This window comes from Dyella sp. OK004, assembly GCF_900114495.1.
GTDB lineage: Bacteria > Pseudomonadota > Gammaproteobacteria > Xanthomonadales > Rhodanobacteraceae > Dyella_D.
Window position 1 is genome coordinate 225,407 of the sequence record NZ_FOZI01000003.1, and the last position, 230,686, is coordinate 456,092.

General features: G+C 63.5%; 162 protein-coding genes, 1 other RNA gene and 1 riboswitch (2 of these 164 cut by a window edge). Of the genes, 114 read left to right on the forward strand and 49 right to left on the reverse strand.

Features of this window, described 5'->3' with window-relative positions; genetic code table 11:
* A protein-coding gene (locus BM338_RS13715; RefSeq protein WP_090451554.1) for a bifunctional sulfate adenylyltransferase/adenylylsulfate kinase crosses the window boundary here: on the forward strand, positions 1–1,211 show its 3' portion. Its footprint begins 547 nt before the window's first position; the window shows 1,211 of its 1,758 coding nt (coding positions 548–1,758); the start codon falls outside the window, past its left edge; the stop codon is at positions 1,209–1,211.
* 540 nt (positions 1,212–1,751) lie between these two features.
* On the opposite strand, the gene BM338_RS13720 is transcribed toward BM338_RS13715, so the two are convergent.
* A complete protein-coding gene (locus BM338_RS13720; RefSeq protein WP_090451556.1) occupies positions 1,752–2,753 on the reverse strand; it encodes a LysR substrate-binding domain-containing protein in 1,002 nt (333 codons plus the stop codon).
* A 359-nt stretch (positions 2,754–3,112) separates the two neighbouring features.
* On the opposite strand from BM338_RS13720, the gene cysG reads away from it, so the two are divergent.
* Both cysG and cysK read left to right on the forward strand, forming a co-directional pair.
* Entirely contained in the window at positions 3,113–4,582 is a 1,470-nt protein-coding gene (cysG, locus tag BM338_RS13725) for a siroheme synthase CysG (protein ID WP_090451559.1), read from the forward strand.
* 86 nt (positions 4,583–4,668) lie between these two features.
* Positions 4,669–5,610, forward strand: a complete 942-nt coding sequence (gene cysK, locus BM338_RS13730; RefSeq protein WP_090451561.1) for a cysteine synthase A — start codon at positions 4,669–4,671, stop codon at positions 5,608–5,610.
* A gap of 129 nt (positions 5,611–5,739) precedes the next feature.
* On the opposite strand, the gene BM338_RS13735 is transcribed toward cysK, so the two are convergent.
* Positions 5,740–6,105, reverse strand: a complete 366-nt coding sequence (locus BM338_RS13735; protein ID WP_090451565.1) for a winged helix-turn-helix transcriptional regulator — start codon at positions 6,103–6,105, stop codon at positions 5,740–5,742.
* Positions 6,106–6,245: 140 nt separating this feature from the next.
* On the opposite strand from BM338_RS13735, the gene gstA reads away from it, so the two are divergent.
* Complete coding sequence (gene gstA / locus BM338_RS13740) at positions 6,246–6,866, forward strand: glutathione transferase GstA (protein WP_090451567.1); 621 nt, start codon at positions 6,246–6,248, stop codon at positions 6,864–6,866.
* Between the two features lie 59 nt (positions 6,867–6,925).
* Here gstA and purB read toward each other — a convergent pair whose 3' ends face one another.
* The gene (gene purB, locus BM338_RS13745) at positions 6,926–8,293 is read right to left on the reverse strand and encodes an adenylosuccinate lyase (protein WP_090451569.1); all 1,368 of its coding nucleotides are present in this window, start codon (positions 8,291–8,293) and stop codon (positions 6,926–6,928) included.
* A gap of 138 nt (positions 8,294–8,431) precedes the next feature.
* On the opposite strand from purB, the gene BM338_RS13750 reads away from it, so the two are divergent.
* A complete protein-coding gene (locus BM338_RS13750) occupies positions 8,432–9,817 on the forward strand; it encodes a class II fumarate hydratase (RefSeq protein WP_090451571.1) in 1,386 nt (461 codons plus the stop codon).
* A gap of 75 nt (positions 9,818–9,892) precedes the next feature.
* Here BM338_RS13750 and BM338_RS13755 read toward each other — a convergent pair whose 3' ends face one another.
* The 7 genes from BM338_RS13755 to BM338_RS13785 form a co-directional block, all read right to left on the reverse strand.
* On the reverse strand, positions 9,893–10,459 hold the full coding sequence (locus BM338_RS13755; RefSeq protein ID WP_090451573.1) for a YggN family protein: 567 nt from the start codon (positions 10,457–10,459) through the stop codon (positions 9,893–9,895).
* Positions 10,460–10,477: 18 nt separating this feature from the next.
* Positions 10,478–11,743, reverse strand: a complete 1,266-nt coding sequence (locus tag BM338_RS13760; protein WP_090451575.1) for a serine hydrolase domain-containing protein — start codon at positions 11,741–11,743, stop codon at positions 10,478–10,480.
* 167 nt (positions 11,744–11,910) lie between these two features.
* Positions 11,911–12,588, reverse strand: coding sequence for a YggN family protein (locus BM338_RS13765; protein WP_090451577.1), 678 nt, complete (start codon positions 12,586–12,588; stop codon positions 11,911–11,913).
* 60 nt (positions 12,589–12,648) lie between these two features.
* On the reverse strand, positions 12,649–13,617 hold the full coding sequence (locus tag BM338_RS13770; protein ID WP_090451579.1) for a hypothetical protein: 969 nt from the start codon (positions 13,615–13,617) through the stop codon (positions 12,649–12,651).
* A complete protein-coding gene (locus BM338_RS13775) occupies positions 13,614–14,471 on the reverse strand; it encodes an ABC transporter ATP-binding protein (RefSeq protein ID WP_090451581.1) in 858 nt (285 codons plus the stop codon). The genes BM338_RS13770 and BM338_RS13775 overlap by 4 nt, the downstream gene beginning before the upstream one ends.
* Positions 14,468–14,830 (reverse strand): GntR family transcriptional regulator, encoded by a 363-nt coding sequence (locus BM338_RS13780; protein ID WP_090451583.1) that lies wholly within the window; start codon positions 14,828–14,830, stop codon positions 14,468–14,470. Before BM338_RS13780 ends, BM338_RS13775 begins: the two co-directional genes overlap by 4 nt.
* 3 nt (positions 14,831–14,833) lie before the next feature.
* Positions 14,834–15,145 carry a hypothetical protein gene (locus tag BM338_RS13785; protein ID WP_090451585.1) on the reverse strand — a complete coding sequence of 104 codons (312 nt, stop codon included), beginning with the start codon at positions 15,143–15,145 and terminating at the stop codon, positions 14,834–14,836.
* Positions 15,146–15,453: 308 nt separating this feature from the next.
* On the opposite strand from BM338_RS13785, the gene BM338_RS13790 reads away from it, so the two are divergent.
* Positions 15,454–16,239, forward strand: coding sequence for an SDR family NAD(P)-dependent oxidoreductase (locus BM338_RS13790; protein ID WP_090451587.1), 786 nt, complete (start codon positions 15,454–15,456; stop codon positions 16,237–16,239).
* 1 nt (position 16,240) lies between these two features.
* Here BM338_RS13790 and BM338_RS13795 read toward each other — a convergent pair whose 3' ends face one another.
* On the reverse strand, positions 16,241–17,059 hold the full coding sequence (locus BM338_RS13795; RefSeq protein ID WP_177229347.1) for a TIGR04325 family methyltransferase: 819 nt from the start codon (positions 17,057–17,059) through the stop codon (positions 16,241–16,243).
* Between the two features lie 250 nt (positions 17,060–17,309).
* On the opposite strand from BM338_RS13795, the gene BM338_RS13800 reads away from it, so the two are divergent.
* From BM338_RS13800 to BM338_RS13820, 5 genes are all read left to right on the forward strand, one after another.
* A complete protein-coding gene (locus BM338_RS13800) occupies positions 17,310–18,083 on the forward strand; it encodes an SDR family oxidoreductase (protein WP_090451591.1) in 774 nt (257 codons plus the stop codon).
* 65 nt (positions 18,084–18,148) lie between these two features.
* Positions 18,149–19,525, forward strand: a complete 1,377-nt coding sequence (locus BM338_RS13805; protein ID WP_090451594.1) for an aldehyde dehydrogenase family protein — start codon at positions 18,149–18,151, stop codon at positions 19,523–19,525.
* A 15-nt stretch (positions 19,526–19,540) separates the two neighbouring features.
* Positions 19,541–19,810, forward strand: coding sequence for a hypothetical protein (locus BM338_RS13810; protein WP_090451596.1), 270 nt, complete (start codon positions 19,541–19,543; stop codon positions 19,808–19,810).
* 11 nt (positions 19,811–19,821) lie between these two features.
* Positions 19,822–20,385, forward strand: a complete 564-nt coding sequence (locus tag BM338_RS13815) for a DUF924 family protein (RefSeq protein WP_090452538.1) — start codon at positions 19,822–19,824, stop codon at positions 20,383–20,385.
* Positions 20,386–20,438: 53 nt separating this feature from the next.
* Positions 20,439–21,344, forward strand: coding sequence for a LysR family transcriptional regulator (locus BM338_RS13820; protein WP_090451600.1), 906 nt, complete (start codon positions 20,439–20,441; stop codon positions 21,342–21,344).
* A gap of 67 nt (positions 21,345–21,411) precedes the next feature.
* On the opposite strand, the gene BM338_RS13825 is transcribed toward BM338_RS13820, so the two are convergent.
* From BM338_RS13825 to BM338_RS13835, 3 genes are all read right to left on the reverse strand, one after another.
* Complete coding sequence (locus tag BM338_RS13825; protein WP_090451602.1) at positions 21,412–21,639, reverse strand: hypothetical protein; 228 nt, start codon at positions 21,637–21,639, stop codon at positions 21,412–21,414.
* 132 nt (positions 21,640–21,771) lie between these two features.
* Positions 21,772–22,530: a hypothetical protein gene (locus BM338_RS13830; protein WP_090451604.1), complete on the reverse strand. Its 759-nt coding sequence runs from the start codon at positions 22,528–22,530 to the stop codon at positions 21,772–21,774.
* A 156-nt stretch (positions 22,531–22,686) separates the two neighbouring features.
* Complete coding sequence (locus BM338_RS13835; RefSeq protein ID WP_090451606.1) at positions 22,687–23,025, reverse strand: hypothetical protein; 339 nt, start codon at positions 23,023–23,025, stop codon at positions 22,687–22,689.
* 413 nt (positions 23,026–23,438) lie between these two features.
* Here BM338_RS13835 and BM338_RS21630 point away from each other — a divergent pair, with 413 nt between their 5' ends.
* On the forward strand, positions 23,439–23,603 hold the full coding sequence (locus BM338_RS21630) for a hypothetical protein (RefSeq protein WP_177229348.1): 165 nt from the start codon (positions 23,439–23,441) through the stop codon (positions 23,601–23,603).
* 360 nt (positions 23,604–23,963) lie between these two features.
* On the opposite strand, the gene BM338_RS13840 is transcribed toward BM338_RS21630, so the two are convergent.
* Complete coding sequence (locus BM338_RS13840; RefSeq protein WP_177229349.1) at positions 23,964–26,498, reverse strand: tetratricopeptide repeat protein; 2,535 nt, start codon at positions 26,496–26,498, stop codon at positions 23,964–23,966.
* A 386-nt stretch (positions 26,499–26,884) separates the two neighbouring features.
* Positions 26,885–27,236, reverse strand: a transfer-messenger RNA (tmRNA) gene (ssrA, locus tag BM338_RS13845).
* A 119-nt stretch (positions 27,237–27,355) separates the two neighbouring features.
* Between ssrA and BM338_RS13850 the strand changes: the two genes are divergently transcribed.
* Positions 27,356–27,811: a GNAT family N-acetyltransferase gene (locus tag BM338_RS13850; protein WP_090451610.1), complete on the forward strand. Its 456-nt coding sequence runs from the start codon at positions 27,356–27,358 to the stop codon at positions 27,809–27,811.
* A gap of 21 nt (positions 27,812–27,832) precedes the next feature.
* Here the strand turns inward: BM338_RS13850 and smpB are convergent, their stop codons facing one another.
* A complete protein-coding gene (smpB, locus tag BM338_RS13855; RefSeq protein ID WP_090451612.1) occupies positions 27,833–28,324 on the reverse strand; it encodes an SsrA-binding protein SmpB in 492 nt (163 codons plus the stop codon).
* A gap of 81 nt (positions 28,325–28,405) precedes the next feature.
* Between smpB and BM338_RS13860 the strand changes: the two genes are divergently transcribed.
* Complete coding sequence (locus BM338_RS13860; protein WP_090451614.1) at positions 28,406–28,837, forward strand: type II toxin-antitoxin system RatA family toxin; 432 nt, start codon at positions 28,406–28,408, stop codon at positions 28,835–28,837.
* The gene (locus tag BM338_RS13865; RefSeq protein WP_090451616.1) at positions 28,830–29,111 is read left to right on the forward strand and encodes an RnfH family protein; all 282 of its coding nucleotides are present in this window, start codon (positions 28,830–28,832) and stop codon (positions 29,109–29,111) included. The genes BM338_RS13860 and BM338_RS13865 overlap by 8 nt, the downstream gene beginning before the upstream one ends.
* 9 nt (positions 29,112–29,120) lie before the next feature.
* On the opposite strand, the gene bamE is transcribed toward BM338_RS13865, so the two are convergent.
* Positions 29,121–29,558, reverse strand: a complete 438-nt coding sequence (gene bamE / locus BM338_RS13870; RefSeq protein ID WP_090451618.1) for an outer membrane protein assembly factor BamE — start codon at positions 29,556–29,558, stop codon at positions 29,121–29,123.
* A gap of 78 nt (positions 29,559–29,636) precedes the next feature.
* Here bamE and fur point away from each other — a divergent pair, with 78 nt between their 5' ends.
* The gene (gene fur, locus BM338_RS13875) at positions 29,637–30,053 is read left to right on the forward strand and encodes a ferric iron uptake transcriptional regulator (RefSeq protein WP_090451620.1); all 417 of its coding nucleotides are present in this window, start codon (positions 29,637–29,639) and stop codon (positions 30,051–30,053) included.
* Positions 30,054–30,419: 366 nt separating this feature from the next.
* On the opposite strand, the gene BM338_RS13880 is transcribed toward fur, so the two are convergent.
* Positions 30,420–32,030, reverse strand: a complete 1,611-nt coding sequence (locus tag BM338_RS13880; RefSeq protein ID WP_255367308.1) for an MASE1 domain-containing sensor histidine kinase — start codon at positions 32,028–32,030, stop codon at positions 30,420–30,422.
* 90 nt (positions 32,031–32,120) lie between these two features.
* Between BM338_RS13880 and BM338_RS13885 the strand changes: the two genes are divergently transcribed.
* A complete protein-coding gene (locus BM338_RS13885; protein WP_090451622.1) occupies positions 32,121–32,765 on the forward strand; it encodes a response regulator transcription factor in 645 nt (214 codons plus the stop codon).
* Here the strand turns inward: BM338_RS13885 and recN are convergent, their stop codons facing one another.
* Entirely contained in the window at positions 32,766–34,442 is a 1,677-nt protein-coding gene (recN, locus tag BM338_RS13890) for a DNA repair protein RecN (RefSeq protein ID WP_090451624.1), read from the reverse strand.
* Between the two features lie 186 nt (positions 34,443–34,628).
* Here recN and hrcA point away from each other — a divergent pair, with 186 nt between their 5' ends.
* From hrcA to BM338_RS13920, 6 genes are all read left to right on the forward strand, one after another.
* Positions 34,629–35,690, forward strand: coding sequence for a heat-inducible transcriptional repressor HrcA (gene hrcA, locus BM338_RS13895; protein ID WP_090451626.1), 1,062 nt, complete (start codon positions 34,629–34,631; stop codon positions 35,688–35,690).
* Between the two features lie 86 nt (positions 35,691–35,776).
* Complete coding sequence (gene grpE / locus BM338_RS13900) at positions 35,777–36,298, forward strand: nucleotide exchange factor GrpE (protein WP_090451628.1); 522 nt, start codon at positions 35,777–35,779, stop codon at positions 36,296–36,298.
* 155 nt (positions 36,299–36,453) lie between these two features.
* Positions 36,454–38,373 (forward strand): molecular chaperone DnaK, encoded by a 1,920-nt coding sequence (gene dnaK / locus BM338_RS13905; protein WP_090451630.1) that lies wholly within the window; start codon positions 36,454–36,456, stop codon positions 38,371–38,373.
* 126 nt (positions 38,374–38,499) lie between these two features.
* Positions 38,500–39,627, forward strand: a complete 1,128-nt coding sequence (dnaJ, locus tag BM338_RS13910; protein ID WP_090451632.1) for a molecular chaperone DnaJ — start codon at positions 38,500–38,502, stop codon at positions 39,625–39,627.
* A gap of 93 nt (positions 39,628–39,720) precedes the next feature.
* Positions 39,721–40,524: a 4-hydroxy-tetrahydrodipicolinate reductase gene (gene dapB, locus BM338_RS13915; protein ID WP_090451634.1), complete on the forward strand. Its 804-nt coding sequence runs from the start codon at positions 39,721–39,723 to the stop codon at positions 40,522–40,524.
* Between the two features lie 54 nt (positions 40,525–40,578).
* Positions 40,579–40,751: riboswitch (yybP-ykoY riboswitch) on the forward strand.
* A 66-nt stretch (positions 40,752–40,817) separates the two neighbouring features.
* Positions 40,818–41,822 (forward strand): sodium:calcium antiporter, encoded by a 1,005-nt coding sequence (locus tag BM338_RS13920; protein WP_090451636.1) that lies wholly within the window; start codon positions 40,818–40,820, stop codon positions 41,820–41,822.
* A 34-nt stretch (positions 41,823–41,856) separates the two neighbouring features.
* Here BM338_RS13920 and BM338_RS13925 read toward each other — a convergent pair whose 3' ends face one another.
* From BM338_RS13925 to BM338_RS13945, 5 genes are all read right to left on the reverse strand, one after another.
* A complete protein-coding gene (locus BM338_RS13925) occupies positions 41,857–42,177 on the reverse strand; it encodes a hypothetical protein (RefSeq protein ID WP_090451638.1) in 321 nt (106 codons plus the stop codon).
* Positions 42,174–43,610, reverse strand: a complete 1,437-nt coding sequence (locus tag BM338_RS13930) for a radical SAM protein (protein ID WP_090451640.1) — start codon at positions 43,608–43,610, stop codon at positions 42,174–42,176. Before BM338_RS13930 ends, BM338_RS13925 begins: the two co-directional genes overlap by 4 nt.
* Positions 43,595–44,347: a prolipoprotein diacylglyceryl transferase gene (locus tag BM338_RS13935; RefSeq protein ID WP_090451642.1), complete on the reverse strand. Its 753-nt coding sequence runs from the start codon at positions 44,345–44,347 to the stop codon at positions 43,595–43,597. The genes BM338_RS13930 and BM338_RS13935 overlap by 16 nt, the downstream gene beginning before the upstream one ends.
* Before the next feature lie 30 nt (positions 44,348–44,377).
* Positions 44,378–45,130, reverse strand: coding sequence for a tetratricopeptide repeat protein (locus tag BM338_RS13940; RefSeq protein WP_090451644.1), 753 nt, complete (start codon positions 45,128–45,130; stop codon positions 44,378–44,380).
* Positions 45,131–45,205: 75 nt separating this feature from the next.
* A complete protein-coding gene (locus BM338_RS13945; RefSeq protein WP_090451646.1) occupies positions 45,206–45,901 on the reverse strand; it encodes a 2OG-Fe(II) oxygenase in 696 nt (231 codons plus the stop codon).
* A gap of 211 nt (positions 45,902–46,112) precedes the next feature.
* On the opposite strand from BM338_RS13945, the gene carA reads away from it, so the two are divergent.
* The 3 genes from carA to greA are packed head-to-tail and all read left to right on the forward strand — an operon-like array spanning position 46,113 to position 50,942.
* On the forward strand, positions 46,113–47,240 hold the full coding sequence (gene carA / locus BM338_RS13950) for a glutamine-hydrolyzing carbamoyl-phosphate synthase small subunit (RefSeq protein WP_090451648.1): 1,128 nt from the start codon (positions 46,113–46,115) through the stop codon (positions 47,238–47,240).
* Between the two features lies 1 nt (position 47,241).
* Positions 47,242–50,469, forward strand: a complete 3,228-nt coding sequence (gene carB, locus BM338_RS13955) for a carbamoyl-phosphate synthase large subunit (protein ID WP_090451650.1) — start codon at positions 47,242–47,244, stop codon at positions 50,467–50,469.
* Complete coding sequence (gene greA / locus BM338_RS13960; protein ID WP_090451652.1) at positions 50,466–50,942, forward strand: transcription elongation factor GreA; 477 nt, start codon at positions 50,466–50,468, stop codon at positions 50,940–50,942. The genes carB and greA overlap by 4 nt, the downstream gene beginning before the upstream one ends.
* A 127-nt stretch (positions 50,943–51,069) precedes the next feature.
* Here the strand turns inward: greA and ykgO are convergent, their stop codons facing one another.
* From ykgO to BM338_RS13980, 4 genes are all read right to left on the reverse strand, one after another.
* A complete protein-coding gene (ykgO, locus tag BM338_RS13965; protein ID WP_008215056.1) occupies positions 51,070–51,195 on the reverse strand; it encodes a type B 50S ribosomal protein L36 in 126 nt (41 codons plus the stop codon).
* 77 nt (positions 51,196–51,272) lie between these two features.
* Positions 51,273–52,187 carry a LysR substrate-binding domain-containing protein gene (locus tag BM338_RS13970; RefSeq protein ID WP_090451653.1) on the reverse strand — a complete coding sequence of 305 codons (915 nt, stop codon included), beginning with the start codon at positions 52,185–52,187 and terminating at the stop codon, positions 51,273–51,275.
* A gap of 234 nt (positions 52,188–52,421) precedes the next feature.
* Positions 52,422–54,434: an NADPH-dependent 2,4-dienoyl-CoA reductase gene (locus tag BM338_RS13975; RefSeq protein ID WP_090451655.1), complete on the reverse strand. Its 2,013-nt coding sequence runs from the start codon at positions 54,432–54,434 to the stop codon at positions 52,422–52,424.
* Between the two features lie 76 nt (positions 54,435–54,510).
* Positions 54,511–54,768 (reverse strand): acyl-CoA-binding protein, encoded by a 258-nt coding sequence (locus BM338_RS13980; protein ID WP_090451657.1) that lies wholly within the window; start codon positions 54,766–54,768, stop codon positions 54,511–54,513.
* Between the two features lie 109 nt (positions 54,769–54,877).
* Here BM338_RS13980 and cmk point away from each other — a divergent pair, with 109 nt between their 5' ends.
* The 16 genes from cmk (at position 54,878) to bla (ending at position 76,892) form a co-directional block, all read left to right on the forward strand.
* A complete protein-coding gene (gene cmk, locus BM338_RS13985) occupies positions 54,878–55,558 on the forward strand; it encodes a (d)CMP kinase (protein ID WP_090451659.1) in 681 nt (226 codons plus the stop codon).
* A gap of 166 nt (positions 55,559–55,724) precedes the next feature.
* Positions 55,725–57,398: a 30S ribosomal protein S1 gene (rpsA, locus tag BM338_RS13990; RefSeq protein ID WP_090451661.1), complete on the forward strand. Its 1,674-nt coding sequence runs from the start codon at positions 55,725–55,727 to the stop codon at positions 57,396–57,398.
* Positions 57,399–57,439: 41 nt separating this feature from the next.
* Positions 57,440–57,772 carry an integration host factor subunit beta gene (locus BM338_RS13995; RefSeq protein WP_255367309.1) on the forward strand — a complete coding sequence of 111 codons (333 nt, stop codon included), beginning with the start codon at positions 57,440–57,442 and terminating at the stop codon, positions 57,770–57,772.
* A gap of 192 nt (positions 57,773–57,964) precedes the next feature.
* The gene (locus BM338_RS14000; protein ID WP_090451665.1) at positions 57,965–58,225 is read left to right on the forward strand and encodes a lipopolysaccharide assembly protein LapA domain-containing protein; all 261 of its coding nucleotides are present in this window, start codon (positions 57,965–57,967) and stop codon (positions 58,223–58,225) included.
* Entirely contained in the window at positions 58,222–59,394 is a 1,173-nt protein-coding gene (gene lapB / locus BM338_RS14005) for a lipopolysaccharide assembly protein LapB (protein WP_090451667.1), read from the forward strand. The genes BM338_RS14000 and lapB overlap by 4 nt, the downstream gene beginning before the upstream one ends.
* A gap of 7 nt (positions 59,395–59,401) precedes the next feature.
* Positions 59,402–60,433, forward strand: coding sequence for an MraY family glycosyltransferase (locus tag BM338_RS14010; protein WP_090451669.1), 1,032 nt, complete (start codon positions 59,402–59,404; stop codon positions 60,431–60,433).
* Complete coding sequence (locus tag BM338_RS14015; protein ID WP_090451671.1) at positions 60,420–62,315, forward strand: polysaccharide biosynthesis protein; 1,896 nt, start codon at positions 60,420–60,422, stop codon at positions 62,313–62,315. Before BM338_RS14010 ends, BM338_RS14015 begins: the two co-directional genes overlap by 14 nt.
* The gene (gene galU / locus BM338_RS14020; protein ID WP_090451675.1) at positions 62,316–63,188 is read left to right on the forward strand and encodes a UTP--glucose-1-phosphate uridylyltransferase GalU; all 873 of its coding nucleotides are present in this window, start codon (positions 62,316–62,318) and stop codon (positions 63,186–63,188) included.
* Positions 63,189–63,416: 228 nt separating this feature from the next.
* The gene (locus tag BM338_RS14025; RefSeq protein ID WP_090451677.1) at positions 63,417–69,449 is read left to right on the forward strand and encodes an alpha-2-macroglobulin family protein; all 6,033 of its coding nucleotides are present in this window, start codon (positions 63,417–63,419) and stop codon (positions 69,447–69,449) included.
* Positions 69,450–69,512: 63 nt separating this feature from the next.
* Positions 69,513–71,912, forward strand: coding sequence for a penicillin-binding protein 1C (gene pbpC / locus BM338_RS14030; RefSeq protein WP_090452542.1), 2,400 nt, complete (start codon positions 69,513–69,515; stop codon positions 71,910–71,912).
* A 24-nt stretch (positions 71,913–71,936) separates the two neighbouring features.
* A complete protein-coding gene (locus BM338_RS14035) occupies positions 71,937–72,887 on the forward strand; it encodes a hypothetical protein (protein WP_143109301.1) in 951 nt (316 codons plus the stop codon).
* A gap of 17 nt (positions 72,888–72,904) precedes the next feature.
* On the forward strand, positions 72,905–73,801 hold the full coding sequence (locus BM338_RS14040) for a hypothetical protein (RefSeq protein ID WP_143109302.1): 897 nt from the start codon (positions 72,905–72,907) through the stop codon (positions 73,799–73,801).
* Between the two features lie 24 nt (positions 73,802–73,825).
* Positions 73,826–75,115 carry an NAD(P)/FAD-dependent oxidoreductase gene (locus BM338_RS14045; protein WP_090451684.1) on the forward strand — a complete coding sequence of 430 codons (1,290 nt, stop codon included), beginning with the start codon at positions 73,826–73,828 and terminating at the stop codon, positions 75,113–75,115.
* Entirely contained in the window at positions 75,112–75,468 is a 357-nt protein-coding gene (locus BM338_RS14050; protein WP_090451686.1) for a tRNA-binding protein, read from the forward strand. Before BM338_RS14045 ends, BM338_RS14050 begins: the two co-directional genes overlap by 4 nt.
* Before the next feature lies 1 nt (position 75,469).
* A complete protein-coding gene (locus tag BM338_RS14055) occupies positions 75,470–75,910 on the forward strand; it encodes a GNAT family N-acetyltransferase (protein WP_090451688.1) in 441 nt (146 codons plus the stop codon).
* Between the two features lie 100 nt (positions 75,911–76,010).
* Positions 76,011–76,892, forward strand: coding sequence for a subclass B3 metallo-beta-lactamase (gene bla / locus BM338_RS14060; protein WP_090451690.1), 882 nt, complete (start codon positions 76,011–76,013; stop codon positions 76,890–76,892).
* Positions 76,893–77,607: 715 nt separating this feature from the next.
* Here bla and BM338_RS14065 read toward each other — a convergent pair.
* Positions 77,608–78,540, reverse strand: a complete 933-nt coding sequence (locus BM338_RS14065; RefSeq protein WP_090452544.1) for an MBL fold metallo-hydrolase — start codon at positions 78,538–78,540, stop codon at positions 77,608–77,610.
* 137 nt (positions 78,541–78,677) lie between these two features.
* On the opposite strand from BM338_RS14065, the gene BM338_RS14070 reads away from it, so the two are divergent.
* Positions 78,678–79,313: a trimeric intracellular cation channel family protein gene (locus BM338_RS14070; RefSeq protein ID WP_218156351.1), complete on the forward strand. Its 636-nt coding sequence runs from the start codon at positions 78,678–78,680 to the stop codon at positions 79,311–79,313.
* Positions 79,314–79,348: 35 nt separating this feature from the next.
* Here BM338_RS14070 and BM338_RS14075 read toward each other — a convergent pair whose 3' ends face one another.
* From BM338_RS14075 to BM338_RS14090, 4 genes are all read right to left on the reverse strand, one after another.
* Complete coding sequence (locus tag BM338_RS14075; protein WP_177229350.1) at positions 79,349–80,119, reverse strand: nuclear transport factor 2 family protein; 771 nt, start codon at positions 80,117–80,119, stop codon at positions 79,349–79,351.
* Positions 80,120–80,229: 110 nt separating this feature from the next.
* A complete protein-coding gene (locus BM338_RS14080; protein ID WP_090451694.1) occupies positions 80,230–81,435 on the reverse strand; it encodes an acetyl-CoA C-acyltransferase in 1,206 nt (401 codons plus the stop codon).
* Positions 81,436–81,574: 139 nt separating this feature from the next.
* Positions 81,575–83,962 carry a 3-hydroxyacyl-CoA dehydrogenase/enoyl-CoA hydratase family protein gene (locus tag BM338_RS14085; RefSeq protein ID WP_090451696.1) on the reverse strand — a complete coding sequence of 796 codons (2,388 nt, stop codon included), beginning with the start codon at positions 83,960–83,962 and terminating at the stop codon, positions 81,575–81,577.
* A gap of 68 nt (positions 83,963–84,030) precedes the next feature.
* Positions 84,031–84,699: a TetR/AcrR family transcriptional regulator gene (locus BM338_RS14090; protein ID WP_090451698.1), complete on the reverse strand. Its 669-nt coding sequence runs from the start codon at positions 84,697–84,699 to the stop codon at positions 84,031–84,033.
* 186 nt (positions 84,700–84,885) lie between these two features.
* Here BM338_RS14090 and ndk point away from each other — a divergent pair, with 186 nt between their 5' ends.
* The 8 genes from ndk (at position 84,886) to moeB (ending at position 92,947) form a co-directional block, all read left to right on the forward strand.
* Entirely contained in the window at positions 84,886–85,311 is a 426-nt protein-coding gene (gene ndk / locus BM338_RS14095) for a nucleoside-diphosphate kinase (protein ID WP_090451700.1), read from the forward strand.
* Between the two features lie 68 nt (positions 85,312–85,379).
* Positions 85,380–86,513 (forward strand): dual-specificity RNA methyltransferase RlmN, encoded by a 1,134-nt coding sequence (rlmN, locus tag BM338_RS14100; protein WP_090451702.1) that lies wholly within the window; start codon positions 85,380–85,382, stop codon positions 86,511–86,513.
* A complete protein-coding gene (gene pilW, locus BM338_RS14105; RefSeq protein WP_090451704.1) occupies positions 86,503–87,282 on the forward strand; it encodes a type IV pilus biogenesis/stability protein PilW in 780 nt (259 codons plus the stop codon). The genes rlmN and pilW overlap by 11 nt, the downstream gene beginning before the upstream one ends.
* Positions 87,279–88,280: a helix-turn-helix domain-containing protein gene (locus BM338_RS14110; RefSeq protein ID WP_090451706.1), complete on the forward strand. Its 1,002-nt coding sequence runs from the start codon at positions 87,279–87,281 to the stop codon at positions 88,278–88,280. The genes pilW and BM338_RS14110 overlap by 4 nt, the downstream gene beginning before the upstream one ends.
* Positions 88,281–88,430: 150 nt before the next feature.
* The gene (locus BM338_RS14115) at positions 88,431–89,081 is read left to right on the forward strand and encodes a YfgM family protein (RefSeq protein ID WP_090451708.1); all 651 of its coding nucleotides are present in this window, start codon (positions 88,431–88,433) and stop codon (positions 89,079–89,081) included.
* A 23-nt stretch (positions 89,082–89,104) separates the two neighbouring features.
* The gene (gene bamB, locus BM338_RS14120; protein WP_090451710.1) at positions 89,105–90,304 is read left to right on the forward strand and encodes an outer membrane protein assembly factor BamB; all 1,200 of its coding nucleotides are present in this window, start codon (positions 89,105–89,107) and stop codon (positions 90,302–90,304) included.
* A gap of 22 nt (positions 90,305–90,326) precedes the next feature.
* Entirely contained in the window at positions 90,327–91,727 is a 1,401-nt protein-coding gene (gene der / locus BM338_RS14125) for a ribosome biogenesis GTPase Der (RefSeq protein WP_090451712.1), read from the forward strand.
* Positions 91,728–91,783: 56 nt separating this feature from the next.
* Positions 91,784–92,947 (forward strand): molybdopterin-synthase adenylyltransferase MoeB, encoded by a 1,164-nt coding sequence (moeB, locus tag BM338_RS14130; RefSeq protein ID WP_090451713.1) that lies wholly within the window; start codon positions 91,784–91,786, stop codon positions 92,945–92,947.
* Here the strand turns inward: moeB and BM338_RS14135 are convergent.
* On the reverse strand, positions 92,929–93,513 hold the full coding sequence (locus BM338_RS14135) for a GNAT family N-acetyltransferase (RefSeq protein WP_090451714.1): 585 nt from the start codon (positions 93,511–93,513) through the stop codon (positions 92,929–92,931). The genes moeB and BM338_RS14135 overlap by 19 nt on opposite strands.
* A 65-nt stretch (positions 93,514–93,578) precedes the next feature.
* Between BM338_RS14135 and folD the strand changes: the two genes are divergently transcribed.
* The 4 genes from folD to tadA all read left to right on the forward strand — a co-directional run bounded on the left by folD (position 93,579) and on the right by tadA (position 98,288).
* Positions 93,579–94,448, forward strand: a complete 870-nt coding sequence (gene folD, locus BM338_RS14140; RefSeq protein WP_090451716.1) for a bifunctional methylenetetrahydrofolate dehydrogenase/methenyltetrahydrofolate cyclohydrolase FolD — start codon at positions 93,579–93,581, stop codon at positions 94,446–94,448.
* Positions 94,449–94,553: 105 nt separating this feature from the next.
* Entirely contained in the window at positions 94,554–96,011 is a 1,458-nt protein-coding gene (gene guaB, locus BM338_RS14145) for an IMP dehydrogenase (RefSeq protein ID WP_090451718.1), read from the forward strand.
* Positions 96,012–96,135: 124 nt separating this feature from the next.
* Positions 96,136–97,716 carry a glutamine-hydrolyzing GMP synthase gene (guaA, locus tag BM338_RS14150; protein WP_090451720.1) on the forward strand — a complete coding sequence of 527 codons (1,581 nt, stop codon included), beginning with the start codon at positions 96,136–96,138 and terminating at the stop codon, positions 97,714–97,716.
* 80 nt (positions 97,717–97,796) lie between these two features.
* A complete protein-coding gene (gene tadA / locus BM338_RS14155) occupies positions 97,797–98,288 on the forward strand; it encodes a tRNA adenosine(34) deaminase TadA (protein ID WP_090451723.1) in 492 nt (163 codons plus the stop codon).
* Positions 98,289–98,298: 10 nt separating this feature from the next.
* On the opposite strand, the gene BM338_RS14160 is transcribed toward tadA, so the two are convergent.
* The 3 genes from BM338_RS14160 to BM338_RS14170 all read right to left on the reverse strand — a co-directional run bounded on the left by BM338_RS14160 (position 98,299) and on the right by BM338_RS14170 (position 100,956).
* A complete protein-coding gene (locus BM338_RS14160) occupies positions 98,299–99,195 on the reverse strand; it encodes a CHAD domain-containing protein (protein ID WP_090451725.1) in 897 nt (298 codons plus the stop codon).
* 171 nt (positions 99,196–99,366) lie between these two features.
* Positions 99,367–100,215 (reverse strand): NAD-dependent protein deacetylase, encoded by an 849-nt coding sequence (locus tag BM338_RS14165; protein ID WP_090452548.1) that lies wholly within the window; start codon positions 100,213–100,215, stop codon positions 99,367–99,369.
* A 24-nt stretch (positions 100,216–100,239) separates the two neighbouring features.
* On the reverse strand, positions 100,240–100,956 hold the full coding sequence (locus BM338_RS14170; protein WP_090451727.1) for an HAD family hydrolase: 717 nt from the start codon (positions 100,954–100,956) through the stop codon (positions 100,240–100,242).
* 143 nt (positions 100,957–101,099) lie between these two features.
* On the opposite strand from BM338_RS14170, the gene BM338_RS14175 reads away from it, so the two are divergent.
* On the forward strand, positions 101,100–102,305 hold the full coding sequence (locus tag BM338_RS14175; RefSeq protein WP_090451729.1) for an MFS transporter: 1,206 nt from the start codon (positions 101,100–101,102) through the stop codon (positions 102,303–102,305).
* Here the strand turns inward: BM338_RS14175 and BM338_RS14180 are convergent.
* The 4 genes from BM338_RS14180 to BM338_RS14195 all read right to left on the reverse strand — a co-directional run bounded on the left by BM338_RS14180 (position 102,221) and on the right by BM338_RS14195 (position 106,682).
* Entirely contained in the window at positions 102,221–103,150 is a 930-nt protein-coding gene (locus BM338_RS14180) for a helix-turn-helix domain-containing protein (protein WP_090451731.1), read from the reverse strand. The genes BM338_RS14175 and BM338_RS14180 overlap by 85 nt on opposite strands.
* A 16-nt stretch (positions 103,151–103,166) precedes the next feature.
* Complete coding sequence (locus BM338_RS14185; RefSeq protein WP_255367310.1) at positions 103,167–104,738, reverse strand: alpha-amylase family glycosyl hydrolase; 1,572 nt, start codon at positions 104,736–104,738, stop codon at positions 103,167–103,169.
* Positions 104,735–105,550: a phytanoyl-CoA dioxygenase family protein gene (locus BM338_RS14190; protein ID WP_090451735.1), complete on the reverse strand. Its 816-nt coding sequence runs from the start codon at positions 105,548–105,550 to the stop codon at positions 104,735–104,737. Before BM338_RS14190 ends, BM338_RS14185 begins: the two co-directional genes overlap by 4 nt.
* Before the next feature lie 133 nt (positions 105,551–105,683).
* Positions 105,684–106,682 carry an Lnb N-terminal periplasmic domain-containing protein gene (locus tag BM338_RS14195; protein WP_090451737.1) on the reverse strand — a complete coding sequence of 333 codons (999 nt, stop codon included), beginning with the start codon at positions 106,680–106,682 and terminating at the stop codon, positions 105,684–105,686.
* A gap of 285 nt (positions 106,683–106,967) precedes the next feature.
* On the opposite strand from BM338_RS14195, the gene BM338_RS14200 reads away from it, so the two are divergent.
* Positions 106,968–108,929 carry an esterase/lipase family protein gene (locus BM338_RS14200; RefSeq protein ID WP_143109303.1) on the forward strand — a complete coding sequence of 654 codons (1,962 nt, stop codon included), beginning with the start codon at positions 106,968–106,970 and terminating at the stop codon, positions 108,927–108,929.
* Here the strand turns inward: BM338_RS14200 and BM338_RS14205 are convergent.
* Positions 108,865–110,883, reverse strand: coding sequence for an MGH1-like glycoside hydrolase domain-containing protein (locus tag BM338_RS14205; protein WP_090451740.1), 2,019 nt, complete (start codon positions 110,881–110,883; stop codon positions 108,865–108,867). The two genes, BM338_RS14200 and BM338_RS14205, sit on opposite strands and share 65 nt — an antisense overlap.
* Before the next feature lie 453 nt (positions 110,884–111,336).
* On the opposite strand from BM338_RS14205, the gene BM338_RS14210 reads away from it, so the two are divergent.
* From BM338_RS14210 to BM338_RS14290, 17 genes are all read left to right on the forward strand, one after another.
* A complete protein-coding gene (locus BM338_RS14210) occupies positions 111,337–114,393 on the forward strand; it encodes a TonB-dependent receptor (RefSeq protein WP_255367311.1) in 3,057 nt (1,018 codons plus the stop codon).
* Between the two features lie 193 nt (positions 114,394–114,586).
* Positions 114,587–115,267, forward strand: a complete 681-nt coding sequence (locus BM338_RS14215; RefSeq protein ID WP_090451742.1) for a secretin and TonB N-terminal domain-containing protein — start codon at positions 114,587–114,589, stop codon at positions 115,265–115,267.
* The gene (locus BM338_RS14220) at positions 115,267–115,812 is read left to right on the forward strand and encodes an RNA polymerase sigma factor (protein WP_090451745.1); all 546 of its coding nucleotides are present in this window, start codon (positions 115,267–115,269) and stop codon (positions 115,810–115,812) included. The genes BM338_RS14215 and BM338_RS14220 overlap by 1 nt, the downstream gene beginning before the upstream one ends.
* On the forward strand, positions 115,812–116,801 hold the full coding sequence (locus BM338_RS14225; RefSeq protein ID WP_090451747.1) for a FecR family protein: 990 nt from the start codon (positions 115,812–115,814) through the stop codon (positions 116,799–116,801). The genes BM338_RS14220 and BM338_RS14225 overlap by 1 nt, the downstream gene beginning before the upstream one ends.
* Before the next feature lie 1,048 nt (positions 116,802–117,849).
* Positions 117,850–119,454 carry a ShlB/FhaC/HecB family hemolysin secretion/activation protein gene (locus BM338_RS14230; RefSeq protein ID WP_177229351.1) on the forward strand — a complete coding sequence of 535 codons (1,605 nt, stop codon included), beginning with the start codon at positions 117,850–117,852 and terminating at the stop codon, positions 119,452–119,454.
* 52 nt (positions 119,455–119,506) lie between these two features.
* Positions 119,507–121,312 carry a DUF2341 domain-containing protein gene (locus BM338_RS14235; protein ID WP_090451751.1) on the forward strand — a complete coding sequence of 602 codons (1,806 nt, stop codon included), beginning with the start codon at positions 119,507–119,509 and terminating at the stop codon, positions 121,310–121,312.
* A 12-nt stretch (positions 121,313–121,324) separates the two neighbouring features.
* A complete protein-coding gene (locus BM338_RS14240) occupies positions 121,325–121,732 on the forward strand; it encodes an ExbD/TolR family protein (RefSeq protein WP_090451753.1) in 408 nt (135 codons plus the stop codon).
* 17 nt (positions 121,733–121,749) lie between these two features.
* Complete coding sequence (locus BM338_RS14245) at positions 121,750–122,424, forward strand: TonB C-terminal domain-containing protein (protein ID WP_143109304.1); 675 nt, start codon at positions 121,750–121,752, stop codon at positions 122,422–122,424.
* Between the two features lie 92 nt (positions 122,425–122,516).
* Complete coding sequence (locus tag BM338_RS14250) at positions 122,517–124,274, forward strand: putative porin (RefSeq protein WP_090451757.1); 1,758 nt, start codon at positions 122,517–122,519, stop codon at positions 124,272–124,274.
* 10 nt (positions 124,275–124,284) lie between these two features.
* Positions 124,285–124,911 (forward strand): hypothetical protein, encoded by a 627-nt coding sequence (locus BM338_RS14255; RefSeq protein WP_090451759.1) that lies wholly within the window; start codon positions 124,285–124,287, stop codon positions 124,909–124,911.
* Positions 124,908–125,315 (forward strand): hypothetical protein, encoded by a 408-nt coding sequence (locus tag BM338_RS14260; RefSeq protein WP_090451761.1) that lies wholly within the window; start codon positions 124,908–124,910, stop codon positions 125,313–125,315. The genes BM338_RS14255 and BM338_RS14260 overlap by 4 nt, the downstream gene beginning before the upstream one ends.
* A 572-nt stretch (positions 125,316–125,887) precedes the next feature.
* Positions 125,888–138,994 (forward strand): filamentous haemagglutinin family protein, encoded by a 13,107-nt coding sequence (locus BM338_RS14265; protein ID WP_090451763.1) that lies wholly within the window; start codon positions 125,888–125,890, stop codon positions 138,992–138,994.
* Between the two features lie 105 nt (positions 138,995–139,099).
* Entirely contained in the window at positions 139,100–139,501 is a 402-nt protein-coding gene (locus BM338_RS14270) for a hypothetical protein (RefSeq protein WP_143109305.1), read from the forward strand.
* Between the two features lie 224 nt (positions 139,502–139,725).
* Positions 139,726–140,979: a substrate-binding domain-containing protein gene (locus BM338_RS14275; protein ID WP_177229352.1), complete on the forward strand. Its 1,254-nt coding sequence runs from the start codon at positions 139,726–139,728 to the stop codon at positions 140,977–140,979.
* Between the two features lie 99 nt (positions 140,980–141,078).
* Complete coding sequence (locus BM338_RS14280; RefSeq protein WP_090451768.1) at positions 141,079–141,555, forward strand: prepilin-type N-terminal cleavage/methylation domain-containing protein; 477 nt, start codon at positions 141,079–141,081, stop codon at positions 141,553–141,555.
* Positions 141,552–142,232, forward strand: coding sequence for a prepilin-type N-terminal cleavage/methylation domain-containing protein (locus BM338_RS14285; RefSeq protein ID WP_177229353.1), 681 nt, complete (start codon positions 141,552–141,554; stop codon positions 142,230–142,232). The genes BM338_RS14280 and BM338_RS14285 overlap by 4 nt, the downstream gene beginning before the upstream one ends.
* Before the next feature lie 5 nt (positions 142,233–142,237).
* Positions 142,238–143,137 carry a type II secretion system minor pseudopilin gene (locus BM338_RS14290; protein WP_177229354.1) on the forward strand — a complete coding sequence of 300 codons (900 nt, stop codon included), beginning with the start codon at positions 142,238–142,240 and terminating at the stop codon, positions 143,135–143,137.
* Between the two features lie 41 nt (positions 143,138–143,178).
* Here the strand turns inward: BM338_RS14290 and BM338_RS14295 are convergent, their stop codons facing one another.
* Together BM338_RS14295 and BM338_RS14300 are read right to left on the reverse strand one after the other, a co-directional pair.
* The gene (locus BM338_RS14295) at positions 143,179–144,093 is read right to left on the reverse strand and encodes a class I SAM-dependent methyltransferase (RefSeq protein ID WP_090451774.1); all 915 of its coding nucleotides are present in this window, start codon (positions 144,091–144,093) and stop codon (positions 143,179–143,181) included.
* The gene (locus BM338_RS14300; RefSeq protein ID WP_090451776.1) at positions 144,090–144,980 is read right to left on the reverse strand and encodes a LysR family transcriptional regulator; all 891 of its coding nucleotides are present in this window, start codon (positions 144,978–144,980) and stop codon (positions 144,090–144,092) included. Before BM338_RS14300 ends, BM338_RS14295 begins: the two co-directional genes overlap by 4 nt.
* Before the next feature lie 154 nt (positions 144,981–145,134).
* On the opposite strand from BM338_RS14300, the gene BM338_RS14305 reads away from it, so the two are divergent.
* Complete coding sequence (locus tag BM338_RS14305; protein ID WP_090451778.1) at positions 145,135–146,208, forward strand: alkene reductase; 1,074 nt, start codon at positions 145,135–145,137, stop codon at positions 146,206–146,208.
* Positions 146,209–146,368: 160 nt separating this feature from the next.
* Positions 146,369–147,946, forward strand: a complete 1,578-nt coding sequence (locus BM338_RS14310; protein WP_090451780.1) for an alpha-N-arabinofuranosidase — start codon at positions 146,369–146,371, stop codon at positions 147,944–147,946.
* A gap of 154 nt (positions 147,947–148,100) precedes the next feature.
* Here BM338_RS14310 and BM338_RS14315 read toward each other — a convergent pair whose 3' ends face one another.
* Entirely contained in the window at positions 148,101–148,931 is an 831-nt protein-coding gene (locus BM338_RS14315; RefSeq protein ID WP_090451782.1) for an endonuclease/exonuclease/phosphatase family protein, read from the reverse strand.
* 384 nt (positions 148,932–149,315) lie between these two features.
* On the opposite strand from BM338_RS14315, the gene BM338_RS21395 reads away from it, so the two are divergent.
* The 5 genes from BM338_RS21395 to BM338_RS14340 all read left to right on the forward strand — a co-directional run bounded on the left by BM338_RS21395 (position 149,316) and on the right by BM338_RS14340 (position 156,818).
* Complete coding sequence (locus BM338_RS21395; protein WP_143109306.1) at positions 149,316–149,564, forward strand: hypothetical protein; 249 nt, start codon at positions 149,316–149,318, stop codon at positions 149,562–149,564.
* A 171-nt stretch (positions 149,565–149,735) separates the two neighbouring features.
* Positions 149,736–150,866 (forward strand): efflux RND transporter periplasmic adaptor subunit, encoded by a 1,131-nt coding sequence (locus tag BM338_RS14325; protein ID WP_090451786.1) that lies wholly within the window; start codon positions 149,736–149,738, stop codon positions 150,864–150,866.
* 22 nt (positions 150,867–150,888) lie between these two features.
* Positions 150,889–153,966 carry an efflux RND transporter permease subunit gene (locus BM338_RS14330; protein WP_090451788.1) on the forward strand — a complete coding sequence of 1,026 codons (3,078 nt, stop codon included), beginning with the start codon at positions 150,889–150,891 and terminating at the stop codon, positions 153,964–153,966.
* A gap of 538 nt (positions 153,967–154,504) precedes the next feature.
* Positions 154,505–156,349, forward strand: coding sequence for a M4 family metallopeptidase (locus BM338_RS14335; RefSeq protein WP_090451790.1), 1,845 nt, complete (start codon positions 154,505–154,507; stop codon positions 156,347–156,349).
* 187 nt (positions 156,350–156,536) lie between these two features.
* Positions 156,537–156,818, forward strand: coding sequence for a 7(1) septoil knot domain-containing protein (locus BM338_RS14340; RefSeq protein ID WP_090451792.1), 282 nt, complete (start codon positions 156,537–156,539; stop codon positions 156,816–156,818).
* Here BM338_RS14340 and BM338_RS14345 read toward each other — a convergent pair.
* Complete coding sequence (locus BM338_RS14345) at positions 156,813–157,337, reverse strand: SPOR domain-containing protein (RefSeq protein ID WP_177229355.1); 525 nt, start codon at positions 157,335–157,337, stop codon at positions 156,813–156,815. The genes BM338_RS14340 and BM338_RS14345 overlap by 6 nt on opposite strands.
* Positions 157,338–157,545: 208 nt before the next feature.
* Between BM338_RS14345 and BM338_RS14350 the strand changes: the two genes are divergently transcribed.
* The 33 genes from BM338_RS14350 (at position 157,546) to BM338_RS21825 (ending at position 229,511) form a co-directional block, all read left to right on the forward strand.
* A complete protein-coding gene (locus tag BM338_RS14350; protein WP_090451796.1) occupies positions 157,546–158,538 on the forward strand; it encodes a sigma-54 interaction domain-containing protein in 993 nt (330 codons plus the stop codon).
* A gap of 22 nt (positions 158,539–158,560) precedes the next feature.
* On the forward strand, positions 158,561–158,797 hold the full coding sequence (locus BM338_RS14355) for a hypothetical protein (protein WP_090451798.1): 237 nt from the start codon (positions 158,561–158,563) through the stop codon (positions 158,795–158,797).
* Positions 158,798–159,540: 743 nt separating this feature from the next.
* Positions 159,541–161,904 (forward strand): type VI secretion system contractile sheath large subunit, encoded by a 2,364-nt coding sequence (tssC, locus tag BM338_RS14360; protein ID WP_090451801.1) that lies wholly within the window; start codon positions 159,541–159,543, stop codon positions 161,902–161,904.
* Between the two features lie 39 nt (positions 161,905–161,943).
* Positions 161,944–162,510: an Hcp family type VI secretion system effector gene (locus tag BM338_RS14365; RefSeq protein WP_090451803.1), complete on the forward strand. Its 567-nt coding sequence runs from the start codon at positions 161,944–161,946 to the stop codon at positions 162,508–162,510.
* A 41-nt stretch (positions 162,511–162,551) separates the two neighbouring features.
* The gene (locus BM338_RS14370; protein ID WP_090451805.1) at positions 162,552–162,944 is read left to right on the forward strand and encodes a GPW/gp25 family protein; all 393 of its coding nucleotides are present in this window, start codon (positions 162,552–162,554) and stop codon (positions 162,942–162,944) included.
* Positions 162,941–164,764 carry a type VI secretion system baseplate subunit TssF gene (tssF, locus tag BM338_RS14375; RefSeq protein WP_090451807.1) on the forward strand — a complete coding sequence of 608 codons (1,824 nt, stop codon included), beginning with the start codon at positions 162,941–162,943 and terminating at the stop codon, positions 164,762–164,764. The genes BM338_RS14370 and tssF overlap by 4 nt, the downstream gene beginning before the upstream one ends.
* Positions 164,728–165,852: a type VI secretion system baseplate subunit TssG gene (gene tssG, locus BM338_RS14380; protein ID WP_090451809.1), complete on the forward strand. Its 1,125-nt coding sequence runs from the start codon at positions 164,728–164,730 to the stop codon at positions 165,850–165,852. Before tssF ends, tssG begins: the two co-directional genes overlap by 37 nt.
* Positions 165,849–168,431 carry a contractile injection system protein, VgrG/Pvc8 family gene (locus BM338_RS14385; RefSeq protein ID WP_090451811.1) on the forward strand — a complete coding sequence of 861 codons (2,583 nt, stop codon included), beginning with the start codon at positions 165,849–165,851 and terminating at the stop codon, positions 168,429–168,431. The genes tssG and BM338_RS14385 overlap by 4 nt, the downstream gene beginning before the upstream one ends.
* Before the next feature lie 7 nt (positions 168,432–168,438).
* A complete protein-coding gene (locus BM338_RS14390; protein ID WP_090451813.1) occupies positions 168,439–171,021 on the forward strand; it encodes a DUF2169 family type VI secretion system accessory protein in 2,583 nt (860 codons plus the stop codon).
* The gene (locus tag BM338_RS14395) at positions 171,018–172,097 is read left to right on the forward strand and encodes a pentapeptide repeat-containing protein (RefSeq protein ID WP_177229356.1); all 1,080 of its coding nucleotides are present in this window, start codon (positions 171,018–171,020) and stop codon (positions 172,095–172,097) included. Before BM338_RS14390 ends, BM338_RS14395 begins: the two co-directional genes overlap by 4 nt.
* A complete protein-coding gene (locus tag BM338_RS14400; protein WP_090451818.1) occupies positions 172,094–172,660 on the forward strand; it encodes a DUF3540 domain-containing protein in 567 nt (188 codons plus the stop codon). Before BM338_RS14395 ends, BM338_RS14400 begins: the two co-directional genes overlap by 4 nt.
* 4 nt (positions 172,661–172,664) lie before the next feature.
* Positions 172,665–173,063, forward strand: coding sequence for a DUF4150 domain-containing protein (locus tag BM338_RS14405; RefSeq protein WP_090451820.1), 399 nt, complete (start codon positions 172,665–172,667; stop codon positions 173,061–173,063).
* Positions 173,063–173,536, forward strand: coding sequence for a hypothetical protein (locus BM338_RS14410; protein WP_090451822.1), 474 nt, complete (start codon positions 173,063–173,065; stop codon positions 173,534–173,536). The genes BM338_RS14405 and BM338_RS14410 overlap by 1 nt, the downstream gene beginning before the upstream one ends.
* A gap of 8 nt (positions 173,537–173,544) precedes the next feature.
* Positions 173,545–174,951 carry a type VI secretion system baseplate subunit TssK gene (gene tssK / locus BM338_RS14415; RefSeq protein WP_090451824.1) on the forward strand — a complete coding sequence of 469 codons (1,407 nt, stop codon included), beginning with the start codon at positions 173,545–173,547 and terminating at the stop codon, positions 174,949–174,951.
* The gene (locus BM338_RS14420) at positions 174,948–175,712 is read left to right on the forward strand and encodes a DotU family type IV/VI secretion system protein (protein WP_090451826.1); all 765 of its coding nucleotides are present in this window, start codon (positions 174,948–174,950) and stop codon (positions 175,710–175,712) included. The genes tssK and BM338_RS14420 overlap by 4 nt, the downstream gene beginning before the upstream one ends.
* Entirely contained in the window at positions 175,709–179,719 is a 4,011-nt protein-coding gene (locus BM338_RS14425) for a type VI secretion protein IcmF/TssM N-terminal domain-containing protein (protein WP_090451828.1), read from the forward strand. Before BM338_RS14420 ends, BM338_RS14425 begins: the two co-directional genes overlap by 4 nt.
* Positions 179,720–179,738: 19 nt before the next feature.
* Positions 179,739–180,893 (forward strand): type VI secretion system protein TssA, encoded by a 1,155-nt coding sequence (tssA, locus tag BM338_RS14430; protein ID WP_090451830.1) that lies wholly within the window; start codon positions 179,739–179,741, stop codon positions 180,891–180,893.
* A 38-nt stretch (positions 180,894–180,931) separates the two neighbouring features.
* Positions 180,932–181,522 carry a hypothetical protein gene (locus BM338_RS14435; RefSeq protein ID WP_090451832.1) on the forward strand — a complete coding sequence of 197 codons (591 nt, stop codon included), beginning with the start codon at positions 180,932–180,934 and terminating at the stop codon, positions 181,520–181,522.
* 199 nt (positions 181,523–181,721) lie between these two features.
* Positions 181,722–182,720, forward strand: a complete 999-nt coding sequence (locus tag BM338_RS14440) for a hypothetical protein (protein ID WP_143109307.1) — start codon at positions 181,722–181,724, stop codon at positions 182,718–182,720.
* A 54-nt stretch (positions 182,721–182,774) separates the two neighbouring features.
* Positions 182,775–183,380, forward strand: a complete 606-nt coding sequence (locus tag BM338_RS14445; RefSeq protein ID WP_090451836.1) for a DNA/RNA non-specific endonuclease — start codon at positions 182,775–182,777, stop codon at positions 183,378–183,380.
* A 97-nt stretch (positions 183,381–183,477) separates the two neighbouring features.
* On the forward strand, positions 183,478–184,818 hold the full coding sequence (locus tag BM338_RS14450; RefSeq protein WP_177229357.1) for a gamma-glutamyl-gamma-aminobutyrate hydrolase family protein: 1,341 nt from the start codon (positions 183,478–183,480) through the stop codon (positions 184,816–184,818).
* A gap of 91 nt (positions 184,819–184,909) precedes the next feature.
* Positions 184,910–185,986, forward strand: a complete 1,077-nt coding sequence (locus BM338_RS14455) for a M91 family zinc metallopeptidase (RefSeq protein ID WP_090451840.1) — start codon at positions 184,910–184,912, stop codon at positions 185,984–185,986.
* A gap of 48 nt (positions 185,987–186,034) precedes the next feature.
* The gene (locus BM338_RS14460) at positions 186,035–186,958 is read left to right on the forward strand and encodes a hypothetical protein (protein WP_090451842.1); all 924 of its coding nucleotides are present in this window, start codon (positions 186,035–186,037) and stop codon (positions 186,956–186,958) included.
* 95 nt (positions 186,959–187,053) lie between these two features.
* Positions 187,054–187,506 carry a nuclear transport factor 2 family protein gene (locus BM338_RS14465; protein WP_177229358.1) on the forward strand — a complete coding sequence of 151 codons (453 nt, stop codon included), beginning with the start codon at positions 187,054–187,056 and terminating at the stop codon, positions 187,504–187,506.
* Between the two features lie 328 nt (positions 187,507–187,834).
* Complete coding sequence (locus BM338_RS14470) at positions 187,835–188,800, forward strand: TolB family protein (protein WP_090451846.1); 966 nt, start codon at positions 187,835–187,837, stop codon at positions 188,798–188,800.
* A gap of 572 nt (positions 188,801–189,372) precedes the next feature.
* Positions 189,373–189,582, forward strand: a complete 210-nt coding sequence (locus tag BM338_RS14475) for an MbtH family protein (protein WP_090451848.1) — start codon at positions 189,373–189,375, stop codon at positions 189,580–189,582.
* A gap of 151 nt (positions 189,583–189,733) precedes the next feature.
* Positions 189,734–193,096, forward strand: coding sequence for an ACP S-malonyltransferase (gene fabD / locus BM338_RS14480; protein ID WP_090451850.1), 3,363 nt, complete (start codon positions 189,734–189,736; stop codon positions 193,094–193,096).
* A gap of 37 nt (positions 193,097–193,133) precedes the next feature.
* Complete coding sequence (locus BM338_RS14485; RefSeq protein ID WP_090451852.1) at positions 193,134–225,194, forward strand: non-ribosomal peptide synthetase; 32,061 nt, start codon at positions 193,134–193,136, stop codon at positions 225,192–225,194.
* A gap of 34 nt (positions 225,195–225,228) precedes the next feature.
* Positions 225,229–226,716, forward strand: coding sequence for a cytochrome P450 (locus BM338_RS14490; protein ID WP_177229360.1), 1,488 nt, complete (start codon positions 225,229–225,231; stop codon positions 226,714–226,716).
* A gap of 65 nt (positions 226,717–226,781) precedes the next feature.
* Entirely contained in the window at positions 226,782–228,104 is a 1,323-nt protein-coding gene (locus tag BM338_RS14495; protein WP_090452554.1) for an MATE family efflux transporter, read from the forward strand.
* Positions 228,105–228,159: 55 nt separating this feature from the next.
* Complete coding sequence (locus tag BM338_RS14500) at positions 228,160–228,804, forward strand: 4'-phosphopantetheinyl transferase family protein (protein WP_255367313.1); 645 nt, start codon at positions 228,160–228,162, stop codon at positions 228,802–228,804.
* 43 nt (positions 228,805–228,847) lie between these two features.
* The gene (locus BM338_RS14505; RefSeq protein ID WP_090451858.1) at positions 228,848–229,399 is read left to right on the forward strand and encodes an alpha/beta fold hydrolase; all 552 of its coding nucleotides are present in this window, start codon (positions 228,848–228,850) and stop codon (positions 229,397–229,399) included.
* A complete protein-coding gene (locus BM338_RS21825) occupies positions 229,389–229,511 on the forward strand; it encodes a hypothetical protein (RefSeq protein ID WP_255367314.1) in 123 nt (40 codons plus the stop codon). Before BM338_RS14505 ends, BM338_RS21825 begins: the two co-directional genes overlap by 11 nt.
* Here the strand turns inward: BM338_RS21825 and BM338_RS14510 are convergent.
* Together BM338_RS14510 and BM338_RS14515 are read right to left on the reverse strand one after the other, a co-directional pair.
* Positions 229,495–230,031, reverse strand: a complete 537-nt coding sequence (locus BM338_RS14510) for a helix-turn-helix domain-containing protein (protein ID WP_177229361.1) — start codon at positions 230,029–230,031, stop codon at positions 229,495–229,497. The genes BM338_RS21825 and BM338_RS14510 overlap by 17 nt on opposite strands.
* Before the next feature lie 158 nt (positions 230,032–230,189).
* Positions 230,190–230,686: the 3' portion of a response regulator gene (locus BM338_RS14515; RefSeq protein WP_218156353.1), read on the reverse strand. It continues 148 nt past the right edge of the window; 497 of the gene's 645 nt are visible here — the last part of the coding sequence; the start codon falls outside the window, past its right edge; the stop codon is at positions 230,190–230,192.

Sequence of the window (230,686 nt, forward strand, 5' to 3'; positions counted from 1 at the left end):
ACTTCGCTGAATTACGCGACACCCCGCGCAATCTGCGCGCGTGGTTCGAGGCGAATGGCTGGAGCCGCATCGTCGCCTTCCAGACGCGCAACCCGATGCATCGCGCGCACCGCGAATTGACCTTGCGTGCCGCGCAGAAGGTCGGTGCGAAGCTGCTGATCCAGCCCTCAGTAGGCCGTACCAAGCCGGGCGATGTGGATCACTACACGCGCGTGCGCTGCTACCGCGCGCTCCTGCCGCAGTACCCCGCAGACAGCGCCAAGCTGTCGCTGCTGCCGCTGGCCATGCGCATGGGCGGCCCGCGCGAGGCGATATGGCACGCGATCATCCGCAAGAACTACGGCGCCAGCCATTTCATCGTGGGACGCGATCATGCGGGTCCCGGTAACGATTCCAGTGGCAAGCCGTTCTACGGTCCGTTGGAGGCGCAGCAGTTGCTGGAGCGTTATCAGGCCGAGCTGGGCATCCAGGTTGTACCGTTTCCGGCCATGGTTTACGCCGCCAATCGCGACACCTATGTGCCGGCGACCGAAGTGGCGGCCGACGACGACGTACGCGATATCTCGGGCACCCAGCTGCGCCGGCATCTGCATGAGGGTAGCGAGATTCCTTCATGGTTCTCTTTTCCCGAGGTGGTGAGAATCCTGCGCGAGCGTCATCCGGCGCAGGCGCCGCGAGGTTTCGCGCTGTTCTTTACCGGTTTGTCTGGGGCGGGTAAGTCCACTATTGCTCAGGCCCTGGTAGCGCAGTTGCTGGAGCACACCAGTCGTGCGGTGACGGTGCTGGATGGTGATGAAGTACGTAAGCATCTATCGCGTGGCCTGGGTTTTTCACGCGAGGATCGCGCAGCCAACGTGACGCGTATCGGCTACGTCGCCAGCGAGATCGTGCGTCATGGTGGCATTGCGGTGTGTGCGCCGATTGCGCCTTATGCCGATGCGCGCGCGGATGCGCGTGGGCTGGTTGAAGCGCATGGCGACTTCATCGAGATCCATGTGGCGACGGCGCTGGAGGTGTGCGAGGCGCGGGATCGCAAGGGGCTTTATGCGCAGGCGCGTGCTGGGAAGATTGCGCATTTCACTGGGATCAGTGATCCGTATGAGGTGCCGGAGCAGCCGGAGTTGCGGGTGGATGGGGATGGGGCAGTGCCCGCGGTGTTGGCGGGGCATATTCTTGATCTGTTGAGGAAGCGGGGATTGTTGGCGGTTTGAGCTCTTTGCTCCTTCTCGTCATGGCAGGCTCTCACTCCCTCTCCCCTCTGGGGAGAGGGTTGGGGTGAGGGGCGGGTGCTCGGTTCACCGCTCCTACTTCGTCATTCCGGCGAAGGCCGGAGGCGTTTTTTAACAGCGAAGCTGGTCATCCAGTGGCGTTATCGCTCGGTTGTCGCGTCTGCGTGCCCTGGCTCGCCTGCGGCGGGCTTTCGAACCGCTGCCGCGGTCCGAGTCACTTTCTCTTTGCTGGCCCAAAGAGAAAGTAACCAAAGAGAAATGGCCTGAAGAGCAGGCAGTGTGCTTTGTAGCTCCGCCTTTTCCAGTGTCAGGCGTTGGGACGGCGTTCTTCCGTGCCGGATTGTCACCTCCTCACCAAAAAAGCTCTTGCTCCCTCCCCTGCTTGCAGGGGAGGGTTGGGGAGGGGTAATGGGTGCTCGGGATAACGCTGCTATCGGCAACAGGTAAGAGCGCACCTTGTGCGCGAATCATGCACGCGGGCGATTCCGACGAGCGATCACCCACAGAGTGGGCTCCTACCGTTCAATCCACATCCGCACTCACTGCCACCCGTTCGCGCCAATGCGGTATGGCCGGCCAATGCGTGGCTGAGGTGCCGGTGCTTGCCAGCAATCGACTGACTGCGCGCCGTTCCAGGTGGGGTGCAAATAGTCCGATGAATTCGAGGGTGTATTCGCGCAGGACGCTTTCGCGCCTGAGTACGATCCAGGTAGTGCAGGGTGGGAATAGGTGGTCGGCGGAGAGTGCTCGCAGGTCGGCGCTGTCGGCTGGAAGCAATGCCATTTCCGCGAGGATGCCGACGCCGAGGCCGGCGCGGACGTAGGTTTTGATCAGGTCGGCGTCGCTGGCCGTCATGGCGATCTGCGGGTGCAGGTTGGCGGCGTGGAAGGCGCGGCTGAGCGATGAAGTCGCCTTGAGTGAGGAGTCGTAGCTGATCAGGGGTTGGGCGGCGAGTTCGTCCAGCCTGGGTGGGCGGCCGAGGTTGGCGAGTGGGTGTTGCTGGGGAGCAAGCACCACGCGGTTCCAGCGATAGGCTGGCAGGGCGATGCCGGTGGCGGGTGGTGTGGCGCCGGCGGTGCTGACGATGGCCAGGTCGACGTGGCCGCCTTCCAGCAAGCCCATCACTTCCGCATCGGCGGACGGTTGCAGGTGCACGCTGACTTGCGGGTACTGGCGGCTGAGCGCGGCGACGGCCGCAGGTAGTGCGAAGCGTGCCTGGGTATGGGTGGTGGCGATGCGCAGGCTGCCGCGCGATTCGTTGCGCAGGTTGGCGGCGATGGAGCGGATGTTGGTGGCTTCGGCCAGGATGGCGCGGGCGCGTTCCAGTACATGGCTGCCGGCGTGGGTGATCGAATCCAGGCTGCGGCCTTTGCGGTGGAACAGCTGGAAGCCGAGTTCATCCTCGAGCTGCTTGAGCAGCTTGCTGAGTCCAGGCTGGGTGGCGTGTACGCGTTCGGCGGCGAGGGTGATGTTAAGGCCGGCGTCGGCGATGGCGACGAGATAGCGCAATTGAGTCAGGGTCATGCGAAAGCATCCGTGGGCGGGCGTGAGTAGTGGTCAGGCTCGGGTCCGCGGCAGGGGTACATCGCATGTTGGCATGTGCCTGGAAGAACGGGTTCATCGCCAGCAGGCCGGCCTTGGTCTGGAGCAGGGCCGGAGTTGCACGCAGGGCGATGATCGTTTCAGTAGGCATGATTTAGACGTCTATACATCCATTTAATGATCGCGTCAACGATGGCGCGGGAATTCGTTGCATTTTGCGATGGGGTACATAACCCGGCGGCATATGGGGCAGGGCATAAATCATTTGCGCGACCCATGGGGGCTGCCTAGCGTGGAGATGGCCGCCTTAAAGGCATATACCCGTTGGAGTCCGCCCGTCCATGAAGCTGTATCCCTTGTTCGCCGATCTCGCCGCACGGTCTGTGCTGGTGGTTGGCGGTGGCGCGGTCGGTGAGCGCAAGGCGGCTGCGCTGCTGGAGGCCGGTGCGTCGGTTGTCGTCGGTGCGATATCGGCTTCGCCCGCGCTGCGCGCCTTGGCCGCTGCCGGCCGCATCGTTCTAAGGGAGGGCCATTTTGAGGAGCACTGGCTGGACGAGGCATGGCTGGTGATCGCCGCCACCGGGGATACCGATCTCAATCGGCGTATCGCAACGCTGGGCGAACAGCGCCGTTTGTTCGTCAATGTGGTGGACGATGCAGCGCTGTCCAGTTTCCATGTACCGGCCATAGTGGATCGCTCGCCGGTGACGGTGGCGATTTCCAGCGGCGGTGATGCACCGGTGCTTGCGCGTCTGCTGCGCGAGCGGCTGGAAACACTGCTCGATCCCGCATTGGGATCGCTGGCCACGCTGGCGTCCCGCCTGCGCAAGCGCATCCGCGAACAGTTACCGGATCTTCGCGCCAGACGCGCTTACTACGAACGGCTGTTTACTGGGCCGGTGCTGCAGTTTCTGCGGCGCGGACAGCCCGCACTGGCCGAGGCCGAAGCGGAGCATGTGCTGGCGACGAACGCGACCGATGTCAACGGTTCAGTAGTGCTGGTGGGGGCTGGGCCGGGCGATCCGGGTCTGCTTACCTTGCGCGGCCTGCGCGCCTTGAACGAGGCGGACGTGATCCTGCATGACCGGCTGGTCAGTCCGGAGGTGCTTGCGTTGGCGCGCCGCGATGCCGAGCGCATCGAAGTCGGCAAGCAGGCCGGCAATCATCACGCGACACAAGAGCATATCCATGCGTTGATGCTCGAACACGCAAAGGCAGGCCGGCGCGTGATACGCCTCAAGGGCGGCGACCCGTTCGTGTTCGGGCGCGGCGGCGAGGAACTGGAATTCTTGCGTGCGCATGGCATTGCTTATGAAGTCGTGCCCGGCATCACTGCCGCGCTCGCTTGCGCGGCCTATGCCGGCATTCCCTTGACCCATCGCGAGCATGCGCAGTCGGTGCGTTTCGTGACCGCACATTGCCGGGGTTCACACGACACGCTGGATTGGGCGGCGTTGGCGCAGGAGCGGCAGACGCTGGCGGTCTATATGGGCGTCAGCGAGTTGGGCGTACTGCAGCAGCAGTTGCTGGAGCACGGACGCGCGGCGGCGACGCCGTTTGCCCTGGTCGAGAACGGATCGCGAAGGGAGCAGCGCGTGGTGACGGGGACGCTCGCGCATCTGGCGGAGCGCGCAGAGGCCCATCAGGTACGTTCGCCAGCTTTGCTGATTCTGGGTGAAGTGGCGGCGCTGGCTTCGTCGCTGGCCTGGTTTGGCGAGCCGCCGCTGGAAGACGCCGCGGATAGTCGCCGTCTTCACCGTGAGCCGGTGAGGCTACGTCCCTTGGCGGGGGTGACGGCGCGCCGCGCCTGACAAACAATCCGTTTACCGGCGCAGGCGCACTATCGCCCGCGCCCATTTTCTTCTGGTATCCCCCTTCCGGTTCCCTGGAGCGACCCATGATCTACAACAGCATTCTCGACACCATCGGCAACACCCCCATCGTCAAGCTGCATCGCCTGGCGCCGAAGCATGTCGAGCTTTACGTGAAAGTAGAGGCTTTCAATCCCGCCGGCTCGGTGAAGGATCGTCTTGCGCTGGCGATCATCCTGGATGCCGAACGCCGCGGCACGCTCAAGCCCGGCCAGACCGTGGTCGAGGCGACCTCCGGTAATACCGGTGTGGCGCTGGCGGCGGTGTGCGCGGCGCGCGGCTATCCCTTCGTGGCGGTGATGACCGAGACCTTTTCTATCGAGCGCCGCAAACTGATCCGCGCGTACGGCGGCAAAGTGTTGTTGACGCCTGCAGCGGAGCGCGGCAGCGGCATGGTGCGCAAGGCGGCCGAACTGGCCGAAAAGAATGGCTGGTTCCTCGCGCGGCAGTTCGAGAACCCGGCGAATCCCGAATACCACCGCAACACCACGGCCCCGGAAATCCTGCGCGACTTCGCCGGCCGCCGGCTCGATTACTTCGTCACGGGTTGGGGCACCGGCGGCACCCTGACCGGTGTGGGTGAAGTGCTGAAAGTGGCGCGTCCAGAGGTGAAGATCATCGCCAGCGAGCCGGCCGGCGCCGCGCTGCTCTCCGGCAAGGAATGGCAGCCGCACAAGATCCAGGGCTGGACGCCGGACTTCGTGCCCGCCGTGCTCAATCGCAAGGTGGCTGACGAGATCCTGCCGGTCGATGATGTGGTGGCGCGCGATACCTCGCGTGCACTGGCGCAGAAGGAAGGCATCTTCGTCGGCATTTCGGCTGGCGCGACGCTGGCGGCCGCTTTGCAGGTGGCGAAGGATGCTGAGCAAGGCTCGGTATTGTTGGCGATGCTGCCCGATACCGGTGAGCGTTATCTGTCCACCTTCTTGTTCGAAGGGGTTAACGAAGGGTCGGACGAGGTGGAGTGACGGGCGGCACTTTCATAAGGAATCGATGGGCACTGGATCCTGGTGCGTACGAATACCAGATGCATCATCCCGGTCTGCACCGGGATGATGCCGTAGCAAAGCTGCTGCGCAACGAAGATTGCCCTGGACCTATCTGCCCCTATGCGGCAGGGCTTCCCATTCGGTGATCAGCTTCCGGCCTACGGTGGCCAGCGCGTCGATAGCCGGCAGCAACTCGCGCCCCAGAGGCGTCAATGTGTATTCGGCCGAAGGCGGTGAGGTGCGCAGCAGCTTTCGCGTCACCAGGCCCCGGGATTCCAGTTCGCGCAGGCGTGCGCTCAATACGCGGGCGGAAATCTTCGGCATGTCATGACGCAGTTCGCCGAAGCGGCGGGCTTCGCCGCTCAACTGCCAAACCACGTTGGGTGCCCACGCGCCGCGCAGCAGGCTCAGTACCTCGCTGAGCGGGCAGGCGGGTGGTGGCGCGACTTTGCTCTTGCGTACAGGCAGGCCCATAAACGTTGATCCGATGTGAAACCGGTAACTCACCGGTTACTGCATTTTACGGGTTACCCATGGTTAGGTGGTATCCAAGAGTAACCATGCATGGCTAGCATGTCGGAGCTTTCCGTCCATCCCTCACCTGGAGCATTGCCATGAAGCTTTATTACGCCGCGGGCGCGTGTTCGTTGTCGCCACATATCGTTGCACTGGAGGCCGGTATCCCGGTCGAACTGGAGAAGGTGGATAACAAGACCAAGCGCACCGCCAGCGATCAGGATTACTGGCAGATCAACCCGAAGGGTTACGTGCCGGCCTTGGCGCTCGATAACGGCGAGCTGCTGACGGAGGGGCCGGCCATCGTGCAATACCTCGCCGACTTGAAGCCGGAAAGCGCGCTTGCCCCGGCGAATGGCACGTCGGCGCGTTACCGCCTGCAGGAGATGCTTGGCTATATCAACTCCGAATTGCACAAGAGCTATTCGCCGTTGTTCAAGCCAGAAACGCCCGACGTGGTGCGCGAAGAGCGCAAGGAATACCTGCGTAAGCGCTACCGCCTGCTGGAGCAGCGCCTGGCCAAGCATCCGTGGCTGATAGGCGATCACTTCACAGTGGCCGATGCCTACCTGTTCACCGTGACCAACTGGGCCAAGCATGTTGCACTCGATCTTTCCGAGTTCCCGGCACTGCTGGATTTTCAGCAGCGCGTCGCCGCGCGCCCCACGGTGCAGGCAGCACTCGAAGCGGAAGGCCTGACCAAGAAGGCAGCGGCCTAAAACAGGAAGGGGCGCCAGTTGTGCGCCCCTTCTTTATTGCAGTGGTGAAACGGCGGCGATCAGATATCGCGCGCCAACGGCTCGGCCAGGCCGATGTAGCCACCCGGTGTGAGCTCCAGCAAACGCTGCTTCGCATCCGCGGGCAGATCGAGCCCGGTGATGAACTGGTGCATGGAATCCTTGGTGATGCCCTGGCCGCGGGTGAGCGCCTTGAGCTGCTCGTACGGCTCCGGCAAACCATAACGACGCATCACGGTCTGCACGGCTTCGGCCAGCACTTCCCAGCTGGCGTCGAGATCGGCGGCAAGACGGTCGGCATTGACGGTCAGCTTGCCCAGGCCTTTTTGCAGCGATTCCAATGCCACCAGCGTGTGACCGAAGGCGGTGCCGAGCGCACGCAGCACGGTGGAGTCGGTGAGATCGCGCTGCCAGCGGCTGATTGGCAACTTCTCGGCGAAGTGGCCGAGCAGGGCATTGGCCAGGCCAAAGTTGCCTTCGGCATTCTCGAAGTCGATCGGGTTGACCTTGTGCGGCATGGTCGAGGAGCCGACTTCACCGGCCTTCAAGGTCTGCTTGAAATAGCCCAGTGAGATATAGCCCCAGATATCGCGCGCCAGATCGATCAGGATGATGTTGGCGCGGCGCACAGCGTCGCAGTATTCGGCCACGCCGTCGTGCGGTTCGATCTGGGTGGTGTAGGGGTTGTAGTCCAGGCCCAGGCTTTCCACGAAGCGCTGCGAGAAAGCGCGCCAGTCCAGCTCCGGATAAGTGATGGCGTGCGCGTTGTAGTTGCCGACCGCGCCATTGATCTTGCCGGGCACTTCCAATGCGGCGAGCTGTTTGCGCTGGCGCTCCAGGCGTGCCACCACGTTGGCGATTTCCTTGCCCAGCGTGCTCGGCGAGGCGGTCTGGCCATGCGTGCGCGAGAGCATCGGCAGCGCGGCGTTGGTGTGGGCGATTTCGCGCAGCTTGGCGATGATGCGGTCGAACGCAGGCAACAGCACCTGTTCGCGCGCGTCGCGCAGCATCAGCGCGTACGAGAGATTGTTGATGTCCTCGCTAGTGCAGGCGAAGTGTACGAACTCTTTGGCCTGGGCCAGTGCGGCGTCGTTGCCGATGCGCTCCTTGATGAAGTACTCCACCGCCTTCACATCGTGATTCGTGGTGGCTTCGATGGCTTTGATGCGTGCACCGTCGTCCACGCTGAAGTTGGCGGCGATGGCCTTGAGCTGGGCTACCTGGGCCGGCGAGAACGCCGGCAGCTCGGCGATGCCGTTGTCGGCGGCGAGCGCCAGCAACCACTCGATTTCCACATGCACGCGGCGATGCATCAGGCCGAACTCGCTGAAGATCGGGCGCAGCGCTTCGGCCTTGCTGGCGTAGCGGCCGTCCAGCGGCGACAGGGCGGTCAGGGCATGGGAGGACATCGAGAGGTGTTCCGGAGCAGGGAAAGCAGGCATTTTACAACAGGCGCCGGGACCCCGCGGCCAGCGTGGCCTTTGGCACGACTCTAACGAAAGCCGGCCTATAGTCGCCGGCAGGTCTCACCATCCAAGGAATCCTGCATGAGCCAGTACCGCATCGAGCACGACAGCATGGGCGAACTGAAAGTCCCGGTCGATGCGCTGTACGGCGCGCAGACCCAGCGCGCCGTCGACAATTTCCCCATTTCCGGCCTGCATTTGCCGCGGCCCTTTATCCGCGCGCTGGGGCTGATCAAGGCGGCGGCGGCGGAGGCCAATCTGGCCCTCGGCTATCTGCGCAAGGGGCAGGCGGCGGCCATCCGCAAGGCCGCGCTGGCGGTGGCCGACGGCCAGTTCGACGACCAGTTTCCCATCGACGTGTTCCAGACCGGCTCCGGCACCAGCACCAATATGAATGCGAACGAGGTGATCGCGCACCTCGCCGCCAAGGCTGGCACCAAGGTGCATCCCAACGATCACGTCAACTACGGGCAAAGCTCGAACGACGTGATTCCCACCGCCATTCACGTCAGCGCCACGCTCACCACCAGCGAGCACTTGCTACCGGCGCTGAAGCATCTGAAGAAAACCATCGAACGTCGCGCGCGCGAACTGAAGAACGCGCCCAAGACCGGCCGCACGCATCTGATGGACGCGATGCCAGTGACGTTCGGTCAGGAGCTGTCCGGCTGGGCGGCGCAGATCGATTCGGCCATCGAGCGCATCGAAGACAGCCTCAAACGGATGCGTCGCCTGCCGCAAGGCGGCACCGCTGTGGGCACGGGTATCAACGCCGATCCGAAGTTCGGCCCGGCCGTGGCGCGCGAACTGAAGAAACTCACCGGTGTGCGCTTCGATTCGGCACCCAACTATTTCGAAGGTATGGCGGGGCAGGATGCGGCGGTGGAGCTATCGGGTCAGCTCAAGGCGCTGGCGGTGGCCTTGATGAAGATCGCCAATGATCTGCGCTGGATGAACTCAGGTCCGCTCGCTGGTCTGGGCGAGATCGAATTGCCCGCGCTGCAGCCCGGCTCGTCGATCATGCCGGGCAAGGTGAATCCGGTGATTCCGGAGGCCACCGCGATGGTGGCGGCGCAGGTAATCGGCAATGACGCGGCGATCACCATCGGCGGCCAGTCGGGCAATTTCCAGCTCAATGTGATGCTGCCGCTGATCGCGCACAACCTGCTGCAGTCCATCGACATCCTTGCCAACGTCAGCCACCTGCTGGCCGACAAGGCGATCGCCGGTTTCAAGGTCAACACGGCGCGGGTGAAGGAAGCGCTGGACAAGAATCCCATCCTGGTCACCGCGCTCAATCCGGTGATCGGTTACGAGAAGGGTGCGGCTACGGCGAAGCAGGCTTATAAGCAACAGCGGCCGATCATGGATGTAGCGCTTGAGACCACGGGTTTGTCGAAGGACGAACTGAAGAAGCTGCTGGACCCGATGGCGCTGACTAAAGGCGGTATCCACGACGCGGGCTGACTGGCATCCCGATGGCAACGGCTGCTTCGTCAGCCGTTGTCGCCGCGCTCAGTGGAATCTGAGAAGGGATCAGGCTTAGCTGTCCTTGCTTTCTTTCTTGCAATCTTCGTCGTCGTCTTCACGAAGGATTCCCGCATAGGGTTTGAAAGCCGGGAGGCTAGCGGCGAGCTGGTCTTGGGCGAGCTGGACACCCTTGAGGTCCTCGCAGATCTTGGCCGCTTCCAGATCGACCTGTTTCGCCTGGGCATCCACCTGCTTGTCGATCTCTTTCGAGTCGCCGCTGGTGACGCTATCGACCGCACCCTTGATCGCCGCACCAGCGACAGCGGCGCCCGCCTTGCCGGTGGCGACACCGTGCTCGCGCACGGCGACCGCGTTCTGCTGGTAGCGCTTCAACAACTCGCGTTGAGTCGCGTCGATGGCGACGGCCTTGTCGTCGATCAGCAGGTCGCCGTTCGCATGAATGACCGCATTCGGTGCGTTGTCGCGATGCAAAGTCACCACGCCATCGCGCACGATAATGTGGCCATCGGCGATGCTGCTGAAGCCCGAGGTGCTGACGTTGAACTGGCTCGAATCATTCCCGCAGCCGGCTACCAGGCCAACCAGGGTAAGTGCGCAAATCAGGCGAGTTGGTGACATCCTGGATACTCCGTGTGTTCAAGGGGCGGGTGATTGTCGCTGTGGCGCTTCGCAGGCTGGATGAGGCTGCTTGCGTGCCTCTGGACTGCGCCATTCCGGATGATCATAAGGAATATCGTTTTCCCAGAACCACGGGTAGCAGGTCGGCCCAAGCACGGCATCGATCAGGTAGGTGTAGATGCCCTCGCCGTTGGAGCTGTTGCTCATGATCAGCACGCAATCGCGCGACTTCTGCAGGCACAGTGCGAGGTTGTTGGTGCCGTCATCGTGACCGGTCTTGACCCACGCCGGCCCCTGCGGTGATTGGTAGACCGCCACCCCAAGGGCATAGGCGAGCTTGATGCCATCGTTGTCGGTGGTCGTGGCCGTATCCAGGGTAGGGAACTGCTGCACCGAACGGATGCGCTGCTCTGGCTTCAGCCACTCGGTATGCGTTTTCGCACTGAGGCCGTCGCCGCGCACCATGCCGGCCAGCAGCTTGGCGTAGTCGTTGATGGTGGTGTCCAACGAACCGGCCGCGCGTACGGATTCTCGCTGCTTGTGGCCCAGCGCTTTGCCGTTCTCGTCGTAACCGATCGCCAGGTTGTCGGCGAAGTCCGTGCGCCAAGTCATGCTGCTGCGGCGCATGCCGAAGCGGTCGAACAGTTGCTTCTGCATCAGCGTGGCAACGTTGATGCCCGCACCGTTCTCCAGCACGAACTGCATCAGGTTGATGCCTTCGCCGGAATAGGCAAAGCGGCTGCCTGGCTCTACGTAGATCTTCAGCTTGCCGTTCGGGTCATAGCCGCTGCCATCCGGCGGCCAGTAGCGGAAGTTGGCGAAGCCGGCGCTATGACTGAGCAGCATGCGCGGTGTGATCTTGCGCCAGCGCGGATCGTCGGCCAGATCGGCGTACTTGGCGTACTCAGGCAGCGGCTTGGGCAATAGGCTCGCGATCGAGGCATCGAGGTCCAGCCGGTGCTGATCGACCAGGGTCATCACGCTGTAGCTGAAGGCGGCCTTGGTAATCGAGGCGGCGTACATCACCGTGTCCGTGGTCAGCGGCAGCTGCTTCTCGACGTCGCGCAAGCCGTAGGCACGCAGGTGCACGATCTTGCCGTCCTCGATCACCGCCAGGGCCAGGCCAGGCACGTGCGCGGCTTGCATCAGGCGGGTGACTTCCTTGTCCAGCGCTTCTCCGCGCAATCGGGCAGGAGTCGCGTCTTCGGCATGAGCGGCGGCGATGAGTAGGCAGCTGCCCAGCAGCAGTTTGCAAGCGGACGAAAACCTACTGGACGAAACCATGGAACCCCCAGGTGCATGGTGGACGGCTAGCGGAACGACACTCGGTTATAGAGCAAGGCCGCGCCGGCGTCCCGCTTCCGTGCGGAGACGCCGGCTGGCACAACGGGGTGTTGCTGGCTGGCAAGTCACCGCGGCTTGCCGGCGGTTGAGCGCCGTCAGGTCCCTGGTCAATCCTTGTCGACGTTTTTGCCGCAGTCGTCGACGTCCTGCTGCGTCATGGTGGCGTAGGGGTGGAACTCCGGCATCGCCGCGGCGAGCTTCTGCTGTGAGGCAAGCAGGTCGGGCATGCGCTTGCAGAGCTTCAGGGCGGCGGCCTTGATCTGCGCGGTCTGCGGCTTGATACGCGCCTCGACTTCCTTGTCGCTCTGGCCGAGGAGGGCTCCCCAGATCGCTTCCTTGGCGGCGGCCATGCCGAGGTTGGCGCCGCTGGCGCCGATATCCATGCCGGCCTCGGCGATGCCGATGATGTGCTGGCGGTAGTCCGCCAACATCGTGTGCTGCTCGGATGTGGCTGGCACCGTCTTGCCGGCGATCACCAGGTCGTTCTGCGGCGTGATGACCGCCTTGGGCAGATTGCTGGTGTCGCGATGATGGCCGTTGTCGAGATGCACGCTGTTGACGTCGATGTCCTTGCTGACCAATTCGCGTTTGGCCTGGTCGATACCCTTTTGCACCTCGGCGCCGATAACCGATGGCGAGGTCTGCTGCTGTACTTCCTTCATCGCGTCGGCCACGCCGCTGGTGGCTCCGGTGTTGGTGTCGGCGTGATTGGGCTGGCCGCAAGCAGTCAGCGATAGGCTGAGAGCCGCAGCCAGCAGGCCGAAGGTGATCGAGCGGTGCTTCATGGAATGCCTCCCTGTCAGTGCTGGATGAGATAGTCGTGGCCGCTACGAAGAGAACCCTGATCAGTTGTCGTCGCGTACCCGGCGGAACCAGATGGCGCCAGCGATCAGGGCGACGCCTGCCGCAACACCGATCCACAAGTTGGGCGAAGCCAGCGCGGTATAGGTATGAGCCGGCGAGATGAGGACCAGCGGGTTATGCGCTTCGCTCAGGTCGGCAGCATTTAGCGAGTAATTGCCGGCGGCGAGATGCGTGCCCGGGAACACACTGAACAGGGAGCGCGCCACGATGTTGATCCAGAACCATGCGGCGGGAAGGTTGAACACCCCCATGATGCCGAACCAGGTCACCATCAGGCCTGCGACCACCGGCACTGCCACGGCCCACAGGAAGGGCTTGCTGCGTGCCCAGGCGGAGCAGAGCATCAGCCAGCCGACAGCCGGCGCGGCCCACAGTGCATAGAGCGGAATCGAGCTGAGCAGCGAACCGATGGCGCGGAAAGGATGGGCCAGCGTGAGCAGCTGCCATACGTTGACGCCGTGCATGGAGAGCACCAGGGAAAAGATCACCAGCTGCACGATGCCGATGACGATACCCACGACGACGGCAATGATCGGGGCCAGGAACACGGCGCTCGCCACTTTCGAAAGGACCGTGCTGGTATTGGAGATCGGCAGTGACTTCCAGAACAGCGCGCTGCGGTCGCGGCGGTCGTCGTACAGCGAGCCGAGGCAGTAGAACAGCACCACGATGCCGGTGACGAAGCTGATCAGGCCCATCGCAGACACCATGACGATGTCCAGGCCTGCGCCGATCTGCTGCATGTCCTTGGCATCGGCGTTGGCGATCAGGTCTTGCAGATTGTTGCCGCCGATATGGAAACCGCCATGCCGGGCGCCAACCACTTCGGCCGCGATGATGGCCATGATGTTGAGGACCAGAAAGACTACGCCGGTAACGATCGGCGCCCACAGGAATCCACCGCGGTTTTCCCAGAACTCGCGCTTGACGAGCCAATAGAAGGTTTTCATGCGTAGGTCCCTTTCATCGTTGCGACGAACAGATCGCTGACTGATGGGCGGCGCACTTCGCCCATGGCCTCCAGCGTCGCGCGGTCCGCGCCGTCGAACAGGAAGATGCTCTTGCCGAACACCTGGCGCTCATCCAGAGGTTTCATCTGGCGGGCGGTATCAGCCTTGTCCGCGCTTACCATCACCTCGGCAAAGCGGTCACCCACGGCCTCCATGTCCGCATCCAGCACGATCTTGCCGTCGCGAATGAACATCAGGTCGGTGAGGATGTGTTCGATCTCTTCCACCTGGTGGGTGGTGACGATGATGGTCTTGTTCTCGTCGAAGTAATCCTCAAGCAGGCTCTGGTAGAACTGCTTGCGATAGAGAATGTCCAGGCCGAGCGTGGGTTCGTCCAGCACCAACAGGCGGGCATCGATGGCCATTACCAGGGCCAGGTGCAGTTGCACGATCATGCCCTTGGACATCTGCTTCACGCGCTGGTTGGGCGTGAGCTTGGTGCGCGCCAGGAAGGCTTCGCATTTGGCGCGGTTGAAGCGCGGGTGCACGTTGGCGACGAAATCGACCGCCTCGCGTACACGGATCCAGCGCGGCAGCACGGCGACGTCGGCGATAAAGCAGACCTGCTCCATCAACTTGTCGCGCTGCGTGCGCGGGTCGAAGCCAAGCACGCTCAGGTGGCCCTGGAAATCGGTCAGGCCCAAGATGGCCTTCAATGCGGTGGTCTTGCCGGCCCCGTTGGGACCGATCAGGCCCACTATGCGGCCGGGCTGGATCTGGAAACTGACGTGATCCAGCGCGGTGGTGTTCTTGTAGCGCTTGTTCAGGCCGCTGGCTGTGACCACCGCGTTCATGACTGGCTCTCCGTTTCACGCATGAGGGTCTTCAGATCCAGGCCGAGGCGTTGTAGCCGGGCGTACAGGGTCGGCCACTCTTCGCGCAGAAACCGTTCGCGCTCGGACTTCAGCAACGCCTCGCGGGCTCCATCGATAACAAACATGCCCAACCCCCTCCTTTTTTCCACTAGTTGGTCGTCGACCAGTTCCTGGTACGCCTTGGACACGGTGAGCGGATTGATTTGGAAATCCGCAGCAACCTGGCGTACTGACGGCAGCGGGTCGCCCTCGTTCAAGGCGCCGTCCAGGATCATCGCCACGACGCGCTCGCGCAGTTGGCGGTAGATCGGGACGCTGTCGTTCCAGGTAATGGTCATACGTTATTCCTTGCTGATACGGCCGAGCGTGGTGCCAAACGAATAGTAGGGCATGGCCAGCTGGGCACCGAGCAGGCTGGCACGGCTGTCGGCGGCGGCGGAGACCGCGAAGCTGGCGATGCTGGCATCGGCCAACAGGGCGGCGGCGCGCAGGTCTTCGGCAGTGGGACGCACTTCAATCGGGGCCAGGTTGATGACCTTCGCACCGTTGATTTCACTGACGGGGACGGCCTTGACGTTGGAGTTGATGGCGAGCAGGCCGGCCGTAGTGAACAGCGCGGCGGCAGTCAGAGCGAGTAGGTTCGGTGCTTTCATGGCGATACTCCTGTAGTGACCTCGTGGACCGGTGTTGTAGTGAACTATAACACCATAGTTGAGCCCGTCAATAGGCGATCCGGAAATTCGCAACATGACTGATGGCCTATACGGCGGCGGGCCTGGCTAGAGACGGCCCTGGCGGCATTGCCATGGGCGGTCCTGCCTTCGATGCGCATCCTGCGCCTGGGGTTTAGTGGCCGGCAGGGCCGCACATCAGCTGTCGCGCATGACAGGCATCACCTCGTCACGGCCGCAACGCGCCGCTTCTGCTTCAATAAGCGGGTTCACTCACAAGGAGCGACTGCATGGATTTCGGCCTGACCGGTCGTGTCGTGGTGATCACCGGCGCCAGCAAAGGCATCGGCCTGGCCTGCGCGGCCGCCTTCGCCCGTGAGGGGGCGATCGTGATCGGTATCTCTCGCTCGTCCGAACATCTGCATACGGCCAAACACGAGCTGCAGGCGCTGGGCCTGCACATCCACGTGGAGCCGGCCGACCTGAGCGACAGTGTGGCGGCGCAGATGGTGATGGAGCGCATTGAAGACGATCACGGCCCGATCGAAGTGCTGGTGAATTGCGCCGGCGCCGCGCGACGGACACCGCCGTCCGAGCTGGATGCGCAGGCAGTGCACGCCGCGATGCAGGCCAAGTACTTCACATACATGCACGCGATCGATCCGGTGATCCGTCGCATGGCGACGCGCGGCAAAGGCGCCATCGTCAACGTGGTGGGGCAGGGTGGACGCCAGGCCAATCCTGTGCACATCGGCGGCGGCGCAGCCAATGCCGCATTGATGCTGGCGTCGGTCGGCTATGCCTCGGCGTATGCCGACAAGGGTGTGCGGGTTAACGTGATCAATCCTGGCATCACTCGCACCGGACGCATGCAGGAAGGGTTGCAGGCCTCCGCACGCGCCAGCGGACGTGCCGTGGAGGAGCTGCTATCCGCACAGGTTGCCAGCATCCCCATGGGACGTGTCGCCGAGCCGGAGGAGGTTGCCAACGTGGCGCTGTTCCTCGCCTCGTCGCTGGCCAGTTACGTGACGGGCGCGGTGATTCCGATGGATGGCGGCAAGACGTCGGTGATCTAAGTTATTCGTCGCGGCTGAAGCAGAAGCCGAAATAGCGGTCGAGCGAGTGATCCGGATGGAACGGGATCAGGCAGCTGCGTTGCTGATTTTCCCAGCGATCCTTTAGCCCATAACCAAGAGTCTTCAGGCTGTGGATGAACTCGCGCTCGGCGGTGATGCGGTAAGGGCAGCACGCGGTGCCCATGTTCTGCACGGTGAAGTACGACGCGCTCATATGGATCGGCACGGAGTTGAGCAGCAAATGACGGGGCGCGCGCGGCAGCTTGCTGAGGAAATCCGCCAGCGTGTAATCGAGGTATTGCAGCGATCCGGCGGCGAACAGAATGTCCGCGCCGCTCGCTTCTTCGGAGCGGTCGGTGAAGTGGAGCCGATGCTGTTCGTCGTTGCTTTCCGCCCAGGCTCTACCAGCGACAGTCACCGCGGGTACGTCATGCACTAGCCAGCGCAGTGCCGCTGGGTAGCGCACATAGCGTTGATAGGCGTAGTAGGCGATGCCGATATGCCCTCCGAGATCGAACACGGAAGTGCTGCCGCTTTCGAAGAAGGTCGACAGCCACAGCATGATGGGATAGTCGTTGAGATAGACGCGCCGCGTGCGTTCCCGATACAGCTCGGCCGAGGGTGGATTGTCATAGCCCGAGGCGCGGGAGGTGGGCACGCTGGACAGGGCCTCCGCAAAGCTTGGGTAGACCCCTCGATACATGTTGTGGGTCAGCGAGGTGTGTGCGAAGAAGCGCCGTCTGTAACTGGCATTGAGGTAATGCCGCACACCGGGCAGCGTGGATACGTGCTCGCGCACGGCGCGCATGGTCGACTGCATGTCCATAGCCCTGTTTCGCTTCGGTTATGGGGCATTTACTACGGCACGACCATGGGCGGCGCCATCCGACACTTGGCGGGCGTGGGCTGACCAGGTGGCATAGGCCTGATGGTTTTCGCATGCTGAGCCGATGCATGCGGCCGGGGATTGCGCTGTTTTTCTGGATAGTCCATCCAGCCCGGCGCGGCTGATCACGCGGGGCCGGCTGCCTAAACTCGAGTCTTCGCCACACGCATACGAGGAGACTGTCATGGCAGACCATTCGATCAAGGGCAAAACCGTACTCATCGCCGGTGGCGCCAAAAATCTCGGCGGGCTGATCGCCCGCGATCTGGCGCAGCAGGGCGCCAAGGCGGTGGCTGTCCACTACAACAGCGCGGGCAGCAAGGCGGACGCTGATGACACGGTTGCCGCGATCCAGGCCACAGGCGCCAAGGCAGTGGCGTTGCAGGCCAACCTGACCACCGCGGGCGCCGTCGAGAAGCTATTCGCGGACGCCGTCGCAGCCGTAGGCCGGCCGGATATCGCCATCAACACGGTCGGCAAGGTGCTCAAGAAGCCGTTTACGGAAATCAGCGAAGCGGAATACGACGAGATGACGGCGGTGAATTCCAAATCCGCGTTCTTCTTTCTGCGCGAGGCTGGCAAGCACCTCAACGACAACGGCAAGATCGTGACCCTGGTGACCTCGCTGCTTGGTGCGTTCACGCCGTTCTATGCCGCCTATGCCGGCACCAAGGCGCCGGTGGAGCACTTCACCCGCGCGGCCGCCAAAGAGTTTGGCGCACGCGGTATTTCCGTGACCGCCGTGGGGCCGGGGCCGATGGATACGCCATTCTTCTACCCGGCCGAGGGCGCGGATGCCGTGGCTTATCACAAGACGGCCGCCGCGCTTTCGCCCTTCAGCAAAACCGGCCTGACCGATATCCAGGACGTGGTGCCGTTCATTCGCCATCTGGTGAGTGATGGCTGGTGGATCACTGGCCAGACCATCCTTATCAATGGCGGCTACACCACCAAGTAGTGGCTTGTTATGGAGGCGGCCGCGAGCTATTCGAGGTCGCGCTCCCATCCACGGAGCACATCGTCATGGACAATCGATTCCAGTCGATCTTCGATGTACAGCAATCGCACTTTCGCAGTGACATCACCAAGTCCTACGAATGGCGCATCGAACAGCTCGATGCCATGGAGCGCATGCTGCAGGAGCGTCGGGACGAATTCTGCGCTGCGCTCTACCAGGACTTCGGCAAGCCAGTGTTCGAGCAACTGTTCGAGATCACGGTGCCGACCGGTGTCATCAAGTACTACCGCGACAATCTGCGGGAGTTGATGGCGCCACAGCCCGTACCGATTCCCAAAGGGTTGGAAGAAACCGGCAATCGCGGCGTGATCCTGAAGGAGCCGTATGGCGTCACGCTGGTGATCGGCCCATTCAATGCACCCATCCTGCTGTTGCTGGATCCCGCGATCGCCGCGCTGGCGGCGGGCAATACGGTGATCCTGAAGCCAGCGAATACCACGCCAGCCACCGCGGCGCTGTTCCAGAAGTATGTGCCGCGGTACTTCAAACCAGAAAATGTGACTGCGGTGACCGGCGGGCGCGAAGAGATTGCCGACTTGCTGAAGCTGCGTTTCGATTTCATCTTCTTCACCGGCAGTTCGGCGGTAGGCAAGGTGGTGATGCGTGCGGCAGCCGAATACCTGACGCCGGTGATCCTCGAGCTTGGCGGGCAGAATCCGACCATCGTCGATGAAACAGCGAATCTGGATATCGCCGCCGACCGCATTGCGTGGGGGCACAACGCCATCTCCGGGCAGTGGTGCATCGCGCCGGGTTACGTCTATGTGCATGAGAGCGTGGCGGAAGCCTTTCTCGAGCGGTTGAAGGCGTCGGTGATCCGGATGTATGGCGCCGACCCGCAACAGAGTCCGGACTTCGCGCGCATGATCAGCGAGCATGACGCCGAGCGCGTGGCCTCTTATATTTTGCCGGAGAAAGTCGTGCTGGGCGGGCGCTCGGACATCAAGGCGCGCTACGTCGAGCCAACCATTCTCTATCCATCCAGCTGGGACGATCCGGCCTTGCAACAGGAAGTGTTTGGCCCAGTGTTGCCAGTGATGCCGTACAGCGACCTGCGCGAAATCGTAGAGATCATGAAGCGCAAGCCGAAATCGCTCGCCGCCTATATCTTCAGCAAGAACCAGGAGCACATCGACTATGTGCTGCACAGCCTGTCTTTCGGTGGCGGCTGCGTGAACCAGACCAACCTGCATTGCTGGATCGACAGCTTGCCGTTTGGTGGGGTGGGGAATAGCGGCATGGGTAAGTACTACGGCAAAGCCGGTTTCGACGCACTGAGCAATACCAAGGCGATGTTGATCGGCAACCCCGATGTCGAGCTCGATGTGTTTCCGCCGTATGCCGGCAAGGACATCGCCAAGAGCTTGAGTGTTTTTTCCTGAGCGGAGCTAGCGGGTATGCACACACTCATGGTGGTGAGCGGCGGACTGTTGTTGCTGGTGACCTTTCTATGGTTTGGCAGCCTATGGGGTAACGATGCCGCTGCACTGGCGCTGGCCGCCAAGGTGTTCGTGCCCGTGTGGCTGGTGGTTTCCCTCGTCAATCTTTGGGTGGGCGTGAGCCATGCCGGTTATAGCGTGCGTGATGAGCTGCCGGTTCTACTGATCGTGTTTGCGATCCCTGCAGCCGTAGCGGCGGTGGCCGCCTGGCACTTTGGTCATTCGTAATGCTGGCGGCAATGAAGTTCCAGGCGGGTACCGCTTGCCGGACTGCACCCTCGGATGTCGTGACGTTCTGGCGTAACGCCGGGCCAGGGCTATGGTTCGCGAAGAACTCGGCCTTTGATCGGCGATTCCGAGAGCGCTTCCTGAGTGCTTACGAGGCCACAGCCGGGCACGCACTGAATGGCTGGCAGGCATCACCCCTTGGGTCACTGGCGTTGCTTCTGTTGACCGATCAGTTTCCCCGCAATGCCTTTCGCGGTACGGCCCGCATGTACGCGACCGATGGCTTGGCGCGTGCTTTTGCCCGCACCGCTCTGGCCAGGAGCTACATGGCCGCCGTCGATCCCGACCTGCGGCTGTTTTTCTGCCTGCCTTTTGCGCACTCGGAAGATGTCGCCGATCAGGCGCTTTCGGTGGCGCTCAATGCGCAACTGGGGCAGCCATGGCTGGCGCATGCCCAGAGTCATCAGGAGATCATCCGGCGCTTCGGCCGCTTTCCCCATCGCAACCCGCTGCTGGGGCGAACAAGCACCCCTGAGGAGCAGGCCTTTCTCGATCAAGGCGGTTTTGCGGGATGATCAGAAGCATGCCGAACAGCCCCTTCGCGCGTGCAACGGTATAAAGAGAAGCCATGGACCGACTCGCCCAGTACCGCCTTTTCATCCAGGTTGCCGAGATGGGCAGCTTTATTCGCGCCGCCAACGCGCTGGAACTGCCGCGTGCCTCGGTGTCCGCTGCTATCCAGCAACTGGAAGCGAGCATGGGTGTGCGGCTGCTACATCGAACCACCCGTCAGGTACGTGTAACAGCGGATGGCGAGCAGCTGCTGGAGCGCGCGCGGCAACTCTTGGCGGAGGCGGAAGACATCGAGCAGATGTTTCTCGCCCATCAGCGCAAGGTGGTCGGGCGCCTCAACGTGGATGCGCCCAGCCGCATCGCCCGGCGGCTTATTGCGCCGGCATTGCCCGGGCTGCTGCGCCGCTACCCGCGCCTGCAATTGATGCTCGGCTCCACCGACCACGCCATCGACCTCGTGCAGGAGGGCGTCGATTGCGCCGTGCGCATCGGCACCTTGCATGACAGCCGGCTGGTGGTGCACCCGCTCGGTCGTATCACCCTGATCAATTGCGCCAGCCCGGCCTACCTCCGCGACAACGGGATACCCGCCACACCGAAGGATCTAGCCAAGGGCCATCACGCCATCGGCTATGCCTCATCCACCAGCGGACGGGAGCTGCCGTGGGAATACATGGCAGCGGATGGCGAACATCTCGACGCCATGCCCAGCCGCGTTGTCGTCAACAATGCAGAGAGCTATATCGCCTGCTGCCTCGCCGGACTGGGGCTGATCCAGATTCCCCGCTACGACGTACAGCATCTGCTCGACGCAGGGCGGTTGGTGGAGGTGATGCCAGACTTCCGCGCAGCGTCGATGCCAGTGTCATTGATCTATTCCCACAGGCGGCAGCGCTCGCACCGACTCAATGCATTCATTGAGTGGTTCGGAGCTTTGATGCGACCGCATCTGGAGTCTTGAGCTGGCCAACAAGAGGCCGTCTGCTTGATCGGCAAGTCCAAGTACGCCGCATACAAGCAGATAGCTTCTACTGATAGCCCCACTTCCACATCAGGTCATTGGCACTGTTCATCAGCGCCCGTCGATAGGCGTCGATGATCATTCGGGCGTCGCTACTGAGCCCGATATCGATGGAACGATCCAGCGCCGCAAAGATCGCGTGCGCTGCCGCCGCATCGTGTTCGAGGTTCGCGTAAACATCACCGTCGGGGCGGAAGTTTCCGCTGACGCAGTGCATCGGTGTTTTAAGCTGCATGGCCGGGCCCTCATGCAGGAAGGTAGTCGCGGATTAGAGCAAGGAGCGCGGGCGGAGTACACATGCCGAATGGTGTATGGGGGGGCGGCCAAGGCGTAGGAATAGGGGCGTAGGGTGATCGTCTCTTGGCAGTTAACGGCCGCTAGGTAACAAGTAGGCAAATTTTTTGCTGTCGAAGCTCACCTGGAATGCTTCGAGCCGGGTGCTGCCTTTGATCTTGACGACATCGAGCGGAAATAGACCTGAGCCCGGGTAGTCGCTCGCGATCGTTACTTCGTACCTGACGTCCTGCATGGCCGCCTTGGTTTGAGGAATCTTGCTGATGTCGGCGAATCCGGTTTTGTGGGCCATCACAATGCTGTAGTCGGCTACCACCGTGCCTTGCCAGATTCCGCCGCTGACAAACAGCCAGCCATAGTCCCCTTGATTACTGAGCTTCACGAAGCTGGCCTTGTTGCAGCCGCAGTAACCGGCGGTGCCGAAGTCCATAGCGTTGTCCAACGCCAGGTAGGTCCAGCCACCCTTAGCGTCGAGCTGGATCTTGAAGGCGCCCATCAAGCCTGGGTCGTTCTGGCTGTAGGCATAGTGGCCGTCATCGCGGATGTCGTACGCATTGGCGGCATAGAAATACAGCTGCTTGCCCTTGGTGCTATCGATTACCTCAGGGGCACTAGGGCGCATGCAATAAGTCGTTGCGTCGCGCTGCTCAGTCGTATGGGCGAAGGTCCAGCAGGCATGCTTGGTGTCGTACTGGCTGCCGTACTGATCGTCCATAACGGCCTTGACGATGGCATTTATGTTGAGAGAAGAGGGGGTGGGAAGCGCGAAAGCGTGGTGGCCGACTAGCAACAGTGGCAGGCCAAAAAAGCCCGCGATAGTCATATTGTTCATGAGCATCTCCTTTGCAAAAAAGTCGCGCGCCTGCGCGGTCCGGCCCAGCCATGCCGGGCTTTCGAAGTTTACATGTCGATGGCGTCCCTATCGTTCGCATCCAGGTGCGGCACACCGTGCTCATAACGCGGCGTGCCGCGGGATGATCACAGGGCGCTAAGGTCGCACCAACGGCTCGTGACCGAGCGACTCGGCGTATTGACTGAGGAAGTAGATCGCGGCGAACAAGCCTTCGGTATGTAACGCACCGAGAGGCCACTGGCCGGGTTCCGTTGGCATGCCATGCGCCTGCGTCTCGCGAAACGTTTCGCTGTTTGCAAGCAGGCAGGAAATCGTATTGATCGCCATGGCGATGCCGGTGTGCTTGGCGGCCAGTCGTTGCCGCGGTTCCTCCGCCGTCTCCTCTAGAAAGAACGGATGGCCGAGGGGATTGGTGGGTTTGTCATCGGGGGGAACCGATGAGCGTGCTCGTGCCGTATGATCGGGCGTAGCCACAATCAACTCTCCAATAGTTGGTTTGGTTAGCGGGTCGTATGGGTTGCCCCCCATGCGGTCCGCGCTTCTTCACTGCATCGCTGCAATGGTCACCAACGTAGCCCTTCGAGAGACGGCGTTGGTGACCGGCCGAACTTAGCAGATGGTGGTGAGTAGGTATGTAGGTGTTTGCCGCCTTGCTATAGCGGCTTTAATGTTCCGGCATGTAACTTGAGCGCTGAGTTTGATCGGTCATAGAAACCCGAATTGTTTCGCGACCACGGTCACTCCTCTGGTTTCAGTTGGCATCGCACCCTTGACGTTTGGCCGAAGATGCGCCGGCGATGGTTGTACGGCGTGCGAGGAGGGCGGCTTGAAACTTGATAGTCATGGCTCCATGCCTTTTCCTACATCAACCAGCACGGAGCATGGCAATGGCGGCTACACCTTCAGAGATTACTCGTGACATTGTGATAGCTATGATTAACCGTCAGAGCAGCAATATCGGAAGTGGCTTGCCCGATGAAGCAGCAGAGACGGTGGTCAAGGTATTTGAGGTCATCCACAAGAAGGTCCTGGAACGCTGGCAGAGTGAATGACGGCCGCTTGACGTCGTTTCAGCTCGCGTTCTAGCCATCATCGAACAAATTCGCCCGGCCGCTGAGCCGGGTGTTTTTGTGAGCACGTCTATGGTTGCTTTGCCGGACTCCATGGTTTGCACATGTCATGGCAACAGCCACGGGCGCGTGCTGGTCGCTGTAGGTCACCCTATCCGCATTCCACTCGTCGCGGATCAACGCGGCGGTGGTCATGTGCGACATGCTGTCCGGCCCGCGGTACGGCGTTTTTTTTGAATACCTCGACTGCAACGTTATTAGGCTCACATCGCTGGCACGGGCAACCACTGATCGCTTGATTTTTAGTCAATTGTTCCCCAGCGACAGTAACCTGACGGACTGCTAAGCCGGCCGGAGTGACGGCTCTGCCCTTTGCACGTCAATTGCCACCAAGCGATTCATGTAGTCGACGGAGGGGCGGAATTTTACGCCAATGCCGGTGGATCGATCCGACAAAAGGGCTTCGTCCGTGATGCTCGAAACGTGAAAGAAGTACTCCTCACTATCACTGGTTCGGATAAATCCAAACTTTCCACTGCTGTGGAACCGCGCAAGGTAGCCCCGCTCCCAGAGATCAAGTTCGCTGTTCTGGATCGAGCTATCCCTCGCGCACTGTTGCGTATGACACGTCTCGTCGATCCAGTTGAGGAGAGCTTCCGCCTTAGCGTAGGGCTGGGTTCCCGGAACCAGCTGGTTTCTAGCCTGGACGGCACTCCTTCTAATCCGTGTCAGCCTATCAAACATTTTTTGATCAGGATTCTGGATCTTTTCAAAATACTCGCGAAGCGATTCTAGCGAATCAATTGCCCGCATCGGCTCCTGATTGTTGGCCGAGGAGTCGGCTTTACGACACCGAATCTGAATTTGCAGATCGACAATTTTTGTTTGAACGCGCTCATGGCAGTTCGTCATGGTTGCAAGGGAGGCAAGGATCTCCTCCGCCCGATCAAATCGGCCTAAGTATAAGCAGCATCGAGCGTATTCAAGTCTGGGTTCGGGATTCTCGGGCAACAGGTTCATAGCGATCTCAAGCTCGCGAGCTGCGTGATCCGCATCGTGCAGATCGCGTAAGAGGAACCCAGCAAACATAGTCCTCGCGTTGGCCGCCTTTGGCTCTGTCTCTATGGCGCGTTCGTAACTGTCGTACGCCTGACTCGCGTTACCAATCAGGGCATTGATCCATCCTTCTACTCGGTAACACTCATAGAAGTCAGGTGAAAGGATCTTCGCCTTCTCGACGAGCTTCAATGACTCCTCGAAATCGCGATCTTTTGCCAGGCTAAGTGCATCGCGCAAATGCTTGGCGATCACCCAGTCACTTCTTCCACGCATATGTATTGTGTATGGGGATAGTGGATTCCGCTTGGCTGCATTGAGCTGCTCTTCGCTTCCACTAATCAGTTTGTTCTTGAGTGAAAGAAGTTTGACCTGCAGCTCTTTTGCAGCAGGGTAGAACTTTGTTAGGTAGGCGCGAGCCAACTGAGATAGCTCATATCGGCTTTCATACGTGTTGCCAAGATGCGAGCTATTCATAAGGAACATATTGGTCCTCATCAGCTCTTGTACGGCTTTCAGAAGCTCGTCCTCATCCATCTCCGTAAGGTAGGAGAGTTCGGCGACCGTATAAGATCCTCCCAAGGCCAATAACGCACGGACGATGCTGCGGGCTTCACTCGATATTTGGTCGAAAACGTTGGAAAGGCAAAATTTCAGGAACATCTTCTCGTCGGCGAGAACTTCCTCAGGTCGGCGTCCCATTTGAACAGCGGAAACGAACCATTTGATGTGGAGCGGATTGTTCCTCATCCGCCGGCAGTAAGCCCCCACCTTGTCATTCGAAGTACTGGCAAGTCGCCCCGTACTTCTGACATCTGCGGTTGCACGAAGCAATTGAATTGCCTCGGCGTCAGTCAAACCCTCCAGCTTGACAGGAAATTCAAAGGCGCCAAGGCCCACTCGAGTGGTGATTAGTATCTTGCTTCCGGCCGGCAAATCTTCGAGCACGTCACGAAGATGATGGTCTAGCACAGTTTCCAGGTTGTCGATGATTAGAAGAATTCTGAAGGTTCTAAGCAGCTCTTTGAGCTCGGCTATCGGGTCATGCGCTTCGCCGCCCAAGAACGCGACTGCGACTTCCATCAGGCCAAGAGACGAATTTATTGCGCCCTTGATTCGCGAGATCTCATTCGCGGTTAATTGAGTTGCCTTCGCCGTCACAAAAATGATCGCTTCGAACGGACAATCCTTCGAATCGAGAATTTCGTACGCAGCCTTCAAGGCGAGCGACGTTTTTCCAAGGCCCCCCTCGCCGACGACAGTAATCACTGGGTAGACGCCCAGGCATGCTCGAACGAGATTTGCGAGCGCCGTCTTTCTTCCTATGAATCCGGTTTCGTCAAAGTCCGGCAGAGGCAAGTTATGCAGTATCTTGGTCGGCTCGTTGTACGCGGGGATCTTGAGCCTTAAAACTTGTTCTGGGCTGCCCTCCAGTTCTGACACCATCTTTTCCAAGTTGGGCCAGAATTGTTTCTCGCGAAGTAGGTTCTCTGCCATTTCCGAAGTACGCGCAAGGTCATCGAACTCCAACGGTCGCGCATGCATGACTCTATTTCTGGTAGCGATGAGCCGCTCAAAGGAGCCATTCAATCCCTTAGCCTGATCATTGAGGCGCTCAGGGAGCACCTTATCGTGGCGTCGCAGCAGAGAGTAAAGGTCTCCAAAATCGGTGAACTCAAGTAGGTCAGCAGGCTTGAGTTCTTCGCCGATTTCCGATGGCTCGAACCCAGAGCGAGCCAGAATCGTATTCAGGAGATCATTTCCAAATAGCTCCCGAGACGATATTGCTGGCGCGGCAAATCGAGCCAGACTGTCACGCATATCGAGTTCGACAGATGAGATGAGTGCGTAAAGCGTAAGACGCGATAGGCTCGCAGCCATTGATCAAGCTCCCTGTTCTTGGCTTATCTTGCTCAGAGGCAAAGTCTGACCGATGCCCCTCCCCCAAGAGGTTAGATGCGCATCTACGACCAACAGTCGTACGTGCTCCGCCCCCGACGTGACGCTGAGTGTCCACACAATCCGAGCGTAGGCTACCGAAGGAACACTGAGCACGACAATGAAGCTTTGAGTAGACGCCTTCCACTGTTGCTCCTCTGGCCGCTTTCCGGAGGGGCCAAAAACGGGCTCAGATTCGGTTTTTTGAATATCCTGCTTCCATGCAAACAAAAAAAGCCCGGCGATCTCTCGCCGGGCTTTTTCGTTATTGGTGGAGGTGGCGGGAGTCGAACCCGCGTCCGAAGGCGCTTGACGCCCGGTACTACATGCTTAGCTCGCCGTTGATTCTCGTCCCGCGACAGCACAGCGTGCAAAGCGCATCGAAGGACCAGCCTGCTTGATTTAACCCTGACCGACAGGCGGCAGCTTCGGGCGATCCTGTGATAATGACCCTACATCCACAAGCACAGGCACAAGTGGGTTCGGGAATCAGGCTGCTAGGGCCTGATTGTAGTTGTCGTCGTTGGCAACTATAAGTTTGCGGCTGGATTTACGAGGAAAGCTGCCCCCTCGGCATGCACCAAACTATCTCACTACCCCCGTCGAAGCCATGACACCCCCGGGGAAAAGATTGCTGGAACGCGTCAGTATATGGAGCCGCGGTGGTCTATATCAAGCTTGCGTGGCGGATGGAATCAGCATTTATCGTTGGCGTATGTCGTTAACCACAGGGGTGAGACATGGCAAGGGTTCGTTTGGCTGGCCAAGGGGACGCGGGCTTACTCACGGAGCTGCGTTGCGCCTTTCTTGAAGAGATGGGGCAAAGTTTGCCGGACGGTTTCGCGGACCGTCTGCGTGCGTGGATTGAAGAGGCCATCGCGACGGAGCATCTGTACGCGTGGCTGGCTGAGCAGGAAGGGCGGGTCGTGGGCAGCGCGGCCGTCAATCCCTTTCCGCATTTGCCTTCAGCGAACTACCCGACCGGACGGGGCTGGTATTTGTTGAACGTTTTTGTGAAGCCAAAGCACCGGGGTGAAGGCGTCGGGGCCGGGCTTATCGCGGCGGTCGGCTCGGCCGCGCGAGAGCAGGGCGTGGACACGGTGACGCTGCGCGCCGCACCCGGGGCGCGCGGTTTGTATGAGCGCGCGGGCTTTAGTGCTTTGCCGGATGACGCGATGAGCATGTCGCTCGTTTGAGCGACATGGAAAACCCTGGACTCAGGCGAGGCGGTTGTGCGCGCGCATGGTGCGCTGCTTCTCGCGCTGCCAGTCGCGTTCCTTCTCGGTGTCGCGCTTGTCGTGTGCCTGCTTGCCGCGAGCCAGGCCGATCTCGACCTTGACCTTGTTGCCTTTCCAGTACATCGCGATGGGCACCAAGGTGTAGCCCTTGCGCTCGACCGCGCCGATCAATTGATCAATTTCATCCCGGTGCAGCAGCAGTTTGCGCGTACGGCGGTCTTCCGCAATGACGTGCGTGGATGCGCTGATGAGTGGCGGGATAGAAGTACCGATCAGATAGAGCTCGTTCTTCAGGACAATGGCGTAGCCGTCGCCGAAGTTGATACGCCCGGCACGCAGTGCCTTCAGCTCCCAGCCCTGCAACGCGATGCCGGCTTCGTAGCGCTGATCGATGTGGTACTCGTGGCGGGCGCGCTTGTTGAGCGCGATGGTGCCGCCACCCTTGTTGTCTTTGTCCTTAGCCTTGGCCATGTCCGCTAAACTTCGGGCTGCTTGCCCTGCTGTTGACCCGGCTGCATAGGCCGGACCCTGAGTGATGTTGATGAGGCTGACGTGATCGAGATCCGCCGCAGCGCGCTGGTGAAGTATTCCCCGGCGCAAATGTTCGACCTGGTCAATGCGGTCGAAGCATACCCAAAGCGTTTCCCCTGGTGTGCCGGCGCCGATGTGCTCGAGCGTGGAGACAACATGCTGGTGGCGCGGTTGGATCTCAAGTTTGCCGGATTCCGCCAGAGTTTCACTACCCGCAATACCACTGAGCCTCCGCATCGCCTGCAAATGAGCCTGGTCGACGGGCCGTTCCGGAGCCTGGAGGGTGTGTGGGACTTCACGGCGCTAGGCGATAGTGGCTGCAAGATCGCTTTTGCGCTCGACTTCGACTATGCCGGCAAGCTGGGTGGCACTGCCTTGAAACTGGGCTTTCAGGGCTTGGCCAGCCGCATGGTGGAGGATTTCTGCCGCGAGGCGGAGCGCACTTATGGTTGAGCGCATCGCCATCGAGGTGGTTTACGCCGAACCCGGGCGCCAGTGGCTGCACCAAGTCTCGCTGCCTGCCGGCAGCACGGTGATGCAGGCCATCGAAGCTTCGGGTATCGCGGCCGCGGTGCAGGGCTTGCAGATCGACCCGGCGCGACTCGGTGTGTTTTCGCGAAAAGCAGGGCCGGACGATGTACTCAGCAATGGCGACCGCGTGGAGATCTACCGGCCGCTCACGCTTGATCCGAAAGAGGCGCGCCGGCGGCGCGCGCATGAAAGCTGAGAGCGGCGATTACTTGCCGTCGTTGTCCTTCTTCTCTTCTTCCGGCGTCTTGGTCTTGTCGCCCGACGTCTCGTCCACCGGGTAGCCGGCGCGGAACTTCTTCTGCTGCTCGACCAGCTTCTTGGCGTCTTCCGCGAAGAAATCGCCTTCGGTGCGCACCAGCGTGTCGTTGTTGAAGGCGAGGCTCAAGGTGCGAACCTTGATCGGACCGCCGCGATGCTGCTGGGTGGAGACGTAGTCCCAACGGCTCTGGTCAAACGGCGTCGCCACTGAGGGCGAGCCCATCAACACCAGGACCTGGCGCTTGGTCATGCCGGGCTTGAGCTGCTCCACATTCTTCTTGTCGAGCAGGTTGCCCTGCTGCACGTCGGGGGTGTAGATGAGTCGGCAGCTGGCCAGCGAAAGGCCAAGCAAGGCGAAACCCAGCGTGCGAATCAACTTGTGCATGCGTGTTGCGTCCGGATCGTGAAGGTGTCGGATGATACACTAACGGCTTGGCGGGACTGAGCGAGCCGGGAGTGAGCTATGGAACAGGAAACCAAGGAACTGCGCAAAGCCGGGCTGAAGGTCACGCACCCCCGCATGCGCATCCTGCAGATCCTTGAGGAGGAGGAGGTCCATCACCTCACCGCCGAGGACATCTACAAGAAACTGCTTGACCACCAGGAAGACATCGGCCTGGCCACGGTCTACCGGGTACTCACCCAGTTCGAGGCCGCCGGCATCGTGGTCAAGCACAATTTCGAAGGCGGCCAGGCCGTCTACGAACTCGACCGCGGCAAGCATCATGACCACATGATCGATGTGGACAGCGGAAAAGTGATCGAGTTCGTCAGCGAAGAGATCGAGCGCCTCCAGCAGGAAGTCGCGGCCAAGCACGGCTACGTGATCGAGGATCACAGCCTGGTGCTCTACGTGCGGCCCAAGTCGCGCTCTAAATAAGGCAGGGACGATCCATGGAGAGGCCGGTGGCGGCAGCCATCGGCTTTTTTTGTTGCCGGACGGCTGGCAGGGCAGGTCGGCGGCGGCATCGGCAAAAACACACGCCCATAAAAAAAGCCGCGGATGGACTCCTGTCCACCCGGCGGCTGACCGTTACCGATTGGTTTCCTGACGGGGCGAGTTGCTCGCAGTGTCAGGCTTTACCACCGGTATCGGCGGAACGGCATCCTGCCGTTCTTCATGCCCACCGTCCCCACGGTTGGCATGGCTCACCATCTTGCGATGGTGGCTCCCCCACATCGATGGGAAGGATGCTAACGAACCGTTCACATCGGTGGTATCGGAATATTTCCTATGCCGGGGAACTTATAAGCGAGGTGTGAAGCCGTTGGCATTGCTGCTGCGCAGCAGAATTCGCAGGTGCACGCCCTGGGATTCCGGGCGCAGGCGAAACAGACCACCTAGCGAGGTCACGCGGTCGCGCATGCCCTGCAAGCCGCGGCCGCCGCGTGGCATGCGTGTGGGCAGGCCTACGCCGTCATCGCGGATATCCAACAAGGCCAAGGTGCCGCTCTGGCGCTCGCCGATACGCAGGCGCAGTTGGAAGGTGGACGCTTGTGCATGCTTGACCGCGTTGGTGGCGCTTTCCTGCACCAGGCGATAGATCGCGGTGCGGGTGTCCTCGTCCAGCAGGCGCGGATCGCCGTGCAATTCGGTTTGATAGATCATGCCGGCGGTGGTCAACAGGTCGCGGATCGGGCCTTCGTCCAAGGCGCGCAACAGACCGAATTCATCGAGTACGGCGGGACGCAGGTCATCCAATAGACGATGCAGGGCGCGGCGCATGTGGCCGAGGATGCTGCTGATCGAAGTACCGATATCTTCCATGCCCGCCTGGGCGAGACGCGACTGCGCAAGTTTCAGATGGGTGTGGATGGCGGTGAGGTTCTGGCCGAGTTCGTCGTGCAGTTCGGCAGCCATGTGGCGGCGTTGGTTTTCCTCGGCTTGCAGATTGCCGCGCGCCGCGTCGCGCAGTTGGCGTGCGAGTTGATCGAGGCGTCGATTGACGGCTGCCAGATAGACGTTCTGCTCGGCCACGCGCTCGCTACTGCGGCGCAAGGCATCGGTGGCCGCACCTAGCATCAGGGCGCCGGTGCCTGCCACGGCGAGAAACAGTTGCGCCGTGGCATCGGAAGCAGGGCGACCGACAAAATGATCGACCAGGGTCATGCCGAGATTGGAAATCAGCATGGCCAGGCTGGCGCCGCGCCAGCCATGGCGGAACGCGAAAAACAGCACCGGTGCGAGCGAAAGGATGCGCGCGAACTGAGGCTGTGGTGATGGGTGCGAAGAGAGCAGCAGCAGAATCGCCAGCGCCGGCAACATCACCAGCAATCCATCCATGGTCAGGTTGGCCAGCGCACGATGGTTGATGTGCGCGCGGAACAACATGATCAGCAGCGGCACTACCAGCAGCGTGCCGACATAGTTGCCGAGCAGGTCCTGGCCGAGCGCCCGCATCAGCAGATCGGACGAGGGCATGACGTGGATCATGCTCAGCAGGGCGGCATCGACCACGGTGGTCGCCGCCACGGTGAAGGCGGCGGAAAGCAGCAGGCGCGAGACGTCTTCCGGGTCGCGCATGCTCACGTGGAGCTGGGCGCGGCGCATCAATGACAGGCAGATCACCACCACGATCGGCTCGGGCAGCTCGCCGGCCACGAAGCCCACCCAGCCCAGCGGCAGGCCCTCGGCCACGGTGATCAGGCCGGTGGCGGCAAATTCGGCACCCAGCAGCCACGGCCACATACGCATCGGCGACAGCAGCAGGGCGCCGAAACGGAGGCCATAGGGGAGCATCCAGTAGGGCTGCTCGGTGGGCCACAGCAACAGCCACAAAAGGAAGTAGCCGATGCAGATAAAGATGCCGGTCCAGGGCAAAAACAAGGGTTTCGGTAACATGTTGCGATGGTACATGTGCGGCCCCGGGAATCTCTAAGGGCGCGCCGGCCGGAAAGGGCGTGGCAGCCCGTGTGCAACGGCGCAGCCCTGCTATACAGTGAAGGCATGTACAGCATTGTCCTGGTCGACGACCACGCCATAGTCCGCGAGGGGTTCAAGCGGCTGATCGAAATGGAGCCTGACCTCGAGGTGGTGGCGGAGTGCCGTAGCGCCGACGATGCCGTGGAGGCGGTAAGCCAGCGTCGCCCGGATCTGGTGGCACTGGATCTGTCCCTACCTGACGGCAGCGGCCTGCCGTTGATCGAGCATCTGCGCAGCGTCGCCGACGAAACACGCATCGTGGTGCTGAGCATGCACGACGGCGAACCCTATGTTTCCGAAGCCCTGCGTCGTGGGGCCAGCGGTTATGTCACCAAGGGCGTGGCGCCGGAGGAACTGGTTGCCGGCCTGCGTGCGGTGATGCAGGGCGAGTGCTTCCTCAGCTCCGACCTGCGCCAGCGCCGCGCGGAACGTCCCAGCGAAGTGCTGGATCCGATCCATCGCCTCACTACGCGCGAGCGCGAAGTGTTCCTGCTGCTGGCAGTTGGGCGTGCGCCTAAGCAAGTGGCCGCGGAGCTGGGGATTGGGCAGAAGACCGTCTACATCCACCGCGCCAGCCTGATGGGCAAGCTGGGTGCCGGTTCGGAACTGGACCTTTACCGCATGGCCAGCGAACGCGGCCTGCTGCCGTCCCGCGACAGCAAGGTCTGATCAGGCCGTCTGCGCGCGGTCCAGCATCTGCTTGGCGTGGGCGCGGGTCTCGCGAGTGATTTCGACGCCGCCCAGCATGCGTGCCAGCTCGTCGCGGCGACCGCCAGCGTCGAGCTTCTCGATCCGCGTATGCGTGGAAGCGCCGTCGCTGTGCTTGCTGACGCACAGGTGGGCATGTCCCTGAGCCGCCACCTGGGGCAGGTGGGTCACGCACAGCACCTGACGTTGGCCGCCCAGCGCGCGCAGCTTCTGGCCCACCACTTCGGCCACCGCACCGCCGATGCCGGTGTCGACTTCGTCGAAGATCATGCTGCCGACGGTGTCCTTGCCCAGCGTGGCCACTTCGATGGCCAGACTGATGCGGGCCAGTTCGCCGCCCGAAGCGACCTTGCGCAGCGCGCGCGGCGGTTGGCCGGGATTGGCGCTGACCAGCAGTTCGCATCGTTCGCGGCCTTGCGGGTCGGGTTCGTCGCCTGCGGTGGCTTCCAGTTCGATCTTCAACAGGCCGCCAGCCATGCCGAGCTCGGCCATCAGGCTGCTGACTTCTTTGCCGAGCTTGGTAGCAGCGGTTGTACGAGCCTTGCTCAGCTTGCCGGCGGCGGTGTCGTAGTCGCGCTGCAGTTGATCGCGTTGTGCCGCGAGGCGTTCCAGCGCATCGCCGGCACCTTCCAGTTCGGTCAGCTCGGCGCGCACGGCGACGGCTTTTTCGTGTAGCTCGGCGACCGGCGTGCGGTGCTTGCGCGAGAGTTCGTGCAGTCGGGTGAGGTGGGTGTCCACCTCGGTGTAGCGCTCGGGATCGAGATCGACATCCTGCGCGTAGCGGCCAAGACCGTCGGCAGCTTCGCCCAATTGAATGGTGGCGTTGTCGAGCAGCTCCCGCAGCGGTGCAAGCCTGTCGTCCAGTGTGGCGAGCTTGTCGAGCTCGGCATGCGCGCGGGCGAGCGAGCGGCGCAGGGCCAGTTCGCTGTCACCATCGATCAGTTCGGCGACGCCGGCAGCGCCCTCGGCAAGGCGCCCGGCATTGGCAAGCCGCTTGTGGCTGGCTTCGAGTTCGGTCAGCTCGCTCGGCGGCAGCGCCCATTGCTCTAGTTCGCCAGCCTCGTGGCGCAGTAGTTCAAGGCGTTCCTCGCGGTCTTCGCCGCCGCTCAACTTGCGGATGCGTGCGCCGACATCGCGCCATTGCAAGGCGTGGCTCTGCACCTGGGCAAGCAAGGTCTCATGGCCGGCATACGCGTCGAGCAAGGCGAGCTGGTGAGCCCGCGAGAGCAGGGCCTGATGCTCGTGTTGACCGTGGATTTCCACCAGCAACGTGGTCAGCTCGCCGAGCTGGCTGGCGCTGGCCGGGCGTCCGTTGATCCAGGCGCGCGAGCTGCCTTCGGCGCGGAGCACGCGGCGCAGGCGGCAGCTGCCATCTTCCTCGTCCAGCTCTTCGCGGCGCAGCCAGTCGCGGGCTTCGGGCAGGTTGGCCAGATCGAATTCGGCGGCCAGTTCGGCGCGATCGCTGCCGGCACGCACCATGCCGCTGTCCGCGCGCCCGCCGGCCAGCAGCATCAAGGCATCGACCAGCAGCGATTTGCCAGCACCAGTCTCGCCGCTGACCACGGTAAGGCCAGGGCCGAAGGCGATCTCGGCTTCTTCAACGACGGCGAAATGGCGGACGTAGAGCGAGGTGAGCATGGGTGGCAGCGTTGGAAAGTCGGAGGATTGTAAGGGCAGAAACGGACAGGTAGCAGCCGGTCCGCACGAACCTGCCCGCGAGCCGGGTATTCCTCATGGCCGCGCCGCTCCCCTTTGGTTTCCGGATTCTTGCAAACTAGGCGGGTAGACCTTATTTCTCTCCTGTCTCACGGATTGCCACAGCGCATGCCCAACCCACTTGGCCACGACATCGATGCTCGCGCACGACGCCTGCTGCGCACGCTGATTGCGCAGTATCTGGTCGACGGCGAGCCGGTGGGATCGCGCACGCTATCCCGCTCGTCGGGTCTGGATGTGAGCCCGGCCACCATCCGCAACATTATGGCTGACCTGGAAGAGGCCGGCCTGGTTGCCTCGCCGCATACGTCGGCGGGCCGTGTGCCCACGCCGCGCGGGCTGCGCCTGTTCGTGGACAGCCTGATTGAACTGCAGCCGCTGCCCGTCGAGGAAATGGCGCGCCTGCAGCGCGAACTGCCGCCGGGGCCGACCACTACCCGGGACCTGCTGGGGAACGTGTCGACCCTGTTGTCGGCGATGACCCATTTCGCCGGGGTGGTCACCGTGCCGCGCCAGGTGGACTTTCCCCTGCGCCATATCGATTTCGTGCCGCTGCCCGATGCGCGAGTGCTGGTGATCCTGGTGTTCTCCGACAATCAGGTGCAGAACCGCGTAGTACAGCTGAGCAAGCCGCTGGATGGCCGCGAGCTGGAGCAGGCCGCCAACTATCTCAATACCCATTTCGCCGGTCTGCGCCTGGACGATATCCGCGAGCACCTGCTGCGCGAATTGCGCGAAGCCAGTAGCCAGCTCAACCAGCTGCTGTCTAGCGCGGTCGAGCTGGCCGCGGCCTCGTTCGCGCCACAGAGCGAGGCCGACGACGTGCTGGTCAGCGGCCAGACCAACCTGATGGGTTACTCGGAATTGGCCAACCTGGACCGCTTGCGCGAGCTGTTCGAGGCCTTCCAGAAGAAAAACGAACTGGTTCAGTTGATGGAAGTCTGTGCCCGGGCCCCCGGCGTGCGGCTGTTCATTGGCGAGGAATCGGGCTTTGCTGCGCTGGATGGATGCAGCGTGGTCACGGCCAGTTATGGCGCGCAGGGGCGCGTGTTGGGGGCGGTTGGGGTGATCGGCCCCACCCGCATGGCCTATGAACGTGTGATCCCAGTGGTGCAGGCCACGGCCGGATTGCTTAGCGACGCCTTGAATCGCGCCGCCACGGCCTTATAAACGCCCACGGGAGGCGGGGTCTGCCCGCAGATTTTGTTGACGGTCGGCACGCTGGTGCCGGCCACGGATGAGATTTGGAGTTATTCATGCAGAACAACGATCCGCAGGCGCCTGAAGCTCAGGCACCGGACGCACAGGCTAGTGCCGAACTCGAGGCATTGAAGGCCCGGGTGGCCGAGCTGGAGGCAGGCAACACGGAGTTGCGCGAAACCGTGCTGCGCGAGAAGGCCGAAATCGAGAACCAGCGTCGCCGTCTGCATCGCGATGTGGAGCAGGCACGCCGCTTCGCCAATGAAAAGCTGCTGAGCGAGCTGCTGCCGGTCTATGACGGACTGGAAAGCGGCCTGTCGGTGGAGGGCGGCGACGTGGCTAGCGTGCGCGAAGGCATCGCGCTGACCCTCAAGTCCCTGCTGAAGATCGCCGAGAACAACGGCCTGGTGCAGATCGACCCGGTAGGCCAGCCGCTGGACCCTGAGCGCCACCATGCCGTGAGCATGGTCGAGGCGCCGGGCCATGCACCCCATACGATCGTCAGCGTGCTGCAGAAGGGCTACGTGCTGAATGATCGTTTGCTGCGTCCTGCACTGGTGGCCGTCGCCAAGGATTGAGATCGCTTTGCGCTGTAGCGCCGGCCTGAACAGCAGGCGCTACAACGGCTTCACCCCTACCACTGAGGTCCGCCGGCACGTTGAATCGCCAAGGCCGGGCCCCATCTGACAAAACAGCGCGGCCGCGGGGCTGCATAGAAATTCGGAGCATAGACATGGGCAAGATCATCGGCATCGACCTGGGCACGACCAACTCCTGCGTCGCCGTGATGGACGGCACGTCCGTCAAGGTCATCGAGAACTCGGAGGGCGATCGCACCACGCCGTCCATCGTGGCTTTTGGCAAGGATGGCGAAGTGCTGGTCGGCGCATCGGCCAAGCGCCAGAGCGTGACCAATCCCAAGAACACCTTTTATGCGGTGAAGCGCCTGATCGGCCGCAAGTTCACCGACAAAGAAGTGCAGAAAGACCTGCACATCGTTCCCTACGGCATCGTTGCCCACGAGAATGGCGACGCCTGGGTGCAGAAAGCTGACGGCACGAATATGGCGCCGCAGGAAATCTCCGCGAAGGTGCTGGCGAAGATGAAGAAGACCGCCGAAGACTACCTCGGCGAGACCATCACCGAAGCCGTCATCACCGTGCCGGCCTACTTCAACGACAGCCAGCGCCAGGCGACCAAGGATGCCGGCCGCATCGCCGGCCTCGACGTCAAGCGCATCATCAACGAGCCGACTGCGGCCGCACTGGCCTATGGCCTGGACAAGAAGGGTGGCGACCGCAAGATCGCGGTATACGACCTGGGCGGCGGCACCTTCGACGTCTCGATCATCGAGATCGCCGAGGTTGACGGCGAGAAGCAGTTCGAAGTGCTGGCCACCAACGGCGACACCTTCCTGGGTGGCGAAGACTTCGACATGCGCGTCATCGACTACCTGATCGAAGAGTTCCAGAAAGAGCAGGGCATCGATCTGCGCAAGGATCCGCTCGCGCTGCAGCGCCTGAAGGACGCCGCCGAGCGCGCGAAGATCGAACTGTCCTCCAGCCACCAGACCGACGTGAACCTGCCGTACGTGACCGCAGACGCCTCCGGTCCGAAGCATCTGAACATCAAGTTGACCCGCGCCAAGCTGGAAGCGCTGGTGGATGAGCTGATCAAGCGCACCATCGAGCCGTGCCGCACTGCGTTGAATGACGCCGGCTTGCGCGTGTCCGACATCAACGAGGTGATCCTCGTCGGTGGTCAGACCCGCATGCCCAAAGTGCAGGAGTCGGTCAAGGACTTCTTCGGCAAGGAGCCGCGCAAGGATGTCAATCCGGATGAGGCTGTGGCGGTTGGCGCGGCGATCCAGGGCGGCGTGCTGGGCGGTACCGTGAAGGATGTGCTGCTGCTCGACGTGACCCCGCTGTCGCTGGGTATCGAGACGATGGGCGGCGTGATGACCAAGCTGATCGAGAAGAACACCACCGTGCCGACCAAGGCCTCGCAGGTGTTCTCTACCGCCGATGACAACCAGACTGCGGTGACCGTGCACGTGCTGCAGGGTGAGCGCGAGCGCGCCAGCGCCAACAAGTCGCTGGGCAAGTTCGACCTGCAAGGTATCGATGCGGCGCCGCGCGGCATGCCGCAGATCGAAGTCACCTTCGACATCGACGCCAACGGCATCCTGCATGTGTCGGCCAAGGACAAGAAGACCGGCAAGGAACAGAAGATCGAGATCAAGGCTGGTTCGGGTCTGTCCGAGGAAGAGATCGCCCGCATGGTCGCGGACGCCGAAGCCAACAAGGAAGAAGACAAGAAGTTCCATGAGCTGGTCGCCACTCGCAACAAGGCTGATCAGCTGGTCCACGCTACGCGCAGCGCGCTGAAGGAGCACGGTGGCAAGGTGCCGGCCGAGCAGCTCAGCACCATCGAGGGCGCGTTGTCCGAGCTGGAGAAGGTCAAGGACGGTGACGACAAGGCCGCCATTGAGGCCAAGGTCGAGAAGCTGGAGCAGGCCGCGCAGTCGCTGTATGCCGCGGCCCAGGGTGGCGCTCAGGCGGATGCCGGCGCGCAGGCGGGCCCGCACGGTTCGTCGCAGCCGGACGACGTGGTCGACGCCGAGTTCACCGAGGTCAAGGACGACAAGAAGTAATATGAGCCGGTCGGCGCTGCCGATCTGACGCAGCCCGTGCCGGGGGTCTTTCCTTGGCGCGGGCTGTTTGTTGAATGGGCATGGATCGCGTGATTCATGTGGACGCGATTCGAGTCGGATGCACGAATGAGCAAGCGTGATTACTACGAAGTCCTCAGTGTCGAGCGCACTGTCACTGAGGTCGAACTGAAGAAATCCTTCCGCCGTCTGGCGATGAAGTACCACCCGGACCGTTGCCCGGACGATCCGCATGCGCAGGAGAAGTTCAAGGAGGCCAAGGAGGCCTACGAAGTACTCTCCGACGCACAGAAGCGCGCGCTGTACGACCAGCACGGCCACTCTGCTTTCGAGCACGGCATGGGCGGTGGTCGCGGTGGCGCCGGCTTTGGCGACATGGGCGATATTTTCGGGGACATTTTTGGCGACATCTTCGGCATGGGCGGTGGTCGCGGCCGCGTGCGCCGTGGTGCGGATCTACGCTATCTGATGGATCTTGACCTCGAAGAAGCCGTGTTCGGCGTCGAGAGGAAGATCGAGGTACCGACCCAGGTCAATTGCCATCATTGCAATGGCAGCGGTTCGGAAGACGGCAAGGTCGTGCAATGCAGGACTTGCCAGGGCCATGGCCGTGTGCGCATGCAGAACGGTATTTTCTCGATTCAGCAGGCGTGCCCGCATTGCGGCGGCAGCGGCCAGGCGATAGAGAAGCCCTGCAGGCAGTGTCGCGGTGAGGGGCGTCTCGAAGAGACCCGCACGCTGTCGGTGAGCATTCCTGCCGGTGTGGATAATGGTGACCGCATTCGTCTGACCGGGCAGGGTGAAGCGGGCCCGGCCGGCGCCGAGTCCGGCGACTTATATGTGGAAGTGCAGGTGCGCGAGCACGCCATCTTCCAGCGCCAGGGCAATGATCTTTATTGCGAATTGCCGATTCGTTTCGCACAGGCGGCGTTGGGCGCCGAGCTCGCTGTGCCGACGCTGGAAGGCGAAGTGCCGATCCAGATTCCTGCCGAAACGCAGACCGGGCAACAATTCCGTTTGCGCGGGCGTGGCGTGAAATCGGTGCGCAATGGTCGTGCCGGCGACTTGATCTGCCATGTGGTGGTCGAAACGCCGGTGCGCCTGACCAAGCAGCAGCGCGATTTGCTCGAACAGCTCGAGGCCACTTTCAGCGAAGGCGATGCTGACAGGCATATGCCGCGTGCGAAGACCTGGGTGGATGGCGTCAAGCAGTTCTGGTCACGCGTGACCTTCTGATCGCCACCGGTCTGATCGCCATTGGCATGTACGCCAGCCCATGCTGGCGCTAGCATCGCCCATCCCTCGCTGCCGCTGTAACTGGAGTTCTGCATGAGCCGCCCCGTTCGTCTTGCCGTCAATGGCGCCACTGGCCGCATGGGGCAGGCTCTGCTTGGATTGCTGCGCGACGATGCGCGCTTCGAACTGGTTGCGGGCATTACTGCCGCCGATGCGCCGCAACTGGGCACCCCGATCTATCCCGGTACGGATGGTTTGCTCTTTACCCATGACTGGCCGGCGGCGGGTTCGCTTGACGTCGTGATTGATTTCAGCGGTCCGGCCGGGCTCGGTGAAGCGCTTGATCATTGCGAGTCGCAGGGCATTGCTCTGGTCACCGGCACCACGGGGCTCGATAAGGTCATGCAGGATCGCCTTGCCGCAGTGTCGCAGCGTATCGCTTTGCTGCGTGCCGCCAATTTCAGCCTTGGCGTAGCAGTACTCAAGCGGTTGTTGCGCGAGGCCGCGGCGGCCTTGCCTGACTGGGATCTGGATATCGTCGAGGCGCATCACAGCCGTAAGGTAGATGCGCCTTCAGGTACCGCCCTGGCTCTGGGCGAGGCAGCTGCTGCCGCGCGTGGTACCACGCTGGCCGAAGCCGCGGTGTATGCCCGCGAAGGTCTGACGGGGCCGCGTGCGTTCGGCACGATCGGTTTTGCTACGGTGCGTGGCGGCGATATCGTTGGCGAGCACGAGGCGCTCTTGATGGGACAGGGCGAGCGCATTGAGCTCAATCATCGCGCCACCGATCGTTCGATCTTTGCGCGTGGCGCCATCGAGGCGGCGCACTGGCTGGCCGGCCGCACGGCCGGCGCGTACGACCTGGACGCCATGCTGACGGAGCGCATCGCGCGCTGACGTCACAATCGCAGGGGCGACTTGCCCGGGTCGATCCGGGCCTATACCATTCCGCCCGTTGTCATTGGGGAGTAGCCATCCTCACCCCTGAGGGCCTTCACGGCCTTCGTACCCAGAGGAATCCGCGTCAACAGACTTGAAGCTTCGGCTTCATGGCGCGGATGGCGCCGCGAACCGATATCGTCGGCTTCGCGCCCGCCCGGCGAGACCTTTGGCCACGACGTGCTCACCCGGCCGGGCGAGGTGCGTCGTTGCGCCAATGGTTTTCCGCTCGCTCGGCCGTGGGATCTCACATGCTTACCGCTCTGCTGTTTCTGCTTTCCGCCGGCGCGATTTATTTCGCCTGCGAGTATTTCGTGAACGGCGTTGAATGGTTCGGGCGCAAGCTCAGTCTGGGCGCTACGGCGACCGGCACGGTACTCGCTGCGTTTGGTACCGCCTTGCCGGAAAGCGCGGTGACCTTTGTCGCGGTGGTGTTTGGCGCCACGCCGGAGCAGAAAGATATCGGCGTCGGCGCTGCGCTGGGCGGGCCGCTGGTGCTCGCAACCATCGCGTACACCGTGGTCGGCATCGCGCTATGGAGCAACCGGCATCGCTTGAAGCGGCGCGACAACCTGGTGCGGGTCGAGCATGGCCGGCTGGCACGCGATCAGGCGTGGTTCCTGGCGATCTTTGTGGTCAAGTGCGGGCTGGGCCTGGTGGCTTTTGCGTTCAAACCATGGCTGGGCGTGCTGTTCCTGGCAGCGTACGGGATCTACGTATGGCGGGAACTGCAGGACGACGACACCGCGCCGGAAGAAGAGGAGCTCGAGCCACTGAAGTTTCAGCCGCATGCGCAGGACCCCGCGCTGTCGCGCGTGTTCCTGCAAACCGCCTTGGCATTGATTGTGATTGCCATCGCCTCGCATACCTTCGTCAAACAGATCGAGGCGATCGGCGTGGCTCTACAGTGGTCGCCGCATCTGGTCGCGCTGTTGTTGAGTCCGGTGGCGACCGAGTTGCCGGAAACCGTGAATGCGTTGATCTGGGTACGGCAGGGCAAGGAGCGTCTCGCGTTGGCGAATATTTCCGGTGCCATGATGATCCAGGCCACCATTCCCAGTTCGCTGGCCTTGTTCGCCACACCCTGGCTGTTTGATGCGCCGCTGATGGTGGCTGGCGTGCTTACCGGTATCGCGGTGATCTACCTGTGGTGGCTGTTCCGTCGCGGCCGCGTGGACGCGCGATGGATCGTGCCGGTGGGGTTGCTCTACGGTGTCTTTGCAGCTTTTGTTGTTTGGCATTTCGCAGCGCGATGAGCGTAAAAGACGACGCAGATCACGTCGTCTTTTATCACTCGAAGCTGCTGTGAGAGAGAATGCCGAAGCAAGCGGCGACCAATAGCAATGCCACGGCGAAGATGGATGCCAGCCCTAATAACAGGCCTTTGCCGGTGCGTGGTTTATTGCCGTTAATCAGCACGATGCCCCATACCAGAATGCCTGCCGGAGGCAGGCACCAGGCTGCGGGTCCCGCCTGGGCGCATACGGCTTCACCCACGAGGAAGGTGACCCAGGCCAACAGAATGCCGGCGATCAGTGAGCCCTGCCCAGGTGGCGGCTCAGGCGATTTAGGCGGAAGCGGAGCCTGGTCGGGCAACCTCATCTCACTCATGCGAGCGTCCTCTCGATAGCGCGGGTCTGTTCGATTTCGTTGCGCAAGGCTTGCAGTCGTTTGGCTTTGTCGTCGCGGTAGAACAAATTGAACGTGTCGAACGGGACGATGCGACCGTCGGGTTGGGCGATATGCACACAGGATTTCTTGACGGCGCGCAGATCGAAACCATGAGCGTCGATGAACTGCATGATCAGCACGCGGAATACGTTGCGATAGGACAGATCGGACGGCGCCTGTATCTGTGGCAGGCAGCACAGCAGGTCTGAGAGTGAACAGGCCTGTGATTCGGGAGAGTGATTGGTGGCGAACAATTCGAAGACATGAGCGCGCAGTTCTTCATCGCGCTCTACCACGATGGTATTGCGTCCTTTGCTGACCAGCGTTTCCGGTGAGACGAAACGGGTCAGGGGCAATACCTGGTCGCCCAGCTTCAGCGCATAGGCCATGGCAAGGCAGTCGGGGTTGCACGGCACGGGGATCAAATCGTCCGACTGGAACAGCGGGCTTTGTTCCAGGATGCGCCGGCGCACCTCACTGAGCGTGAGTCGGTTGTGTTCCGGGTCGTAGCCTTCCAGGCGGCCGGCCGCCTGAATGGGCTGAAAGGTGACGCCGCGGACACAAGGTTGGCGCAATGCGAAATCGATGATCTCGCCGAGCTCACCGTCATTCAGTCCTTTCTTGACGGTCACGACCAACGTGGTCGAGATGTCGTGGCGGTTGAGATGTTCCAGCGCTTTCAGGCGCACGTCGCGCAGTTTTGCGCCGCGCAGATCCTTGTGCACTTCATCGCGCAGCGAATCGAACTGCAGGTAAAGCTCAAAGCCAGGCTGATAGTCGGCCAGCCGGGCGGCGAAGTCGGGTTCCTTGGCGATGCGCAGGCCGTTGGTATTGACCATCAGGTGGCGAATCGGCCGGCGCTTCGCGGCATCCAGAATGGCAAAGAAATCCGGATGCAAGGTCGGCTCGCCACCGGAGAGTTGCACTACGTCCGGCTCGCCTTCGTTGGCCACGACGGCATCCAGCATGCGCTCTACCGTAGCGAGGTCGCGGAAGCCCGGACGGTGGGGGCCGCTTTCGGCATAGCAGATCGGACAGCGCAGATTGCAGTGATCGGTGATCTCGACCAGGGTGAGGCAGGAGTGCTGCATGTGCTCGGGGCACAGGCCGCAGTCATACGGACAGCCGAAGTGCTGCGGTGTGTTGAAACGCATCGGCAACTCGGGCGGCTTGATGTAGAGCTCGCGGCATTGCCGGTAGTACGCGGCATCGTCGGCGATCAATACGCGCTCACGGCCATGGTGCGGGCACCACTTTTCCAGGTAGACGCGCTCGTCCTTGATCAGGATCTTCGCCTCGACCCGGCGCAGGCACTGGGTGCAGATGGACACCGCGCTGTCGTAGAACAGATATGGCCTTACCTTGGCTCCCACGTGTTTCGCCTCCTTGCAAACAACGCCCGCAGCACGCGGGGAATGTCCCGATGGTAGTAGAGCAGCCCGCACAGACACAGCAGTTGCAGACCCGACAAGGCATGCAGATAGGCATATGGCAGGGGCTTGATGAATTCCACCAGCAAGCGGAACGACAGATAGCCGATCATGAAGGCGCGAAAGCGATCGCCTGGCTCGACCAGGGCAGTGCGGCGGAAGTGGATCAGCGCGTACTGGCTAAGCAGGAAGACGATCTCGTAGAGCTGGGTTGGGTGACGCGGTTGTCCATCACCAAAATCCACTGCCCATGGCAGCGCGGTAGGGTTGCCATAAGTGTGATCGCTAAGCCCGGCCATGAAGCATCCGATGCGGCCGATGCACATGCCCACTGTCAGCGGCAGCACAAAGGCATCGCCGGTGGATTGGCGCACACCAGCGATCTTTTTCGATAGTTCCACGCCGGCCACGCCGCCCAGAAGCGCGCCGATAATCGACTTGCCTTCGAGGAGATGAGCGAGATCAGGAAAGTCCCGGAAGGCGGCCAATGGGTCGTCCAGCCAGAAGGCCAGCTTCGCGCCTAGCGCCGCGCCGACGATGGCGCCGACACCGACCCAGGCAACGTGGTCGTCATGAGTGAACGCATTGGGTGCGATCTTTTTGCGTGTCCACAGAAAGGTGCGAAAGCCCACGGCGTACGCGAGCATTTCAAAGGCTGTATGTAGCGCGACAGGACTCATGATTGGCCTTCCATCCATGGAATCATGATTTCAGGACTCGCCCAGCCGGGATAACTCCAATCGTGCGGCCTTGAGCCAGGCCTGCTCCTTGCGGCGGTAGTAGCCGGGCATCAGCTCGGCGCGCTTGAGCTGACTGTGAAGCACGTTGCGCGCTTCGGCCTGGCGCTGAGTGCGGCCGAGCAGGCGGCCGTAGCGGAAACGACCTTCCTCGCCTGGATAGCTGTCGGCCAGTACGCGGTATTCCTCCAGCGCAGCGTCGGTCTCGCCGAGTTCTTCCAGGCAGCGCGCGTAGAGCAGATGCCCATCGCTGGATTTGTAGTTGGGATTGGCCTTGATCAGGGCTTCCAGAGTCTGGCGTGCATCGGCGTAGCGTTCGTTGCCTGTCTGCGCCTGGGCCAGTCCGAGCATGAAATCAGGATCGGTGGTGTACATGCCGGTGAGCAGGCCTTGATAGAGCTCCTGCGCATTGGCGTAGTCGCCTTGCTGCAGGGACTCATCGGCCAGCCGGCGGCGGTTGTCGACGGTGTTGCTGAGTTCGAGCTGTCGCTGTAATTCACGACGGCGGCGCTGCGGGTCGATCACCTGCATGGCCTTGCTGGCCGCCTTGCGGCCACGCGGGTCGTGGCGCAGGTCGGGGATGACCGCCACCAGCACATACACCAGCACGGCGAGGTACGAGCCGATCAGGAGCAGCCAGATCCAGTACAGCGGCCGGCCGCTGCGAACCACATGGATGGCGCAGGCCACCTGCAAGGCCAGGGACAGGAGGAGCACGAAGGGCATGGCTTCTCTCGAAGACGGTCGAAGCAGCGAATGCTACGACAGGCGCCGCTAGCTAGGGAGCCGGTTGGGTAGGGCTTAGTCCCGGTGTGCGGCGTTGCGATCGCGGTCCGCGCCCAGCTTGCGGTCTAGCGAGCCGAACAGCTTCTTGAAGGCGCGAGCGAACTTGCCGCGCTTGGTCTTGCGCAGCTTTTCTTCCTCGCTGGTAAGCCAGGCAACCTGGATCACCCGGCGCTCACCTTCGTAAGGCAGGTGGCCATGGAATGAGTTTTCGCAACGCTTGAACACGGCGAACTCGCCATACAGCGGCTTGAGTTCCGGCGCGACGACGTTGTCGATGTTGTCGATGCTGCTGAGGAAGCGCAGGCAGCCGTCGCTGGTATCCGGCCATTGCGAATTGAGATAGAGCAGGGCGGTGGCGACCTTCGACTTGCTGTCCGTGTGGATGGTGCCGTGGCGTTTGTTGAGCGAGCGGCACAGAGTCACCAGGGTCGGATACTGGCCGAGGTTTTCGATATCGAGGCGTTTGCCGATGGCGCTGGCGAACTCCGGTGCGGTGAGCCGCCCCACCAAGGTATTGACGGAGGGGCCGCAGTCACTAGGGTCGTAAGGGAAGAAGCCTGCGCTGGTGTAGCGCGGGAAATCGCGCTCCAGTTCACTGCGGAATTCGTCCGGCAGCTGGCCATGCGCGATCATGAACGGGAACGGTTCCAGCCTTATATCCGTGTCCGGGCGGTCGAAGCGGGCAGGATCCAGCAGAACGGCGGCGCTCATGGGCGTGTACATCTCCTTCGGAACGGGCGGTAGTGTAACGCTTCGTTTGTCTCGCGGCTGACACAAAGACACGCTTTTCACGCTTCTCGCGGTGGACAGAGAGCTGTCTCGCACCTATCATTGCGACCCGCCCTGTGACTTTCCTTGACCAAGGTCCACAAGCCTGCTTTGAGCGGCTTGCGGACTTTGCTGCACCCAAAAGGCGGCCTCCATGCCTATTCCTGCTTTGCTTGCCCTCGAAGATGGCAGCGTGTTCCACGGCCACGCCGTGGGCGCGACTGGCGAAACCGTCGGCGAGGTGGTTTTCAACACCGCCATGACCGGCTACCAGGAGATCCTCACCGATCCCTCGTACTCGCGTCAGATCGTCACCCTTACGTATCCGCATATCGGCAACACCGGCGTTAACGCCGAAGATGCCGAGTCCACCGCTGTGCATGCCGCCGGCCTGATCGTGCGCGACGTGCCGCGACGTGCCAGCAACTGGCGCAGCAGCGAAAGCCTGCCCGATTACCTCAAGCGCCACGGCATCGTGGCCATCGCTGGCATCGACACCCGTCGCCTGACCCGCATCCTGCGCGACAAGGGCGCGCTGGCCGGCTGCATCGTGGCTGGCGAGAGCGTGGACGCCGAGGCCGCGCTGGCGAAAGCGCGCGCCTTCCCGGGCCTCAACGGCATGGACCTGGCCAAAGTGGTCAGCGTCACCAAGCCTTATAGCTGGAAGGAAGGCACTTACGATCTCGATCGCACTGCCTTCAACCAGCCGGCCATGCGCTTCAAGGTCGTGGCTTACGACTTCGGCGCCAAGCACAACATCCTGCGTCTGCTCGCTGAGCAGGGCTGTGATATCACCGTGGTGCCGGCGCAGACGCCAGCCGCCGACGTGTTGGCGATGAAGCCTGATGGCGTGTTCTTGTCGAATGGCCCTGGCGATCCGGCTGCCTGCGATTACGCAGTCACCGCCACGCGCGAGTTCCTGGACGCCAAGATCCCGTTGTTCGGCATCTGCCTGGGTCACCAGATCATGGGTCTGGCGATCGGCGCCAAAACGCTGAAGATGAAGTTCGGCCACCACGGCGCGAACCATCCGGTGAAAGACCACGACGACGGTCGCGTGCTGATCACTTCGCAGAACCACGGCTTCGCGGTAGATCCTGCGACGCTGCCGGCCAATGTGCGGGTTACCCACACGTCGCTGTTCGACGGTTCGCTGCAGGGCTTCGCGCTCACCGACCGCCCGGCGTTCTGTTTCCAGGGGCACCCGGAAGCCAGCCCCGGACCGCACGACATCGGTTACCTCTTTGATCGATTTGCCAAGCTGATGCAGGAGGCCCGCTGAGATGGCCAAGCGTACCGACATCAAGAGCATCCTCATCATCGGCGCCGGCCCGATCGTCATCGGCCAGGCCTGCGAGTTCGACTACTCGGGCGCGCAGGCATGTAAGGCGCTGAAGGAAGAGGGTTACCGGGTCATCCTGGTGAACTCCAACCCCGCCACCATCATGACCGACCCGGAGACCGCCGATGCGGTCTACATCGAGCCGATCAATTGGCAGACGGTGGAGCGCATCATCGCCAAGGAGCGCCCGGACGCGGTGCTGCCTACCATGGGTGGCCAGACCGGCCTGAACTGCGCGCTCGATCTCGCTGACAACGGCGTGCTGGAAAAGTACGGCGTTGAGCTGATCGGTGCTTCGCGCGAAGCCATCCGCATGGCCGAGGATCGCGAGCTGTTCCGCGTCGCGATGTCCGAGATCGGCCTGGAGTGTCCGAAGGCGGAGGTCGTTCGCACCTTCGAGCAGGCGCTCGTCACGCAGACCAAGGTGGGTTACCCGACTATCATCCGTCCCAGCTTCACGCTCGGTGGCTCGGGCGGCGGTATCGCCTACAACCGCGAAGAGTTCGAGGAAATCGTCAAGCGCGGTCTTGAGCTGTCGCCGGTAGGTGAAGTGCTGGTCGAGGAATCCGTGCTCGGCTGGAAGGAGTTCGAGATGGAAGTGGTCCGCGACAAGGCGGACAACTGCATCATCGTGTGCTCGATCGAAAACCTCGATCCGATGGGCGTACACACCGGCGACTCGATCACCGTTGCACCGGCCCAAACCCTCACCGACAAGGAATACCAGCGCCTGCGCGATGCCTCCATCGCGGTGCTGCGCAAGATCGGCGTGGATACCGGCGGTTCCAACGTGCAGTTCGGCATCAATGCCGAGAACGGCCGTGTGGTTGTGATCGAGATGAATCCGCGCGTGTCGCGCTCGTCGGCGCTGGCTTCCAAGGCCACCGGGTTCCCGATCGCCAAGATCGCCGCGAAGCTGGCGGTGGGTTACACCCTGGACGAGCTCAAGAACGACATTACCGGCGGTCTCACGCCGGCGTCGTTCGAGCCGACCATTGATTACGTGGTCACCAAGATCCCGCGCTTCGCTTTCGAGAAATTCCCATCGGCGGATGCGCGCCTCACCACGCAGATGAAGTCAGTGGGTGAGGTGATGGCGATGGGCCGCACCTTCCACGAGTCGCTGCAGAAGGCGCTGCGTGGGCTCGAGATCGGCAAGACCGGTCTCAACCCGACCGGTCTTGATATCAGCACCGAAGATGGCCTGTCAGTGCTCAAGCGCGAATTGCGCGAGCCGCGCCCGGACCGCGTGTTCCATCTGGCCGATGCTTTCCGCGCGGGTCTCTCGCTGGAAGAGGTGCATAACCTCAGCCGCGTCGATCCGTGGTTCCTCGCCGCGTTCGAAGACATCGTGCTGATGGAGAACGAAGTGCAGGCGCAAGGCGTCAGCGCACTTGACGAGGCGCGCATGCGCGAACTCAAGCGCATGGGCTTCTCCGATGCTCGCCTGGCCGAGCTGACCGGCAGCGACGAGGCGGCCATGCGCCACCTGCGCCGCACGCTGGGTGTGCGTCCGGTGTACAAGCGCGTGGACTCCTGCGCGGCTGAATTCGCCACCACCACGGCTTACATGTACTCGACCTACGAGGAAGAGTGCGAGGCCAACCCGACCAATCGCGACAAGATCATCGTGTTGGGCGGCGGTCCGAACCGCATCGGCCAGGGCATCGAGTTCGATTATTGCTGTGTGCACGCGGCGATCGCTCTGCGCGAGGATGGTTTCGAGACCATCATGGTCAACTGCAACCCTGAGACGGTCTCGACCGATTACGACACCTCCGATCGCCTGTACTTCGAGCCGCTGACGCTGGAAGACGTGCTGGAGATCGTGGACCTCGAGAAGCCCAAGGGCGTGATCGTGCAGTACGGCGGCCAGACGCCGCTCAAGCTGGCGCGTGCACTCGAAGCGGCTGGCGCGCCGATCATCGGTACCTCCCCAGATTCGATCGATCTGGCGGAAGACCGTGAGCGCTTCCAGCAGATGATCGAGAAGATCGGTCTGAAGCAGCCGCCGAATCGCACCGCGCGCAACGCCGACGAGGCGCTCGCGCTCGCACGCGAGATTGGTTATCCGATGGTGGTGCGTCCGAGCTATGTGCTGGGTGGCCGCGCCATGGAAATCGTCTACAGCGATGCCGACCTCTCGCGCTACATTCGCGAAGCGGTACAAGTGTCGAACGATTCGCCGGTGCTGCTGGATCGCTTCCTCGATCACGCGGTCGAGGTGGACGTCGACATCATTGCCGACGCCGAAGGCAACGTGCTGGTCGGCGGCATCATGGAGCATATCGAGGAGGCCGGCGTGCATTCCGGCGACTCGTCCTGCTCGCTGCCGCCGTACTCGTTGACGGCTGAAGTGCAGGACGAACTGCGCCGCCAGGTCGCTCTGATGGCGAAGGAGCTCAAGGTCATCGGTCTGATGAACACCCAGTTCGCTATTCAAGGCGACACCGTGTTTATCCTCGAGGTGAATCCGCGTGCCTCGCGTACCGTGCCGTTCGTGTCCAAGGCGACCGGCGTGGCACTAGCCAAGATTGCTGCCCGCGCCATGGCTGGCCGCACGCTGCCGGCGCAAGGCGCGATGCACGAAGTGATTCCGTCGTACTACTCGGTGAAGGAAGCGATCTTCCCGTTCCTGAAATTCCAGAACGTGGACCCGATCCTTGGTCCGGAAATGCGCTCCACCGGCGAGGTGATGGGTGTGGGCCGCAGCTTCGGCGCTGCCTTCGCACGCGGTCATGACGCCGCCGGCATCAAGACCCCGCCGAAGGGCAAAGTGTTCGTATCGGTGCGCGACGCTGACAAGGATCGTCTGGTCCCGGTGGCACGCGAGGCACTGTCGAAGGGCTTCAGCCTGGTGGCCACTGAGGGCACCGCGAAGTACCTGGCGGAGCACGGTGTGGCTTGCGAGCGCATCAACAAGGTGGCCGAAGGCCGGCCGCATATCGTCGACCTGATCAAGAACGGCGAGATCGTCTATATCGTCAACACCACCGAGGGCAAGCAGGCGATCGCCGATTCGTTCTCGATCCGCCGCGAGGCTTTGCAGCATCGCGTCACCTACTCAACCACTGTCGCCGGAGCCCGTGCGCTGGTGCATTCGCTGGACTTCCATGGGTCGGGTGAGGTGCTCAGCTTGCAGGAGTTGCACAAGGAGCTGAACGCATGAGTCGTGCACCCATCACCAAAGCAGGATCGGAGCGCCTACGCGGCGAACTGGAAAAGCTGAAGTCGTCGGACCGGCCGCGCATCATCGCGGCCATCGCCGAGGCGCGTGCGCACGGTGACCTCAAGGAGAACGCGGAGTATCACGCCGCGCGCGAGCAGCAGAGCTTTATCGAGGGACGCATCGCCGAACTCGAAGCTGCGTTGTCGACGGCCGAGGTCATTGACGTCACGCGTTTGAGCGCCGGTTCGCGCGTCGTATTCGGCGCCATCGTCGATCTGGAGGAGGAGGACAGCGGCGAAGCCGTGACCTATCAGATCGTGGGCGACCTGGAAGCAGACATCAAACAGCGTCTGATCGCGGTATCGTCGCCGATCGCTCGTGCGCTGATTGGCAAGAGCGCCGGAGATAGCTTTGAGTTCAAAGCGCCGAACGGTGTGAGGCGGTACGAGATCACCGGCGTGCGCTACGGCTGATGCCGGACTTGTAGGAGCGCACCCTGTGCGCTCCTACAAAATGATCCCTGCGGTCGTTATCGAAACGCACAGGCAATAAAAAAGGGCCGCTTTCGCGGCCCTTCTTCATGCGCGTCGCAGCTGAAGATCAGCGCTGACGAGCCTTGAAACGCGGATTGCTCTTGCAGATCACGAACACCTTGCCGCGACGGCGCACAACCTTGCAGTCACGGTGCCGCTGCTTGGCGGACTTCAAAGAGGAAAGCACCTTCACGGCCAGCTCCTGACACTTAACGAAAAAAGACAAGTTCGAAAGTGTAGCTGTTTGATTGCCTTGGAACAAGTCCGGATTTACAACAAAGCCGGGATGGCTCTCGCTTCGGCCAGGGTTGCCAGGAATTGCGCCAGCACTGGGGAAGTATCGTCGCGGCGACTGGCGACAGCCAGCAGCATATAGGCGTCCGGATCTTCAAGCTGAACATAGCTGACGCCGGCCAGGCTGACCGTGCACATGGAGGCCGGGATCAGCGCCAGCCCCATGCCTGCGGCTACCAGCATGAGCAGGCCGTTGATCTGCTGGGCGTGCTGGCGGATTAGCGGGTGGAAGTTCGCCTTGGCCGCCATATGTGCCAGCCGGTCGTAAAGGGTGGCAGCCAGGGCTCGCGGTTGCACCACGAAGGCCTCATCGGCCGCTTCGCGTAACCAGATTTTTTTGCGACTGGCGAGACGGTGCTCGGAGGGCAGGGCGAGCAGCAGCGGTTCGCGATCGATTTCGTCCAGTCGCAGGGCACGCGCATCGGCTTCGTGCTTGGGCAGATCGCGGACAAAGCCAACGTCCAGTTCGCCGGCAAGGAGCGCATCGAACTGCGGCTCGGTGTACATCTCGCTGAGAATGACGCGAACGTGCGGCGCGTGGCGACTGAAGCGCAGCAAGGTCTGGGGTAGGGAAGGATGAAAGGTCACTGAGACGGTATAGGCCAGCCGCAGCTGGCCGCTGAATCCGGCAGCGGCCTGTACGACCTGGCCGCGTGCTTCATCAGCTTTGGCAAGGATTTGCCGGGCCTGCTCCAGGAATACCCGTCCGGGTTCGGTCAGCGCTACGTTGCGCTTGTCGCGGTCCAGTAGCCGGACCCCAAGATCAGATTCAAGGGACTGAATTTGCTGGGAAAGTGGGGGCTGCGAGATGTGCAGTCGTTGCGCGGCTCGGGTAAAGCTCAGCTCCTCGGCAACGGCAACGAAATAGCGGAGCTGGCGGAAATCGAACATATATAGGGTTTACATATAAGTTTCGTCCGAAATATATATTGGTTTCTGTAATCAGTCGATCATATGCTTCTCATCGTCCCGCCACCGTCCCCTCCCCCCAGGTGGCGGCGACCCTCGCCCCGCGACGATGCTACCCCCGCGATACCCGGCCCCTCCCCCTGGCCCGCTATCGACGCATCGTTTAGCGGGGCGCTTTCCTTTTCGGATCCCTGAAAATCGCAGGCCAGGGCCGCCTCAGAGCGAGGCGGCGAGCTGGGTCCCTTGGGCGATGGCGCGCTTGGCGTCGAGTTCGGCGGCCACGTCAGCGCCGCCGATGACATGGACCTTTTTGCCCGAGGCAGCGAGAGCATCCGCCAGCTCACGCAGCGGCTCCTGTCCGGCGCAGATCACCACGTTGTCCACTGGCAGCAATTGCGGCTTGCCATCGATGGTGATGTGCATGCCTTCCTCATCCAGCCGGTCATAGCTCACGCCGCCGAGCATGCTGACCTGCTTGGCCTTCAGCGTGGCGCGATGCACCCAGCCGGTGGTCTTGTTCAGGCGTGTGCCGGGGCGGCCCTCAGTTCGTTGCAGTAGCCAGATCTGGCGGGCGGGACGCTCCGGTTGCGGTGGCTGCAATCCGCCACGCGTGGCGAGCTGCATGTCAACGCCCCATTCTCGGGTCCAGCGGGTTACGTCAGTGGTAGGCGAAGGCGCGTGTTCCACCAGAAATTCGGCAACATCGAAACCAATGCCACCGGCACCGATGATGGCAACTCGCGATCCCACCGGTTTGTTGTGCGCCAGCACATCGAGATACGTCAGTACACGTGGATCGTCGCTGCCCGGAAATCTCACGTTTCGCGGGGTGATGCCAGTCGCCACGACGACTTCATCGTAATCCCCCAGAGTGTTTGCTTCGGCTGTTTTGCCGAGCTGCATACGCACACCGGCGTCGGCAAGGCGATGGCGGAAATAGCGCAACGTCTCGTGGAACTCTTCTTTGCCCGGAATGCGCTTTGCGTAGTTGAACTGACCACCGATATCGTTGGCCCGATCGATCAGAGTCACTTCATGGCCGCGTTCCGCCAGAGTGCTGGCGCAGGCCATGCCGGCGGGGCCTGCGCCGACCACGGCAATGCGCTTGCGGACGGCAGTGGGTGTGATCGTCAATTCGGTTTCGTGACAGGCACGCGGATTGACCATGCAGCTGGCGCGCCGGTTCTGGAACACGTGATCGAGACACGCCTGATTGCAGGCGATGCAGGTGTTGATGCGATCGCTGCGGCCCGTTTTGGCTTTGTGAGCCCAATCCGGATCGGCCAGCAGCGGGCGCGCCATCGACACCATGTCCGCGTCGCCGTTTGCCAGCACCTGTTCGGCGACCTCAGGCATGTTGATGCGATTGGTCGTGATCAACGGAATCGACACTTCGCCTTTGAGCTTCTTCGTCACCCAGACGAAACCGGCGCGCGGCACGCTGGTGACGATGGTGGGGATGCGCGCTTCATGCCAGCCGATACCGGTATTGATGATGCTGGCGCCGGCCGTTTCGATAGCCTTCGCCAGTGCGACGATTTCGTTCCAGTCCTGTCCTTGTTCGATCAAGTCGAGCATGGAGAGGCGATAGATGATGATGAAATCGCGGCCCACTGCTTCGCGCGTGCGGCGCACGATTTCTATGGGAAGGCGCATGCGTTTCGCGGCATCGCCGCCCCATGCATCGCTGCGCCGATTGGTGTGGGCCGTCAGGAACTGATTGATCAAATAGCCTTCCGAGCCCATCACCTCGACACCGTCATAGCCGGCGTCTTGCGCGAGTCTGGCGCAGCGAACGAAGTCACCAATGGTTCGCTCCACGCCCCGCGATGACAGTGCGCGAGGTGTGAATGGCGTGATGGGCGACTTGATCTTGGACGGCGCTACCGAAAGCGGGTGATAGCCGTAGCGGCCGGCATGCAGGATCTGCATGCATAGCTTGCCGCCTTCTGCGTGCACGGCCCGGGTGAGTTTGCGGTGCCTTGCCACATGCCATGGTATGGAAAGCCGGCCGCCGAACGGTTTGAGCCAGCCCTCGATGCTGGGCGCGATGCCGCCGGTCACCATGAGGCCTACACCACCCCGGGCTCGCTCCGCGAAATACGCGGCCAGTTTGTCGTAGTCGGCAGCCTTGTCCTCCAGGCCCGTATGCATCGAACCCATCAGGATGCGGTTGGGAAGGGTGGTGTGGCCGAGGTCGAGCGGAGCGAACAGATGAGGGTAGGTCATATGGCCCGAGGCATTCAAACGGTCGTATGAATGTGCCCGGTGCCAGGGTAGGAAAGCAAGGACTTTGGCCCGGCTGTCAAGCCAGCAGCTGGTGGACTAGCTCGATATAGCGGCGCATGGCCTCGTCGCGAGGCGTGCCGCGCAGTTGCGCCCAGGCTTCGTATTTGGCGGTGCCAATAAAGTCGAAGAAGCCCGGCTGAGGGTCCTGGGTATCGCCCTCGGACCCCTGCTTGTACAGCGCGTACAGCTTCAGCAAGGTGTCGTTGTCCGGTCGCTTGCCTAATCCCTGGATGTCCTCAGCGGCCTGCTGGAACTCGCGTTGAAGATCGCTCATGAGAAGGCGCCAGCGGTCGCCAAAAGTAAGGTGGGCGGGCTAGATAGCACGCGTGTGGGGCAGGGTCAACGCGTTAAGATAGCGGTTTGCCTGCCAACCCGGAGCCGCCATGAGCCCTTCCTCCCCCGTCCCTGTACTCACTATCGACGGGCCTTCGGGGTCGGGCAAGGGCACCATCAGTCGCCTGGTGGCGGAGCATCTGGGTTGGCGTCTGCTGGATTCAGGGGCACTGTACCGCGCAGTGGGCTATGCCGCCGGCATGGAAGGGCTGGATTTGTCCGATGCCGAGGCAGTCACCCGTTGCGCCCAGCACGTGAAGATCCGCTTTCATGCCGTCCCCAATGGCCAGGACACCCGCGTCCTGGTTAATGGTCATGACGCCACGGACGAGCTGCGTACCGAGACCGCCGGCGCGGCGGCCTCGGCGATCGCCTCCATTCCTACGGTGCGCCAGGCCTTGGTTGACCTGCAGCTGAGCTTTCGCAAGGCTCCCGGGCTGGTGGCAGACGGGCGGGACATGGGCACCGTGATCTTCCCCGACGCTGCCCATAAGGTGTTCCTGACCGCCAGTGCTGCCGAGCGTGCGAAAAGGCGCTATAAGCAGTTGAAGGAAAAGGGTCTCAGCGTTACACTTAGCGGCCTTCAGCGCGAAATTGAAGCGCGTGACGCCCGCGATGCATCCCGGGCGGTCGCGCCGCTCAAGCCGGCCGAAGATGCGGTTCTGGTGGATACCACCGGTATGGGCATCGACGCCGTCGTCGCGAAAGTACTTGCTGTGGTGCAGTCCTGATCGGGTTGCACTTCGGCGTTCGTGCCCCTGTCGCGGCAGGGGTTTTGGTCAACGGTGCCTAGGGGATTTCTCCGAAGACACCCACAACCGGTGGGCCGATCCATCCGTGCGCATTTATCCGACGGCGCGCACTGGATTACGGCCTTTTCTCATTTCTGGAATCAACATGACTGAAAGTTTTGCCGAGCTGTTTGAACAGAGCCAACAGGCCATCTCTAAGCTGAAGCCGGGCGCCATTGTCACGGGTATCGTTGTGGAAATTCGCAACGACGTCGTCGTGATCAACGCCGGCCTCAAGAGCGAAGGCATCGTCCCGATCGAGCAGTTCAAGGACGAAGCTGGCACGCTCGAGGTGCAGGTAGGCGACGAGGTGAAGGTTGCCCTCGACGCACTGGAAGACGGCTTCGGCGAGACCAAGCTCTCCCGCGAGAAGGCCAAGCGTTCGATGGTGTGGGACGACCTTGAGCAGGCGTTCGACAAGGAAGAGACCATCACCGGCAAGATCTCCGGCAAGGTCAAGGGCGGTTTCACCGTCGACATCAAGGACGTCCGCGCATTCCTGCCGGGCTCGCTGGTCGACGTGCGTCCGGTCCGCGATCCGGTTTATCTGGAAGGCAAGGACCTCGAGTTCAAGATCATCAAGCTCGACCGCAAGCGCAATAACGTTGTGGTCAGCCGCCGCGCTGTCGTCGAGACCGAGTTCTCCGAGGAGCGCGAGAAGCTGCTTGAGCGCCTGACCGAAGGCGCGGTGGTCAAGGGCACCGTCAAGAACCTCACCGACTACGGCGCGTTCGTGGACCTCGGCGGTATCGACGGCCTGCTGCACATCACCGACATGGCGTGGAAGCGCGTGCGTCATCCTTCCGAAGTCGTCAACGTCGGCGACGAGCTGGACGTCCGCGTGCTGAAGTACGATCGCGAGCGCAACCGCGTGTCGCTGGGTCTGAAGCAGCTGGGCGACGACCCGTGGGTCGCCATCGCTCGCCGCTACCCGGTCGGCAGCCGCCTGTTCGGCAAGGTCTCCAACGTCACCGATTACGGTTGCTTCGTTGAGATCGAGCCGGGCGTGGAAGGCCTGGTCCACGTGTCCGAGATGGACTGGACCAACAAGAACGTCAACCCGGCCAAGGTTGTGCAGGTGGGTGACGAGACCGAAGTGATGGTGCTGGACGTGGATGAAGAGCGTCGCCGCATCTCGCTGGGTATCAAGCAGACCCGCTCGAACCCGTGGGAAGCTTTCGCCGCCATGCACAAGAAGGGCGACAAGGTGTCCGGCCAGATCAAGTCGATCACCGACTTCGGCATCTTCATCGGCCTGGACGGCGGCATCGACGGCCTGGTTCACCTGTCCGACATCTCCTGGCAGGTATCCGGCGAAGACCTCGTGCGCAACTTCAAGAAGGGCGACGAGATCGAGGCCGTGGTGCTGGCTGTGGATCCGGAGCGTGAGCGCATCTCCCTCGGCATCAAGCAGATGGAGCAGGATCCGTTTGGTCAGTTCATGGCGACCAATCCGCGCGGCACCATCGTCAATGGCGTCGTGAAGGAAGTGGACGCCAAGGGCGCAGTGATCGACCTGGGCGAGGGTGTCGAGGGTTACCTCCGCGCCAACGACATCGCCAAGGAGCGCATCGACGACGCCACCCAGCACCTGAAGGTGGGCGACAAGGTCGAGGCCAAGTTCACCGGCATGGACCGCAAGGGCCGTCAGCTCCAGCTCTCCATCCGTGCGAAGGACGAGGAAGAGCTGCATGACGCCATGCAGGAGTATTCGTCGGCTTCCGGCGGTACGACCAAGCTCGGCGCGCTGCTGAAAGAGCAGCTGAACAAGGCCGACTAATAAAGCAACAAGCAAGACACGGGGCGGCATGTTGCCGCCCCGTGGTTCCACGTCACGGACATTGGGGACCCATGACCAAATCCGAATTGATCGAAGCGCTGGCACGGCGCCAGACCCATCTCGCGTTCGGCGATGTCGAGCTGGCCGTCAAGAGCGTGATCGAACAGATGAGCCATGCGCTTTCCCATGGTGAGCGCATAGAGGTACGCGGCTTCGGCAGCTTCGCGCTGCATTACCGGCCGCCGCGCATGGGCCGCAATCCCAAGACCGGCGAAGCGGTAGCCCTTCCGGGCAAGCACGTGCCGCACTTCAAGCCGGGCAAGGAATTGCGCGAGCGAGTGAACCAGGATCTGGAGCAAGCCGCGGCCACCTGAGTGGGCGAGGCAAGGTTCCAAGCCTTCCGAAGGCAGGCGGCGTTGAGCCGGTCCTGCCTTCTTTTTGTCTGCGATACGTGAAAGCAGGGCAGCCATGGCTATGTTCTTGCGGCATCGCCGATGAGTGAATTCGCGTACGTGTGAACCGCCGATGCCTGTGCCGCTTCATGGCAATCGGGTAAAGTCGCGGGCATGCGATTGATCGTGATGCTGATCCTGCTGCTGTTTGTCGCCGCCGGCGTGATGCTGGGGGCGCTTAATGCCGATCTGGTCGACTACGACCTGGCCTTCGTGCATTTCCAGATGCCCAAGGGCGCGGCGCTACTGGCGGCTCTGGTGCTGGGTTGGTTATTGGGCGGGCTGACTGCCTGGCTCGGCGTGAGTACGCGCCACCGTCGACAGCGCCGGCACGCCGAGCGTGATGCCAACACCAGGCAACCCGCAGACGCATGATGGCCCTCTATGTGTTGGCCCTGCTGATTCCAGTCGCTTTTGTCAGCGGCTGGTGGACCGCCCGCAGCGCGGGAGTGCGCCGTTCCGGCGCTCAGGTCAGTGAGCTTTCCTCCGACTACTTCCGCGGCCTCAACTACCTGCTCAATGAAGAGCAGGACAAGGCGATTGAGGTTTTCCTCCGCCTGGCCGAATACAACCGCGACACGGTCGAGACTCATCTAGCGCTGGGCAATCTGTTTCGCCGCCGTGGTGAGGTTGATCGCGCCATTCGTCTGCATCAGCATCTGGTCTCGCGCCCCGGTCTGTCGGATGCGATGAAGACAGTCGCCCTGTTGGAATTGGGCGAAGACTATATGCGTGCGGGCCTGCTGGATCGCGCCGAAACCCTGTTCTCCGACCTGGTGGCGATGGATGCGCATGCACCTTCGGCGCTGCGTCACCTGATCGCGATTTACCAGCACGAGCGCGACTGGCACAAAGCCATCGAACATGCGCGACGCCTCGAAGCAATGACCGGGGAAGACGAGGCCGGCATGATCGCTCAGTTCTACTGCGAGCTCGCCGATCAGGCGCGCCAGCATGGTGCTCGTCAGGACGCAGGCGAGTATTTGCGTCAGGCTTTTGCCTGCCAGCCGGATTGTGTGCGTGCCTTCATGCTCACCGGACGTCTGTATGCCGAAGAGGGCGAGCATGGCAAGGCGGTCGACGTGTACGAGACCGCGATTGAGGCCGACATCGCTTTCGTGCCGGAAATCCTGCCGCCGTTGCTCAACAGCTACGCCCGCTCACAACAGATGGAACGGGCTGAGAGTTTCCTGCGTGACATCCTTGAGCGTTACCACGGCATCTCGCCGGTGCTGGCGCTGACCCGCCTGTATCAGCAGCGCGATGGCGAGCGCACGGCGATTGATTTCCTTACTTCGCAGTTGCGCCAGCGCCCTTCGGTGCGCGGCCTCATGGCGTTGATCGATGCCACCATGGACAAGGTCGAGGGCGAGGCGCGCGAGAATTTCCTGATCCTGCGCGACCTCACCAAGAAGTTGCTGGAGGGACAGGCGATGTACCGCTGCAGCCGCTGCGGATTCGGCGCCAAAGCTCACCACTGGCAATGTCCCAGCTGCAAGAGCTGGAGCACGATCCGGCCGATCCACGGCGTCGCGAACGAGTGAGGTAGGGATGTCACCTTTCGTGCTGGCCGTAGGGATGGTGCTGGCATCGTTGCTGGTTGCCTTGCTCGTGGTGCGCGGCGCCATTGCCTACGCGCATCGTCGCGGCATGCTGGACCAACCGGGTCAGCGCCGCTCGCATTCCATACCGACACCGCGCGGCGGTGGCATCGGCATGGTGATTGCCGTGCTGCTTACGGCCCCCTGGTGTTTGTCGTTGCTGCCGGAAGCCTGGACCGGTGGAATGCCCTGGGTATGGGCTGTCGCGACCTTGATGGTAGCGGCCATCGGGTGGTGGGATGACCACCATGCCTTGCCGGTATTGCCGCGCCTGGGTGTTCAATTGGCAGCCTGTGCTTTATTTGCGTGTGCATTGGCGGCTGGCGGGATGTCGTGGCTATGGTTGCCACTGCTGGTCCTGGCCGGGGCCTGGAGCATCAATCTCCATAACTTCATGGACGGCATCGATGGGCTGCTCGCACAGCAGGTTTTGTTCGTCACCCTGGGGTTGTCAGGCCTGGCGATAGGGGCAGGGCAGTTTGCGCTTGCGGCCGGTACCGCTTGCCTTGCGGCCGCCGCTCTGGGGTTCTGGTGCTACAACCGCCCCCGCGCCGCTATTTTCATGGGGGATGTGGGTAGCGGGACCATGGGATTCCTGCTGTTCGCTTTCACCGCCATGCTATGGAAGGTGAACAGCCAGCTGCTATGGCCGGCCGCGATCCTCAGTTCATCCTTTGTAACGGACGCTACCCTTACCCTCCTTAGCCGGTTCCTGAGAGGTCGGCGCTGGTACACTCCCCATCGCGAGCACCTGTATCAATGGCTGGTTCGCAGTGGCATGTCGCACGCTCTGGGGGGCGCGTGCTACCTCGGTTGGAACCTCTTGATCGCGGCACCTCTGGCCTGGCTGTCATGGTTCTGTCCAGACTTGGGGTGGACGATCTGCGTTGTCACGTATTTGATAGCGAGCGCAGCATGGATGCTCGCCAAACGCTACTGTTTGTGGCGCATCCAGCACAGGGCCAAGCATGTCGCTACGTAAACTGATCGGTGTCATCCATCCGCGAACGGCAGTCGTCATGCACGATCTGTTGATGGCGGCTGTGGCCTGGTGGGTGGCAAAAGCGCTGCGTTATGCCCTGATCGACGATGCGGCAATCAGCTTTCACCCGCTCGAATTTCCGCTGGTTCTTGCCGTCCAGGGCCTGATCCTCAACTGGACTGGCCTGTACCGTGGCCTCTGGCGCTTCGCCAGCCTGCCTGATCTGTGGAACATCCTGCGCGCGACAGTGATCGGCGCGCTGGCCATCGGTCTCACCTTGTTCCTCTATAACCGCTTGACCGATGTGCCGCGCTCGGTGCTGCTGGTTTACCCAGTGGTGCTGTCTCTACTGTTGGGCGCACCGCGTCTGACCTATCGCTTCTGGAAGGACAGCCGGGTCGACATGTTCCAGTCGCAGCCGGTGCAGCGTGTGCTGATTGTCGGCGCCGACCGTGCCGGCGAAGCGCTGGCGCGTGACCTGCATCGCGATAGCCGCTATGCCGTCGTCGGTTTTGTCGACGACCGCGATAGCTTGCGTGGCGCCAGCATCAACGGACGTCCGGTGCTTGGCCGCATCGAGCTATTGCCTGAACTGGCCCGTGAAGTGGCCGCGCAAATGTTGTTGATCGCCATGCCCAGCGCGTCGACCGAAGAGATGCGGCATGTGGTCGAGCTGTGCGACCAGACGGGGCTGCCATACCGCACGGTGCCCAAGCTCGAAGACGTCGTGGCCGGTCGTGCGCAGTTCAACGAAATCAAGGAAGTTGCTATCGAGGACTTGCTTGGCCGCGATACCGTCGAACTCGATTGGACGGCTATTCGGGAAACCCTGACCGGCAAGCGCGTGCTGGTGACCGGTGGCGGTGGTTCGATCGGTTCCGAGTTGTGCCGGCAAGTGGCGCGGCTGGGTGCGCAGTCGCTCACCGTGGTCGATCACAGCGAGTTCAACCTGTACCAGATTTCGCAGGAACTGCGGCAGGAATATCCCGAGCTGCTGTTCGACGCCGTTCTCGCAGACTGCGGCGATCCAGCGGCGACGCATCGCCTGTTTTCCGAATTGAAGCCGCAAGTCGTGTTCCATGCGGCTGCCTACAAGCACGTGCCCTTGCTGCAGGGCCAGCTGCGATCCGCCTTCCGCAACAATGTGCTGGCATCGCGCACCATGGCGGACATGGCAGATCGCCATCAGGCCGAATGCTTCGTGCTGATCTCTACCGATAAGGCGGTGAATCCCACCAGTGTGATGGGTGCCTGCAAGCGCATCGCGGAGATCTGGTGCCAGAATCTCGATGCGCGTTCCAACACGCGCTATATCACAGTGCGTTTCGGCAACGTGCTGGATTCGGCCGGTTCGGTCGTGCCGCTGTTCCGCAAGCAGATCCGCGCGGGCGGCCCGGTGACCATCACCCATCCGGAAATCTCGCGCTACTTCATGACTATCCCCGAGGCCTGCCAGCTGATCCTGCAGGCAGCGAGCCTGGGTAAGGGTGGTGAGATCTTCGCGCTGGATATGGGCGAGCCGGTGAAGATCCGCGATCTCGCCGAGCAGATGATCCGGCTGGCTGGCAAGAAGCCGGGTACCGAGATTCCGATTGTCTTTACCGGCCTGCGCTCGGGCGAGAAGCTGTTCGAAGAGCTGTTCCATCCGCTCGAAAACTACAGCGCTACCGCGCACGCCAAGATTTTCCTGGCGCAGTACCGCCAGGTGAGCTGGGAGCTGTTGCAGGCCCAGTTGGTCAAGGCTTCCGAGGCGACCTCCGCCTTCGATGAAGAGAGTCTGCGGCGCTGCGTGTCCAGCCTGCTGCCCTCGTTCCGCTGGAGCGACGTGGCGCAACCGGACAATGTGGTGTCGATCCGTCGAAATGAATCTGGAGATAAGTGAGTGAGTAAGCCGTTGCGCAAGGTGGTCTTCCCAGTGGCCGGCCTAGGTACACGTTTTCTGCCAGCCACCAAGGTGGTCGCCAAGGAAATGCTGCCTGTATTGGACAAGCCGCTGATCCAGTACGCCGTCGATGAAGCCGTGGATGCCGGTGCCGACACGCTGGTGTTCGTCACCAACCGCTACAAGCACTCCATCGCCGATTACTTCGACAAAGCCTACGAGCTCGAAGCCAAGCTACAGGAGAAGGGCAAGGACGAACTGCTCGCTCTGGTGCAGGGCACCTTGCCGCGCAATGTGCGCGCCATCTTCGTGACCCAGCCCGAAGCGTTGGGCCTGGGGCATGCCGTGCTGTGCGCCAAGCCGGTGGTGGGGAATGAGCCGTTCGGCGTGGTGCTGCCGGACGATCTGATCTGGAACAAGGGCAAGGGTGCGCTGCGCCAGATGGCCGAGCTGGCTGAAGCCCAGCAGGCTGGGGTGATCGCGGTGGAAGAAGTGCCGCACAACGAGACCGACAAATACGGCATCGTCGATGCCACGCCGATAGACGAGCGCAGTGCGCAGATCCGCCACATGGTGGAAAAGCCCAAGCCGGCCGACGCACCGTCGAACCTCGCGGTGGTGGGCCGCTATGTCCTGCCGGGCCGCATCTTCGAACTGCTGGAGCAGACCAAGCCGGGTGCAGGTGGCGAGATCCAGCTCACCGACGCCATCGAGGCGCTGCTCAAAGAGCAGGGCAAGGTGCTGGCCTATCGTTTCGAAGGCACTCGTTTCGATTGCGGCAATAAGGCTGGCCTGGTCCGCGCGACCATGCACATGGCCCTGCAGGATCCCAAGCTCGCACCGACCGTGCGTGAGTTGTTGAGCGCGCTTTAAAGCACCAGACCGGCCCTGGCCAACCCTGGGCTGGCGCCCCTGCCATCTGGCTGTGGCAACATGTCAGAATCTGTACCGCATCCTGCCATTTTCATGGTGCAGGATGTGCTTGGGGGAAACCGATCGATTCGCCGTTCCATTCCATGGAGCGGTTTTGTCGCAGCCGGTGATTGGCCCGAGGCCGGCTAAACGCCGTCCCTATTCATTGGATGATTGCCAGGAAGCACTATGGATTTGCTGCGGTTTCTGCTCTTGCTACCGGTGCGCCTCGTGCGCGGTTTGCTGCTCGGGATCGGCCTGATTCTGCGGCCCTTTTTTGGACAACTGTCCTGGTCGGCACCCTCCTGGATGCCTGCGACCGGCACTTTTGTCCGCCAACGCCCGCTGCGTGCCGCAAGCGTACTGGTGGCCGCGCTGGCGATTGCCGCCAGTGGCTGGTTCGGCTGGCAGTGGTACAAGAACCGGCCCAAGCCGATCGAACCCGCACGCATCTCCTTTGAAGTGCAGACGCCGGCGATCAGCGACTACACCAAGCAGCCGATCGTGATCCATCCGCTAGCGTTGCGCTTTTCTGGCTCGGCAGCGCCGCTCGAACTGGTAGGCAAGCCGGTCACGACTGGCGTCGTCATGCAGCCCGCTGTGAAAGGCCAGTGGACCTGGCTCGACGACCGCACGCTCAACTTTGTGCCGGCCGAGGATTGGCCGGTCGGCAAGCATTACGACGTGCGCCTCGACATCAGCAAGGCCTTCGCTCCGCATGTGCTGATGGCCGAAGACCATTTCAGTTTCGACACGGCGCCCTTCATCGTGAAGTTGGGCACCGCCGAGTTCTACCAGGACCCGCAGGACGCCACGGCCAAGAAAACCATCCAGCAGGTGATCTTCAATTACCCGGTGGACACCGCGCAGTTCGAGAAGCGGATCGAGGTGGCGCTGGCGCAGAAAGGCAGCTCCGATACTCCGCTCAAATTCAGCGTGACCTACGACGCCAACAAGCTGGCCGCGTGGATCCACTCGCAGCCGCTGGCCTTGCCGCGCGACGACGGCGCCGTGCAATACAGCATCGACAAGGGCGTGCGCAGCCTGCGCGGCGGCGACGCGTTCAAGGACAAGCTCACCCATCCGGTGACCGTGCCGGGCTTGTACAGCCTGACCATCAACGAGATCGCACCCACTCTGGTCGACAACGACAAGTACGAGCCCGAGCAAGTGCTGGTGATGGGCGTCGGCGGCACGGTGCGCGACAGCGAACTTGCTGGCCTGACCAAGGCCTGGGTACTGCCGCGACGCAAGCCTGGGGTGAAGCAGGATGAAGACGAGCCACCCTATGCGTGGGGCGCATCCCAGGTCAGCGAGGAGGTGCTGCGTCAGTCGCAACCGCTCAAACTTGAATTGGTGCCTACCGAGAACGAATACGAGGCCGGCCAGAGCTTCAAGTTCCACGCCGAACCCGGGCAGCAGATCTATGTGCGCGTGGAGAAGGGACTTAAGTCGTTCGGCGGCTACGTGCTCGGCAAGCCACGCGTCGAGGTGGTGACGGTTCCCGAATATCCCAAGCTGCTGCGCTTCATGGCAGATGGTTCGCTGCTGTCGATGAGCGGTAGCAAGCGCGTGTCCGTGGTGTCGCGCAACCTGCCGGGCATGAAGGTGGAAGTGGGACGCGTACTGCCGGACCAGTTGCAGCACCTGGTCAGCCTCAATCAGGGCAACTATGCCCGGCCGTCGCTGAGTTACGACTTCAGCGAAGACCATATCGTCGAGCGCTTCGAACAGAAACGAGCCTTCCCCAAGGGCGATCCCGGCAAGGCGCATTACGAAGGTGTTGACCTTGGCCAGTATCTGAAGGACGGCAAGCGGGGCGTATTCCTGCTGCACCTGTCCAGTTATGACCCGGTGGCGGAGAAGAAGAAGGCCGACGCCGCTGCGGCGGCGGAGCAGGGGGCGCAGGCCGCGCCGCGTGCCGATGGGCAGGACAGCGGCACGAATGAATCCGGCGACGAAGGCGAAAGCGAGGGCAATGCCTACAACAGCCAGCCCGAGGAAGATTCCTCCACACCGGTCGACACCCGCCTCGTCGTGGTCACCGACCTCGGCATGCTGGTCAAGCGTGGCGTGGACGGCAGCCAGGACGTGTTCGTGCAATCGATTCACAGCGGTCAGCCGGTGGGTGGTGCCAGCGTGTCGGTGCTGGCGCTCAACGGCCAGACCCTTTACAGCGAGACCACCAACGCCGATGGCGCCGTGCACTTCCCGACCTTCAAGGGACTGGAGCGCGAAAAACGCCCCGTGATGTACCTGGTGAAGAAGGCGGACGATCTTTCATTCCTGCCGATTGGTGGCTACGACCGTCAGCTCGACTACTCGCGCTTCGACATCGGCGGCGAGCGCAACGCTACCAACCAGGGTCAGCTTTCCTCCTACCTGTTCTCCGACCGTGGCATTTACCGGCCGGGCGACACCTTCCATATCGGCCTGATTGTGCGTGCCGCCAGCTGGACGCATAGCGTGGCCGGTGTGCCGCTGCAGGCGGAGATCGTCGACCCGCGCGGCGCCACCGTAAAGCAGCTGCCGTTGAGCATGGATAACAGCGGCTTCGGTGAACTCGAATACGCACCAGCGGAAACCGCGCCCACCGGCACCTGGACGGTAAACCTCTACATCGTCAAGGACGGCAAGGCCGGCGCACAGATCGGCAGCACCACCGTGCAGGTGAAGGAATTCCTGCCCGATCGCATGAAAGTGGAAGCCAAGCTGTCGCAGCAGGCGCCGGAAGGCTGGGTAAAGCCGGAGCAGCTGAAGGGCCTGGTCGATGTACAGAACCTGTTCGGTACGCCGGCGGCGGATCGCCGCGTAGAGGCCTCGCTCACCCTGCGTCCGGCCTGGCCGGCCTTCCGCAGCTGGCAGGATTACCACTTCTACGACGTGCGCCGCGCCAAGGAGGGTTACGAGGAAACCCTGCAGGACGGCAAGACCGACGATAAAGGCCATGCCGAGTTCGATCTGGATCTGAAGAAGTACGCCGACGCCACCTATCAGCTGTACTTCCTTGCCAAGGCGCACGAGGCCGAGGGCGGGCGCAGCGTAGCTGCGGCCGCGCAGACACTGGTTTCCAGCAACGACTGGCTGGTCGGTTACAAAGCGGCCGACAGTCTCGACTATGTCAGCCGCAACGCACCGCGCAGCGTGCATCTGGTCGCGATCAACAGTCAGGCCAAAGCGATCGAGCTGAAGGACCTGCGCGCGCAGCTGATCGAGCGCCGCTATATCTCGGTGCTGACCAAGCAGGATTCGGGCGTCTACAAGTACCAGTCCAAGCTCAAGGAAATCGCGGTCAACGAGCAGGCGCTGGCGATTCCCACCGCGGGTCTCGACTACGCCTTGCCGACCGACAAGCCGGGCAACTATGCGTTGGTGATCCTGCGCGGCAATGACCGCACCGAAGTAAACCGCGTCGACTACTCGGTGGCTGGTGCCGCCAATGTGTCGCGCTCGTTGGACCGCAACGCGGAACTCCAGCTCAACCTCAGCAAGCAGGATTACGCACCGGGCGAGTCGGTGGACATCGCCATCCGCGCGCCTTATGCGGGTAGTGGCCTGATCACCATCGAGCGCGACAAGGTGTATGCGCACGCATGGTTCCATGCCGACACCACCAGCTCGGTGCAGCACATCACCGTGCCGGCGGATTTCGAGGGCAACGGCTACATCAACGTGCAATACATCCGCGATCCGTCCTCGGACGAGATCTTCATGAGTCCGCTGAGCTACGGCGTGGTGCCGTTCTCAGTGAACCTGGATGCACGCCGCAACCCGATAAAGGTCGAATCCCCGGCGCTGGTGAAACCCGGCGAAACGGTCACCTTCAAACTCAGCGCACCGCAACCGACCAAGGCGGTAGTGTTCGCCGTGGATGAGGGCATCCTGCAGGTGGCTCGCTACAAGCTCGGCGATCCGCTGAAGTTCTTCTTCCGCAAGCGCATGCTGGAAGTGAGCACCTCACAGATCCTCGACCTGATCCTTCCGGACTTCGAGAAGCTGATGAGCATGGCCGCAGCCGGCGGCGACGCCGACGCCGCGATCGGCCGCCAGCTCAACCCGTTCAAGCGTAAGCGCGACAAGCCGGTGGCGTTCTGGTCCGGCATCGTCGACGTGGATGGCGAGAAAGAGCTGACCTACCAGGTGCCGGATTACTTCAACGGCAAGCTGCGCGTGATGGCGGTTTCGGTCTCGCCGGAACGCATCGGCACCTTTGAAGGTTCCACCATCGTGCGTGGCGATTTCGTGCTTTCGCCGAACGTGCCGACTACCCTGGCGCCGGGTGACGAGCTGGAAGTCAGCGTGGGTGTGGCCAATAACCTCACGGGCCTGGGCGGCAAACAGGTGCCGGTGGCGGTGAGCCTGAAGACCGGACCGCAACTGCAGGCGATCGGCAGCGCGACCCAGAGCCTCAACCTGGGCGAGATGCGCGAGGGCGTGGCGCTGTTCCGTGTCAAGGCGACCGACAAACTGGGCTCCGGCAATCTGACCTTTACCGCGAGCTACGGCGGCAAGTCCGCGAAGCAGAGCGTCGACGTGTCGGTGCGTCCGGCTTCGGCTTACCGCACCCAGGTCAACGTGGGTCGGGTCGACGCCGGCAGCAAGGCGGACCTGCCCGACCTGCGTAAGCTGTACGACGAGTACTCGTCACGCGATACGGCGTTCTCGCCGCTGCCGGTCGTGCTCGCCCAAGGCCTTACCAGCTTCCTGGTCAACTACCAGAACTACTGCAGCGAGCAGTTGATCAGCGCGGCCATGCCCAAACTGGTCGTGGCGAAATGGCCAGTAGTGCCGGTCTTCGCGCACGCGCTGCAACCTGCCTTCAGCGAGAAGAAGCTGAGCAACGATGAGGCGCTGGCCCAGTTCCTCGACGCGCTGCACGCGCGCCAGAACGGGCAGGGTGGTTTCGGGGTGTGGGCGGCTACGCCGGATGCGGATCCGTTCGTGTCGGTCTATGCGATGAACTTCTTGATCGAGGCGCGCGACCGCGGTGTGAACGTACCTAAGGACATGTTCGATGCCGGCAATACCTATCTGCGCCAGCTCGCCAGCGACAACGGCATGGATTCGCTCGACAAGCTGCGCCAGCGTGCCTATGCGGTCTACCTGCTGACGCGCCAGGGCAACGTCACCACCAACGACCTGGCGGCCGTGCAGAAGCGCCTGCAAGAGGCTTATCCGGAACAGTGGAAGAACGATCTGGCCGCGGCCTGGCTGGCGGCGTCCTATCAGCTACTGAAGCAGGACAAGCAGGCCAGCCAGTTGATGGCCGGCCCGCTGAAGCTGCTGGAGCGCAGCAACGCAGACAAGAGCTACGTCTACGACTACTACTACGACTCACTGATTCGCGACTCCAGCGTGCTGTATCTGCTCGGCAAGCATTTCCCCGAGCGGGCCAAGGCGTTGTCGCCGCGCGTGTGGGAGAACATCAGCTATCCGCTGGCGCACCAGTGGTACAACACGCTGTCGTCGTCGATGACCCTGCTCGCGCTGGATGCCTATGCCAGTCAGTCGGCCGGCGATCTCAGCAAGCTCAGCATCGACGAAGTGCACACCGATGGCAGCGTCAAAGCCATTGCCGCCTTGCAAGGCAATCTGATGCAGGCTGGCAGTTGGAACGCTGCGGCAGGCCGTCTGCGCTTTACCAATGGCGGCGCCTTGCCGGCCTGGTATGTGGCAAGCCAGGGTGGTTACGACCGCGATGCGCCGAACAAGGCGATCAAGAACGGCATCGAGATCATCCGTGACTACACCGACACCAACGGCAAGTCACTGGATCAGATCAGCATCGGCGAGGAGATCGACGTCCACGTGAAGATCCGTGCCACCAACGGTGACGGCGTTTCCGACGTGGCGATCGTGGATCTGCTGCCGGGTGGTTTCGAGCCGGTGATCCAGCCGCCGCCGGAAGTAACTGACCACCAGGAGGACGGCAGCGCAGAGAACGACCAGGGTGGCGATAGCGAAGTGAAGCCCAGTGCCTGGCGTTCGCCGATCGGCCTGTCCAGCTCGAGCTGGACGCCCGAGTACGCCGATATCCGCGAAGACCGCGTGGTGATCTATGGCACAGCTACGCCGGATGTGCGCGAGTTCGTGTATCGCATCAAGGCAACCAACGCGGGCAAGTTCATCGTGCCGCCGGCCTACGGCGAGTCGATGTACAACCGGGAAATCCAGGCGCGTTCGCCGGGTGGCGCTACTTTGACCGTCGTGCGCAAACCGTAAGTCCGGATACCTCGCCCTCTCCATCAAGGAGAGGGCGAGGTTGGTCGATACCCGATGAGCTTCATGTCCACCCCATCATTGCTGTCCGCCATCGTCCGCTGGGTCCGTCGTTGGCAGAACTGGCTGGTGGGTATCGCCTTGGTAATCGCGGCGCTGATCGGCTGTCGCCTGTGGCCGCATGTGCCGCTGCGCGAATGGCAGACCTCGTCTACCGCCGTATACGACAGCAAGGGCCATCTGCTGCGACTGACCCTGGCCAGTGATGACCGTTATCGTCTGTGGGTACCCCTGCGCGATATCTCGCCGCAACTGGTGCAGGGCGTCTTGCTGCATGAAGACCGCTGGTACCGCTGGCACGCCGGTTTTAATCCCTACGGTCTGTTGCGTGGCGCATGGGTGACCTATGCGCGCCATGGCAATCCGCAAGGTGGCTCCACCATCACCATGCAGCTGGCGCGCCTGCTGTGGCGGCTCAACACGCGCTCGCCGCTGGGCAAGCTGCATCAGCTCGGGCGCGCGCTCCAGCTGGAGCTGTTCTATTCGAAGGACCAGATTCTCGAGGCGTATCTCAATTACGCGCCTTATGGGCGCAACGTCGAGGGCGTGGGCGCTGCCAGCCTGGCGTACTTCGACAAGCCACCTGCGGCACTCAGCCTGCCGGAGGCGCTGACGCTCGCGGTGGTGCCGCAGGATCCCACCCGTCGCCTGCAAGCGGCAGCCGCACATACGGGTGATGCACCGCCGGACATCATCAATGCCCGACTGGCCCAGTCGCGCAACCGGCTCTATGCGCGCTGGCTGCGAGCACACCCGCAGGATGCCTCGCTGAAACCGCTGTTCGCCTTGCCACTCAATTTGCGGCCGCTATCGCAACTGCCGTTCGAGGCGCCGCATGCGGTGGAGCAGGTGCTGGCGGCGCGGCGGCTGCAAGCCGGGCCGCTGGACAGTCGCGTCACCACAACCCTCGATCTGGATTTGCAGCACGGTCTCGAACGGCAGGTGGCGCGCTATATCGAACGCAACAATGCGCGTGGCATCCGCAATGCGGCAGCCATCCTTATCGACACGCGCGACATGGGAGTGAAGGCTCTGGTGGGTTCGGCCGGCTATGCCGACAGTAGTATCCAGGGGCAAGTGAACGGCACGCTGGCCAAGCGCTCGCCGGGCTCCACTCTCAAGCCCTTCATTTACGCACTGGGTTTTGACCAGGGTGTTCTGCATCCGCAGACGGTGCTGCGCGACGTGCCGACATCGTTCGGCCCCTATACGCCAGAGAACTTCGACGGCCATTTTCTCGGCCCGGTGACGGCCACCGAAGCCCTGGTACGCAGCCGCAATATTCCTGCGGTGTGGGTGGCTTCGCAGCTACGCCAACCGAGCTTCTATCAGTTCCTGCGCGACGCAGGCATCAGCCGCTTGGCTAGCGAGAAACACTACGGCCTCGCACTGGTGCTCGGCGGCGGCGAAGTCACCATGCAGGAACTGGCGGGGCTCTACGCCATGCTCGCCAATCGCGGGGAGCTGCGGCCCTTGCGCCTACTCGCCAATGAGCCAGCGTCGAAAGGCACGCGTTTGCTCAGCGACGAAGCCAGCTTCATGGTGATGGACATGCTGCGCCAGAATCCGCGCCCGGACGAAACCACCGGCGCGCAACCGGATCGTCTGCCGGTGTACTGGAAGACCGGTACGTCCTGGGCGTTCCGCGACGCCTGGACGGCGGGCAGTTTCGGTCCCTACGTGCTGGTGGTGTGGGTCGGCAATTTCGACAGCAGCAGCAATCCGGCTTTTATTGGCGCCGAGGCGGCCGCGCCGCTGTTCTTCCAAATGGTCGACGCTTTGCGTGCAGAGCAACGCGGACTTGGCGAACCGATACGACGCATGCCTGCCAACCTCAAGCGCGTGGAAATCTGTCTCGCCAGTGGTGATCTGCCGAATCAGTGGTGTCCGCAAAAAGGCATGACGTGGTTCATTCCCGGCAAGTCACCAATCCGCGTCAGTCAGATCCACCGGCCGGTGGTGATGGATGACGCCACTGGCAAGCCAGCGTGTCCGCCCTATGACGGGAAACACACCCATCTGGAGGTGTATGAGTTCTGGCCGTCCGAGTTGCAGCAGGTCTTCATCCAGGCCGGCATCCCGCGCCGTACGCCGCCGCGTAATGAAACCTGCGCAAATAGCGGCATGGCCGTCGGTGATCCGCCGCGCATCACCTCACCACTGCGCGGCAGCATCTATGCCATACGGTTGAAGCAGCAGAGCGAGAACCGTATTGCCTTTACCGCCAACGGCGATGCCGCAACGCGCACGCTGTATTGGTTCGTTAACGATGCCTTTGTGGGGCGCAGCGCACCTAGTGAATCGTTGTTCTGGCAGCCACAGACGGCGGGAAATTACGAAGTACGTGTGGTCGATGATCGCGGGATGAGTGACCAGCGATCACTGGGCGTCAGTTTGGTCGAATAGATATCCAATCCTGGGGAAGAAGGGATGCCGAGACTCAATGTGCCAATGCGATTCGGCGGTTGCCTGGGGTATGTCGTATTGCTGGTGGCGATTGGACTGACCAGCTTGTCCGCCAGCGCGGCTGAAGGAGCGTGTGATCGCAATGCTCCTGTCAATGAAGGCATTCAGCACGAAGGCACCGTCAACGGGAATGTTGGGCAGCATCAGCACTTTTGCAGGGATCAACCACAAGCGGGTGTTGATGCTTGTACGGCATCGCGCTATCTGTTGGCTGGCGATCGGGTAAGAGTCATCTCGCGTTGCGGCAACGACGTCTACGTGGCTTACGTCGGGGCCAACGGCACCTCTATGGGATGGGTCGATGCGTCTGTCGTCGACACGCATGCGGCCCCATATACAGGCGAATCGCTGGACTGGCTGGCCGGAATGCCTGAACAGCATCCGCACTGGCAGGTCGACATGGCACCGGAGTACAGCGATTTTCTTTCGCGCCATGTGCCGACCTACCTTGCCTACTGGGGCATGAGCAAGGAGGGCACGCGGCAGTCGTTGCGCGAGACCGTTGAACAGACTGTCGGCGTAGGGCATCCGCAACGGACCGATGGACGATATGTAGTCATCAACGCCTGCCGGATCCACTCCTGCGACGAGCAGGGATTGATATGGGTGGATCTGAAAACGCACATGGTCATCGGCGCAGTGGTGCACTACTTTTTCAATAGCTCACGTTACGACCGGCAGTTGCTGGTGTGGTCGCTGGATGTCCAGTCCGGTCATTTCCCCGAAGCTTTTGTCGAGACGCTCAAGACCTGGAATCACGGTGATGTGAATATCGACACCGGACCGCGGCCGCTGAACAACGGGGACCGGTCGCACGAAAACCGGCCGTTCTATGCGGTGCGGTTCATCGGTGCCGATGGACGTGTGGCAGTACTCGATGACGTACGGAAACTTACACAGGCAGCTTCACCATGAAGCCAGGAATAGGGCCTATGCGCCACGGCGTTTTCTTCGCTTCCTGTCTATGGATCTATGTCGTGATGATGCCAAGCGCTTCGGGCGATGAATGGCCGGAGGGCCATAGCCGTATGTCACATACGGTGATCGGTGGCCTGGCGAGGGATGGCAAGTCCGTTGAGGTACCACTCGCAGGCATAGAACAGGTCAGTGGTGCATGCCGTGACCATTTGCCCTTATGGATTCAAGGGGATGATCGGCCGCATACCTGTACGCGGCTTACCATTGAGGGGAAAGAGATCGCTCATCTGTGGCTCTCGCCATCACCCACGCGGCCGGCCATGGAGATGTTGGCGCCGCCATTGTTGATATCCACGCGCCCCTTTACGCCCTCCAGATGGAAGGAGCGCCCGGCGACCGCCGCCGAAGTCGAAGCCATACGTGCACTGCACTTGGCATTGAAACCACCTGCCTTCGAAGGTAGCGTCCTGGAGGACCAAGGCGTCTCCTTGCCGCTGGGTCCTTCAAACTATCTGCCGCTCGGCAAGGGCGTGGCGGCTATCGATACAGGCGTTGACGATAGCGTCTTCTTGCTCGTGCCCGGACGTGCTTTGAACGACGCGGAAACGGAGGGAATGTCGGCGGTCGGTCCGGAGAAGGCGTGTGCCACCGTCTCGCAATTGGTCTTTGTGCGTTCTCCGCACGGCGTTCACTATCGGGTCGAGTTGCCGGCCAAGCCAATGGCCTATGTCGCCGATCCGGATAGCCCGTATCCTGCCGTGCAGGTAACCACAAACTGCGGAGCGATGATGTTCATTTGGCGCATCGAACCGAAGCCAAGCAAACTCATTGATTACCAGAATGGCTATGAGTACGGCGATATCCTTCCGGCGTCGGGATATGGCCGCTATGTTTCAGTGTGGCGGATCTAACGGCGCCAGCGACCTCAAATTCGTATGAGTAACGTCCCGGCACCCTCGTATTATCGCGCCACCGCAACGGCTTATGAGCCGTACGCTGCGCTGCATGGCAAGACCGACGCACGCGTGGCGATCGTGGGTGGCGGTTACGCGGGTTTGCACACGGCGCTGGGGCTGGCTGAGCGTGGCGTGCGCGATGTGGTGCTGCTGGAGCGCGAGCAGATTGGCTTTGGGGCTTCCGGCCGCAATGGCGGGTTTGTCTTTGCCGGTTATTCGCTGGGCGAGCAGAGCCTGTTTGATCAGCGTGGCGATGCGCAGGCTCGCGCTTTGTTCGGTCTGACCACAGCGGCGGTCGAGCGCATTCGCCGGCAGGTGGCACGTTATGCGATACCGTGCGATCCGGTGGATGAAGGGGTGATCTGGGCCAACTGGTTTCGCGACCCTGCGGTGTTGCGGCAGCGGCAGCAGCTGCTGGCTGAGCACTACGGAGTGCAGTGGGAATGGATGCCGCAGGAAGAGCTACGCGAACGGGTACGCACCGATCGTTATTTCGACGGATTGTACGAGCGCAATGCCCTGCATCTGCACCCGTTGAATTTCGCCATCGGCCTGGCGGGCGCGGCGGTGGAGCAGGGTGTTCGTATTCATGAGAATACGGATGTGTGGCAGTTGCGCCGTGAAGGTCTGCGCTGGCGCCTCGAAACCGCACAGGGCGTGGTGCTGGCCGATCAGGTGGTATTGGCTTGCGGTGGTTATCTGGCGGGGCTGCGCAAGCCGATCGACCGGGCGATCCTGCCGATCGCAACATATGTGATGGTGACCGAGCCATTGGGCGACCGCCTTGCGGATTGCCTGCGCACACGTTCGGCTATCTACGACTCGCGCTTTGCTTTCGATTACTACCGGCCACTGCCGGATACGCGGCTGTTGTGGGGCGGGCGCATTTCTGTCCGTAATCGCTCGCCGCAGGCCGTGCAGCGCTTGCTGAGCAAGGACATGCAACGTGTGTTCCCTATGCTCAAGGGTCTGAAGATCGACTATGCGTGGTCGGGTCTGATGAGTTACGCGCGCCACCAGATGCCGCAGATCGGCGGGAGCGCCGACGGCTTATGGTGGGCGCAGGCGTTTGGCGGTCACGGTCTGGCGCCCACGTGTGCGGCCGGCGATCTGCTCGCCGCTGTGATTGCCGGCAGTGACGATCGCTGGAAGCAGTTCGCCGATTACGGTCTGGTCAGCGCGCATCGGCCTGCCGGCTATCTGGCGGCGCAGGCCAGCTATTGGTGGCAGCAAAGCAGAGATTGGTTCAAGACGAGGTTGGAAGGATGAGCGAAGCGACAGCGCAAGACACGCCCGAGATCAGCTGGTCCGATTTTGAGAAGGTGCTGATGGTGGCTGGTACGGTGATGCGGGTGGAGGCTTTCCCCGAGGCGCGTAAACCGGCCTGGAAAGTGTGGGTGGATTTCGGTCCTTACGGCGAGAAGAAAACCAGTGCGCAGATCGCGGCGCTGTACACGCCCGAGGATCTGGTCGGCCGGCAGATCGTCGGCGTGATCAACTTCCCGGAGAAGCAAGTGGGGCCGTTCCGCTCGCAGTTTCTTCTCACTGGTTTTCCCACCGAAGCCGGTGTGGTGATCACCGCCCTTGAGCGCCCGGTGCCCAATGGCACAAGGCTCGCCTGACATGAGTGGCTTGCGCGAGGCACGCCTGGACGACGCAACCGAAATCGCTCGCTTGTCCGGCGAACTCGGCTATCCGGCCACGGCGTCGGAGATCGCGACACGGCTGACGGCGCTGCTCGACGATCCGGCGCATCGCATCAGCGTGGTGGAGACGGCGGGTGTCCTGCTGGGCTGGATCGCTGTGGAGTGCCGCATGACCCTGGAATCGGGCGAACGCGCGGAGATCGTGGGGCTGGTGGTAGGTGAAGAGGCACGTCGGCAGGGTGTGGGGCGCATGCTGATCGACGATGCCGAAGCATGGGCGCGCGCTTTGGGCTTCGCCACACTGGTAGTGCGCTCCAATGTGTTGCGCGATGCCTCGCATGCGTTCTATCGCAGGCAGGGCTACGTGCATCGCAAGACCCAGCATGTCTATGCCAAGGCGCTGGACGCCGTCGATTGATGCAAAGCCCCGGGCGTGGCCGCGCCGTGCCCGCGTCGTGCCATGTATGGCCGGGCAGGGATGTTCATTATGTTCATCTCAATCAAGTGAAGGGGTTTCTATGAAGAAGTTAGTGCTCTGGGCATCGCTAGGCGGAGCGGCCGCGTTGTGCGCACCATGGGTGCAGGCGGGGCCGGACGCCACATGGACACAACCGCAGAAACCGTTCCGCATTTACGGCAACAGCTGGTACGTAGGCACTCGTGGTCTCGGTGCCGTCTTGATCACCTCGCCTCAAGGCCATGTGCTGATCGACGCTACCCTGCCGGAAAATGCCCGCCAGATCGAAGCCAATATCGAAGCACTCGGCTTCCGTGTGAAAGACGTCAAGCTGATCCTCAACTCACATGCACATTCCGATCATGCCGGGGCCATCGCGGCACTGGCTGCCGCGAGCGGAGCATCGGTAAGTGCCAGCGAAGCTGGTGCCAAAGCTTTGATGCTGGGCGGTAACGATCCTGAGGATCCGCAGTACGGTGAGGCGCCAAAGTTTCCGCCGGTGGCGAAGGTGGGTGTGGTAGCGGACGGCGGCAGTGCGCGCGTCGGCGATATCGCGGTGCAGGCACATTACACCCCGGGGCATACGCCGGGCAGCACCAGTTGGACCTGGCAGTCGTGCGAGGCAAATCGCTGCCTGCATATGGTGTATGCCGACAGCATCACGGCTTTCAGCAATGACACCTATCGCTACAGCAACAATGCAGAACATCCGCATCGCGAGCAGGATTTCCGCAAGACGTTTGCCAATGTAGCCAGCTTGCCCTGCGACATCCTGATCACCCCGCATCCCGATGCCAGCGACTTTCTAGACAAGGTCGCGTTGCGCGATCAGGGTAAGCAGCCGAATCCGCTAGTGGATGCGCAAGCGTGCAAAACCTACGCGGCGACCGGTGGTGTCAAGCTGGACAAGCGCCTGCAGCAGGAGAAGCAGGGCAAGCATTGATGGCTGGTCGCACCAGAGCCTGTTCAATATTTCTGATTGTGTCGATTTGCTCATCTCGTTGTTGATGGCGGCGGGCCTTTGGTTTGCGCTCTCCAGGTTGGGGTGTTTCGACCTGGCCGCTTACGCAGCGGGCGTTCCGCCTCGCTGCCGCGAGTCGGGTCACTTTCTCTTTGCTGGCCTAAAGAGAAAGTAACCAAAGAGAAATGGCCTAAGGGCAGGCGGTGCGCTTTGTAGCTACGCATCTTCCAGTGTCAGACGTTTGGAGGGCTTCTCTTTTTTTGCCCTGCTCCCCGGACCTGATTGGTGTCGAATCTCAGCTAGGCGCGCCTTTCTCCTCCCCCTGCTCGCGACGCGAAGCTAGTCCCGTGGGACAGGGGGAGGCCGGGAGGGGGTAAGCCCTTGCGACAGCCTCTCCCGATACGCTTTCTCAAGTACTCACCCCTCCCCAACCCTCCCCTGCGAGCAGGGGAGGGGGCAAGAGCAAACCCGACGCCTGACACTGGAGGATGCGCAGCTACAAAGCACGCCGCGCTCTTTAGACCATTTCTCTTTGGTTACTTTCTCTTTGGGTCAGCAAAGAGAAAGTGACTCGGGCGCCGGCAGGCGTCCGAAATGCCCGCTGCATAAGCGGCCAGGTCGCGATAACCCAACGATTGTCGCGAATACTAAAGAGCGACCCTCAACGCCTTCCGGCGCAGAGATCTTGAACAGGCACTCAGCGGTGCTGTCGATCCAGCCATACCTCGAGGCCCTGGGCGTTCAATTCGATATCCATGCTGAGGATATCGATGAGCGCCTGGCGGCTGCCGTTCCAGCCGTGATCGGCGGCGCGCTCGGCGTAAAAATCGGTGAGGGCGTGCTTGAGCCAGTCATGGCGATCGGGTTTGCGATACGCCACCAGCGCCAGTTCGGTCATCACATCGATCTGCGCGTGCAGGTCGTCAGCCAGCTTCTCGACATCGCGCACGTGATCGTAATGCGTGAGGTACATGGCTTCAGGATGCAGCGCGACCAAGCGGCGGATCGAATCGTGCAGGGCGCCGGGATCGAACTGTACGGGCGAGCTGGTCGGCACGATGAACGGGCCTTTGGCGGTGTCGAATTCGCGGTAGGAAAGGCCAAAGGTGTCACCGGTGAAGCAGACATTCGCCTTTTCGTCGTGGACGCTGAGATGGTGCAGGGCATGGCCCGGTGTATCCAGACAACGCAGTGCGCGGCCTTGCAGGTCCACCACGTGACCCTCCGGTGCGGCGATCACCCGCTCCGCCGGGATCGGACGCAGGCGGCCATAGGTTTGTTCCATCACCGCTTCGCCGTAGACGGCGCTGGCGCCGGCCCATAGCTGCGTTGGGTCGATCATGTGGCGGGCGCCGCGCGGATGCACTACCACCTTCGCCTGTGGCAGCCTGGCTGCCAGTTCACCGGCACCGCCGGCATGATCGAGATGCACATGGGTAAGGATCAGCCAATCGACCTGTGCCGGCTCCAGGCCGGTATCGGCGAGGGCATCGAGCATGTGCGGCACGGCGTAGTTAGTACCGCAATCGATAAAAGCGCCGTGCCCGTTTTCCACCACAAGATAGGCGGCGTCGAAGCGTGGCCGCACGAAACCGGTGTCGATCGTGTGGATACCGTGAAGGGAAGTCATATCCGTCTCGTCCTGATCGCGGAGCTGCAAAGGTAGCAAGAGCGCAGGGGCAGGGCACTTCCACCATGGTCGAGCCTATTGACCGCCAGTGGGTGCTGACGATAGACATGCGCCTGCGGCGTAACGGGTGGGAACCTATGACTCATTTGCTTCTGCTGGTGCTCGATCTCATCGGCACCTTTGTGTTCGCTCTCAGCGGCGCGGTGACTGGCGTCCGACGCAAACTGGATCTGTTCGGCGTGCTGGTCTTGTCGTTTGCGGCCGGTAATGCCGGCGGAATCACGCGCGATCTGCTGATCGGCGCCACGCCACCGGCAGCGATTGCCGATTGGCGCTACCTCGGTGTCTCCGTGTTGGCCGGCATGATTACGTTTTACCGCTACTCGATCATTCAACGCTGGCGCAATCCCGTGCAGATGTCCGATGCGGCAGGTCTGGCTTTGTTCGCGGTCGCGGGTGCGCAGAAGGCGTTGGCGCACGGGCTCAACCCGGTCATGGCGGCCTTGCTTGGCATGCTCACCGGCGTAGGCGGCGGCATCCTGCGCGATGTGCTGGTGACGCAGATACCAACCGTGCTGCGTGCGGATCTGTATGCCGTAGCCGCATTGGCGGGCGCCACCGTGGTGGTGCTTGGCGATCAGTTCCACGTGCCGCTCGTGATCACCACGTTGACAGGCGCCGCGCTTTGTTTCGGCTTGCGCTTCATGGCGATCCGTCACGGCTGGCATCTCCCCGTGTCGCGTCATTCCGGGATGGAGGATCCGCCGGTCTGAGTCACGCCGATCGCCGCTTTCGTGGTGATGTGGCGTTATGTATCCCGGATCAGGCGCAGATCGTTGAATTTGCGGCGCTCGATCAGCGCGTTGACCTTACCGTGTTCATCGCGCCGGAAGATCAGCAGGTTCCGTTCGTCGTCGCTGCCCATGAAGACGTCTTTTGCGATGGGTTCAAGCCGGTGCTCCGGGCCGCCGGGTTTGGTGACATAGCTGAGCACGCCGTCCTTGTTGCTCACGGTCCAGGCGCGGTTGGGGGCGTAGCGGTAGGTGCCGCTGTATTCGCCGGGTAAAAGACTGGGCACAGTTAGCTTTGGCGGCGCAGTGGGAATGGTCACGTCTTCGTAACCCGCGAGTTTCCACGCACCCGCCTGCTTCACGAAAGTAAGCAGGGATTGGTAGCGCACTACGAGCTGTTGGCCGAAGACGGTTTCGCGTTCGTATTCCTCGACCTGCAGAATCGCAGTGTCGCCGTACTGCAGCGCGCGTGCGTCGCGCAATTCGATGCTGCCCGCAAAGCCGGTCGGAAAGGGGTGCATCGAAGCTAGTGTGTCGGCTTTGTGCGCAATGCGACCGAACTCATCGATGATGACCGCGTCGTCGGTGAGCGTCTGTTCCCAGACTGCTTTGTTGCCCATGGGGATCGCATCGACCAGGGCTTGTGTGATCTTCAGCAGATCATCGCGTAGGGGCTTTGGCGCTTCAGCAGCCTGCGCTGCAGTGGCTGTATGCAGTGCCGCGAAGATCAGCAAAAAACCAAGCGATCGCATAGGCGTGGCCGTCCATTGAAGGATGGCGCGGAGCATGCGCGCCCCTTGAGGCGCTTGCCCGTGCATGAAGTCACGGGCGCCCGGATCAGATACGAAAACGGCACCGTATCGCTACGGTGCCGTTTCGGATGCCAGTCACTTGGCTGTCAGAGCGCTTCGAAAATACCGGCGGCACCCATACCCGTACCGATACACATCGTCACCATGCCGTACTTCTGCTTGCGACGACGCATGCCGTGGATCAGCGTGGCGGCGCGGATAGCGCCGGTGGCGCCGAGCGGGTGGCCGAGGGCGATGGCGCCGCCGAGCGGGTTCACCTTGCTCGTGTCGAGGCCGAGATCCTTGATCACCGCCAACGACTGCGCAGCGAAGGCTTCATTGAGCTCGATCCAGTCCAACTGATCTTGCGTCATGCCAGCCTGCTTCAACGCCTTCGGAATCGCTTCCTTAGGGCCGATGCCCATGATGTCGGGGCGCACACCGGCGACGGAGAAACCGACGAAGCGGGCCAGCGGCTGCAGGTTGTAATCCTTGATGGCCTTCTCGCTGGCAAGGAGCAGCGCGCCGGCGCCGTCGGAGGTTTGCGAGGAGTTGCCCGCAGTAACGCTGCCGCCGAACTGGCCGTTGCGGAACACGGGCTTGAGCTTGCCCAGTACGTCCACCGTGCTGCCCGGGCGCGGGCCTTCGTCGGTATCGATCAGACGGCTATCCGTCTTGATGCCGCGGGTGGCCAGGTCGGGGTAGTGGTCGTCGAGCTGGAACGGGGTGATCTCGTCCTTGAATTCGCCGGCCTTGATCGCCGCCAGCGCGCGCTCGTGGCTTTGCGCAGAGAAGGCATCCTGTTCTTCGCGCGAAATCTTCCACTGCGTGGCGACGTTCTCGGCGGTGATGCCCATGCCGTAGGCGATGCCGATGTGCTCGTTGTCGAAGATGCCCGGGTTCATGGCGATCTTGTTGCCCATCATCGGCACCATGCTCATGCTCTCGGTGCCGCCGGCGATCATCAGGTCGGCCTCGCCCAGACGAATGCGGTCGGCGGCCATGGCGATGGCCTGCACGCCGGAGGAGCAGAAGCGGTTGATGGTGACGCCAGGCACGGTATCGGGCAGGCCGGCGAGCAATACGCCGATGCGTGCCACGTTCATGCCTTGCTCGGCCTCAGGCATGGCGCAGCCGATGATGGCGTCGCCGATCTGGTGCGGGTCGATGCCCGGCGCCTGTGCCATCACGGCGCGGATGACGTGGGCGAGCATGTCGTCTGGACGGGTGTTGCGGAATATCCCGCGCGGCGCCTTGCCGACCGGGGTACGGGTGGCGGCGACGATGTAGGCGTCTTGCACTTGCTTGGTCATGGTCTTTGCTCCGTGGCGTCGCGCGGTTCGCGGCGACGCACTTCAGTTTTTGATCGTCATTCCGGCGGAGGCCGGAATCCAGTGTCGTTGGCGGTAAAGCGAAGTCGCTGGGTCCCGGCTTTCGTCGGGACGACGAGCGTTAGTTCCTGAGCGGTTTGCCGGTGGTCATGGTGTGGGCAATACGCGCCTGCGTTTTCTCCGTCTGCGCCAGTTCCACAAAGTGCTTGCGCTCTAGCGCTAGCAGCCATTCTTCGTCCACCAGCGAGCCGCGCTCGATGGCGCCGCCGCACAGCGTGTCCGCGATGCGGGTGGCGATCGCCACGTCATGCTCGGACGCGAAGTAGCCGGCCTGCAGATTGGCGAGCGACGCGCGGAAGGTCGCGGTGCCAACATCGCCGGCCACCGGGATGGTGCGAGCAGGCAGCGGCGGGCGGTAGCCGCTTTCGGCCAGCGCGCGAGCCACCTGCTTGGCGACATAGAGCAGCTCGTAGGCATTGAACACCACGATGTCGCTGTCGCGCAGCAGTCCCAGCTGTTTGGCTTCGAGTGCGCTGCCGGAAACCTTGGCCATCGCCACGGTCTCGAACACCTTCTTCAGCGCTTCGAACGGATCGGACGGGCTGGACTGTGCGGCACGCACGGCCAGCTCATGCAGGCCGCCACCGGCGGGCAGCAGGCCCACACCGGCTTCGACCAGACCGATGTAGCTTTCCAGCGCCGCGACGGTGCGCGCCGAATGCATCTGGAATTCGCAGCCGCCGCCAAGAGCGAGCCCGCGCACAGCGGACACCACCGGCACCAGCGAATGCTTGATGCGCATGCTGGTGCGCTGGAAGTTAGCGACCATCTTCTCGAAGTCATCGAGTTTGCCGGCCTGCAGGAGGCCGAGTGCGCCCTTGAGATCCGCGCCAGCCGAGAACGGCTCGCCGGTCTGCCAGATCACCACGGCCTTGAGCTGCTGCTCGGCCACGTCGATGGCTTGCTGGACGCCGTCGAGCACCTGGTCGTTGACCGTATTCATCTTGGTCTTGAACGAGATGATGCCGACGCCGTCGTCGCCCAGCGTCCACAGGCGCACGCCATCGTTCTCCCACACGGTGGTGCCCTGGTCGAACTTCTCGCCCAGGATCGGATCGGGGAACAGTTGACGCTGGTAGACCGGGTGCTGCGAACGCGGCTTATCGGTGTTCGCGCTGGCCGAGTACGAACCAGCCTTGCTGTGCACGCCGGTGCGGCCGTCGGTGACCCACGCCGGCAGCGGCGCCTTGCTCATGGCCTTGCCGGCGGCGATGTCCTCGGCGATCCAGCCGGCCACCTGCTGCCAGCCGGCAGCCTGCCAGGTCTCGAACGGACCGAGCTTCCAGCCGTAACCCCAGCGGATGGCGAAGTCGACGTCGCGCGCGGTGTCGGCGATGTCGGCCAGGTGATACGCGGTGTAGTGGAACAGGTCGCGGAAGGTCGCCCATAGGAACTGCGCCTGCGGGTCATTTGATGCGCGGAGCTTGCCGAACTTCTCGGCCGGATCCTTGATGGCGAGGATGGCGGACACTTCGTCCGATGCCTTCTGCTCGGACACGCGGTAGTCGCGCTTGGCGACGTCGAGCACCACGATGTCCTTGCCGGCCTTGCGGTAGAAGCCGGCGCCGGTCTTTTGGCCCAGCGCACCCTGGTCGATCAGGCCCTGCAGCCATACCGGCGCCTTGAAGTATTCGTGCCACGGATCGTCAGCCAGCGTATCGGCCATGGTCTTGATTACGTGCGCCATGGTGTCCAGGCCGACCACGTCGGCGGTGCGGTAGGTCGCACTCTTCGGACGGCCTACAGCCGGGCCGGTCAGCGCATCGACGGTGTCGAAGCCGAGCTTGAACTGCTCGGTGTGATGCATGGTGGCCAGCATCGAGAACACGCCGATGCGGTTGCCGATGAAGTTCGGCGTGTCCTTGGCGTAGACCACGCCCTTGCCGACGGTAGTAGTGAGGAAGGCTTCAAGGCCTTCGAGCACGGTCTTGTCAGTGAGCTTGGTCGGAATCAGCTCGACCAGGTGCATATAGCGCGGCGGGTTGAAGAAGTGCACGCCGGTGAAGCGGTGGCGCATTTCTTCGGGCAGCGCTTCGGCGAGGCCGTTGATCGACAGGCCGGAGGTGTTGCTCGCCAGCACGGCGGTGGGAGAGACGAACGGCGCGATCTTCTTGTAGAGATCCAGCTTCCAGTCCATCCGTTCGGCGATCGCCTCGATCACCAGGTCGACGTCCTTCAGGTGCTCGAGGTCATCGTCGTAGTTGGCCGGGATGATCGCGGCGGCGCGGGTGCTGTCGGCCAGCGGTGCGGGCGAGAGCTTTTTCAGGTTGTCGATGGCCTTGAGCGCGATGCCGCTCTTGGGACCGTCCTTCGCGGGCAGGTCGAACAACACAGTCTCGACGTTGGCGTTGGTCAGGTGCGCGGCAATCTGCGCGCCCATGACGCCGGCGCCGAGCACCGCGGCCTTGCGGATGCGCAGTGTGGGCTTCGATGAGGATGGAGCGGTCATTGGCTTCTCCGAAGTGCAGACACAGGGTGTTGAGACGAATGGCGGGGCCGTTGCCGGCCCTCGGGAATTCAGGGATGGCTGAGGCCGGCGGCGGCAAAGCGGATCAGGTGCGCGGCGGCCTGCTCACGATGCGTGTGTTCTGTGACATCGCTTTTGCGCTGGATCATGCCGAAGCCGGACATGGCGTGGGTCAGGGCACCGGTCACCAGGTCCACGCGCCAATACAGCTCCTCCTTGCTCAGGTGGGGCAGCAGGCGAGCGAACTCGGCGGTGAACTGGCGCATCACGTGGCCATAGTTGTCGGACAGGAACTTGCGCAGGGTGTCGTCGTGCTCGGCGAAGGCCCGGGCCAGCACACGCATGAAAAGGGAGCCGTTGCCATCGTGCGACAGGTCCAGTGCGGGCTTGATGAAGGCCGCCAGCACGTCTTCCAGGGTGGTCTCCTCCTGGCCGGCGATGCGGTTCAGGGCGGCCATGCGGCGGCCGTTGAGCTCGTCCAGGCGGCGGCGGAAGACCTCCTCGATCAGGCGGTCCTTGGAGCCGAAGTGGTAGTTCACCGCGGCCAGGTTGACTCCGGCGGCTGCCGTCAGCTGGCGCAGCGAGGCGCCGTCAAAGCCGTGGCGGGCGAAGAGTTCCTCGGCGGAGCTGAGGATGCGTTCCTTGGTCGAATGTGGCGCGCTGTGCAAGTGGGCGGTCCCCGGGTGGCTCGAACAGGAGTCAAACGATCGTTTGAGCATACGTGGGAGGAATCCCAAAGGTCAAACGATCGTTTACAACGCCCTGAGAGCCCGGCTTGCGTATCAGTTAGAATCTGTCAGACTTTCGTGAGCTAAATCCGCGATTCTTTGCTGGATTTGGCCTAATTTGCTGGCTTGTTGCCAGGCCGCCCACTCAAATACCAGTTTTCCCGGAGCAGACATCACATGGCGCTGGAGCGCACCCTTTCCATCATCAAGCCCGACGCTGTTGCCAAGAACGTGATCGGCGAAATCTATGCTCGTTTCGAAAAGGCCGGCCTCAAGATTGTCGCCGCCAAAATGAAGCAGTTGTCGCGCAAGGAAGCCGAGGGCTTCTACGCTGTGCATCGCGAGCGTCCGTTCTTCAACGCGCTGGTCGAGTTCATGATTTCTGGTCCGGTGATGATCCAGGCGCTGGAAGGCGAGAACGCTGTACTCAAGCATCGCGATCTGATGGGTGCTACCAATCCGAAGGAAGCCGCGCCGGGCACCATCCGCGCCGACTTTGCTGATTCCATCGATGCGAACGCTGTGCACGGTTCCGACGCTGCCGAAACGGCTGCGGTCGAGATCGCGTACTTCTTCGCCGCGACGGAAGTTCTTTCACGGTAATTTTTGCGCTCATCCGTGAGCGCAAAGATCACAAAGCGGCCATCCATGGCCGCACTGTTTAGAAGATCATGAACCAGGCCACATCCACTTCAACTGAGAAGGTCAACCTGCTCGATTTCGATCGCCAGGGTCTGCGTGATTTCTTTACGCAGATCGGCGAGAAGCCTTATCGCGCCGAGCAGGTGATGAAGTGGATCTACCATCACCTGGAAGACAACTTCGAAAACATGACGGACGTAGGCAAGGCGCTTCGGGCAAAGCTCGAAGCGTCCTGCTATATCGCTCCACCGAAAACAATGTTCGACAAGGCCGCGGCCGACGGCACGCACAAGTGGCTGCTCGGCATGGATGGCGGCAACGCTGTCGAAGCGGTGTACATCCCCGAGCCAACCCGCGGCACGCTGTGCGTGTCCTCGCAGGTGGGATGTGGCCTGAACTGCCAGTTCTGCTCCACCGCGACGCAGGGCTTCAACCGCAATCTGTCCACGGCCGAAGTGATCGGCCAGATGTGGGTGGCGGCCAAATATCTCGGCAACGTCACGCATCAAAATCGCCGCATCACCAACGTGGTGATGATGGGTATGGGCGAGCCGCTGCTGAACTTCGACAACGTCACCAAGGCGATGAGCCTGATGCGCGACGACCTGGGCTTCGGCCTGGCTGCCAAGCGCGTCACGCTGTCCACCGCCGGCCTGGTGCCGATGATCGACAAGCTGTCGGAAACCATCGATGTATCGCTCGCGGTGTCGCTGCACGCAGCGAACGACGAGCTGCGCACCGAACTGGTGCCGCTCAACAAGCGTTACCCGATTGCCGAACTCATGGCCTCCTGCCAGCGTTGGCTGGCACGCAAGCCGCGCACGTCGATCACTTTCGAATACACCTTGATGAAGGGCGTCAACGACCAGCCCGAGCATGCCCGTCAGCTGATCAAGCTGATGCGTCGCATGCCCAACTGCAAGGTCAATCTGATTCCCTTCAACCCATTCCCCGGCACGCGCTTCGAGCGCTCCGACGCCGACACCATTCGCGCTTTCCAGACCCAGCTGCTCAACGCAAGCGTGTTGACCATGTTGCGCCGCACCCGCGGCGACGACATTGATGCGGCCTGCGGCCAGTTGAAGGGGCAGGTGCTGGATCGCACGCGTCGCCAGGCCGAATTTCGCAAACGTCTGGACGAAGGTGCGAGTCATGCGGCTTGAACGGATGCTATTGGCGGGCTTTCTTGCCGCATCGTTGGCTGCATGTACGACCACGGGTGGTACGGACAACCCGTTGCCACGCGCCAGCAAGAGCGATACCGCTCTTGAGGGAGCCCGCGTGCACACCGAGCTGGCGCAGACCTATATGCAGAACGGCGATCTGCAGGGCGCGCTGACCAAGCTCAATAAAGCGCTGCAGTTCGACCCTAACTATGCCCCGGCGCATACCGTGATCGCGGTGCTGTACGAGCGCATCAACAATCTGCCGGAAGCCGAGCAGCACTATCGCAAGGCGGTTGCCCTGGAGCCCTCCAAAGGCGACGCCAACAACAATCTCGGCGCCTTCCTGTGCAAAACGGGCAGGGCGAGCGAAGCGGCGGCGTACTTCCAGAAGGCGGTGGCCGATCCGTTCTATCAGACCCCGGCACTGGCCTGGACCAATGCCGGGCGCTGTCTGCTCGGTAATGGCGACAATGCGGGTGCCGAGGATGATTTCCGCAAGGCGCTCACAATCGATCCGCAAAACATGGACGCGCTGTATCAGCTCGCCAATGTGTTGTATCTGCAGAACGATGCCTTCCGTGCGCGCGCTTTCATCCAGCGCTATGACGCTCTGGGGCAGCCCTCTCCTGCCGGGCTCAAGCTCGGCCACGACATTGAATCCCGTCTGGGCAACAAGGATGCTGCCCTCACCTATAGCAGGCGATTGCAAAGCCAGTTCCCGGACTCGGATCAGGCCCGCGCCATCGACTCATCCGCAAGCCAATGACATCCAAGCAGTCACAACCTACCGGCCACGATGCCGGAGAAATTGATCTGTTCGATGCGAGCGCCGCAAGCGCAGGTAACGTAACCTCGTTACCGGAGAATTTTGGTGCGCGTCTGCGCGCCGCGCGCGAGGCACGTGGCCTGGACATCGAGAGTTGCGGCCAGGCGCTGCGTCTTCCGGTGCGCGTGCTGCGCCAGCTCGAGAGCGGCGACTATGCAGGCATCGACTACCAGGTTTACCTGGCCGGTTACCTCGCCAAGTACGGTCGCCATGTTGGTGTCGACGAAGCGGCGATCCAGGCCGAGGTGGGGCACCTCAAGCCCTCGCAGCCGACCCTGGTTGCCACCGGCGGCATCTCGCACTCACGCTATCTGCTCGAGCGCTACGCACGCGCCGCGACCTATGTGGTGCTGACCGCTGCCATCGTGGTGCCGACCATCTGGTTGGGCGTGCGCGGCACGCTGGATCGCGATGTGAGCCACCTGGCCCCGCTGGATGCCGCGCCCGTGGCTCAGACCGAAACGGCTCCGGCCGTCGCCGGTAGTACGGGTGCGACCGCCCAGGCGCTGGCCGCCAATCCGTCGGCGCCGCCAGCCAAGCCAACCGTGTCCACCGCCGATCAGGATCAGCAGCCGCTGCTGGCGTCGATGGCGCCGTTCCCGTCGCTGGGTAACAGCGACAACGCGCCGCCAAAGGACAACACCAAGCCGGAGTCGATCGGCGAAGGTGCGCACACCCTAGTGCTTAGCCTGCCCAGCGCCAGCTGGGTCGAAGTGACGACGCAGGACGGTTCCCGACTCGAATACGGCCTGCTTCAGGCTGGTATCAGCAAGACCTACCGCAGCGACAAGCCGCTGGTGGTGCGCATTGGCAATGCCGCTGGGGCGCAAGTCATGCTGGACGGCCAGCCGATCGCTCTCGACGGCTTCCGCCGAGCCAACGTGGCGCATTTCAAGGTGGAATTGCGCGACGGCAAGGCCACGCCGGCTGGCGTGTGATTCCCGCAGCCAGCCCTCAGGCTGGCTGCAATCGGTTATGCTTGTCCTTTGCCCGCATCTAGTGTGCGGGCGAGCGGGCTTGCCCCATATTTGCGACGGAACGGCCGGGTCGAACCTCGGCGAGCATCGTTCCCCCTGAAGGGTAATTGCATGGCATTTGAAGCGTACGACGACTACGAACAAAGTGAACGCGTACAGAAATGGCTGCGCCAGAATGGCCTGTCCATCGTCGTCGGCGTTGCGATCGGCCTGGTCGGCATCTTTGGCTGGCAGCAGTGGAACCAGCATAAGGCCAACCATCAGGGCGACGCTTCGCAGCTTTACCTGCAGATCCAGAATGCCGCGGCTAGTGGCAAGACGGATACCGCCGAAGCGCTGACCGAAGCGCTGCTCAAAGATTACGCCGACACGCCGTACGCCGTGTTCGCCGCCGGTGACCGCGCAGTGCGTCAGGTCAACGACAAGCAGTTGGACAAGGCGCTGGTGTCGCTGAACTGGGCCGAGAGCCACGCCTCCGCGAGTGAGCTGAAGTCGCTCGTGCAGCTGCGCATTGCGCAGGTGCAGCTGGCGCAGGACAAGGCTGCCGAAGCCATCGCAACACTCGATCGCATGGGTCCCAAGAGTTATGTGGGGCTTAGCCAGGAACTACGCGGCGACGCACAGGTCAAGCTTGGTCACCCGGATGACGCGCGCAAGGCCTATGAGGCCGCCAAGGCCGCACTGGGCGAGGGTGCGCCGCAAAGCGGCGCCTTGCAGTTGAAACTCGACAATCTGGCCGTGGCCGGGAAGCAGGGTGCATGAAAGCTGGGTTTATGAAGCGTGGAATGATGAAGCGGGCCATGTTGCTCGCGCTGACGTCGGTAGTTGCACTGGCCGGCTGCCATTCGTTCAAGAAAGAAAACGTCCAGCCGCCGACGCCGCTCGACAAGAATTTCAAGCCCACCGCGCAGGTCAGCCGCCTGTGGACCAACAGCGTTGGTGACGGTGCCGGTGAAAGTGGTGTGCGTTTGCGTCCGGCCTTCGCCGACGGCGTGATCTACGCCGCCAGCACGGACGGCAAGATCGCCGCGATGGACGCCACCAGCGGCAAGACCCTGTGGTCCAAGAGTTCCAGCACCAAGGGCTGGTTCGGCTGGGGCGACAAGAAGCGTAAAGACGCCTTCTATGCAGGCGGTCCGGTCGCGTCCGGTGACCTGTTGGTGATCGGCACGCTCGATGGCCACGTCTACGGCATCAACGCGAAGGACGGTTCGCCCCGTTGGGAAGCGACCGTCAGTTCGGAAGTGCTGTCTTCGCCGGCCATCGTCAACAACCTTGTGGTCGCGCGTACGGCCGATGGCCGCCTGTACGGCCTCGACAGCACCACCGGCGAGCGTCGCTGGGCCTACGACCAGGGCAGCGTGCCTCTGCTCAGCCTGCGTGGCAATGGCCCGCTGCTGGTCGCCAATGGCGTGATTTTCTTCGGCAGCGACAACGGCAAGCTGGTCGCGCTGCGTCTGGACAACGGCGAGAAGCTGTGGGAACAAAATCTCGCGAGCGGTGAAGGCCGCACCGAGATCGATCGCCTGAACGACGCCGACGGCGGCATCCTGCTCGACGGCAGCACGCTGTACGGCGCTGCCTACCACGGCTCGCTTGCCGCGGTGGATGGTCCCAGCGGCCGTCCGTTGTGGGCGCGTCCGTTCTCCACCTTCACCTCGCTGGACATCAGCGGCAACGCGGTCTTTGGCGTCAATGACCAGTCCCAGGTCTGGGCCTTTGACAAGAGCGGCGGTGCCGACATGTGGAAGAGCGATGCGCTGAAGTACCGCTGGCTCACTGGCCCGGCGGTACAGAGCAACTACATCGTGGTCGCCGACATGGAAGGCTACGTGCACTGGCTGCAGGGCAGCGACGGCGCCATTGCGGCGCGTGAGCGCCTGTCCAAGAAGGCGATCCGCGCCCAGCCGTTGGTGGTTGGCGACACTGTGTATGTCGAAGACGTGAAGGGCCGTATCGGCGCCTATCGTCTCGGCACGCACTGATCGCAAGGAATTATGAGCTGTCATGCTGCCCGTCGTCGCTCTGGTCGGTCGCCCCAACGTCGGTAAATCGACCCTGTTCAACGCGCTGACGCGCAGCCGTGACGCCCTGGTGGCTGACATGCCGGGCGTCACTCGCGACCGCCACTACGGCGTATGCCGTACTGGCACACAACCGTTTGTGGTGGTCGACACCGGAGGTCTCTCCGGTGTCGATAACGGCCTGGATGCGCTCACCGCGCAACAGGTGCGTTTTGCCATCGAAGAGGCCCAGGTGCTGGTGTTCGTGGTCGATGCGCGTGATGGCCTGCTGCCGCAGGACCGCGCCATCCTTGACGAGCTGCGCCGCAGCGGCAAGCCGATCATCGCCGCGGTCAACAAAACCGACGGCCTCGATGAGCAGAACGCGCTTGCCGAGTTCTCGGCTTTCGGCCTCGCTTCCACCTTGCCTCTGTCTGCTGCACACAACCGTGGCACTGAGGAGCTGATTGCGGCGGTATTGCCCCTATTGCCGGAAGACGCTCACGAAGAGTTGTCGCCGGAAGAGGCTGGCAGCATTCGCGTAGCCATCGTCGGCCGCCCGAACGCAGGCAAGTCCACGCTGATCAATCGCCTGCTGGGTGAAGACCGTTTGATCGTGTCCGAGGTCGCCGGCACCACTCGCGATCCCATCCGCGTTCCGCTGGAACGCGATGGCAAGCGCTACACCCTGATCGACACCGCTGGCGTACGCCGCAAGGCGCGCGTCGAAGAAGCGGTCGAGAAATTCAGCGTCATCAAGACGCTGCAGTCGATGGCTGCGGCCCAGGTGGTCGTGGTAATGATCGATGCCCGCGAGAACCTCGCCGACCAGGATCTGACCCTGATTGGCCACGCCGTGGAAGAGGGTCGTGCGCTGGTCATCGCCGTCAATAAATGGGACGGCATGGATGCATACCAGCGCGAGCAATGCCAGCGCGCACTCGAGCGTCGACTGCAGTTCGTCGACTGGGCCAAGAATGTTTTCATTTCGGCGTTGCACGGTTCCGGCCTGCGCGAACTGATGCGCGCTGTAGTGCGCGCGCATGCGGCAGCCACCAAGGAACTGAGCTCGTCCGAGCTGACCAAGACGCTGGAACGCGCCTACGAGGGCTACCAGCCCCCGCTGGTGCGCGGCCATGCGCCCAAGCTTCGCTTCGCCCATCCTGGTGGCAGCAATCCGCCGACCATCGTGATCCACGGTAGCCGCACCAAGCACATCGCACCGGCTTATCGGCGCTATCTGGAAAACTTCTTCCGCAAGCGCTTCCGTCTCGAAGGCACGCCCGTCCGCATCGATTTCCGCGATGGCGAGAACCCGTACGCCGGCAAGAAGAACGTGCTGACCGAAGGCCAGCTGCGCAAGCGCCAGCGCATGGTCCGCGAGATGAAGAAGCGCAAGCGCTGATTCGCCGTTTCCGGCTGAGCCGGGCGTCCTGTCCCGGATCGTCCTAAACTCGCGCCATGACTGAGTCATTCAATCGCGAAAGCTGGCTCGCCGAGCTACGCCAGCGGGTGCCCGAGATCTCTCCGGTCGACGCTTTGAGCCGTCAGGCACAAGGTGCGTTGCTGATCGATGTGCGCGAAGACCACGAGCGCGCCGAAGGCACGCCGGCCGGTGCGCTGGGTTTGTCGCGCGGCTTCCTGGAGTTGCGCATTGAACAGGTCGAGGCGGATCGCGATCGCGCCATCCTGGCGCTGTGTGGCAGCGGTCAGCGTTCGTTGTTTGCTGCCGAGGCCCTGCAGCGCTTGGGCTACCGTCGGGTGGTTTCCGTTGCCGGAGGCTTCAACCGGTGGAAGGCCGAGGGCTTGCCGATAAGCACGGGCGCGTTGGATGCCGATGCCGCCGAGCGCTACTCGCGCCAGCTGCGCCTGCCCCAAGTAGGCGAGGCAGGGCAGGCGAAACTCGGCGCGGCGAAGATCGCCCTGCTTGGCGCCGGCGGCCTGGGTGCGCCAGCTGCGCTCTATCTCGCGGCAGCAGGCATCGGCCAACTCACTTTGATCGATGACGATCGGGTCGAGCGCTCCAACCTGCATCGCCAAGTAATCCATGCCGATGCCCGGGTAGGCATGGCCAAGACCGAATCCGCGCGTCTGACTCTGGCTGCTCTGAATCCGCGTGTTCGTATCGAAACACGAGAAGAACGCCTGCGCGCCGACAACGTTGAATATCTGCTGTCAGGGCACGACCTGGTGATCGATGGTGCCGACAACTTTCCCGCCCGCTATCTGGTTGCCGCCGCCACACAGCGTCTTGGGCTGCCCATGGTGTACGGCGCTGTAGAGCGCTTCACCGGCCAGGTCAGCGTATTCGACCCGCGCCGCGCCGATTCGCCGTGTTATCGCTGCCTGTTCCCCGAGCCGCCCTCGGCCGCTGAAGCACCGAACTGCAGCGAAGCCGGTGTGCTGGGTGTATTGCCAGGCCTGGTCGGCCTGCTGCAGGCGACGGAGGCCTTGAAGCTCATCCTTGATCTGGGTGCGCCTCTGGTTGGTCGCTTGCTACATGTCGACGCGCTGAGCATGCGCTTCCGCGAAGCCCGCCTGCCGCGCGATCCCGAGTGCCCTGGCTGCGGGCACTCGGTGGCTTTTACGGGTTACGAGGATATCGCTCAGCTCTGCGCAACCTGACCGAGGTCGGAGGGGATCAGCGCATAGACCGCCGCGTCCACCGGTGTGTTGCCTATCACCAGCCGATGGCGAGCCACGCTCTCATAGCTTGCGCCTGCTTTTTCCGCGCAGCGGCGACTCGCAAGATTCTGCTCCGCACAGACGATTTCGACCCGCACCAGGCCCAGCGTTTCGAAGCCGAAGCGCGCGACGATGGGCACTGCGCGGGCCGCAATGCCTTTGCCTTGCCGCGTGCTGCGCACCCAGTAGCCGAGATTGGCACTGCGGTGCTGCCGGTCAAACTGATTGAGACCCATGCCTCCGACCACAGCGTGGCTTTCGGTGTCGAATAGCGCAAAGGCAAACAGCTCACCCTGCTGCCAGCCGGCCTGGGCCAACGCGATCCACGCTTCGCTTTCCTCACGCCGATAGCCGGAGTGACACCAGGGCAGCCAACGTCCTACGCTTTCCACCGATTCGCTGGCCGCCTCAAACAGCGCATCGGCGTCGCCGGGCTGCCAGGGACGCAGCACCACGGGGGTGTCGGGGAGAGGGAAGGAGGGCCAGTGATTTTCTTCGCCGGACATGCGATGTCGTTTGTGTGCGTATGGACGAGCCCGGATAATAGGCATCTTTGCAGGCAGGCACGATCATGAGCGCGCGGATCATCGACGGCAAACGCATCGCCAAAGAGCTGTTGGACCGTATCGGCCGGCGTGTCGCCGAGCGCAAAGCACAGGGGTTGTCCGAGCCGGGTCTGGCGGTGGTGCTGGTGGGCAGCGATCCGGCGTCCGCCGTCTACGTGCGCAAGAAGCACGAAGCCTGCCAGCAGGTCGGTTTCCGCTCCTTCGGGTATGACTTGCCGGCGACCACTGGCCAGGAAGAACTGTTCGCGCTGATCGACCGCCTCAACGCCGATCCCGAGATCCACGGCATCCTGGTGCAGTCGCCGCTGCCGGAACATATCGACGAAGACGCCCTGGTCGACCGCATCGATCCGGCCAAGGACGTTGACGGTTTCCAGGCCGTGAATATCGGCCGCCTGGCCTTGCGCCGTTTCGGCCTGCGTCCGTGCACGCCGCGCGGCGTGATGACCTTGCTCGGCCATACCGACCGACCGGTGCGCGGCCAGCACGCGGTGGTGGTGGGCGTGTCCAATCACGTCGGCCGGCCGCTGCTGCTGGAGCTGCTGATCGCCGGTTGCACCACCACCTGCTGCCATCGTTTTACGCGCGATCTGGAAAGCCATATCCGCCAGGCTGACATCGTCATCGTGGCGGTGGGCAAGCCGGGCCTGATCAAGGGCGAGTGGATCAAACCAGGGGCCGTGGTGATCGATGTCGGCATCAACCGCCTGGACGATGGCCGGCTGGTCGGCGATGTTGAATTCGAGCCTGCGGCGAAGCGCGCCAGCTGGATCACGCCGGTACCCGGCGGTGTCGGCCCGATGACGGTGGCCACGTTGCTGGAGAACACGCTGGAAGCCGCGGAGTCTCGCGGCATCACGCACAAGGTCGCCTAATCAGGCGCTTTTGTAGCCGTCCGTGCGACGTTCTGTTCACCCGTGACGCTGGCAGCGCCACGGGTGGATGCGTATAATTCCCTCTTTGCAGCGGGACATAATCGCATGCGCATCCTCGCCGAGGCTCTCACCTACGACGATGTTTATCTCGTTCCGGCCCATTCGGCCATCCTGCCGCGCGACGTGGATACCTCCACGCGGCTGACCCGGAACCTCCGCCTCAATATCCCGATCATCTCCGCTGCCATGGACACCGTGACCGAAGCGCGGCTCGCCATCACCATGGCCCAGCAGGGCGGCATCGGCATCATCCACAAGAACATGACCGCCGATCAGCAGGCCGCCGAAGTGCGCCTGGTGAAGAAATTCGAAGCGGGCGTGATCCGCAGCCCCATCACCGTCGGTCCCAATACCTCGATCCGCGAAGTGCTGCAGCTCACCCGTGCGCACAACATCTCCGGCGTGCCGGTGGTGGATGGCGAGAAGCTGGTTGGCATCGTCACCAGTCGCGATCTGCGCTTCGAGCGCAAGCACGACGACCCGGTGCGCAACATCATGACGCGCCAGGAGAAGCTCGTGACCGTGCGCGAAGGCGCCAGCCACGACGACGTGCTGCAGTTGCTGCATCAGAACCGCATCGAGAAAGTGTTGGTGGTCAATGACGACTTCCAGCTACGCGGCCTGATCACCGTCAAGGACATCCAGAAAGCTCGCGACAACCCGCACGCTGCCAAAGACGCGCATGAGCGCCTGCTGGTTGGCGCCGCGGTCGGCGTGGGTGGCGATACCGAACAGCGCGTGGCCGCGCTGATCGATGCCGGTGTGGACGTGGTGGTGGTCGACACCGCGCATGGCCACTCGCAGGGCGTGATCGATCGTGCTGCCTGGGTCAAGAAGAACTACCCGCAGGTGCAGGTGATCGCGGGCAACATCGTCACTGGTGAAGCCGCGCGCGCGCTGTTGCATGCCGGTGTCGATGCAGTGAAGGTCGGCGTAGGTCCCGGTTCGATCTGCACCACCCGCGTGGTCGCCGGTGTCGGCGTGCCGCAGATCACCGCGATCGACATGGTCGCCACTGCGCTGAAAGACGAAATCCCGCTCATCGCCGATGGTGGCATCCGCTACTCCGGCGATATCCCGAAGGCGCTTGCCGCCGGTGCGTCCACCGTGATGCTCGGCTCGATGTTCGCCGGCACCGAGGAATCCCCCGGCGAAGTCGAGCTGTTCCAGGGCCGCTCCTACAAGAGCTACCGCGGCATGGGTTCGCTTGGCGCGATGGCGCTGGGTTCCAAGGACCGTTACTTCCAGGACGAGGCGGACGCCGACAAGCTGGTGCCGGAAGGCATCGAAGGCCGCGTGCCGTATCGTGGTCCGCTGCGCAACATCATCCATCAGCTGATCGGTGGCCTGCGTGCCTCGATGGGCTACCTCGGCGCTGCTACGGTCGACGATGTGCGCAACAACGCGCAGTTCGTCAAAGTGACCTCCGCTGGCGTCACCGAAGCGCACCCGCATGACATTCAGATCACCAAGGAAGCGCCGAATTACCGGCTCAACTCATAAGTGATCCCCAGCGCCGGCCCCATGGCCGGCGCTTTGTTTCCATCCGCCGGCGCCTACGGTGCCGGCGGAGCGTTTTCAGAACACAGGCGCAGGGCAGGGCACTGCCGCGCATCGGAGCCGGACCGTGACCGACATCCATAGCGACAAAATCCTCATCCTCGATTTCGGCGCGCAGTACACCCAGCTGATCGCCCGGCGCATCCGCGAGATCGGCGTGTACTGCGAGATCTGGGCCTGGGATCACGATCCGGCCGAGATCGCCGCGTTCGGCGCCAAGGGCATCATCCTGTCTGGCGGTCCCGAATCCACCACGCTGCCGGGTGCGCCCACGGCGCCGCAGCAGGTGTTCGATTCCGGCCTGCCGATCCTTGGCATCTGCTATGGCATGCAGACCCTGGCCGCGCAGCTGGGCGGCGCCACCGAGGCGGCCGATGCACGCGAGTTCGGCCATGCCGAAGTGGACATCGCCACGTCCAGCCGACTCTTCAGCGGACTGAGCGACCACAACACCTGCCACCGCCTGGATGTATGGATGAGCCACGGCGACCACGTCGCCAAGGCGCCGCCCGGCTTCGTGATCACCGGCACCACCGACCGCATCCCGGTCGCGGTGATGGAGAACGAGGACAAGCGCTGGTACGGCGTGCAGTTCCATCCCGAAGTGACCCATACCAAGCAGGGCAATGCGCTGCTCAAGCGCTTCGTCACCGAGATCTGCGGCTGCCAGACGCTGTGGACGGCCGCGCACATCATCGAAGACCAGATGGCGCGCGTGCGCGCCCAGGTCGGCGATGACCATGTGCTGCTGGGTCTGTCCGGCGGCGTGGATTCCTCCGTGGTCGCCGCACTGCTGCACCAGGCCATCGGCAAGCAGCTCACCTGCGTTTTTGTCGACACTGGCCTACTGCGCTGGAAGGAGGGCGACCAGGTGATGGCCACCATGGCCGAGCACATGGGCGTGAAGGTGATCCGCGTGAATGCCGCGGAGCGCTACTTCAAGGCGCTGGAAGGCGTGGCTGACCCGGAAGCCAAGCGCAAGATCATCGGCCGCCTGTTCGTGGAGATCTTCGACGAAGAGTCGGCCAAAGTCACCGCCGCCGGCGACGGCCACGTGAAGTGGCTGGCCCAGGGCACCATCTACCCCGACGTGATCGAATCGGCCGGCAGCAAGACCGGCAAGGCCCACGTCATCAAGAGCCACCATAACGTCGGCGGCCTGCCGGAGCACATGAAGCTCAAGCTGGTCGAGCCGCTGCGCGAGCTGTTCAAGGACGAGGTGCGCCGCATCGGCGTCGAACTTGGCCTGCCGCGCGAGATGGTCTACCGCCATCCGTTCCCGGGCCCCGGCCTGGGCGTGCGCATCCTGGGCGAGGTGAAGCCCGAGTACGCTGAACTGTTGGCCCGCGCCGACGCCATCTTCATCGAAGAGCTGCGCAGCTGGGATCTGTACGACAAGACCAGTCAGGCCTTTGCCGTCTTCCTGCCGGTGAAGTCCGTTGGCGTAGTGGGCGATGCCCGCGCCTACGAATGGGTGATCGCCCTACGCGCGGTGGAAACCATCGACTTCATGACCGCGCATTGGGCGCACCTGCCATACGATTTCCTTGGCAAGGTATCGAATCGCATTATCAATGAGTTACGCGGTGTTTCTCGTGTCGTTTATGACATAAGCGGCAAGCCGCCGGCTACTATCGAGTGGGAATGAGGCTGGGTTTGGCTTTGGCTACTTCTTGAGCCAAGGCGAGCTGCGCTACTTTTCTCATGAATGTCATGTAATGCCTTGAAATGACCGAAGAACCCATCCAGTCCACAACGCCGGCTTTCTCCGAACAGGACGAGCGCTTCATGCGTCACGCCCTGCAGTTGGCCGCGCATGCCCGCGATGCCGAGAACGAAGTGCCGGTCGGTGCGGTGCTGGTGCTCGGCGACGAAGTCATCGGCCTGGGCTGGAACCGCAACATCACGCTCAACGACCCCACCGCCCATGCTGAGATCCAGGCCCTGCGCGCGGCCGGTGAGAAGCTGGCCAATTACCGCATGACCGGCGCCACCCTGTACGTCACGCTGGAGCCTTGCGCCATGTGCGCCATGGCCCTGGTGCATGCACGCATCGGCCGCGTGGTGTACGCCGCCACCGATCCCAAGACCGGCGCCGCCGGCAGCGTGTTTGACACCCTGATTTCAGATCGCCACAACCACCGCATCCAGGTCGATGGCGGGCTGCTGGCCGACGAGTCGTCGACGATGCTGCGCGAGTTTTTCCGCTCGCGCCGTTGAGGCTGCGCGCTCAACGATCCCAGTAGCGCTCCAGCCCCCAGAGCTGTTCCAGCGATGATGCTGCCTTGGCGGTGGAATCAGTCGCCGTGCGCTTCGCCCAGCGTCGGAACGCCTTGAGCTCTTCATGTCCCTTGGCTTCCGGCAACCATTCGCGGCAGAGCGCGCGACCGGTCATGCGGTCATGCGCCTCGCCAAGGTGGGTCTGCAGCTCGGCCAGCTGATCCAGCCAATGACGCGTGGCATGGCGGGGGAATAGCGGCTGGAACAGTTCCATGGTGTAGCGCAGTTTCTTGGTAGTGGTACGCACGCGATGCAGGTGTTTGCGTCCATCTTCCAATCGTTCCGCGCGCTTATGCAGCTGATGGAGGCGGGCTTCGATCAACCCGGCGCCGAGCTGGCGTAGCGCCTGGTCCGTCATGGGGGCGCGAGCTTCGCGCCAATCGCGGAATGCACGCAGGGATGGCGCGAGCGGCGTATGCCGCAGGCCATCGACCGCCCGTTGATGCAGCTCGGCGCGGCGCGTCTCCAGGGCCTGCTGCCAGGCATCATCGAAACGTCCCTGGGCGATAAAGGCGGGCAGCGTTTCGTCGAGCAGAATGTCGATATCGCGGGCTTGGCCCGTTGCGTTGCGAAAGACTTTGAGTTGTTCGATCAACGCCTGCGGTTCGTCGCCGCCGAGCGCCTGCGCCACGCGGTCGAGCGTGGCGGTGATGCGGCGCAGTCCAACGCGCCACGCATGCAACGATTTGGGCCGGTAGTGCCGCAGCAGTTCGGTGCGGGCAGTTTCCGCCTTGTCCAGATAGCTCTCGTACGTATGGCACAGCGCCCCGAAAGCCTCGCCGGAAGGCGCCCGTCTTTTGGGCGGAACCGGGTGCGTGGCGGACTGGTCTTGCGGGGTCGGGTGCATAAGTTCGACTCAGACAGCTGCGGGTGGGCGTGGCTGCGGCTTCCACGCCGCTAGCTTTAACCGAAGCGCTCCCTGCGCTTCTTGATGCAGATCAGGACGAACAATGACCGGCGCAGTCGCCTGAGCCGGGCCATCTACTTTGCTACAAAAAAACCGAGTCCGCGAGCCACCTCAGCCCAGCAGGGCCAAGGCCTCGGCCACGGGTTGCTCGATTTTCAGGCTGAACAGGCCGTCCGCCCGGGTCCGCCCCCGGTTAACGGCGGCGATCGGCTTGCCCGCCTTGGCCGCCGCGTTTACGAAACGGAAGCCGGAAAACACCATCAGCGACGAGCCAGCCACCAGCACCGCATCCGCCGCCGCCAGGCTACGTGTGGCCGCCTCCACCCGCTCGCGCGGCACGCCTTCGCCGAAAAACACTACGTCCGGCTTGAGGATGCCGCCGCATACCGGGCAGGGCGGGATAACGAACAGGGAAAAGTCGTGCCCGTCCAGGTCGGCATCGCCGTCCGGTGCATCGGTTGCTTCCAGCGCGGCCCAGGCCGGGTTGCGATGCTCCAGTTCCCGCTGGAAATCCTGGCGTGGCATCAGCCGCCCGCAATCCATGCAACGCACCTGATCCAGCCGGCCGTGCAGATCGATCACGTGCTGGCTGCCCGCCGCCTGATGCAGGCGATCCACGTTCTGCGTCAGCAGCACCTCCACGCGCCCGGCCGCTTCGAGCTTCGCCAACGCAAGATGCGCTGCATTGGGCCGGGCGAGCGAAAAACGCCGCCAGCCGACCAGACTGCGCGCCCAGTAGCGCTGCCGTGTGCGTAATTCACCCATGAAAGCCTGGAAGGTCACCGGTTGCGGACGCTTCCAGCCGCCGTCTTTATCGCGATAGTCGGGAATGCCCGAATCCGTACTGACCCCAGCACCCGTCAGCACAAACAGTCGGCGATGACTTTCGATGAAGTCGTGCAGTCGTTGCCGGTCCTGCTCTAGCGCAGTGGCATCGACTAAGCCGGCGGATGAAGACATCGCATCGGTATCCATCAGCGCACCTCAGGCCGCGGCCCGCGGGCCCAGTTCGCCCACGGCCGCCGCGATGCCATCAGCGCCTTGCACCTGCACTACGCGCGGCGAGGTAGCCGCGAAATCGGTATCCGCCTCGTGCGCCCAGGTCACGTGGTAAGGCATGTACACGCCCCAGCCACCCAGCGTCACGACCGGCGCGATATCCGAACGCAGCGAGTTGCCGACCATCGCGAAGCGCTCCGCTCCCATGCCGAACTCGCCCAGCACACGGCGATAAGCGCGCTCGTCTTTCTCCGACACGATCTCGATGCGATGGAACAGATCGGCCAAACCGGAGCTCTCCACTTTCTGTTCCTGATGGAACAGGTCACCCTTGGTGATCAACACGATCTTGTATCGCGCCGCCACCGCCTCGACCGCTTCGCGGATACCCGGCAGCAACGTCACCGGATGCGACATCACATGCTTGCCGATGCCGATAATGCGATGCAGGTCGGCGGCGCTGATGCGCGAGCCGGTGATCTCGATCGCCGCTTCCAGCAACGACAGGGTCATGCCCTTGGCGCCGTAACCGAACAGCTTGATATTGCGCCGCTCGGTGGCCAGCAGGCGATCGTGCAGGCGCAGGTTGCCCAGGTCGACATAGCGGCCCACGATCTGCTCGAACTCGGCGTGCGCTTCCTGGTAATAGCCCTCGCTGTGCCACAGCGTGTCGTCGCCGTCGAAACCCACAAGCTCAATCACGTCAAAACTTCCCGTCAGTTCGTTCAAAACCAACGCAAACGATAACGCAGGAACCGCTGTGGCAATACGGTCATGACGCGCTGCAGCATCCGCGTTTACAATAGGCGGGTGCGCCGCTGCCGCACGCCATCTCCGATGTACTCATGACCCAGGTTGCTTCCGCTGAGTCGACCCGCGACCAGCGCTCCCGCGTGATGGTGCCCATCCTCAGCACCGTCGCCTTCACTTTTGTCACCTATCTGACCATCGGCCTCTCGCTGGCCGTGCTGCCGGGCTTCGTGCACAACCAGCTCGGCTACGGCGCGATGCTGGCCGGTCTCGCCATCAGCGTGCAGTACGTGGCGACGCTGATCAGCCGTCCGCACGCCGGCCGCATGGCCGACACCCTCGGCCCGAAACGCACCGTGCTGACCGGTCTGATCATGTGTGCCGTCAGCGGCGTGTTTCTGTTGCTGGGCGCGTTCGCCGCGGGGCATGCCGTGCTCAGCCTCACCCTTATCCTGCTCGGCCGCCTCGCACTTGGTTGCGCAGAAAGCTGCGTGGGCACCGGCTCCATTGCCTGGGGCATGGGGCAGGTGGGCCATCAGCACACGGCCCGCGTGATCTCCTGGAACGGCGTCGCCACCTACGGCGCACTCGCCGCTGGCGCACCGCTTGGCATGTGGTTGGAAGGCCTGTTCGGCTTTGTCGCGATCGGTGCGACGACATTTGCGCTGATGGTCATTGCCATTCCACTGGCACGCCGGAAGCGCGCCACGGCTGTCGCAGCAGGAGAGCGTGCGCCATTTCTGCATGTCGCCGCGCGCGTGGTGCCTTATGGCATGGGGCTCGCACTGGGTTCCGTCGGCTTCGGCTGCATCGCGACCTTCATCACTTTGTTCTATGCCGCGCATCAATGGCGAGGCGCGGCGCTGACCCTGAGTGTGTTCGGCGTGATGTTCACCTGCGTGCGTTTCGTCTTCAGCCGCACCATCAATTGGTGGGGCGGTTATTACGTGGCGATGGTGTCGTTCGCCTGCGAGGCGGTGGGCCTGCTGATCCTGTGGCAAGCCAGCGGCGCCATCATGGCGACCGTCGGCGCCGCCATCGCCGGTCTGGGTTTTTCGCTGGTATTCCCCGCGCTCGGCGTCGAGGCCGTCAATCGCGTTCCGGCGCACAGTCGCGGCTCCGCATTGGGTGTGTACTCGGTCTTCCTCGATGTGGCGATGGCGATCACCGGCCCGGTGGGCGGCTGGATCGCCAGCGGCATGGGCTTCGGTGTCGTCTATGCCTTGGCTGCTGTAGCGGCGATGCTCGCCGTGGTACTCACCTTGCTGCTGCGCCTGCGCACGGGGCCCGGGTTCGCGTAGCGCGCACGTCCGATGCGGCGATAGTCCTTCGGCGTCATGCCGAAATGGCGATGGAACAGCTCGCCAAAATGCGAGGCCGTGGCAAAGCCCAGCTTGTCGGCGATGGTCGCGATGGGCTGGTCGGTTTCCAGCAAGCGCCGGCTGGCGAGATGCAACCGGTGCGTGCGCACGTAATCGCTCCAGTTCATGCCGACCTGTTGCTTGAAGCGCCGGCTGAAATACGCCGGCGACAGCGCGCACAAAATAGCCGCCTGTTCCGCACTGGGAGCATCAGCAGGATGACGACGCAGGCGCTCGATGGCGGGTCGCAGGCGCTGCAATCCGGCAGCATCGGTGGCCAGCTTTTCGCCGCGGTTGATCGGCGCGCGTACCGCCGCACGCAACAGGGCTTCGGTCAGCGGCAGGGCAAGCGGATCGGCGGCATCGAGTCCGGCGAGCCAGTCCGCGATCTGCCTTAGGCGCCGATAGAGCGCATGATCCGGCCGGGCACAGAAGGGCTGCTTGAGCCGCTCCATACCGGGAGCGCGCGCCAGCGCATCTCCAACCGTCGCCTCGATCTGCACCAGCACCCAGTCGCGCGGCCCCGGTGCCAGCGCAAAATCGTGGTGCTGCATCGAAGGTACGAAGGCGATGCTGTGCGGGATTAGCGCATAACGCTGGTCATCGGCGACGAAAGCGCCGCCCACCTGGCCAAACAGCACCAGCTCATAGACATCATGGAAGTGCAGGAACGAATCGCTGGCACCCGCCTCCTGTCCCTGCCGGATTCGTTCGGCGCGCACCGGTGCGCCCGGGCGTAGTTCCACCGGTTCGCAGATCGGGCGTTCGAGATGGGGCAGGGCCATCGCTCGTGTTTACCTGTCAGCGCGTTCCCAGCACGCGCACCTGCATAGGATGCAACATCTCGTCGGCTGGATGCGCTGAGCCGCTATGCAGCAGATCGCTCCATGCGATGCCGGTAATCGCCGGGGGCAATGCCGGCTTTGCATCCGTGCGACCCAGGTTCACCAATAACAGCGTTTTCCGCGAACCTTGTTCGCGCAGCAGGCAGAGCACGTCCGATCGGTCGTCGCAGAGGAGGCGCTGATCGCCCTCGCGCAGTTCGGGTCGCGCTTGCCGCAACGCCAGCAACTGGCGATACCAACGATAGAGTGAGTCGGGCCTGGCCAGTTCTTCTTCCAGCGACACGCCGTCGTGCGAGCGGCTGAAGCGCTGGGTCCACCACGGCTGCTCGCCCTGATACCAGATAGCAGAACCGGTAGCCATCAGATCGGCCTTCCAGCGGAACGCTTCGCGCGACGGAATCTGGATGCCATCGGACAACGGGATGTTCTTGAACGCCCGCCCGCGCATGCCCAGCTCCTGGCCGTAGTAGATCAGCGGCGTGCCCTTCAGCAGCAGAGCGATCGCGGCACCGGCTCGCGCCCGGGCCGGGTCGTCGCCAACCGCAGACATAAAGCGGTCGACGTCGTGGTTCTCCAGAAAGATCAGCTGCTCCTTGCCAGCCGGCGTGATCGCCGCGGTGTCACGCACCGCTTTGATGATGGCCTGTTTGTCGAGCTGTATCAGTGCACCGCGCAACGGAAAGGCGAACACCATGTCCGCATGGCCGCGCACCAGCCAGTCCTGGCCGAAGCCCCAGTCGGATTGCTCGGCAATGATGCGCAGCGCCGGCCGCCGCGCTTTCAGCGCCTGGAACATCGGCGTCCAGAAGTCCGCGAACAGATGCGTGTTCAGTCCCTTGTTATCCAAGTCGTCCATCATGTGGTCGATGCGGAAGCCGTCCACGCCATCCGCGCCGCTGCCGTCGCCATGCGGATCGGCCCAGAACAACAGCAGTTCCTGGAAGTACTGTTTCACCGCCGGTTGCTTGAGATCGACCATGGCGATGCCGTAATCGCGGCCGTCGTAGGCCGCCCACTTGGGCTTGTCCATAAACGGCTCGACGACACGGTGCGAGGGATCGCGCCACAACAGATAACTGGCGTAGCGGCTCTTTGGCTGACCGATCGATTCGCGCCACCAGGGATGGCCTTCCGCTACGTACTGGAACTCCTCATCGCGATAGACCTTCAGGCCACGCGTATGGGCGGCCCGCACGAAGGCGAAGTAGTCATCCATGCTGCCGTAGGCCGGATCGATGGCCTTGAATTCAGTGGCGAAGTAATTGTGGTAATACGGCGAGGGCTGCAGCGGCGTCAGCAGGATTGAGGTGACACCAAGCTGCTTGAGGTAATCGAGCTTGCTAGTTAGGCCCTTGAGGTCGCCGACGCGGTCGCCGTTGCTGTCGTAAAAGCTGCGCTCAAAGATTTGGTAGAACACCTCATCGGGCGCGCGGGCGCGCGGTGGACCATCAGAGGCATGCGCGTAACCAGCCGCTACAACGAGCAGAAACAGCAGGCGCCGCACTGTCGATAAGCATGCTGTGTTCACGCGTAGCTCCCCCCGAATAGCAGGGGATTCCACGGCGTATCGATGACTGTGCCGACAGCGACGTCGGGGCACCAGCGCGCCCAGTCAGCCTGTTGCATGGCATTGCTCGGCGCCTTCAAGATCATATCGGCATCCATATAGATCACCGTCATCACTGAGCGCGCCTGATCGGAGCGATTGGGCCCAGCACGGTGAAACGTCCAGCCCAGATGGAAACTCACTTCGCCAAGTTCGAACGGCTCGTCGATCACGCGAAAGCCCTGCGCCTCCATATGCGCAGTGATGGCACGCTCGCTCTCATCGGAAATGCCCAGGTCGCGCCCGAACTCCACCGCCTGACTGCCCGCGAAGAACACCAGCGGCCCCATCTCCTGCGGCACTGCCTGCAACGGCACCCACGCGGTGATCGTGCGGTCGGTCGCCACCGGCCAGTAATACTGGTCCGCATGCGTCGGCGTGATGCCGCCGCCGGGTTCCTTGTAGAGCGACTGGTCGTGATACAGGCGCACGCCGTCGACTTGCAGCAGCGCAGCAGCAAGTCCTGCAAGGCGTTGACCGAACACGAACTCGCGAACTCGCGCGCTTTCCTCCCACAGGTTCATCACCTGCAGAAAAGCGCGGTCATAAGTCGAGCGCTGCTCCAGCGGCAGCGTCTGCGTATTCAGCGCGATGGTGAGCCGCGTGATCTCTTCGCCGTAGTGGCGCAGCTCGTCGGCATTGAACACATCCTTGAGCTTGATAAAGCCATCACGGCGAAACTCGGCGAGCTGCCGTTCGGAAAGCGGGTAGGGGCGGTCGATATCGATCGTCATGCCGGGTCTCTGCGGTTTCCGGCGCAGGGATGCGCGTAGCCGCATCGTAGGCGCTGGTCGCAGGCGGCACATCGGTGCTGCTTGTCGTAAGCGGTGGCAGGACTATCGGATTCATGACCTTAACGTTGGACAGTCAGGGAGCCCGAATTGCCTTGGAGAAGTCCGCCCCCGGCGGGCTGTTTCTCGCTTTGTCGGTAATCCGCGCGCGCTGGCGAAGCTGTTCGATCGGGATACTCTGATCCACCGCGCCGACCTTGTGCAGGTACTCCGGCAGGTAGCCAGTCATCAGCAGGCGGGTGTCCCAGGGCAGGCCCGGATCGATTTTCTTGGCCATGCTGTAGACCAGCGTGGTGCAGTTCGACGTGATGGTGTTGTAGAACTTTGGGGTATCGACCAGTTCGTCCGCCGTCTGAACATAGGAAAGGAACAGGGCGCGCATCGTGGGCTTGTCCATGCGCAGCGGGTAGAGGTAGTCGTCTTCGTCGCGGACATTGGTGCGGACCCGGATGATGTCGCTTTCGTCAGCCGCGACCAGGATCGTCTCGAACTGCCGGAAGAACCCGCCGATCGACGAGAACTGCTCGCCGCGCTTCTTGCGGATCTCCACCGAGAAAACCACATGGCGGCCGTCGTCGAAGCCGAAGGACATCATCGCGTGCGCGATGGCCGGGCTGCCCCAGTACGACAGCACGGCGTCCGCTGACACCAGATGATCCAGATCATAGCTGCGGGTTTCCCAATGGACGTCGTAGTCGTCGTCGGTGCGCCAGTGGAAGTTGCGCACGTTAGTGAGCGTGACCAGGCTGCCGGTCACCTGGCCGGACAGCAGATGGGACACGTCGTCAGCCCAGAGGCGGTCATTGGACGGCGTAAGCGTCGCCCACCAACCCAGCAGCGCCACATACATCAGGGCGTAGATGCCGATCGGCAGCCAGCTGTGCCGCATCACCGCGAACACGATCAGCGCGATCACGGCGAGCGACCACAGCACGCTACCCGTTGCATGCATGGCAGCTCCCCCCGGCAAGCGATACCAGAGGGCCAGGGCGCCCCATGCACCGGAGACAAAGGTGACGAGTCCCAGCAGTGCGATCAATGCGATCCGGCCGAGCTGCCGGTATTTCTTGGTCATCAGGTTTCCGCCGGGCATCCATTCAAGGGTCCAAGCCTGCAGCTTTAGCCACTCGATGACAACGCATCGTCACTGCTCCCTCCCCTGCTCGCGACGCGAAGCTAGTCCCGTGGGACAGGGGAGGGTTGGGGAGGGGTAAGTACTTGAGGAAGCGTTTCGGGAAGGGTTTTCGCAAGAGCTCACCCTCCCGACCTCCCCCTGCTTGCAGGGGGAGGGGAGCACCGCTCAACTTCCCTCCATCGCTACAATCGCAGCCTCGACTCCCCACAGTGGACCGCTCGCACGATGAATCACGGAAAGTGCGTCTGGATCGTGCGATGCGTCCTGATGGTGGCGCTGATATGCCTTAACGCCTGCGCCATGGTGGGGGTCAGCCGCATCAAGCTGCACGAGTCAGTCAATGAGCGGCGCGGCGATGTGATCGGTACCGGCCGGTTGAGCGATCGCAGTGTGCAATCGCTCAACGTGGTGGCGCTGACCGCCGATGACTGCGAGCGTACGTTCGACACCTGTGTGGAGACGGTGCAGCACTCGCCGGGGCTTACCGACGAACAGCGGCTATCGGCGCTTTCCGAACTCTGGCTGGCGCGGGCGATCCGCAGCGACCGGGCGAAGACCGACGCGGAGATGAGCGACCAGGCGCTCGATGCCTTCTTGCAGGCCGGGCGCTATGCCTATGCCTACCTGTTCTATACCAAGCGCCAGCCTTCCGAACGCGCCTTCGAGCTGCGTCAGGTACAGGTGATCGGCTTCTACAATTTTTCGGTGCAGCGAGCGGTGACGCGTTTCTTCCAGGAACTGCCGCGCCTGGACAAGCATTGGACGCAGACGCAGCTGGCCGGCTGGACCGTCATGCGGCCCGAGGTCGACCCGCAGTCGGCTGAAAGTACCGCTGAACCGGTGGAGCTGCTTTCCGCCTTCACGCTGCGTTTCAACGGCTTGCGCAATGTCTATCGGCGCGACGGCTTCGGCTCGGAATTCGTCGCCGTTGCCCCGCCGGACAAGCCCGATAACGACGTGCCATGGCGCGAACCCGATTACGCGTCGATGACCGGCGCCCTGTTGTTCGACGGCACCACCTTGAACGACGTGCTCGCTACGCGTCAGGTCCGCGTGCTGGTCAGAGATCCGTATCGCGACGACTCGGTTACCGTCGCCGGCCGCGAAGTGCCGCTGGCGGCCAACTTCACCGCGGCTTACGGCGTATGGCTGGCCCGCTCGGGCTTTGCCAGCCAGTCGATCCGCTCCTTGCTGGGCAGGGAAGGCGGCATCAAGACACCGCGTGTGTTCCTGATGCAGCCCTACGACCCCAAGCGCATGACCGTGATCATGCTGCACGGTCTGGCGAGCAGCCCCGAAGCGTGGATCAATGTGTCGAACGAAGTGATGGGCGACGCCGAGCTGCGCCGCAACTATCAGGTGTGGGAAATCTATTACCCCACCAACGCGCCCATCGCGGTCAACCTCGCCAATATCCGCAAGGCACTGGACGCCACGTTTCGCCACTTCGATCCCAGCGGCCAGGCCCGTGCATCGAACAACGTCGTCCTGATCGGCCACAGCATGGGCGGCGTCATCGCGCGCCTGCTGGTGTCGTCCAGTGGCGATCAATTGTGGAGCGTGATTCCGACCCGCGCGGATCTGTCGCCGGCCAAGAAAGCGCGGCTGCGCGAACGCCTGTCCCCGTATCTGCAGTTCACGCCGATGCCGCAGGTCACCCGGGCCGTGTTTCTCGCCTCGCCGCAGCGGGGCACACCTTACGCGCAACACACGCTGGCGCGCTGGTTTGGCAACCTGATCCGGCTGCCGGCCAATGTCCTCAAGGAGGTCGCCAGCATTTCCGACCTGATCAAGAACGACTCGGAAAGCAGCACGCCGATGCGTATCCCCAACAGCATCGACAATCTGAGTGACAAAGATCCCTTTATCGTGGCCGCCGCCAACCTGCCGATGTCACCCGCCGTGCGCTACCACACCATCGTTGGCGTCTACACACCGCCGGGACCGCTGATCGATAGCAGCGACGGCGTGGTGCCTTATCGCAGCGCGCATCTGGACGGCGCCGAGTCCGAACTCGCCATTCCGTCATGGCATAGCGTGCAGGAAACGCCAGCCGCCATTCTGGAGCTGCGGCGGATTCTGCGAGTGCATGTGGCGGCTCACGCCGCCTCGGTGTCGCGGTCTAACGAGAAGAGCTATTCGCGGGACGTTGCAGCAACAGCAAATAGCTGGCTGCCGACCAACTGAAATTGCGCGATTGGTAGCCGTTGCCCGTCAGTGGGTCATAGTTTTCATAGAACGGCGCTTGCTGCGTCAGCCCATTGGCCTGACGCACCAGGCGGCGGGCCATGTCATCGGCCTGCCGGTCATGGCCATAACGCCTTAGCGCCTCGACACCGAAATAAGCCTGATCGAGCCATACCGGACCGCGCCAATAGCCTTTGATCGGCGCGAACTTCGAGTCGTCGGCGGCAAGGGTAGGGAACGGCATGAGCGTCGCGAATTTCTTCGGATCGAGCATTACCCGGATCACCGATTCCGCCTGGTCGGGACTCGCCACGCCGGCCCACAGCGGCGCCCAGCCTTCCGAACCCAACACCCGCACGCGCTCGTCCTTGCCCAGTTTGGCGTCGAAGAAGTAGCCCAGTTCCTTGTCGAACATCCGCGTCTGGATTGGTGACTTCATCGCCGCGGCTTCGGCCAGCCAGCGTTGCTGATCCTGCGTCTTGCCGAGGATGGCGGCGACCTCGGCCAGGTCGAGTTTTTCACGATAGAGATACGCGTTGAGATCAACCGACTCCTGATCCATCGACCAGGCACCTTCGCCATTCTTGAGCATGCGGGTGGCGTCGAAGCGGACCGCATTGTCCATGCCGCTTTCCCACGCCGCGGCGATCTTGGTGCCATCGGTCGAGCCAAACTCGGCCAGGCCGTTGCGATCGTGATCGCGCGCCGTGAACCACCACCGGTGATAACGCACCAGCTTGTCGTACAGGTCCGCCAGAAAGGCCTTGTCGCCATCGGCGCGATAGAGCTCCAGCGACGCCCATACCGCCAGTGGCGGCTTACTATCCCGCCAATTGTTGTTCGCTTTATCCAGATAGACACAGTCCGGAACCATGCCGTCGGCGCCCTGGTAGTCGAACATCGCGAGTATCTGCTCGCGTGCGAGCGTAGGCACAAAATGCGCCAGCGCCGCCGCATGCTTCCACGAATCCCAGGCCCAGAAACCGTTGAAATCGGGATTGGAGTAGGAGGGGATCACGCCGTCGTGGTGTATGTCGCCACGCGCCGCGCGCCAGTTGCCCAGCAAGGTCATCATGGCTTTGACGGCAACCCGGCGTGCGACGTCATCGGGCAGACCAGGGAGGTGGCTCGATGCTGCAGACTTCAGATAGCCGGCCCAGCGCTCGCGATTCTTGGTCCAAGCGGTGGCGTAGTCGACCGGTGGTGGCATCTCCGCGCGCGCGTCGTAGATCAACGTCTGCTCGACAAAGACCGTGGCGGTCTGATGCGGCTTCAGATGCAGCGCTTGGTCCAGCGCGATCCGGTAATTCGTTCCCGACAGCGTGACCTGTTGCGCCGATGCGCCATCCGTGTGGAGCCGTGTAGCGAGTTTCGAGTTCGAATGGGCGAAGGTCTGCGTCACCGTATCGCCGTCCCGTCCGAACGCCGGATGGTCGGGCGATATTGCACGCCCAAGCACGGCGAGCTTCACGTCTTGCGCCTTTGCCGCGGTCAGCTCCACGCGCACCAGTGCGTGCCAGGAGTCGGCAAAGAACAAGGTCTGACGTACGGTCAGGTCCGTGCCGGAGAAAACGCGAACCAGATAACCCGGTGCCGCATGGCTTTCGGTCGGGACCAGGCTCATATCCTGCGGGCTCGCGACATTCTTTAGTGCCAGGGCGGCAAAGCGTGCGCCGACCCACTGGCCCTCAGCCAAGCTGTGCGCGAAGGGGCCGGAAAAACCTGTTTCCCGATCGTCGGCTAGTGGCAGGCTGTAGCCGTGCCAAGCGCCCGCGTCGAAAAAGATATTGAAGCTGCGATCCGTCGGCGTCTGCGGCGCACCATGCAGATCGAGCAGATCAACATAGGCAGCACTGGCCCCATCCACGGCTGACTCGGCGCGGACGTCCTCGCCGTGAACACTGAAGCCAATGCAGGCCACAGCCGCGATCAACAATTTGACGGATGGATGCATGGCGTGTCGTTCCCTGGCGCGGTGGCGTGTTGCTGTCGGACAGATAGATGAATGGCGGATGGTACGCACAACGCCGGCGTCACGGTTACTTGATTCGTGAGACGCATGTCACTTGCTTTTGGGGCGGCGGTTATGGCGTGAGCCGCTCGTGTTGCGGTCAAGTGCGTCAAACATGGCGCACATGCACAAATCATTTAGACGTCTAAGTGTCCGTTGGTTTCCTAGGAAATGGTTGACAACCATGTGACACCGTTGCATGGTTCCCGCTGAGCCCGAATCGGATGCATCCTATTCGGGCTTTATTGGGGACATGATTTAGATCGATTCAGTCCGGGCTTTTTTGGATGGTCGTGACCTCTTGGCGCGCTATTTCCTTCAGCGTGCCGCATGCCAGTGCGCGGATGCCGGCATGGTCGTTTCGTCCTGAGCCCAACGCCAACGATGGGGATGAGCATGATGACGATGTTGCAATCGCTGCTGCATAAGCGCGCTTCGGGTATGCGCACTCCAGCCCAGCGTGTTCTGGTTTTGGCCTTGGTCGTGGGCTTGGGTGCATCGGGCGGCGTTTTCGCCCAGGCGACCACAGGAACGCTCTTCGGTCAGGTCACCGCCAGCGGCGGCGAAACGGTGCTGATCGAAAGCGCCAGCGGCTTCAAGCGCGAAGTGCCGATCGATGCCCGCGGACGCTATGTCGCCTCACAGTTGCCGCTGGGCACGTATACGGTGTCGCTGCGGCGGGATGGCAAAACGGTCGAGACACGTAGCGACATCGCCTTGCACGTCGGCGCGGGTACCGACGTTTCATTTGTCAGTGCGGCGGGAGCAGGGCAGGCCGTATCCAACCTCGGTTCGGTCAACGTCGTCGCCAACGCGCTGCCGGCGATCGACGTCACCAGCGTGGACTCGCGCACGGTGATCACGGCGGAACAGCTGGCGAAGCTTCCTCTCGGGCGTTCCGCCGAAGCCATTGCCATGCTGGCACCAGGCGTCCTCAGAAACAGCGCCAATTTCACCACCGCCACCGGCAAGCCGCTGGTCAGTTTCGGCGGCTCGGCCGCTACCGAGAACGCTTACTACATCAATGGATTCAATACGACCGATCCGCTCAATGGACATGGCGGCATCACGCTTCCTTATGGCGCGATCGATCAGCAGGAGGTGTACACCGGCGGCTACAGCGCGCAGTACGGCCGCTCGGACGGCGGCGTCATCAACCAGGTCGGCAAGCGCGGCAACAACAGCTGGCACTATGGCGCCCAGATCCTGTGGGAGCCGTCCTTCGCCCGCAGCGACTACACCGATGTGCATTACGCCAATGGCATACCGGCGTCGCCGGTAGCCGGCAATCTCTACGATCCCAAGAGCAAGAACAAGCTCTGGACGACCACGGCCAGCGCTTACGTTGGCGGCCCGCTGATCAAGGACAAGCTGTTCTTCTTTATCGCGGGTGAGTTCGAGCGCCAGGACGGTACCAACGTCAATGCCGTCGACAACAGCAAGCCTTATCAAACCTATCGCTACGACAGCCCACGCTGGTACGGCAAGCTGGACTGGAATATCAACGACAGCAACATCCTCGAACTCACCGGCGCATCGGATAAGCGCCATGGCAATGGTTCGATCTCCAAGTACGACTACACCACGCTAAAGCAGGGCGCTTTCATCAATACCGATGACAACACCAAGGTAGGTGGCGATCTCTATGTCGCCAAGTACACCGGCTATATCACCGACAACCTCACGGTGAGCGCGATGTACGGTGAGATGAAGACCACCGACTACGACGTGCCGGGCAGTTACGACAGCAGCCTCACCTACGTCAGTGGCATCACCAACCAGAACCCCGCGTTGAACGGTGGCGTGGCACGCGGCAACAACCAGACGATCCAGACGCTCTACGACCCCGCCCGCAGCAATAAAACCACCAACACCCGCCTGGACATCAGTTACCACCTGGGCGATCACATGATCAGCGTCGGTATCGACAACCAGCGGTCCGAGGCGCTCAACCAGGGCAACAAGAATTCCGGCCCGGGCTACGTCTGGGCCTACGGGCACACCAATACCCCCAATGCGCCGCTCGTGTCCGGCCTCGGCGTACCCGCGCCGGCCAATTTCCCGAACGGGCAGGATGGCTACTATGTGCAAAAGAACATATCCAACAACGCGGTGAGCGTGCGCTCGATGCAGCGCGCGCAATATGTCGAAGACAAATGGCAGGTCAGCGACCGATGGCTGCTGTCGCTCGGCCTGCGCAACGACCAATTCACCGACTACAACCCGGGCGGCCAGGCGTTCATTTCGCAAACCAAGCCGCAATGGGCGCCGCGTCTCGGCTTCAGCTGGGACGTCAACGGCGATTCGAGTTTCAAGATCTACGGTAATGCCGGCCGCTACTACCTGAGCATGCCGCTCAACCCGGCGACCGGCGCCGCCGCAGGTTACGTCAGCACGCAGCAGTACTACACCTACGGCGGTATCGCTGCTGATGGCACGCCGACCGGCCTCACCGTGATGTCCAACCCGGTCTCGGCGAACAACTCCTTCGGTATATCGCCCGACCCGCGCACGGTGACGGCAAAAAACCTGAAGGCCGAGGACCAGGATGAATTTATCCTCGGCTTCACCAAGACCGCCGGCCCCAACTGGACCTACGGCGCCAAGCTGACCCAGCGCATCCTGCGCAACGCCATCGATGATTTCTGCGACGTCAACCGGGTCCTCGACAAGGCGCAGTCGCTCGGCTATCAGATCGGCTCCAGCAATAGCTGCTATCTGATCAATCCCGGCCGCGCGAATATCTTCAATCTCGTAACCACCAACGGCAGCCTGGTTAGCGTACCGATGAGCGATGCCGAGCTTGGCTTCAACGGATTGAAGCGCCGCTACTACAGCCTGGAAACTTTCCTTGAGCATCCGTTCGACGGCACCTGGTACGGCAAGATCGACTACGTGTTCTCACGCAGCTACGGCAACACCGAAGGGCAGGTGCGGTCGGATCTTCTGCAAGGTGGCGCGTCCGCCAGCGAGGACTGGGATAACTACGCGATCATGGAACATACCAACGGGCCGCAGAACAACGACCACACCCACGTGGTGAAACTGTTCGGCTACTACCAGATCAATCAGGAGTGGCAGGTATCCGGCAACCTCAGCGTGCAATCCGGGAACCCGCGCATCTGCCTGGGCTATTACGGCCCCGACCACACCGACCCGGTTGGCTATGGCAACGCCTACCACTTCTGCAACGGCCAACCGTCGCCGCCCGGCAGCCACGGCCGTTTGCCCTGGCTGCACCAGTTGGATCTTGGCGTGACCTATCGCCCGATGTTCGCCGCCAAGCGACTCGCCATCAGTGCCAACGTCTTCAATGTGTTCAACGAACAGCGACCGACCTTTCTGCAGCCGAACTCGGAGCAGGCGCCGTATTCGCCCAATCCATTGTTTGGCACGGCGCTGTATCGCGAGGCGCCACGCTACGTTCGGTTGAGCGTCAGCTACGACTACTAGGCCAGTCACCGAGACAACAACCACCCCACGGTTACCTAACTGACATATGACATAGTTACGATCCCGACGGATGTGTGAGGGGTTGTGCTTGGCATAAGGCCTTTCCGGTCCGGGCAATCAGGAAACGGTCATGTCGCGCGCCAAGTGGGTCTTAGCCGCAGGGTGTTTGCTTTCGGGGGGAACTGGCTATGCCATGGGTTTGCCACCGTCGTTGGATGACGTCCCCGTTCGCAGTGACGCGCGTCAGCGCCTTCATTTCGATATCGGCCCGCAGCCGTTGAGTGGCGCCGTGCGTGCGTTCAGCGACGTAACGGGCCAGGCTTTGCTGGTCGATCAGACCTTGCTTGCGGGCCGGGAGTCCCCGGGCGTGAGCGGTGACTTCACTGCCGGAGAGGCGCTTGATCGCCTACTCGCTGGCACCGGGCTGGTCCAGCATTACTCCGCCGACCAGGCCTTCACCCTGATGCCCGCCGATGGCGCCGCGCCGACGGGAGCGGTGCGCGACAGCGAACCTCACAGTGATCGCCAAGAAGGCGATGCTCCGCCCGATCCGGTCGCCGAAGCCTACGGCGCGACGCTGCAATCGACCGTCGAAACGATGTTGTGCCGCTCCGAAACCACACGGCTAGGCACATACCGGCTGGTCATGCAGTTGTGGATCGGCACGGCCGGCGCGGTCGAACGGATGCGCCTGATCAGCAGCAGCGGTTCCGCCGAGCGCGACGCCGCGATCAAGGCCGCGATGATGCGCCTGCGGCTGGAACCGCCACCGCTGGCGATGGTGCAGCCCGTGACCATCCTTTTGTTGCCCGGCCCCGCGTCGCGACTGCCGGGTTGCGCCAGTCGCGCATCCACGCGCGACAAGGCGGCTTGATGACGGCGTCGTCGATGTCGTTGCTGGCGTTATTCATGGAGCGGCAGACCGAGCTGCGCAAGCGTCTGCGCCGGCGCCTGGGCTCCGATGAGCTGGTCAACGATGTGCTGCAGGAAACCTATCTGCGCGTCGAGCGCATGCCCGACGGCACGGTTGCGCAGAGCAATCCGGGCGGCTACCTGTTCCGCATGGCGCTCAATGTGGCGGCGGACCAGCGCCAGGCCGAGGCCCGTTACCTCACCGGGGAGGAAGTCGAGGAGCTGCTGCATTTCGCCGACGATGCACTCGATCCGGCCAGGATCGTGCACGCGCGCCTCGAAGTGGCGGCGCTCGAACAGGCGATGCAGGAGCTGACCCCGCGCCAGCGCGCGATCTTGATCGCCTCCCGGGTCGAGGATGTCCCGCAACAGGACATCGCCGACCGTTTCCGCATTTCCGTGCGTATGGTTGGCAAGGAACTCAAGCGCGCACTCGAACATTGTGGCGCACGTCTCGATCGCCGGGTGGTGCAGCGGTTCGGTCCCGGGGCCGGAAAAGAGTCTTGATGAGTATGCAGACCCTTGATGCCATCACCGGCCACGGCTCGGCGCTTCACCGCGAGGCGCGCGACTGGTTGTTGCGGCTCACCTCCGGCCGCGCCACCCCGGCCGACGCGCAAGCGTTCCGCCATTGGTGCAGCCAGAGCGCGGCCCACGCACGGGCGTTCGCTGAGACCCGCTTGCTATGGGACAACCTGGGCACGGCCGCGCGTGCGATATCGCAACGCGAGCAGGTCAAGACCGATGCGTTGCAGCGCGATCCGCGCCGCATGAGCCGCCGCGCCTTCCTTGGCGGTGCCGTGGCCGCCTCGGCCGCGTTCCTGTTGCTGCGTCCGCCCATGCGCCTGTGGCCGGATGTCGGCGACATGATGGCCGACTTCCGCACCGCGACCGGCGAGCAGCGCCAGGTGCAGGTGACGCCGGGTGTGGTGGTCGAGATGAACACGCAGACGGCGATCAACGTGAAGTACGCCGAGGGTCGCCCGGTAGGCATCGAACTGCTCACTGGCGAGATCCAGCTGCAGACACTCGACGGTGCTAGCGAGCCCTTCACCATCTACGCCTCGAAAGGTAGGGTCAACGCGTTGTCCGGATCGCAGTGCAATGTGCGCTGCCTGGATGACAATGTCGAAGTCACCGGACTCAACGGCACCGTGCGCCTGGAATACCAGGGGCGTACCGAATCGATCAGCACCGCGCAACGCGCGCTTTACGGCCAGCGCGGTATGGCCGCACCGGCACCGGCCGATATCGACACGGCGATGGCGTGGCGGCGTCGCGTGCTGGTGTTTGATAACCAGCCGCTGTCTTCGGTGGTGGTGGAGATTAACCGTTACCGGCCGGGCAAGCTCATCCTCACCAACGATGCGCTGGGTGCGCGCAAGGTCCATGCGCGCTTCACGCTGAACCAGCTCGCCGATGCGGCTACGCTGATTCACGACGCCTTCGGCGCTCATGTCACTACCTTGCCGGGTGGCATCGTGCTGCTGAGCTGAGGTCGGTTTTTCGGCTTGATTGATGCCGAAGATCACCTGCGCGACTTGTGTTTGCGACAATTGTTGCGTTATCGGGACCTGGCCGCTTATGCAGCGGGCATTCCGCCTCGCTGCCGCGAGCCGGGTCACTTTCTCTTTGTTGGCCCAAAGAGAAAGTAACCAAAGAGAAATGGCCTGAAAGCAGGCGGTGGGCTTTGTAGCTGCGCTTTTTCCAGTGTCAGACGTTTGGAAGGATTCTCTTCCTGCCCTCTCCTCTGGATCTGATTAGCGTCGTGTCAGAGCGACGCGTGTTTTTCTCCTTCCCCTGCTCGCAGGGGGAGGCCGGGAGGGGGTAAGCCCTTGAGAAAACCTTTCCCGATACGCTTTCTCAAGTACTCACCCCTCCCCAACCCTCCCCTGCGAGCAGGGGAGGGAGCAAGAGCAAACCCGACGCCTGACACTGGAAAAGGCGTGGCTACAAAGCACGCCGTGCTCTTTAGACCATTTCTCTTTGGTCACTTTCTCTTTGGGTCAGCAAAGAGAAAGTGACTCGGGCGCCGGCAGGCGTCCGAAATGCCCGCTGCATAAGCGGCCAGGCCGCGATAACGCAACGGTGGTCGCTCCTGCGCTTCGCATCCACTTCACCTGACTGAATTCATGACGGTTCGATGTCAGGGGCCCCGGAAAACATCCTGAAACACAGGCTGACATGAAATTTTCGTGACTCGGTTCAGTCCCTCGCGCGGCATGCCGTCTAACTCGGCATGGATGTGATCCACGGGCTGGGATGCCCACTCTCATTCTTGGCGTTTGCCTGGCGACATCGGGCGGGCGCGATCTTGGAACGGAGAGCGGCCGCCGGCGTGCGGTCCTCGGGGGATGGTGGTCGCGTGATAGATCATGGTGTGGTTTGGCCGTCCAGATGGCCGGCGGGCAAGGGTATGCGCGACACGGCGATGGCCTTGGATCGGACATGTGTCTGTCGCGGTTTGGTTATCCGGCGCGCTATAGCTTTGGCGTCCATATGGGAAGGGATGGCCAGCGGGTGTGTCGTGAGCGGGGCGCACGCATGAGCGCATGGATGGCGCGCAACGCGGCTCGGCGGCCGCTGGCATGGCTGATCGCGATGGCGCTGGCATGGCCAGCGCCTGGTCACGCGCAGCAGGCCGGCGCCACCCCGAGCGAGGCGCCCGCGCGTTTCGATGTCAACGAGTACCTGGTCCGCGGCAATACCTTGCTCGAAGCGGTGGATATCGAGCAGGCGGTGGAACCGTTCCTCGGCCCTGGCCGTAGCCTGGACGACGTGCACGCCGCTCGCGATGCCGTGCAAAAGATCTACCAGGCCAAGGGCTATCAATCGGTGGTGGTGGAAGTGCCGCCGCAGCAGGTGAAGGCCGGCGTGCTGTTGTTGCAGGTGACCGAGAACAGCGTCGGCCGCGTGCGCGTGGAAGGTGCCAAATACCACTCGCCACAGGCGATCCGTGATGCGGTGCCGGCGCTGGCCGAAGGCGCGGTGCCCAACTTCACCAAGGCGCAGGAGCAGCTCACGGCGATCAACCGCCAGCCGGGCCAGCAGGTGGTGCCGTTGCTGAAGCCAGGCACCTTGCCGCAGACCATGGATGTGACCCTCAAGGTCGACGACACCTATCCGCTGCACGGCAGTCTGGAAGTCAACAACGACCACAGTGCGGATACGCCCGTGCTGCGCACCATCGGCAACGTCCGCTACGACAACCTGTGGCAACGCGGGCACGCGATCTCGGCCACCTATATCGTCGCGCCGCAGGATCGCAACGCCGCCGAGGTCTACGCGCTTTCCTATCTGGCGCCGGTGGGCGACGGCTGGAGCCTGTTGGGCTCGGGCTACAAGTCCAACAGCAACGCCAACACACTGGGCGGCACCACGGTGCTGGGCAAGGGCAACGCCGTCAGCCTGCAGGCCACGCGGTTGTTGCCGACGCTGGGCACCTATAGCCAGTCGCTGTCGTTCGGCGTGAGCCGCAAGCATTTCGACCAGAACATCAGCATCGGCAGCCAGACCTCCAAAGTGCCGATCACTTACTTTCCGGCCGCCGTTACTTACAACGGGCAGCGGATAGGGGAGAAGTCGTCGACTGGGTTCACGCTGGCCGGCAATTTCGGTTGGCGCGGCATGGGCAGTGACCGCAACGCATTCGACAACCAGCGCTTCAATGCACGCCAGAACTTTGCGTATCTGCGCGCCGACTTCAACTACACGCGCGTGTTCAAGGGCGATTACTCATTGGCCTTCCGCGCCAGTGGCCAGCTCGCCGACTCGCCGCTGATCTCCAGCGAGCAGTTCGCGGCGGGCGGCGCCAGCAGCGTGCGTGGCTATCTGTCGGCGGAAGACACCGGCGACAACGGCGCCATCGGTTCGGTGGAGCTGCGCAGTCCCTCCATCGCGTCATGGGTCGGCGACGCGGTCAATGACTGGCGCTTTCATTTCTTCATCGACGGCTCGCGCGTGCTGCTGATCGATCCGCTACCGGACCAGCGCGGCCGCTTCACCTTGCTCAGCACGGGCGTGGGCACACGCTTCGTGTTGTTCCGCTACCTCAATGGCGAGCTCGAGTACGCCTATCCACTCAAGGACGGCGCGCGCACCAAGGCGCACGACGGCCGCCTGCTTTTCAACGTGAAGGCCAGCCTGTGAGCAGGCCAACAGCCATCACCAACGAATTCTGCCGCATAGGGGTGCTATGACAATGCGTTACCTGATACTCGCGTGTTTGCTATGCCTGTCGTGGCTGGCGCGCCCCGCCATGGCGGCGGATGCCTCGTGGTGGAACGACGACTGGTCCTTCCGCAAAGCCATCACGCTGGATACCAGCCCCAAGGGTGCCGGCATCGCGCAGGCGCCGGGTCGCGTGCCGCTGCTGATCCGCCTGCATCCCGGCAACTTCCAGTTCGACGGTGTGGCCAAGAGCGGTGCGGATATCCGTTTTATCGCAGCCGACGGCAAGACGCCGCTCAACTATGAAGTGGAAAGCTTCGACCCGGTGATGGGCGTCGGCCAGATCTGGCTGGACACCACCGACATGCCGGCCAACGGCCAGCAGACTGTGTGGATGTATTACGGCAACACCAAGGCGCCGCCGCAGAGCAGCGGTGCGGCGACTTTCGATGCCGACTACACCCTGGTCTATCACTTTGATGATGCCGCCGGTGCATCGCCGAAGGACGCCACGGCGTACGGCAACAACGCGACCAAGGGCCAGCTGCGCCCGGTGGATGGCGGCATCGTCGGCAAGGCCGCGCGCTTCGACGGCAGCTCGACGCTGACGCTGCCGGCCGCGGCTTCGCTGAACCTCACGGCGGGCGGCAATTTCAGCTTCAGCGCCTGGATCAAAGTGGACGCATTGCCCACCGCGCCGACCGCACTGTATGCGCGTCGCCAGGATGGCAAAGGTGTGCTGATCGGTCTGGCCAACGGCGCGCCGTTTGTCGAGATCGACGGCGAGCAGGCGCAGCGCAGCGCAGCGGGCGAGCCGATCAAGGCTGGCCAATGGACGTATCTGGCGGTCACCGCCGACAGCAGCAAGACCGTGCTTTACGTCAACGGCCAGCCCTATGCGACCTTGGCAGCCACCGTGCCGGCATTGACCGATGCCGCGACGGTAGGCGGCGAAGCACCGGCTGCCGACGGGCAGGGCGCGGCGCTTGCCAATTTCATCGGCGACATGGATGAGCTGCGTATCTCCCGCGTGGCGCGCCCGGCCACCGTGCTGGCGGTCGATGCGCTGTCGCAAGGCGCGGAATCCAAGCTGGTGCAGTACGGCGAAGACGAAAAGAAATCTGGCTTCGGTTTCGGCTACTTCGGCATCATTGTCAAATCGGTCACGGCCGATGCCTGGGTGGTGATCGGCATCTTGCTAGTGATGGCGCTGATCTCCTGGGTGGTGATGTGGAACAAGGCGCGCTACGTCGGCGCGGTCAGTTCGGCCAACGAGCGTTTCCTGGACCGCTTCCGTGATCTCGGCAGCAACCTGCTCGGTCTCGCCGAAGAATCGCCGGCCACCAAGGTCGAGCTGGCCGATTCCTCGCTCTACCGTTTGTACGAAACAGGCAAGAAGGAAGTGTGGCGTCGCCGTAACAAGGACGGCCACGTGGTCATCGCGTCCGAGTCGATCGAAGCGATCCGTGCGGTGATGGATTCCACCCTGGTGCGCGAGAACCAGAAGCTCTCGCGCTCGATGGTGATGCTGACCATCGCTATCTCCGGCGGCCCGTTCCTGGGCCTGCTCGGCACCGTGGTCGGCGTGATGATCACCTTCGCCGCCATCGCCGCGGCCGGCGACGTCAATGTCAACGCGATCGCACCCGGCATTGCCGCTGCGCTGCTCGCCACTGTGGCCGGTCTGGTCGTCGCCATCCCGGCGCTGTTTGGCTACAACTATCTGCTGACGCGCAACAAAGCGGTCACCGCGAACATGCAGGTGTTCGTGGATGAGTTCGTCACGCGTCTGGCCGAACTGCACCGGGAGGCCGACCTCAGCACGGTCGGCCCATAAGGGGGCGCGGCCATGCAAGTCCAAGACGACGACAAGCCCTACGACGACATCAACATCACGCCGATGCTGGATCTGGCGTATGTGCTGCTGGTGATCTTCATCATCATGACCACCGCCTCGGTGCAGGGGGTGAAGGTGAACCTGCCCAAGGCCAGCGCGTCGGTGAGCCTGGCCAAGCCGCAGACCAAGGCGATCACCGTGTCGGAAAGCGGGCAGATCTTCCTGGATGCGTTTCCGGTCACGCTCGGTGAGCTGGAAGCACGACTGCGCACGCAGAAGGCGGTGACGCCCGACTTCCCGATCATCGTGAAAGGCGACGCCGGCGTGCAGTACCAGAAGGTGGTCGACATTCTCGATCTGCTGCGCCGGCTCGATCTGTCGCAGGTCGGCCTGGTCACCGGCAAGCAGCCGGGCGGCTGACGGTGCGGAGACCTGCCATGACGACATCCGGGCAGACCGGGAGCGGGTGGCGGCGATGGCGCGGACGCCTGATGCTGGCCGTCGCGATCCTCGCCGTACTCGCGCTGGTGTGGAAACTCGCCAGCCATCAGGTGGGCGTGCGCCGCGAGGCGCCGCGCATCGCCACCATCACACCCTTGCCGCCGCCACCGCCACCGCCGAAGGAAAAGCCGCCGGAGCCAAAGAAGGTCGAAGAAGAAAAGCAGGTGCTGCCCAAGCCCAACGAACCGGCCAAACCGGTCGAGGCGCCGAAGCAGGCGCCGGATGTGGCGAAGCAGGTGAGCATCAATGGCCCGGCGCAGGCTGGCAACGACTCCTTCAACATCGGTGCGGGCGACGGCGGCGGCATGGTCGGCAGCGGTGGTGGCAACGACGTCGGCGGTTCGTCGTACGAGCAATACCTCGGCTACGCCTTGCAGCAGGCAATCCAGCGCGACGAGCGCACGCGGCGCCTGTCCTTCGACGTCAAAGCCAATCTGTGGATCGACGCCAGCGGGCGCATCACGCGCGTCGAACTGGCCGCTCCCAGCGGCGTGGAAAGCACCGACAAAGCGCTGGTTGAAGTGCTGCAAGGGCTGAGCATCGACAGCGCGCCACCGCCCAGCATGCGCATGCCTGTACGCGCCGCCATCCGGGGGCGCCGTCCGTCATGACCCCTTTCCATTCAACACCACATTCCGCGTTGGCTCGGTTGCGCACTGGGTGCGCTCCTACCCGACGGCACCGCACACTTTTGGAGAACATCATGAAGTCCACCTACGTCATCCGCTCGCACCGCCAGCCGCGACGGCGCGCGCTGTGTCTGGCTGTCAGCCTGCTGCTGGCCGGTGCCGGCAGCGTGGCGATGGCCCAGGACGCGGCGCCTTCACCCAATGCCACCATCAACCTGATCCGCCTGATGGTGAAGAAGGGGCTTATTACGCAAGGCGACGCGGATGGGCTGATCGCCGAAGCGAATGCCGAAGCTGTGCAGGCACGCAAGGCGTCGACCGCAGTGGCTGCCGCTGCCGTCGATGGCGCACAACCCGGCGACGTGCGCGTGCCCTATGTGCCGCAGAGCGTGCGCAACGAGATCCGCGATCAGGTCAAGCAGGAAGTGATCGCGCAGGCGCGCACCGAACATTGGGCGCAGCCGGACGCGTTGCCGGAATGGCTCGACCGCATCAGCTGGTCCGGTGATCTGCGCGTGCGCGACGAGTCGCGCTACTTCAGCCGCAGCAACTCGCCGTACTTCATCGACTACGCGGCACTGAACCGCAACGGTCCGTTCGACATCAACAAGATCACTCAGGGCGTCAATCCGCCGATCCTCAATACGCAGCAGAACCACACCAACACGCTCTCGCTGCAGGCGCATATCGGCATGTCGGTGAAGCTCGGCGACACCATCACCGCCGGCATCCGCATCGGCTCGGGTAACGATAACAATCCCGTGTCCACCACACAGGCGCTGGGCGGCGGCCTGGTCAAGAAGAACCTGTGGCTGGATCGCGCATGGGTGCAGTGGAAGCCGGTGGCGTGGGGCGCGCTCACTGCAGGCCGCATGGCCAATCCGTTCTTTGTCACCGACCTGATCTATTCGCCGGAACTCAATTTCGACGGCATCGCCGGCCATGCCGAATTGCCGCTGGCCGACGGCCTCAACGGCTTCGCCACCGCCGGCCTGTTCCCGATCCAGTACACCGGCAACGACACGCCCTCGCAGGGCTTCGGCTACCAGAAGAACCGCGACAGCCAGCGCTGGCTCTCCGCCGCGCAGCTGGGTGCGAGCTGGAAGTTCGACGAAGACATGCAATGGACCGCCGCGCTGGCCTATTACTATTACGACAGCATGCGCGGCCAGCTGTCGCAGCCGTGCGCGTTGTATACCGGCATCAACTTCTGCAGTACCGACGATACCGCGCCGACCTTCATGCAGAAGGGCAACAGCGTGTTCCTGCTGCGCAATATCGTGCCCGATCCGTCCTCGCCGGGTAATTACGCGCAGCCGCAGTTCGTCGGCCTTGCCTACGACTACCACCTGCTCAACCTGACCAACCAGTTCGACTTCAAGATCGGCGAAACGCCGGTGCGTTTGCAGGCTGATTACGTGCGCAATATGTCGTATCACGCACGCGATGCGTTCAAGCGCTATCCCAACGGCCTGGGCCAGCCGGTCAACAACTACGAGAACGGCGATTCGCCGACCACCACTGGCCCGTACAAGAGCGGTCCGGTCGGCTGGCTGGCACGCGGCATCCTGGGTAATCCGAACCCGATGAAGGCCAACGACTGGAATGTCACCTTCGGCTACAAGTACCTGCAGCCGGACGCGGTGCTGGACGGCCTGACCGATCCGAACTTCCACCTCGGCGGCACCAACGCCAAGGGCTTCATCATCAGTGCGGATTACGGCATCGCCCAGCGCACCTGGCTGTCGGCGCGCTACTTCAACGCCAAGCAGGTATTCGGGCCGCCGCTGTCCATCGACGTGCTGCAGCTCGAAATCAACAGCAAGTTTTAGGAGCCTGCTTATGAAGCGCATGCTTGGCATGGCCGTCGTACTCGGAATGGGATTCTCGACGGGATCGGCACAGGCACAAAGCCTGGAGGAACAACTGCGTACCCAGCTACGCGAAGCACGCGGCCAGCTGCAGGATCTGCAGAGCGAGCAGGTGGCGTGGAACGCGCAGAAGCAGGGCATACAGGGCGAACGCGATCAGGCGCGCAAAGAACTCGCGCAGGCACAGGCGGAGTTGAGCAAGTTGCGCGCTTCTACGGCCGGTGGCGGCTCCGAGCTTGCCACCGAGCGCGGCTCACGTCAGCGGGCCGAGGAAGCGTTGCAACAGGCACAACGCTCGGGCACCGAAGCCGCGGCGAAACTACAGACGCAGCAGGCGCGCGAAAGCACGCTCAGCACCGAACTGGCCCATGCCACCAACGAGCTGAACACCTGCGGTTCGCGCAACCAGCAGTTGTACAAAGTGGGCCAGGAAATCCTGGACGCCTACGCGCATATGGACATGGGCACGGTGCTGTCCGCGCGGCAACCGTTTGCCGCAGCCGCCAGGGTCAAGCTGGAGAACGCGGCGCAAGGCTATGGCGACCGGCTCTACGAACAGCGTTATGCGCCCGCCGCAGCCAAGGGCAAGCAACCATGAGCGGCATCGCCACGGCGCACTCCGTCACGCATAGCGTGCGGATGCCGTGGCGATGGCTGATGGTGCTGGGTATCGGCGCGCTGCCGCTGACCGATGCAGTCGCTGGCGAGCCGCCAGCTTCCGCGCCGCCGAGTTGCGTTGAAGTAAGCATCAACCAGCGCTCGGTGCTTGCCTTCGATTGCCTTAGCCGCGCGCTCGCTCCGAACGCCGCGGCAAATCCGATGGCGCGAGCGCCGGTGATGGATGCGGTCGCACTTGAACCCTCCAACCGGCAGGTCGGCCAATACAACTTTTCCGCGCTGAGTCACCGCATGGGTTCCAACCTTGGCAAGTCGGTGCTACCGCAGCGGCCACCACCGACGTATCCCTCGGTGCCTTTGCTGCATCCACCCGGCGGGCATTGAGGAGAGCGTGCGATCGGACATGACGATTCGATGTCACTCCGTGACACAGCAATGCACTTACTCCTTCCCCTGCTTGCAGGGGGAGGCCGGGAGGGGGTAAGCCCTTGAGACACCGTTACACGCTGAAGGGCTTGACCCCACCCCAACCCTCTCCTGCTGCACGCAGGGGAGGGGGCGCGTAGTTACGAGTTTCTATCTCTCCTCTCCATACAGGAGAGCGAACAAGTTGCATGAAGTTTTAGTGACAACAGTGATGCTTCTGCTCCTCCCCCTGCATGCAGGGGGAGGCTGGGAGGGGGTAGGCCCTTGAGACACCGTTACATGCTGAAGGGCTTGACCCCAACCCTCCCCTGCTGCACGCAGGGGAGGGGGCACGTCGTTGCAGGCTTTTGTTCTTTCTCTTCACCCAAGAGAGCGAACAAGTTGCATGAAGTTTTAGTGACAACAGTTCAGTCGCGTCGCGAAACGGATGTCTTTACTTCCGAGAAGCTGCGCCTTTGCAACAGCGATCCGCATGCCTGAATGCCCTGCGGATCGCGCGTTTCACAACAAATGAAAGAGATGAGGGTCTCGTGATCAAGCCGCTCAAGTCCGTCGACGTAGTCAAGGCATCACCGCGTGGCGCACTGGGGCGCAGGCCGCTGGCCCAATGGATCGCCGCGGCCCTGGCGATGGGCGCAGCCATGCAGGTTCACGCAGGCAATCCGCCACTGAGCCAAGCCTGGCTGGCCGGCCAGCGCGGCCAGGTCGGCGCGCCGGCTACCGGTAACGTCACCACACCGGTACCGACCGGGCTTGCGGCGCAGACCTCGGGACAGTTGCTGCAGCAGCGCGTGGTGCAGCAATCCATTGCCAATCTCAACAACGCTGCGCAAGCCGTAGCGGCACAGCTGAGTGCCCAGCAGGCGGCACAGCAAGCGGCACAGCAACTGAGCTCGCCGGTGCCGGACGGACTCGCCGCCGGCGGACTGCAAGTCGCCGCCAGTCTCGCCAGTAATCCCTTGCTGTGGCAGAACGCCAACGCGCCAGTGCAAACCGCCGCCGCGGGCAAGACCACCGTCGAGGTGAAGCAGACCGCCGCCAAGGCGATCATGACCTGGGACAGCTTCAACGTCGGCCGCAACACCACGCTGTACTTCAACCAGAGTGGTGGCAATCAATCCAGTGGCGCCAACGACTGGATCGCGCTCAACCGCATCCAGGATCCGTCCGGCGTACCCAGCCAGATCCTTGGCCAGATCAAGGCCGAGGGTTCGATCTACCTGCTCAATCGCAACGGCATTCTGTTTGGCGCAGGTAGCCAGGTGAATACGCGTTCGTTGCTCGCGAGTTCGTTGAACTTGTTTAACGGGGACGTGGCGACGAGCAATACGCGCTTTCTCAATGGGGGCATCGCAGACAAGAATTCGACTTCCTCACTCTTGATGGATGGGGTCTTCACCGATGGACGCAACCACGATGTCGTGATCGAGAAGGGCGCGAACATCACCACCGGCAAGCAGGGTTTCGCGCTGGTGGCCGCGCCGCACGTGTCCAATGCGGGCGTCATCGTGACCGACGACGGGCAGGCGATCCTGGCTGGCGGTACAGCGTTCTACAACCCGGCCGGTGCCGATGGCGGCGCCACTTTGCAGATCGCCGGCTCGTACGATGGCCAGGGCATCAACGGCTTCATGGGCAGTGTCGTCAACACGGGTCTGATCCAGGCCCGCCGCGGCGGCGTGCACATGGTTGGCCACGACGTGACACAGGCCGGCGTGGCGCTGGCGTCAACCAGCGTGGCCTATCCAGGCAGCATCGAGCTCAATGCACGCGATCAGGCGGCCGGCAACGGGAGCAGCTTGAACTTCACCCGCGGTGGCACGCTGGTGCTGGCCCCGGGTTCGGTAACCGCGGTGCTGCCGGAGAAGGACGGTACTACCACCTCATCGAGCGCCGCGGCCAATGCCGCGTTCAAGGGCAGCGCGCTGTCGCTGGACGGCGCCACGGTCAGTTTGCAATCCGGTTCGTTGTTGGAGGCGCCGGGTGCCGCTGTGGCCATCGCGGCCCATGCGTACGCGCTAGACACTTCCCCGACCGCCGGACGCGTCTATGTGGACAGTGGCGCGATCATCGACGTATCCGGTCTTGCCGACGTCGTGCTGCCGATGTCGGCGCTGCTGGTCAACGTATCGCGCATCGGCCAGAACGAGCTGGCCAATTCACCGTTGCTGCGCGACGGTTTTCTCTACCGCCAGAAAGACGTTGCGGTCGACAGTACGCAGAGCGGCACGCGTGCGGATGGCCTGGGCTGGGTGGGTAGCCCCATCCTCAATGTGGCCGGCTACGTGGACAACGTGCCGCGCACCGTCGAGCAGCTGATAACCAAGGGCGGCAACTTGTCGCTGTACGGCAGCGAGGTGATCCTGCGCTCCGGCTCGCAGGTCAACCTCAATGGCGGTTTCCTTTCGTACCAGCCCGGCTGGGTGGAAACGCCCAATCTGCTCGGCGCCAACGGCCGCGTGTACGACATCGCGGCGGCCGACCCCGACATGACCTACGTCGGCTTCGCCGGCCAGTTCACCATGGACCATCCGCGCTGGGGCATCAGTCAGACCTTCAACGACAAGCTGCTTGGCGGCACTCGCCGATGGGATCCCGGTTTTGTCACGGGCGGCGATGCCGGCAAGCTTGCAGTACAGGCCTCGAAGGCACTGGTACTGGACGCCGACATGACCGCGCAGGCCTTCGCTGGTCGCAACCAAGTGGGGCAGGGCAAGCAGCCTTCTGGCGGCAATTTTGAATTCGATCTGCCGTCGGCATTGGCGACTGATGTGCGCTTCACCTACACGCCGGGCATCCTGCTGCAGCAATCCGCCCTGATGCTGGACAAGCTGGTGCCGGGCTTCAACGCGGACACGACCTGGGACACCGTCATCGCCGCCCAGCCGGCAGACACCGGCCACGACGCTGACCTACGCTGGTGGCTGCCAATCTCGACCGGCATGCTGAGCGATGGCGGCTTCGCGACGGTGAAACTCTCCACGGGTGACAGCAGCTCGCAGATCCTGCAGCAGGCCGGCAGCACACTCGAGCTGCGGCCGGGCGGCAGTGTGGACATCAGTGCCAACCGCATCACCGTGCTCGGCGACATTCGTGCGCCGGCCGGTTCGATCAGCATCGCCTCAACCGGTCCGGGTGTGCAGACGCCATCCATGCAGGCGGCGGACGGCAGCCTGCTGCGTCCCGACATCACCATTGGCAAAGGGGCCACGCTGAGCACGCGCGGCTTATGGGTGAACGACAGCGGACTGACCGCCGACCAGCGCGTGGGTGACCGCTATATCAACGGCGGCAGCATCAGTCTTTCCACGAACATCGCCAATAGCGCCGGCAACAAGGACCTCACCGGTTCAGTGCTGCTGGAAGCAGGCAGTACGCTGGATGTCTCCAGCGGTGGCTACGTGGGGGGCGATGCGCAGGTACAGAAGAAAAACGGCGTGCCCACTGGCCGCGGTGGTGACGTCAGCCTTGTTACCTACGGCAACGCGAACGCTCTGCTCCCTCAGCCTGCCCAACTCGATGGTGGCGAACTGCGTCTGGACGGCACGCTGCTCGGCTATGGCTTTGGCGGTGGCGGCACGCTGTCGCTGCAGGCGAACTACATCCAGATCGGTGGCGATCGCGCGGCCATGCCGATGGCCAATGGCCTGTACCTTGATCCGGCTTTCTTCTCGGGCCAGGGTTTCGATCAGTACAAGCTCACCGCCATCACGGACGGCATCGTCGCGCCGGGCACGCAGGTGCGCGTCACGCGCAACAACTTCCTGCCGGACTACCAGGCCTTGCTGATTGCGCCGACCGGCAGCGATCTCTATGCGAAGGACGTCACGCACCCGAACGGCGTGTACGCCACCGTGGGTGCGCTTGATGCCTATCATCGCTACGTGACGCGCAACAGCAGCGCCGGTACGGGTTTCTCGCTCAGCGCCGGTCAGTACCTGGACTGGTTGGTCAATCCCCAGGATCCTTCGAAAGGCGCACCGCAGTATGTGGGTGTCAGCGGTTCGGTGCTGGTCGGCAATGGCGCTGGGATCGACGTGGATGCAGGCGGCAACCTGGCTTTGGCCGGCACGCAGGCCACGACCGTGCTGGGCACACTGACCGCGCATGGCGGTGGCATCGACGTTTCCACCAAACAGTTGACGCGTGCGTCTGGCCTGCCGCAGATGACGCAGCGCGTATGGCTGAGTGAGTCCGCCCTGCTGGATGCTTCCGGCATCGCGCTGACCGATCCCTGGGCGGCTCCTGTTGCCGGTCCGGATGGCACACCACATGTGCCGCGCACAGGCGTGGTGCTGGACGGCGGCAATGTCTCGTTGAAGGGAAGTGGTGGGTACGTCGTCGCGCAACAGGGCAGCCGCATCGATGTTTCGGGTACGGCGGATCGCTTTGAGTTGCCGATCAGGGATCCCTCCGGCCTGGGCAACACCACGCGCTATCTCGGTACGCCGGTATGGAGCGACGCAGGCAACGTCACGCTGGGTGCCGCGGCGGGTCTCTACTTCGACGGGCAATTGCAGGCGACCGGCGGCGCGGCAGCGGCTGAAGGAGGCACGCTTACTCTGCTCGGTCTCGGCCGAAGACCCGGACAGCTGACCGCGCCACGAGCAAGCGGTGTACTGATCCAACAGTCGGGTCTGCTGGTGCCGCAAGATGCGCAGCCTGATAGCGGAGTGGAAACCGGAACGCCGTCCGGCGTAGTGCATTTCGCCGCGGACCGCCTCAAAGGTTCGGGCATCGACACGCTGGTGATCGGTCCCGATCCATCCCAGGCTGGCTCGCTCGATCTGGCCACCGCCGTGCCGCTGGGTTTCGCCGGTGACGTGAACCTTTCGCTGGGGCGCGCCTTCATCGCCAATACGCCGGCGATCCAGGTGCTGCCAGCTGGAGCCACGACGCTACTCTCCACGGCGAACGGCTACGCCAGCGGCAACGGTCAGGTCAGCATCAAGGCACCTTATGTGAGCCTCACCGGCGGCGTGGTGCAGACTGCGGCGCCCGTGGCCATGGCCGGCGATGGCAAGCTTTCGCTGGACGCGAACTTCATCGACATCGGCGGCTGGCTGAATCTGCAAAGCTGGGGTGAAGCGGATTTTGAGTCCGCAGGCGACATCCGTTTCCAGGCGCCCCCATTGCTCGCCTATGCCAACGGCAAGCCGCGCCCAGGCCTGTTGTTCAGTACCGGCAACCTGAGTTTCAAGGCGGCCCAGCTCTACCCGGCCACGGACTATCGCTTTGCCATCGTGGCCAATGGCTCGGGCCTGAAGGACGCGAGCGGCAACGCGATCGAGACCACGCTGATCATTCTGCCCAATGGGAGCAGCCAAACGCCGCTGTCAGCGGGCGGCACACTGCTGCTCAGCGCAAACCACATCGAACAGCAGGGCACGCTGCGCGCGCCGTCCGGCAATCTGATCATTGGCGTGACCGATGCGGCCGCGCAGGCAACGGCGTTAGGCGCCGATCCCAAGCTGTTCCCGCTCACTGCCACGCAATCGGTACATCTGGCGCCGGGCAGCCTGACTTCAGTCTCGTTGGATGGTGTCACCGTACCCTACGGCAGCACCATCGACGGCGTGCAGTGGCGTTACAGCGCCGACCCTTTCAACGACGCGCCGGACCTCACCGCGCCACCATCGAAGCAGATCTCCCTCAACGGCGCCGACCTTGCGCTCGATGCAGGCGCCGGCATTGACCTTTCCGGTGGCGGTCACCTGCAGGCGGCCGAATGGGTTGCTGGTACCGGCGGCACGCGCGACGTGCTGGCGCAATACAGCACCACCTATCAGAACAGCACCGCCGGCACCCAGATACCGCAATACGCCGACGGCCGCGCGATCTACGCGATCCTGCCGGGCTACAGCGCGCCGGTGGCGGCATCCGACGCGGCCTTCGCCAAGCAGGGCGGCGCAGGCCCGGCAGTGGGCCAGTCGGTGTATCTGTCCGGTGCACCCGGTCTCCCGGCGGGCTACTACACGCTGCTGCCGGCGCGTTACGCGACGCTGCCTGGCGCTTTCCGCGTGGTACAGGACACTAGCGCCAGGGATAGCGTGCTAGGCAGCAACGCGGTGCAGCCGGACGGCACACTGGCGGTCAGCGGCTATTTCGCCGACGCGCTGAGCGGCGCGCACGACGCGCGCAACACCACCTTCCTGGCGCAGTCGGGCAAGGTGTGGCAGCAGTACTCGCAATATCGCCTCAGCGACGCGGACACGTTCTTCACCAGTCTCGCGAACAAGGCCGGTAAGGTCGCGCCGGCGGTGGCTGCCGACGCTGGCCGCCTGACGCTCGCTGCTACCCGTACGCTCGATCTCGGCACTTCGCTCACGGCGGCGCCAGCCAAGGGCGGCCGTGGCTCGCAGGTAGACATCGCGGCGCAGGCCATCCAGGTTGTCGGCGCCGATACGAGTGCAGGCGATGGCTACCTCACGCTCTCGGCTGATGGCCTGAGCACGCTGGGCGCGGGCAGCCTGCTGCTTGGTGGCTCGCGCCAGACTGGCGACGATGGCGATCACGTCACCACCATGGCGGATAGCGTGGTGCTGTCCAACGACGCTGCGCATCCGCTGCAGGGCGCGGAAATCCTGCTCGTCGCCAATGGGGGCACCAGAGTCGGCGCGCAGGGCGTGTTGCTCGAATCCGGCAGCGTGCTCAAGGCAACCGGGCAAGGCAGCGGGGCGAGCAGCGTGCCACTGGTGTTCGGCGCCGTCGCGGGCACCGACGCCAACGGCCAGTCGACCGCCGCAGTCAGCGGCGACGGCGCGCTGCTGCGCGTATCGCAGAACGGCGCGGCGGGCATCGTGCGCAACAATATCTCCGCCAACCCCGGTGGTGCGCTGACGATTGGGGCAGGTGCACGCATCGACGGCGGCGCGGCACTTACGCTCGATGCCACCGGCAGCACGTCGGTCGACGCTTCCGCCGCCTTGTCGGCGCAGGCCATCGACGCCAACAGCAACCGCATCACTTTCCTCGGGGACGGCGCCACCGTACCGGCCGGCGCGAACGGTTTTGTGATCGGCCGCGACACGCTGGATCTGCTGCGCGGCGCGCAGAGCGTCACGCTGCGCAGCCGCGGCGACATGAACTTCCTCGGCGATGTGCGCATCGACTTGGCGCACGACCTGAATCTCAGCGCCGGCACTTTTGCCAGCGACGGCGGCACGGTGGACATTGAAGCCGGCAAGCTCGGCCTCTCCAACGACCTGGGCGCGGCGAACGGTACGTTCGTTGCCGGCACGGGCCAATTCACAGCGCGCGCGAATGAGGTGGACTTCGGCGCTGGCAACATCGGCCTACGTGGCTTCGGCGGCTTCTCGGCTACCGCGACGCAGGGCATGCAAGGGCAGGGCACAGGACGCTTTGACTTCGGCAGCCTGGACGTCAACCTCACCTCACCGTGGCTGCTCGCCGGCGCTGGTGCGGATACGCAACTGATCACCACCGGCGCACTGCGCGTCGGCGGTACGGCCGGCGCGATCTCGGGTGAACCCATGGGCGGCGCGCTGAGCCTGAGTGGCGGCAACGTGTCGATCGGCACCACCATCGCCGCGCCTGCGGGCAAGCTCGACGTGCACGCCACCAGCGGTGATCTGGCCGTGACCGATAGCGCGCTACTGACCGTTGGCGGCGTCAACAAGACTTTCTTCGACACCACCACCTATGCGGCGGGCGGTGCGCTCAAGCTGATTGCCGACCACGGCGGCATCAGCCTCGGGCAGGGCGCTACGCTCGATTTCTCGGGCGCGGCGGGCGGCGGCGATGCCGGCAGCCTAGATGCCGAGGCAGGTGCGTCGCTCTCGCTGGCTGGCACCTTGCGTGGGCAGGCCAAGGACGGTTACCGCGGCGGCTACCTCACCCTGGGCAGCGGTACGGCGATGGATCTGGACGCGACCGCACAGCAAGCGGCCGCTGCTGGCGCCACTGGCTTGTTCCAGCTCACCACCGGAACGGGTGATCTGCATCTGTCGGCCGGCAACACGCTGCGCGCGCAGAAGGTCTATCTCAGCGCAGCCGGCGGCACGGTGGCGATAGACGGCACCGTCGATGCATCGGCCAATTCAGGTAGCCGCATCGAGCTGTACGGCGAACGCGGCGTCGATGTGGAGGGCAGCCTGATCGCCACCAGTGCCATCGCCGCGCAGCGCGGCGGTGATGTGGTGATCGGTACGGGCGGCACCGGCGATGGCACGTTCAACGCCAACTATGGCTACCAGAACGTGCAGTACGCCGACTCCGGCTATATCCATCTCGGACCGCAGGCGCGCATCGACGTGTCCGGCGGTTCGTCCGACGCGTTCTCGGGCGGTTCGGTAAGCCTGCGCGCGCCGCTGCTGGCTAATGACGACGTGCGCATCGCGGTGGACGGCGGCGGCGCGGCCATCAAGGGCGCGCGCGTGGTGACGCTGGAGCCGTATGCGCGGTGGAGCACGCAGGGCGGTTCGAGCGATCCGTCCAAGCGTTTCGACGGCCTAATCGATCCGGCCGGCTGGTACGCCACGAATGCCAACGGCGGTACGCCGATCATGGTTGCGGGCACGTGGACCGACGCCAGCGGCAAGATCCTGCCGACGCCGGCCGACGCTACGCAGTTGAAGCAATACCTGCAGAACAACTATTTCATCCCGAAGCAGGTCAACACCGACCACGCCGGTTTCTACGGCTATATCGACGGCGACGCGAGCAAGGGTCCGGGCACGCTGATGCGCTACGTGGAGCAGCCGGGCTACGTGTTCGGTAACCGCTACGCGAGCATCGCCAATCTGCAACTGCGGCCGGGCATCGAGCTGGTCAATCCGGCGAACGGCACGCGCGGTGGTGACATCGCGGTGCTCACCAACTGGAACCTCGGCGCAGGTATCACGCAGCCTGACGGCAGCATTGCGCTGGCCTATCGCTACCAGGGCCTTGCGCCCATGTTGACCGTGCGCGCGGCGGGCAACCTGGATCTCCAGGCCAGTATCACCGACGGTTTCTACCAGCAGAACAATGGCGCGACCCTGGCCAATCCGCCGGCACCACCTCCGCCGCCAGTGTCCGACAATGGCTATGCCGACGCACTGGCCGGGTACAACGTCTCGCAGCAATTCCTTGACGCGAAGGGTTTGTGGAACGGCACCATCAAGTTGCGCGATGGTTCGGCCGCGCTGGGTTACACGCCCGGCGGCGGCACCGTCAGCATCGCCAGCGATCCGTATTACCAGGCATTGCAGGCACCGTTGATGGGACAATCGAGCGACTATTACGCCAATTACAAGGCCTACATTGGCGAAGTGGGTGACGGTACGCAGGCAAACACCTGGGTGTATGCGTACAACAACGTCGGAGGCCCGACGGCTAAAGGCTTTCTGGTCTACAAGCCCAGCACCCTGACGCAGATCAACCCTGTGGACTATCCGGTCTATCAGGACTATGTCACTGCATATCAGACTTGGTTGAAGTCCAACTTCGCCACCAATCCAGTCGCCAAGCGCATTACTACGCCCCCGCCGTTGCTGCTGCCGCTGGATAGCGACTATACGAAGTACACGGCGGACTACGCGACCTACATTTCTGGCCACAATAACTATTTCACCTATGTCTTGACCAAAGTTGCCAACCAGATCTTCGGCACCCAGTTGTTCTATGCGCCGTTCGCACCCAAGGCCAATCCGACCGACCCGCTCTACGCGAAGGCTTTGGCGGATTATCAGAAATCGCAGCAATTCCTTGACGCGAAAGGTTTGTGGAACGGCACCATCAAGTTGCGCGACGGTTCGGCCGCGCTGGGCTACACGCCCGGCGGCGGCACCATCAGTATCGCCAGCGATCCGTATTACCAGGCGCTACAGGCACCGTTGACGGGACAGTCGAGCGACTACTACACCAACTACGAGGCCTACATCGGCGAAGTGGGTGACGGTACGCAGTCGAACACCTGGGTGTATGCGTACAACAACGTCGGAGGCCCGACGGCTAAAGGCTTTCTGGTCTACAAGCCCAGCACCCTGACGCAGATCAACCCTGCGGACTATCCGGTCTATCAAGACTATGTCACTGCGTATCAGACTTGGTTGAAGTCCAACTTCGCCGCCAATCCGGTCGCCAAGCGCATCACTACGCCGCCGCCGCTGTTGCTACCTCTGGACAGTGATTACGCCAAGTACACCGGGAACTATGCGGTCTACATCACCGGCCATAACAACTACTTCAAGTATGTCGCCAACAGTGTCGCCAACCAGATTTTCGGCAGCCAGTTGTTCTATGCGCCGTTCACCCCGAAGTCCGACGTAGCTAGGCCTTCGGGCGGCACTGCCGTGCCGGTACCCGCAAGCGCCGCGAACAACAGCCCGTCCAACATGCCTTCGCTGGGCAGTCCCGTCTCGCTGGCCTCAGCGACCTTGCTTGGTGGTTCCAGCACTTCCTATCGGTTGGTGGCGGGCGCGCAGGTCGACGCTGTCGATCCGTTAGGTACGGTGGCCGGCGCTGGCGATGTGAATCTGGACAATCACTTTGCCGTAGTTGATACGCTCACACCCAACACCACGACCGGGCAACAGAGCAAGACCAACGGCAAAGCCGTGCTGCTGCCCGCGGTGGTGCGCACCGGCAGTGGCTCGATTGATATTGTCAGCGGTGGCAATGTGAACTGGCTGGATGTAGCCGCGCCGACGGCCGTCTATACGGCCGGAACGCCGGCCCAGGGCAGCGCGACGGATACGAACGTGTCGGTGATCCGGTCGAACTGGATCAGCGAGCTTGCCAACACGCCGTACATGCTGAACACCGGTCAGGTAAATCCGGAGCATGGCGGAGACTTGATGCTCAGCGCGCGTGGCGACATCAATGCCATCCAGCAGGTGATCGACGCGGACGGCTCGGCTACCAAGGCCGCCGGCACTGACATCTCGCAGTACTGGTGGCCGTGGATGCAGACCGCCAACGCGGCGGACGGCTCGGCCTCGTCGATCAATTTCGCCAACTTCGGCCAGGGCGTGATGAGTGCCGGCGGCAATGTGGCGGTGAGCGCGGGTGGCGACATCCGCCAGCTCTCGGTCTCGCTGCCGACCACTTGGAAAGCGAACGCGGACGGCCAGAGCGTAACCACCTACGGCGGCGGCAATCTCGACGTACGTGCCGGCGGCGATATCCTTAGTGGTACCTATTTCGTTGCCAAGGGCAAAGGCAAGGTCGAGGCCGGCGGTGCGATCGGTGCGGATTTCCGCTACACGGCGCCGACCACCGATCCGAACTATGCCGGCCAGTCCACGCTGGTTTCCGCCCTGTTCGCGTTGCAGGATGCGCAGCTCGATGTACGGGCGCGCGCCGGCGCCGATATCGGCGGTGTCTACAATCCGTCGTATCTGTTTGTTGATCAGCGCAGCGGTTCCCCGGGCACGTCGATCTTGCCGGCCACCCATGGCGACGCGCAGAGCTACAGCGCCGCCTCTTCGTTTGGAGCGGAAGCCGTCGGTGGGAATGTGGTCTTCGACAGCCTGCGCTTGCCGGGTGCGTTGTTCGATTATGGGAGCAGCCAGACGATCAACAATCCCGGCGCCATCCTGCCGACCACGCTGAGTCTGGCGGCGCCTTCGGGCAGCGTGGACATCCGCGGCGCCGGTGCGTTGTATCCCTCGGCGCAGGGCAACCTCACCGTGCTGGCCGACCAGAACGTTCTGTTGAGCCAGCAGGTGTCCACCATGCAGGATGGCTCGGGTGCCAGCAGCACCTATGGCCTCGGTCTGATCGATGCCCCAGACAGCCTGCTGCCCTCGCCATTGCATCCGCGGGGCGACGAGTCGGTGGAGTCGAGCTTAGGCTGGCTCTGGTTGCGGGGTTATCTGGACAGCACCGAGGTGGCTGGGACCCTAGCTCATGCCAAGACGCCGCTGCACGCGGACGATCCGGCGCCGGTGCGCATGTATGCGCTGCACGGGGATATCGTCGACGGCATCCCGTCGCCTGCCGGATTCCAGTACCGCTCGCTGCAGTTGACGCCCTCGAAGCCCGCGCTGGTTCGGGCCGGCCGCGATATCGTCAACCTATCCCTGCTCGGGCAGCAGACTCATGACGCAGATGTCACGCTGGTATCCGCTGGTCGCGACATTTACGACCTGCCGATCAACAAGACTTTCCTGCCGAGTGGATCGACGGACCTCGGCAGCTACCAGCTCGCCGCGGCCTTGCTGCTCGGCGGTCCGGGCAGTTTCCTGATCGAGGCAGGCCGCAACATCGGTCCGCTAACCAGCCAGAGCGAGACCGTCGCCACCGCGATCGTGCAGAAAACCGAGAACACGGGCATCGATGCGGTCGGCAATCGGTTCAACCCCTATCTGCCCCACGCAAGCGCGGACATCAATCTGCTGTACGGGATCAGTCCGGGCGTGGCTACCGCCGATTTCATGGCGCACTACGTGGACGTCGCGGCCACGGGTGTCGACAGCCAGATGCCTGAACTCGTGGACTTCATGGAACGTCGCGTCGCTGGGCGCGTGGTGGATACGGGCTACGCGCAGGACAAGATCACGGTCCAGCTGACACCGCAGGAAGCGCGTCGCCTGTTCAATCAGGAGCCAGACTACGTACAACGGCAGTTCGTATCGAAGGCGCTGTTCACCATCCTCGCCAAGGTGGGCGCGGACTACAACGACAAGAGCAGCCCGTACTTCAGTCAGTACGCACGCGGCTATGCGGCGATCGACACGCTGTTCCCGGCCGGCTTCGGCTACACCGCCAATGGTTTGGGCCAGGGTGGCTTGAATGGTGCGCAGACCACGGTCGACACCGGCGATCTGGATCTCCGCGGCACCACCATCCAGACCCAACAGGGCGGTGACGTCACCGTGCTCGGGCCCGGCGGTCAGGCGTTGCTGGGCAGCGCGTCGGCACCTCCGGTCATCACCGACAGCCAGGGCAACGTGAAGGCAGGCCCCAACACCATGGGTGTGCTGACGCTGGAGCAGGGCGCCATCCGCATGTTCACCGACCGCAGCGTGCTGCTGGCGCAGAGCCGCGTGTTCACCGAACAGGGCGGCGACCTGGTGCTATGGAGTTCCAACGGCGACATCAATGCGGGCCAGGGCGCCAAGACCACGGCGGAGATCCCGCCGCCGAACTACCTGTGCACGATCGACGCGTGGTGTCGCCTCGACGCACGCGGGCAGGTCAGCGGCGCGGGCATCGCCACGCTGCAGACTGTTTCGGGCGCGCCGGAGGGCAGCGTGTATCTGATCGCGCCGCGCGGCACGGTGGATGCAGGCGATGCCGGCATCCGTGTCTCGGGCAACCTGATTGTGGCCGCGGCGCGGGTAGCCAACGCCGACAACATCCAGGTGCAGGGCGAAAAGATCGGCGTGCCGGTGGCGCAATCGGTCAATGTGGGAGCGCTGAACGCGGCGAGCGCCGCGGCTAGCGCGGTAACCAAGGCGGCCGAGGATATGGCGCGGCAGCAGCAGGACGACGCGCGCAGCAAGCTGCCCTCGGTCATCTCGGTGCAGGTGCTAGGTTTCGGCGATGGCAGCGCCAGTCTCAACAATGGCATGGGGGCGCCGCGGCGCTACGACCCGAGCAGTCCGGTGCAGGTACTGGGCAGCGGCGTGCTGAGTGCGCGGGCTAAACAGCAGCTCACGGCGGAAGAGCGCAAGCAGCTGGCGGAATAAATCGATATCGCCATCGATAATCGGGTGTTTCCATTATGGAAACGCCCTTGGTGGGATTTTATCCGGCGAATACGGATAATCCATCCGGCAGGGAGTGCAATAGCGGTGCAGCAGCCTGGTCGAGGCAAGGCGTTCGCGTTATCCGAGGCGTTGCGTCAATTACTGGATGCGCGTCAGGATAAAATGGCCGATCGGTTGATTGATCAATGCAGCAACGAGCTGGTTCGGCAAATCAGCGAATCCCCCATAGCGTCACTCAATGTGCGCCTTTCCTATCTATTGAAGACGCGTCTGCGGCGGCGTACGACGCAGGGTGAGCGTGGTCTGCACAGCGCCGCGCCGTTACTGGTGAGCGTGTTCAATTTGTGGTGCCGCGAGGGGCGGCGGGCGTCTGTACGAAGTGTTTTGCGCGAACTTGGCGGTGCCGATCTGCGCGCACTGCGCGAGGAGCGCGAGCTGGATCCCGAAGTGGTGTCGATGCTGCGCGAATTCGATTTGTGTGCTTGATCACACTTTCTCGTATGCGCGACGTGATGATTATGTCTATTAAGTCTTCGGGTGTGTCATTTGGATTATTTGGAAAATTAAAGTCATCGATAGGACATTTTCAATTACATATGTTTTTAATCGGTGTGTCACTCCGAGTCTGTAAAAAATCGCAGGCCTCCACTCCGGAGGTAATCTCAAAGTAGGGGTATGTCATGATCTTCGGGTTCAATGGAAATACCCGCATGAACAAGCTTGCGGGCGCCCTCGTATTGGCCATCGTTGCCTCCTCGGCTCACGCCGCCATCCAGGTGGGCGGTGGTGCCACCCTACCGGCCGTCGGCTACGTCGGTACTGTGACGCATCGCCTGAATGCATCTCCGGATGCCAACTCCTTGCTTGGTGCCTACAAGAGCGTGACGGGCACGCCGGCGTCCTACTGCCAGACCGGCAGCGGCGCGGGCAAGAACGTTCTGGCTGGCGTGACCAGCGTGCAGGGCCAGTGCGCGGACAGCCCGTCGCCGACCGATTTCGGTGCGGCCAACGCGTTGGTGAACCGCACCACCCTGACCCAGCCGAACTTCGCCGGCTCGGATTCGCCGCTGTCGACGACTGACTACACCAACTACACCGGCCATCGTGGCACCAGCCGTCCGCTGCAGTTCCCGGCGGTAGCCGGCGGCATCGCTATCGTGTATCGCAACGACAATCTGTCGACCCAGCTGAGCCTGACTTCGGCGCAGGTGTGCAGCATCTTCAACGGCACCACCACCAAGTGGAGCCAGCTGGGCGTTGCGGCACCAGTGGCCGGCGACACCATCAAAGTGGTCTATCGTGCCGACGGTAGCGGCACGAGCTTCGGTTTCAGCAACTTCCTGTCGGCCAACTGCTCTGGCACGCCGGCCGCGCACTTCAAGACGGACCAGGCCTTCTCCAGCGCAGTCTCGCTGTACAGCTTGCCGGGCGCGTCCTGGAACGGTCAGAGTGGCAACGCCAATGTCGTGAACACCATCGTAAATAGCGCTGACGATGGCTACATCGGCTATGCCGAAGCCGCCAACGCGCTGGCCGTGGCCGGCAATATCGCGCTCGTCAACGGCAAGGACCCAGCCGCCGACCTCGGCGATGCGACGACGCACAAGGTGACCATCAACAGCGCCGACGTGGTCTACAACAATGCCATCACTGGCGTGGATGCAAACACCGGTCGTCCGACCTTCGGTCCGATCTCCGGTGCGCCGACCACCAGCTGCATCGCTCTGGTGAAGCCGAATGCCTATGCCACGCCGGCTGCGGGCTATCCGATTGTTGCCGTGTCCTACCTGCTGGGCAGCAGCGAAGGCAACGGAGCAGATGCGGCTAACGTGCGCAAGCTGCTGGGTGCTCCGTACAACAGTTCAATCGTCTCCGCTACTGGCACCATCGGTGCCGGTACTGGTCTGGCGTTCCTCACCGCTCCGATCACGCAGACCCAGATCGACGGCTGCGTCATCAACTGATCGAAGATGGTTCCACTTGCCGTGGAACGCGCAGGAGAGGCTTGCCTCTCCTGCGTTTTTGCGCGTTTGGCTGTCATGAAGGCGGAATAGGTTGGGGAGATGAAGCGGAAACTGGGAATAGGTAACGGGGAACGGGAAACGGCTCTACGGCGGCGCACGTCCACCCGTTCTCTGTTCGCTGTTCCTCGTTCCTCCGCTCGCGGCTTCAGCCTGCTTGAAGTCATCGCCGCCATCCTGCTGCTCGCCATTGCCGTTGGCGCGCTGATGCGCGTGGCCAGCGCCTCGCTCAATCTCGCCGACAAACTTGGGCAGACGACGCGGGCGGACATGCTGGCGCAAGGCAAGCTCGACGCGTTGGGCATCGCCGAGCCGCTGACCCTTGGCGAGCGCGAAGGCGTGTTCGATCGCGATTTCCGTTGGCACCTGCGCGTGGCGCCATGGCAGGGCGACGACTTGCCGCCGGACAGCACCTTGACGCTGTACCGCGTGGAGTTGTATGTGCTGTGGGGCGATGCGCGGCGGCCGCGGGAATTGAAGTACGTGACATTGCGGACCGTAAAAAAGGCGACGCCATGACAGGCCGTCTTCCCGCTCGAGGTTTCACTCTGCTCGAAGTGCTCAGCGCCTTGGCCTTGCTCAGCATGCTCCTGCTCGGCGTTTTCTACGCCATCCAGACCGCGACGCGCTCGGTGAACTCGGGGTCAGCCGCGCTGGAACGCAACGATCAGGCGAGGTCGTTGCAACAGTTTCTGCGCCGCGATCTGTTGCAGGCGCGTGCGTTGCCTTGGAAGCTGGACCCGAAAGGGAATGGCGTGGTGTTCGAGGGTGGGCCACGGAACATGCATTTCGTCGCGCCGCTGCCGGGCTATCTCGATCGGGCGGGTCCTCAGCTGCAGGCACTGGCATTGGTGGACGACGGCAAGGGCAAGCTGAAGCTGCAACTGGGCAGCGCGCCGCTTGCACCAGGTGGAGCGGGCGTGGGGTTCGAGCCCGAGGTACTTGTCGCGGGAGTGAGCGGTGGACGCTTCCGCTATTACGGCCGGGAGCGTGAAGGCATGGATGCGCAATGGCGCGACCAGTGGAACATCGCCGGGCGCATGCCCGAGCTGGTGACCGTCGAGCTGGAGCGCGAAAAGCCGGACCGCGACAAAACCACGGCGTGGCTATGGCTGCAGGCACCGATCCGCCAGAATCCTTATGCGATCAACGTGGGCGCGCTGGCGAGGGCCTTGCCGGACGGGTCGAAACCATGAGTGGCATGAAAGCATCGCGGTCGTGCGCGGGCTGCCGCCGTGAACGCGGCATCGCGCTATTGGTGGTGCTATGGGCCTGCACGCTGCTGGCGGTCCTGCTCGGCGGTTTCGCCACCCTGGCGCGCACCGAATCCATCCAGACCCGCTATCTCTCCAGTCGCGTGCAGTTGCGTTACCTCGCCGAGGCCGGCGCGATGCGCGCGCTGGCCGAATGCGTCAGCAGGAGCGGTGGACGCTGGGTCGGCGACGGTCGTCCATACAGCTTCCATATCGAGAATCACGACATCGACATTCGCATCCAGGACGAGCTTGGCAAGGTGGACATCAATGCCGCCGATCCGCGCTTGCTGCAGCGCTTGTTCATGGCAGCGGGCCAGGATGAAGCGTCGGCCACGCGGCTGGCGGCGAACATCCAGGAAACGCGCGACGCCGGTGCGAAGCTTTTCCGCGAAGAAGGAACGAAGCGTTACGCAGCGGCCGGGCTGGAAGTCGGGCCGCGCTATCGCGAGTTCGACATGCCCGAGCAATTACAGACGGTGCTGGGTATGACGCCGGCTCTGTATCGCAAGCTTGCGCCCGCGATCACTGTATGGTCGCGTCGCGCGGAGCCGACGCCAGCGCTGGCTCCACCGCTGGTGCTGGCGAGTATGCCCCAGATGGATATGGCCAAAGCGGAGCGCTACGTGGCACAACGCGCACTGCTGTCCACACGTACGCCGCCGCCGACATTGCCGAACGGACAGGCGGCCGGTGCATGGCGTGGCGGACAGGTGAGGACAGTCGTCGCGTCGGCGGTTGATGGGCAGGGGACGAAGGCGAGAGTGATCGTCACGTTCCGGTTGACGGCGCTGCGGGATGGGCTGGGATACAGCGTTTTACGATGGCAGGAAGACGGGGCGGAGTAGTCGATCGTCTTCAGTGATCGTGTGAAGGCGACCGGCTCACGTCACTCTCCATAGGCTGAAGTGCTCGGCTCCGCGAGCACCAACACTGCGGGTGACCAACTGTAGTCGAACAGCTTCTCGGTACTGAGCACGGCGTAGCCAGCACGCCGCAGTTCTTCGCCCCACGCACTGATGGGTTGCTCCCAATTGGAAGGTTTGGTGGTCTGTCGCACCTGACCCAGCAGCATGGGCGCAAGGAAGCCGCCTGCGATAAGTGGCGCGTCGTCACCATAGCCACGAAGGGCGCGTTCATAGCGCTGGGCCAGCGAGCTGAAATACGCCTCGGTGCCATACGCCAGCGGCGGCACGTCGAACTCGATCAAGGCCAGTCGGCGGATGTGCGGACGCAGGCGCCGCAGGGTGTGCTCCCGCTCCGCCGGCGGCAAGTTCTGCAGCGAAAAACTGGCCTGTGCCAAATCCCATTGCATGGCTGGTTCAAGCGCATCGCAGAACGCCTGCGCCGTCATCGGCCACGTTCGTATGCGGTCGTGCTGCAGCAGTGCGGAGGAAGTCAGCTGTTTGGTGGCGTGCGAGAGCAAGGCAGGTGATGGCTCCACCAGGTCCAGGCGCCCGGGGATGTTGCCGCTTTGAGCGAGCGCCGGTATCAAGGCCATGCCATCACCGCAGCCCACGTCGAGCAGGGTGTTCACGGCGAATGAGTCGTAGAGATGCGCGAGCGCGGCGCTCACCGCCGCATAGAGCGGCACGTTGTCGCCGCCGCGTATGAAGGCCTCGAACGCGGCGGGTTGATCGTAGACGGTGCTGCGCGCTCCCTCGACGAGCAGATCCGCAAGGGCGCGCGCCAGTAGAGAGCCTTGTCCTGCCGTGGCTTCCAACAACTTTTGCGCATGTCCCGTATTGCCTTGAGCGATGGCAACGAGGCTTGCTGCGAGTTCTTTGGAGGTGGCCTCATTCAATGGAGTATCTCTCCGGTTCGTCCCAGCCGCTCACGCAGAAATTCGATAAAGCGCTGCGTTTTTGCCGGTAGCAGTCGGGTTTCCGTCAGTGCATAAACAGGTGTGGGTTTGCCGTGCCAGTGGCTGAGCACTCGGGTCAGTCGCCCAGCAGCCAGATCATCCGTGACGACTTCTTCCGGCACCAGAATGATGCCCGAGTCGAGTGCCGCCATGCGGCGTATCAAGCCGACGCTATTGAGTGTAAAGCGGCTGCTGGTTGCGACCTGGATCGACTCTTTTCCCCGGTACAACGTCCACGAACTGGCCTTGAGGATGTTCAGGCATTCTTGCCGCTCAAGGTCGGCGGGTTCTTTCGGTTCGCCCGATCGCTCAAGGTAGCGTGGCGACGCGTAAAGGCGGGGCACGAGAGACGCCAGCGGGCGCGCGATCAGTTGCGAGCTCGCTGGCTCGCCCATGCGAATCGCTATATCGAAAGGTTCGCTGACCAGATCGACCTGCCGTGGTGTGAGGTCAAGATCGAAAGTGATGCCGGGATATCGCTCCGCGAATTCGGCGATCAATGGCGCCATGTAGATGATCGCGAAATCCACGGGCAGCGATGCACGCAACACGCCGCTGGGTTGCGCGAGCATCTCGCCTAATTGCTCGTGCGCCAGTCGGGCTTCATCAACGATGCGCTTGCAGCGCTCGAAATAGATCTGACCTGCCTCGGTCAGTTCGACCTTGCGCGTCGTACGGTGCAGCAGGCGCAGGCCGATGGCTTTTTCCAGCGCGCTGATGCGTCGCGAGAGCGTGGAGTTCGGAACGCCGGTGGCCTCGGAGGCGCCACGAAAGCCCTTGGCTTTGACGACCTCGACGAACAAGGCCATATCGTTCAGGAGTTCCATCGCATTGCTCCATTAGTGGATCAATGTTATCCACAATACCGTCTTTATCCCACCCATGGTGTGGGCCCATGATTTCCTCGTCCGGATGTTGAGCAGAGCGCGGTCTCATGACCGCACACCGGCTCCCACAACACATCACTTCGAGGATTTCGCCATGAATCAGTTATTCACCCCCGTTCGTGTCGGCCGCTATACCCTGCAAAACCGCCTGGCCATGGCGCCGATGACCCGCAGCCGCGCCGAGTTCGATGGCACGCCGGGAGCGCTGGCCGGCGAGTACTACGCGCAGCGTGCCGACGTCGGCCTGATTGTTACCGAAGGCACGCAGCCGTCGGACGATGGGCAGGGTTACCTCACCACGCCAGGCATCTACACCGACGCGCACGTCGCGGGGTGGCGCGAAGTCATCTCGGCGGTGCATGCCAAGGGCGGCCGTGTCTTCATCCAGCTGATGCATGCCGGGCGCATGTCGCATCCCGACAACACACCGCATCATCGCCAGGGTGTCGCGCCTTCCGCGATCGCACCGGGTGCGCCGATGTTTACGGTGAAAGGCATGCAGGACATTCCCGTGCCGCGCGCCCTGACCACCGACGAAGTACGTCAGACCATCGCTGACTTTCGCCATGCGGCGCGCCGCGCCATCGAGGCCGGCGCCGACGGTGTAGAGATTCACGGCGCCAACGCCTACCTGGTTCATCAGTTCTTCGCCCCGAGCGCCAATGTCCGCACCGATGCCTACGGCGGGTCGATCGAGAATCGTGCACGTTTCGCTATCGAAGTGGCTACCGCCATTGCCGACGAGATCGGTGCGGACAGAACGGCTATCCGTCTGTCGCCGGGTATGACCCTGTGGGGTATCGACGAAGGCGCGGAAGGGCCGGATCTCTATCGCTATCTGGTCGCCGAGCTCGACAAGCTAGGTCTCGCTTATCTGCACATCGCGCATCAGGGCAACGAGGCGCTGCTTGCCGATATCCGCAAGCACTGGAAGCAGACGTTGATCCTCAATCGCGCAGGTCGTCCGCGTGAGCAGATTGGGGCAGACGTAACTTCGGGGCTGGCGGATCTGGAAGCTTACGGTCAGCTGATTCTGGCCAATCCGGATTTCGTCGCCAGGCTCAAGGCGAATGCGCCGATGAATCAAGCGGACCGCACCACGTTCTTCGGCGGCACGGCGCGGGGGTATGTCGACTATCCCGCGCTGAGCGAGGCTGTGATGGCTTGAGGAAGATCGGAGGCCTTGCTCCAGCGCATCAACTGCGAAAAAAAACGTAAGTGCCATCGGTGAATATCGCAACACGTGCTTAGTCGAAGATGCCCGCGGGCTAGGGCTTCCATCATGGAAGCCCTAGGAGCATTCAGGACAAAGCTAAGGGCGGCAAGCGATGAAGATCAGTAGCTGGATGGCGGTGCACAGTCTGTCTTTTTGTCTGTTGCTTGCGTGGGAAGGAACCTGCGTGGGGCAGACGGCGAAAGCCATCGATGCGCAAATCATCGTGCATGCGGATCGACCGGGTGCGGTGATCCAGCGCGAGATCTATGGGCAATTCGCCGAACAGCTGGGTCATGGCATCGACCAGGGCATATGGGTGGGTGAGGCGTCAGCCATCCCCAACATCAAGGGCTATCGCAAAGATGTGGTGGATGCGCTTAAAGCCATCCACGTACCTGTCATCCGCTGGCCGGGCGGTTGCTTTGCCGACGAGTATCACTGGCGCGATGGCGTCGGGCCGCGCCAGCAACGGCCGGTTCGCCGGAATCTGTCCTGGGGTGGCGAAGAGATCAACGCCTTCGGCACGCATGAGTTTATGGATTTCGCCGAGCTGATCGGCGCTGAGACTTACATTGGCGTCAACGTCGGTGGCGGTACGCCGCGCGAGATGAGTGACTGGTTGGAATATCTGACGGCGGACGGCCAATCGAGTATTGCTCGCGAACGCCGCGCCAATGGCCGGGATAAGCCGTGGAAAGTCAGCTATCTCGGCATCGGCAATGAGGCCTGGGGTTGCGGCGGTCATATGCGGCCCGCGTATTACGCCGACCTTTATCGCCAGTTCGCCACGTTTGTGCATCCCTCGGGCAGTGAGCCTTCGCCGATTGTCAGGGTCGCCAGCGGCGCCAGTGGCGATGACTTCGCATGGACCGAGGGCGTGATGTCGGCGGCTGCGGAACTGATCGATGCCTATGGCGTGCATTACTACACGCTGCCCATGAATGACTGGAATAAGAAAGGCTCTGCCACCGACTTTGGCGAGGCCGAGTGGATCGCGACGCTGCACGGCGCGTTGCGCATGGATGAGTTGTTGACTATGCACAGCGCGATCATGGACAAATACGACCCCAAGAAGCGAGTCGCACTAGTAGTCGATGAGTGGGGCACCTGGTACGACCCGCAACCCGGCGTCGCGGCACCCGCGCTCTATCAGCAGAACAGCTTGCGCGACGCGCTCACCGCAGCGATGACGCTAAACATCTTCCATGCCCATGCCGACCGTGTGCGCATGGCCAACATCGCGCAAATGGTGAACGTGCTGCAGGCCATGATCCTCACCGACCAGAAGCGCATGGTGCTGACCCCGACCTATCACGTGTTCGACATGTATCAGGTCTTTCAGGGTGCCACTTCGCTGCCGGTGGAAGTGCGCTCGCCGGATTACATATTCGGCAACGTGCATGTGCCTGGCGTGCAAGCAAGTGCAGGACGCGACGCGGCCGGCATCGTACATGTCGGTCTGGTTAACCCTAGTCCCGACAAAACGATTCGACTCCATCTCCGCTTGTCTGGCTCGCAGGCCAAAAGCATCAAGGGGCGCATACTCACGGCGCCCGCAATAACCTCGATCAACACCTTCGAGCATCCGGATGTGGTGAAACCCGCGCCGCTTGCAGGAGCGTCTTCGAAGGACGGCGAATGGATGCTGCGGCTGCCGCCACGATCGGTAGTGGTGCTTGATATGCGTTGACGGCAGTCGCCATTCGCATCTTGCCGAATCACCGGCACATACCGGCGAGCGGCTATGCGGACGCGTCCGTCCCGCAGCTCGATGCATCGTCACCGGTGCAATTGCGGCGGCGCTTCTGAGTTCTTTGCAGGACTCGGAAGCACCGCCGCCCGGTTCACAGCGTGAAATCAGCCTGCACCGGAAAGTGATCGGACGGATAGCGCCCATCCTTCGATGTGGTGATCGTGCGAATGGCGTTGGCCTGCACGCCGCGATAAAGAATCCAGTCGATCTGCACGGTCGGTTTGCCAGTGAAGTCGTGGAAGGTTTTCGCGGGGCCTTCGCGCTTCGGCGCGGTGTCCCACGCATCCTTCAAGGAGGCAGTGAGCGCGGTATGCGCTTCGCTGCGCGGCTCGGTGTTGAAATCGCCGGTGAAGATCACTGGGACATTGGGTGGCAGCTTGGCGATCCACGCGGCGATCTCACGCGCACCGCGTGACCGGGCATCTTCATCCTGGTCGCGATAAGGGAAGTGGGTGTCGAGCAGGTAGAAACGCTTGTGGTCGGGCAGGTGCTCGAACAGTGCCCAGTTGACCATGCGTGGGAAGACATTGCCCCAGGTGATGCTGGCGACTTTGTCCGGCGTATCGGAAAGCCAGAAGTCGCCTGACTCCACGAGCTTCAGCCGGTCTTTGCGATAGAAGATGCCCATGTGCTCGTCGCCGTGCCCGCCAAAGCGATCGCGGCCAAACCAGGTGTATTGCGGAAGGCGTTCGACCGTGTCGTCGCCTTGCTGCTTGTACAGCTCCTGCGTGCCGATCACATCGGGTTGCATCTGGCGAATGGTGTCGGCGAAGAGATCGCGTCGCTTGTCCCAGCCATTGGGGCCGTCCTGGGCGGCCATCGTGCGGACGTTGAACGTCATCACCTTGAGGTCCACGGCAGCCGCGGGCAAGGCAACGACGGCGATGGCCAAGGCGAGTGCAATTCGGGACAGACGCGTCATGAGTTCCGGCTCCTTCTGAATGACTCGCCGACTATAACGACGTCATCTGCTTCTGGCTGTGACACGCGCTTTATAGGGAGCCTCGAATAACTGACTTCAAGCGCGTCATTGACCAGCTTCGCTGTTGTAAAGCACTTCGGCGAATGCCGAGTCGCTTCACGACGCGGCATATCCGGGGCCGGCTGCTGGAACTTCGTGTGGTAACGAAAAACACGATTGCAGGAAGGCTGGGCGTGCAAATCACGCTTATCGGTGCGACTAAATAGCTTTATGTGTGTCATCTATTTAGATGAAAAATTTGATTTTTATTCAAAAAATTGCCAAAAACCTCTTGCATTTATTGTTACGTAACTTAAAATAAGCCCCGTCCAACGGAGCAAAGACATGGTCGACGCACGCGATCCCGGAACCCTCGATCTGCCATTGGTCTTCCGGCGTGCCCGCGGACGGCCGCGCAAGGAGAGCCCGCTCACCAGCGCACAACGTCAGGCCCGTTTTCGCGCGCGCCGCCAAAGTGCCGCTCTGTTGCTGCATGAGCGCGTGCAAATGGCTCTGAATTTCCTGGAGCAGGGGAATGCGGAGTTGGCTCGCCATGAGCTGAAAGAACTCATGGCCGTCACGTCACGAAAATGACGTTGCGGAGGTATGCCGCGCAGGCAGCGGCATAGAGTCACGTAACGAAAATCCCGGCAGGGCGCGAAATCTCAAATGGTGAGAGCGCTGCTCGCACGCTAATCGACGCATAAGCGAGGTAGCGTACGGTTTTTGGGATTTCTTACATGACCTGGGCGGGCCGGCACACCCATGAAAAGGACGCTTTTGTTTGTCGGGCTGCTCGGGCTCGGCACCGCCGCTTGGTGGATGCTCCATTCCCATTTGCTTGCTTCAAGCGCGGCCGCCGATGTTTCGCAAAGCGCCGTGCCCGTCGTGGTGGCCACGGTCGAGCGCCAGGACACCCCGGCGGTGATCAGCGCCATAGGAACGGCCCAGGCGTACAACAGCGTCACAGTCCGCGCGCGCGTCGATGGACAGCTCGACAAGATCGCCTTTGTCGAGGGGCAGGAAGTGCATCGTGGTGACTTGCTTGCCCAGCTCGACCCCCGTCCGTTCGAGGCCCAGCTGCGGGCAGCCCAGGCACAGAAGGATAGGGATGTGGCGCAGCGCGCCAACGTTGAGCGCGACTTTGCGCGTTTTTCCGATCTTGCCCATCGCGGCGCGATACCGGCGCAGACCCTCGATACCACGCATGCGCAAATCGAACAGCTCAAGGCCACCGTTGAGATGGACGAGGCGCAGATCGACAATGCGCGCATCGCACTCGGCTACACCACCATTCGTGCGCCGCTGGATGGCCGGACGGGGGCTCGCCTGGTCGATGCCGGAAACATGGTCCATGCCACTGACAGCACAGGCATCGTGCTGATTACGCAGGTCCATCCGATCACGGTCAGCTTTTCGTTGCCACAGGATGAGTTGCCGGCACTGCTAGCCAGTCAGCGCAAGGCCCCGCTACGGGTCACGGCGCTGAGCCGCGATGCCAGCCAAACGCTCGGTGACGGCGTGATCAGCCTTATCGACAACCAGATCGATCCCGCCACCGGCACGATCCATTGCAAGGCGACTTTCGACAACACCGACAACCTGCTCTGGCCCGGTCAGTTTGTGGCCTTGCAGGTGGTACGCGACGTTCGTCGCGGTGCCCTGACGGTGCCGTCGACGGCCGTGCAGTTGGGGACGGACGGTGCCTACGTGTTTGTGGTTACCGACAAAAACACCGCCGACCTTCGCCATGTCGAGGTGGCGGCCGCCGAGGGCGGCCGCAGTGTGATCGCACGCGGTGTTTCGCAGGGCGAGCGGGTGGTGACCGAGGGTCAATACAAGCTTGAGCAAGGGTCGTCCGTACGGGTGCTCGATCGGCCACCCACCCTGAAGTGAGTCCACAACCCGTAGGGGCAACATGAATTTCTCAGCGGTGTTCATACGGCGGCCGGTCGCCACCTCGTTGCTTATGCTTGGCGTGTTGTTCCTGGGGATCATCGGCTACACGCAGTTACCCATCGCCGGCGTGCCGCAGGTCGATATTCCGACTATTTCGATCAATGCATCGCTGCCGGGTGCGAGTGCGGAGACCATGGCTTCGTCGGTAACCGCTCCGCTGGAGCGTGCGCTGGCCATCCTGCCGGGTGTGACGTCGCTGACGTCGACCAGCTCGCTGGGCTCCAGCTCCATCGCGGTGCAGTTCGATCTTTCGCGCAGCGTCGATAGCGCCGCGCTCGATGTGCAGACGGCCATCAATGCTGCATCGGGCGACCTGCCGAAGAATCTGCCGCACCCGCCGACCTTCGAGAAGGCCAACCCGGCCGATGCCTTGCTGATGACCATCGCGGTCTACTCGGATGTGCTGCCGCCCGGCAAAGTCGACGACTATGTGGAGAACTATCTCGCCCCCGAAATCGCTCGCGTTCAAGGCGTCGGCGTGGTCGATTACCACGGCCAGCAGAAGCCGGCAGTTCGCGTCCGCATCAACCCTGAGGCGATCGCCGCCCTAGGGTTGAGTCTCGAAGATGTGCGCGCCGCGATTGCGGCTTCCACCGTCAATGCGCCTAAGGGAACGCTCAATGGCGAACACCAGGCCGTGACGCTTGATGCGACCGACCAGGTGGTCGACGCCGATGGATACGCCGCCCTGGTGGTGGCCTACCGCAACGATGCGCCGGTGCGGCTGCGCGATATTTCCAGCGTGGTGGCGAGCGCCGAGGACATACGCCAGGGTGCCTGGGTCGGCGGTCATCAGGCGGTGATGATCGATGTGCACAAGCAGATCGGATTCAACATCAACCAGACGGTCGAACGGGTCAAGGCGGAGCTGCCGCGCCTGACTCACGACCTGCCCGCATCGATGCACATGGTCCTGCTGGGCGATCGCACGCAGACCATTCGCGCATCGGTGGTCGACCTGCAATTCACGCTGCTGCTCAGTGTGATTCTGGTTGTTCTGGTCGTTTATGCATTCCTGCGCGATGTGCGCGCGACCCTCATACCGGTAATAACGATACCGTTGTCATTGCTCGGCACGATTGCCGCGATGGACGTGCTCGGCTACAGCCTCGACAACGTCTCGCTGATGGCCCTGACTGTCGTGATCGGCTTTGTCGTCGATGATGCGATTGTGATGCTGGAAAATATTCTGCGGCATATCGAGGATGGCGAATCGCCTTTCGATGCCGCCATCAAGGGCTCGCGAGAGATCGCCTTTACCATCGTGTCGATGACCGTTTCGCTGGTGGCCGTGTTCATCCCGTTGTTGTTCATGGGCGGCCTGGTGGGACGGCTGTTTCGCGAGTTTGCGGTGACCGCCGGGATTGCCATTCTTATTTCTGGCCTAGTCTCGCTGACATTGACGCCGACCCTGTGCGCGCGCTTTCTGGATCGTCAGACCGCGCACGGTCGTGGCCGCTTTCACGAGAGTGCCGAGCGCGTATTCAACCGCCTGCTCGATCTTTACGCCGGCGGTCTGCGCAAAGCCTTGCTGCACCGGAAACTGACCTTGTTGGTGGCTGGACTGACCCTGGTCGGCACTGTGCTGATGTATGTCGCCATTCCCAAAGGTTTCTTTCCGCAGCAGGACAACGGCCTGATCAGTGGTGTGGCGGAAGCCTCGCAGGACATTTCATATCCCGCCATGGTCGAGCGCATGCATGCGCTTGCTGCGGTGATCGAGAATGATCCCGACATCCAGCACGTTTATTACTGGGTCGAAGGTGATCCATCGGCCAACATCGGCCGCGTGTTGATCGATCTCAAACCGTTCGGGGAGCGATCGGCCTCGGTCTACGAGGTGATCAAACGCCTGCGACCGCAGGCGGCGAAGTTGCCGGGCATTTCGCTTTACCTGCAGGCGCGGCAGGATCTGCAGATTGGAGCGCGCACCAGCAAGACCCAGTTTCAATACACCCTGCGCGACACCAATCTTGAAGAACTGCGGCACTGGGCGCCGATCATGCTCAAAGCGCTGGGCGAGATTCCGGTAATCCAGGATGTCGCCGGCGACCTGGAGCCAGTGGCTCCGCGACTCACCGCGGTACTCGACCGCGACACGATGAGTCGCTTCGGCATTACGCCGCAGATGGTGGACGACACGCTGTACGACGCATTCGGCCAACGCCAGGTCGCCACGTTCTATACCCAGCTCAATGTCTATCGCGTGGTGCTGGAGGTGGGGCAGCATTACCAGCTCGACGCCAACGCGTTGAGCCGGCTCTATCTGAAGGCCTCGAACGGTAAACAAGTGCCGCTGTCTTCATTCATTCGGCTGGAGAGTTCGACCGCGCCACTGACGATCAATCATGACGGCCAGTTTCCGGCGGTGACCTTGTCGTTCAACCTCGCCCCCGGTCACGCATTGAGCGAAGCGATCGCGGCGATTGACGCCAAGGGCACGGAGCTTGGAAAACCCGCGGGCCTGACGGCGGTGTTCCAGGGCTCAGCCCAGGCGTTCAAGGCATCCCTGTCGAATCAGCCCTTGTTGATCGCGGCCGCGCTTCTCGCCATCTTCATTGTCCTGGGCATTCTCTACGAGAGCTATATCCACCCGCTGACCATTCTGTCCACGCTGCCATCCGCAGGTATCGGCGCGCTGGGCGCGTTGATGCTGCTGGGTTATGACTTCTCACTGATCGCGCTGATCGGCGTGATCCTGCTGATCGGTATCGTCAAGAAGAACGGCATCATGATGGTCGACTTCGCACTGGTCGCGGAAAAGGAACGCGGCCTCCCGCCGGAGGAGGCTATTTACGAAGCCTGCCTGTTGCGTTTTCGCCCCATCATGATGACGACGATGGCGGCGTTGCTGGGTGCGCTGCCGTTGGCGTTCGGTCACGGCGCGGGTGCGGAGTTGCGGCGCCCGCTCGGCGTGGCCATCGTGGGCGGACTGCTGATATCGCAGGTGCTCACCCTCTATACGACGCCAGTGATCTATCTCTTTCTTGAGCGCCTGCGAACGCATCAAACACGCAGAACGGTGGCTGCAACTTGATGACGCTCAGGGGAGTCTTGAATAGCTCGTAATCAAGCTTGTCATCCCGGCTTTCGCGGGAATGACGATCAAGGAGAGGTTATTCGAGGCGCCCTCAAGATGCCGCTTCGATCCGAAGCGGCATTATCTCTGCGGAAACCACTGCAAGTAGTGGCGCGTAACGCGGCGCGATGATGCGTCTGCTCCTGTATTTTGCAAGTTGAAAATCAGGCTCTTTAAATTGGGCGATTCAGCGGCCCATTAGCTGACGCAGTTCGCATTTCTTTGCGTAAACCGCAGGTTGTCACGTTTTCTTGACCGACCTGCATGTTAGCGTCGCCCGGCCGTCGAAGGGGTTTGGCGGCAATCTTAAGTAATTCAGTAGTTTCGTTCGCGCATAACTGCATCGCCGGGGCGGCGTAGGTTCTTGCCAATTTCTTGGGGCAGGAATGGGGATGGCTTGCCTGATTAATTCGCAAAGCGAGCTCATGTCTCCGCAATAGGGGAGTGTTTTGTGCTGCCCGGTGGTTTTCCCATAACTCTTTGGAGAACACCGCAAATGAATAGCGCAAAGAATGGATACAAGCGTGCAAGTGTCTGGTTGGCCCTTATGGGCTTGGCCGGCGTTACAGCCACGCACGCGGCTGATGTACAGCATTTACGCGCCCAGAATCTGGGGGCGACGCCGAGCAATCAGCTCGCTGCTCGACTGGGGCTCAGTGCCGACAACAGTTTCGTCCCGCGTCAGGCGGCCAAAACGGCACGTGGCACGCAAGTAGTGCGCATGCAGCAGTACTACAAGGGCGTGCCGGTCTATGGACACAGCATCGCAGTTGAACAGGACGCCAGCGGCAATTCGCTGAGTGCGGACGGCCCCTTGTTGCAGAACGCGCAAGTCGATCTGGGTTCGGTGACGCCGCGCTTGAACGCGTCGCAGGCAGTGACTTCGCTGCGTGCCCGTTCGGGTCTCTTGCCGACGGCAGGTCAGGCGCCGCGCAACGAGCGTGCCGATCTGTACGTGTATGCCGATGACAGCGGCCGCGCACGCCTGATCTATCTCACCTCGTATGTCGTCGATGGCGACCATCCCTCGCGGCCTACCGCGATCATCGACGCCAACAGCGGCGAGGTGATCAAACAGTGGGACGGACTTGCCTACGCCGACTTCGATGCGAACGGACCGGGCGGCAACCAGAAGACGGGCCAATACACCTACGGCACGGATTACGGCCCGCTCAAAGTGACGCAGTCGGGTACCACGTGCACGGCGCAGAACGCCAATGTGAAAACCTATAACCTGAAGCAGGGCACCGGGGCGGGCACCTTGTGGAGCTTTATCTGCCCGACCAGCCAAGGCGATGCCATCAACGGCGCTTACTCGCCCATCAACGATGCCCATCATTTCGGCGGCGTCGTGCATGACATGTATCAGTCATGGTTCGGCGCGCCGCCGCTCAACCAGGTGCTGGTGATGCGGGTGCACTACAGCAGCAGCTACGAGAACGCGTTCTGGGACGGCACCGCGATGTACTTCGGTGACGGCGCGAGCACGTTCTATCCCTTGGTGTCGCTGGATGTGACCTCGCATGAAATCAGCCATGGGTTCACCGAGCAGCACTCCAACCTGGCCTATAGCGGGCAGTCCGGCGGCATGAACGAGGCGTTTTCGGACATGGCTGGCGAAGCGGCGGAGTTCTACGACCGCGGCCAGAACGATTTCCTGGTCGGAGCCGACATTGTCAAAACCAGTGCGGGTATCGGCGACGCTTTGCGCTATATGTGTAATCCGCCGCAGGACGGTGGTTCGATCGGCAATGCGTCGGACTACTACAACGGACTGGATGTGCACTATTCCAGCGGCGTTTACAACAAGGCGTTCTGCCTGCTGGCCAAGACCAGCGGTTGGGGCACGCGTAAAGCGTTTGAAGTCTTCCAGCGTGCCAATGCGCTTTATTGGAACGCTAGTGAGACCTTCAACTCGGGTGCATGTGGCGTGCAGAAGGCTGCCACCGACCTTGCATACTCCGTGAGCGACGTGACCGCAGCGTTTACCGGTGTTGGTGTCACTTGCTCGAGCGGAGGTGGCGGCTCCACCTCGCTGCAGAATGGCGTGGCGGTCACTGGTCAGTCGGGTGCTTCTGGCGCCGTGCTGAACTTCACGGTCGATATTCCGGCGGGTGCCCGCAACCTGGTCATTGCCAGTTCGGGCGGCAGTGGCGATGCGGATCTGTACGTGAAGTTCGGCTCAGCTCCGAGCACGAGCAGCTACGACTGCCGTCCCTATAAGGCCGGCAACAACGAAAGCTGCAGCTTCGCGACCACGAAGACGGGCAAGTACTACGTGCAATTGCGTGGTTACTCCGCCTTCTCGGGCGTGAGCCTGAAGGCCACTTGGACCCCTTGACGGGCGTGGCCTCTAAGCCACCTCGGTGGCGGTGATCACGTAATGAAGTGAGATATGAAGCCGATGAGCGTCATGCGCTCATCGGCTTTTGCATTTCCGCCTCCCGCAGGGACAAGGAGCTCAAGCTCGAGATATCTTTCAACATCGGCATGCGGAGGCCGCCGGCCGATAGGCGGCAGGAGGAGACATGGCACGTATCTATGTGACGGACACCATGGGCGAGGCACAGGTGCGCGTAGCGATCGTCGAGACCCGCGGCAACGCTGACCTGTGGGTTTGTCGCGTTTCCTCCTGGGGGCTGGCCGTCGGCGACGAACGCTGGTTCATCACACCTGACCGGCAGTCGGCCACCAAGCGGGTGTTTTTCACCTCACAAGGGATGGCTCAGATCAAGATCTGCTTCGTGTCGACGCTGGGTGAGGCTGGCTGGCGCGATCCCGCGCACGCGCGGCGAGGGCTGTTCTTATGATGACGGCTTGCCTTCCGCTGGCAACCGTATCACCGGTGTGCTGGCTAGCTTAAGTATGGCCTGCACGCGCACCGCTGCGTCCTGCGCCGCGGTAGGCGAGGGGAAGCGGCCTGCGGCGAGCACGGTCCAGGACGTATGGTCGGGATCGACGGCCGTGATGCGCGAGAGCGGGAGGCCGAGCGCCTGCGCCTGGCGCTCCAGCGCGTCCGCATCGCCGGCGACGACGAACTGGCCCAACTGCAACGCATAGGCGGGTTGTCCGGCTGCCGGTGCGAGCGCTATCACGTCATTGGCCACTAGCAGCGCGTTGGTGGAAACGGCGCTCGCCGATGGCGTCGGCGCGGTGGCGGACGCAGCGGACGCAGGAGCATGCACAGCAGAGATAACGGCATGAGTGCGCCATGACGTGGCGAACTTGAGCATAGGGGCGCGCCAGTGATCGGGCGCCATCATGCCGCCAGCGAAGGCGAGCGCGCCGAACAACAGGATCAGCAAGATCAGGCCGAACTTGGCGAACATGAGTTGACGATCTCCCTGTTGCGAATCGAAGTGGGCGCGCTCGCCGCTCTCTTCACATGAAAAAGACATTTCAACGTCGTCATGCCGCTGCGCATGCGGCTTTTTCCTGGTGTGTGCATATTGTGGTTACGCGAGGCGAGGGGCAACATTACGAGTCCGGGGCATCGCCATGGAGGCAAAGGATGCGATACCCCGCACAGGGGGCATCATGATCGATATCGCGGAATCCAACCTGCTTGGATCTTCGCCGCAGTTCGCACACGTCATTGCGCAGATACGCCGTATCGCAAAGTTCGACGTGACCGTGCTGATCGGCGGAGAGACTGGCACGGGTAAGGAGTTGGGGGCGAGGGCGGTGCACTATCTGAGTGCGCGCGCCTCGAGGCCGTTCGTCGCCGTCAACTGCGGCGCACTGGCCGACTCGCTGGTGGAGAGTGAGCTGTTCGGGCACGAGCGTGGCGCGTTTACCGATGCGCGCCAGGCGTCACCGGGACTGATCAGCGAAGCGGAAGGCGGCTCGCTGTTCCTCGACGAAGTCGACACGCTTTCGTTGAAGGCGCAGGCATCGTTGCTGCGCTTCCTGCAGGACGGCACCTACCGCCGCGTCGGCGGTACGCAGACGCGTTCGACCGACGTGCGGTTGATTGCAGCGAGCAATGCCAATCTGGACGAGCTGGTCAATGCACGGCAGTTCCGTCGCGACTTGCTGTACCGGCTCAAAGTGATGCCACTGGTGATGCCGCCGTTGCGCGAGCGCGGCCGCGACGTCGCGGAACTTGCCGAGGCCTTCCTGCGACGGCTCAACCGACAGTACGGCACGCAGACGGTACCCAAGTGCTTCGATCCGGATTTTCTGTCCGCGCTACAGCGCTACAGTTGGCCGGGCAACGTGCGCGAACTAGAGCACTTTGTGCAGCGCGAGTACTTGATGTGCGAAGGGCAGGTGATCCAGAGCGGCCCACCGCAGGATATGCCGGAGCCGTCCGCCACGGCCCACGACGCCGCCGCGTTCAAGCAGGCGAAAGCGCGCGCCGTCGCGGATTTCGAGCGCAGCTACGTGGCTTCGGCGATGGCGCGTGCGCGCGGCAACATCACCAAGGCCGCACGCATGGCGGGCCAGGACCGCAGCGCGTTCAGCAAGCTGGTGAGCAAGTACAGGCTCGCTTCCGTTGCCGGACAGGAGCAAGATTCCAGCGAATGAACCCATCCGGCGAGGCGGGCGAGTGACCGGCCATTCCGTACGTATCGTTGCCGATGCCATTGCCCGCCACCTGGCGATACGGCCGGGCTGCGCCGATTCCGTCGAGGGTATCCAGCAGTGGTGGCTTCGCCCCGCTGGCGTGGAGGTGCCGCTAGAGATCGTTTCCGATGCATTGCGGCTGCTGGAAGAGGAAAGGGTGGTGGAGTGTCGGCTGCTAGGGGCGCGGGAGATTTGGCGCCTGTGGCGCGGTGAAGGGTGATGCTCTTATTTCTCACTCAGCGTTTTTTCTCTGCCGTCATTCTGGTGCCGCTCGGAGGCACTTCATCACAGTGAAGCTGTTCGTGCCGAATGGTGCGCTTCGGTTGTCGTGACCTGACTCGAGTCTCAGCTACGTGCTCCCTCCCCTGCTCGCAGGGGAGGGTTGGGGTGGGGTGAGTACTTGCGAAAGCGCTTCGATGAGAGGTCTTCTCAAGGGCTCACCCCCTCCCGACCTCCCCCTGCGAGCAGGGGGAGGAGAAAAGCGCGCCCAGCTGAGACTCGATGCTAATCAGACTTGGGAGAGAGGGTCGGAGATAAGGGTGCGGATCTTGCGACAGCGTCGTTCATGCGTGGCGCGCAGGTTGGTGGTGAGCGCAGCGAACCGTGTATGCGCATCGCCATACGTCCGATGCTCGAACATGCGCCATAACACCGGGCATGTCATTCCGCACACGGTGTGATCTTTTTTTCTCACTTGTGCACCGCACGCCACTCGCTCTATCGATTCAATGCATTGCACCTGCACCTTCATTCCGCATGGTGTGATCCAGCGTGTGAAAAAACACACGACCGATCTGCCTTCGTGCATGCATGGCGCGGCAAGAATCGCGCTGCATAGCCATTTCTCACCGTTGGCACGCCTTTTGAATCAATCGTTCCGAAACGCGTGCGGCAGCGTTCGAAGCGCAGGGACTTTGCAGCCGCCCACAGATTTGCAGCCGCCCACAGAAACGAGGCCTGTACATGACTGTCGAGAGCATCCAACAGAAGCTATTGCGTGTGCGGCCACCGCGCGTGCGCATCACGTACGACGTTGAGACGGGCGGCTCGAGCGAGAAAGTGGAGCTGGCCTTCATCGTCGGCATGTTCGCCAACCTGTCGGGCGAGCTGGATCCCAGCGCGCTGCCGGCACTGAAGGATCGGCGCATGCGCGACATCGACGCCGAGTCGTTCGACAAGATCCTGGCGGACAGTTCGCCCATGATCAAATTGAACGGCATCGCGGACACCGTCGCCGGCGAAGGCAAGACCCTCACCGGCGAGCTGCATTTCAATGCGCTCACGGACTTCGAGCCGCTGGCGATCGTCAATGCGGTGCCCAGCCTTCGTCAGCGCTACGACGCGCGCGCCGACCTGCGCTCGCTGCAGTCGATGGCCGAATGCAACGACGCTCTGGGGGCGTTGCTGGATCGCACCACGCTCGATGGTGCCGCGATCGGCGCTCTGAAGACGGCGTTTACCAACACGTCGCCCGACACCTGGGTCGCCGCCACGATCGACGCGCAAGACAACCCGTCGACGAACGCGACCGGTGCCGACGTGCCGGTGGCATTGGTGAGCCTGCTTACCGCGCAGATGGCCGGCAATGTTCAGGCTGCCGCGTCCGCCAAGCAGGCTGCCGATGCAGCTGCCGCGGCGTCGGATAGCGCGGCGACGGCAGTCAAGACTGCGACGGACGCGCTCGCCGCCGCGCAAAAGGCAGCTACCGACGCCACCGCCGCGCTCGGCAAGGCGCAGGACGCAGTGGGCAAAGCCAAGGGTGACCAGGCGACCGCTGATGCCAATGCCGCTGTAGTCAAAGCACAGAAGGACAAGAATGACGCCGACGCCGCGGTACTTGCGGCGCAGGCGCAATCTGGCGCCGCGGACGAACTGGTCAAGCGCCAGTCGGCGCTGGCGACCGAACGGCAGCAGGCGTTCCTGTCGATCGATCCGCTGAGCAAGGCACGCCGCCTGGCTGGGCGCTTCACCAACGAGATCCTGGTGCCGCTGGGCAATAAGGACCTCACCCAGGTGGCGCTGGGCGCCAACGGCCTGATGGACGAGCGCGCCGGCGGTATCGACGTGCAGATCGGCCGGCAGCTGGACGCGATCCTGCACACCCCATCCTTCAAAGACCTGGAAGCGACTTGGCGCGGCCTCTACTACGTGGTGTCGCGCACCGAAAGCGGCCGGCTGCTGAAGCTGCGCGTGCTCAACGCGAGCACGGACGACCTGCGCAAGGAACTGGAGAAGGCGGCCGAATTCGACCAGAGCTGCATCTTCAAGATGATTTACGAGGCTGAGTTCGGCACCTACGGCGGTTCGCCATACAGTCTGCTGCTAGGTGGCTACGAGTTCGACCACTCGCCGGCCAGCATGTCACTGCTGTCGAACATGACCAAGATTGCCGCATCCGCGCATGCGCCATTTCTCGCGGCAGCGGCGCCGGGGTTGTTCGGTCTGGATGGCTTCGACAAGCTGGCCAAGCCGCGCGACCTGAGCCAGTTGTTCGAGTCGCCGGAGCTGGCGCAGTGGATGGAATTCCGCGGCAGCGAAGACTCGCGCTACGTGGCGCTGGCGCTGCCGCACGTTCTGCTGCGACTGCCGTACGGCAAGGACGCGCGTCCGGCCGAGGGGTTGCGCTACGAGGAGACGGTGACGGGCTCCGACGGTCCGGACAACAACGCCTTCCTGTGGGGCAACGCCGCCTACGCGCTGGCCGAGCGCATCACACACTCGTTCGCGCTGTACCACTGGACGGCGGCGATCCGCGGCGTGGAGGGCGGCGGTCTGGTGGATGGGTTGCCGGTGTTCACCTATCACGACGATGCGGATCTGGTGAACATGATCTGCCCGACCGAGGTGTCCATCACCGACCGTCGCGAGAAGGAACTCAACGACCTGGGCTTCATCGCGCTGTGCAACTGCAAGGGTACCGGGCAGGCAGCATTCTTCGGCGGGCAGACCGCCAACCTGCCGCGCCAGTACATCAGCGACGAGGCCAACGCGAACGCCAAACTCTCGGCGATGCTGCCTTACATCCTGGCCGCGTCGCGCTTTGCGCACTACATCAAAGTGATCATGCGCAAGAAGATCGGTGCGTTCCTCACCCGCGGCAATATCGAGGCCTACCTCAACAGCTGGATCTCGCAGTACGTGCTGCTGGACGACAACGCCGCACAAGAGGTAAAGGCCAGCTACCCGCTGCGTGCTGCGCAGATCACCGTGACCGATGTGCCCGGCTCGCCCGGCTCGTACAAGGCCACGGTCTTCATCAAGCCGCATTTCCAGCTGGAAGAACTCACCACGTCGATTCGCCTGGTGGCGGATCTGCCCGCGAGCTGATGCCGCGAGCGCGGCCCCCGATCTCAACCAGGAGCGACCATGGACCTCATTCTCTTGCAACCCGGCGATTCATCGATATTCGGCGGCCCCAACGGCTGGAAGGGCGGCGGCAGCCTGATCGACGACCAATGGCGCGACGAGGTGCTCAAGCTCGGGCAATGCCTGGAGCTGGTCTCCGTGCATCAAGGCATGAAGCAGCAGATCACCACCGATGTGAGTAATTCGGCGCGTACCTCGGGCCGCCCGATCATCACCGAGTTCACTTGCGTGAAGTATGTGGACAAGACCTCGGTGAAATTCTACGAGTACTGTCTGCGCGCCATGCCGCTCGGCAAGGGCGACAAGAACCCGACCAAGATCTATATCGCGCGCAACTCCGGCGAGAAAACCGCCAACATCCTCACCATCGAGCTGCGCGACGCGATCATCAGCGAGATCCAGTTCCAGTCCAATCCGGACGACATGCCCACCGAGCAATTCAAGCTCAACTTCACCGAAGTGCTGTGGACCTACACAGTGCAAGAGGCGGACTTGAACACCTCGGGCAACCTGGCATCCGGCTGGTCTATCGCGCGCAATCGTCCGATCGGTCAGTTCACGAGCTGAAGCAGTCGATAGCGGGACGTGGCCGCGGGGGAGAAGGTGGCGTGCAATTCCTGATGGAGCGGCTGATCAACCGCAGCGAGCCGGACATGGGGCAGGCCCCAGCGTTCGACCCTATCGCGGCGGTGGCTGCGCAGATTCAGCGCATCGTCGAATGTCGGCCCTACGTGGCGGCACGCCTTGCGCGCGTGTGCGACTTCGGCATGCCGCCGATCGTCGATACCGGAATCGGCCTGACCGAGCATGAGCGTTATGGCGCGCGCCTCCTTGCCGCGATCACTCGCTTCGAGCCGCGCCTTTGCGCGCCCCGGCTGGAATGGCTGGCGACTGGCAAGTCGCTGAGACCTTACGCGCTGGTCGTGCACGGCAGTGTGCAGATTGAAGACGAGCCCAGCGCGTTCCGTTTCGAGTTGCCTTATCTGGATAACCTGGCATGAATGCCGACACGTCCCGCCTGAAGATGTGGTTCGAGCAGGAGCTAGCCTCGCTGCGCGATGAGGCAGCGGACTTCGGTGCGTCTTTTCCGGCCATCGCCAAAGAGCTTGAACTCAGTGGCGGGCGCAGCAGCGATCCGCATGTGGAAATGCTGGTGCAGTCCTTCGCCTGGATGGCGGCCCGACTGCGCTATCAGTTGGAAATCGACCAGGCTGTGTTGCCCAACGCGCTGCTTGGTCTTTTGTATCCGCACCTGGAGGCGCCGCTGCCGTCGATGGTGGTGGGAGAGATCGACGTGCGCCCGGACGGCGCCAACTTCGCGCATGGCGCGACACTGGAGCGCGGCCGCTACGTCTATGCGCTGGCCACTAACGAGTTCGGCCAGCAAGTGCGCTGCCGCTTCCGCACTTGCTACGACACACCACTATGGCCGTTGAAGGTCGCTCACGTGGAAGCGATGGCGGCAAACGCTTATCCGCTGGACCCGGCCGATACCCGCACCGCGTCCATCCTCAGCGCCACCATCCATTGCATGGGCAAGGAGCCCGTGCATGCCATGAAGATGCCATTCCTGCGCTTCTGCATCCATGTCGACCACAAACACGCCTATGCGCTGTATGACGAGCTGGCAATGCACCTGGTGCGGATGGCCGTGCGCATCCGTGCCACCGGCGAGCTGCGTTACCTCGACGCTGGGCAGTTGCGCTGGCGCGGCTTCGACGACAACGAGGCCGTGCTGGGCGCCAATCCGCTGACCCATCCAGGCTACCGGCTGCTGCAGGAATACTTCGCGTTTCCGCAGAAATTCCTGTTCTTCGACGTGGTCGGCATGGACCTGTCTGGCGTAGACAAGGAGTTCGATCTCCTGTTCCTGCTCGACGTGCCGCCGTCGAAGGATCACTACTACGATCGCCATCTGCTGCGACTCAACTGCCTACCGCTGATCAACCTGTTTCCGCAGCGCATCGAGCCGTTCGTGCTCGACCAGCGCCAATACGAATACCGTCTGGTCGCCGACGAGCAGAATCATCGTTTCTGCGAGATCTATAGTCTGGAGGAACTGATCTCGATCCGCCCGGATCGCAGCCCGCGAACGATCGCTCCGTACTTCGCGCTGGACGAGATGCAGCGGCTGGATAAGATCGACTACTTCTACGCCACTCGCCGCGAGGTCAACCAGACCGGCGCCGTGCACGGTACCGAAACCTTCGTGTCCTTCCTGGATCCGGAGTTCGATCCGATGTTGCCAGCCGAAGAGATGATCGGTGGCACCGCGCTGTGCACCAACCGCCGGCTGCCGTCGCAGCTGCTGGTGGGCACCGTGTTGTATCTGGAAGGCGCCGGTCCTGTGACTTCGCTGCGTGTGGCTTGCAAACCCACGCCCAACCAGCCGCCGCAGATGGTCGGCGAGCGGCCGTGGGCGCTGGTGTCGCAACTGTGCCTCAACCATCTGTCGCTGGTCGATGGCCAGCGCGGGCCGCCGGTACTCAAGAACATGCTTCGCCTGCACGTGGGGCCGGCCAGCCTTACTGGCTATCGGCAAATCGATGGACTGCGCGCGATGTCTACCCGCCGCGTGCAGAAGCGCATGCCGCGCCGCGAGGCGTGGCGCGGCTTCGTCGATTGTCTGCAAGTGCGCCTGCAAGTGGACCAGGGCCACTTCGAGGGCGGTAGCGCGGTGCTGTTCGGCAGCGTGCTGCACCGTTTCCTCGCGCTCTATGCGGAGGTCAACACCGTTATCGAACTGATTCTCGAATCTTCCTACCGCCGAGGAGAGCTCAAGTCATGGCCACCCCTGACTGGCGCACAGGTGAGTCTCTAGCTGACCGGCTGCTGCGGCGGCCGGCCAGCTTCGACTTCTTCCAGTGGGTCCGCTTGCAGTCGTGGCCGCGGCAGGACGCGGCCGTGCGTCGCGATGGCGCGCGCGCGGTGTCGACGCGCCTGCGTTTCCGCGGTGAGATGTCGCCGGTGTTTCCGGGCAGCGAGATATCGCGTGGACGTCTGCGCACAGAACACCGCCGCGCGGCGGCACAGCCGCGCCTGGAGCTGTTCGTCGCTAACTTCGCGTTGTCGGGTGTACTTGGTCCGCTGCCGGACAGCTTCGCCGAGTGGACGCGCCAGCGGCTGGCCGAACGCGATCCGGCGATGGCGGAATTCCTGGACATCTTCAATCACCGGCTCAGCACGTTGCGTTACGAACTGAAGGCAGCCAGCGTGCCGGCCTTCGACGCGGTACGGCCGGAAGACACGCGCCAGGCAGACGCGGCCGGTGCGTTGATGGGGTTGTCGGCGTTCGAAGGAGACGGTGCGGCCATCCTGGCGCGCCGTGTGCCATTGCCGCGACGGGCCTTACTGGCGCTCTCGGGCCTGATGGCGAACGGCCGCAAGAGCGCCGCGCAGGCGCAGATTGTGTTGAGCGTATACCTGCAGACGCCGGTGAAAGTGGAAGCGCTGGTGGGCGCGTGGCGCGACATTGAGGCAGGCGACCGCACGCTGCTGGGCCGGCGCACCCTTGGAGACGGCGCGCCGCTGGGACGCCGAGTCTGGGTGAATCACGCCGCGGTCGGCCTGCACATCGGTCCGGTGTCATACGCGTGCCTATGCCTGCTGCTGTCCGATCGCGCGCATCAACCGGATGGCGCGCACGACACGCATTTCGGCGACGGCTACCGCGGGCTGGTAGCGATGGTGCATTACCTGTTCGACCGACATGTCGACGCAGTGGTGTCGATCGACGTGGACGACACGGATATTCCACCGACGTGGCTGGGCAGGCCGCGCCGCCTGGCGGGCTTCGGCAGCGGTCACGGTCTGCGGCTGGGCCAGACCGGGTGGCTGGATGGGAGTGTGGGCAGGCCGCGCACGGTGCGCTTCACCATCCGTGCCGACGATGTGCAGGAGGCCGCATGAGCGCGCTACCCACCGACACCGCCGGCCGCACCGCGATCCAGCCGATCGGGCACGCTGGCCAGTCCGATTCGCCGCTGCTTTACCTGCATTGCGGCATCTCGATGATGGGCAATCGTTGGCTGGGCGATGAGACTTTCCGGCTGTTGTCCTTCGAGGGGCAGGAATCGGTGTCCGAACCGTTCGACTTCCAGCTGCAGCTACGTGGCAATACCGCACCGACATTTAATCCGCCTCTGAACTTCGACGCGCTGGTCGGACGGCCAGTCACGGTCGGCTTGTGCCGTCCGATGGTGAGCGAGTCGCCGGACGCCGCCGTGCGCTTCGTGCAGGCGCTGCGCACCGGTTCGGCGCCGTCGATGACGCTATACAACGGCATCGTCAGCTCGTTCGCCATGGACGAGCCGGGCGTGTATCGCGTCGGCATGAAGCCCGCGTTGTGGCGGCTGAATCTCACCAATCGCTACGCAGTGCACGCGCAAATGAGCGTGCGCGACGTGATCGCAGATCTGATGCGCAGGCACTACGTCGACTATTCGCTGGACGCGGTGTCCGGCGAGGACAACATCGCGGTGGCGCGCGTGCAGGACTGGCTGCAGGCCGGCGAGAGCGATTTCGAATTCCTGCGCCGCATGATGTCCAAGGCGCACATCTATTACTACTTCAAGCACACCGGCATCGGGCACACGGTAGTGTTCGCCAATCGCCCGGCTTATCCGCAGGCCTTCGGGCGTCCGCTGCGCTACACGTACACCGCGATCGACGAGCTGGGCATGCAGCAGGACGACGTGGTGTTTCAGTACAGCTACCAGCAGTCGCTCACCAGCACCGGCGTGAACGGGCGCTTCGCGCATCAGGAAAACGCGCCGGACGAGGACCCGGTGCCGACCTTCCAGACCTTCGGTGCATTCACTCCGGCTGATCCGGGCGAACTGCCGTTCAACCAATACCGCACCTACCAGTACGGCATGAGCAGCGGCACGGTGCGCGAATACGTGCGCACCACCGCGTCGAGCATGGCGGGTTCAGCGCGACAGCTTTCTGGTGCCAGTACTTGCGCAGGGTTTCATGTGGGCTGCCAGTTCACCCTGCGCGGCGACATGGCCGAGGGCGTGTCGCCCGCGCCGGTGCGTCCGTCGCTGGAGAACAAGGCTTTCGTGCTCAGCAAGGTCACGCATAAGGCCAGCGCGGACGGCGGCTATACCAACGAGTTCGAAGCCACCGACGCGGCGGCGATGCTCACCGCGTTCTCGGTGCAGGACACGCAGCAGGGCGGCATCCTGGCCAAGGTGGTGGATATGGCCGGACGCGGACCGACCGACTGGCGCTATTACGAGCCGGCCAATTTCGATCCCGCCACCAGCCGGCTGCGCGACACACAGGCCGCGCCGCCTAACCTGTTGGCCAAAGGTGTGTACGTGCAGTTCTCCAGTCCTGGCGCGCCCGCCGATCCGATATGGGTGAAGCTGTCGGCGAGCATGAACTCCGTACCGGAGATCGGCTCCACCGTGCTGGTGACGCGCGCCAGTGACGAATCGGAGCTGCCGGAGGTGCAGCAGCTCATCGCGCCCAACGGCAGCCTGGTGGTGACACCTTCGGGCTGGACCGCCAATACCCACGTCGGCAGCAATTACTCCACCAGCTACGGCGACGGGCAGAGCATTCGCTTCGGCTTGCACTCGGCCTACAACCTCGACCGAGCGGTGGGCATCGTCAACGGCAGCTACGAAAGCGGGCAGTACCGCGATACCAGTTATTCGCAAGGTGCCAGCTACAACTATTCCACTTCCGAAAATGGCGCCGATGGCCTACTCAGCCGCTCGGAGTCCTACGGCAGCACCTACAACACGCAGGAATCGGCCGAGACGTGGAGCAAGAGCACGATCGGCACCACCACCAGCTACAGCACGATCACCGGCAACACCTTCGCGCAGGACGAGGTGATGGGCGTGTCCACGCGCATCACCACACAGAACGTGGTGAACAACGTGACCACCACGGCAGAGCAGAGCAGCGTGAGCACGACCGGCATGAACAACGCGGTGGATACGGTGGGCATGACCACCTCGATGTCCACCACCGGCCGTAGCGCGGGCATCTCGCTCACCGGCCTGGCCGACCAGCTATCGCTCACTGGCGCGCGCACCGAAACCTCGGTGACCGGCATGAGTGATAGCACCTCGGTAACCGGCATCGCACAGCAGATTTCGGCGACCGGCAGCAGCGACACAACTTCGGTCACCGGTACGAGCAGCCAGATCAATGTCACTGGCATGAACAGCCAGACCGGTGTCACCGGCATCAGCACCAATATCAACGTCACCGGCGTCAGTACCGACATCGGCGTGGTGGGCAGCACCACGCGCATCAACGTCACCGGCAGCAGTACCGGCATATCGGTCACCGGCAACAGCACCGAGGTCAGCGTGACGGGCGACGAAACGCGGGTGGGCGTGCACGGGTCGTCCACCTCGGTGGACATCACCGGCGTGGGCACGTCGATAACGCTCGCCGCCGCACGCATCTCGCTGGATATCGTCGGCCTGAGCGTATCGATCCCCGTGGTCTACATCTACGTATGAGGCGCGCATGAAGATCGTCAAACCGATGACTCTCGGCCTGATGCACCGCCCGTATCGCTGGCAGGGCAGGGATCGCCTGCTGGTAGCGACGCTGAGTTTCTTTGCGCTGGGTGGGCGGCCCGAGACTTTGCTGCGCGACAATCTGCAATGGCGCAAGGTGATGTCGGCGCTGCCGCCTGGGCGACCACTGGACGAGTTGATGCCCAAGGCACGCGGTGAAGTATTGCTCGCCGGCAGCGCCTATGCGGCGCACGGCCTGGCAGTCACCGAACAGACAGTGCGCCTGGCAGTAGGCAGCGTAGACAAGCGGCTGCGCGTGGTTGGCGACCGCCAGTGGATGTACGGCATGCTGCCTTGGCTGCAAGTTACCGAGCCGCTGCCGTTCACGCAGATGCCGTTGACCTGGAGTCGCGCCTACGGCGGCGCTGGTCATCCGGCTAATCCCGAAGGGCGTGGCTATGCGCGCAGCGCGCTGGCGGCGTTGTTCGGGCGCAACCACGGCGATATGCCCAATATCGAGGATCTACGCCGGCCGGTGCGCGCGCCGCATCGTCGTTACGCGCCGGCGGGTTTTGGCCAGTTGGACGTGAGCTGGATGCCACGGCGGCAATGGATCGGCAGTTACGGGCGACGCTGGCGCAGCGAGTCGTACCCAGGCCTGGCCGATGACACGCACGCGGAGTTCTTCAATGCCGCGCCGACGGACCAACGCATCGACGGCTTCTTCGTGGGTGGCGAGCCCTACCGCCTGGAAGGCATGCACCCGCGGCAGCCAGTGATCGAGGGCCACCTGCCGGAGTTCCGGCCGCGCGCCTTCGCCCATCGCGCTGGTCAGCCAGCGGATGTGGCGGAAGAAATCGCATTGTTATTCGACACGGTGTGGTTCTTCCCCGACGCGGAGCTGGGCGTGACGATCCACCGCGGCGAGATTGAGGTGGAAGATAGCCTAGCGCTGGACGTGGAAGCGCTGATGGTGGCCTATGAGCACGCCGCCGATACGCCGCAACCGCTATCGCATTACGGCGAGGTGCTCGCGCTGCGGCTCAATCGCGACACGGCCGCGCGCCACGTTTTCAACGAAGCGCAACTGACCCCCGAGCCCGACGCCGTCTTACGCGCTGCGCGGCACGCCGAGGCGCAGGAAGAACAAGAACGCCGCATCGCCGCGCGCGAGGCGCGCGAAGCCGGTCTGGCCGCCGAGTTCGAGGCGTCGACGGGCATGTCCGCGCCGGCGCCGCAACCCATGGCGATGGAATTGCCCGGCCCCGGTGAAGCCGCGATTCGCCGCGGCGATTTCGATCTCGGCGGCATGCTCGACGCTGCCGACCGTCTGGGCCGTGAGGCCCGCGAACAGGCGCAGGCGCGACGCGACGAGGCCGCCGAGCAGCTCGCTCAGCTGCCCGATTTGCCGCCCGCCGCGGCCACCACTATTGAGGAAGCGCTCGCGCGTGCGGCAGGTCGTGCCGGCGCGATGGGCGCAATGAGCGAGTTCGGTGCCCTGGCAGGGGTGCCACCGGTGGCGGTGGAACAGATCCAGGAGTTGCAGCGCAAGGGGCGACTGGCCTCGCCGCAACCCAGCGTGTCTGGCCTTCCGCTGCAACCGGAAGTGGCTACGGCGATCGGGCAATGGTTGCTGTTGCGTGTGCGAGAAGGAGGCTCGCTGCACGGCTGCGACCTCGCCGGTGCGGATTTGCGTGGTGCCATGCTCTCCGGTGCGGATTTGCGCGGTGCACTGCTGGAGGCTTCCGACTTGCGCGGCGCCCAGCTCGATGGCGCTGACCTCAGCGAAGTGGCGCTGACCGGCGCCGCCATGGATGCGGCCAATTGCGCCGCCGCCTGTTTCGACGGCGCCAATCTTGCCCGTACCCGGGCACGCAACGCCGTATTCCGCGCCGCCAGCTTCGCTGGCACGCAGGCGGGCGAAGCCGATTGGCGCGGAGCCGATCTCGCCGGTGCGCGCTTCGAGCGCTGGATCGCGCCGAACATCGTGCTGGAAGGCGCCAATCTCGAACACACCACGCTCGCCGATTGCGTGTTGTTGCATGCCAAGGCCGACGGTAGCCGCTGGGCCCATACCGCGTGGCAGCGCACGGTGGCGCTGGGTTCCAGCTTCGCCAGTAGCGACTGGCGCGAAGCTGCGTTGTCCCGCAGCGTTTTGATGGAGTGTCGTCTGACCGACAGCCACTGGGCCGGTGCGGATCTCAGTCGCGTGCAGGGCGGTGGCGGCGCGGACTGGTCGCGCGCCGACCTACAGCGCGTGCGCGCGGACCAAAGCAGCTGGCGCGGCGCCAACCTGGCCGACGCGAACCTAGCCGAAGGGCAGTTCCGCGAATGCGATTTCAGCGGTGCGCGCCTGCACCATGCTGTGTTGGAGCGAACCCTGTTTTACCGCTCGCTGTTCATGGGCGGCGAACTCACCGGTTGCCATGCGGAGGCGGCGGATTTCTACCAGGCCATGTGCCGCCGTGCGGACTTTCGCGAGGCCGACCTGCGCGAGGCGAACTTCGTGCAGGCCGAATGCGCCGAGGCGCGCTTCGACCACGCGCGACTGGACGGCGTGCGCCTGGAACCGGGCCGGAGGCTGCCGTGAGCGCCGACACGATCAGCTGGGACGACGTCGCCCATCTGCAACGCTTAGGGCGTCCGCTCCACGGCGTGGATCTAGGTGGTCTCGACGGCAGCGGACGCATGCTCGACACGCTGCTTCTCAACCAGGTGACGTGGCGCGGTGCGCGTCTGCTCGGCAGCCGCCTGCAGCACGTGACGTTTGTCGACTGCGATTTGCGCGAGGCGGATTTCGGCGGTGCGGTGCTGGAAGGGTGCAGCTTTACACGCTGCAAGCTGTCTGGCTCTTGCTGGGAGGGCGCGTCTTTGCAGCAGTGTGCGTTCGCGTTGGCCGATCTGTCGGCCTCAGTGTGGACGAAGGCCGAGATTGCCCTGTCGGCTTTCACTCAGGTGGATTTGCGCGGCGCGGTCTTCGCGCACGCGATCCTTCATCGCACGGTGGCCACGCAGTGCGAGCTGACTGGCTTGGGGTTGGTCCACGCCACGCTGGCGCAGGCGGTCATTCCGCAGGCGGACTTCCGCACTATCGACGTGCGCGGACTGGTTGCACAGGCGGCTGTATTGCAGGGCAGCCGTTTCGACGGCATGGACCTGCGCGGCCTTGTGTTGCAGCGTTGCCTTCTGGATGGGGCGGATTTCACCGATGCGCGTCTGGACGGCACCGATCTGCGGGAGGCCAACCTGCGCAAGGCGGTGCTGGCGCGCACGAGCCTGCGGGAAGCGAAGCTGGATCGTGCCTTGCTGCTCGAATCGCAGTGGAGCGACGTGGACGCGGCGGGCCTCGCTTGCGAGGGCGCGCTGTTCCAGTCTGCCGATCTGCAAAGAGTTTCGCTGACCGGCGCGCACGCCACCGGCAGCGTGTGGGACCACGCTCGGCTGGTCGACGTGGATTTCGACCAGGCCGTGCTGACCTACGCGCGCTTCGACCACGCCGTCGGCGAGCGCATCAACTTCTGCCATGCGCGGTTGGACCACGCCAGCTTCCACAACACCCGTTTCGTCGATGCCGACCTGCGTGCGGCGCACACCCGCCGCATGCGCGGCACCTCGTCGCCTCGCCTCGTCGCCGAGGCCCGCGCCCTTGCCCTGGAGACGCCATGATGTTCGCCACCCGCCAAGCAAAATCCGCTACACCTGCGGTTGTTCCGATCTCGCCCGCCTGGTTCGAGGCAACCATTCACGCCGCCGCCGGCCGCGACAACTGGCGCCTCGACGACGGCCGTTCGGCCAGGCAAGCGGTGTCCTGCCTGGTCATGCCGCAGCCGGGCGACCGCGTGCTGTTGGTGGGCATGGCCGACGGCGAATGCTTCGTGCTGCACGTATTGGCGCGCGCTGATGGCGGACGAGCCACGCTGGCGGTGCCGGGTGCAGACGCGGTGTCCATTCAGCAGGCGGAGGTAGATATCGCCGCCACGCGCAGCATCGCATTGCGCGCCGCGGGCAACGTGGAAGTGACGGCAGTGCAGGGGGTGCTCTCGCTCAACGCACGGCAACTGTTTGCCAGTGCCGCCGAGTCGTTGGTGCACACCGCGTGTACCTACGTTACCCAGGTGGAACAGTTCCTGCTCGATGCGCGGCAGTTCTTAAGGCTGCACGGCGAGCAGGCCATGATCACCGCGCGGCAGGACGCGAAGATCGACGCCGAGCGCATCAGTCTGGGGTGAGTCCATGTTCGTCAACACTAATCTCGGTGTGCTCAACCTGGCGTTTCCGGACGTGTGCTTCGTGCCGGTGCTTGGCGTGCCCACACCTATGCCGTTTCCCAATATCGCGCTGTCGTTCGCTGATGTGCCCGCGCAATTCCAGGTGATTGTCGGCGGCGGGCTGGCGGAAAACCTGGTCACCGTGGGTGTTATCAGCAACGGCGATCAGCCCGGCGCGGAAGGCGGGGTGGTCTCGCACCTGTTCATGGGGCCGTTCCGCTCGCTGCTGGGCAGCTTCAAGGTGTTCATGGGCGGCATTCCGTGCACGCACATGCTGGGCCTGGTAGGTCAGAACGGCCTGCTGCCCAACATGGTGGGCGTGTCGCTGACGCCGGCACAGGTCACCGTGATGGTGATGAGTTGATGCGCGGCTACTTTGCCCATGCGGTGGCACTCGCCTTTCTGCTTGCCGGGCTGGCCGGCTGTGGCACGGTGAACAAGCTGCTTGGCCGTACACCGACCACAAGTTTGTCGAGCGTGCGCGTGGCCGCGCCGCCGGGCGCCAATCTCAATTCGGCGGTACAGCTGGACATCGTATTTCTGTACGACACCGCCAGCGCCGCGATGCTGCCCCAGACCAGCCCGGAATGGTTCGGGCAGAAGACCGCGCTGCTCAACGGCATGGGCCAGGCCGTCGATGTGGTGCACCTGGAAGTGCCGCCGGCGCAGGTCGTTGACCCGGTGCCGCTGCCCAAGCGCGCGGGCAAGGCGGTAGGCGTCTATGCCTATGCGGACTACCTGACGAAAGAGGGGCAGGCGCGCGCCGACCTCACCAAGTTCCGCCGTGCCGTGATGTGGCTTGTCGCCACCCAGATTTCCGTGACCGAACAACCGTAGGACATGCCATGAATGCCCTCGACGACGCTCCCGATACCTTGCCCGAACCGGTCTCCTGGTCGGAGGGCATGCTGTTGTCGCCGCATCATTTCCAGCAGAACGATATCTACTGGAACAACCTGCTGCACCGACGCCTGACCATGCTGCAGCCGTATGCCTGGGGCCTGCTGGACATGGCGCTGGATCCCACCGAGCTGACCAAGGGGCGGGTGGTATTCCAGCGCCTGCGCTGCGTGATGACCGACGGACTGGTGATCGACTATCCCGGTCATTTCGCTCCGGCCGCGCTGTCGCTGGATCTGAGCGGCAACGATTGGAATCAGCAGAAGCAGGTGCGGGTGCACTTGCGCGTACCGGTGCGTGGCAAGGGCGCCGCCAGCGACATTGGCGACATGCAGCGCTACACCATCGAGCACGGCAACCTGGAGGCGGACGAAAACACCGGCAAGGACGAAATCGCGGTCGACCGCATGCGGCCGAAGCTGAGCCTGGCGGCTGGCGACAGCGTAGCCAAGAGTTATTGCTCGGTACCCTTGCTGGAGTTGTATGGCGATTCGCGCGGCGTGCACCTGGCCCCGTTTCATCCGCCGATGCTGTGCGTTGGCGCCTCCGGTTTTCAGGGCGAGGGCAGCCTGCAACGTTCGCTGGCCGCGCTGTCGGAGCTGTTGTGGCAGAAATACCGCGAGCTGCTTGGCGTACGCCTGGATGACAGCGGCCAGCCGCGCCTGGACAGCGAGACCAGCGCGCAGGTGCAGGCGGCACGCCATCTGGTGATGGCCTTGCCGGCCTTCGATGTCATGCTGCAGTCAGCCAATACGCATCCGGCGGACCTGTACCTGGGCCTGTCGCAGTTGGTTGGTTTCGTTGCCGCTACACCGGGCGCGCCACCACCGCCGGTGCTGGGGGCTTATGACCACGACGACTGCCTGCCGGGCTTCACGCGGGCCATCGCTTACGTGCGCGATCAGTTGAACCGGCTCAACGCCAACTATCGCGTGCTGGAGTTCCAGCGCGTCGGTGCCTCGGGCTTCCGCATCCAATTGCCGCGCGGCATCGACACCGGCAGGCTGCTGATCGAACTCGCCCCGCGCGCCGGACAGAACGCGGCCACGCTCACCCAGTGGCTGGGCAGTTCGCGCATGGCCAACGAGGAGCTGATTTACCTGTTGGTGCGTCGACGCTACCCCGGTGCGACAGTGAAAGAAGCGACACCAGCGCAGGTAGCCGCGCTCAACCTTCGCGCCGGCTCGTTCGTCTACGAGGTGGACAACGCCACGATCGAGGGTGAGGACGGTAGCTCGCGGCCGCTGATCAGCGAGGGCCACACTTTCGTCATCCTCGGTGAGCCGGACGAACGCGTACCAGCGGCAATCACTTTGTACCTGCCGCGCGAGGGAGCCCCGCCGCGTCCATGAGCGCGAACGCCGCCGCCTCCAACTTTTTGCTCGGGCGCTTCGCGGCGTTTTACGAGGAAGTCGCACGGATCAAGCTCGCCATCCTCAAGGGCGAGGTGGTCCGGCTGTTGCAGCCAGACAACCCGCACGCGGAGATGGAGCCGCACCAGATGGCCGAGCGCATCGCGCACCGGCTGCTGACCGTGCTGGACCGGCAGTCCCGCGATGTGCAGGCGGCGGCAACGAGCGCGGAACTGGATGCCTACCGGAACACGCGTTACGCGATGGTGGCGCTGGCCGACGAGATCTTTATCCTCGAACTCTCCTGGCCAGGCGCCGAGCACTGGCCCGAGCACTTGCTCGAATACGCTGTCGAGCGAACGCGCGTGGCCGGACGCCGATTCTTCACCCTGATCGAGGACTTGATGGGCGCGGGTGAGCGCACTTTGCTGGACGCGGACCTCGCCGCCGTGTTGCTGCTGGCCTTGCAGTTGGGCTTCCAAGGCATGCATCGCGGCCCGGAGGGACGGCAGAAACTGCGCCAGTACCGCGCACGCCTGTATCCGCTGGCCAGCGGGCGCAAGCTGGGCAGCGTGGAGGCGCACGCCTTCCCGCAAGCCTACGACTACACCGTGGTCTCCGACCGCGACAACACGCGCATCGCGCTCGCGCCCTGGCTGCGCGCCGCGGCCTACGGCGCGATCATCTACGTGGTGCTGTCGTCGCTGGTGTGGCTGCTGCTGACCTGGTCGCTGCTCGACGCGATCAACGGAGCGGTATGAATCCGACTGCCGCGCCAGCTGCCGCATCCACCGCAAGCGTCGCCGGCGGCGGCACCGATCCGTTGTTTCTGTGGTTGGCGGTGCTGGCCGCGCTTGCCTTCCTGCTGATCGCCTGGCTGATGTGGCGGGCGCGTTCGAAAGCGATCGCCACGCGTCCGAGCGGGAACCGTGAAGGGCAGGGACGCTGGGTACGTTTGCGCGATGGAGTGAGGCGACGTTACGCAGTGATCGAGCGCGCGCTGCGCTATCTGTGGGCGCGCCGCGACTGGCGCTATCGCAGCTCGTGGTTGTTATTGATGGGTTTTCCCGGCGACGGCAAAAGCAGCTTCGCTGCTTCGGTGCCCGAGGAGCTGCAGCGTGCCGCACGTCAACGCGAGACCAAACAGGAAACCTATCTGAGCCAAGCCGTGCCCAACAGCCAGTGGCTGTTCCTGGAAAGAGGCATTCTGATCGATCCGGACAGCGTACTGGGCGAGCCGCCCAAGGCGAATGCGGGCGCCGCCGGAGCCAACCCGGCCGACGTGCGCTGGAGCGAGATGCTGGCCGACATCGACAGCCTGCGCCCGGATCGCGCGCTCGACGGCATTGTCTGGGTGATCTCTGCCGAACGGCTGTGCACCGCTACGGCGGAACAGCGCGCGGCGCTAGGGCGTTATGCCTACGCGCGCATCCACGAATTGCAGGAGGCTTTCGCCTACGCGCTGCCGGTGTACGTGGTGTTCAGTCATTGCGACACCATTCCGGGCTTCGACGGTTTCTGGCGTACGCAGGATGCGCGTCTGCGCGGCCAGATCGTCGGTTGGTCGAGTTCGACGCTCGACGACAACGGCCTGCCGGCCGACTGGGTACCCAAGGCCTTCGACAAAGTGATCGACGGCCTGCGCAGCCTGGTGCTGGAGGCAGCCACCAGCAAAGACCACATCGACGACGTCGACGGGTTCTTCCTGTTCCCGCAGCACATGCGCAGCCTGCAGGTGCCGGCGCTGGATTTCCTCGCCACGCTGTTCAAGACCAATGTGTACGAGACGCGCTCGTTCTGCCGCGGCCTTTATTTCGCCGGTGTGGTGGGCGCGAACGAGCAGCCGGACGTGGCCGGGCCGCGCAAGGACGTGTCCTTTATCGAGGGGTTCATCCGTGACAAGGCGCTAGCTGAGCAGCAGCTTGCGCAGCGCACGCAGAAGGGATTGCTGGCACGCAACCGGCTGATCCGGCGCCTTCAGCTGTGCCTGATCGGCATCGCGGTGGCTCTCGCGATCGCGCTGCCATGGAGCGCGGCGCAGGTGAATCGCCACGCGCAGGAGCTGCGTGACACGCTCATCAATATTTCGCTCAACAGTAAGACGCTGGCCCAGCACGGTTGCCTGGACCAGGAACGCATCTACAAATTGGTAGCGCAGATCACTCTGCTGAGCGAGAACACGCGTTACGCGGCCATCCCGCTGTCGTGGGTGGACCGCCGCATCCAGAGCGGCGTCACCGACGTGATATCGAAGAATGCGCTGCAGCAGGTGATCCTGCCAGCGATGGCGTGCAAGCTGACGCAGCGGATCGACGCCCTGTCAGCAGCCACTCTCAAGTTGTCGGAGAACGCGACGGCGCCGGACGCTGTCTATGCCGATTACCAGAAGCAGCTCAAGCAGCAGTTGAACCAGCTGTCTGCGCTGGAAGACAACCTGCAACGTTTCGCCCGCATCGCGCAGACCGGCATGGTCGCGCGGCGCGGTGTGCTGGTGGATTTCGGTGCGCTAGCCGAATACCTCTACGGCAGCCCGCTGCCGGCCGATACCGTGAAGCGCGACAGCCCGCTGGGCGATGCGCTGGTGGCGGCACACTACGCGGACCTGCCGTCCATCTCGGTCGAAATGCGCGAACGCCTGGGCAAGCAATTCGAGCGCATGGCCGCCCAGGCCGAGAGCGATCTGCTGCGCCGCGCCGCGGAGGGTGTGTCCCTGTTGGCATCGCTGCAGGAGGGCAAGCCGCCGCTCCTGGATAACTTGCGCAGCTTCAACAGCTGGCTGGGTTGGGTACACAACCGTTGGCTGCTGAGCACGCCGGTGGACAACCCCTGCACACGCATGGGCGACGAAATCGCGCCAGGCATCGAGGATCTGATCAAACAGCATCGTTACGACCCGAGCCTGCGCAATACGTTGAGCTATTTCGACCAGGAGAGCTGCTATCAGCCGGCGGTGGACAGCCTGCGCAGCGCCACCCTGGCGCCATACGGCTCGCTGTTTGTGATCAATCCCTCCACCCATCGGCTGGAGGGCATCAGCCCGGGTCTGGGGCGCGAGGTCGGCGGCCTGCATGACCTCGCCGCTACCGCTTTCATGCAGATCAAGTCACCGTTGCCATACAGCTGCAATGGTGCCGCTGGCGGATGGCGGCCAAGCACCTTCGACGCCGTGTTGGCACAGCTGCGCGAGTACCAGGAATTCGCCAGCCGCGAGCGATTGGGGCAGGTGGGTGTCGCCAGCGATCAGCCGCTGTACGAACGTCTGGCGCGCACCCAACTGCAGTTAGCGCTGCAGGACAGCCTGGCGCGCAATCAACGCGGACAGGTGCAGGTCGTCGACACTGGCCTGGATGCCTCCTCGCAGTTGGACCGCGAGCTGTCCGAGGAGAGCTCCGGCCTGTCTGCGGCGATCGACCCGCTGCTGCAGTCGCAGCAGCGCATGCGCCAACTGGGCTTCGGCAGCCTTGCGAACGAGATAGGGCAGTGTGCGCAGAACTATGCCTCCAGCATGCTGCTGGACGCATCGTCGCTGGCCTCGTCCAGCCATCTATATGATCCGCCGCTGCCCAGCGGCGGCGATGACAACACGCCGCTGTTCGACCTTGGCACGGTGCCGGTGTTGCAGGGCTACCTCGACCGCCAGCTGCAGCGCGTGCAAGTGCTGTCGCGCTACGCCGCGCCGTTCGTGACGCTGCTCAGGCAGACCCAGGGCGTCGACAACAGCCAGCGCATCAACACGCAAGTCGATGCCTACTGGGGTGGCACCATCAGCGAGTTGAACCGCGCGGTGCAGTTCGCCGATCCGGCGGGACAGGTCGCGCATCTCAATGATTTCTTCATCAAACAGTTGGCCAATCTCACCTATGCCAATTGCGAGGCAACGCTGGCCGCGTACGCGTCGCCATCGCCGGGCAACGATCTGTTCTCCGCGCGGCGCGGGGAGATGGAGAAGCTCACCAAGGCCGCCTGCTCGGGGCGTGGTCAGTCGAGCTCGGACCTGCACTACGCGCGCATCGGCATGCTGTTCAACAGCCAGCTGGCGGGGCGCTATCCGTTTGGGCCGACCGATTCACGCGAGGTATCGCCGGCGGTGGTCAAAGCGTTTTTTGCCTACTACGCCAAGGAGAAGCCGGAGCTCAAGACATGGCTTGAGCACGCGACCGGCGCGCGCGCGGCAAAGATGAAGGCCTTCCTCGACCAGCTCGACGCGGTGGAAACATTCTTCGCCGGTACCTTGTCCGCACAACCGCAAAGCCTGCCGATCCAGGTGAAGGTGGGTTTCCGCGCCTTGCCCGATCGCTCACCGATCAGCAATCAATTGATCGGCTGGACGTTGCACGCCGGTGGCGCCCAAGGCGCGGCCTGGCCCGGTGTGAACGACAATTTTGCGTGGAGCGTGGGCGCGCCGCTGTCGCTGGATCTGCAATGGGCCGACCGTTCGCGCTACATGCCGCTTCCCGATCCTGCGCAGCCGGATCTGCGCAGCAGCGGCTACCACGCGATATTCGAGACCGGCGGTTCGTGGGCTCTGCTGCGCTGGCTGGATGCTCGCGGAATGCCGGCCGAGAGCGGCGCGCTGGACGCGGCGCAGCGGCTGTTGCGCTTCCGGGTACCCGTGCTGGACGGCAACGCGGCGTCTGATGGCGGCAAGGCGAACGACCAGGCCGATCTGTATTTGACCTTGAAACTTTCTGGCACCGACCCGGCCACCAAGGCGCCGGTGCCGTTGGAGGCGCCCGCGTTCCCGCGCGAAGCGCCCGTGCTGTGGTGATGATGTCTGGAGTCGAGCGATGAGCCAGTACGCGCAAGCCAAGACGATGGAGACCACGCCAATGGAGAGCGCGACCGCAACCGTCTGCGACGACGGCGGATACTTCGAACGCCGCCTCGGTCTTTCCCTTGCGCGGTTGCTCGCGCCGCTGGATGGCCCGCAACCGGCTGGCGTGCCGGTGCGCGGCAGCATGGCGTTCCGCATGATCCAGCAGCTGCGGCAAAGCGACGACACCACGCTGCCGATGGGGACATGGGCCATCGAACTTCGGCGTGCCAACTGGCCCAAGGTTTCGCAGCTGGCTGCGGGCACGCTCGACACAGTCGGCAAGGATCTACAGCTGGGCGCGTGGCTGCTGGAAGCCGAGCTGCAGCAATGCGGCTACGCCGCCCTGGCGCCATGCTTCACGCTGTTGCGCGGCCTGTGCGACGAGTGGTGGGAGGCACTGCATCCACGCGACGACGGTGAAGGCTTCGACGCGCGCTGCAACATCGTGCGCTGGATCAACGAGAAGCTGCTCAACACCATCGCACTGCTGCCGCTGGTGGAGGACGACGAGCACGTCGCCAGTTGGTCGCAATGGGAACTGGCCCACTATCACGAGCGTATGCGCGCGGTGAACGGCAACCTGCCGGACGAGGCGCAAGAGGCCGCGACGCTCCATGACCTGCATGAGTTGCTCGCTCGGGTGGACGCCGCGGCGCTACGCGAACGCCACGCGGTGGTTGGCGAAGGCCGCGCCGCCATCGCCGCATTCGAGCAGGCGTTACGCGAACGACTGGGCGCGGAGACACCTTCGTTAGGCAAGCTCGACGAACTGCTCGCACGCATCGAAGCGCTATTGCGCGGCGAGCTGACTCGGCGTGGACCGGCGGCGTTGCCGCCCGTTGCGTCTGCGTCCGGCGGCGATGCGGATGAAGACACTAGTGAAAGCGAAGGCGAGCCGCGAAGCATGGCCAACATGCTCGGCGAGCGCGAACACGCCTATCAAATGTTGACCGAGATCGGCGAATACCTGATGCAAGTTGAACCGCACAGTCCGGTGCCGTATCTGATTCGTCGCGCGGTGGCGTGGGGGGGGTTGAACGCAGCGGAGCTGTATCGGGAGGTGTTTCAGAAAGGGGGAGGGCGCATCGACGTCTTCGATTTACTTGGGGAGCAAACCGATGCCTGACGTCCGGCCAAAGGCCCATCCATCACAAGGGGGATCGCATGCCTAGCCACAATTCCAACTGGACGTGGGCGCCAGTCAAGGAGGGCAACACCACGGTCGGGCGCGTGCGCTACGCCGCATCCAACGCTCAGGACTACCGCAACTTCAAGGCACAGGCCGCGGCGCCACGAACGAACCGCTTCGGTCATCGCCAGATCAATCACGTTGCCGGTGGCGGCATTAAAAAAGCTTACGTGTCGATGAAGCTGCGGCGGCGTATGCCAAATTCGCAACGCGTAGCCCTGGCCGGCATCAACGTGCTCAATCCCGGCTACAACCCGGCTGGTGCGCACAAGGCGCACCTTGCACCCGATGTTTTCGGCGCTCCCAGCCGGCGAGAAAACCTCGCCAATGAACGGCCATCCATCAATCTGCGCGGCCACAAGAAGATCGAGAACCGCATCAATCGGCTGATGAAAACCGTGACCGCGCCGGGCGACACCAGCCCCACGCGCACGCGCGGCGGCCTGGTGGTGTCCGAGGATTACAGCAACGCCGGCCAACCCACCGGGCGCACCTACATGACCAGCATCAAGGACCACACGACCAATACGCGCTCGTACCACAAGCTGACCTTCACCCCGATGTGAGGCCGCACTGATACGTGCGACACGCCGCCTCGTCCATGCCGGGCAACCATGCTGTAGGGCATCTATGCCATCTCATCCTGCCAAAGACAAACTGACACTTCGCCACGCTTTTACGAGCGTGCGCAACAGTGTGCGCTTCTATGTATCGGGCGGCCCTCCCAAGCAGAAGCAGCGACTGGGGAGGCTTGCTCGAAAGGGCTTGAATCCCGCGCTCAGGACCGAACTGAAGCAACTGCGCAGCCAGTGGGTCCCTTGGGCCAGGCAGGGAGGTGGAGGCCAGTACCAGCGCAAGATCCGCGTAAAGACAAGCAACGTACTGACCAATCGCCCAGGAGCGGTGGCGAGTTTCGTCGGCATTGGGCTGGACGAGAATATCGCCACGCGTATCTTGAAGGTGCGCACCAACTGGGCGGGTATTGGCCGGAGAAAAGCCAAGGACATATTCAACACTCGCTCACGCACTGCCGACCTCGTCTGGTACAACCCGCCGCCGAATCCCGCAGCCGCGCCGGGAAGCTGGGAACCGATCGCCGGGCATACGCCCTCGATCAAGTCCGCGGCGATCGGGGGAACGGCGGCTGCGATTACCGTTGGCCATGGCAACGGCCGGCCCGGCAGTGGGCGCGACGGTACCCGTGAATTGGCGGTGGATCGAAGCAGGCAGGATGCGACCTCGCCCACTCCCTTTCTCGACACGTTGGTGATGGGCTCGCTGGCGACCATCAAGTACATGGCCGAGCCGTCGACGCGGCTCGCCCTGGCCAAACCGCACGTGCAGGCGCTGCCGGGACCGCGCTTCGCAGCCCTCACCGGCAACAACGATCTGCGCCAGCCGGCTACCTTCGACAGCATGGTCGAGCACGTGCAGGAAGAGCGCGAGCGCAAGAAGTGGGAAGTCGGTTCGGTCATGCACGGCAACGACCGCCTGAAGGGCATGGTGCCGCCGACGATCCGCAGCTATCTGGATGCGCACGGCAACCAGCCGCATACCGCAATGGAGGCCTTCCGCCACGACCTTCATAACGCCTGGATCAAACCGTCGGTCAACACTTCACCCGAATCGGATACACGCGATCTCACCACCAAGTCGCTGCATCACATGGCGACCAAGACCACCACCACGGGACGCCGACAGCGCTCTCTCAGCGACGCGCGCACGCTGCCCGTAGTCGCACCGCCGAACAGTCGGGGACATTGAGGGAAGCCGCGCCCATCACTCATTACGTCGCACGCCGAACAGGAGGAGTTGTTCATGCCCAAGAAGCGAAATTCAAACTGGACCTGGGCCTTCGTCAAAAATGGCAATGCCAATGTGGGTCGTATCCAGTATGCGTCCAGCACCAAGCAGGAATACAACGCCTTCAAGACCAAGGCCAACCTCACGCGCGGCGTGCCGCGTTTCGGGCAGCGGCAGAAGAATTATTTGGCGGCCCAGGGTGGCGGTATCCGCAAGACTTACGTGTCGGCCTCGTTGCGTCGGCGCATGCCGCGTGCGAAGCGCGCCGACCTGGCTGCGGTCGGCGTACTCAATCCCGCTCACAACCCGCCAGGCGGCGGACACAAGTCGCACCTCGTGCCGGACATCTTCGGCGGTCCCAGCAGCGCGCTGAACCTGGTCAACGAGATGAAGCCGATCAACTTGAGCGGCCACAAACGCATCGAGAATCGCATCGACCGCATGATCAAGGCAGTGACCGCGCCGGGCGACACACACCCCACGACCAAGCGCGGTGGCCTAGTGATGCGGGAGAACTACAACCAGCAGGGCAGGCCGACACAACGTACCTACATGGTGAGCGTGAAGGACCGGGTGAACAACACGCGCGGCTACCACAAGCTGACGTTCACGCGGTTGTGAATCCAGGAGGGCTACGCCAATGGGACATCGAAAATACGAAAGCCCCCAACCCCGGGAGCCGGGATTCTTCAAACCCAGGCGACACAGGCCCGAGCAGGTGTCCACGGGGGCAGACATCCTCCACCACGGAGGCATCGTCGCCGGCCCCTACGGCACGCCGGGCTACACGCACGGCAAAGGCGTATCGCCCGGCCCGCTCCGATCCGCGGAGGGGCGCAAGGCGAAAAGCCTGGAGGTGTCGGCGAAGCTGACCGCCGCCAACCCCATCAAGCGCCAGCCCATCACTATCACGCATCGCGAAGACGAGTATGGCTCGGGCGCGTTCTGGGATCACTACACCACGCGCAGCACCACCGGCCGCGCAACGGAGATCAGCCGTCATCCCGAGGTGACGCCGACCCTCGAAGCGCCTGGCATGAAGAAGCAAGGCAAGTTCAAGGGCGACTTGCCCGGTGGAAGCCCGTCGTCCCGCATAGGGGGTGGCAAGGGCTTGCTGATGATCACCGGCGGAAACTACGGTCTGGATTCGGAAGCTCCGCGCAATCCCAGTCATGTGGTCTCGGGTAGCGCCAGCGAGCGCCATGGTCGCCGCGTTGCGCACGAGAAGGACCAGCTGAAGCAGGCTCAGCAGACCGGGCGGCCGGTACTTGGGATCTGCGGCGGTTCCTGGCGTGTACTGGAGTCTTATGGGGGAAGCACTCTCGGGGTGCAGCCGAAGACGCACCAGACCAAGAAAATGCCGTACCTCACCACCAAGGGTGTGGTGGCCAAGGTTGCCAAAGAGCATAGCCTGGAGGTAACGCCACACACCATGCTGTCCAGCGCGTTCAAGGACGATGCCGGGCATACGCCTGACCAGGTCAATACCGCGCATTGGGCGGTTGCGGAGGAGTCGCGCCCCGGCCGACTCAAAGGGACGCCCATGCTCGGCCCCGAACACAAGCCGTTGCTGACAGTGAGCGCGCGCGGCGGTACATCCGGCGATCCGCCCTACATCAACCGAACCAGCAAGCAGCATGCGCAAAGCGTCGAGGCCTTCGAGACTCGTCACGGCGCGCCGACGATGGGCATCCAGTGGCATCCAGAGGCCTATGGCGGAGATTTTCCAGCATCCCATATCCAGGCCAACAAGCGCTTGCTCAACTGGATGGCGCAAGCCGGCGACGCTTATGAGGCGCGCAGGGACATGACTACCCATTTCAGCGCGGCGGTTGATCCACGGCGTTCCGCGCCCGCGAGCCTTGTTGGCAACCGGGCTTTTGCTGTGGCGCGAAAGAACGCGCAGAAGAGCCTCGGACGCGACGAGGCCGGCGCGATCGAAGCCCACCACGATGCGGCCTCGGAGTTGAGCCGGTGGGTGGGAACGAAACGCCTGCAGCCTGTCTACCTCGCCAAGAACAAGGCGTTCCAGATCGCCCGCAGTAACGCGAAGTTGTGAGAGGTACGCGCGCTGTCCATGACATGCGCGGATACCGCGGAAACATCACATTCACCGCTCGACCGATCATCGCCGCGCACAGGAGTCAGACATGCCCAAAGACAGTCTCAGAACCCGGGTGGCGAACAAATTCGCCGAAGCCAACCGCACCGGTGTCGCACCCAAGGTTAGCGGGCGCGAACAACGCTTGGTCGACGACGTCACGGCCAAGCTCGCCAAGGCCAACGAGACCGGCAACCGCGCGGAGATTCCCAAGCGCTGGACGCCGGTGGTGGCGCGCGTAGCGCGAACGCCGCAAGCCGGCTTCACGCCGGAATTGCTGCGGGCGCAGAAGCAGAAGCTCAAGCCGGTGGAGGAAGTGCGCGTGCATGGCGAGCTGAACAACGTGCACGTCAAGCGCGCAGCCGGCCAGGACGCAGGTTCGTTCGTGGATCTAGCCGCCGACGCGCGGAGTTCCATGCACAGGTTGATGAGCCAGCCAGTCGGCAACAGGATGATGAAAGAAATCGACGCGCGCGTTACGCAGAACCGTGCGCATGCCGGCGACCAAGCCAAGGTTTACATCCGATCGCTCAAGCCCGGCGATGCGTCGAACATGAATGCGCCACACGCAACGCCTGGTGTGGAAGAGGGCTATCGCTTCGACGGCAAGGAAGGGAAGGGCTGGGGTAGTGAGGTGCGCATTAACCCCAACGAGGCCACCGCCAATCGCTTCGTTGGCCTTGGCCACGAAATGGTGCACGCGCACAGGTTGGCCTACGGAAAAGCCGTCGGCGTACCGCAGCTCAACCAGGCCAACCACCCGCTGTTTACCAATCCGACGTCGCAGGGCGCCAACGTCGAGCGTGGCCAGAACGTCGCATTCGGCAAGCATCTGATGGAGGTAGTCCAGACCACTAACCATCTGCAGGAGGAGTTCGAGACTGTCGGCCTGAGCAAGACGCCACGCGGTGCGTTCAACCCGAGCGAGAACATGCTGCGTGCCGAGCACGGGTTACCAGCGCGCACCGATTACTCGAAGACCAAGCCGGGCCAAATGAGCGAAACCGTCGCGAAGGTCGACGAGTTGTTCGACAAGCGCTCCGGCGTGACCAAGGCCTGGCACAGCCTCTCAGGCGGCAAGCCACCGACGCCGGTGAGCGACATGATCAAGCGCTACAAGGATTGAGGACTACGGCTCTCAATCGTTTCAATCGTCATCGTCGGGGACATTTCTATGCCCAAGATTAAAGGCAGTACTTCCTGGGACAATGCGATCGCGCCGCACGTGAAGGGGAGTGGCGCTTCACAGGCGGGCTTCCAGTCCAAGAAGGGTATCAAGACGGTCGCGCCTAGAAGCTACAGCGCTAACCGCGAGAGGCAGCTGTTCCGCCATATTTCCACGCGGCTGTATTTCCACGCCAAGAACAAGGCGAAAAAGAAGGGTCTCGACAACCCGGTGGAAATCCAGATGATGCGCGCCGGCACCAATGTCTTCATTGGCAGCAACGAGGACGACACCGCGCACACCATCCACAAGACGCTCTCCTATCAGGACACCACGCGCAAAGCTTTGGTGGACAAGAGCTACTTTGCCACCAAGAAATCCGCCGGCGGACGCATCACCAGCCGGCATGCCAGCAAGCTGGAGTCCCGCATGTTCGACAAGAGCGGGCAGAAGAAGTGGGTGAAGGGCGGCAAGGGCGTGGATGCGGCTTCGCGCACGGCAGCGGCGTACTCCGCCAATCTGCTGCGCGACAAGGAGCCGGAGTTCCTCGACATGACGGACAAGAAGGCCGTGAAGCAGGCCTTCAAAAGCAAGGGTAAGGTCTTCATCGTACACAGCGACCGTACCCAGGAGGGGCGCCATGTCGAGGAGAAATTCATGGACCTGCTGGAGACCGGTGGGCATAAGACACGCGCTGTCATCGGAGGCAAGATGCGCCCCTGCCTGACCTGTTCCGGCCGTATGAGCCATACCAAATCCGAAGGGCACGACGTGGATTTCGGCAACGAACCGGGCAAGATCTGGAAGAGCCGCTACGAATCCCAGCCCAAGGAAGTGCGCAAGTCGACGGCCAAGCTCGCGCAGACCAAGCACACGTTCAAATCGAAGGCAGGGTTTGGTTACGACGCGGAGTCGGATTCGGATAGCGATTGAGCTGTTCTTTTCGCGCGCACATAACCTCCCAGGTTATTGCTTCGCCAGATTTCATGGCTACGTTATGTGCAAGCACATTGGGCATGGGAGGGAATATGCAGCTGTCATTTTGGCATTGGGCGATTTGCGCTGCATTGATCGCAGCTCCGGTACAGGCTGGGCAAGAGGTTGGTGACTACAGAAGTTTGCCAAAGGATCTTGCCGCCGCCGCGACGGCCTATGATCTCGCGCAATTCAAATCCAATCGGCCCGAACTCGAGCGGCTCCTGGCCGACGACTACACGCTGGCGGGCTCAAGCGGCAAGAACCAGACGAAGGCGGAATACATCGCCGATGCGGTGGCTCCGGGAAGCAAGACCAGCTATGTCGCCATCAGCCAGCAGGTAACCAAGGTTTGGCCGGGCGGTGCTGTGCTCGGCGGGATGGTCGATGCCAAGGGCTACAACCACGGCAAGGCATTTTCGATTCGCGCCCGCTTCGTCGATGTCTGGGCGAAACGCAACGGCCAGTGGCAGGTGATCTTCACGCAGGTCAATGAGGCTCCGTGAGCGCAGGTGCCGTAGTGCCGGAACATGATGACGTTTACCAGTGCACAACGAAGCTAAGGCAAAACATTTAGATCCAGCCTGAGGGAACTCACTCTCGGGAGCGGTGGCGTACATCTTGGCTGGTGCCAATAACGTCACTCGCGCAAAGTGATCAGGGAGCGCTATCGCGGGTGCCGTTTGCCATGCGCAGGATGTCGCTCATCCCACGCCAGAGGCTCTTCGTCACTTCGTTCTTGCTCCCCTGGACGTCCCTTGTGAAAGTGAGACGGCAACGCGCAGGTCTTGTTGTCGATCTTCTTTCTCAACGCTGATCCAAGGCAAGACACACATGTCAAATCGCTCATTGGATCTGGACGTCCTGCGCAACCTTCCCATCGCAGGCATCTTCTTCTGCTTCTTCTTAGCGCTGAGCTCTTTGCCAGCGGTGGCAGCAACGCTACCCGGGCAAACGGAATCGACGGCTAAAGCCACTCCGGCGCCGACCCTTTTTCAGCCCGAGGCCGTATGGCCAGGCGGCGATGATTCAGCGCCTGCCTTCATGCCCGATGGCAGGACCGTGTTCTTCACTCATAGGGATGTCGCCATCACGATCATGATGTCCACGTTGCATAACGGCATCTGGTCCAAGCCCAAAGTTGCGCCGTTCTCGGGCAAGTGGCGCGACATCGAACCCGCCATGGCGCCGGACGGCTCCTACCTGGTCTTTGTCTCTAACCGACCAATGAAGGCAGGCGGTGCGCCCCTGACCGGCTATTTTGGCGGGCAATCGCGACCGGGCGCGGGCGGCAATATATGGCGGGTCGACCGCAAGGGTGATGGCTGGAGCGAACCAGTGCGGCTCCCTGACATCATCAACAGCCATTCGGCGATCTATTCGCCTGCCGTCGCCGGTGATGGCAGCATCTACTTCAATCAGCCGGACCCCGTGACCAGGAAGAGTCATGTTTACCGCGCGCAAGCCAAGAGTGATGGCTTCGAGGCACCCATCCCGCTATCGATCAGCGACGGAACCCATCCGGGCTACGACGTGGCCGTAGCCCCCGACGAATCGTTTCTCATCTTCTCCGCCAGTCGTGTGCCGGCAGCGAAGGACCAGTCGTTGCTGTTCGTCGCTTTCAGGCAAAACGGCAAGTGGACTGAGCCACAAGCGCTCGAGCCACACCTTGAGGGACTCGAGTCCCGGCTCAGTCCTGACCTCAAGACTCTCTATTTCGAAGCGGATGAAGCTTCCGGGGCAAAGACGCATGGCCGGATCTTTCAGGTCCCGTTACATGCATACGTCCCTTCACACTGAGAGCGGTGCGCTCACGCTTGGTGTTAATCCCTTGGTCCTTGGCAGACTCCCAGCGTGGAGTTGAGCAACACGTCTCAGTTTCTGCATGGGGTGATGCCGTCGAGCAACGTGGTCGGAACTACCCGTGCCACCGGGTAACAACAAATCATCATTTATAAGTGGCTCGATGCGCCATGGATTTCCCTATGCGCCACGGATTTAAAGTTCGCAAATCAATTCAATGAATTAGTGAGTCTCAGCGGGCGCGACTCTCGGTAGCAATATCAAGTTGGCACCGAGTTCGCATTTCGACTCAGGCGCCGCGCACTGGCACTAGCAATTTCATCCGGGGCGACGCATCGGGTGGTTTTTCGGTCGAATGCCCGAAACCACAAGAACTTGCGGCTTGCAAAGTCGGATGCATTGTTTAAAGAATCTATGAGGGAGGGGGTATCTCGGGCGTTCTGTTCGCCGCACGTGGAAGTGCGAGCACTTAGTGCCAGCCCCGTCGTAACAGCCATCGTTTTCCAAGGATTTGACACGCCGCTCGCGCTTTCGCGAAACGGCGTCCCTCAGTTTTTACAGGAGTACGCATGTCTACCGGTTCGCGCTCGTCGGAAACGTTGTACGAAGTGGTGGTCAACCGGGATGGTCAGTATTCGACCTGGCCGGTGTTCAAGGTATTGCCGCAAGGGTGGGCCAAGGCGGGCAAGCAAGGGGCTAAGGCAGCTTGCCTCGAATTCATTGGCACCGCGTGGACTGACATGCGTCCGACATCACTCGGCGCTAGCGTGCGCCGTTAGCGTCGCCGAACGTTTCGCGTTGCGTTCCGGATGACCCCGTCGCGGGTCGTCCATATGCCCCTGAGGGGAGGGGAGTTGGCTGCAGGGTCAGCCATGGATTCCGGATCCACTCGGTCGTATCGACGACCGGGATGCGGAGCCATGAGCCAGTATGGATGCATCGCTCGTGAAAACCGTTCTTTCGTTTGCAGGACAGGGGTCTCATCACGTTGGGATGGGGCGTGAATTGTTTGAAGGCGACGCATGCTTCCGCGCGAGCATGCAGCACGCCGACCGCCTCGTGCGCGAGCGCTGCGGCGAATCCGTGCTGGCGGTGCTGTACGCAGAAGGCGGCAGCGCGAACGTTCCGCTGACGCGCCTGCTGCACAGCCATGTCGCCATCTTCATGGTGGAGTACGCGCTCGCGATGTCGCTGCTCGAGCGCGGCCTGCGCTTCGATCTAGTGTTGGGCGCGAGCCTGGGAACCTACGCCGCAGCTGCCGTGGCGGGATACATCGACGCGGACGCCGCGCTGCTGGCGGTGATCGAGCAGGCGCTCGCCGTCGAAGCGCATGCCGAAGCGGGGCGCATGATCGCGGTGGTGGGCGAGCCGGGGCGTTACCTCGATGCCGAACTGCTTGCCCTATGCGAAGTCGGCGCGCGTCACTTCGCCACGCATGCCGTGCTTTCACTGCCAGAGGCCAACGGCGCGGCCGTGGAATATCTGCTGCGCCGTCGCGGTATGGCATTTCAGGAGCTGCCGGTTGCGTTTCCCTTCCACTCCCGCTGGATCGATGCGGCGCGGACGCCGTACGAGGCATTCCTGCGGAGCTTGACCACGAAGGCCGGTCGCGTGCCCATCGCCTGCTGCGCGGCAAGGGATGTACTGCACGACTTTCCGTCCGGCCATTTCTGGTCCGTCGTGCGCGATCCCATCCGCCTGCCGGAAACGCTGGCGGCGATCGGTGCGCCGGAAGGTTATCGCTACGTCGACGTCAGTCCCGCCGGGACGATGGCGACGCTCTTGAAGTACGCGTTGCCGGAGGGAACGGACGTCCGTTCGATCGTGTCGCCCTCCGGCGGCGATCTCGCACGACTCGATGCATTGGCGGCACCGCGAACGGCCACGCGGCCGGTGCGGAATGGACAGGTACGTAATGGACAACTACCGGAGTCACGCAGCATGAAGGCAGTCATCTTTCCAGGTCAGGGTTCCCAGTTCAAAGGTATGGGCAAGGAGCTGTTCCCGCTCTTTCCTGAGCAGGTGAGGAGCGCTTCGGAGGTTCTCGGCTATTCGGTGGAAGACCTCTGCCTCAACGACCGCGAGGGCCTGCTGTCCAAGACCCAGTACACGCAGCCCGCCTTGTATGTGGTCAACGCGCTGCATTACTACCGGGCGCAGGCAACCCAGGAGGAGGGCGGCAACGCGAAGGCCCCCATGTTCTTCGCCGGCCACAGCCTCGGCGAGTACAACGCCCTGCATGCGGCGGGCGTGTTCTCCTTCGAGACGGGCCTGCGCCTGGTCCAGAAGCGCGGTGAGCTGATGGGACGCGCGAGCGGCGGCGGCATGGCCGCAGTGCTGGGCATTTCGGCGCAGGAGATCCGCGGCATGCTTGATGAGCATCGCCTCGATGGCATCGACATCGCCAACCTCAACACGCCGACGCAGACGGTGATCGCGGGCGACCACGAAGCGCTCGCCGCGGCGGCGCAACTGTTCTCGAAGATGAACCTGCGCTACGTGCCATTGAACGTCAGCGCGCCCTTCCATTCGCGGCACATGCAACCGGTGCAGGCGGAGTTTGCGCAGTTCCTGCGCGGGTTTTCCTTCGAGGCACCCAAGGCCACCGTGATCGCCAACGCGACCGCGCGACCGTACGACGGCAGCCGCATCGCCGACACGCTGGCCCGGCAGATCGCGAACCCCGTGCATTGGGTGGACTCCATCCGCTATGTGATGGGCAAGGGCGAGGTCGAGTTCCAGGAGTTGGGTGCCACGATCCTGTCGAGGATGGTGAACGAGATACGCAGCACGCAGACGCCGATCTTTGACGAAGCGGAGTTCGATGACGAGGAAGACGACTCGATCGCCATAGCCATACCTTCCGTCGTACCCCGCGCGGATGGCAGCGGAATCCAAGTGGAGACCATCGCTACGAAACATGGCGCAACCTCCGCAATCGAGGCTGCCTCTCTCGGCAGCGCCGTGTTCCGTCGCCGCCACGGCGTGCGCTATGCCTACATGACAGGCGCGATGTACCGGGGCGTCGCCTCGGCCGAGCTGGTCGTGCGGATGGGCAAGGCCGGTTTCCTCAGTTTCTTCGGCGCCGGTGGCCTGTCGCCGGCGAAGATCGAGGCGGCCATCGTGCGCATTCAGGCGGAGCTGAACGCGGGGCAGCCCTATGGCATGAACCTGCTGGCGAACTACGAGTACCCCGCGCAGGAAGAGGCGGTAGTCGAGCTCTACCTGCGCTACGGCATCCGCAACGTCGAGGCCGCCGCGTTCATGCAGATGACGCCCGCTCTGGTGCGCTTCCGCCTGCAGGGGCTGCAGCGCAACGCGCAAGGCGAGCTGGTCTGCACGCACCGCGTGATCGCCAAGGTGTCGCGCCCTGAAGTCGCGCGTGCTTTTATGAGTCCGCCGCCGAAAGCGATCGTCGACCGTCTGCTCGAGCGCGGCCTGGTCACGGCGGAACAGGCGGCCTGGTCGAAGTCGATTCCGATGAGCCACGACGTCTGCGTCGAGGCCGATTCCGGCGGTCATACGGACGGTGGCATCGCGGCGGTGATGCTGCCGCCGCTGCTGCGGCTGCGCGACGAACTGCAGGCCGAGAACGCCTACGCCGAACCGATCTGCATGGGCCTGGCCGGCGGCATCGGCGGCCCCGAAGCCGCCGCCGCAGCCTTCCTGCTCGGCGCCGATTTCATCGCGACCGGCTCGATCAATCAGTGCACGGTGGAATCGGGCATGAGCGCCGACGGCAAGGCGCTGCTGCAGGCGATGGACATCCAGGACACCGAGTACGCGCCGGCGGGCGACATGTTCGAGATTGGCGCGCAGGTGCAGGTGCTGAAGAAGTCGGTGTTCTTTCCGGCGCGGGCGAACAAGCTGCTGTCGCTCTATCGCCACCACGAAAGCCTCGACGACATTCCCGAGCGCACGCGGCGGCAGCTGGAGACGACGTTCTTCAGGAAGACCTTCGACGAGATCTGGGCCGAAACTCGCGCCTACTTCCATTCGGCGGGCCTGCCGCACGAGATCGCCAAGGCCGAGGCGAACGCCAAGCACAAGATGGCCCTGGTGTTCCGCTGGTACTTCGCCTACTGCACGCGCATCGCTATGGAGGGCAAGGGCGACGACCGCGTCAACTACCAAATCCAGACGGGCCCCGCACTGGGTTCGTTCAACCAGTGGGTGAAAGGAACGGCGCTGGAGCCATGGACCGCGCGCCACGTGGACGACATCGCCGTCCGCGTGATGGACGCGGCAGCTGAGCATCTCAACCGTTCCTACGCGCGGCTACGCCGCGGCTGAAGTCGGATATCGGCACTGGGTACAGGAAGGCACGAGCATGAACGTCGGTCAGATCCCGCAAAACCAGTCGTCCACACCGCCAACCGCGGCACGCGAGGACATCGCCATCGTCGGCATGTCGTGCCGCTTCCCGGGCGCCGAAAACTACGCGCAGTATTGGCGCAACCTCAGCGAGGGACGCTCCAGCGTGAGCGAGGTGCCGGCGAACCGTTGGGACAAGGATGCGTTCTACTCCGCCGACGTGCGCGAGCCGAACAAGTCGACCAGCAAGTGGGGCGGCTTCATCGACGGCGTGGAGTACTTCGACGCCGACTTCTTCGGTATATCCGCACGCGAGGCGGCGGTGATGGACCCGCAGCAGCGCATCATGCTCGAGCAGGCATGGCACTGCCTGGAAGATGCCGGCTACGATCCGCGCGCGTTCAGCGGTACCCGCACCGGCGTCTACATCGGCGTCTTCACTTTCGACTATCGCGACCACCTGGGCCGCGCGCTCGATGCGATCGAGGCTCACGTCGCGACCGGCACGCATACCGCCCTGATCCCCAATCGCATCTCCTATTTCCTCAACCTGCACGGCCCCAGTCTGCCGGTCGATACCGCGTGTTCGAGTTCGCTGGTGGCGCTGCACAAGGCCGCCCATGCTATTCGCCGCGGCGAATGCGAGCAGGCACTGGTGGGCGGAGTGAGCGTGCTGTGCAGCCCCACGCATTTCATCTCGTTCTCCAAGACCGGCATGCTCTCGCCGGACGGCAGTTGCAAGACCTTCGACGAGCGTGCGAACGGTTACGTGCGCGGCGAAGGTGCGGCCATGGTGCTGCTCAAGCCGCTGGCGAAGGCGATTGCCGACAATGACCGGATCCTGGCCGTGCTGCGCGGCTCGGCTATCAACCACGGCGGCCATGCACGCACGGTCACCTATCCTGGTTCGCTCGCGCAGTCGAATGTCGTCGCGCATGCCCTGCGCGAAGCCGACGTGCCAGTGGGCACGGTGAGCTACGTGGAGGCGCACGGCACCGGCACGCCCAAGGGCGATCCGATCGAGATCGAGGGGCTGAAGATGGCCTTCGCCCGCGTCGCCGCCGAGCGCGGCGAGGTGCTGGACGAGCGCTCCTGCGGCGTCGGCAGCGTCAAGGCCAACGTCGGCCACCTCGAAGCGGTGGCGGGAATGGCCGGCCTGATCAAGACCATCCTGTGCATGCGGCACGGAGTGTTTCCGCCCCTGGTGCACTACCGCAAGCTCAATCCGCGCATCACGCTGGACGGGAGTCCGTTCTTCATCGTCGACGAAGCTCAGCCCTGGGTGACCGGTGCCGCGGAGGATGGCCAGTCGATCCCGCGCCGTGCGGGCATCAGTTCCTTCGGCTTCGGTGGTGTGAATTCGCACGTCGTTGTCGAGGAGTACCCCGGCGGCTACGCACCGGCCGATGCAGCGCCGTCGTTGCGCGAGCCCGCGCTCATCGTGCTTTCCGCGAAGACCGCGCCGGTATTGCGCGAGCGCGCGCGGCAGCTGCTCGATGCGCTCGCTTCCGGCGACATCGGCGAGAAGGACTTGGCCGACCTGGCGTACACGCTCCAGGTAGGGCGGCAGGCGATGGCCGCGCGCCTGGCTACGGTGGTCGATGCGGTGGCGACGCTGCGCGATCGGCTGGAGACGTGGCTTGCCGATGGTACGAACGACGGAAGCGTCTTCATCGGCGAACTCATGGCCGAGATGATGGCATTGGCCGTCGACGCGCCGCCGGTGTCACCCGATGTCGATCTCGTCGCGACGGCGCAGCGCTGGGTGCATGGCCAGGTCTTCGACTGGGCCGCTCTGCACGTGTCCGGCCCACGCCGGCGCCTGGCCTTGCCGACCTATCCGTTCGTGCGGGAAAAACACTGGGTCGAGATGAAGGCCGCATCCGATGCGCAGGCGGCGATCCACCCGCTCCTGCACAGTAACACCTCGAATGTCGGGGGGCTTCGTTTCACCAGCCGCTTCACGGGGCGCGAGAGCTTCCTCGCCGACCACGTCGTGCTCGCGCGACGCACCCTGCCGGCCGCGGCCCAGTTGGAGATGGTCCGCTGCGCGGCGGAACTCGCGTTCGCCACCGCAGGCCGTTGCCGCGTGGAGAACGTCGTGTGGCTGCGTCCCTTCGTGGCGGGAGACGAGCCCAGGGAATGCCACGTCGCGCTGTTTCCCGAAGGCGACGGACGCTTCGCCTTCGAGATCTACGACGATGTCGACGACGGCACCGTCTATAGCCAGGGCGTGGTGGTGAAGCAGGCATCCGGCCCGGACGCCGTCACCCACGACCTCGCGTCGATACGCGCGCGCTGCGGTCGTCCTCGTCGCGATGCGAACGCGTACTACGCGTGGTTCGAGCGGATGGGTCTTGCTTACGGACCCGCGCATCGTTCGCTCGGCGAACTCTTTGTCGGTGAGGCGGAAGCGCTGGCGCGCATCGTCCTGCCCGAGACGTCGAAGTCGTCGCAAGGCGATTACAGCTTGCATCCCAGCGTGCTCGACGCGGCGCTGCAAGCGACCATCGCCTGTCTCGTGGAGCAAGGTTCCGATACCAGGCTCGCGCTTCCGTTCGCGCTCGCATCGCTGGAAGTCATGGCGCCATGCAACGCCGACCTGTGGGCAGTGATTCGCCGCGAACCCGGTCATCGCCCGGGTGATGCGCTGAACCGGTTCGAGATCGATCTGTGCAGCGACGCCGGTACCGTATACGCGCGCCTTCGCGGCTTCTGCCTGCGCGCGGTGCACCAGGCGGACGAGGAGGCGACGCGGACGGCGTTGCTCGTGCCCGCGTGGCATCCGCGGTCCGCGACGGCGGGAGCCAGTGGCCATGCGCAACACGTGGTCATGCTTTGCGCCGCTGCGCCGTCGACCGACGTACCGCTGCGCCTGCACGGCGTGACCTGCATCGACATCGACGAGGATGACGATACGGCGCGGCGCTACGAATCCGCCGCCGCGCTGCTGCTGGAAAACATCCAGGCCATGGTCCGGCAGCCCGGGCGGCACCTGATTCAGATCGTCGTGCCGCAAGCGGGCAGTGGGCAGCTGATGGGCGGCCTCAGTGGCCTGCTGCGCACCGCGCAGCGAGAGAATCCGCGCATCGTCGGTCAGGTCATCGAGGTCGAAGCAGGGCAGGACATCGTCCAGGCTATCGTCGAGAACCGCGACAGCCTTGTCTCGCACATTCGTTACGTGGAAGGCGTGCGACAGGAAGTGCACTGGACGGAAGTCGCGCCGCCATTGGCCACGAACTCACCCTGGAAGGTGGGTGGAACCTATCTCATCACCGGCGGCGCGGGTGGCCTGGGCAGGGTTCTTGCGCGCCGGATCGCCGACGTAGCGAAGGGCGCCACGCTGGTGCTCACGGGTCGCTCGCCACGGACTGACGCACTGGAAGCCAGCTTCTCCGATATCGCAGCGGCGGGCGCCACGGTGCGCTATCGCCAGCTCGACGTAGGCGATAGCGAGGCCGTGCTGACGTGCGTGCGCGAACTCGCGGCGATCACCGGTGGCCTCAACGGCATCATCCACGCGGCGGGCCTCCTGCGCGACAGCCTGATCGTGCGCAAGACCCGCGACGAACTGCGCGACGTGTTGCGCGCGAAAGTCGAGGGTACGCTGCATCTCGACGAAGCCAGCCGCGAGCTGGACCTCGACGTCTTCCTCTGCTTCGCGTCGACCTCCGGTGCGCTCGGCAATGTGGGGCAGGCTGACTACGCGGCCGCGAACGCCTTCATGGATGCCTTCGCCCGCCAACGGGCGGAGTTTGTCGCCCAAGGGCTGCGCCGAGGCCGCACGCTGTCGGTGGACTGGCCGCTATGGGAAGAGGGCGGCATGCGCGTCGACGAGGCGACCCGTGTGGACATGACCGCGCAGACCGGCCTGGTGCCGTTGCGCACGGCCAGCGGTCTCGCCGCGCTGGAACAGGCGCTCGCGATGGATGCGCCGCAAGTACTGGTCGCCGAGGGTGTGATTGGTCGCTTCATGGCCTCGCTCGCGGACGTTCCGGTCATGCCGTCGGCACCGGCCGAAGGGCCCGGCGCGCCATCCGACGATCTGCGCGACAAAGCCGTGCGCTATTTCGTTCGCCTGCTGGCCGGCACGCTCAAGCGGTCGGTGGATAGCATCGATGCACGGGCGCGGATGGAAGCCTACGGCATCGATTCCATCTTGGTGATGGAACTGACCCGTTCACTGGAACAGGTCTTCGGATCCTTGTCCAAGACCTTGCTGTTCGAATACCAGACCATCGCCGAGCTTGCCGGGCATTTCCTCGACGCGCATCGCGATCGCATGACCGAATTGCTCGGCGAGAACACGCAGGAAACGCCGGTAACAGTTGCACCGCGGAATACCGCCGAACCTGTCCAGACACCGGCGTCGCTCCGCCCTCGCTTCGGCGCGGAGCAGGGTGCGCGCGGTGACGTGGCAAAGGTGGTGCCGGATACGCCCGCAGACGCCGTGGGCGAGATCGCCATTGTCGGCGTCGCCGGACGCTATCCGCAGGCCGTCGACCTGGAAGCCTTCTGGGCAAACCTGAGCCAGGGCAAAGACAGCATTACCGAGATTCCGTCCGAACGATGGGACTATCGCGATTACTACGACGCAGACCGCGACGCGCCGGGCAAGACCTACGGCAAGTGGGGCGGTTTCATCGACGGCGTGGACCGCTTCGATCCCCTGTTCTTCAACATCTCGCCGCGCGAAGCGGAGTTGATGGATCCGCAGGAGCGCCTGTTTCTCGAATGCGTGCACGCCACGCTGGAAGATGCGGGCTACACGCGCGAGAACGTCGCCGAGGATGGCAATGTCGGTGTCTTCGCCGGCGTGATGTACGAGGAATACCAGCTTTACGGCGCGCAGGAGCAGGCGCGGGGCAACAACCTCGCGGTGTTCAGTAGCCCCGCGTCAGTGGCCAACCGGGTCTCCTACTTCTGCAACTTCAACGGCCCGAGCCTGGCGCTGGACACCATGTGCTCGTCGTCGCTGACGGCGATCCATCTCGCCTGCCAGGCGATCCAGCGCGGCGACTGCGCGGTAGCGTTGGCGGGCGGCGTAAACGTCTCGATCCATCCGAACAAGTATCTGATGCTGGCCCAGGGCCGCTTCATCTCGGGCAAGGGCCGCTGCGAAAGCTTTGGTGAAGGCGGCGAAGGCTACGTGCCGGGTGAGGGCGTGGGTGCGGTGTTGTTGAAGCCGCTGGCGCAGGCGCAGGCCGACGGCGATCACATCTACGGTGTCATCAAGGCCACCGCAGTCAATCACGGCGGCAAGACCAACGGCTACACCGTGCCGAATCCGAACGCGCAGGCGAAGGTGATCGAGCGTGCGCTGCGCAGGGGGGGTGTCGATGCGCGCGAAATCAGCTATATCGAGGCCCACGGCACCGGTACCAGTCTCGGCGATCCGATCGAAATCGCGGGGCTCGCCAAGGCATTCCGCCATTGGACGCGGGAGACGGGCTACTGCGCGATCGGTTCGGCGAAATCGAACATTGGCCACTGTGAAAGCGCGGCGGGCATCGCTGGTGTAACTAAAGTGCTGCTGCAACTAAGGCATCGGCAGTTGGCGCCCAGCCTGCATTCGGCCGTGTTGAATCCGAACATCGACTTCCATGCCACACCTTTCGTAGTGCAGCAGGAACTCGCTGAGTGGCCGCGACCGGTGATCGACGGTCGCGAACGGCCGCGTATCGCGGGCATCTCTTCGTTCGGCGCGGGCGGCGCGAACGCTCACGTGGTGATCGAGGAATACACGGCGCCCGTTCTTGCACAAGCGACGGGGCCGGCCCTCGTTGTGCTCTCGGCACGCCATGAGGATCGCCTGCGCGAGCAGGTCGAGCGCCTGCTTGCTGTCATTGAGGCGAACCCTGCGCTTGCGCTGCACGACCTCGCGTACACCTTGCAGGTCGGCCGCGAGGCGATGGATGAACGCCTGGCGCTACTCGTGCATTCGCTGGACGAACTGCGCGCGAAGCTCGCCGCCCACATCGCCGGGGAAACGGCGATCGACGGCCTCTACCGCGGACAGGTCCGTCGCCACAAGGAAGCCTTGTCGGCCTTCGCCGGCGACGATGACGTGGACGCCATCGTTGATGCGTGGATTGCCCGTGGCAAATTCGGCAAGTTGCTGGACCTGTGGGTGAAAGGCCTCGCGATCGACTGGCGGCACCTGCGTGGTGACACGCCGCTACGGCGTGTCAGTCTGCCCAGCTATCCGTTTGCCCGCGAGCGCTACTGGATCCAGACCGGTGATGCGCGACCGGTGGTTGCCGCCGGTGCGAACTTGCACCCTCTGCTGCACCAGAACACGTCGGACCTCGAGGGGCCGCGCTTCAGCTCGCGCTTCAGTGGCCACGAGTTCTTCTTCGCCGACCATGTGGTGAGTGGCGCGCGCATGCTGCCGGGCGTCGCTCAGTTGGAGATGGCCCGGCGAGCAGTTATGGAGGTCGCCGGTAAAGGCTTCGAGCCGCGTCTGAAGAACGTGTCATGGATGCGGCCCATCGTCGCTGGTTCCGAAAGCATCGCGCTGCATGTCTCGATGTATCCGGAGGCGGACGGTGCCATTGGCTTCGAGATCCACGGCGATGGCGACGAAGGCGTCATCTACGCGCAAGGCACAGCCTTCGATGGGCACGCCGCGGAAGCGGTGGCCGGTCACGATCTAGCCGTGTTGCGTCAGTCGTGCACGTCGACGCATACGACGGCGGAGTGCTACGCCGCGTTCTCGCGCATGGGCTTGAACTACGGCCCTAGCTTCCAGGGCGTACGCGAACTCCACACCGGTGCCGGACAGGTACTCGCACGCATCGCCGTGCCCGCAGCGGCGCCGGTCGATGGTTACGAGTTGCATCCCAGTCTGCTCGACGCCGCGTTCCAGGCCACGTTGGGCTTGCAACTCCCCGTGCCCGCGGCGGCGGTGCCGCGAGTACCCTTCGCCCTTGGTGGTCTGCGCGTGATGCGTTCGTGCGCGGATGTCGCGTGGGCCGTCGTTCGTTACAGCAACGGCAGCAGCGCAGACCAGGCCGTGCCGAGACTCGATATCGACCTTTGCGACGAGCAGGGTGCCGTCTGCGTGCGCCTTACCGAAGTTGCCCTGCGCGCGATGGCCGCCGTGGCGAGCGAGCCAGCCGCGCCCCGTACCATGCTGCTGGAACAAGCATGGACGGTGAAGGCGGCGCAGGCCGTTATCGGTGAGCCGTTCGCAAGCCATCTTGTGATGGCCTGTGGCGTCGATATGGGCGACGCCATGCACGGACTTCCTGGTGCAACGCTTGTCCTTGCTCCTATGGATGGAAGCTTGGCGACGCGTTTTGAAGCGTCGGCAGCCATGCTGCTCGAACGACTGCAGTCGCTGACGACGCAAGGTGGCATGCACCGCGTGCAGGTGGTGGTGCCATCCCAGGGCGACAACCGGCCACTGGCCGGCCTGCTCGGCATGCTGCGCACGGCAGGGTTGGAAAACCCGCGCATCCTCGGCCAACTGATCGCGGTGGAATCCGGACAGAGCGTGGCCGCGGTGCTGCTGGAAAACCGCGACGATGACGCGCGCCATGTGCGCTACGTCGATGGCGCGCGCCATGTCGCGAGCTGGACGGAACGTCAGCCCACGGCAGCCGTATCGCCGTGGAAGGACCACGGCGTCTATCTCGTCACCGGCGGCGCCGGCGGGCTTGGCTCGATCTTCGCCGAGGCGATCGCCCGCGAGGTGCGTAACCCGGTGCTGGTGTTGACCGGCCGATCGACGCCCGATGAGCGCATCCTGGCAACGATCCACCGTCTGGAGGCACTCGGCGCGGTGGTGCGCTATCACGTCATCGACGTCGCCGATGTCGATGCGCTGACCGCAGTGGTGTGTGGCATTCCTGAGGAATTCGAAAGCCTCGACGGCGTCATCCACGCTGCGGGCGTACTGCGCGACGGCTACCTCGCGGGCAAGACCCGGCAACACCTGCGCGACGTGTTCGCCGCCAAGGTGGCGGGCACCTTGAACCTCGACGACGCTACCCGCGACATCCCCCTCGACTGTTTCGTCTGCTTCTCGTCGATCGCGGGTGCGGCCGGCAATGTGGGGCAGGCGGACTACGCCGCGGCCAACGCCTTCATGGATGCTTTCGCGCACGAACGTGCCGACCGGGTGGCGCGCGGCGAGCGCCACGGCCGCACGCTGTCGGTGAACTGGCCGCTGTGGGCCGAGGGCGGCATGCGCGCCGACGAGGCGACCCGCACCATGCTGGCGCGGCAGTGGGGTATGCAGGCGATGGGCACGGCGAATGGCGTGGAGGCTCTGCGCCGCGCGCTGGCGACGGGCTTGAGCCAGGTGCTGGTGATCGAGGGCGAGCCCGCGCGTATCCGCGAGGTGTTCCTCGATGCGCCGCGTGTGGCGGCGATGCCTGAGGTGCGCGTTGTAGCGGCATCGCCGGAGCGGGCCACTCCTCCCACGCATCCCTCTAATGATGGCTTGCGCGATGCGCTCAAGCGGGCACTCACGGCGATGGTCTCGTCGCTAATCAAGGTGAAGCCGGAAGACCTCGACGGCGATACCTCGCTCAGCGAATACGGTTTCGATTCGATCTCGCTGACCGGCTTCGCCAACGCGCTGAACCGGCAGTACGGCCTCGAGCTGATGCCGACGCTCTTCTTCGAGTACCCCACGCTGGATGGCCTGGCCGGGTACCTGGCGCGCGAGCATCGAGACGTGCTGGCTGCGCGTTTCGCGGCGCCGGTCGTAGCGGCGCGCGTTCCCGCTTCGGTCGCGCAAGCGCTCCATCACGAATCCATCCCCACATCCACGCGCGCACGTACTCGCCGCGGTTTCATCGCCGCGGTATCCGCGCCGTCGCCCGCGGCGAAGGAACCAGTGGCGATCGTCGGCATCAGCGGCCGCTTTCCGCAGGCCGAGGACATCGACGCGTTCTGGCGCAACCTGGCGGAAGGCCGGGATTGCATCGGCGAGATGCCCGCTGCGCGGGCGGACTGGCTGGCATGGCATGGCGAACGCGCGCCGGAAGCCAGCGCCGGTCGCGCCGTGCGCGGTGGTTTCATCGACGGTGTGGACGAGTTCGATCCGGCGTTCTTCGGCATCTCGCCGAAGGAAGCCGAACTGATGGATCCGCAGCAGCGGTTGATGATGATCCACGTGTGGAAGGCGCTGGAGGACGCGGGCTATGCCGCCTCTGCGCTGGCGGGCAGCAACCTGGGCCTCTACGTGGGCACCATGCCCAGCGGATACGCCATGCTGGCCAGCCGTGCCGGCGCGGCGATTGAAGGGTATTCGTCAACCGGCACGGTGGCCTCGGTCGGCCCCAACCGGATGAGCTACTTCCTTGGCGTGCACGGACCGAGCGAGCCGGTGGAAACCGCGTGTTCCAGCTCGCTGGTCGCGCTGCGCCGCGCGGTGCTCGCGCTCGAGCGCGGCGATTGCGCGATGGCCGTTGCGGGTGGCGTCAACACCATCGTCAATGCCGAATTGCATATCAGCTTCGAGCGCGCCGGCATGCTCAGCGAGGATGCCCGCTGCAAGACCTTCTCGGCCGACGCCAATGGTTATGTGCGCGGCGAAGGCGTGGCGATGCTAGTGCTGAAAAAGCTCTCCGACGCCGAGCGCGACGGCGATCATATCTACGGTTTGGTGCGCGGCATCGCGGAGAACCACGGCGGCCGCGCCAACTCCCTCACGGCACCGAATCCCGCGGCGCAAGCGGCAGTGATTCGCCGCGCACACGAGATGGCCGGGATCGATCCGCGCACGGTGACCTATATCGAGGCGCATGGCACCGGCACACCGCTGGGCGATCCGGTGGAAGTGAACGGGCTGAAGGCCGCGTTCCGCGAGCTTTATGCGGCGACCGGCGGGAGCGATGTCGCTGCCGCGCACTGCGGTCTGGGTTCGGTGAAAACCAATATCGGCCATCTCGAACTCGCCGCGGGCGTCGCCGGTGTGGTGAAGGTGTTGTTGCAGATGAAGCACCGCACCCTAGTGAAGAGCCTGCATGCCGAGGTTCTCAATCCCTATATCGATCTGGCGGGCAGCCCGTTCCATGTGTTGACCGGCGCACGCGAGTGGACGGCGCTGCACGATGCGCAGGGCCGGCCAGTACCGCGGCGTGCGGGCGTGAGTTCGTTCGGCTTCGGCGGTGTCAATGCGCACGTGGTGCTGGAGGAGTACGTGGCACCCGCAATGGACGCTGTCACAACCACGGGTCCGGTAGCCGTGCTGCTGTCCGCCCGCGATCGCGACCGGTTGCACGAACAGGTACAACTTCTCGCCGATTTCGTCGCCTCGTCCGCGACGCCCGTCGCCCTGGCCGATCTCGGCTACACCTTGCAGGCCGGTCGCGAGCCGATGGAGGAACGCCTCGGCTTCGTCGCCACTTCGCTGGACGACCTGCATGGCAAGCTGACGCGCTTCCTGGATGGTACCGGCGAAGCGCATCTCGGCCGGGCCGACAAACTGCGGGATGCCGCCGGCGAAGACATGGACGGCACGATCCAGGAGTGGATCGCGCAAGGTCGGCTGGATGCGTTGGTGGGACTGTGGGTGCAAGGCTACGCCATCGACTGGCACCGCCTGCACGCGGGTCGCACGCCGCGCCGCATCAGCCTGCCGACATATCCGTTCGCCACGGAGCGGTACTGGGTGTCGCCGGGCGCGGTCGCATCACGCTCCCGCGTGGCGATGCTGCATCCGCTCGTACACAGCAATACGTCGACGCTTGCCGGGCCGCGCTTCAGCAGCCGCTTCGGCGGGAACGAGATCGTGCTTGCCGACCATCGCGTCGGCGGCCGCGCGGTGTTGCCTGGCGTGGCCCAGTTGGAAATGGCGCGCTTCGCGGTGGACACGGTCATGGAGTCCAGCACCACGCTGCATTTGAAAGATGTCGCATGGATGCGACCCGTGGTCGCCGGCGACGAGGGCGTGGCGCTGCACCTGTCGCTGTATCCGGAAGACGGCGGCAACATCGCCTATGAACTTCATGCCGACGGTGACACGGGCCTGGTCTACGGCCACGGCATGGTCACCACGATGGCCAGCGGTCCGGCTCCGGCTTCCCACGACATCGCAGCCTTGCGCGCACGCTGCGCATCGCGGCATTTCGACGCCGCGGCGTGCTACGCCGTGTTCGACGCGATGGGGCTCGGCTATGGCGAAGGCTTCCGTGGCCTGGTCGAACTGTTTGCCGGCGACGGCGTAGCGCTCGCCAGGATTGCGTTGCCGGAAACGTGGCGGACCGAAGGGGGCGCCTATGCATGGCCACCGGGTCTGCTCGATGCGGCCCTGCAGGCATCCATCGGCCTGTACCTCGGCGTAGGCGGCGACACGTCGCCGCTGATGCTGCCGGTGTCGCTGGCGGCGCTCGACGTGCTGGGACCGTGCGCAAATGCGATATGGGCGGTGGTGCGTCAGGGCGACGTCACGGGTGTGGTGGACATCGATCTGTGCGGCGACGATGGCGTGCCGTGCCTGCGCTTCCGCAAGCTCGCCTTCCGCATCGCGGAGCCGGGCGTTTCCGTTCCTGTTCCGGCAGCGATCGATCATCCGATGGAGCATCCCGTCAACGACATCCTTCCCGAACCGGAGCCTGCTGTCGCGATGGCGAGCAGCGCCGAGGATGATGACGTATTCCAGGAGCGCGCCACGCGCCACTTCGAGCGATTCCTGTCGACGGCGCTGAAGCTGCCCCTGCACCGGATCGATCGCCGGGCGCGCATGGAGACCTACGGTATTGACTCGCTGATGGTGCTCGACCTGACGCGCTCGCTGGAAAAAACCTTCGGCCCACTGCCGAAGACGCTGTTCTTCGAATACCAGACCCTGGCGGCACTGGCCGGCTATTTCACGCGGCAACATCGCGAGGCGCTGGCCGCCTTGCTCGGCGAGCGGCGGAGTGTGGCCGCCGCCGTGTCGGCGGCGGTCGCGACGAAGGTCGAGAAGGCGATCTCCTTGCCTCAGGCAAGCCGGGCGCGTTACGACATGCGCAGCCGTGCCGACAAGGTGGGCAGCGAAGACGCTGGTGTCATCGCCATTGTCGGTATGGCTGGCCGCTATCCGCAGGCCGCCGATATCGCGGCGTTCTGGGCGAACCTGAGCCAAGGCATCGACAGCATCACCGAGATACCTGCTGACCGTTGGGATCACGCCCGTTACTTCGACGAGGATCGCAACGCGCCGGGCAAGACCTACGGCAAATGGGGCGGGTTCATCGACGGCGTGGACCGCTTCGATCCCCTGTTCTTCAACATTTCGCCGCGCGAAGCGGAGCTGATGGATCCGCAGGAGCGGCTGTTCCTCGAATGCGTGCATGCCACGCTGGAGGACGCGGGCTACACGCGCGACAACGTGGCCGAGGGCGGCAACGTCGGCGTCTTCGCCGGTGTGATGTACGAGGAATACCAACTCTACGGCGCGCAGGAGCAGGTGCGCGGCAAGCCCCTGGCAGTGGCGGGCCATCCGGCGTCCATCGCCAATCGCGTCTCCTATTTCTGCAACTTCAACGGTCCGAGCATGGCGCTGGACACGATGTGCTCGTCGTCGTTGACGGCGATCCATCTCGCCTGCCAGGCGATCCAGCGCGGCGACTGCGCGGTGGCATTGGCGGGCGGCGTAAACGTCTCGATCCACCCGAACAAATACCTCACGCTAGCCCAGGGCCGCTTTATCTCAGGCAAGGGCCGCTGCGAGAGCTTCGGCGAAGGTGGCGAAGGCTACGTGCCGGGTGAGGGTGTGGGCGCAGTGTTGTTGAAGCCGCTGGCGCTGGCGCAGGCCGACGGTGACCACATCTACGGCGTGATCCGCGCCACCGCGGTCAATCACGGCGGCAAGACCAACGGCTACACGGTGCCGAATCCGAACGCGCAGGCGGAAGTCATTGAACGCGCCCTTCGCAAGGGCGGCGTGGATGCTCGCCACATCAGTTACATCGAAGCGCATGGTACCGGCACCAGCCTTGGCGATCCCATCGAGATCGCTGGCCTGTCGAAAGCCTTCGGGCATTGGACGCGGGATACGGGTTACTGCGCGATTGGTTCGGCGAAGTCGAACATCGGCCATTGCGAAAGCGCGGCGGGTGTCGCCGGCGTCACCAAGGTGCTGTTGCAACTCAAGCATCGGCAGTTGGCGCCCAGCCTGCATTCGGCCGTGTTGAATCCGAATATCGATTTCGAGACCACGCCGTTTGTGGTGCAGCAGGAGCTCGCAACCTGGCCGCGGCCGGTGATCGATGGCCGCGAACGCACCCGCATCGCCGGTATCTCCTCCTTCGGTGCGGGCGGTGCGAATGCCCATGTCGTGATCGAGGAATACGTCGAAGCGGTTGCGAATGCGCAGGAAAGCGGCCCCGCGATCGTGCCGCTGTCGGCACGTGACGAGGATCGGCTGCGTGAACAGGCACAGCGGTTGCTCGCGGCCATCGAGGCGAATCCGGAGCTTCCGCTGCACGATCTCTCGTACACGCTGCAGGTCGGCCGCGAAGCGATGGACGAGCGTCTTGCGCTGCTGGTGCATTCGCTGGACGAACTTCGCGACAAGCTGGCGGCCTGGCTGGCCGGCGAGACCGCTATCGACGAGTTTTACCAGGGCCAGGCCAGGCGCAACCGCGATGCCCTGGCCGAGCTGACCGACGATGACGATATGGATGGCGCGGTGCGGGCCTGGCTTGCCAAAGGTAAGCACGGCAAGTTGCTCGCGCTGTGGACGAAGGGTCTGGCGTTCGACTGGCGCAGCCTGCATGCCGATCGTCATCCGCGCCGGGTAAGCCTGCCCACCTATCCGTTCGCCCGCGAGCGCTACTGGCTTCCGCTGGATACGGCGCCGTCGGTCGCGTCATCCGCCGCCGCGCTGCATCCTCTGTTGCACCGGAATACCTCGACGTTCGCCCTGCAGCGCTTCAGCTCGCACTTCACGGGCCGCGAGTCCTTCCTTGTTGACCATATGGTGCGTGGCAGCCGTGTGCTGCCCGGTGTCGCGCAACTGGAGATGGTGGTTCGGGCCGCTCGTGAGGCGCTGGATGGCGACGAGCGACTGAGGCTGGTGGACGTGGTGTGGCAACGGCCGGTGGTGGTCGATGCGGATGGGTTGGAAGTGCACGTCGGCCTGCTGCCGCAGGACGATGGCGCGATCCGCTTCGAGATCTTCCATGACGAAGCAACGGTGTGCGCCGAAGGTTCGGTTGCGCTCGTCGCGGCAGGCGAAACGCTTGCTGCATACGACATCGATACCCTGCGGCAGGCATGTGATGCGTTGCGGCTGGATGCGGCGCAATGCCACGAGGCCTTCGAGCGCATGGGACTGGTCTATGGACCTTCCCTGCGAGCCTTGGCGGAGATTTTCGTGGGGACAGGGCAGTCCCTGGCTCGCATCGCACTGCCAGCCGGCATAAGTCTGGAAGGTTATGCCTTGCATCCGAGCCTGCTCGACGCGGCACTTCAGTCCACCCTCGGATTGGCATCATCCGCTGGCGACACGCTCTGGTTGCCCGCGACGCTCGCTTCGCTGGACATCCATGCTGCGTGTGCCACGCATATGTGGGCCGTGGTGACGCAGCACGACGAGTACGACGCAGCACGACGGACCTTCGATATCGACCTGTGCGACGAGGCAGGCAGGATCTGCGTTCGCTTCGGCGGACTGGTTCTGAGGCAGGCGCCTGCCGCGAGCGAAGCTGCGCAGGTTCTCCTGGCCACGCCTGCGTGGCAGGTCCGGAAGGTCTCCGGCGTTATGGCAAGCGCTGCCGCAAAACATGCCGTACTGCTCTGCGGCCTCGCGCCGTCGGAGCTGGAGCAGGTGCGCACGACGTTCGTCGACGCGACGAGCGTCGCTATCGGCGACGATCCCGCGCAGGCGTACGAAACGGCGGCAACCGCGCTGCTCGAAACGCTCCGCTCCTGGGCCACCGAGCCCAGCCCCTGCCTGGTGCAGGTGGTCGTGCCCACGCAGGGCGCCGGCCAGCTTATGGCGGGACTGGAAGGCATGCTGCGTACAGCGCGGCTGGAGAACCCGGGTATCCGCGGCCAGGTGATCCGCGTCGAGGCGGGGCAGGACGTGGTGCGCGTGCTCACGGAGAACGGCGGCGACGACACCGTCTCGATCCGCTACGCGGATGGCGTGCGCCAGGTGGCAGCGTGGGTGGAAGCGGCGCCAGCGTTGGATGCGGTGCCGCCATGGAAGGTGGGCGGCACCTACCTCATCACCGGCGGCGCCGGCGGCCTCGGCCTGATCTTCGCCCGCGACATTGCGCGGCGAGCGCCGGGTGCGATCCTGGTGTTGACCGGCCGTTCGCCGCTGAGCAGCGCGACACAGGCGGCCCTCGATGAGCTCGCCGCGCTCGGCGTGCATGCGCGTTATCGCCCGCTCGACGTGGGCGATCGCGAAGCCGTGCTCGCATGCGTGCGCGAGATCGCCGACGCCGACGGGCTGGATGGCATCGTGCACAGCGCAGGTGTCCTGCGCGACGGTTTCATTCTGCGCAAGACGCATGACGATCTGCGCGACGTGCTGCGCGCGAAGGTCGCCGGCACCTTGTGCCTGGACGAGGCGAGTAGCGAACTCGCCCTCGACGCTTTTATTGTGTTCTCGTCCCTCGCCGGCGCGATCGGTAATGTGGGGCAGGCCGACTATGCAGCGGCGAATGCGTTCATTGACGCCTTCGCTCACCAACGCAACACGCTGGTCGCGCAAGGCCAACGCCATGGCCGCACGCTGTCGGTGAACTGGCCGTTGTGGGAGCAGGGCGGCATGCGGGTCGATGCCGCCACGCGGCGCCACCTGTTGCAGGAAAAGGGCATGACGCCCCTGGCGACGGCTGACGGCTGCGACGCCCTGGCCCGGGCCTGGTCGCTGGATTCGCCGCAGGTGCTCGTCGTGGCGGGTGACCCGGAACGGCTTAGGGCGGAAGTCCTGGGTGTGGCGCCGATGGTTGAGGCGCGCACACCGGATCGCATCGAACACCGCAGCGCGCCTGCGCCGGAACGACAAGCGGAAAGCCTCGACGCAACGGCGGGGGATCTGCGCGAACGCAGCGTGCGCTACCTGGTGCGCATGCTGTCGGCCACGCTGAAGCTGCCGCCGCAGCGGATCGATGCCGAGGCACGGCTGGAGGCCTATGGCATCGATTCGGTGATGACGCTGGATCTCACTGCGCGGCTCGAGCAGGCCTTCGGGCCACTGCCGAAGACGTTGTTCTTCGAATACCAGACGATCGCCGCGCTGGCGGATTATTTCCTGCAACACCATCGTGCGGCGCTCGCCAAGCTGCTGGGGGAAAGCTCCGCCGTCACTGCGCCTACATCCACTGGCACGGTGCCTGCGCCGGTCGCACCAGTCGCCGCGAGCCGTCTGCGCACGCGCTTCGCCGCACGGGCCGACGCACCTGAGGACGGCATCGCCATCATCGGCGTCGCCGGCCGTTACCCGCAGGCGCGCAACCTCGAGGAGTTCTGGACCAACCTCAGCCAGGGGCGCGATAGCATCACCGAGATCCCGGCCGACCGCTGGGATCACAGCCTTTACTTCGACGAGGATCGCAACGCGCCGGGTAAGACTTACGGCAAGTGGGGCGGTTTCATCGACGGCGTGGACCGCTTCGATGCGCGCTTCTTCAACATCTCGCCGCGCGAAGCGGCACTGATGGATCCGCAGGAGCGCCTGTTTCTCGAATGCGTGCACGCCACGCTGGAAGATGCGGGCTACACGCGCGAGAACGTCGCCGAGGATGGCGACGTCGGTGTCTTCGCCGGTGTGATGTATGAGGAATACCAGCTCTACGGCGCGCAGGAACAGGCGCGCGGCCGTTTCGTCGCCGCGCCGGGCAGCCCGGCGTCGATCGCCAATCGGATCTCGTATTTCTGTGACTTCCACGGTCCGAGCCTGGCGCTGGACACCATGTGCTCATCGTCGTTGACGGCGATCCATCTGGCCTGCGAAAGCCTGGCGCGCGGCGGTTGCGTCGTGGCCATCGCCGGTGGCGTGAACGTCTCGATCCACCCGAACAAGTACCTCGTGCTGGCCCAGGGCAAGTTCATTTCCGCCAAGGGCCGCTGCGAGAGCTTCGGCGAGGGTGGCGAAGGTTACGTGCCGGGCGAGGGTGTGGGTGCGGTGCTGTTGAAGCCGCTGGCGCAGGCGCGGGCTGACGGCGACCACATTTACGGTGTCATCAAGGCCACTGCGGTCAATCACGGCGGCAAGACCAACGGCTACACGGTGCCGAATCCGAACGCGCAGGCGAAGGTCATCGAGCGCGCCCTGCGCGCTGGTGGCGTGGATGCGCGCCACATCAGCTACATCGAAGCGCATGGCACGGGCACAAGCCTTGGCGATCCCATCGAGATCGCTGGTTTGTCGAAGGCATTCGGTCATTGGACGCAGGACAGAGGCTACTGCGCGATCGGTTCGGCGAAGTCGAACATCGGCCATGCCGAAAGCGCGGCGGGCATTGCGGGGCTGACCAAGGTGCTGCTGCAGCTCAAGCATCGGCAGTTGGCACCCAGCCTGCACTCGGCCGTGCTGAATCCGAACATCGACTTCCATGCCACGCCATTCGTAGTGCAGCAGGAACTCGCTGAGTGGCCGCGACCGGTGATCGACGGTCGCGAGCGGCCGCGTATCGCGGGCATCTCCTCGTTCGGCGCGGGTGGGGCGAACGCCCATGTCGTGGTCGAGGAGTACGTGTCGCCCGCCGTGACGCCGGTATCGGCCGGTCCGTCGATGGTGCCGCTCTCCGCCCGCGACAAGGAACGCCTGCGCGAGCGGGCGCGCGAACTGCTCGCGTGTTTGGCGACGCCGGACATCACATTGGCGGACCTCGCGTATACCTTGCAGGTCGGGCGCGAAGCCATGGACGAACGCCTGGCGCTGCTCGTGCACTCGCTGGACGAACTGCGCGACAAGCTGACCGCCTGGCTTGCCGGCGAGACCGCCGTCGAGGGCCTCTACCTTGGGCAGGCGCGGCGCAGCGCCGGTGCGCTCGCTGCGCTGGCGAGCGACGACGATATGGCGGGCACGGTGGCGACCTGGTTCGCGCGGGGCAAATACGACCGCCTGCTCGACCTGTGGACGAAGGGGCTCCATCTCGACTGGCGACGCCTTCGTGGCGACGACGTACACCCGCGCCGCGTCAGCTTGCCGACCTATCCTTTCGCGGGCGAGCGTCACTGGCTCCCGGCGGGCACGGCACAGCTTCCATCGAGCGTCGACCACGCGAGCATGCCGGAGGCATCCGCCGGCCCGATCGAGACACTGATGTTCCGGCCGGCGTGGGCGGCTCGCCCGATCGCCGCCAGCGACGGCGACAACTTCGCCTCGCGTCTCGTGCTGTTGTGCGGACTGGAAGACGGGCAAGCAGCGCGCATCCAGGAGCGGTTCCCGGAGGCGACGTGTCTTGTCGCGCCCACCGCAGCAGATCTTGCCGCGTCTTTCGAAGCGGCGGCGGCGATGTTGCTCGAAAAGCTGCAAGGATTGACTGCCCAGGCGGGCCGCCACTTGATCCAGATTGTCGTGCCGCGTGAAGGCGAGCGGCAGGCGCTGGCGGGACTGGATGGCATGCTGCGCACAGCGCGGCTGGAGAGTCCGCGCCTGATCGGCCAGCTGATCGCTGTGGATGTTGGACAGGACGTGGTCCGCGCGCTGCAGGACGACGGCGAAGCGCCGCGCGTGCGCCACCTGCGCGGCGAGCGGCAAGTTATCCATTGGATGGAAGCGCGCCCCGCGACGCATCCCGCCTCACCATGGAAGGACCGTGGCGTCTACCTGATCACCGGCGGCGCTGGCGGGCTGGGCCTGATCTTCGCTCGCGCGATCGCCAGCGAAGTGCACAACCCGGTGCTGGTGTTGACCGGCCGTTCGGCGCCGGACGAGACCATCCGGGAACAGCTGCGCCAGCTCGAGGCACTGGGTGCTGTCGTGCGGTACCACGCGGTGGATGTCGCCGACGCCGAATCTGTCGCTGCGCTGGTGCGCGGCATCCCGGAGGAATTCGAAAGCCTCGACGGCATCGTGCACAGCGCCGGCGTGGTGCGCGACAGCTTCCTTGTCGCGAAGACGCACGAGGAATTGCGTCAGGTGCTGCGCGCCAAGGTGGCGGGCACGTTGAACCTCGACCGGGCAAGCCACGACATGGCGTTGGATGCCTTCATCTGCTTCTCGTCCATTGCTGGCGCGATAGGCAGCGTGGGGCAGGCCGACTACGCAGCAGCGAACGCGTTCGTGGATGCCTTCGTGCACGAGCGCGCAGAGCGGGTGGTCCGCGGCGAACGCCGTGGGCGCACGCTGTCGATCAATTGGCCGCTATGGGCCGAGGGAGGCATGCGGGTGGATGCCGCCACGCGGACGATGATGCGCCAGCAGTTGGGCATGCATCCGCTGTCCTCGGAAGAGGGCGTGCGGATCTTGCGCGACGCGTGGACGAGCGATGCCCATCAGCTGCTGGTGGTAGCTGGCGAACCGGAGCGCATCCGCGATGCCGTGCTGGGCACGGCATCGCCGACGACGGTGGAACGGCCCCTTGCAGTGGCGGAGGACGAAGAAATCGCGGTGACGGCAGCATCGTCGCGCGAGGCGCTATGGCAGTCATTGGCGAACCTCGTGTCGTCGCTGATTAAAGTGAAGCCCGAGGACCTCGACGGCGAGACGACCTTCAGCGAATACGGCTTCGATTCCGTTTCGCTGACCGAATTCGGCAACGCCTTGAATCAGCATTACCAGCTCAGGCTGACGCCGACGGTGTTCTTCGAACATCCCACGCTGAACGGTTTGGCCGATCACCTCATGCGCGATCACGGTGTTGTGGTCGCTTCGTCGCCGGTGCGCACTCGCGCCGTGGCGAACGCTTCCGTTGCATCGGTGAGTGCGCCGTCGCCGAGAGCAACGCAGGAGCCTGAGCCCGCGCCAGTCATCGACGAACCCATCGCCGGCGAATCCATTGCGATCGTCGGCATGAGCGGCCGCTTCCCCCACGCAGCGGACATCGACGCGTTCTGGCAGAACCTGCGCGACGGCCGCGACTGCATCGACGAGATCCCGCCCGCACGCTGGGACTGGCGCAGCCTTCACGGCGATCCGGGCCGCGAAGCGCACCGGACCAACATCATCTGGGGCGGCTTCATTGATGGTGTCGACGAGTTCGATCCCATGTTCTTCGGCATCTCGCCGAAGGAAGCCGAGCTGATGGATCCGCAACAGCGGCTGGTAATGATCCACGTGTGGAAGGCGTTGGAAGACGCCGGTTACGCCAGTGCCGCGCTGGCGGGCAGCGATACGGCGGTCTACATCGGCACCGGTGCCACGGGCTACGGCAGGCTGATCGATCGCGCGGGGCTGGGTGGCGAGGCCTATGCCTCGACCGGCGGCGTGCCTTCGGTTGGGCCCAATCGGATCAGCTTTTTGTTCGACTGGCATGGTCCGAGCGAGCCGGTGGAAACGGCCTGCTCCAGCTCGCTGATCGCGATCGCGCGCGGTGTCGCCGCCATCCGACGAGGGGATGCGTCGGTCGCGGTAGTCGGCGGCGTAAACACCATCGTGACGCCAGAAGCGCACATCAGCTTCAGTAAGGCGGGCATGCTGAGCGCGGACGGCCGCTGCAAGACCTTCGCTGCCGAGGCCGACGGCTACGTGCGCGGCGAAGGCGTGGCGATGCTGGTATTGAAGAAGCTCGCCGACGCCGAGCGCGACGGCGACCATATCTACGGTCTCGTACGCGGCGTCGCGGAAAACCACGGCGGCCACGCCAATTCGCTGACGGCACCCAATCCCACGGCGCAGGCCGAGGTGATCCGCAAGGCGCAGCGGCAGGCCGGTGTCGATCCGCGCACGGTGACCTACGTCGAAGCGCATGGCACCGGCACGCGACTGGGCGATCCGGTCGAGGTGCAAGGGCTGAAGGCGGCGTTCGGCGATGAGGCGGTCGCTGCGCCGTATTGCGGGCTCGGTTCGGTGAAAACCAACATCGGCCACCTTGAACTGGCGGCGGGCGTCGCCGGTGTGGTCAAGGTGCTGTTGCAGATGAAGCACCGCATGCTGGTGAAGAGCCTGCACAGCGACCGGCTCAATCCGTATCTCGAACTCGACGGCAGCCCGTTCTACGTGGTGCGCGATGCAGGCGAATGGGCGCCATTGCGTGATGCGCGTGGCCAGGTGCTGCCGCGTCGCGCGGGCGTCAGTTCGTTCGGCTTCGGCGGGGTGAATGCGCACGTCGTGCTGGAGGAGTACCTGGCGCCGGTGACGGCCAGGGCATCGAGCGAAGGGCCGGTGGCAGTGCTCCTTTCAGCGCGCGACGAGGAACGGCTGCGCGAGCAGATTCGCCTGCTGCTGGATTTCGTCACGAGCGACGTGGTCGATCTGGCCGACCTCGCCTATACGTTGCAGGTGGGACGTGAGGCGATGGAGACGCGGCTTGCGCTGGTCGTGACGTCCATGGACGAGCTGCGCAACCAGTTGCGCTTGATCGTCTCCGGCGGCAAAGAGGCTGGGCGCGTCCATCGCGGCACAGCATCGCGCGGACGCCGAGATGCCACGCACGATGCGCGGACGGTCGCTGCTTGGGTCGAGGCTCACGATTTCGATCAGCTCCTCGATGCATGGGTACAAGGCCTGGTGTTCGACTGGCGCAGTCTCTACGGGGCACGCACGCCGCGCCGCATCAGCCTGCCCACGTACCCGTTCGCGCGAGGCCGTTACTGGGTGCCGGATGCAACGATGCCGAGCCGTGGTGGAGTGGCGGAGCCCGCAGCGAGTGGTCACGAATGGCTGCTGCTGCCGACCTGGCAGGTCGTCGAGCCGAAGCTCGCACCGTCTGCGCAGGAAGGACGCAGCCTGATCGTTGGCGGCTCACCCACGCAACGGGCCGCGCTGCTCGCCGCGTTGCCGGATGCGGCGGCGCTCGAATGGCCCGCGCTGGCCGATATCGCAGCGATCGAGTATCGCTTGCGCGCATCCGGCTCCTTTGACCGGCTGGTCTGGCTGGTGGATATCAACGAGGCCGGCGCGTCCAATGACGACGAGTCACTGGTCGACGCGCAGGGACGCGGCGTCATTGCCGGCTTCCGTCTCATCAAGGCGCTGCTTGCACTTGGCTTCGACAAGCGTGCGCTCGATTGGACCATCGTGACCGTGCAGACGCAGGCCGTGCACGGGTCCGACGCCATCGCGCCGCGGCATGCCGCCGTGCACGGTTTCGCAGGTGCGGTGGCGAAGGAATTCGCGCACTGGCGCCTGCGCCTGCTCGACCTGGCGCGCGAAGGCGCGTGGCCCGTCGACACGATGTGCCGGCTGGTCGATGAGCCGCGTGGCGCCACGCTGGCGTGGCGCGGCGGCCAGTGGTTCAGGCAAGTGCTGTCGCCCATCGATGCGGCCTCCGTTGAGGGCGCATCACCGTATCGCGAGGGCGGCGTCTACATCGTCATCGGCGGTGCGGGCGGCATCGGCCAGGCCTGGAGCGAACACATGATCCGCACGTACCGCGCGCGGATCGTCTGGATCGGGCGTCGGCCCGAAGACGACACCATCGCGCAGGCGCGGGCCCGATTGGGCGCGTTCGGCCCGATGCCGCTCTACATTGCGGCCGACGCTTCCGACCGCGCGGCGCTGGAGCGCGTCCGCGAGGAGGTGCTCGCGTGCCATGGAGCGATCCATGGCGTGGTGCATGCGGCGATCGATTTGCTCGACAAGAGCGTGGCCCAGATGGACGAGGAACGTCTGCGCGCGGGACTGTCGGCGAAGGTCGATGCGAGCGTGAGGATCGCTCAGGTGTACAGCGCCTTGCCGCTGGATTTTATGTTGTTCTTGTCGTCGCTGGCTGGTTTCGTGCGCGCGGCGGGGCAGGGCAGCTACGCGGCAGGCTGTACCTTCAAGGACGCTTACGCGCTGCATCTGGCCAAGCGCCTGCCGTATCCCGTGAAGGTGATGAACTGGGGTTACTGGGGCAGTATCGGCGCGGTCGCTTCGGACGATTATCGCGAGCGCATGGCGCGGCAGGGCATCGGCTCGATCGAGCCTGGGGAAGGTATGCGGGCGCTCGACCGGCTGTTGCGTTCGCCCATGCCGCAGCTCGGGTTCCTGAAGGCGACGCGGGAGGATGTCTGCGGCGGCGTGTTCGACTTGGTCGGCGATGCACGAGTCAGCCTGCATCCGGCCCGCTTCGACTCGCTGGCGCAGACGCTGGCCCAGGGCGCCGCGCCGGTTTTCCCGGGCGATGCCGCACAGCTTGCGGCGGAGGGCAGGGAGATCGACCGTCTCGCGCTCGCGATCCTGCGTGGTGAACTGCAGGCGCACGGCTTGACGGATCCGGCGCTCGTCGCGTCGCGGCATGCGCGCTGGCTGCGCCACAGTCTGCGCTGGATCGCAGAGGCCGAGTTCACCGCCGCACCGTCGCTCGAGCGCGCATGGGCCGCATGGAACGAGCGCAAGGCGGCCTGGTTGGGCGCGGGCAACGTACGTCAGGCCCAGGTGGCGCTGGTAGACACAATGCTGCGCGCGTTGCCCTCGATTCTGCAGGGGCGTGTTGAGGCTACGGCGGTGATGTTCCCGGACTCGTCCATGCGGCTGGTCGAGGGCGTGTACCAGGGCAATGCCGTGGCCGATCACTTCAACGACGTGCTGTGCGATGCCGTGCTCGCCTTCGTGGCGGCACGCGTCGCGCGCGATCCGGCGGCGCGGATCCGCATCGTCGAGATCGGCGCCGGTACCGGCGGCACCAGTGCACGGGTCATGGCTCGGCTGGCGCCCTACGCGGAGCACATCGGGGAGTACTGCTACACCGACCTGTCGCGTGCGTTCCTGCTGCATGCCGAAGGCAAATATGGCCCGCATTACCCGTATCTCGCGTACCGGCTGCTCGACATCGGCAGCCCGCTGGAAGGGCAGGACATCAAAGTCGGGGCCTACGACCTCGCCATCGCCACCAACGTACTGCACGCCACCAGGGACATCCGCGAAAGCCTGCGCAACACCAAGGCCCTGCTCGGCGCGAACGGCCTGCTCATGCTCAACGAACTGGCCAGCTGCGAGCTGTGGTCGCACCTGACATTCGGCCTGCTCGACGGCTGGTGGCTGTATGAGGACGAGGCGCTGCGCATATCGGGTTGTCCGAGCCTGTCGCCGGCGCGCTGGGATGCGGTGTTGCGCGAGGAAGGCTATCGCCACGTGCATTTCCCGGCCGAGCCGGCGCATGGCCTGGGGCAGCAGGTGATCGTGGCCGAGAGCGACGGCGTGAGCTTGCAGAAGCGGCTCCTGAAGGCAGGTGCGGCTGCGAGTGTGTCTGCGCGCGTGGATATCGCCACTGTCTCGCATCCCGCCGCAGCGGCGCCGGTGCGTTCGAGCGCCGATGCAGCGTCGCTGCGCGAACGCTGCCGTGCGCGGCTGGCGAAGCTGGTCGGCAAGGCGTTGAAGATCCCGGCCAGCGAGATCGACACCGCGACGGGGCTGGACCGTTACGGCATGGATTCGATTCTCGTGCTGGAACTGACTCATGCCCTACGCGCGGCGTTCGAAGACATCGGCATTGAGGACCGGGTCACTTCGACGCTGTTCTTCGAACACCCGACGATCGACGCGCTGGCCGATCATTTCGTCACGACCGAGTCGGACGCGATGGCGCGTTGGACGGGAACGGAGGCACGCGTCACGCCGTCGGTCCGCCCACACCCGATGCTCCATCGCGACACCTCTGACGCATCGGCGCGGCGCTATGCCAGCCATTTCGATGGCGAAGAGTTCTTCCTCGCCGACCATCGCGTGCAGGGACGCCGCGTGCTGCCCGGCGTGGCGCAGCTGGAAATGGTGCGCGCGGCCGCTCAGGCGGCGATGCCCGGTTCGGCGCGCGTTCGTCTCGGGAAGGTCACGTGGGTGCGGCCGGCGGTCGCGGATGAGGCGGGACTGTCGCTCAACCTTACGCTGATGCCGGAGCAGGACGGCGCATTCCGCTTCGCCTTGCGCGGTGATGGCGGGGCCGTCTACAGCCAGGGCATCGCGTCGTCGGACGCTATCCCGGCGGAATCGGCGGACCGCCACGACTTCGCTTCATTGCGCGCCCGCTGTGCCATGGCCCACGTCGACCATGAACGCTGCTATGCCGTCTTCGAACGTAAGGGCTTGCAGTACGGGGCAGCCTTCCGTGGCGTGGACGAATTGTTCGTGGGCAAGGGCGAGGTGCTGGCGAAAATCTCGCTGCCGGCCTCGGTCGCCTCTTCGCTGCCCGACTACGTACTGCATCCCAGCTTGCTGGACGCCGCCCTGCAGTCCTCGCTGGGCTTGCACCTGGCGGCGCATGGCGAGGATGGCATCGCGCTGGCCCTGCCGTTCGCGGTCGACGCCGTACAGGTGTTCGCGCCGTGCGTGGCCCAGATGTGGGCCTACGTTCGCCATGCCGAAGCTGCGGCGACCGGCAGCAACATCAGCCAACTCGACATCGATCTCTGCAATGCGAACGGCGAGGTCTGCGTCCGTCTCGAAAAGCTCAGCCTGCGTACCGTCAATCCCAAGCTGCCACGTGAAACGAACAACGAACGGAACTCACCCGACATGAACGATTCAATGGGCATCACCTCGCACCATAGCCATGCCGACACGCTGCCTTCCGCCGCCGTCCTGCGCGAGAAGAGCACCCTGCAATTCCGCAAACTGATCAGCCGGCGCGTGTCGTTGCCGCTGGAGGTGATCGAGGCGGGGGTTGGCTTCGACGAATACGGCCTCGACTCGATCGTCGTCATGGAACTAACCGAGGCCTTGCGTGAGGTGTTCGGCGCACAAAACATCGGCGCGACGCTGTTCTTCGAACACCGCGACATCGAAGGCCTGGTCGAGCATTTCATGCAGGCCGATCCTGCGGCGCTGGCCCGCTGGGCGGGTCTCGATACCGCGGCTCCCGCGGCACCGCCGGTCCACGCGAGCGGCGCACAGGCGAGGGACGTGCTGCCGGTGGAGGCCACCATTCCCAGTGTTCCCGCCAACGCCGCGCCGTTCGACGTGGCGATCGTCGGCATGTCGGGCCGCTATCCGGGCGCGAACGATGTTCACCAGTTCTGGGAAAACCTCGCCGCCGGTCGCCACAGCGTGACGGAAGTGCCACCGGAGCGCTGGGACCACAGCCGCTTCTTCGACGAGCATAAAGGCAAACCTGGCAAGACCTACGCGCGCTGGGCCGGACTGCTCGACGACGTGCAGGGCTTCGACCGTCTGTTCTTCAACATCGCGCCGGGCGAGGCGCGCCTGATGAGCCCGCAGGAGCGGTTGTTCATGCAGGAGGTGCACGCGAGCGTCGAGGACGCGGGCTACACCGCCGCCAACCTCAGCGTGGGCCGCAAGATCGGTGTCTTCGTCGGTGTCAGCAATGAGCATTACGCCACTGGTGCACGCTTCTGGTCTATCGCCAACCGCATCTCGCACCTCTGCAACTTCCAGGGTCCGAGCTTGGCGGTGGACACCGCGTGCTCGTCGTCGCTGACCGCGATCCACCTCGCGTTGGAGAGCCTGCGCAGCGGCGACAGCGAGGTCGCTATCGCCGGCGGCGTGAACTTGATCGTGGCGCCCACGCAGCTGATCGATCTGGCCTCGATGACCATGCTGTCCGCCGACGACAAGTGCAAATCGTTCGCCGCCGGCGCCGACGGTTTCGTCGATGCCGAGGCGGTGGGCGCCTTTGTGCTCAAGCCGCTGCATCGCGCCGTGGCCGATGGCGACCACATCTACGGTGTGATCAAGGGCAGTGCGATCAACTCCGGCGGCAAGACCAATGCCTATCTGGTGCCTAATCCGAATATGCAGGCGCAGCTGGTGACCGACGCGCTGCGCCGTGCCGGCATCGATGCACGCACCGTGAGCTATGTGGAGGCGCAGGGCACGGGTAGCCATCTGGGTGATCCCATCGAGGTGGCTGGCCTGGCGAAGGCGTTCCGCCATTGGACACAGGAGCGGCAGTTCTGCGCGCTCGGCTCGGCCAAGTCGAACGTGGGTCATAGCGAAAGCGCGAGCGGCTTCGTCGCGGTGAGCAAGGTGCTGATGCAGATGAAACACGCGATGCTGGCGCCGAGCCTGCACGCTGCGACGCCCAATCCGGAAATTCGTTTCGCTGATACGCCATTCTTCGTGCAGCAGGCACTGGCACCGTGGCCGCGTCCACAGCTCGACGTTGACGGCCACCGTCGTGAGTTCCCGCGGCGCGCGGGCGTCTCCTCGTTCGGCGCGGGCGGGGCGAATGCCCATCTGCTGATCGAGGAATACGTCGAGCCGGCGATGCCAGGTCGCGCGGGTCAGCCGTCCGGTCCGGCCATGATCGTGCTCTCGGCGCGCGATGCCGAGCGCCTCAAGGCAAGAGCCGAACGGTTGCTGGCGGCGCTCGCCCCCGAGCGCCACGCCGTGGATCTCACGCTGATGGACGTCGCATACACCTTGCAGGTGGGTCGCGAAGCGATGGAGGAGCGGCTCGCTCTGCTGGCGCAATCACTCGACGACCTGCGCGTGAAGCTGGCGGCGTTCGTGGCGGGGAGCAGGGAAGTCGACGACTTGTACATGGGGCAAGCAAAACGTAGCGCCTTCTCCGCGCTCGCCGATGACGAGGACATGCAGACCGCCGTGCAGGCCTGGGTGGCCAAGGGCAAGTACGGCAAGTTGCTGGATCTGTGGGTGAAGGGGTTCGCGTTCGACTGGAACGCGCTCTACGCGGGTGGGGCACGTCCGCGTCGCGTCAGCCTGCCCACGTATCCGTTCGCGCGCGAGCTTTGCTGGACGGATGTACGCTATCCCGACGCCGCCGAAGCGCTACCCGTCTCGGGTGCCGTGCGAGCAGACAGCGCGACGGTCGCCGCCGCGGCGCCCGTGGTCAGGATGGCTGATCCTGCGCATACGATGATGCGCATCTGGTGCGAGCTGCTTGGCCGTCCATCGGTCGCCCTCGACGACGATTTCTTCGAACTTGGCGGCCATTCCTTGTTGGCGACGCAGCTGGCCGTGCGAATCCGCGACGAGTTCGGTGTGGACGTGCCGGTGGGCACGATCCTGGAAGCACCCACCGTGGCCGCGCTAGTCCAGCGCCTGCCCATGTCCGCGCCGACGCTGGATGGACTGGAGATTCCGCCGCAGCCGATACCGGTCGCGGCACAGGACGCGGCGTTTCCGCTGTCGTTCGCGCAGCAGCGGCTGTGGTTCCTCGACCAGCTTGAAGGGCACAGTCCCACCTACAACATTCCCGCCGCGGTCCGTCTGAAAGGCCGATTGGACGCCGGCGCGCTGGAGGGTGCGCTCAACGACGTAGTCGCTCGCCATGACGCCTTGCGCGCCCGCTTTGGCAGTGCGGACGACACGCCAGTGCAGTACATCGCCGCGCATCTGGATCTGCCGTTGGTGCTGCACGACCTGCGTGGCATCGCGTCGAAGGAACGCGACGCGAAGACGCGCTGGCTGATGCTCGACGAAGCGCGCACACCGTTCGACCTGCAAGGCGGCCCGCTTGTGCGCGCCAGCCTGCTGCGGCTGGCCGACGAAGAGCATCTGTTGCTGTTGACCATGCACCACATCGTCTCCGACGGCTGGTCCATGGGTATTCTCGTGCGCGAACTCGGCACGCTGTATGCCAACCGCAGTTTTTCAGCAGGCGCGAGCTTGCCGGAGCTGCCGATGCGCTACGTCGACTTTGCCCGCTGGCAGCGCGAATGGCTGAGCGGCGAGGTGCTGGAGCGGCAATTGGCTTATTGGAAGCAGCAGCTCGCCGGCAGCCCGACACTGCTGACCCTGCCGACCGATCGTCCGCGTCCGTCCACGCAGGGTCAGGATGGTGCCGCGCTGGCCTACGCCCTCCCGGCCGAGCTCGGTGCGAAGCTGCATGCGCTGAGCCGGAAGTCGCAGGGCACCTTGTTCATGACGCTCTGTGCCGCCTTCAATGTGCTGCTGGCCCGTTATTCCGGCCAGAGCGATATCTGCATCGGCACGCCGATCGCCAACCGCAACCGCAGCGAGATCGAGGACCTGATCGGCTTCTTCGTCAACACGCTGGTGCTGCGCACTCAGGTGGATCTGCGCGCCGGGTTTACTGATCTGCTCAAACAGGTGCGCGCCACCACGCTCGACGCCTATGCACACCAGGACGTGCAGTTCGAACAGCTGGTGGGCGCGGTGCAGCCCGAGCGCCATACCAGTTACTCGCCGCTGTTTCAGGTGATGCTCGTGTTGCAGAACGCACCGCTCAACCTGGCGTTGCCGGGGCTGGAACTGGAGCTGGTGCCGCACGAAACGGTGACGGCCAAGTTCGACATCACGCTGACGCTGAGCGAAGGCCCGCAAGGACTGTACGGCAGCTTTGAATACAACACCGACCTGTTCGATCACGCCACGATGGAACGGATGGCTGGTCATTTCAGCCATTTGCTGCAGGCGATTGTGGCCGAGCCGGAGCGGCCCGTGGGCGAGCTGAGCATGATGGGCGAGGCCGAGCGCCGGCATCTCGTCTACGGTTTCAACGACACTGCGAAGGTCTATCCGCGGGTAGGGCCGGACACGCACACGCTGCACCAGTTGTTCGAGGCGCAGGTGGTGCGCAGCCCCGACCATGCAGCAGTAGTGTATGAGGGCGTGTCACTGAGCTATGCCGAACTCAATGCGCGAGCCAACCGCCTGGCGCGTCACCTGCGCCGTCTCGGCGTGGGGCCCGACGTGCTGGTCGGTCTGTGCACCGAGCGCTCGATCGAAATGATCGTGGGCCTGTACGCGATCGTGAAGGCCGGCGGCGCCTACGTGCCACTGGACCCGACCTATCCGGCCGACCGTCTGGCAACCATCGTGGAGGACGCGGCTCCCGCCGCGATCCTCACTCAGCAACACCTGCGCCACGCGGCGCCGTCGGTGTCAGGCGTGCCGGTGCTCTGCCTCGACGGCGACGCCGGGACGTGGGCCGGCGAAGACGCGGGCAATCCCGCCAACGCCACGCAGCCGGGCCACCTGGCCTACGTGATCTACACCTCGGGTTCCACCGGCAAGCCCAAGGGCGTCGGTATCGATCACCGCGGCATCGTCAACCGTCTGCAATGGATGCAGGAAGCCTATCCGCTGACCAGCGCCGACCGCGTGCTGCAGAAGACGCCCTTCAGCTTCGATGTCTCGGTGTGGGAGTTCTTCTGGCCGCTGCTGGAAGGTGCCACGTTGGTCGTTGCCAGGCCCGGCGGTCATCAGGACGTAGCCTACCTGGCCGGCCTGATCGACGCCGAAGGCATCACCACCACGCACTTCGTGCCACCGATGCTGGAGGTCTTCCTCAACGAGGTGGAGCCCGGTAGCGGGCGTTCGCTGCGCCAGGTGATGTGCAGCGGGCAGGCGTTGCCGATGGATCTGCAGCAGCGCTTCTTTGCTACCTGGGACCATGTGGAGCTGCACAACCTGTATGGCCCGACGGAAGCCTCAGTCGACGTCACTTACTGGCAGTGCCGCAAGGACAGCGCGCTGAACTGCGTGCCGATCGGCAAACCGATCGCCAACATCCAGATCCACATCCTCGATGACTTCCTCAATCCTGTGCCGGTAGGCGTGGTGGGCCACCTGTTTATCGCGGGCATCGGCCTGGCGCGCGGCTACGTCAATCGCCCGGACCTGACCGCGCAGGCCTTCATCCCCAATCCGTTCAGTGCGACGGCTGGCGCGCGTATGTATCTGTCGGGCGACCTTGCACGCTACCTGCCGGACGGCACCATCGAGTATCTCGGCCGCAGCGATCACCAGGTGAAGATCCGCGGCCTGCGCATCGAGCTCGGCGAGATCGAATCGACGCTGGCAGCGATGGACGCTGTGCGCGATGTGGTGGTGCTGGCTCGGCCAGACGAGCGTGGCATCCCGCGCCTGGTGGCCTACCTGGTGGCTCGCGATGGCCAGGCATTGCCGGACCCGGCCGTATTGCGCCGGACCCTGACGCAGACGCTGCCCGACTATATGGTGCCGGAGTACTTCGTGCCGCTCCCGGTGATGCCGCTCACCTCCAACGGCAAGGTCGACCGCAAGGCGCTGCCCGCGCCGGAGATGGCGCACGACGAAGCCGAGCACATCGCACCGCGTACCGCCATGGAGAAAGCGATCGCGGTGGTGTGGTCGGATCTGCTGAAGGTGGAGAACGTCGGCCTCACCGACGACTTCTTCGAACTGGGCGGCCATTCGCTGCTGGCAACGCAGCTGGTCTCGCAGCTGCGCAAGCGCCACGTTGCCGAGATCGAGCTGCGCGACCTGTTCTCGCATGCCACGCTGGGTGCGCTGGCGGCGTTTGTCGATTCGCGCAAGCAGGGCAGCCTGCATCCGAACCTGGTGCCGATCCGCGCAAAGGGCTCGGCCGCGCCGCTGTTTCTGATCCACCCCATCGGCGGTGGCGTGCAGTACGCCTTCGACTTGTCGCAGCACCTGGATGCCAACCAGCCCGTGTATGGCCTGGCGGTGGGCGAAACGCCGCAGGCGAGCATCGATGGCATGGCGTCGACCTATCTGGATGCTATCCGCGAAGTGCGGCCGTCCGGTCCCTACTTGCTGGCCGGCTGGTCGCTGGGCGGCATGGTCGCCTATGAGATCGCCCACCGGCTGCTGGCGGCGGGCGAGGATGTGCAATTCGTGGGCATGATCGACACCAGCGGCCCGTCGGTGCGCGCGAAGCAGCGCGACGAGCATCCGGTCAAGCACGATGGCTGCCGTGCGCTGCTGAACTGGCTGCTCGATCTGAACTTGGTCGGTGATTGGCGCCGCCATCCCGCGTACCCCGAACTGATGGCGCGGGCTCTGCGTGGCGACCTCGAAGGCATGATCGCGCTGTGCTTCGACGCTGCGCTGGTGCCGCCCGGACTGGACGCTGGGGAGGTGCGGAGCACCGTGGCGCTGTACGAAGCGTGCGGCCGCGCGGCCGACGATTATCGGCCGCCCGCGGCACAGCTGCCGGTGACGTACTTCGCGGCGGATCGGCGCGACGGCGAGGACGTTGCGTTGGGCTGGCGCGAGTTGCTGGGCCGGCATCTGGAGGTGTCGAGGATCGGCGGTTCGCACCTGTCGATGGTCAAGGCGCCGCTGGTCGAAAAGCTCGCGCGGGATATCTCGGAGCGGATCGGACGTTACGCGTCGAACCTCTCTTTCACTGCTGCCAACCCCTGATTGATCAAACATGACCGCCCAAGAGGGGAATGCCATGAACGAAACGATCGCCTCGGACGAACTCGGCCTGGCTGCGGAAGCACCGGCCGAGTTGAGTTACACGCGCCGCATCGAAGATCTGCCCGGCCCAAAAGGCCAGCCCTTCGTCGGCAATGCGCTGCAGCTCAGCGGCCGGCAGATGCACCAGAAGTTCACTGCCTGGGTGCGCGAGTTCGGGCCGATGTTCCGGCTGCAGGTGTTCGGCCACACCATCGTGATCGTCTCTGACGCTGCCACCGCGCATGGCGTGATGCGCGAACGCCCCGATGGGTTCCGGCGCAACGGCGGCCTGAAGCAGGTCATGAATGAGCTGCACATCGGTGGCGTGTTCACTGCCGAGGGTGCTGCGTGGCGAAAGCAGCGCAAACTGGTGATGAGCGGACTCAATGCGGAGGTCATCCGCAACTTCTTTCCGAAGATGGTCACTTTGACCGAGCGGATGCTGGAGCGCTGGAAAGCGGCGGTGGCCGAAGGTCGCGCCGTGGACCTGCGCCGCGACCTCAAGGCGATGGCGCTGGATACTATCGTCGGCATCGCTATGGGCCACGACATCGATGCGGTGAACCACGACGGCGACCCGCTGCAGCGCGATATCGACAATATGTTCCAGCGCCTGGGCAACCGCACCACCGCGGCGTTCCCGTACTGGCGCTACTTCAAGCTACCGGTGGATCGTGCGGCCGAGCGCTCGTTTGCCGATATCGAGGGGAGGGTGGTGGAGTTCATCCGCCACACGCGCGAGCGCATGGAGCAGCAGCGGGAGCTGCAGCGCAAGCCCGCCAATATGCTGGAGGCAATGATTGCGGCCAGCGAGGATCCCGAATCCGAGTTCACAGACGAGGAGCTGGTCGCCAACGCGATCCTCAGCGTGATCGGCGGCGAGGACACGACGGCCAACTCGATCGCCTGGATGCTCTGCCTGTTGGCACAGAACCCGGCGGCTGCCACCGCGCTAGCCGCCGAGGTGGATCAGGTGCTCGGCACCGCGCCGCTGCCGCGCGAGTGGGAGCAGATGAAGGCGTTCTCTTACCTGGAGGCGGCGCACAGCGAGACGCAGCGGCTGAAAGCGGTCGCTCCGTATCTCGGGCTCACGGCCAATGCCGATTGCGTCGTCGCTGATACCTTCATTCCAAAGAACACGGCCATCATTGTTGCGACGGCAGGCGAGGGGCGCGACGAGGCGCAGTTCCCCGGACACGAGCGATTCCGACCCGAGCGTTGGATCGCGGAGATGCGCGACCCGGAGGAGGAGGATCCCAGCCGCAAGCTGTTCCCGTTCGGCGGCGGCGCACGATTGTGCCCGGGACGCTTCCTGGCGCTGACCGAGATCAAAGTTGTGGTCGCGATGATCATGCGCAACTTCGAACTCGAGCCCGATCCCAAGGCGCCGCCGGCGAAGGAGCTGCTGAATTTCTTCATGGCGCCCAGCTCGGTGCCGGTGCGTCTGAAGTTGCGCGTGCCGCCAGTAGGGGAGGGCCATTGAACGCCGTCGTGCCCGCATCCAGCGTGCAGATTGCCAGGCGGATCTTGCATGTCTCGCTGCCCTTGATGGGTTCCATGATCGGCAACCTGATCATGATGCTGGTCGACCGGATCTGCCTGGCGAGATATTCCAGCGATACGCTGGCCGCCTCTGGCCCCGCGGTCTACACGGCGATGGCGATCGTTGGCTTCTTCGTGGCGGTGGTCGGCTTCTCGCGCTCCTGCGTCGCGCAGGCCTACGGCCGCTCGGGCCATGCGGATGCCGCCTGGCAAGCCGCCATCGGCATCGTCGTTGGTGTGGTCTTCGCGGTGCTGCTGTTGTTATTGGCGCCGTTGATGGCGTGGATTCCCGCGCTGAGCGACCGGCCGCTCGCGCTCACCCGGCTGGAGTCCCAGTTCCTCTACTGGGCGGCGTACTTCGGCGCGGCGATGACCTTCAACATGGCCTTGTCGTCGTACTTCAACGGCATCGGCAAAACCCGCATCACCTTGGTGGCCGGGCTGGTCGGGCAGGCCGTGGGCATCGTGGCGACCATCGGCCTGGTGTTCGGCCGCTTCGGCCTGCCGGAACTGGGCATGCGCGGCTCGGCGCTCGGCACGTTGGCCGGCACGCTGGCGATCACGCTGATCTACGTGGCCTACCTGCCGAAGGAGGTGTGGAGCGACGTGCGGCGGCTGGTGGCGGCGCGCGGAATTCATCGTGGCGACCTGGCGCCGCGGATCAGGAAGGGCATCGCGCTGGGCGTGACAGCGGGGATCGGCAATTTCGGCAATGCCGCCTTTATCTGGATCATCGCTGGGCTCGGCGCAATCGCGTTGGCCGCCAACAACGTCAACCTCACCGTCAGCTATATCGGTGTGATCCCGCTGCTGGGCCTGGGTATCGGCTGCAGCGTGCTGTGCGGAAATGCATTGGGGCAGGGTGAGTTCGAGCAGGTGCCGAGGATTCTGCTGGTCACGCTTGCTCTCGAGCTGGTCTACGTGGCGTTTACCGCCTACCTGCAGATTGTCACGCCCGGCGTGCTGCTCGATCCGTTCGGGCTTGCCGACAAGCCGCAGGAGATTCGCCACGCGGCGGTCGCGACCTCGAAGGTGCTGTGGACGTATTCGCTGGCCTTCGCGTTCTCGATGACCGGGCAGGCGGTGCTGGAGGCGTTCGGTCTTACGCGGTTTCTGTTCGCGGTGCGCTTCGTGATGATGTGGGTGCTGAGCATTCCCACGATCTACCTGATGACGCTGGGGCATGTCGGTGATGCCGAATATCTGCCCGTGGCCTGGGTGGTCGGCTCCTCATTCGAGGCGGGCATCGGGATTCTGTATTTCTGGCGGATCTGGGTGGCGGTGAGGCACCGGCAGAACGAGATCGTGCTGACGCAAGTGAGGGCCTGATTTGCGACGCCTGTCGCTGGCGCGGCATCCGGGAGGCCTGCCCGATGCGTTCCTGTTGGCGTTCGATGCCGACGAAAGCGACGACGCGCACTTTTCCCGTTTTGGCATCGCCTGTCCGCCATCCTTGGCCCGCAGCGTGCCCAAGCGCAGGGCCGAATACCTCGCTGGCCGGCGTACCGCCATCGCCGCGCTCGCCGAAGCTGGCGCCGGTGCGGTGATCGATCTCGCCATCGGACCTTCCCGCGCACCGGTATGGCCGGCGGGCTTCATCGGCAGCATCACACATGCCCCCCGCATCGCGGCAGCTGTGGCCTTGCGCGATGGCGCGGTGCAGGGCGTCGGCATCGATGTCGAACGAGTAGTCTCGGCAAGCGCCCTCGACGCGATTGTCCAGTCGGTAGTTGATGTCTCCGAACGACGCGCGTTGGATGAGCTCGCGCGCAGCCTCGGCTTGCCGATGGCGCTGACGATCGCTTTCTCCGCCAAGGAAAGCTTCTACAAGGCCACGGCGGCAATGGTTGGTCGGATCTTCGATTTCGGTGCGTTGAAAATCATTGGGGCTCAGGGGGGTGCGGGCACGATCGAGGCTGAAACGGCCGAGCCGCTCGCTCCCAGCCTGCCGGTGGGCATGCGTTTTCGGCTGGGCTTCTCTTTGATCGACGACGTATCGGCGATCACGAGCTGTGTGTGGATGCGTTGATGGTGCTCAATGCACTCGGTCTATCAACTTGGAGATTTGCGGGATGAGCAAGCAGATCCTGTTCGTTCAAGGCGGCGGCGAGGGAGTGCATGACGCGTGGGACGACAGGCTGGTCCGAAGTCTCGAGCGCGAGCTTGGTCGCGAGTACACCATTCTTTATCCCCGCATGCCGGATGAAGCCGATCCGCGCTACTCGAGTTGGAAGGCCGCGCTGCTGGACGAGTTCGATGATCTGGATGATGGCACGATCCTCATCGGCCATTCCCTTGGTGGCGCCATCCTTATCCATGTTCTCGTGGAGCAGCGGCCGAAGCGAATGCTGGGCGCCATTTCGCTCATCGCGGCACCCTTCTTCGGCGGGGGCGGATGGCAGAGCGACGAAATCGAACCGCTCACTGTCACCGCCCAACGTTTACCTGCTGACGTTCCCGTGCACCTCTATCACGGCACGGCAGATGATATTGTTCCGATCGAACATCTACAGCTCTACGCAAAGGCGATTCCGCAGGCGACGATCCACGTCCTCGCCAATCGCGATCATCAGCTCAACAACGGCCTGAGTGATGTTGCACGGGATATCCGAGATGTCTTTTAATCGCGCTGAGTTCTACGACGCCGAACTGCGGCGGTACAACGAACACTTCCGAGCTGCCCTCAACGTCGGCGCACGGGATCGCGTGCTTGATATCGTCACGGTGCTTCCGTGATGAGCGGGCCGCGCCACTCGCGCCGCCAGAGTCCAGGAGCGCATCCCATTTCGCGACGAAAGGCTCTTGAGAAATGCGCTTGATCAGCGAAGCCACAAGCCACGGCGATCTGGCTCATCTGCTCATCGCTTCCCGATAGCAGTTCGCACGCACGCGCGAGCCGGAGGGTGAGAACGTAAGCGTGTGGAGATATGCTGAAACTGAGTTTGAAGGCCCGAAAGAAATAACTCGTACTCAGCCGCGTCAGGCTCGCCATGTCCTCGACCCGAATCGGCGTTTCCATATTTGCATGAATGTGGTCGATCACCCGTCGCGCTTGCCAAGGTGCGAGTCCTTGAATACGGGGGTGAACATGCCTTGGCTGGATCTCCGTCTTAACCGCGTTATCCAGGAGCAGCTCCAAAGCCTTCTGGATTTCCCGCCTCGCACCATGGGCATCCCTCTCGAGGGCTAGACATGCGCGCTGGAGAAGGTGGGTGACAATCGAAACGACCTTCTCTTTTTCCACTGACTCGCGCATGGTCATGAATCCTCGAAGTCGGATTTCACCTCCGTGGAGTCAAACTATCGCGCTTATTGAGCCAGTGATCTATTGATCAGTTGGCGGACGCCTTCACAGCGCGAATGGACGATGCAAAACTCATCCGTTCAGAGGAGACGCCCGCGGAAACGCCAGATCTACAAATGGATGAGGCCGCGTCGGCTCGCCACCGTGATTGCTTCCGTGCGGCTCAAGACCTGTAATTTGCTGAAGATACTGCGCAGATGAGACTTGACGGTGGTTTCCCCGATACTCAGTCGCGCGCCGATGTCCTTGTTGCTGTGCCCCCGCGCCAGCAAGGTCAGGACCTCCAGCTCGCGGCTCGTGAGCATCTCGCCACTGACACCCGCGGCGAGCTTCGCCACAAGCAATGGCGAGATACGTGTTTCGCCAGCATGGACGCCACGGATGCAATCCAGCAGTTCCTCCCGCTGGGCATCCTTGAGCATGTACCCCTTAGCGCCAGCCGTGATGGCCCTAGAGATATCGTGGTCGGTGTCGAAAGTGGTCAGGACGATAAGGAGGGCTGAGGGGTCCTCGCGCCGGATTGCCTGGATGGCGCCGACTCCGTCGAGGATCGGCATGCGCAGATCGAGCAGGGCCACGTCGGGGCGGCATTCGAGCCAGCGATCGA

Coding starts and splice junctions, on each gene's coding strand:
- BM338_RS13720 (WP_090451556.1), bottom strand. CDS start 2,753: ATGACCCTGACTCAATTGCGCTATCTCGTCGCCATCGCCGACGCCGGC.
- cysG (WP_090451559.1), top strand. CDS start 3,113: ATGAAGCTGTATCCCTTGTTCGCCGATCTCGCCGCACGGTCTGTGCTG.
- cysK (WP_090451561.1), top strand. CDS start 4,669: ATGATCTACAACAGCATTCTCGACACCATCGGCAACACCCCCATCGTC.
- BM338_RS13735 (WP_090451565.1), bottom strand. CDS start 6,105: ATGGGCCTGCCTGTACGCAAGAGCAAAGTCGCGCCACCACCCGCCTGC.
- gstA (WP_090451567.1), top strand. CDS start 6,246: ATGAAGCTTTATTACGCCGCGGGCGCGTGTTCGTTGTCGCCACATATC.
- purB (WP_090451569.1), bottom strand. CDS start 8,293: ATGTCCTCCCATGCCCTGACCGCCCTGTCGCCGCTGGACGGCCGCTAC.
- BM338_RS13750 (WP_090451571.1), top strand. CDS start 8,432: ATGAGCCAGTACCGCATCGAGCACGACAGCATGGGCGAACTGAAAGTC.
- BM338_RS13755 (WP_090451573.1), bottom strand. CDS start 10,459: ATGTCACCAACTCGCCTGATTTGCGCACTTACCCTGGTTGGCCTGGTA.
- BM338_RS13760 (WP_090451575.1), bottom strand. CDS start 11,743: ATGGTTTCGTCCAGTAGGTTTTCGTCCGCTTGCAAACTGCTGCTGGGC.
- BM338_RS13765 (WP_090451577.1), bottom strand. CDS start 12,588: ATGAAGCACCGCTCGATCACCTTCGGCCTGCTGGCTGCGGCTCTCAGC.
- BM338_RS13770 (WP_090451579.1), bottom strand. CDS start 13,617: ATGAAAACCTTCTATTGGCTCGTCAAGCGCGAGTTCTGGGAAAACCGC.
- BM338_RS13775 (WP_090451581.1), bottom strand. CDS start 14,471: ATGAACGCGGTGGTCACAGCCAGCGGCCTGAACAAGCGCTACAAGAAC.
- BM338_RS13780 (WP_090451583.1), bottom strand. CDS start 14,830: ATGACCATTACCTGGAACGACAGCGTCCCGATCTACCGCCAACTGCGC.
- BM338_RS13785 (WP_090451585.1), bottom strand. CDS start 15,145: ATGAAAGCACCGAACCTACTCGCTCTGACTGCCGCCGCGCTGTTCACT.
- BM338_RS13790 (WP_090451587.1), top strand. CDS start 15,454: ATGGATTTCGGCCTGACCGGTCGTGTCGTGGTGATCACCGGCGCCAGC.
- BM338_RS13795 (WP_177229347.1), bottom strand. CDS start 17,059: ATGCAGTCGACCATGCGCGCCGTGCGCGAGCACGTATCCACGCTGCCC.
- BM338_RS13800 (WP_090451591.1), top strand. CDS start 17,310: ATGGCAGACCATTCGATCAAGGGCAAAACCGTACTCATCGCCGGTGGC.
- BM338_RS13805 (WP_090451594.1), top strand. CDS start 18,149: ATGGACAATCGATTCCAGTCGATCTTCGATGTACAGCAATCGCACTTT.
- BM338_RS13810 (WP_090451596.1), top strand. CDS start 19,541: ATGCACACACTCATGGTGGTGAGCGGCGGACTGTTGTTGCTGGTGACC.
- BM338_RS13815 (WP_090452538.1), top strand. CDS start 19,822: ATGAAGTTCCAGGCGGGTACCGCTTGCCGGACTGCACCCTCGGATGTC.
- BM338_RS13820 (WP_090451600.1), top strand. CDS start 20,439: ATGGACCGACTCGCCCAGTACCGCCTTTTCATCCAGGTTGCCGAGATG.
- BM338_RS13825 (WP_090451602.1), bottom strand. CDS start 21,639: ATGCAGCTTAAAACACCGATGCACTGCGTCAGCGGAAACTTCCGCCCC.
- BM338_RS13830 (WP_090451604.1), bottom strand. CDS start 22,530: ATGAACAATATGACTATCGCGGGCTTTTTTGGCCTGCCACTGTTGCTA.
- BM338_RS21630 (WP_177229348.1), top strand. CDS start 23,439: ATGGCGGCTACACCTTCAGAGATTACTCGTGACATTGTGATAGCTATG.
- BM338_RS13840 (WP_177229349.1), bottom strand. CDS start 26,498: ATGCGTGACAGTCTGGCTCGATTTGCCGCGCCAGCAATATCGTCTCGG.
- BM338_RS13850 (WP_090451610.1), top strand. CDS start 27,356: ATGGCAAGGGTTCGTTTGGCTGGCCAAGGGGACGCGGGCTTACTCACG.
- smpB (WP_090451612.1), bottom strand. CDS start 28,324: ATGGCCAAGGCTAAGGACAAAGACAACAAGGGTGGCGGCACCATCGCG.
- BM338_RS13865 (WP_090451616.1), top strand. CDS start 28,830: ATGGTTGAGCGCATCGCCATCGAGGTGGTTTACGCCGAACCCGGGCGC.
- bamE (WP_090451618.1), bottom strand. CDS start 29,558: ATGCACAAGTTGATTCGCACGCTGGGTTTCGCCTTGCTTGGCCTTTCG.
- fur (WP_090451620.1), top strand. CDS start 29,637: ATGGAACAGGAAACCAAGGAACTGCGCAAAGCCGGGCTGAAGGTCACG.
- BM338_RS13880 (WP_255367308.1), bottom strand. CDS start 32,030: ATGTACCATCGCAACATGTTACCGAAACCCTTGTTTTTGCCCTGGACC.
- BM338_RS13885 (WP_090451622.1), top strand. CDS start 32,121: ATGTACAGCATTGTCCTGGTCGACGACCACGCCATAGTCCGCGAGGGG.
- recN (WP_090451624.1), bottom strand. CDS start 34,442: ATGCTCACCTCGCTCTACGTCCGCCATTTCGCCGTCGTTGAAGAAGCC.
- hrcA (WP_090451626.1), top strand. CDS start 34,629: ATGCCCAACCCACTTGGCCACGACATCGATGCTCGCGCACGACGCCTG.
- grpE (WP_090451628.1), top strand. CDS start 35,777: ATGCAGAACAACGATCCGCAGGCGCCTGAAGCTCAGGCACCGGACGCA.
- dnaK (WP_090451630.1), top strand. CDS start 36,454: ATGGGCAAGATCATCGGCATCGACCTGGGCACGACCAACTCCTGCGTC.
- dnaJ (WP_090451632.1), top strand. CDS start 38,500: ATGAGCAAGCGTGATTACTACGAAGTCCTCAGTGTCGAGCGCACTGTC.
- dapB (WP_090451634.1), top strand. CDS start 39,721: ATGAGCCGCCCCGTTCGTCTTGCCGTCAATGGCGCCACTGGCCGCATG.
- BM338_RS13920 (WP_090451636.1), top strand. CDS start 40,818: ATGCTTACCGCTCTGCTGTTTCTGCTTTCCGCCGGCGCGATTTATTTC.
- BM338_RS13925 (WP_090451638.1), bottom strand. CDS start 42,177: ATGAGTGAGATGAGGTTGCCCGACCAGGCTCCGCTTCCGCCTAAATCG.
- BM338_RS13935 (WP_090451642.1), bottom strand. CDS start 44,347: ATGAGTCCTGTCGCGCTACATACAGCCTTTGAAATGCTCGCGTACGCC.
- BM338_RS13940 (WP_090451644.1), bottom strand. CDS start 45,130: ATGCCCTTCGTGCTCCTCCTGTCCCTGGCCTTGCAGGTGGCCTGCGCC.
- BM338_RS13945 (WP_090451646.1), bottom strand. CDS start 45,901: ATGAGCGCCGCCGTTCTGCTGGATCCTGCCCGCTTCGACCGCCCGGAC.
- carA (WP_090451648.1), top strand. CDS start 46,113: ATGCCTATTCCTGCTTTGCTTGCCCTCGAAGATGGCAGCGTGTTCCAC.
- carB (WP_090451650.1), top strand. CDS start 47,242: ATGGCCAAGCGTACCGACATCAAGAGCATCCTCATCATCGGCGCCGGC.
- greA (WP_090451652.1), top strand. CDS start 50,466: ATGAGTCGTGCACCCATCACCAAAGCAGGATCGGAGCGCCTACGCGGC.
- BM338_RS13970 (WP_090451653.1), bottom strand. CDS start 52,187: ATGTTCGATTTCCGCCAGCTCCGCTATTTCGTTGCCGTTGCCGAGGAG.
- BM338_RS13975 (WP_090451655.1), bottom strand. CDS start 54,434: ATGACCTACCCTCATCTGTTCGCTCCGCTCGACCTCGGCCACACCACC.
- BM338_RS13980 (WP_090451657.1), bottom strand. CDS start 54,768: ATGAGCGATCTTCAACGCGAGTTCCAGCAGGCCGCTGAGGACATCCAG.
- cmk (WP_090451659.1), top strand. CDS start 54,878: ATGAGCCCTTCCTCCCCCGTCCCTGTACTCACTATCGACGGGCCTTCG.
- rpsA (WP_090451661.1), top strand. CDS start 55,725: ATGACTGAAAGTTTTGCCGAGCTGTTTGAACAGAGCCAACAGGCCATC.
- BM338_RS14000 (WP_090451665.1), top strand. CDS start 57,965: ATGCGATTGATCGTGATGCTGATCCTGCTGCTGTTTGTCGCCGCCGGC.
- lapB (WP_090451667.1), top strand. CDS start 58,222: ATGATGGCCCTCTATGTGTTGGCCCTGCTGATTCCAGTCGCTTTTGTC.
- BM338_RS14010 (WP_090451669.1), top strand. CDS start 59,402: ATGTCACCTTTCGTGCTGGCCGTAGGGATGGTGCTGGCATCGTTGCTG.
- BM338_RS14015 (WP_090451671.1), top strand. CDS start 60,420: ATGTCGCTACGTAAACTGATCGGTGTCATCCATCCGCGAACGGCAGTC.
- BM338_RS14025 (WP_090451677.1), top strand. CDS start 63,417: ATGGATTTGCTGCGGTTTCTGCTCTTGCTACCGGTGCGCCTCGTGCGC.
- pbpC (WP_090452542.1), top strand. CDS start 69,513: ATGTCCACCCCATCATTGCTGTCCGCCATCGTCCGCTGGGTCCGTCGT.
- BM338_RS14035 (WP_143109301.1), top strand. CDS start 71,937: ATGCCGAGACTCAATGTGCCAATGCGATTCGGCGGTTGCCTGGGGTAT.
- BM338_RS14040 (WP_143109302.1), top strand. CDS start 72,905: ATGCGCCACGGCGTTTTCTTCGCTTCCTGTCTATGGATCTATGTCGTG.
- BM338_RS14045 (WP_090451684.1), top strand. CDS start 73,826: ATGAGTAACGTCCCGGCACCCTCGTATTATCGCGCCACCGCAACGGCT.
- BM338_RS14050 (WP_090451686.1), top strand. CDS start 75,112: ATGAGCGAAGCGACAGCGCAAGACACGCCCGAGATCAGCTGGTCCGAT.
- BM338_RS14055 (WP_090451688.1), top strand. CDS start 75,470: ATGAGTGGCTTGCGCGAGGCACGCCTGGACGACGCAACCGAAATCGCT.
- bla (WP_090451690.1), top strand. CDS start 76,011: ATGAAGAAGTTAGTGCTCTGGGCATCGCTAGGCGGAGCGGCCGCGTTG.
- BM338_RS14065 (WP_090452544.1), bottom strand. CDS start 78,540: ATGACTTCCCTTCACGGTATCCACACGATCGACACCGGTTTCGTGCGG.
- BM338_RS14070 (WP_218156351.1), top strand. CDS start 78,678: ATGACTCATTTGCTTCTGCTGGTGCTCGATCTCATCGGCACCTTTGTG.
- BM338_RS14075 (WP_177229350.1), bottom strand. CDS start 80,119: ATGCTCCGCGCCATCCTTCAATGGACGGCCACGCCTATGCGATCGCTT.
- BM338_RS14080 (WP_090451694.1), bottom strand. CDS start 81,435: ATGACCAAGCAAGTGCAAGACGCCTACATCGTCGCCGCCACCCGTACC.
- BM338_RS14085 (WP_090451696.1), bottom strand. CDS start 83,962: ATGACCGCTCCATCCTCATCGAAGCCCACACTGCGCATCCGCAAGGCC.
- BM338_RS14090 (WP_090451698.1), bottom strand. CDS start 84,699: ATGCTCAAACGATCGTTTGACTCCTGTTCGAGCCACCCGGGGACCGCC.
- ndk (WP_090451700.1), top strand. CDS start 84,886: ATGGCGCTGGAGCGCACCCTTTCCATCATCAAGCCCGACGCTGTTGCC.
- rlmN (WP_090451702.1), top strand. CDS start 85,380: ATGAACCAGGCCACATCCACTTCAACTGAGAAGGTCAACCTGCTCGAT.
- pilW (WP_090451704.1), top strand. CDS start 86,503: ATGCGGCTTGAACGGATGCTATTGGCGGGCTTTCTTGCCGCATCGTTG.
- BM338_RS14110 (WP_090451706.1), top strand. CDS start 87,279: ATGACATCCAAGCAGTCACAACCTACCGGCCACGATGCCGGAGAAATT.
- BM338_RS14115 (WP_090451708.1), top strand. CDS start 88,431: ATGGCATTTGAAGCGTACGACGACTACGAACAAAGTGAACGCGTACAG.
- bamB (WP_090451710.1), top strand. CDS start 89,105: ATGATGAAGCGGGCCATGTTGCTCGCGCTGACGTCGGTAGTTGCACTG.
- der (WP_090451712.1), top strand. CDS start 90,327: ATGCTGCCCGTCGTCGCTCTGGTCGGTCGCCCCAACGTCGGTAAATCG.
- moeB (WP_090451713.1), top strand. CDS start 91,784: ATGACTGAGTCATTCAATCGCGAAAGCTGGCTCGCCGAGCTACGCCAG.
- BM338_RS14135 (WP_090451714.1), bottom strand. CDS start 93,513: ATGTCCGGCGAAGAAAATCACTGGCCCTCCTTCCCTCTCCCCGACACC.
- folD (WP_090451716.1), top strand. CDS start 93,579: ATGAGCGCGCGGATCATCGACGGCAAACGCATCGCCAAAGAGCTGTTG.
- guaB (WP_090451718.1), top strand. CDS start 94,554: ATGCGCATCCTCGCCGAGGCTCTCACCTACGACGATGTTTATCTCGTT.
- tadA (WP_090451723.1), top strand. CDS start 97,797: ATGACCGAAGAACCCATCCAGTCCACAACGCCGGCTTTCTCCGAACAG.
- BM338_RS14160 (WP_090451725.1), bottom strand. CDS start 99,195: ATGCACCCGACCCCGCAAGACCAGTCCGCCACGCACCCGGTTCCGCCC.
- BM338_RS14165 (WP_090452548.1), bottom strand. CDS start 100,215: ATGTCTTCATCCGCCGGCTTAGTCGATGCCACTGCGCTAGAGCAGGAC.
- BM338_RS14175 (WP_090451729.1), top strand. CDS start 101,100: ATGACCCAGGTTGCTTCCGCTGAGTCGACCCGCGACCAGCGCTCCCGC.
- BM338_RS14180 (WP_090451731.1), bottom strand. CDS start 103,150: ATGGCCCTGCCCCATCTCGAACGCCCGATCTGCGAACCGGTGGAACTA.
- BM338_RS14190 (WP_090451735.1), bottom strand. CDS start 105,550: ATGACGATCGATATCGACCGCCCCTACCCGCTTTCCGAACGGCAGCTC.
- BM338_RS14195 (WP_090451737.1), bottom strand. CDS start 106,682: ATGACCAAGAAATACCGGCAGCTCGGCCGGATCGCATTGATCGCACTG.
- BM338_RS14200 (WP_143109303.1), top strand. CDS start 106,968: ATGAATCACGGAAAGTGCGTCTGGATCGTGCGATGCGTCCTGATGGTG.
- BM338_RS14205 (WP_090451740.1), bottom strand. CDS start 110,883: ATGCATCCATCCGTCAAATTGTTGATCGCGGCTGTGGCCTGCATTGGC.
- BM338_RS14210 (WP_255367311.1), top strand. CDS start 111,337: ATGATGACGATGTTGCAATCGCTGCTGCATAAGCGCGCTTCGGGTATG.
- BM338_RS14215 (WP_090451742.1), top strand. CDS start 114,587: ATGGGTTTGCCACCGTCGTTGGATGACGTCCCCGTTCGCAGTGACGCG.
- BM338_RS14220 (WP_090451745.1), top strand. CDS start 115,267: ATGACGGCGTCGTCGATGTCGTTGCTGGCGTTATTCATGGAGCGGCAG.
- BM338_RS14225 (WP_090451747.1), top strand. CDS start 115,812: ATGAGTATGCAGACCCTTGATGCCATCACCGGCCACGGCTCGGCGCTT.
- BM338_RS14230 (WP_177229351.1), top strand. CDS start 117,850: ATGAGCGCATGGATGGCGCGCAACGCGGCTCGGCGGCCGCTGGCATGG.
- BM338_RS14235 (WP_090451751.1), top strand. CDS start 119,507: ATGCGTTACCTGATACTCGCGTGTTTGCTATGCCTGTCGTGGCTGGCG.
- BM338_RS14240 (WP_090451753.1), top strand. CDS start 121,325: ATGCAAGTCCAAGACGACGACAAGCCCTACGACGACATCAACATCACG.
- BM338_RS14245 (WP_143109304.1), top strand. CDS start 121,750: ATGACGACATCCGGGCAGACCGGGAGCGGGTGGCGGCGATGGCGCGGA.
- BM338_RS14250 (WP_090451757.1), top strand. CDS start 122,517: ATGAAGTCCACCTACGTCATCCGCTCGCACCGCCAGCCGCGACGGCGC.
- BM338_RS14255 (WP_090451759.1), top strand. CDS start 124,285: ATGAAGCGCATGCTTGGCATGGCCGTCGTACTCGGAATGGGATTCTCG.
- BM338_RS14260 (WP_090451761.1), top strand. CDS start 124,908: ATGAGCGGCATCGCCACGGCGCACTCCGTCACGCATAGCGTGCGGATG.
- BM338_RS14275 (WP_177229352.1), top strand. CDS start 139,726: ATGAACAAGCTTGCGGGCGCCCTCGTATTGGCCATCGTTGCCTCCTCG.
- BM338_RS14280 (WP_090451768.1), top strand. CDS start 141,079: ATGAAGCGGAAACTGGGAATAGGTAACGGGGAACGGGAAACGGCTCTA.
- BM338_RS14285 (WP_177229353.1), top strand. CDS start 141,552: ATGACAGGCCGTCTTCCCGCTCGAGGTTTCACTCTGCTCGAAGTGCTC.
- BM338_RS14290 (WP_177229354.1), top strand. CDS start 142,238: ATGAAAGCATCGCGGTCGTGCGCGGGCTGCCGCCGTGAACGCGGCATC.
- BM338_RS14300 (WP_090451776.1), bottom strand. CDS start 144,980: ATGGAACTCCTGAACGATATGGCCTTGTTCGTCGAGGTCGTCAAAGCC.
- BM338_RS14305 (WP_090451778.1), top strand. CDS start 145,135: ATGAATCAGTTATTCACCCCCGTTCGTGTCGGCCGCTATACCCTGCAA.
- BM338_RS14310 (WP_090451780.1), top strand. CDS start 146,369: ATGAAGATCAGTAGCTGGATGGCGGTGCACAGTCTGTCTTTTTGTCTG.
- BM338_RS14315 (WP_090451782.1), bottom strand. CDS start 148,931: ATGACGCGTCTGTCCCGAATTGCACTCGCCTTGGCCATCGCCGTCGTT.
- BM338_RS21395 (WP_143109306.1), top strand. CDS start 149,316: ATGGTCGACGCACGCGATCCCGGAACCCTCGATCTGCCATTGGTCTTC.
- BM338_RS14325 (WP_090451786.1), top strand. CDS start 149,736: ATGAAAAGGACGCTTTTGTTTGTCGGGCTGCTCGGGCTCGGCACCGCC.
- BM338_RS14330 (WP_090451788.1), top strand. CDS start 150,889: ATGAATTTCTCAGCGGTGTTCATACGGCGGCCGGTCGCCACCTCGTTG.
- BM338_RS14335 (WP_090451790.1), top strand. CDS start 154,505: ATGAATAGCGCAAAGAATGGATACAAGCGTGCAAGTGTCTGGTTGGCC.
- BM338_RS14340 (WP_090451792.1), top strand. CDS start 156,537: ATGGCACGTATCTATGTGACGGACACCATGGGCGAGGCACAGGTGCGC.
- BM338_RS14345 (WP_177229355.1), bottom strand. CDS start 157,337: ATGTTCGCCAAGTTCGGCCTGATCTTGCTGATCCTGTTGTTCGGCGCG.
- BM338_RS14350 (WP_090451796.1), top strand. CDS start 157,546: ATGATCGATATCGCGGAATCCAACCTGCTTGGATCTTCGCCGCAGTTC.
- tssC (WP_090451801.1), top strand. CDS start 159,541: ATGACTGTCGAGAGCATCCAACAGAAGCTATTGCGTGTGCGGCCACCG.
- BM338_RS14365 (WP_090451803.1), top strand. CDS start 161,944: ATGGACCTCATTCTCTTGCAACCCGGCGATTCATCGATATTCGGCGGC.
- tssF (WP_090451807.1), top strand. CDS start 162,941: ATGAATGCCGACACGTCCCGCCTGAAGATGTGGTTCGAGCAGGAGCTA.
- tssG (WP_090451809.1), top strand. CDS start 164,728: ATGGCCACCCCTGACTGGCGCACAGGTGAGTCTCTAGCTGACCGGCTG.
- BM338_RS14385 (WP_090451811.1), top strand. CDS start 165,849: ATGAGCGCGCTACCCACCGACACCGCCGGCCGCACCGCGATCCAGCCG.
- BM338_RS14390 (WP_090451813.1), top strand. CDS start 168,439: ATGAAGATCGTCAAACCGATGACTCTCGGCCTGATGCACCGCCCGTAT.
- BM338_RS14400 (WP_090451818.1), top strand. CDS start 172,094: ATGATGTTCGCCACCCGCCAAGCAAAATCCGCTACACCTGCGGTTGTT.
- BM338_RS14405 (WP_090451820.1), top strand. CDS start 172,665: ATGTTCGTCAACACTAATCTCGGTGTGCTCAACCTGGCGTTTCCGGAC.
- BM338_RS14410 (WP_090451822.1), top strand. CDS start 173,063: ATGCGCGGCTACTTTGCCCATGCGGTGGCACTCGCCTTTCTGCTTGCC.
- tssK (WP_090451824.1), top strand. CDS start 173,545: ATGAATGCCCTCGACGACGCTCCCGATACCTTGCCCGAACCGGTCTCC.
- BM338_RS14420 (WP_090451826.1), top strand. CDS start 174,948: ATGAGCGCGAACGCCGCCGCCTCCAACTTTTTGCTCGGGCGCTTCGCG.
- BM338_RS14425 (WP_090451828.1), top strand. CDS start 175,709: ATGAATCCGACTGCCGCGCCAGCTGCCGCATCCACCGCAAGCGTCGCC.
- tssA (WP_090451830.1), top strand. CDS start 179,739: ATGAGCCAGTACGCGCAAGCCAAGACGATGGAGACCACGCCAATGGAG.
- BM338_RS14435 (WP_090451832.1), top strand. CDS start 180,932: ATGCCTAGCCACAATTCCAACTGGACGTGGGCGCCAGTCAAGGAGGGC.
- BM338_RS14445 (WP_090451836.1), top strand. CDS start 182,775: ATGCCCAAGAAGCGAAATTCAAACTGGACCTGGGCCTTCGTCAAAAAT.
- BM338_RS14455 (WP_090451840.1), top strand. CDS start 184,910: ATGCCCAAAGACAGTCTCAGAACCCGGGTGGCGAACAAATTCGCCGAA.
- BM338_RS14460 (WP_090451842.1), top strand. CDS start 186,035: ATGCCCAAGATTAAAGGCAGTACTTCCTGGGACAATGCGATCGCGCCG.
- BM338_RS14465 (WP_177229358.1), top strand. CDS start 187,054: ATGCAGCTGTCATTTTGGCATTGGGCGATTTGCGCTGCATTGATCGCA.
- BM338_RS14470 (WP_090451846.1), top strand. CDS start 187,835: ATGTCAAATCGCTCATTGGATCTGGACGTCCTGCGCAACCTTCCCATC.
- BM338_RS14475 (WP_090451848.1), top strand. CDS start 189,373: ATGTCTACCGGTTCGCGCTCGTCGGAAACGTTGTACGAAGTGGTGGTC.
- fabD (WP_090451850.1), top strand. CDS start 189,734: ATGGATGCATCGCTCGTGAAAACCGTTCTTTCGTTTGCAGGACAGGGG.
- BM338_RS14485 (WP_090451852.1), top strand. CDS start 193,134: ATGAACGTCGGTCAGATCCCGCAAAACCAGTCGTCCACACCGCCAACC.
- BM338_RS14490 (WP_177229360.1), top strand. CDS start 225,229: ATGAACGAAACGATCGCCTCGGACGAACTCGGCCTGGCTGCGGAAGCA.
- BM338_RS14495 (WP_090452554.1), top strand. CDS start 226,782: ATGGGTTCCATGATCGGCAACCTGATCATGATGCTGGTCGACCGGATC.
- BM338_RS14505 (WP_090451858.1), top strand. CDS start 228,848: ATGAGCAAGCAGATCCTGTTCGTTCAAGGCGGCGGCGAGGGAGTGCAT.
- BM338_RS21825 (WP_255367314.1), top strand. CDS start 229,389: ATGTCTTTTAATCGCGCTGAGTTCTACGACGCCGAACTGCGGCGGTAC.
- BM338_RS14510 (WP_177229361.1), bottom strand. CDS start 230,031: ATGCGCGAGTCAGTGGAAAAAGAGAAGGTCGTTTCGATTGTCACCCAC.